The sequence below is a fragment of the Methanosarcina siciliae T4/M genome (assembly GCF_000970085.1).
GTDB lineage: Archaea > Halobacteriota > Methanosarcinia > Methanosarcinales > Methanosarcinaceae > Methanosarcina > Methanosarcina siciliae.
Genome location: NZ_CP009506.1, coordinates 979,250 through 1,209,935, shown reverse-complemented (window position 1 = coordinate 1,209,935; position 230,686 = coordinate 979,250). Strand labels below are relative to the sequence as shown.

Here is a 230,686-nt window from a genome sequence, read left to right as displayed (position 1 = left end):
GAACCTTCGGCAACACAAATCAATTTTTTTTCTCTTTAATTTTGTTCTCGCAAAAATTTAAGATGTTTTTATAATAAGTCGTTATGTTTTTATGTACACAACGATTCTTCTGTATTTTAATAATAGTATAAGAAGATTCCCGAACCTCTGCAAGTTCGAAGCGTGATTTTTGTTTGCGGAACATGAAAACGGTCCAATAATATCGATTTTTGGACTATAATTATTTTTAAAATTTGAAACTTTACAGAAACTTTAAAGAAAAACTGGTATATCATCAGATGCCGATTAAAGAAGCCAATTTATCCTTGGAACATTACGTTATGGAGTTAAGCATCCAGAATAATAGTGAAATAATTTGAGCCAATTACCAAAACTATGAGATAAGATATATCCACTTTCCGCAGATCCATTCCACTCCACATTGTCTGCCTCTTTTGAGGCAAGAGCTGATGATACCGGCAGCTTTTTGTGTATACCACGGAAAGTGGAAAAAGGGTTTTTACTATTTTATTCCCTATACAATGACAAAAGAAAGCAAAACTTTCAGTCTATGGCTATCATTACACTTGTGGCCTTGAATGCTGCGTATACTTCGCTTCCTTCTTTCAACTTCATATTTTCAGCCGAGGTCTTCGTAATGATGGAAGTGACTTCTGTTCCACTTGGCAATTCTACTACAATTTCCGCATTGACCATTCCGATGACGATACTTTTTACCTTCCCCTTAAAGACATTGCGTGCGCTCAATTTCATATTTTTCTCCTCCTTACAGGCAATTAATTATCCACCAATAGGTAATCAATTCCCCACTTTTACTGGTCTTGGATTATATTTGAACCTATCTAGAAATTCGATTTAAGCCCTTTCAAAAAACATTGTATCGAGCTAAGATTCTACATTCCGTAGCTGTACACAGGTATATAATTTATCCGTTTCTTTTTTAAGGTCCTGTTGATAATCAAGCAGGTTTTTAGGTGCTGCTCTGGAAAGCGGAATTAGTATCTCTGTTCCTCTCTCTTATTAATTGACAATAAGTCCAGATTTTAATCTGTGGCTATCATCACATTTGAGGCCTTGAGTGCTGCGCATACTTCGCTTCCGACTTTCAAATTCATACTCTCAGCTGATGTTTTTGTGATGATGGAAGTGATTTCCGTTCCCTCTGGCAATTCGATTACAAATTCAGTGTTAACCATTCCGGTGACAATGCTTTTAACCTTGCCTTTCAAAACGTTACGTGCACTCAGTTTCATTTTTTAATCCTCCATTCAATACGGAAGGCAACTTCCGCCGGCCTGTATATATAGTTACTTTTATATATAACTTGCTAACTTTAGCTTCGCTTCTCTTATCATGATTTATATCCGGGAATGGGATAGATTTTCTACTCAAATACGTTAAGAGTCGATATGTTTATATCTTATCGTAAATTTACTTTCGAATGTAAATTCTTTATGCTGTTTATATATAACTTGAGATAAAACAATTTACCGATGGCGAACCTGGATTTGGGAATCGTTAACTGGTAAATGACAGCAAAGAAACTTGAACACGGTTTTTTTCTATTGGGACCCGGAAAGTCCTGTGCTTTCCTTGATTCCCCCACCCGTCTTCCTGGCTGCAGGGAAAAGGCGTATTCCTAAACCTGTTGACATTGGAGTACTAGTTCATAAAAATGAAACAGTGCTATGCAATGCTGTGCTCTGCTCTTTCAGCATGAAAATGAACTGCTGTACAGCGCACGGAACAATGGTGAGAGGTACGCAAAATGCAAGATTATAAGCTATTATCCGATTTTTCTGGAACGAACTCTGATTCGACGGTTTTGGATGTTAATATCGGAGGGTGATGATTATGTTTTTCAAAAACATAATTTGTCCTGCCTGTGGGGCTGTCTGCGACGATATTCAGGTTAAATTCAGAAACGGAGCAATTGAAGCTAAAAATATATGTAAAGTTGGGAATGCCAGGTTCAAGGCGCTTGCCAGTTCCCGGAGACTCAAACAGCCCCTTATAAAGTTTGAAGGAAAATTAAAGCCTGTTCTCTGGGACGAAGCCCTCGAAAAAGCTGCTGATATCCTTGTTTCGGCAAAACGTCCTCTGCTTTTTATGGGCAGTGATATTTCCTGCGAAACGCATGAAATCGGACTTCGAATTGGAGAATATCTGGGTGCGGTTGTGGATTCCAATACTACTCTGGGGAACGGGCCTGCAGCTATGGGACTCCAGGAGTCAGGAAAAACAGGTGCAACGGAAGGACAGAAGAAGAATAGGGGAGACCTTGTGGTCTACTGGGGAACCAATCCTCTCGAATCTATGCCCCGGCAGATGTCCAGGTACGGAGTTTTCCCGAGAGGTTACTGGACCAGAAGAGGAATTTTTGACCGGACAGTTATAACGGTGGACCCGAGAAAAACTCTCACTTCCGAGGCTTCCGACCTGCACGTGCAGCTCAAACCTAACTCCGATTACGAACTGATAAGTGGCCTTTTGACCCTGCTCCACGGAAAAACCCCTCATCCCTCAATAGAAGAAGTCACGGGAATTCCCACCTTTTTGATGGAGCAGATGCTCTATATGATGAAAAACTGTAACTTCGGTTCAATCTCGGTAGGAGTTGGGCTTTCTTCTTCAATCGGGAAGCACAGAAACGTCGAAATTGCCATGAACCTCGTAAAGGAACTGAACAATTATACCAAGTTTACCCTTGGAGTTCTCCGCAGTCACTGCAATGTTGCAGGCTTTAACCAGGTCGCATCCGGCATGTACGGCTATCCTTTCGGACTTGACTTCATGAAGGGATATCCCCGTTACAACCCCGGGGAGTTCACCACAGTGGATTTGTTGCGGGAAAGGGATGTGGACGCTGTCTTTGTGATAGGCACCGATCTTTTAAACGAGGTCCCTGCGGATTGTGCAGCTTACCTTTCAGAAATTCCCCTGATCTGCCTGGACATTGCTCCGTGTCCTACCATAATTGCCTCGGATGTCGTGCTTCCGGCTGTTATTGATGCAATGGAATGCGATGGAACCTTCTACAGGCTCGATGACGTGGCTGTTCACTTCGAGCCCTTCATGGATTCTTCCTTTGAGTTCACAAAGAGTAATGAAGACACCTTAAAGCAGCTTTTTGTGAAGATCAAAGAAAAAATATGAAGTAGAAGTGCAGGCGAAAAGAGAAGTAGAGCAGATTTGCAGAAGATTCTGACTGGCCGAATCAACTTTTCTTTTTAAACCGGCTCTTTTTAACCTTTTTTTCCGAAAAAAGTGATTTCCGATTGATTTGTTTACTATCTCAGGATCTAGAAGATATCCTCTTAGTTTTTCTTTTCCTGCACACGTAATTCCTGTGGATAAAACAGTTTCTGGATAACAATGTCTGGATTGCAGTCATTTTGCTTTCCAGCACCTCACCAATCTCCCCGAAACATCCCTCAATTTTTGAGGTTCTTTGCACATGTCCGTTCTCTCCCGGCACAATCTGAAGTAGGGACAGCCCGAAAAACCAGCTGGCTGCGCTTCTCCTTCCTCGGGAAGCACAAGCTCAAGCGACACATACCGTACTGCATCCAGAAGGGCACGCGTATACGGGTGCAGAGGCTGATCAAAGACATCCTTTCCTTCCTCAACAATTTCACCTGCATACATCACCAGCCCCCGGTCCGAAACAGCCTTTGCCGTCTCCAGGTCGTGCGTGATAAACACCATTCCAAGCTCTCGTTTCTTCTGAATCTCTTTGAGCACCGCCACAATAAACGCCTGTACCGACACATCGAGCATTGAGGTCGCTTCATCGCAGACCAGCAGCTCGGGCTTCAGAGCAAGCGCCCTGGCAATTACCACCCTCTGCAGCTCTCCTCCTGACAGCTCATGCGGATATCGGGGCTTGTGCTCTGCAGAAAGCCCCACTTCCGCAAACAGGGCATCTACCTTTGCCGAAATATCCTCTCTGGAAAAAGCCCTGGAAATCACCAGCGGCTCGGCAACCGACCTTTCAACCGTCCATCTCGGATCAAGCACATCAGCCGGGTTCTGGGGGATTAACTGGATTTTTCCCATAAACTTCCGGAGCTTCTTCCAGCTCATCCCCGTCAGTTTCGTCTCGTCGAAAAACACTTCCCCTGAAGCCGGTGACAGTTGCTGGACAAGCAGCTTTGCAAGCGTTGATTTTCCGCACCCTGACTCTCCGACAATAGCTACCGTCTCGCCCGGAAGAATCTCAAGATCCACGCTGCAGACAGCTGTCTTTTTGGTGGTTTTAATCAGGCCGGAGGTGTAAACATAACGCAGATTCTCTGCCTTAAGCATACATCCAGCACCTCACACATCTTCCCCCCAATTCCACAACCGGCGGATCAGTCAGGCATCTGTCCGTTTTGTACGGGCATCGCGGATGAAACCTGCAGCCTTCCGGCACCGCAATCATTGAAGGGGACTGGCCCGGAATGGGGTGCATGCCGCGTTCCGGCACCGCATCCAGAAGCGCTTTTGAATATGGATGCAGAGGCTCTTTGAAAAACGGGTCCTTTCCTGCAATCTCTATTATCTGCCCGCAGTAGTTTACCGCGATTCGGTCCGACATCACCCGAGCAAAACCGACATCATGCGTAATTAAAAGAAACGCACAACCTTTCGAGACAACCTTCTTAAAAATTGCCGCAATATTGCGCTTTTTTAGCACATCAACACCTTTTGTTGGTTCATCAGCGATGATCAGCTCGGGATCTGCAGCCGTTCCCATTGCAACCATAGCCCGCTGCAGCATTCCGCCGCTGTACTGGAACGGGTATTCCCTTTCCCGCACCTCGGAAGGGATGATGTCAAAATACTTCAGAGCCCGGCAAGCCCTGGTCTTTGCGTCCTCTTTACTTATCCCGAGATGTGCCCGCATCGGCTCAGCAATCTGAGTGCCAACTCTTATCCCGGGATTCATCGCAAGATACGGGTTCTGGGCAATTGATGCAACCGTTTTGCCGCGGACTTTCTGCATCTCTTTTTCGGAAAGAGCGGATATCTCTGTACCGCCAAGTTCCACTTTCCCGGAAAACACTGCATTCGGGGGAAGCAGCCGCATTATTGCCTGGCCAAGTATCGATTTTCCGCTTCCTGACTCCCCTATCAGTGAAAACACCTCATGTCTATTAATAGAAAATACCGCATCATCAACTGCGTGAACTGATCCCTGTCCGGTTGGGATTGATACGGAAACCCCGGATACTTTCAGCAACACATCAGGCATATCAGAACCTCCCTTCAAGCTCAATATTTTTCATCTTCTGGTCAAGTGCATCCCGCAGTCCGTCGCCGAAGTAGTTGAACGCAAGCACGGTTATCATGATAAAAAGACCCGGGAAGAGCATCAGCCAGGGAGCGGTTGTGACATAGGTCCTGCCTGCATTCAGCATCGCACCCCACTCCGGTGTTGCGGGCTGCACCCCAAGCCCGAGGAAACTTAAACCGGCTGCTGCCAGAATCACGTTCCCAATTCCAAGCGTTGCCATTATCAAAACAGGTGAGATAATATTCGGAAGGATATGCTTTATCATCACATAACTGTTTGAAGCACCGACCCAGCGGGAGGCCCGGACATAGCCTTTTGTCTTGACGTCAAGGGTTGAACCGCGTGCAACTCTCGCAAACACCGTCCACTCGACAACAATTAAAGCAAGCATCATGTTTTCCATCCCCTGACCCAGAAATGCGGTAATTGCAAGGGCCAGAAACATCGACGGAAATGCAAGGAAACTATCCGTCAGCCGCATGATAATCTCATCCAGCCAGCCGCCGTAATACCCTGCCAGAACGCCAAGTACTACTCCTACCGCAAGCGAAACACTTACAACCGCAAACCCGACGAAAAGGGATGCCCTTGCACCGTACATCACCATTGTCAGAATATCGCGGCCAAGGTGGTCGGTCCCGAATATGTGGTCGGAAGAAGGAGGTTGCAGACGGTTCTGCAGGTCCTTTTCCGTGTAGTCATATGGGGCTAAAACCCCGGCAAACACGGCCATGATGATGAGCCCTCCGAGAATTATCAGGGAGATGGTAATCTGCCGGTTTTTAAGAATTTCTATCATAGCGTATCTCCGGGTTTGCCCAAACATAGAATAAGTCTACAAAGAAGTTGATCAAAAGAAAAATAACGGCAACAAAGAGCACCGTGCCCTGTACCATCATATAGTCATGGGAAAGAATTGAGTCCACCACAAGATTCCCAATACCCGCCCATCCGAAAATTGTCTCAACAACAACCGAGCCGTTTAAGAGAAAACCAATCGACAGCCCGACCACTGTGATAACCGGAACAAGCGCGTTTTTCAATGCATGCCTGAAGACAACGATTTGTTCAGAAAGCCCTTTTCCGCGTGCAGTCTGGATATATTCCTTTCCCATGACTTCCAGCATGCTTGAACGGATCATTCGCATCATCACCGCCGCCGATCCTGTCCCAAGAACAGTCGCTGGCAGGATCATGTAGCTGATGTCAGTCCCGTGACCGAATCCGGATGCCGGGAACCAGTGAATTATTACCGAGAAGAGAATTATCATCAGATAGGCCTGCCAGAAGTTTGGCATGGACACTCCGAGAAGAGCACCAAAGCGGCAGGCGTCATCAACAATGGTGTTATGTTTCAGAGCTGACACGACACCAAAGGGAATGGAGATAAAAAGAGCAATTGCAAGAGCAAGAACGGAAAGTGTCAGTGTATTTTTGAATGCATTCAGAACAGTTTCAAACACCGGCTGTTCGCTCATGTACGAGTAACCAAAGTCCCCTACAGCTGCGGCTTTGAGCCAGTTCAGATACTGGATGTAAAACGGCTGGTCAAGCCCGTGGGCTATACGGAACGCTTCAACAGCTGCTTCATCATACCCCCCCGAGGGACTGGTCATCATAATCTCTGCCGGGTCACCCGGAGCGATGTAGATGAGTGAGAAACTCATAAATGAGATAAATATGAGAACCGGAAAGAAATATAGAGCCCGACGGATGAAATACTCTTTTAGCATTACAGTGCCTCTTGAAAACTTCAGCTCTTCATCAATATTTTACTCCTGTGGCGAGGTATGGAACAGATAAATAGTCATGACCTTCCGGATCGCATCTTTTCATATACTCGGCATACTCGGGAAGAGCTTTCCAGGAGACATCCGAAAACCCGTTATTTTCCATGAGGCCTGCAATCATTTCAGGCGAGTTGCTTTTGTAAAGCGGAAGATACTCGATTAACTCCTCGTAAGTTCTTTCTTCAGGGTTATTATTTCCGTCTGAAACGTATTCTTGCTGGAACCATTGCCCGTCAATCGCAAGAATCCTGCCTCCGGGAACCAGGACTCTTTTGCATTCACTGAAGAATTTGTCGTGATCCGTGAGCGTCCAGAGAAGATGCATGTTTACAATAATATCAAACGTACAGGCTTCAAAAGGCAGGTTCTCTCCGTCCCCTTCAACAAACCTGATTAACAAATTACGGTTCCTTGCCCCTTCTTTTGCCCCTGCAAGCATCTCTTTTGAGATGTCGAGGGCCGTAACATTGTGTCCCAGCTCGGCGAAAACAAAGGCCTGGATTCCAGGTCCAGTTCCGATATCAAGGACACTGAGTTTTTTACCTGCAGGCAATTTCTCTGAAAAGAGGTTTTTCATAAGGAGAATCTCTTCATCAAGGTGGTCACGATACATTTTACGGTAACTTGGACTTCTTTTATTCCAGTGTGCTGTAATTTTGTCTTTCATTTTTTAATCCTTCAGGCAAGTTCCATTTCGTTTGTAAGGAACGTGTATTCGTTCGGATAAATTTCAAAACCTTTGAGGTCGGGCGAGCCCCCGTCAATTTCATTCTTGTATGCAATACAGACAAGTACCGCGTCATTCTGGACCTGTTCCTGAATCATGTCATAGAGTTCTGTACGTTTTTCTTTGTCTGTTTCGGCCCTTGCTTCAAGAATCCATTCGTCAACCTGGGGATTCGAATAACGGAGCCAGTTAGATGCGTAGGTACCGGTTGAAAGGAAGTGGCTGGACACGAAGTAGTCAGGATCTCCTACAGGTGCAACTCCCCAGGAATAGAGTGCAAGGTCATAGTTTCCGGCTACTGCATCGGCACTAATTGAGTTTGTTTCGGCAATTTTTATCGTAACGGGGATGCTTATTTTTTCAAACTGGGTGGCAATTACTTCTGCCATTGGCTGGTGTGCTGCCTGTTTTGTATAGGTCTGGATTTCAATTGTGAACGGCTCTCCGTTGTAATAGAGCCTCTCATCACTTCCCGGTTTGATTCCCGCTTCAGCAAGGAGTTCCAGAGCTTTTTCAGGGTTATATTCGTAAGCTTCAATCTTGTAATTCGCACTCCAGGGCATGATGTCCGGGAATATTCCGGTTGCCGGAGAGCCTGCAACGCCTTCGAGGGCTGTGTCAACGATTTCCTGGCGGTCAAGAGCATAATTAAGCGCCTGGCGAACTCTTACATCGTCGAATGGAGCTTTTCCTTCGTTAATATACATAAAGTAGGTTCGAAGCGTTTCTCTGGATAAGATCTCAATATCAGGATCATCTTCAAGGTTTTGGTATTCGCTTTGCAGGATATCTCTTGTAAGGTCAACATCGCCTGATTTGAGCAAAAGAGTTCGAGCTGCGGCGTCTTTACTGTACTGGATAATTATCCGGTCGATTTTTGGTTCCTCACCCCAGTAAGCAGGATTCTTTACCAGTTCTATACTGGAGCCAGGTTCGAATGATACAAACATGTACGGACCTGTTCCGACCGGCTCTTTGTCGAGGTCACTGGCGTTGGGACTTACAATTGACATGATAGTGTCCGTGAACATGAGAATCGTTGGCGCGTATGGTTCATTTGTTTCCAAAACGATTGTGTAGTCATCGGTTTTGTAGATGTTTTTGATAAAAGAGTATTCCGATGACCTGCTGTTCGAAGGAGCAAGAACCCTGTTGATGGAATATATCACGGTATCTGCGTCCATTACGGTCCCATCATGGAAGCTTACATTCCTGCGGAGCTGAATTCTCCATGCTGTCTCATTTAGCTGCTTATAGCCTGTTGCAAGTTCAGGCTGGAGCGTCATGTTTTCGTTGTAAGAAAAGAGTGTCTCATAGATTCCGGTTCTTCGCATGGGCCAGCCTTCCCATGAAATGGAAGGATCAAGGCTTCCTCCTGTATCAGGGCCGGTCGTGAGAGCTACGTGAAGAATTTTTTCTTCAGAACCCTCTGTCTGAACACAACCCGAACAGATGATTATTGCAACAAAAATAATTGCAGTACAGGCAAACGATAACTTCATCCTCAAAGCCATGTCAATACCTCTTACAGTCAAAAAATTACTATCCAACCTGGATGAAACAAGCTCAAAATCAACTTTTTACCTCACAGATTTTTTTCCATGAGATTGAGTTTCCGCAGATACCTGTTTCCGGAAATCTTCTCGTTATTTCGGAGCTTGTTCCGGGCATGTTTTTGAATTGGATAGGCCAGAACTTCACTGTGGAAGTCCCTGGCCTTCTCAAGAAATTTATGCAAATCCGATATCCTTGGTGATGATTGTGTACTCGTTTGGATACATTACAAAACCTTCAACATCCGATGACAGTGCATAGATTTCGTTGGCATAGAAGACGGGCAGTATTGCTGCATCTTCCTGAATCTGTATCTGGATTTCGTCGTATAGCTCCGCGCGTTTCTCTTCGTCCGTCTCTTTCCTTGCTTCAAGAATCAATTCATCGACCTGAGGGTTAGAATAGCGAAGCCAGTTGGCTGCGTAATTCCCGGTTGAGAGATAATGAAGCGAGAGGAAGTAATCAGGATCACCTGTCGGTGCCGTACTCCACGCAGCAAGTGAAAAGTCATACGTTCCTGCAACAGCGTTTGCTGTAAGGGCAGCACTATCCAGAATTGTCACGGTTGAGGTAATGCCTATATCTTCCAGCTGTGAGGCTAGGATTTCCGCACTCGGCTGAAGAGCTGCACGTTTTGTGTAGGTCTGGATTTCAATGGTGAACGGCTCCCCGTTGTAGTAGAGTTTGCCATCTGTGCCTTTCGTGATTCCCGCTTCTTCGAAGAGTTCCAGAGCTTTTTCCGGGTTATATTCATAGGCTTCGATCTGGTCGTTTGCGTTCCACGGCATGGTATTTGTGAATATACCGGTTGCCGGAAGGCCGGAAACCCCTTCAAGTGCCGTATCCACAATTTCCTGGCGGTTGATTGCGTAGGAGAGGGCCTGGCGGACTCTGACATCGTCAAATGGGGCTTTACCACCATTTACAAACAGGAAGTACGTCCGCAGGGTTTCTCTGGAAATGACGTTTATATCAGGATTGGCCTGAAGTGCCGAATACTCGCTCTGGAGAGGATCTCTGGCAATGTCAACATCTCCTGATTTTATCATCAGGGTTCTGGCAGTGCTGTCTTTGTTGTACTGAATAAGTATACGGTCAACTTTGACATCACCGTCCCAGTAATCAGGGTTCTTTTCTATTTCAAGGCTTGTACCCGGTTCAAAGGAAACAAACTTGAAGGGACCGGTCCCGATCGGCTCTTTGTCCGCGTCAACAATGCTGGGGCTAATGATCGACATTATCGGGTCTACAAGGGATGCTATCAATGGAGCATAAACATCATTAGTTTCGATGACAATGGTGTACTCGCCGGTTTTTCGTACCTCTTTGATGAAGGAGTACTCGGATGACCTGCTGTTTGTCGGGTCAAGTACTCTGTTCAGCGAAAAGAGAACTGCATCCGCATTCATCTTTGTTCCGTCGTGGAAGCTTACATCCTCACGGAGCTGGATTTCCCATTCCGTATCATTTAACTGTTTGTAGCCGGTTGCAAGTTTGGGCATGAGATTCATGTCCGCATCATAATAGAACAGTGTTTCATAGATGCCTGCCTGATGGACATACCACCCTGTCCAGCCGTTGGCAGGATCAAGACTGCCTCCGGTATCGGGGCCTTCGTTAAAAACTACGCGGAGAACTTTTTCTTCAGTCCCCCCAGTCTCGGTACATCCTGAACAGAGCAATGCCACAATCAAAATTACTGCAACTGCCGGGGAAGAGATTTTTGTTTTTTGTACGTTGAATTTCATCAATAGCACCAATGTGTATAAATATTTATGATATTATTAATACTATTTTTAACTAAGTTATATGGAATGTATATTTAAATCGTGTGATTTTATCCGATATTCATATGGCTGATGTAATGATATGTTTAGAATACTCCAGATTATATCCGTAAATTCATTGTGATATCTTCAATTATAAATATGAAATAAAATGCATAAATATTAATATCTTGTTAATTATGATGATATTCACAGAATATTTTTGTAAATAATAACACTACCTAATGTTATGGTTATACTGCACGGATGCAATTTTATGAGGAAAGATCTCATAATTACAAATTGTCATCCCGGCGCTCATAGCATTAACTGTTGTGCTCACGGTAATTTTACGTGTCTGTCGCATACAAAGGAAAGATTTGGATGAAAAGTTTCTCGGTATCGTCTCATATTCGGCCTGTATTTTTACTCCGGATAACAATGTAACTGGATCTGAGATGTATCTGTTTCCGGTAGAAACTTTTTTATGTCAATTTTTGAGGGACGGAAAATGAAAGATAAAATATTAGAATACTGGGACTTCAGAAGTTCTGATTATCACACAGAATATGCTCACTGTATGGATGAGGAAATGGATGTCTGGAAATCCGTTTTTTCAGAAATTCTGCTGACTGATAAAAAAGTCCGTGCAGTGGAAGTTGGAACAGGTCCCGGGATTCTTGCCATCTCCCTTGCTGCCATGGGACACGATGTAACAGGTGTTGATTTGTCCGAAAATATGCTTGAAAAAGCAGCTGCAAATGCCCGAGAAAAGGGAGTAAATGTTTTGTTAATGCGGGGAGATGCAGAAAAAATTCCTCTTAAAGACGGAGAGTATGATTTTGTTTTTAGCAAGTATCTTCTCTGGACTTTGCCTCAACCGGATAAGTTTCTGGGTGAGTGTTGCCGGCTTTTAAAAGACGGAGGCATTATGATGATAATTGATGGTTTGTGGTTCCATAATCCGGATGGAACAGAGAAAAAAAGTAGTCGTTACGAACGATTTGATGAGCTGTACGGTGATGTTAAACCTAATCTGCCCTTTGCGAAAGAAAATACTCCCGAGAGGATAGCTGACCTCGCAGAATCTCACGGATTTGAGGATTTAACATGGAGGTTTTTGGACGATTATGATGCGTTTTTGGAACGAAACGATCCTTCCGGTCATGCAGCTGCGTATATCAAGCCTCCGCATATGATTCTTGCAAAGAAAAAAGTTAGAAATAGCTGAATTAGATCTGGTTAAATCTTTTTTCTGGCCTTTGTAGTTTCGTGTGGGTAAGTTTTTAGCGTGCAGCAGTAGGCGCCTGCAACGGGCTTATTACTCCCTCTCTTTAATTCTGGAGATCTACTTATCTACATAATATCTCGAAGGCCTGAAGTAAATAAATAACACAGTGCTGTACTATTGCTATGCACTGTTCATTCAGCATGAAAATGAACTGTTGTGCAGCGCACAGAACACTGTTGAGAGGTCAGTAAAAATGAAAGATAATAACCTATTTTTTTCAATTCTGAAAAGAGCATCGAATATGTAATATTGAGTCTTTATGCAGAGGGCGGTGATCATGTTCTTCAAAAACATAATCTTCCTGCTTGTGGGGCTGCCTGCGACGATATTCAGGTTGAATTCAGGGACAGAGAAATTGAAGCTAAAAACATTTGTAAAATCGAAAATGACCTTTAGGTGATCAAAGTTCCCAGAGGCTTAGGCAGCCTCTTATAAAACTTGAAGGAAAATTAAAGCCTGTTGTGGCAGGAACAGGTCCGTATAGTGAATACTGTTGTACGGGCAGAAAAATATCTGTGATTTAGTTCTCTTACATATTATGGGTTATATTCCACCTTAAAGGGGGTTTTAAGCGATAATGGACAAAAATATGAAAAAATAATCTACTTGGTATGAGAATAATAATAGTTTAATCCGAGATTAGTTTTTAATTTTAGCTAATATTATTGTATCAGCCAGTTTGTATAAACATTGAAAAAAAAGGAAAGTAAGAGTACGTGAGGAAGAGATTCTCAAGTAATTTTTTGGTTCAATACGCATACTGCCATACTATTTGAATCTGAGGTAAGAGCATGATGGTTTTTTTTGACATAGACGGTACCCTATTGGATCATAAAAGTGCGGAATTTTCTGGAGTTGAATTATTTTACCAGAATTATCATAATTTTTTCGAAATAGATTTTAATGAATTTTATTCTATTTGGTGTGAATTAGCAGAAAAACACTTTAAAAGATATTTAGCCAAAAAATGTTCTTTTGAAGAACAGCGCATTGAACGAATTAAAGAACTTTATTTAATACGAAATATTAACCTATCAAATGAAGAGGCACTTAAAGTATTTGATTACTATTTATTCAATTATGAATCAAGCTGGAAACCTTATGATGATGTGATACCCTGCTTGAAAAAACTTTCAAATTTAAAAATGGGTGTTATAAGTAATGGTGATCCAGGGCAACAAAAGCTAAAGCTGAGTAAAATGGGAATTTCCCGTTACTTTGTTGATATCATAGTAGCAGGAGAATTTCATGTTGCAAAACCCTGTACGGAAATATTTGAAAGTGCATGTAAAAGGAATGGTGAAGAACCAGAAAAGTGCTTTTACGTTGGAGATGCTATTGAAACTGACATTATACCATGTGAGAAAATTGGAATGAAAGGCATATGGATTAACAGAGGCAATAAAACTTTCCCAAATAAGAACATTAAAAGTATCTTCTCATTAGAAGAACTTGTCAATGTATTGTACGAGGATATGCCGTAGCTATTGGACTATTGAGCTCTATTCAAAGGACAAATTCTGAAAATTCGATACATTCCAATGAATACAAATTAGTTAAGTTGGTCCTGTCAAATCTTCGGAGAATGAACATTTTTAAAGGTTTTAGCTAACTGGAGTAGTCCTTGAAAAGAAGGACAAAAGGGATCAAAAAACACACTGTTTTCAATTTAGTTTTTTATATCTCGCTGTTTTTTCTCTCCTGATGTTCTATTTTTTTCTTTTTGGGACTGGCCACTCTCCTACATCTAGCGGGATCAGATTGACCCGGTAAAACTAGTGTCATGCCAATATCCAAGATTGAACAATTCTTAAATGTTGTAACCGATTTTATACGAGATTTTATCATTGACGCGACACTAGTAACATTGAGTGGTTCAGCTATTTTGCATTTTCTATTAAACTATGTCTATCTAAATACGAGCTCCATTAATTACGCTACGGGAGGAAAGAAATACTTTTTAGGGATTATTTCAGTGTTTGTCGGGATTTTTTTCCTTTTTTCAGCTGATGTGCCTCCGAACCTATGTGCCTCCGAAACCTGAAGGCATTGCTCAGGCAAATGTATCCGGCATTGAAATGAATCAAACCGGATCAAACTCGGGAATTTCTGGTGAAAACTCAACCGCAAATCCTCTGGGAATTATGGCAGCTGGAGTCGTTGAAGCCTGAGGGGGGCTGGAACTTACCATTTATGAACAGGGGTTTGCCCTTGTAAATGAAAGACGAGAGGTCAAGCTTGAAAGCGGGACCATCTGGTGGAATATACGGCATTGTTTTCGGGATTATCCCTTCCTCGGTCCTGGTCGAAGCTTCAGAGGGCGGGAGGTGTGAAAGGGTAAGCTACAAGATCGAAATTAACAACAGCAAGTCCGAAGCTCAGGATCTGACTGTCGTGGAACATCTATACGGAGATTGGGAAATCCTGGAAAGTTCGGATAAGTACAGAAGATTGATGCTTTTACAATTGAATTCAGTGACAGTTCCTGCAAAAGGCACTATAACAATTACTGATACCGCAGAAAACAGGTTTTAATGGCAGTTAGTTTTAATGGCAGTCAGGTAGAAGATAATGAAATCTAAATGCTGGAGTAAATCTGAAATAAAGTTCGAATTGAAAACAAAGTAAAACCCTAAAGTAAGTAAAAATACAGTGAAAATACGAAGAGACATATTTGAAGAATCACAGAAAGAGAAAGTTGCAGAATATCCGGTGGCTGTAGAAGCCCTCAAAGGGGCAGCCGCCGGCAAAACTCTCTAAAGTGTTAAAGTAAATATTCAGAAATAAAGAAGTGAAAAGGAATTTGCAATACCGGGTACAGAGGTTTTCTGTAACCTGGCATTTTTTGCATTTATCCTTCGAGCACGATCTCGATGTTTATGTCTTTTGGGACCTGGATTCTCATGAGCTGGCGGAGCGCTCTTTCATCGGCTGCAATGTCGATTAGTCTCTTGTGTACGCGCATTTCCCAGTGGTCCCAGGTTGCAGTCCCATCTCCGCTGGGGCTCTTCCTTGTAGGAACGACCAGCTTCTTTGTGGGCAGCGGAACAGGTCCTGAAATGTTTACTCCTGTCCTTTCCGCAATTGATTTTACCTGGTTGCAGACTCCGTCCAGATCCTTGGGACTGATGCCTGACAATCTGATTCTAGCTTTTTGCATAACCTTTTTTCTCCTTAAAAAATGAAAAAAGGAGAGTGTTATTTCTGCTTAACACTCATGCACATGCCTGCGGCAATTGTCATACCCATATCACGGATAGCAAATCTGCCGAGCTGTGGAATTTCTTTTACGGGCTCGATAACCATCGGTTTTGTCGGTTTGATGGTTACAATTGCTGCATCTCCGGCCTTAATGAAGGTCGGGTTTTCTTCCTTAACCTGCCCGGTCTTCGGGTCCAGCTTCTTGTTAAGCTCGATCAGCTGGCATGCGATCTGGGAGGTGTGAGCGTGGAAGACAGGTGTGTACCCTGCAGTGATTGCGGAGGGGTGCTGGAGAACCACAATCTGCCCTACGAATTCGTCAGCAACCTTTGGCGGGTTGTCAGTATGGCCACAGACGTCACCTCTGCGGACGTCGTTCTTGCCGATACCGCGGACGTTCCACCCGATGTTGTCTCCGGGGTAGGCCTGTGGAATTTCTTCGTGGTGCATTTCAATGGACTTAACTTCACCGCCGGCTCCGCCGGGCATGAAGACTACTTTGTCACCCTTCTTCATTACACCGGTTTCAACTCTGCCTACAGGGACAGTTCCGATACCTGAGATGGTGTATGCGTCTTCGACAGGGATCCTGAGAGGGAGAGTGGATGGTTTTTCCGGTTCCTTGAGTTCATCGAGAGCCTGCATGATTACGGGACCCTTGTACCAGGGAGTCTTTTCACTGAGCTTGGTGATGTTGTCTCCCATAAATGCAGAGGTAGGAATAAAGGGGATATCGGCTGGCTTGAACCCGATCATCTTAAGGAGGCCGGATACCTGTTCTACAACTTCCTTGTACTTTGCTTCGCTGTAATCGACTGCGTCCATCTTGTTGATTGCGATGATCAGCTGGCTGATACCGAGGGTCCTTGAAAGGAAGATATGTTCCTTGGTCTGGGCCATGACACCGTCAGGGGCTGCAACGACGAGGATTGCTGCGTCTGCCTGTGAAGCACCTGTGATCATGTTCTTGACAAAGTCACGGTGGCCCGGACAGTCCACGACTGTAAAGTAATATTTGGGTGTGTCAAATCTCTTGTGAGCGATATCAATTGTGATACCTCTTTCACGCTCTTCCTTAAGGGAGTCCATAACCCATGCGAAAGCGAAGGATTCCTTACCCTTCTGCTTTGCTTCTTCCTTATACTTCTCGATAATGTGAGCCGGTACTGCTCCGGCTTCGTACATTAAGCGTCCTACAAGGGTTGACTTTCCGTGGTCAATGTGACCGATCACTGCTAAATTCATGTGCGGTTTGTCTGCTGCCATTTATAATTCTCCTTTATAAATTATGGATGAGTTTCAATGCTATATCAGATTATAGTATATTAATATTAGGGCAGATCTCATAATGGTCAGACCTTCTCCGGTCTTTGTTCAACCATTACTTACATACATTTCCCGTTTTGAACATTTATCGGGTCGACGTATTTTGAATTTCCAGAGGCCTGGACTGTTTTCCCCATTATAGGCATACCTTGTTTTAAATCTTTCCCATTGACTAAACTCTCAGAAGATTCCTAACTTTTCTCCTTCGAATTCAGGGGAGTTTTGCCTTGGGGTTTTGCTTTTAAGAGGGAAGAGAAGCGGAAAAATTCCGCTTACATTGAAAGGAAGTCAGAAACTTTTGGCAGGTCCTTCTTCAGGCCCTTCCTTTCCCTTATCTGGCCAACGATGTCGTTCAGGATGCTTGACGGCACAACGTCAAAGCCTCCGAACTCCGTGCTCCACATGGCACGGCCTTCGGTTGCGGACCTGATCTCTCCGGCAAATCCGAACATTTCAGCCACAGGTACTCTGGCCTCGATAATTGCCAGGTCTCCTTCCGTAGTCATGTTCAGGATAATTCCGCGGCGTCCCTGGAGTTCCTTTGTTGCACCGCCCATTAAAAGCTGAGGTACCTGGACAAAGACTTTCTGGTAAGGCTCAAGCAGGCTGTCTTCTGCCATAAGCATTCCTGCCTGGATTGCCTGTCTTGATGCAGGAATAATCTGAGCCGGACCTCTGTGAATTGCGTCTTCGTGGAGTTTTGCGTCTACAAGCACGCACTTTACGTTTGCTACAGGTTCTCTTGTAAGCGGACCTGCGCGCATGACCTCTTCAAACCCGTCGAGCACAAGTTCCATTGTCTCATTAAGGTACTGGATACCTTTGGTCATATCGATGAAGATATTGGAGTTGAAGATGCCGGCAATGCCTTTTGCCTCTTCTTTTTCCATGCCGAGGTCGATGAGCTTCTGCCTCCTCTCAAGTTCAGGCAGGTTCATGCTGATTTCCCCTTCCTTGATCGCACTGACAATCTCGGTGTCAAGAGGCTCAACATAGATATAGAATCTGTTGTGCCTGTTCGGAGACTTCCCTTCGACAGGTTCGGTGTTCTTCTTAATTGTTTCCCTGTATACGACAATAGGCTTGCTCGTGGCGATTTCCACATTCTTGTCCCTTTCGATCCTGTGAGCGATAACTTCAAGGTGCAGTTCTCCCATACCTGCCATCAGGTGTTCCCCGGTTTCCTCATCCAGGGTGATCTGGAGAGTCGGGTCTTCCTTTGCGACCTGTCTTAGAACCTCAATAAGTTTCGGAAGGTCTTTGGTGTGCTTTGCTTCCACAGCCACAGTCACTACAGGTTCGCTTACGTGCCTGATGCTTTCGAAAGGAGTCATGCCGTCAAGGGTGGTTACGGTGGACCCGACGATTGCTTCCTTTAAACCCGTAACTGCGGCAATATTTCCTGCAGGGATCTTGTCCACTTCAAGCCTTTCCGGACCCATGAAGATACCGACCTGCTGGACCCTGCTCTTCCTTGCGCTTCCCGAGGTGAAAACTTCCATACCGCGGGTAAGAGAGCCGCTGAACAACCTTCCTGTTGCAACTTCCCCTGCGTGGGGGTCAACGGAGATGTCAGTTACCATGAATGCAAGGTCGCCTTCTGCATCTGCCCCGGCCATGGACTTTCCGATTGCGGTGTTTTCATCGCCGTGCCAGATGGCCTTTACCCTGTCCTTCTGAGCTTCGATCGGGTTTGGCAGGAAGTGAATAACCATGTCAAGAACAGCTTCGTGCAGAGGACACTTTTCTGCCAGGGATTTCATGTCTCCGGCTTTACAGTAATCGTATACGTCATTAAAAGAAACCCCGGTCTTCTTCATCATAGGCACACTGATTGCCCAGTTGTAAAGAGCTGACCCGAATGCTACGGTTCCGGCTGCTGCATCGACTTTCCAGCCTGCTTTGAACTTCTCGGGGTTCATGTTTTTGATAAGCTTGTTCACGTGGTCAATGACCTTGCCGAGGCGGATCTGCATTTCCTGAGAATCGACCTGAAGCTCATTGATAAGCCTGTCTACCTTGTTTACGAAAAGTACGGGTCTGACATGTTCCCTGAGAGCCTGCCTCAGCACAGTCTCGGTCTGGGGCATTGTGCCTTCTACCGCGTCAACTACTACAACTGCACCGTCTACTGCTCTCATGGCACGGGTAACGTCTCCACCGAAGTCAACGTGTCCGGGGGTGTCGATAAGGTTGATCAGGTAGTCTTCATTATCAAATGTGTGGACCATGGAAACATTGGAGGAATCAATTGTAATACCTCTTGCCTGTTCCTCTTCATCGGAGTCCATGAAAAGCTGTCTTCCGGCAAGTTCCTTGGAAATCATGCCTGCGCCTGCTAACAGGTTATCCGATAATGTGGTCTTTCCGTGGTCAATGTGTGCAACGATTCCGATATTTCTGATCCTTTGAGGATCATTCATGAGCGTTGTCACACGCTCGACCATTTTCTTTCTTCGTCCCATGCTAATACCTTTTAAGCAAAATGTGAATGGTTATATGTTATTTTCAAAAGCGGACAGGTCCGCATAAATTATTAGCGTGCTGCCTTCGCAACTCTTTCCTTTGCATCCTTCCTATTGATGGCGAAGGATTTGGTATCGCGGTTTGCTGCACCTATAAGTTCGGTTGCCAGACATTCTGCAACAGAGCGCTTGGATTTGAAAGCTGCGGCGTTTGTTCCCATGCTGATGTAGCGCAGGGCAGTGTCAACGCGCCTCTGAGGTGCAGTGTCAACTGCTTTTGGTACGGAGATCCCACCGTACTTCAGCCTGACCACTTCTTCTCTGGGGCCTGCATTGGCAATGGCATCCACAAGAACCTGAACCGGGTTTTGTTTCGTCTTCTTATTCATAATGTCGAAAGCTTCTTCAACTGCGCGAAGAGTCACCTGCTTCTTTCCGGTGTTGGTTTCTGTCCTCATGAGGTTGTTTGCAAGGCGCTCTACAATCGAGATCTCGGATTTGTTGAACTGCTGCCTTGCATGTTTCCCGCTGCTGTGAGGAACAATTACAGGGGTAAGGCTGACATAGCGCTTAATTCCGAGGTCTCTGACCTCAACTTCCGAAAGGTCCCATTTCCCAAAAATCTTGTACAAAAAAATCATCTCCTGGGCTTTTCCAATCTGCCGATAACCAGCTGGTTCAGGGACACATTGTTTACGGCAATTACCTTGAAACGTACACCGGGAATATCACCCATAGCACCGCCCATGCGGCCTCCGATCCTTTCCACGGTAACTTCATCGTGTTCATCAATGAAGTTTACTGCACCGTCTCCGGGACAGAATGCGGTTACCTGACGCCCGTTTTTAATGAGCTGGATTCTTACGCATTTTCTGATTGCGGAGTTCGGCTGTTTGGCTTCGACTCCCACTTTCTCTAATACAATACCCCGACCCTGCGGTGCACCACCAAGAGGGTCGGCTTTCACGTTCAGACCAAGAACCCGCCTGCCGTAGTACGTATCTTTCCAGCGGGCATCTTTCCTGGTCTGTTTGAGAATATTAGCTGCATATTTTCCTTTAGCCATTGTAAATTTCTCCAGTTAAAATTGATCACAGTTTCCTATTGTGGCATTAAATGCCAGAATTGTCCTTCAACGCCGGATTAATGGATCAACATAAGTTAATGGGATATTACTGCAGGATCACATCTTCTATGGTATGGTGACGACGGGCAAGCATCTTCACTTTCTCTATATTCTTGCCATTGCGACCGATGGCAAGCCCCTTCTCTTTATTAGGTACCTCTACATAAGCCAATCGCTTGCCATTTTTGGTTGTGAAGTTTACTGAACTTACTGATACCGGTCCGAAGGCATTCTTTATAAAGGTAACAGGATCCTCTGAGTACTCCACAAGCTCGATGGGTTTGTCCAGGGCTTTTTTAACACGGTTTATGTTCTCCCCGTTTTTGCCTATTGCAAGCCCCATATCGCCCTGTTTTACAACATACACGAGCCTTTCTTCTTCCGGAATACAGTCAAGTATTTTGGCCCGGGTCATGTTTTCAAATAATGCGATGTACTGGATGCTTTCTGCAGTAAGTCTTATTTCACCCAAGACGTTGCAACTCCTTTTTATCAAGCTGTAGCTGCCAGGATATCCGATTCTCCTGCATCGAGGATTGCCATGGCTGCAATCGTGAAGGGCTTCCCGCATACGGGGCCGAGTTCTACACTTGTGCCTTCGTACTCCAGGACCGGAATGCTTGTTGCCTGAATTTTCTTTTTAATGTCTTCGGGGCAGTTTGATGCCAGGATCACCATTTTTGCAGAGCCGTTTGCTGCTGCATCTATGGTCCGGTTGGCTCCAACTATTACTTTTCCTGTTTTCACAGCCTTGATAAGAGATTTATCAACATTGATCTTCATTTTCATCAACTCTGTCTCAAATTAGCTAGTCTACTCTGTCTCTTTCTCAATAAAGATTCCAAGCTCGGTGAGTATATGGTACTCTAAATACCTGATGCCTTATATCAATTTTCTGGTTATGAGCCTCGCGGACTCAAGTTTCTGTAGCAGGATTCGATGAAATTCATAAAGGTAAGCATATCCTGATCCGAACTGCTGTTCTATCAGGGTATATACTTAAATAATTATAGGTTAAAATCCGGATTTTCCTTCGTTCCTTTATTCTTCTTCTGCTTCAAGCTCTTCAGCTTCAACTTTTTCAACTCTTCTGCTGACCAGGTGCACATCACCCGTACCCATGCGAATAGGCTGACCGACAATGATGTTTTCCGTAACACCCTGAAGCTGATCCACATCTCCGCGCATACCTGCGTCCAGGAGGTGGTTGACAGTAACTTCGAAAGCTGCACGGGCAAATACACTGGCCTTTTCACCTGAAATTCCATGCCTACCGATCTGCTTTACTTCTCCGTCACAGGTCATGAGGTCTGCCACAAGCATTATGTGCCTGATGTCCACAGTCAGACCCTGTTCACGCAGGGTATCCGTTGCTTCCTTGATAATGGCATTTCTTGCAGCTTCGATTCCAAGCACTTCGTAGATTTCATTGATGTTGTTTGTGCTGGTTCTGGTCTTGTCCACACCATTGAACTGCAAAACTTCCCGCAGAGCTGAGCCTTCCGTATAGAGGGTATACTCTTCACCCTCCTTCCTGACCACCACTCTCTTGATTCCTTCTATGCCCTTAAGGGTTACATTGTGGATGCTTTTTGCAAGCTGGAGCAGTTCTCTGTAAGAGGGCTCTCCGGGGGTGATGACGATCTGGTTATCAATATCCGGGGAAATGTTGACCAGTACGTTCAGCTCTTCGTTGAACTTCTCCTTCACCTGGTCTATAGTAATATTCCTGCCTTCCATTGCCTTTTCGTGCAGGTCTATTATAAGCTTCATCTGGGAGAGGTCAGTGGTCACGTCAGCGATGTGGTCGATCTTGGTTGCCTCAATCTCCCAGGCGAGAGCTCTTGTCTTCTCTCTGTCGTAAGCGTAATCTTCAGGATGCTCTTTGGAAAGGGCAATTGTCATCATAGGAGTGCTCGGGATTTTCCTCGCATCCACGATTTCGATAAGGCGGGGAAGACCGAGGGTAACGTTAATCTCGGCCACACCGGCGTAGTGGAAGGTACGCATCGTCATCTGGGTACCCGGTTCCCCTATGGATTGGGCTGCAACGACGCCCGCAGCGTCACAGGGCTCTATGCATGAAGCAGTATATTCTTCCATCATTTTTTCTATGATCTCTTCCATTTCCTTCTTGCTCACCCCGGCTTTGAGAACATCTTCCCTCAGGGTGTTCAATATGTTAAAAGGAAATGGCAGGTCCTTTATCATGCTGTCTATTGTAGCTTCACTGATACTCATCATGCCACCTCCCTGTTTGCCACGGAACGGACAATCCGGTGGATGGTTTCGGGCTTGCTGAAGTCACTCTTTGTCGGGTTGATCCCGTCTTCTCCGTACTTAAACTGGACAAGCACCCCTCGGGTGTCCCTGACAGTAAGGTCATACTGGACTTCAAGGTCCTGAAGGGCGTTGACAAGCCTTCTCTGCAGGTACCCTGACTGGGATGTCCTGACCGCAGTGTCCACAAGACCTTCTCGACCACCGATTGCATGGAAGAAATATTCTGTCGGGTTTAACCCGCTCTTGTAACTTGCCTTAACGAACCCGTGGGCGTCCGAGCCCAGGTCTCCTTCCTGGAAGTGTGGGAGAGTCCTGCCTGCGTATCCTCTGCGGATACGTTCACCACGCACTGCCTGTTGCCCTACGCAGGCTGCCATCTGGGTAAGGTTCAGGATGGAACCTCTGGCTCCTGAGCGGGCCATAATAACTGCTGAGTTTTCAAGTCCCATGTGGCTATCTGCAATTCCACCTGTCTCGTCTCTGGCTTTTCCGAGCTTCTGCATGATGCTCATCTCGATTGTTTCATCGAGGGTTCTACCCGGGAGAGGTTCGAGTTCTTTGTTCTGGTATGACTTGATAAGGTTTTGCACGGCGTCTTCAGCTTTACCGAGAACCTCATTAATCTGGATCCTGGCTTCTTTCGGAATGTCTTCGTCAGCTATTCCGAAGCTCAGGCCCGTACGCATGATTGACCTGATCGCAAGCTTTGTCATGTCGTCAACAAAACGAGCTCCTGCTTCGGGTCCGACCTCCTTGATAATGCGATCCTGGATCTTCCCTTTAAATGCCCCTATTGCAGCTTCGTCGATTGTGCCGAGAATCAGCTCTCCGTTGCGGATTACGACATAGGCGTCATTCGGGCATTCTTCTTTCTTGCAGGTATCACAGTGGGAGCAGACCTGGGCTGCGAACTCCATATTAAGGGTTTCAGGCAGAATCTGACTGAAAATCTGCTTTCCTGTCCAGAAAGGTTTCCCGTCTTCGTCGTAGCCTGCAGGTTCGGGCAGGTTGCGTGCGCGGCTCTTCCTCAAAATGTCATAGGCCTCGTAGCTGGTAATATGGTTTTCAAAACGGGTAAGCAGGAAAAGCCCTGAGATATGGTCGTGAATCCCTCCGATAATGGGACCTCCGAAACGCGGGGAGAGGATATTTTCCTGGACCTGCATGAGGATCTTTGCCTCGGCCCTTGACTCTTCGGTCTGGAGGGCATGCATGTTCATTTCGTCTCCGTCAAAGTCAGCGTTGTAAGGAGGACACACTGCAGGGTTCAGCCTGAAGGTTTTGTTAGGCAGAACTTTTACGGAGTGGGCCATGATACTCATCTTGTGCAGAGACGGCTGCCTGTTGAAAAGTACGGTGTCGCCGTCTTTTAACTGTCGTTCCACAGTCCAGCCGAACTCAAGTTTCTCGGCAAGGTCGTCCTTATTCATATTGGTGACCTTTATGCGCCTGCCGTCAGACCTGAACACATAGTTTGCTCCGGGGTGGATGTCTCCACCGTTCCTCACATAGACTTTGAGCTGTTCGATGTTTCTCGGGGTAACCACTGCAGGAATTGTAAGGGTTCTTGCAATGGGCATGGGGACTCCGACTTCATTAATGCTCAGGTTCGGGTCAGGGGAGATAACGGTACGGGCTGAGAAGTTTACACGTTTACCTGACAGGCTTCCTCTGAACCTTCCTTCTTTACCCTTCAAACGCTGGGAAAGGGTCTTGAGAGGTCTGCCTGACCTGTGTCTTGCAGGCGGAATTCCTGAAACCGAGTTGTCAAAGAATGTAGTTACGTGATATTGAAGAAGCTCCCAGAGGTCCTCAATAATGAGCTGTGGAGCTCCTGCTTCCCTGTTCTCCTGGAATCTCTGGTTGATCCTGATAATGTCTACCAGTTTATGGGTCAGGTCATCTTCACTGCGCTGCCCGGATTCAAGGGTGATTGAAGGGCGTACCGTAACAGGAGGTACCGGCAGGACGGTAAGGATCATCCATTCCGGCCTTGCGTTCTTCGGGTCCATCCCGATAACCCTGATGTCCTCGTCCGGGACGTTTTCAAAGCGATCCCTTATCTCGGTGGGGGTCAGCTTCTCACCGTTTTCCAGGTACTCGCTGGGTTTTTCGAATTTGATTTCGAGCTGTTCCTCGTTACAGTAAGGGCAGGTCTTTACCTTGCTGGCTTCTTTATATACCTCATTAATGAGGTCGTCAGGCATGTGACCGATTTCTTCTACCGCAAGGAGCTGGTCCAGATACTGCTGTTTCTGGGCTGGTTCCAGCAGGAGCTTGCTGCATTTTCTGCAGGTTGCCCTGAGAAGTTTTCGGATTACTTTGTTAAAACCTACGTGGACAACAGGGGCAACAAGTTCGATGTGCCCGAAGTGTCCGGGACACTCGCCTGCCCTGCCTGAACAGGTCTTGCAGCGAAGTCCGGGGTCGATTACCCCGAGTTTTGTGTCCATAAGCCCCATGTCAATTGGAAATCCGTCATCATCGTAAGTGTCAGCCGTGATAATGGGTGTTGCACTCATCTTACGGATTTCTTTCGGAGACATTAAGCCGAATTTGATAGAAGCAATTCTCTTTGGAATTGGGGGTACGTTTGCCATGTATCCACCTCACCTTATACCGCATCTTCAAGGTTAAGCCTTGGAGCAACTCCGAGGGACTTAATCTCGTCCAGTAACAGCTTGAACGCGTAGCTCATCTCAACGGGATAAATGTCCGTGTCTGCTCCGCAGGCTGAGCAGAAAGAGACGTTACGCTGTTTGTCGTACGTTGCAATCATTCCGCAGTGCGAGCAGACAAGTTCCACCACTTTGTCAGACTCGTCCAGCAACCTTTCTTTTAAGGACATTGCAGCTCCGTGCCCTACCAGAACGTCACGCTCCATTTCACCGAACCTGAGACCACCTTCCCTTGCTCGGCCTTCAGTCGGCTGGCGGGTGAGCACCTGTACGGGTCCGCGGGACCTTGCATGCATCTTGGAGGTGACCATATGGTGCAGTTTCTGGTAAAGGATCACACCAACGAAAACATCTGCAGGGATCATCCTGCCTGTTGCCCCGTCATAGAAAATCTCTTTTCCAGTGTGGGCAAAGCCGTGCTTTTTCAGGGCTTCTCTGAGATCGTCTTCGTTTTCTCCTGAGAAAGCTGTTGCGTTCACTCTTCTGCCTTCCATGGAGCCTACTTTTCCGCCGATCATTTCCAGGACGTGTCCCACAGTCATACGGGAAGGAATTGCGTGCGGGTTAATCATCAGGTCAGGAGTCAGGCCCGACTCCGTAAAAGGCATGTCTGCAATAGGGACTTTTAGGCCTATAACCCCTTTTTGCCCGTGCCTGGAAGCGAACTTGTCTCCTATGTCCGGGATCCTTTCATCCCTTACCTTTACTTTTGCAAGTCGGGTTCCGTTGATGGATTCCGTAAGAATTACGGTGTCCACAATCCCGGTTTCGTTGGAACGCATGGTAACGGAGCTTTCTCTCCTCTGTTCAACTGCAATCCCGAAGTCGGAAGGCTCTTCTAAGAATCTCGGAGGGCTGGTTTTTCCTATAAGCACATCATTGGGACCGACCGGGGTTTCAGGGTTTACAAGCCCGTCTACGTCGAGGTTTGCATATGCTTCAGCGCTGCGTGATCCACGGTACTCAGAGTCGGGAATCTCGAACTTATCTTCCTGCCCTCCTGGATACCTTCTTTCTTCTCCTTCAAAAGTCCTGAGAAAGTGGCTTCTCCCAAGCCCTCTCTCAATCGAACCCTTATTGAAAATCAGCGCGTCTTCAATGTTATACCCTTCATAAGACAAAATTGCAACCACGAAGTTCTGGCCTGCAGGTCTGTCATCAAAACCGATTGCTCCGGAAGTCCTTGTCCTTGTAAGTGCCCTCTGTGGGTAGTGCAGGACGTGGGCACGGGTATCCGGCCTTAATTTCTGGTTTGCTGTGGATACTCCGATGCACTGCTTGATCATGGCTGCACCCATAGTGTTACGCGGAGATGCATTGTGTTCCGGATAAGGAACCATGCCGGTACAGATGCCGAGCATAAGTTCTGGGTCTATCTCCATATGGGTGTGCCTGGTAGTTATATCCGACTCGTAGAGTGCAATGTACGCGTTTTCTTCCTCTTCTGCGTCCAGGTACTCCACACAGCCTTCTTTTACGAGGTCCTCATAGGTGATTTCTTTGTTCTTCAATTTCTGTATGTGCTCTTCAGTTACCTTGAGAGCGCCGTTTTCCACAACAACGAGAGGTCTTCTTGCCCTGCCCATATCGGAGTTTATAATTACTTCCCTGGTATTATCGTTAAGAGCTATGTTGACCTGTCTGGATATGAACCCCTGCCGCCTCATTTTTCGGAGCTCTTCTGCGAGTTCCGCAGGGTTGTCATGGGTCCCTACGAGCTCACCGTTTATGAATACTTTTGCTTTAGTCATCTAACATCAACCCTCAGTCCCCGAACGCTGATCCGGAGTCGTCCGCATCTGAATAATCGTAGAAGTCTTCCTCTTTGTACTTTGTTTCGATTTCCGGAGTTTCTTCAAACTCTTCAATAATCTCTTCCCCGAACTCGTCGAGCAGGATTTCCTTGATCTTTGCCGGTATTTCGGGTACCTTCACAACTACTTTTTCGACATTGAGGTCGTAGAGTATCTTTTTAATGCTCTCAGTTTCCTCTATTCCAGTGGAGAGCTCGACCATTTCGGCAAAGTTTTTTACGAGACCACAATTGGGTCCTTCAGGGGTCTCGGAAGGGCAGAGCCGCCCCCATTGAGTTGCGTGCAGGTCACGGGCTTCGAAGTGTGGCTGGGCCCTTGAAAGCGGGGAAATTACACGGCGCAGGTGGGAAAGGGTAGAAATATAATCGTTACGGTCAAGAAGCTGGGAAACACCCGTCCTTCCTCCTACCCAATTCCCTGTTGCCAGGGGATGCTGCAGGCGGTCGGTCAGGACGTCTGCCCTTACAATCGTAGCGACGTTAAGTTCCCTGTTCCTCATGTTTGCACGTTCGAGCTGGTACTTTATGTCCCTTGCAAGCCTGTTAAAGGATACCCTGAAAAGGTCTTCCATCAGGTCGCCTGCGAGTTTCAGCCTCTTGTTTGCGTAGTGGTCTTTGTCGTCTTCGGTACGCTTTCCAAGTGCGAGCTCGAAGCAGGACTCGGCCATTCTTGCCAGGAAATGAGCCTTTGGGACCCTGTCTCTCATATCGTTTCCGAGGTGTGGGAAAAGATACCTGTCAATAACGTAGTTTGCTCTCTTTATCTGGTATTCCTTGGCCTGTCCGGCAGCAACCCTCGCCCCGATCTTCTCAATGGCCTCTTCCTGGGTTTCGACTTCGGCTTCTTCAAGGTTTTCCAGCATGAATTTGATGATTTCGGGATCACTTGAAACTGCATTTACTATATCTTCGTCAGTTACTATCCCGAGAGCCCTCATGAGTGTAATAAAGTATACTCTGCCGGATATGGAAGGGAAAGATACTTCAAGCAGGGACTTTCTCCCTCTTTCCACAATTACGAGTGCTCTGTACCCTCTTTTCTGGGAAAAGACCTTTGCGACCTCTATGGAGTCACCGTAACGTTCTCCGTACTCAACAAGAATTTTGTTGGGGGCAAGGTCTTCCAGGGTCATAACTACCCTTTCAGTACCTCCGATAATGAAATATCCCCCCGGATCAAGGGGATCTTCCCCATAGCGAACTTTCTCTGGCTCGCTAAGGCCGAGAAGATTGCAGATCTTGGATTTGACCATGATGGGAAGCTGCCCGATCTTTGCTTCCATTACTTCGGATTCGATCCCTTCTTTTACGACACTCATCTCCAGGTAGAGGGGGCCTGAGTACGAAAGGTTTCTGAGCCTTGCTTCGTTGGGGTAAAGCTTTTCTATTGCCCCGTCCGCCTCCTTTACCACCGGATGTTCTACCCTGATCTTGCCGAGTTTGAGGTAGGTGTCTTCAATGTCGGTTTCTATAATCTTCTGTTCATCAATGATCTTTTGCAGCCCGTAATCTATAAACTTGTTAAATGAGTCTATATGGTGCTGCACTATCTTGTCCCGTGTAAAATAAGCCTGCGACAGTATACTGCTTTCTAACGCGATGATAGCACCCTCTTTGCTTTATTAAAATGAAAATTAATAAACGATGATCCCAAGATCTTTATGCAGTCGTTGAATCTTTCCGTACGGTGGTGCATGGGATTCAAAAAGACGTTCAGTGAAAAAAATTCGGTCATGCAAGCGGTTAAAACTCCCCCCCACTTACTCGATCACAAGTCTGTAATAATCTGCCTCCCCTGCAGTTTGACTCTTCCTTGTGATTTTCACAACATCTCCGACGACAGCTCCTATTTCTTTACTAGCAGGATCCTGCACTTTAATTTTCGGAAGCTGTTCTTTCTCAATTAAATATTTGCTTAAAACAGACTTTAATTCTCCCTCTGAAATAATTTCATGTTTAGGGACTGACTCATGGTCGAGCAGGCTGAATTTTGTCAAATCCTTTCCTCCAAAAATAAAGCATCATAAAAAGACTTTTAGACGTTTCCTGCGGATGGCCTCTCCGCCGGTCTTATTAAGAACATGGCGGGCCCGTAGGGATTTGAACCCTAGGCCGACTGGTTAAAAGCCAGTCGCTCTGCCTGACTGAGCTACGGGCCCAGTTTGTTTATCTCTCCACTTCTGCATTTTGCACCATGGAAGGCTAATTTCTTAGCATGCAACCCTGCTGCCCCGCTGCATCAGGGAGCACCTCTTACACCGGTGCAACCCTCTAATTATAACTATACTATTTATAGTTTATGCCATGTTTGCTTTTTTTCTTCAAATTTCTGTAAATTATAGCTAAATTTCTTTGGCATGTGTTGAATTTATACAAATATTTTTCCTCATTTCCCGGAAAGCTATATGTACGAGAATTTTCACTTTTTAAAAAGTAAAGTTCAATTCGATTTGTTTCTCCACATATTCGGGTCAAACGGTAATTTTTGCCCCGATTTTGAGCCACCCGCCGCTTTCCCGAAAGCATCCTCCAAAAAAGAAGTATCAATTAAAGGTTACTTAATATGTTGTTACTTAATATGTTACTTAATTAAAGGTTACTTAATATGGTTACTTAATATAGTACTCCAAACATCCAATACTCCAAATATCCGATACTCCAAATATCCGATACTCCAAATATCCGATACTCCAAATATCTCGAAATTAACCCTCAAATCAGAACCGAGTAATAAACGATTTCCCCCGAAACAGATTCTTACTGCTTTTGTTTTACTGCAATTTTTATGATGAATTCAGTTCCGGAATCTATTTTCAATTCAATTTTTCCATCTAACTGATCTACCAGAATGGTAACCAGCTGCAGCCCAAGAGTACAGGGGCTTTCTGTATTAACACTTTCAGGAATGCCCACCCCGTTATCCGAAATTGTCAGAATAAGATTGAGGTTCTCATTATCGTTTCTTGTATTATTCCTTTCGGGGTTTTCGACTCCGGTATCTACTCCGGTATCTACTCCGGTATTTTCTACGCTGTTACTCTTGCATTCCCGGTTTTCTTCTCTGCAAAGTCTTATTTTAACCATTCCTTTATCTCTCTCCGGGAATGCGTGTTTGAAGGAATTTGAAACGAGTTCGTTGACAATTATCCCTAACGGGACAGCCGTATCCATGTCAAGGAAAGTTTTTTCTTCTATTTCCAGATGCAAATGGGCTTTATGATCTCCAATGTTGTAACACTCGAAGATATTCTCTACCAGCTTTTGCAGGTATGCTGCAAAATTCAGAGTGCCAATTTCCCCGGACTCGTATAGTTCTTCATGGATTAAAGCCATGGAGATAACCCGATTCTGGCTTTCCCTGAAGGCCTGCCTGACAGTGGGGTCTTCAAACTTTTCAGCCTGGAGGTCGAGCAGAGAAGAAATTACCTGCAGATTATTCTTGATCCTGTGATGAATTTCTTTTATGCGGGATTCTTTCATCGCAACAAGGGCTTCTTCTGCCATTTTTCTCTCGGTTATGTCATAAACAAAGCCCTGATAAAGCTCTTTATTCTCTTCGGAAATATTCTGGACAATTTCATGTATCCAGCGAATTTCTCCGTCTTTTTTCCTGATCCTATACTCGTGCTTGACAACTGCGTTTGGAGTAACTTCCATTTTGTGTACTTTTTCCAGGAACCCTATGATGTCTTCAGGCTCCACAATTTCTCGCCAGTGCAGTTTTCCGGAAAGGAAATCTTCTTTCGCATATCCCGTGAGTTCTTCAACAGCTCCATGTAAAAAAATAGGAACAAAGTTTTCATCCAGCTGAGCGCCTATCCCCCTGAAGTTCTGCAGATATGACTGGACACGCTCCTCACTTTTTAAAAGTTCTTCTTCTGCTTTTTTTTTCTCGGTTATATCTCTGGAAATAATTGAGATAGCAGTCAGGTTTTCAGAGCCACCAAAAACCGGAGAAAGGGTTATTGAGACCTTTATCTCCATGCCGTCCTTTCTTAACATTGAAGTCTCATAATGATAGATTTTCTCTCCTTTTTTAATCCTCTCAACTAACTCTTTGGTCTCTCCGACCAGAAGGGGATGGGCCAGGATGGACATGTGCTTTCCGAGAATTTCTTCAGCCGAATAACCATAAATTTGCTCCGCACCTTTGTTCCAGCTGACAATAATACCATCAAGAGACTCGGTCACAATCCCATCATTTGACGACTCCACAATATTTGCTAAGCTTTGAGCCTTCTCTTCCGCCTTCTTGCGTTCAATGGAATAGCGGATAGAACGTACTAATAACCTGCCGTCTGCTTGCCCTTTGACTAAATAGTCCTGAGCACCTTTTTTTACAGCCTCGATTCCGGTTTTTTCATCATTCATGCCAGTTAATATGATTATAGGAGTTCGTGAATTTCTGCCATTAATCTCAAGAAAGGTGTCGATGCCGTCGCTATCTGGCAATCTCAGATCTGACAATATAACATCAAATGAATGCTCCTTGAGAAGATCCAAACCCTCATTAAGGGTTTCGGCGCTTTTCAGTTCAAATGGGAAGTTGGCGAAATCTTCGAGTAATTCTTCAATTAGATTCGCATCCCCTGGATTATCCTCAAAAAGCAATATTTGAACCTTTTTCTCCATGCTGAACAGTCCTATCCGGGTCACTCTGAGCTTATTTTGACGGCAGTTTCACAACTTCAAGCCAGAAATCTTCTATGGATTTAATTACCCTTATGAATTGATCAAAGTCGACAGGTTTAGTAACATATGCGTTGGCGTGAAGATTATAGGATTTGAGTATATCTTCTTCAGCTTTGGAAGTGGTTAGAACTACCACAGGTATATTCTTCAGGTCATCATCTTCCTTTATTTCTTCAAGGACCTCTCTTCCGTCCTTTTTCGGCAAATTCAGATCCAGAAGGATTATATCCGGGCGTGAAATGCCAGAAAACTGCTTTTTCCCGCGTAAAAAAAGTATTGCTTCTTCTCCGTCCTCTACAATGTGAAGATTGTTCCTGATTTTTGCTTCTTCGAAAACCTCTTCAATTAACCCGACATCTCCTTCACTATCCTCTACTAATAGAATTTCTATAGGTTTAGCAGCTACATTTGTTTTCATTTATATGGACCTTCTTAACTGGTTAGGCAAAATAGAAATTTTGAACATTATTATCTTTTTATGAAAGATTTACGACTTCAAGCCAGAAATTTTCTATGGATTTAATTACCTTTATGAATTGGTCAAAGTCAACAGGCTTGGGGACATATGCATTGGCATGAAGCTTATAAGATTCAAGTATGTCTTCTTCAGCTCTGGAAGTGGTTAAAACAACTACAGGTATTTTTTTAAGGTCTTTATTTTTTTTTATTTCTCCAAGCACTTCACGTCCGTCTTTTTTCGGTAAATTCAAATCGAGGAGAATTATTCCAGGGCGCGGGACATCTGAAAATTTTCCCTCTCTAAGTAAGAAATGTACCGCCTCTTCTCCGTCTTCTACAACATAAAGTTTATTCCGGACTTTTGAGCTTTCGAAGACTTCTTCAATTAACCCAACATCTCCTTTGTTATCTTCCACCAAAAGAATATCTACCGGTTTAAATGCCGTGCATGTTTCCATTTACAAACCCTTCTTAATTACAAGGTAAAATTTTAAATTTTTTTTATCTCGGACAAAAAGCTTATCGGGGTTTAGCCGGTCCCAAGAATCAAATTTTCACTCCTCAATTTTATTTAATGCAATTTTTCAAAGCTGGCCGATAAAGTGAAATAAAAAGTTGAACCTCTTCCCGGCTCAGACTCTACCCATATGTCTCCTCCATGCCTTTCTATTATTTTTTTACAAATTGAAAGCCCGATTCCCGTTCCCGGATAGTCTTCCCTTTTATGCAGCCTTTTAAATAATTCAAAGATCTTCTCCGCATATTTGGGATCAATTCCAATTCCATTGTCCTGCACCGAAAATCGCCACTTGTCACCTTCGTTCTCCGCGGAAACATGAATTTTTGGGGTTTCTTTACTGCGGAATTTTATTGCATTGCTGATCAGGTTCTGAAATACCTGAGTCAGCTGAGTGCCGTCTGCCATTATCTCAGGCAAAGAATCGTATGATACGGTAGCTTCATTTTCTTTTATGGAAAACTCCAGATCAGATAACACGTATTTCAAAATAGATTCGCAATCAGTAGGTTCTAATTCTCTTGCTTTGGTGGTTACTCGGGAAAATTCAAGGAGATCATTTATCAGGCTCTGCATACGAGAGGCTCCGTCCACGGCAAAATAGATGTATTTATCAGCCCTTTCGTCAAGTTCGCCCTGATATCTCCTTTGTAAAAGCTGCAAATAACTTGCTATCATCCTTAACGGTTCCTGTAAGTCGTGGGACGATACGTAAGCGAACTGCTCCAGGTCTGCGTTTGAGCGGGCAAGTTCTTCCAATTTCAGTTCTAATATTTCTTCTGCTTTCTTTAGTTCGGTAATATCCCTGGCGGCAGCAAAAACTCCAATAACCTTACCGGATTCATCCCTGTAAATAGAAGCATTATATAATACGGGAGTTACACTTCCATTCCTGTGCTGGATTTCAAGCGCATAATCCAGCACTGATCCTTTTCTGAATACTTGCTGATATCCTTCCTCGGCTTTTTCAGGCTCAGTGAAATAATTCGTAAAATCAGTACCTATAAGTTCGCTCCTTGAATAGCCCGTAATCTGTTCCGTGGCTTTATTTACATCTGTTATTTTTCCATCAGGACCTATAGTGACAAGAGGATCGAGACTGGCTTCGAGCAGGCTGCGGTTATAAATGTTTGATAACCTCAAAGCTTCTTCTGCTTTCTTACGTTCGGTAATATTTCTGGCAATAGCAGAGAGTGCCATAATCTTTCCAGAGTCATCAAAAACCGGAGAAAGAGCTACTGATATATCTACTAATGTACTGTCCTTCTTTAACCGTACAGTTTCGTAGTGGTTGATTCCTTCTCCCTGTTTAATCCTTTCAATTAACTGTTTTATTTCTCCTTCAAGATTAGCCGGTTCAAGCACTGACATTTTTTTTCCGAGGATTTCTTCAGCCGAGTAACCATAAACCTTTTCTGCCCCTATGTTCCAGCTGGTAATCATACCATCCAGAGACATAGTTATAACGGCGTCATCTGACGATTCCACAGCACTCACAAGTGTCTTAATTTTCTCTCCTGCTTTCTTAAGTTCAGTAATGTCTCTGGCTGCAGCAAAAACCCCGATAACTTCCCCGGTCTCACCCCGGTAAACTGAAGCGTTATACAGAACATGAGTTATATGCCCGTCTCTATGTAGAATCTCCAGCGGGTAGTCCCTTACCAGCCCTTCCTGAAACACATGCATGTAACTTTCTTTTGCTTTCTCAGGCTCGGTAAAGTAGTCTGAGAAGTCAGTGCCTATAAGTTCGTCCCGCGAATAGCCGGTAATCGTTTCCGTAGAGATGTTGACGTCGGTTATTTTTCCATCGGTCCCGATTGTAACGAGAGGGTCCAGGCTGGCCTCAATCAGGCTGCGGTTATATTTACTTGCAAGTTCCAATGCTTTTTCAGCTAGTTTACGCTCGGTAACATCCTGAACGGTCCCCTTCATCTGAACAGGAACATTTTCTCTGTCAAAAATAACTTCCCCCTGTTCGTGTACTATACGCTCCCTTCCATCAGCCCGGAAAATCCGATGATCGATGCTGTAAATTTTTCCGTTGAAAGCTTCTTTTACCGTCTCATCAACAAGAACCCTGTCTTCAGGGTGCACATAACTCAAAAACGAATCGTAAGTCGCACCGAATTCCTGAGGTCTGCAGCCGAAAATCCGATAAATTTCATCAGACCAGTATAATTCATTGCTTTCAATATTCCAGTTCCAGTTTCCGAGGTGAGACATTTTTTGAGCTTCGGCAAGCCCTTTTTCACTTTCTTCCAATAATTCGTAAGCTTTCCTGAGTTTAAGGGTTCTTTTTTCAACCAGCTTTTTCAGGTTGTCGCGTGCTTCTTTCAACCCTATTTCTGCTTTTTTTATGTCGGTGATATCACGGGAAATGGCGAGAACGGAAGTGATATCGTCATTAACAAACTCGGGTACTATTCGCGTACTGAAGTAGTATTCTTTTCCCGGAGGCGATATATAGTGAAAATCCATTTTTTCGGTTTTCCCCGAGGCAAAAACTGTTTGGTAGTGGCTTTCCCATAACTTCACCAGTTCAGGGTCCATTCCCAGTTCTCTATTAGTTTTCCCGATGATTTCTTCAGGAGACCTGCCATAAGGTTCCGCAGCTGCAGGGTTAACATACAGGTGACGGTTCAGTCTATCAAAACGGGCAACTATATCAGGAGAATTTTCTGCAAGTGTACGGAAACGTTCTTCACTCTTGCAAAGTAAACAATAGGCTTCATTGAGTTCCTCGGCCTGAGCCTGCAACTCCTCATTTTGCGTTTGGATCTCCTCGGTTTGAGCCTGCAACTCCTCATTTTGCATTTGGATTTCCTCGGCCTGAGCCTGCAATTCCTCCGATTTTACCCGGAGATTCTCATATGCTTCATACAATGCTTCTACAGCCTGCTTACTTTCCGTAATGTCCCGGGCAACATGTACACTCCCGATAAGGTTCTCTTTAGAATCATAAAGTGGTGAGACACTTACTAAGAAACAACCACCAAGACAATCTTCGCAAATCTCTGTTGTGTGTTCCATTCCGTCTTTAAGCAACTGTTTGTGAGGACAAAAAAAAGGGGGACTGTCTGTTCCATGTACCGCTTGATAGCAGGTTAGCCCAACACACTCTTCCGGTGTGACTCCCAATTTTGCAGCCATTGCCCTGTTTGCACGGACGACTCTGTATTCGGTGTCGATTATAGCTATCAGGTCCGGCACGGCATCAAAGGTATGTTTCCAATCTTTTGCGGCTTGAAGAGCTGTTTCTTCTGCCCTCTTGCGTTTGGAGCTTTCAATCTGCTCCCATTTTCCTTCCCTTTTAATCAGAGCAAACTGATGGTTGATTACAACGTCTACTATTTCAGTCGAATTACACTTCTCAAGGCAATAAGTACACAGGGCTATCATCTGATAATTGCCGATGATATTGTCTATCTCTTTCTCATACTGGACAAAATCGTTCCAATCTTTTTTTTCCAGCCAGAATGTGTTTCCGCTCAACCTCAAACCTTCATAGCCATTGGCCAGGGCTTTTTTGAGTTTTTCGATCCACCCGTTCAATACTTTTTCCGAATCGAAATAACCTTCCTGTACATACCAGTGAGTGTAGGGAATAATCTCTATTTGCCCTTTCTCGAGATAAACATCAAAATCGGGAACAGCTTTTCTAAGGGCTTCTTTTGCATCTTTTACATCCAGAGGTTGTGATGTAATCCACATGCAGAACTCATTGTTTTCCAGCCCCGTTTTAAAGTAAGGGACGAGTACATCCATCAAATCTTCTTTTGTCTGGTAAAACTGGCAGAAGTGCGTCCCCCAGGGGATATTCCCAATTATATCAATCCCGGACATTCTCATTTTTTCTTCCATTCATCACTTCTCCGTTCTTCAAAAACGATTTATGTTTGTATATAGGGAGGAATATAAATGCGGAAGTCACGAAAATACGGAAGGTTCTGGAATCTGCATATAATTCTGCATATTTGTATTATAGGTATAGTATGGTATGCGTATGGTATGCAGCGAGTTAGTTTTTAGAGTACATTGAGAAGACCGGTTCAATGTAGAGCCAAAAACCTGTTATTTTCAACCGGTTCTAAAAATAGGTCCTACAAAACAGGTTCTGCACTACGTTAAGGCAGGCTTTCAAAGGTATTCTATGTTTTTCTATAGTTCTTATTTACGTAAACTCCTTTTTATAAAATTGAGTCCTCAGTGTTTTCCAACGTCTCCTCAAAAATAAGTAAACATATTCGTTATTTAAACATTTTCAAATTATATCGTATAAAAGTCATGCTCTTTCTTATGAACGTCCAGCTTATATGTTGTCGCTGTCAACTGTTAGAGATATTTTCCATTCATCCAAAAACATTAAAAATGAGGCGAAACAAATACCATTATTCTCCTGAAAAACTGAAAGCTATTCCTTGTAGCATTTTTTTCATGTTTCAGGTGCCTGAAAACCTGAGAAGATTAAGTGAGTGGCACTCTCCCTGAAGAGGCTTCTTATTTTGTTCTTTATTGAGAACCTTATGATAAATTCAGTTTCATAACCTTTTTTGTTTCCTTCATTCAAAGTATCTGTCCCTCCATCTTCATAAAATTTTGTAATGTATCAATCGATATTGCTTGAGAATTTGTAATATTGTGTCAAAAATTCAAATTCGTTTGCAAATTACCTGTGAGGTAAATGTTTATTAAATTAGAATGGAAGAAATGATAATTATCAAATTAGGATGGAAGAAATGACGAGCTAATTTGGCACCTCCATAGGAACAATATTTCCGGTGTGCAAATATTTATATGTTTGTGTCCCAATTGGAATAACTGACGTCCCGCAAAACAGAACAAAAAATAAAGGCTGGTGTAAATGTTGAATTCATAAAATTTGATAGCGCAAGTTTTTTTTTGATGGAAATGCCATCATTAAAAATTTTAATTTGAACGTCATGAAGGGAGCTTAAATACCGACCAGAGGGATATAAGGCGGAATGATATGAAAGTAATTGATGAAACAATGAGTATATACCAGATCTTAAGTGAATATCCTTTTTTGCTTAAAATATTCGAACAGCATGGAATGGAGAAATTTGGAAACAGGGAAATTCTCGAAAAACTTGGCCCTTTACTAAAATTGAAAACAGCCCTATCAATGGTATCGGTGAATGAAAACTCCTTTATTGAGCTCCTGAACCAGGCTGTTTCGGACAGTGAAGCAAAGGGAGATTTTACCCTTGCAGATTCTCCTGAACGACAAAAAGAGCTGACTCTTCTTGCCCTTTTGCCCTGCGGCATGAAGATGCCCTTTTCCCGTGCGTTTGACGACTTTTCAGCTGAATACAGCAGACAAATGAATAATGTGCTCCATTCTCTTGTAGAAGGTAATGTCAACCATGAGCTTTCCTATTATGCCTATATCGATTCGGTTACATCGATTGACGAACTCCCGGATATAATTATCAGCTCTGACATTAACAGCTTCTACCACAAACCCTTCCAGGAGAATTTTCTTAATCAGGAATATTTTGTAAATCTTAATTCATCCCCAATGAACATTGATTTTGAATCCATCGGTTTTGCCGATCCCCGCCGCCAGTTTACCATGATCTCGGCAAACCTTCTTGTCCTGGTCACAATAGATGAACTCATGAAGGATAATAGCAAACCGGAATCCTGGGAAGATATCTTAAAAGCCGAGTACCGGAACAGGGTTGTTATGCGGGGACAGGATGGCTTTTTCTGTAATGGGGTACTGCTACCGTTCTACCGGCTGTACGGAATGGAGGGAATCAAAAAGCTTGCTTCGTCAGTATATACGGGACTTCATCCTTCCGAGATGGTCAAAATGATAGACAGCAAAAAAGATGATGTACCGCCCATGTATATCATGCCTTACTTCTTTGCTAAGAAAATTCAGGATAAATCCCGGATAACAATCAATATACCTTCGGAAGGAGCTATTGTAAGCCCTGTGCAGATGCTGGTTAAAAAAAGTGCAGCAGAGAGGGTTAAGGAGCTCACGGATTTCTTCTGTGGGAAAAAGTTTGCGGAAATCTCTACCAGAGCCTTTTTCCCGACAACAAATCCTGAAGTTAATAATAAGCTTGAAGGAATCAAACTCTACTGGCTGGGCTGGGACTTCCTGATAAATACCGACATCGGAAAACTTAAAGAAGAACTAGAAGAAGTTTTCAATAAAAGTTTCTATGAGACCGGAGGTGTTGTGTGAGGCTTGTTACGGTAGCAGGTCCTCCATCCTCGGGAAAAACCAGTATCGTTATCAAGACCGTCGAAGAGCTCAGACAGAAGGGTTTTGCAATCGGTGTGGTAAAATTTGACTGCCTCTCGGCTCAGGATGAGGAGCTCTATTCCGCTCACAATATTCCGATCAGGACCGGACTCTCCAGAGGGCTCTGTCCTGACCACTTTTTTGTAAGCAATATCGAAGAAGCCCTCAGGTGGGCCAAAGAATGGAAGTTCGATTTTCTGATTACCGAGAGTGCCGGGCTCTGTAACCGCTGTTCTCCCCATATCAAGGATGTCCTGGCAATTTGTGTTATTGATAACCTGAGCGGAGTCAACACGCCTAAAAAAATCGGCCCCATGTTAAAACTTGCGGACATCGTTGTTATTACTAAAGGAGATATTGTTTCCCAGGCAGAGCGTGAGGTCTTTGCATACAGGATCAGGCAGGTTAACCCCAGGGGAAAGATAGTTCAGATTAATGGGGTTACGGGTCAGGGTAGTTTCTATCTTGCAAAACTTGTGGAAAAAGCTTCTATAATTGAAACCCTTCAGGGAGCCACACTCCGATTTACCATGCCCGGAGCTCTATGTTCATACTGTCTCGGGGAGAGAAAAATCGGGGACGATAAGCAGATTGGTGTTTCAAAGCTTGTAAATTTCAGAGGAGAAGAATAGCTTGCGGACAGATTTGCTTCACATGAAGATAAATGAACTCAGGGAGATGATGCCCTGGATAGAGGATTACTTCTCGGCGTTTGCAATTGATCCTGTGCAGTTCGAAAACAGGAACCTGGAAGAACTGGGTTCGATACTCGGTGAAGATTATTTTGTTGAGATGGGAAGCAGCTCTCTCGCCTTTATTGAGGGTTTCTTTCTGTTTATCGAGCAGGCCCGGGCTTTTCAACAGGAAAGCGGATCCACGGTTGAATCCCTTACCGTGCTCCCCGGACGTAATAAAAATGGTGAAAAAGAGACCTTTTCGGTAGAGCTAAAAAAGGGTAAAGTGACAGCAATTGTCGGCCCTACAGGTTCAGGCAAGTCACGGCTTCTGGCTGATATCGAATCTCTGGCTCAGGAAGATACTCCCACCGGCCGCAAAATCATGGTTAATGGCCTAGCTCCGGGGGACGAGGAGCGTTTCTCAACCGAGGGACGTTTTATTGCGCAGCTTTCTCAGAACATGAACTTTGTTATGGACCTCAGTGTCGAGGAATTTCTGACCCTGCATGCCGAGAGCCGTATGGTCGATGAGGTCTCCCTTGTCGTTCAGAAAATCTATGATACTGCAAACATCCTGGCAGGAGAGCCTTTCAGCAGGAAAACTCCCGTAACAGAGCTCTCAGGGGGCCAATCCCGCGCCCTGATGATCGCAGATACCGCCCTTCTCAGTCCTGCATCCGTTGTCCTTATCGACGAGATTGAGAATGCAGGAGTCGACAAGGTCCGGTCTCTCGAGCTTCTGGTAAGTAATAATAAGATTGTTTTAATCAGTACTCATGATCCTCTTCTGGCCCTCTCGGCAGATCAGCGCCTGGTCATCCAAAATGGCGGGATCTCAAAACTTTTAAAAACCACAGAGGATGAGAAAAAGTACCTGGAGAGCCTCGAAAAAGTAGACCGCAAACTTACCCATCTTAGAAATCAGTTGAGAAGGGGGGAAGAAATCGACCTCAGTGAGTTTTTGGTGTAGCTTGATTTTGAAGGCAGTGTAGGATAAGTATGGTGTACACGAGAATATAATAATTGAGTTCATTTCTTGTTTTCTTTTTCAATATTTGAGCGTATCCTTTTGGCACGGTTACGTTTTGTTGTAGCTTCCCTATTCTTTCTCATTTTATCCAACATGAAAGCATAACTTTCTAAGAGGCTAGCAAGCTCAAGACTATTCTTTCCTTTGGTTTTTTCTACGACTTTTATTGCTTGCTCACAATAGGATCTGGCCTTAAGATATTTTCGTTGTTCGTAATAAAAAATTGCTAAGTTTTGAAGGCAAGTTCCTACATTTGGATGTTCCGGTCCCAGTGCTCTTTCTGCAATTTCCAGGGCACGGGTATACAGAGGTTCAGCTTCAGAATGTCTGCCTAAATTGCTATATAACAAAGCTAGATTATTAAGACGAGTGCCTACATCTGGATGATCAGGTCCCAGTGCTCTTTCTGTAATTTCCAAGGCACGGGTATACAGAGGTTCAGCTTCAGAATACCTACCTGAATTTCTATAAAGTTCCGCTAGATTATTAAGACAAGTTCCTACATCTGGATGTTCCGGTCCCAGCGTTCTTTCTGTAATTTCCAGGGCACGGGTATACAGAGGTTCTGCTTCTGAATATCTGCCTAAATTGCTATATAACAAAGCTAGATTATTAAGACGAATGCCTACATCTGGGTGTTCCGATCCCAGTGCTTTTTCTGTAATTTCTAAGGCACGGACATACAGAGGTTCAGCCTCAGAATATCTACCTGAATTTCTATAAAGTTCCGCTAGATTATTAAGACGAATGCTTACAGTTGGATGTTCCGATCCCAGTGCTCTTTCTGTGATCTCCGAAGCACGGACATACAGAGGTTCAGCTTCAGAATACATGCCTAAATAGCTATATAATAAAGCTAGATTATTGAGGCGAGTGCCTACATCTGGATGATCAGGTCCCAGTGCTCTTTCTGTAATTTCCAAGGCACGGGTATATAGAGGTTCAGCTTCAGAATACCTACCCGAATATCTATAAACTTCCCCTAAATTATTGAGACTCTTTGCTATAGCTGGATCATTTGAATTTAATGTATTTTCTTGAATCTCTAATGCACGCAAGAATAGCAGTTCTGCTTTGGAGTATCTGCCTATATCTATATATAGTTCCCCTAAATTATTGAGACTCTCTGATATGTCAAAATGTTCAGGTTTCAGAACCTTCTCTCTAATCTCCAATGAACTTTTAAAGAGTGATTCGCTATCCTTAAAACTAATCTCCACTGAACTTTTAAAGAGTGATTCACTCTCCTTAAAACGTGCCCTTTTATGCAGGTAAAGACCTGCCTTATTCAGTAATCTTGCAGATTCTTCTGTCTCAAGACCCCACAGCTTAATATATTCTGCACAAATCTGTGCATGTGGAAGAAGCTTATCACAAAGCTCCCAATTTATATACTCAACATCAGGAAATGTACGGTTTACAGCTTTAACAACACGTTCGGCCCAAAGTTTTTGTTCACTTTTTTCCATTCCATCTCTTATGACGGCTTGTACAAGGCGGTGAATATCATAAGTATGGCAGCCTATTTCACGATTGATTAAAGAGTACTGCCAGAGTGGTTTGAGAACCTCGTCATAAACAAGAGGGTCTGTATCGACTTCATTAAATATGGAAGAAATTAATGGTCCTAACTCATCTGAGCTTTTGTGATAAATTTCTGCAGGGATTCCATTGGGATTGAGAAAAGCACTTGCATATAATACATCTGCTGAGACTTCAGATTTTTTCTTCACTTCATCGAAGTTCATCAACCATGTAGTTGATATCGATTCTGGATATTTGCTTTTATCAATTGGAGACTTTTCCAATAACTTTAGGCCACGTATGTTATAGCTAGCCAGATAATCTTTAAAGCTGGAATTGTTTGCATGAATAAATGCTCCTGCTTGTTCTAAAGCCAATGGAAGATAACCAAGTTCATTTACAAGCTTGTCAAGAGCTTCGAGCTCGGATTGGTTTAGATTGGCACGCACCGTGCGTTTTAGAAGGAAACTTTTGGCTTCTTCAGGAGACATTGCCTCCATATCAACTGATTTTGTAATATCCAGTGCATCAAAAACTCTTAGTCTCGCGGTCAGGAGGATGTGCTCTTTGGGATCTGGGGGAAGATATCGCTTTACAAAAGAAATGTCGTCAGCATTATCAATTACGAGTAGCCAGTTCTCATGGGTTCTAAACCAGTTTAATACAGCTGAAACAATATTGTTCAGGTCTGAGTCGTTTTTAACCGGCAAGTTCAGTAATTTTGCAATGCCAACATAATCGGAGATGATTGAATCTTCAGAATCGGCTTTTACCCAGAATATAAATTCATATTCAGTACGATAACGATAAGTATATTCAACCGCAGTTTGTGTTTTCCCTATACCTCCAAGTCCGCATACTGCAACTGGTTGAGATACAGCAACTGTATTATCTGCAAGAAGAGCTTCACGGATTTGTTTTAACTTTTCTTCACGTCCTGTAAAACGAAGGTTCCTTGAGTAGGGAACGTTTGATATTGCGGCTTTTGGCTCTTGAACAGTCTGAGAATGCGAAAGTTGTACCGTCTTGGAGTCAGAGTCTTTAGTAGTAGCTGGAGTTTTAGAATCAGAAGATAAGTCATTTTCCTTAATCTTCTCATCTATAACGGCAGTCTTCTCAGGAGAAAAATGTTCAGGATATTCATGTTGTTCTGAATTGATCGGCACAATGTGTGATTTCGCTAAAATCTCAAAAGCGAAGGCGCTTGCATGATGTGAAGCTATTTTCTGAGAACCCGCCTTATCCGCTTTTTCCTTTTCATCGATTAAATCAGAAATGCCACGGATAACCAGTGCATCCACGTTTTGGTTAGCATAAGCAGCCTTGAGAAAACCGTAACCCTCCATCTCTACTGCCAGCGTGTCTTCATAATTGGATTTAATTAATTCATAAGCTGCAGATCGTGTGGAATTTAGCACTTTTCCGCCAGCAGCAATGGGCTTGACAAATATGTTAGGAGATGGATTCGGCATCAACTCACCAATACGTTGTAACCAGTCTCCCTTACGAGCCTCTGCTCTTGCTCGGTTAATCATTTTGTAATTTGGAGAACTAACCGCAGGTCTTGGTTTGAATGTGTCCCCCGCTTTTCCTGACTCATATCCATAAACTTTGCTTGCAACTACTACATCACCAATTTTTACGTCGTCTTTGACCCCGCCAGCCACTCCCACAAAAAGTATGATGCTCGGATTAAAATATTGTATTGCTCTCTCTACTTCCAAAGCTGCTTGTTCATTGCCTTCACCGATTTCTGCTATCCCAACTTCCCATGATTGATTGCTGGATGAGAAAATTCCTTGTTCATAGATAGTTCCTTGAGGATGCACATTTTCTTCAAGGCATTTCAAGTGTTCACGAACTGCATTATATTCGACAGGGAGAGCGGTGAATATAACTGCAACATGATTCTTTATTTCTGTGAATCCGGGCATACTGTTCCCATCTATAAATTGCTTTTAATTTAGAAGAGAGTGACTTTCTAATAAACTCATATCACAAAATTATTTAAATGTTGTTAATTTATTATTCATGGACAGAAAAATACGAAAAAGAAAACTGTTTTTTAGTGTAATTCCGCTGGAAAAAGAGCACTGTTCCCTTTGTCAAAATGATTTTAAAAGAATCTAAAATTTTCAAAAGAATGTGCAGTAAATTACTGTATCTTTCAAAGCTGGAGAGAGAAGATATTACTGCATTTTAGGGTAATTGAAAGGGTTTCTTATCTCTTCTCTGTTATTGCGAACCTTATGATAAATTCGGTTCCCGAACCGTTTTTCATTTCAAGAACACCGTCAAGCTGGTCTACAAGGGCGGTTACCAGCTGGATGCCAAGCGTATCGGAGTTTTCCAGGTTAAAACCTTCAGGTATGCCTGTCCCGTTGTCCGAAACCGTTAAAACAAAATTGGTATTCTCATTCTCCTCTTTATTGCTCCCTTCCCTATTGTTTATAATTTCCTTGCTTCCTTCCCTATTGTTTATAATTTCCTTGCTTCCTTCCCTATTGTTTATAATTGCCCTGTTTCCTTCCCTGCTCAGTTTAATTTGAATGACTCCTTTGTCTTTGCCCTGAAATGCGTACTTGAGGGAGTTTGAAACAAGTTCGTTCACAATTAATCCCAGTGGGACGGCAGTATCCATATCAAAGAAAACGTTTTCTTCCATGTCCATATTTAAACTGATGTCGACATTTCCAAGGGTGTAGGTCTGGAAAAGGTTTTCGACAAGCCTCTGAAGGTAAGGTGAAAAATTCAACGTATCGTTTCCCTTGCCTTCGTGCAGCTCTTCATGGATCAGGGCAATGGATATTACTCTATTCTGACTTTCCTTAAACGCGTTCAGGACTGCCGAATTCTCAACATGTTCTCTGCTTCCGAATTTTTCCGCCTGGAGGTCGAGCAGAGAAGAAATTACCTGCAGATTATTCTTGATCCTGTGATGAATCTCTTTTTTGCGGGCAGTTTCGATATTTGCGAGGGTCTTTTCTGCCTGCTTCCTTTCCGTGATATCTTTAATTACTCCAAGAATTCTGTTTGCACCGGATTTTTCATCTCTGAGGAATGTCCAGTTATCTTCAAGATATATATATTCTTCATTCTTTTTTCTAAAACGGTATTCTATTCTGTAAGCGCTTCTCTCAGATCCGAACTGTTTTTTATGATTTTCCAGGAACTTATTCAGATCTTCCGGATGAATACGGGAAATCCAGAAATTCAGATTAATGTTTTTCAATTCGTCGGGAGTAAAGCCTGTAAGTTCTTCAGTACTGCCTGCCAGCTCAACGGTATCTGTCTCTATATTATAATCGTATACAAGCTGCCCTGTCTGTTCCGTAACTATCCGGTACCTTTCTTCGGTTTTCTGAAGTTCTTCTTTTGCTTTTTTGCTTTCGGTGATATCCCTGGTAGTAATAGCTACCTGTCCATCGGAAAAAGGCAGCACGGTTGCACTTACATCCGTCCAGATAGTACTGCCATCTTCTTTAACGACCCCGATCTCGGAAATTTTAATTGACCCTGGATCTTCCACAGCCCTTACACTGGGGAACTCCTCAGCAGGCATCTCCGTACCGTTTGACCTGAGATACTTCCGGGATTCATACTTCTCTTTGAGCAGATCCGATCTTGATATGCCCAGGATTCTTTCAAGGGCAAGGTTTACATCGATGTTTTTTCCGTCTTTGTCAATGATTGAAACCCCAACGGGAAGCAATTCAAAGAGAGTTTTTAATTTGCTTTCACTCTCTTTTAGCATCTCTTCAGCCTTTTTCTGCTCAGTAATATCCTGAATTGTCCCTTTCATCCGAACGGGGATGTTTCTTTCATCTAAGATAACTTTCCCCTGTACATGAATTACGCTTTCTTCTCCGTCAGCCCGGAAAATCCTATAATCAATACTATATGGCTTTCCACCTAAAGCCTCTGTGATCGCATTATTCACATATTCCCGGTCGTCTGGATGTATGTAACTTATAAATGTATCATAAGTAGGGATAAATTCCTGAGGGCTGTGCCCGAAAATACGATATTTTTCATCGGACCAGTGCAGTTCGCCGCTTGCAATGTTCCATTCCCAGCTTCCGAGATGAGCCATTCTTTGAGCTTCAGCAAGTCCTCTTTCGCTTTCTTTGAGTAACTTATAAGCCTTTTCAAGCTCTGATGTACGTTTTTTCACCATATTTTCCAGGTTGTCGAGCGTGTCTTTCAATTTAGTTTCTGTTTTTTTCCGTTCGGTAATATCGGTAAGCATACTCATAGAGCCAGTAAACCTGCCGTCCTTATCAAAAAGGGCTTTAGAATTCACAAGAGCCCATAAAGGAGAGCCATCTATACGCAGCAGTCTGAATTCATGGCTTTCACTGATACCCTGCCGCCTTTTTTTCATCCTCATCTCGAAAATAGCTTTACCCTCTTCATCGGTAAAATCCCGTACAGATTTGCCAATAATCTCTTCCCGGCTGTATCCTAACATCTCTGCCATTTTCTTATTAACGTAAGTGGTTATTGCTTCCGAGTCATGTACCCATTCAAGTATCCATATACCTTCGTTCGCTGTCTCAATGAGATTGCGGTACTTTTTCTCGCTTTCACGCAGCGCCTCCTCTACCTTCTTGCGCTCAGTTATGTCAATAAATGCGCCGACGCTGCCGCGTACACGTCCGTCTGCATCGTGAAGTGGGCTGGCTGACCCTAGAAGTCCCCGCCATTCCCCACCGGGCAGCAGTACATCAATTTCCTCATTGCGCATATCAATGTCCATCAGGGCGGCCTGTTGCATGGGCAGTTCATCTGCGGTCAACTTGAAGCCTTTTCGGAAGAAGCACCGTGCAGGTGTAACGTTCGCAGAGACGTTTTCTCCGACATCGACCTCGTAGAGCTCGTTTGCCATCCGATTACCAGTGATATTGCGACTCAGCGGGTCGTGCCCGATCCAGATGGCAACAGGCACCGTATCCATTACTGTTGTTAGTTCTTCGGCTCGCTGGCGAGTCTGTTCTTCCAACTGCTTGCGCTCGGTGATGTCCTGGACGATGCCTGCCATCCGGCGCACGCTTCCGGTGGTATCCATCAGGTGCCGTCCGGCCGCCCAAATCCATCGAAGTTTCCCATCCACACGCCGGATGCGGCACTCAAAACTCCAGTCACTGAACGCAGTTGTGGCCTTGCGGAACTTTTCGTCCACCATCGCACGGTCTTCAGGCACTACGTGATCGAGGAACATTTCGTAGGTCCACTGCGGGAGAAGTTGTCCGTAGCCGAAGATGCGGTCGTGCTCAAGCGACCGATGGGCGGTATGATCTACAAGGTCGAGGTCCCACGCGCCGGTGTGGCTGGTTTCGAGCGCGAAGCGCAACCGTTCCTCACCCTCACGAACTGCCTCTTCTGCCCTCTTCCGTTCGGTGATATCGCGGGCAAAGTGGATGCACCCGGTAAGTTTTCCTTCCGAATCATGCAGTGGTGAGACACTCAGTATGAAATCTCCTCCAAGAGAATCTTCACGAACTTCTTCAGTGTGCTCAACCCCGTCCATAATTAACTGCCTGTAAGGGCAAAAAGAAGGAGGCTTGTCCATCCCATGGATTACACGGTAACAGATTAAACCTGCACACTCTTCCGGTGTTCTGCCCAGTCTTGCTGCCATTGCCCTGTTCGCACGAACAATCCGGTATTCAGTATCAAGTATGGCTATCAGGTCCGGCACGGCATCAAAGGTAAATTCCCAGTTCTTTGTGGCTTGAAGAGCTGTTTCTTCTGCTCTCTTGCGTTTGGGACTTTCTATCTGATCCCATTTTCCTTCTCTTTTAATCAGAGCAAATTGATGGTTGGCAACGACGTCGATTATTTCGCTTGCATTGCATCTATCGAGGGAGTAAGTACATAGGGAAAGTACCGGGCAGTTACTGACGACTCTATCTCCCTGTTCTTCATAGGCAACGAAATCGCTCCAGTCTTTTTTTTCCAGCCAGGAAACGTTAGTTGCCGTTCTCAAACCGTCATAGCTATTCTTCAGGGCCTGACCGATTTTTTCAGCCCATCTGTCCAATAAGTCCTCCTCATCGAAAATCCCATCTTTTAAACACCAGTGAGTGCAGGAAATAATTTCGATCTGCCCCTTCTCAAGGTAAACATCAATATCAGGAACAGCCTTTCTAAGGGCTTCTTTTGCCTCTTCCGTTTCCAGGGGTTCTGAGGTGATCCATACAGAATATTCGTTATTTTCCAGCCCTGCTCTGAAATAAGGGACAAGAATCTCTATCAAATCTTCTTTTGTCTGGTAAAACTGGCAGAAGTGAGTCCCCCACGGCACATCCCCAATAATATCGATACCGGACTTTCTCAGCTGCCCCTTCATTCCTACCCCTTCTGGCTTATTTCAATAGTGCCCCTGTTTATTGACTGCATTCTGCAATAATTTGTGTCTGGATTTGAAATGAATGTAAGGTTCTTCTGTTTATTGATTCACGTAAATTGTTTGATTTCACGTTAATTTTCTATTTAAATATTGAAATAATTAAATATGTTTCAGGAGGAATAATGATAACTCCATCTTCGATTTGGATAATTATTAAAAAAATAAGATTCCAGGTACTCTCTTAGTAGCTATTCCCTCAACAGGTATTGTGGTCTATAAAATGCAATTATAAGTATTAGTAATTAGTTATTTTTCTTATCTTACTTTATAATTCAAGTGCAGTAAATATTTTCTATTTCAATTTGTGGAAATGGCGTTATATTTACCGGATTAAAGACTTTAAAAAATTTAAAAAAGGGTAGAATTGTTCTCTGCTGCTTCTTTTCCGATTATGTGCCTTACTCCAGCCATTCATGCGGCATTCCTATCGGAAGCGAGTTCGTAAATTCTTATGCCCCAGGAATTCAAGTTTCAGCTTTGCCACATAGGCGTCAAGGCCCCTCGGACCATTGACCGGCTCAGTTCAAAAACTTATTCTCGGCAGTGTGGCGCACACAGAAGGCCTGAAAGATGATGAGGAATGAATTATCTAATATCCTCACTCCTTCTCTGTTGCTGAGAACCTTACAACAAATTCGGTTCCCGAGTCTCTTTTTAATTCAAGGGTGCCATCTAACTGGTCTGTTAGGATAGATATTAATTGCAGGCCCAGAGTATCGGAACTTTCTACACTAAAATTTTCGGGCAGTCCTATACCGTCATCTGAAACAGTTATTATAAAATTGGGGACCTCACTTTTACGATCTTCTTTTTTGTTCTCCGGTACTTTACGTGCAAATTCCCCATTTTCTTCCCTGCAGAGTTTTATCCGGATTATTCCTTTATTTCTACCTGTAAATGCATATTTGAGAGAGTTAGAAACAATTTCGTTGACGATTAACCCGAGAGGAACTGCAACATCAATATCAAAGAAAATATTCTCTTCAAGGTCCATATCCAAGCTGATATCTACTTCTCCAAGGCAATAAGTCTGGAAAAGGTTCTCAACAAGCTTCTTAAGATACGGAGAAAAGTTTAATTCATTGGACCCTTTGCATCCGTGCAGTTCTTCATGAATAAGGGAAATAGAAATGACTCTGTCCTGACTCTCCCTGAAAGCTTCTAAAACTTCTGGATTCTCAAAGTGTTCTCTATTTTTGAATTTTTCAACCTGAAGGCCAAGTAAAGACGAGATTACCTGAAGATTGTTTTTAATGCGATGATGTATTTCCTTTTTACGTACAGCCTCTATACTTGAAATGGTCTCTTCTGCCTTTTTTCTCTCAGTAATATCCTTAATTGTTCCAATAATTCTTTTTAACTTACCTTTATCGTCTTTCAGGCAGACTCCATTATCTTCAATATAAATATAGTCTGCATTTTTCTTTCTAAAACGGTATTCTGTTCTGTAAATGCCTCCGCAAGCCTGAATTTTTTCGTACTTTTCAAGGAATATTTTGAGATCTTCAGGATGAATACGAGCCCGCAAGAAATTTAGATCAAAATTTTTATATGCCTCAGGTCCGTCTCCGGTAATCTCTTTTACGTTGCCTGCCCAGTCAGCAGTACCTTTCTCAACATTATAGTCGTATATCAGCTGTCCTGTCTGTTCCGCTACTATACGATATCTTTCTTCACTTAACTCAAGCGACTTTTCTGTTCTTTTACGCTCAGTGATATCCTGAACTGTTCCTCTCATTCTAACGGGAATATTTTCCTCGCTAAAAATAACTTTACCCTGGACGTGGACTACGCGCTCTTCCCCATCAGTCCGGTAAATTCTATAATCATTACCGACAATTTTTGTTCCACTTAATATATCCTTATAGGCCATGTTTATACGGCCTCGATCGGCCGGATGCATGTACTTTAAAAATATATCATAAGTCATATAGAATTCCTGGGAGTTGAGTCCGAAAATCCGACACATTTCATCGGATGCGGAAAGTTCGTTAGTTACAAGGTCCCAATTCCAACTCCCAATATGAGCCATCTTCTGAGCTTCGGCAAGACTTTTTTCGCTTTCCTTTAAGGAATTATATGCCTTCTCAAGCTCTGCTGTGCGTTCTTTAACTTTTTCTTCTAAAGTCTCATTTGCTTTTTTAAGAGCTTCTTCCATCTGCTTGCGCGCGGTAATATCGCTAAAAATCGCTGCAAATTTCCCTCTCTCAGGGCTGAAAACACAAATATCGATATACTTGTTGGTTAAATGAGTAAAAAACTCAAAATGGGCCGGTTTGCCTGAGAGAGCGACTTCTAAGTACTTTTCAAGAACCATGGGATTTGCTTCATGGAACACTTCCAGATGCAACTTGCCCAGGACCTGTTCTTTTTTTATACCTGTATGGAGTTCAAAAGCAGGATTCAGATCAAGGAAACGATAGTCTTGGGGCTTCCCATTCCTGTCGCAGATGAGTTCTCCAAGAAAGAGAGCCTCACTCATGTTTGTAAAGAGCATGCGGTAATGTTCTTCACTCTTCCGAAGTGCTTCCTCAATCTGCTTACGTTCGGTAATGTCCCTGATGATCATCACTATTTTAACAAGACCGTTTTTATCTTTGAAGAACGCATTAGAGACCTCACCCGGGAAAATTGTACCATCTTTCCGTCTAAAATTGAGTTCTCTTCTAAACCTGCCTTTTCTGGCCCTTTCTTCTAATCCGGATCTGATTCTCGGGTCAGACACATCTAATACGCCATTTATTCCACCTTCGATAATTTCTTCCTCGGCCATCCCAAAGATCTTACAGGCGGCTGGATTGGCTGCATGAATAGTTCCGTCGGGTGATGTGAAAAGAACGGCGTCAATGCTGTTCTCGAAGAACGCTCTGTACTGCTCCTCTCTTTCTTGCAATGCCTCTTCTGTCCTCTTACACTCAGTAACATCCTGAACTATTCCTTCAACTCGAACAGGGACGTTTTTCTCATCAAAAATGATTTCTGCCTGTGTATGGACCGTGCGTACTTTTCCATCAGGCAGGATGATTCGATAATCTATATTCTGTAGTTTGTCATTGAAAACTTTCTTAATGGAATTAACCAGATATTCCCGGTCATCAGGGTGTACAGAACTTAACAGGGTATCATAAGTTGCTTTGAACTTTTTCGGATCACGTCCGAAAATACGATAAACTTCATCAGACCAGTATAACTCCCTGGTTACGATATTCCATTCCCATTTCCCAATATGAACCATTTTTTGGACTTGAGAAAGACATTTTTTACTTTTTTCCAATGATTTATAAGCCTTTTCAAGCTTTGCTGTCCTTTCCTCAAGTAATTTCACTAAATTCTCATTTTTTTCCTTTGATTTGGTTTTTACTTCTCTAAAAGCCCGGATAGCCCTTTTTTCTGCCCTTTTAATCCCGTAATTTTCAATCTTTTCCCATTTTCCTTCCCTTTTTACCAGAACAAATTGATGATTCCGAGCCGCATGTATGATTTCACCTGTATCAAACTTGCCTGAAGAATAAGTACACAGAGCTATTATGCGGCGGTTTTCAACGGCTTCATCCAGTTCTTCATCAGAATCAATGAAGTTCTCCAAATCGTTTTTCAGCCCGGATATATCCTGAACCAATCTCAAACCATCGTAGCCCTTCTGCAAAGCCCGATCACTTTTTTCAATCCAGCTTCTTACGGCTTTTTTTGGGTTAGACCTGTCTTCTTCTGCAGACCTGTATTTGTAAGAAATTAGTTCTAGTTGTCCTTTTTTTAGATAAATATCAAGTTCAGGAAAAGTTTTTTTAAGAAGTTCTGCTGCTTCTTTTTTTGTTTCAAAAACCTGTGGTAAAGCCCATATGCAAAGTTCGTTATTTTCCAGCCCGGCTTTCAAGTAAGGACAAAGTATATCCATTAACTCTTCCTGCGTCTGGTAAAACTGGCAGAAATGTGTACCCCAGGCTATATCCTCGATAACCCTTAAGCCAGATATTCTTGGATTTTTATCCATCCCATATCCCTTTCTACCGGGACTTCAAACTTGGTTTTTGTCTGATTTTCTACCAGACTTTCCGGTTTGCAGATACTTTCAACCAAATCAAAAAAATATTTTACAGAAATTGCATATAGTTTCAGGCTCTTTAAATCCTTGAGCTTTATACTTAGGTAATATGGGCTCTTATTAATAATTGATTTTTTCAGACACTAAAAAGTTAGATGGGACTATAATCGGACTTACTCAAAAAAAAAGCGAAAAATCTCATTAATTTTTATTTTAAAATTAGTAAATTCAAGTGCAATGGATATGCCGCATTTATAAAGATCGAGAAGCATTTACATCCATTGCCCAGTAAGTCAATAATTAAAAGTTGATAAAATAAGGATCTTCTGCGGCTTATTTTCAAATTATGTCCCGCACTCCCAGCCGGTCATATAACATTCCTGCTTGGAAGTAAGTTCGTCAATGCTTATGCCCATAGATTCAAGCTTCAGTTTTGCCACGTAGGTATCAATTCCTCTGGGGACCCCGTGTACTCCGTTCAGAAGCGTATTTTCGGCAATGTAGCGCACGCAAAGTGCCTGGTTTGCAAAACTCATGTCCATGACTTCGGCAGGGTGCCCGTCGCCTGCAGCCAGGTTTACGAGCCTGCCTTCGGCTATAACATTAATGCGCCTGTCGCCTATATCATACTCTTTGATATTGTGCCTGACAGTCCGGGCGGATTTTGCAAGGGACGCAAGGGCTTCCATATCGATTTCCACATTGAAATGGCCTGAGTTTGCAAGGACTGCCCCGTCCGGCATGACCTTGAAGTGTTCGGCAGTGAGAATATCACGATTTCCGGTGGTCGTTACAAAGATCTCTCCCAGCTTTGCAGCATCTGCCATTCTCATTACCCTGTACCCGTCCATCCTGGCTTCAAGGGCTCTTATCGGGTCTACTTCGGTGACGATCACATTTGCGCCCAGGCCCGCAGCCCGCATCGCAACCCCTCGCCCGCACCAGCCGTAGCCTCCAACAACAACGTTTTTGCCTGCCACAAGGAGATTTGTGGTCCGGTTAATCCCGTCCCAGGCTGACTGCCCGGTCCCGTAGCGGTTGTCAAAGAGGTATTTGGTCATGGCATCGTTTACCGCAATTACCGGCATCTTGAGGGCACCGTCCTTTTCCATGGCATGAAGCCTGTGGACTCCTGTGGTTGTTTCCTCGCAGCCTCCGAGGATCTTAGGGAGCAGCTCTGTTCTTTCCTTATGAAGTTTGAATATAAGGTCTGCCCCATCGTCTATTGTGATATCAGGTTCTATATCAAGGACCTTATCTATTGCTTCATAATACTCGCTGGTACAGCATCCGTATTTTGCAAAACAGTTTATATTGTTTCGGGTATCAAGAGCCCTTGCCACATCGTCCTGCGTACTCAGGGGGTTGCATCCCGAAATAGCTACCTGTGCGCCGCCTGCAGCCAGCGTTTCAACAAGGACTGCGGTCTTTGCTTCTACATGAAGGGCCATTCCGACTTTAAGTCCTTTCAGGGGTTTTTCTTTCTCGAACTTCTCCCTGATGATCGCAAGTACGGGCATGTGGTTTCTTGCCCATTCCATTTTCATGTTTCCGGATTCTATAAGTTCTTGTTCGGTCATGATAATCCCGTCAATCAGATAATGCTTGAATTAAAAGACTTGATACGTTTGAATTCTCAGATAAATGCTTAAATTAAACTATTAATACACTTAGTTCTCAGTAATCGCCTGAATAAAGTAACGAACAAAGCTGGTACTTTGATTTCTCAAACCCATCCAGTGAGTTTACTCAAATTGAAACTCTGCTCGCCGGCAGATTGAATCAAACCTGTGCTTATGTTTGGCTTTCAGGTATTTATTATTCCTGTATAACAATATCTTAATAACAATATCTTATGCGTTGTATGGCACGGATTTATGCTTTCAGGCATTTACCCTTGCTACGAGTTCTTCTGCCGCTGTCCTGGCTTCTTCTATGACTTTTTCCTCGTCCAGTGCAAGTACCCTGTAATTGTCCATAAGGACTTTTCCGTCCACGATTGTTGTCCTGACATCGCAGCCTTTTGCAGAATAGACCAGGTGGGAAGGGACATCGAAACAGGGAGTAAGATGCGGTTTTTTCATGTCCAGTATAATCACGTCCGCCTTCCTTCCCACCTTCAACATTCCGGTTTCCGTGCCGAGGGCTTTTGCCCCGTTAACGGTTGCCATCTCAAGGACCTGGCGGGCCGGAAGAGCGGTAGGGTTGCCTGTGCTTACCTTGTGCAGGAGGGCAGCGGTCTTCATTTCTTCAAACAGGTCAAGGTTATTGTTTGAGGCGCAGCCGTCAGTGCCAAGGGTAACGTTCACCCCCCTTTCCAGCATCTTATGCACGGGGGCAATTCCGGATGCCAGTTTCATATTACTTATGGGGTTGTGGGACACGTTTACCCCTCTCTGCCTTAAAATCTCTATATCCCCGTCCGAAAGCCATACACAGTGGGCGGCAAGCACATCAGGGCCGAAAAACCCTATGTCTTCAAGCAGGTGTACGGAACATTTCCCGTACCTTTCTTTCATCGCATTCAGCTCGGCTTCGGTCTCCAGAACGTGGATATGGAGGCCTGCTCCGTCCTTATGGGCTTCTTCTTTTACCTTTATAAGGAATTCCTCCGAGCAGGTATTAGGGGCGTGGGGGCCATACATGGTTTTTATCCTGCCGTCTGCAGCTCCCTGCCAGGCCCGGACAAAGCGTTTTCCTTCCTTAAGGTCAGTTTCTCCTTTTTCTTCGTTCCAGAGCTCAATTAAGCCGTGGGAAAGGGAAGCCCGAAGTCCCGATGCCTCTACAGCCTTTGCCGTTTCGTCCATATAGAAATACATGTCTGCAAAGGATGTTGTTCCGGATTTGATCATTTCCAGGCATGCGAGCAGGCTGCCCTTATATACATCTTCGGCCTTCAGCTGGGATTCGGCAGGCCAGATGTTTTTTTCAAGCCACTCCGCAAGCTGGAGGTCGTCAGCATAACCCCGGAACAGGGTCATTGCTGCATGTGTGTGTGTGTTTGCAAGCCCTGGCATCACTACCGAACCCTTTGCATCGATCACGGTGTCGGCACTTTCTTTTGTTTTCTCCCCGATCTCCGTGATCTTTCCGTCTTCGATAACAACGGTCCCGTTTTTAAGGTCTCCAGAATCAGGGTCCATCGTTAAAACGTAAGCATTTTTTATGATTATGTCAGCCATATGATCATATCCGTCAGGCAATGAACTGAAATTTGTTGGAAATAAACTGAAACATGTTAGAAATTGTTAGGATTAAACTGCAATAAGTACTTATCCTAAAAAAAGTTGTCCTGAGATCACACGAAACCCGGCGAAAGACAAAGTTGAGAAAAAACAAAACTAAAAAATTATATTATCTTCTTTTAGTCTCTTTATATGCCAGTAAGTAGTACTTTTGTCCAAGTTTAACTTTTCTGAGAGTTCCTTGTTTGTAATCTCAGAATTTTCCAGAATATTAAGAAGTATCTGTTTTCTTGTATTTGACCCCGAATTACGGGAACCAATTTAAATAAGGAAACAAAAGCGACAAGATATCCCGCTATGTAAGCAATCTTGAACGACAGGGGAAATTCCTCGAAGGTAAGAGTCCTATCCGCCCCACTCACGTCGATAGCATCATCCAGTTTTTCGAGCTCTTCCTGAGGTGGGCAGGAACCAACGATTATATCCTCCCGTATGGCAGATAGAAAAAGCAAAGTTGCCAGTATAGTCAAAAAATATCTTTCTAGACATTATTAACCCTCTTTTTAACACTTGTCAAGACAGTTTACTTAATTTTTATGGCCAAATCATCTAACTATCAATCTAATAGCCATACAAATCTTCAAAGAGCTCGGATTTATGTTTACCTATACTATCAGTTGGATGATTTGCCCACAAATTAATTATAAGAGTAAGTTCATGAAAAAAATGAACATTAAAAAGATGTTTAGTGGAGTTCAAATTTGCTCTGGAAAGTACATTTGAACTCCGCGTTGCCCGGAGGCATGATTAGTGTTAGCTTTGTGAATATTTAAAGCTTGCCTGATCCTGCCTCTTGGGTAAAAATCCACGAGGTAAAGGCATGAGAACAAGAAATGACTCAGGAATATGTATGCTAATTTTAGCCATACTGCTGGTTGGTATGGTGTTAGTACCAGTTAACGCACAGGAAGAAAACAATTATAGCATAACTGCAGAAGAAGCTTTTAAGCATGCAAATACGCGCATGATAAGGTTTATAGCAACCGACACACAAAAGTTCGGAAGCTGGGAAGGGGCATCTATTGATCCCAAACCACTGGAGCTTTACGATCCAAGTGGTAAAAAGTTGTACTATCAGTTTTCAGTATATGAAAATAATAAAACAATAGGTAAAATCGACGTTGGTGCCAATAAAACATTGGGGCAGCCAATCCAAGTCATCGAATTTAACCCGATACCGTTTAACATGATTGAAGTTATGGAAAAGTCAATAGAAACTGCCAAAAACAATTACCCAACTGGAGAAATCAAATCAACTAAGATGGTTGTATATAGCTATCCCAAAATAGGGGCAATGACCGTAGTAAAAGACAAGATTACAGGAGACGAATATAGGATATTTATAGATGCATATACTCTTGATGTGATACCAGATAAACCCATAGCTGAAACAAAACCTGGAGTTTGCTCAATCTATGAACAGATGTCTAAGAGTGAAATAGACGAGAATTTAATAAAGTGGCAAAAAAGTAATGAACTTACTAAATCTATAGAACAAGCAGCAACTAATAAGGGAGTTAATATTAATTTGCCAGTCACTGAAGAAGATATCAAAAAACTTAGTGACGATACAACAATAGTGGGAAGAAGTACAAGTTATTATCTCGATACTACTTTATATGGGCAAGAAAATGATCATTACTGTGCTCCAGCATGTGGCCAAATGATTGCTGAGTATTATAATGTATCTCATACCCAAGATTTCATATATCAAAAGATGGGTCCAGGTTATGAGATTGGCGGGGGTGTTTATAATAATAACCAGGTAAATTACTATCAACCATCCACGGGACTAAATAAACCTCATTCAACCTATGTTACAGTCTTTACGTTTGATCAAGCGATTTCTGAAATTAACAATAATAGACCTTATGTAAGTATAGCTTCGGACCATTCTCGAGTTTGTAGTGGATACTTATACGATTATCCGGATAGATATTTGGCAATCGACGATCCACTCCCTGAGGATTATGGTCATTCTTATATGGAAGCATTTGGTTCAGAAGATTACCGTGTATATGTGAGGAGTTAAAAACTCCTCACTTTTTAGAAGGTGGTAATTTGAGTAAAATCAGCAAAAAAATTGCTGTTTTTATTTTTTTTCTAGCTCTTGTAATACTCTTGGGATTGTTTGTAAACGCATCAGCTGATATGAAAATGCCGGTTGATATGAAAGCTTCAGTTGACACAAAGGTACCGGTTGATACGAAAACACCGTTCCAAGGAAAAAAAGTAGCTGGCTTTTTTATCGAATTTGAAGAGGGGACTACTGAACCTGAAGTTAAAGCCATTCTTGAAAACTACAACATGACTGTAAACACCATAGATTACAATTCTGATATTATGCCAAGTAGATACTACATGATATTAGATAGAGATAAAACAATAGATATAGAGGAATTGGTAGATGAGGAAAATTTGACTGGCCCTATAAAAAAAGGAAATAATTATATAATTACGGTAACTGAACAAGCTATTCAGGATAAAAATTTCCTCGCAATACTGGAAAAAAACAATCTTCCAGTGAAAAAATCCGTCTATTGTTATATTCGTTTAGAAGATGAATCTAAGAATGGTAGTATTCCGCAGAAAGATGCATACCAAATTGCAAATGAGCTTGAAAGGAATGAAAAGGTGCTGACCGCATCTCCAGATACGAGAGTAAATCATTTATTAATTGAATTTGAAGATGGAACTGCTGAACAGGAAGTTAAAGCTATTCTTGAAAAATACAATACGACTATGAACACCATAGAATATGATTCTGACCTTCAGCCAGAAAGGTACTACCTGGTGGTAGATGCGGATAAAAGAATGGATGTAAGAAATGAATTAAGAAAAGATGAGAATTGGACTGATCCTATATACCATGATATCAAAAAAGGAAATCATTATATAATTACGGTCACGGAACAAGCTGTTCAGGATAAAAATTTCCTTGCACTACTGGAAAAAAATAATCTTCAGGTGAAAAATTCCGTCTTGTGCTGTATTACTCTTGGAGATGGATCTAAGAATTGGATTTGGGAAAGCGATGAAAGAAGAATAGAAAACGAGCTTAAAATGAATGAGAAGGTATTGACTGTAATGCCTTCCGGTAGTACCGGTAGTACCTAATAAGAGTCTGTTTTATCCCTAAATTATTTCGCTTTTTTATTTTTTATTAGTGTGAGTCTCGGACACAGATGACCTATTATTTACTTCCACTTCAAATAAATTGTTTCGTTTTATACGGTCATTCTATAGCACTATAATGGAATTGCAATTTCCTCAAAATTAACCTTTTGAGCCACCCGACATTATATCATGTATCAACATTATATCATGTATCAAAATATTAAATGATTTTGAATCTGTAAAATTATTCAGGACATAACACTTTCTCCCACACAATATGAAAAGGATACCTTTTTAGAAACCCTTTTCACAGATTTCTGCTTCAATATTTAACGCCTCAAGGTAGAGGCGCATTATCTTCAGCCTTTCTTCTGCAATCCTCTTTGCAGTATCAGTATTCAACTTATCGAGGATCTTGAAGGGCTTGTAGTGCATGTATTCGTTAAAGCCTTCAACAGGGTCATTGATGTAGACAGTCTTTTTTGAACTTCCCTTATCCAGGCCTGTTGTGTGCTTCAGCATCCGGAGAGCCCCCATTGAAAGAATGGACCTGAAAATTCCGATTGCGCCCAGGGCATCGAGCCTGTCGGCGTCCTGAAGGATCCTGGCTTCTATTATTTCCGGGCTTTTCCCTCCGCTGAACCTGTGCGTCAGGATGCAGTATGCCACAGCTTCAACAGTCTTTTTTTCAACACCTGCCCTTCCCAGGAATTCGGTAGCTATCTCTGCACTGTAGACGGCATGGTCTCCTCCTTCTTCGTGTTCTTTGATAACCCCCACGTCATGCAGAAGAGCTGCGAGCCGGAGAATGAGAAGGTCTCCTCCTTCTTCTTTCTGGATCTCCCGGCAGAGGGTTTCCACACGGGTTATGTGGGACATATCGTGGGAACTAGGCTCCCCTTCGTGAAAAGTAGCTGCAAATTCCCTTGTTTTTTCTATAAGGTCCATGTAATTATCCTGCTTTCAGGTGAGTATCCGCTTTCGGTATTTTGTTTTCAGTATTCTATTTCGGCGGACAAAGTCTTGAGGTGTTCCTGAATTTCGGAAATCGCCCCGGAGAGGGCTTTTTTGTTCTCGTAAGTGGTTATCAGCTTCACAAGTTCTTCTTTCCTCTCCTTTTTCATTTCCCGCGCGAGTTCTGTCATGTTTTCAAGAGCTCTTGTAAGGTTGTCCACGATTGATATAGTGGCGGTTCTTGAGGTCCGCGAAAGAGGGTTCAGGTCAATTGTTATGACGGTCTTTCCCATTTCTACAAGTTTCTCACAGCGGTCTCCATCTTCCAGCGGGACAAGCACCACGTCTGCGGAATATATCCCCCGGCTTTCTACCAGCCGCCTGGCGTGAGAGAGTTCGAGGCTCGCATCCGGATTTTTCCCGAGCACCTCGGAAGCCCCATTGGCTTTGAGTTGTTCTATTATAAGGTGTACTCTTGTCTCGGTCCTGTGGAAAAGGTTTACTTCGATTTTGGCATCGGTAATGTCTGCCAGTGAAACAACTTTTTCGGGAGCCAGGGCTGCGACGTTCCCATTTACGGAAATAACCGGGTTTTTCGCCAGAAGCAGTGCGGCAGCTGCTGCCCTTTCCGCATTCAGGGCAGATTCCGTGCTGCGCTCGCCTATAAGGTAGTCAAAGCTCTCGCCTCTCCCCTGGGCAATAAGCCCCTGGATACTCGTAATTCCCATTTTAACCCCGGCTGCAACCTTTTCACGGGCCAGCAGGGATTCGTACCTCGGATGGTCTTGGGGTATATCGGTCATATCTGTCGCTTACCTTTTTTGGTCTGATAATGATTATCTGGTAATTGTTATCCGGTACTGTTATCTTATTTTTTTATCCGAACAGCTCAAAAAGCGTCAAGACATTAAGAGCTCGGCCTGAAGTTCAGTCATAAAGTAATTTCGGTACACAGGTGCTGATCCCGTATTCCAGGACCTGCCCGAATTCCTGAAGGGCTTCGAAGAGCGGGAATTCCTGGGCGTAGGGGGCGATTGCAAAAACCGTATCTCCAAGCATTGCCTGGGAAGCCATTCCTCCGCTTGCATGTGCAGCCTCAATAACATCCTTTGCCACACTGCTCAGAAGGCCCGTACTGCTGGCAAAAGTTTTTGCCTGATGCATGAAGTTTTCAAGAGTGGGTTTTTTAAGCAGTTCGGACATCGCAATTTTTCCTGCAGCGTTAATCTTTCCTGCCTTTACTTCGTCTGTCAGGACAGAGTCCGTAGAAATCTCTCCGAGCGCAATACCGAAAACTCTGGCTTCGGGAGCAGGAATCCTGTCTACTCTCCCGAATTCGGGGCCTCCGGGCTGCAGCCGGATTACCACTCCGCCATTGGACTGGGCAGCAATGTCCCCAAGCCCGCTGCGGTTAATAACTTCAGCCACATGGGCATATTCGGTCAGGCTTTTTACGGTCTGGTTTAAGGAAAGTACTCTGTTCAGGGCATAAGCCGCTCCGAGCGCTCCTGCTCCCGAGGCTCCGAACCCGCATCCGACAGGGATTTCCGCCCAGCTCTTTACTTTTACAGGAACATCGGTTAACATATCCATCACTGTGCGGGTGGTCTTGCCTTCAACCTTCTTGCCGTTGAGGAAGATCTCGGTCTTTTCCACGGATTTTCCAACCTTTACCTCGGTCGTAACTCCTCCATTCAGAACAATTCCACAGCCGGTAGATCCCTTGCGGTGAGGGTCTTTATGCTCATGAATCTGAAAAAACCCTGTGATATGTCCTGGAGCGTATGCTTTTGCTGAAAAGTCTGCCCCTTCACTTTCATATGTATACATATAAAACGCCTTTTTGTTGTTAAAGCTAATTTTCAAAGTTCATTTCTATTTTGTAGATATTGTGCAGGACACTTTGCAGGATCAGCCGGTATGGCAGATCAGGCACTATACAGTTCCTATTGGTTTTTTTCTTCCCGAATAATCAGGTGCTCAGGGCTCCTGTCGTGAGTTTAAAATTCCGGTAAGCTCCTCAAGGATACAGGCTGCAAGCTTGCGCTTGTTTCCGCTTATATGCCTGGGTTCGCCTTTTCCAAGCAGGTAAAGCTCATTTTCTTCCGTACCCATTCCACCTTTTCCTACATCATTTGCTGCAATCAGATCGAGTTTTGTTCCTTTTAGGGTTGCAGCTGCCCTTTTAAGGAGTTCGTCTCTCCCGACTCCTGTTTCGGCTTTAAAACCTATGATCACCAGGTCAGGGTGTTTTTCCCTGCACTCCTTTATCAGTTTTCGAGTGGGTTTCAGTTTAAGCACAAATTCTCCTCCCGATTTGATCTTCTCAGGAGAAGGTTCGGCCGTATAATCCGCAATTGCCGCAGAACTGATCAGGGCATCGTATCCTTTTTCCAGTTCCGAAAGCACGGCTTCGGTCATTTCCTCAGCGCTTTCGGCAAAGACCTCTTTAATCCCTGCAAGCCCGAGCCTGTCCCTGTGCACAAGGGTCACATCAGCTCCGCAGCGGTAAACTTCAAGGGCGAGTTCCCTGCCTGTCTTTCCGGAAGCCCGGTTGGTGAGGATACGGATGGGGTCAAGGCTTTCGGCAGTGGAGCCGCCCGTTATGAGCACCTTCCGGTTTTCCAGGCTCCGGTTTCCAAGAGCCCTTTCGACCTCAAGCACGATTTCTTCGTTTGAGGCAATTTTTGCAATGCCTTCTGCGAACTTCGGGCCCACCATGGAAACCCCCCAGCCTTTCAACTTTGCCACATTTTCAACCACGGCCGGGTGCCTGTACATGGATTCATGCATTGCGGGGACGACCATGAGAGGAACATCGGAACCAAGCGCTGTTGTTGCAAAAGAAGTAACCGTGGTATCATCTATTCCGTACGCTATTTTCCCGATGGTGTTCGCCGTTGCCGGGGCTATAAGGAGGAGGTCTGCCCTGCCCTTGAACCCGCAAAACTCCACGTGCTCCACCCTGCCTCCGAGTTCCGTAATCACCGGGTTTCCGGTAGCATAGTGCAGGGCGTCAGGGTGCAGGATATGCCGTGCAGCTTCGGTCATGACTGCATGGACTTCTGCCCCGTTCCTGATCAGTTCCCTTGCAAGTTCAACTACCCTGACCGCTCCTATACTCCCGGTAACACCCAGGGCAATCGTTTTTCCGGCAAGGGAAGAATTCTTCTGTCCCTGGATCCAGAGGGTAGGGTGAATTTTTTCAGCCTTTGTCCGGTCAGGATTTTGCCTGTCCGTCCAATCTCTCAACTTTGCTTCATCCGGCCCGTTTTGACCTGAATTCTCAGGTTCCGGTCCGGAAACGTTTGGATTTTTCCGGTCAGGCTTCATCCGATCCTCCTGCTTCTGAGACTCTTTCAATGGTTTTTTCATTCAGGCACCGAAATAATCGATAAGAATTATGTATGGAAATGAGCTCTCTTTTTTTAAAAAAATCCTGAAATCACAGTGACATTAAATACGATATTCTTAAAACTTTCGAAATATAAGGATCGATTGAATCCGCTAGAGGATCAATTTTGTTAGCAAGTTTCTCCGGAAATACGGTCCATACTCTCAGGAAGGTCCGGGAGTTTAATCCTCGTTTTACGTCATAAGTTTCGTATTAATCTCACAAGTTCCGTATTAAGCGTATGATGTTTTAGCTACTGTAATTCGCATACTTAATATGGTATTGCTAATATTATACCGTCAGTTGGTTCTGGGAATTTTTTGATTGTACGGTACATTATTGTTGCAACCAGTACGAGGATTAGGAAAGCATATGACTGATAAGAAAGCTGCAAAAAGAGAAGTTGCCGCAGATGGGAAAAAAGGTTTTGGCACCATTATAGGAAAAATCTCCGGAAAAGAGCGGCTGGAACTTGAGGTTGAAAGGCTTAACTCCAGAATAGCCGAACTCGAACATGCCCTCCAGGGTACTAAAAACCAGCTCGAAAAGAAAGAAGCCCTTGCAAGACAGGCAGTTGCGGACAGGCAGGAAGCCGAATCGCGCCTGAACCAGGAACTTGTCCGGATCCATACCCTTTCCCACGAACTTGAGACCCTGAGGGAGGAGTCCGGGGGTAAGCTGGAGTTCCGCGGAATTGAAACCCTGAGCTCTGCCGCAATCAAAGCTTATCTGTCAAAACTAAACTCTTTTCACTCCCCTGCAAATGACCTTTTAACCGTTTATCTGCCCTACGGAACTCGCCTTTCAGCCGTGCTTCCAGAAAAGACCCTCAGCTTCCTGGGAGAAGAAACCCGTTCCCTGCTTGACCGACTTGACCCTGAGACCGGCCTGGTCTTTTTCTACGACCTGCACCGCATGATTTCCGAAGCCATAGTCCCTCCGGTCCCTGTTTCCTTTCCGGCCTGGCACCTTAAGGGCAGTTTTGAAACCGTCCCCCTTGAAGAAATCCTTAACATCGATTTCCGCATGCTCGTCCTTGTCCTGCACGCAGGCGAATCCTTCATAGGCTTTGCCCCGGATGCCCGGGCTTTTGATAAGGAAGAGTTCATCAAAAGCAGCGTTAAAGAAAAGCACAGCAAAGGAGGCTTTTCCCAGCGCCGTTTCGAACGCCTAAGAGAAGAGGATATTGCCCACCATATGGACAAGTTCTTTGAAACCCTGGATAACATCCTTGAGGAAAACTCTCCTATCAACTGCGTTATTCTGAACGGGGATGCCCAGCTCATAAAGGAAGCTCAGAGGCGTTTGCCTCTCAACCTGGAAATCATCGAAAAGCCGGCTGATATTAAAGTTGAGAAAACGGGGGGAGAGGAGATACTGAGGACGGTTTTAAGCTCAAGACGGTATCTGCTTTGACATTATTATCAAGAATTTTGGGTAATTTACAAATGCGACCGCAGACTGTTTCCGATTGTCAATAGTTTGTTAATCTTTGATAAATTATCCAATCGGCCTTTATACCACAGTACCGGTATATTTATTCTTACGTTCGTCTATACTGAACAAAATTACGGATCCGATTAATATAATTACAGCCACCCATACTGCTTTAGTCCCAATAAGTGATGTTAATACCCCTCCCGAAATAGCTCCTGCTAAAAAGGCAGCGATGATTATAGAGTATCGGACTGCTCGCAGAGCTGATTTCCAGTCTCTTTTTGTAAAAGCAATATAAGCTTCCTGCGTTGCTGAGCGTAAATTCCCAGTGATCATTGTTGTGCTATATGGGGAACCTACCAATTTGCGAAATGAAGAGATTTGGACCGAAGAGACAAACGAAACTGCAACAGTTACAATAATATCCGGGCTTGTGTAGGGTATAAAGCCTATGACAAAAAGGACCGCAATTTCAAGGATTAAGACTGCCCTCTCGGCATCCGGAATGAACAGGCGTATTGAAGGTTTTTTTATCATCTCGGCGACTACTACTCCGACTATAAACGCCAAAATGGGGACTGCGTGAAACATTGCCTGTTCCCACTCTCCTGCTGCAGCCTCTATACCAACGAGGACAACATTCCCGGTCTGTGCATTGGCAAAAACACCGCCTCGCCCTATGAATGTATAAGTGTCCAGAAATCCTCCTACAATTGCAAGAAGTATGCCAAGTTTCACAGATTCGGAGGTAAGATTATATGAAATTGTTTCTCGTTCGTTTTTTGACAGTTGCATTTTCATCTTTCAGAATTCTAGAAGGCATATTTAATTGTAACGAGCCTGTCTCCATATAGTATAATAGTTATCTGTCTCCATACAACAGGGCAAAAATTGAAGATAAAGTGTTATGCAAAGTCTCGAGATTTGACATTGCCAGAATTGAAGAAATTACTGTCCTGTAAAAAAATACCAGTTACCCATTTCAGCCGGACAATCGTACGACGCCATATTTTGAACTTTCTTTTGAGGGGAAAAAAATGATCAGCTGCGCAAGTTCTAAATTTTTTTCATTCCAATAAACACCAGCTGCAACTATAATTCATATAAGTTTTCTGTCCGTGGTCTCTAACAACCGAAGCTAAGGGAATAATTGCGTACTTGAAACGAGTATAAAAATAGTCAGTTTGATGATCTGGCCAGAAAACTTATAAGAAGTCAATAAAAAGGAATATGTAATGTTCAAATGTGTTTGTGGATGATTATCTTGTTTGTTAATCAAAGAGAAGATTGAAATGAACAAAATGGTGAACAATTCAATTTTATGTTTAATTCTGTGTAGTACAGTCATTTATTCTGGTTGCGTATCAAATCAAACTGAAGGGAAAAGGGTCACTGAACTGACAGATATGGATCGACACATGATCTCAAAAGTTTCAGTCAGGAATGGACTAAATGGAGAACTGAGTACAACAGATGATGGAGTCAAAATAACAGGATTAATAAATCATCTTGATAGGTATTCATTGGAAAAAATGGATAATCAAGAGACTTTGGGTGGGTATCGTTATACAATAGATTTTTACAGCGGTTCCAATAAAATTTCGAGAATAATTATTGTAGACTCTAAAATTATGCGAGTTGATGAAGTTTACTATGATGTCATTGATTTTCCTATTGAGCTGGAAACAATTGACGAACATGTAGATTCACTGTGATAATTCAGTCTCTCATCAATTCAAATAAACCTGTAATTGTTGACACGGATAACCATCCAACATTTGATGAGCACTGGATAATAGCGCATGGATACTATGTACTCACAGTTCCATATGTTGATCCACAATATTATATTATAGTCAATAATGGATGGGGAGACAATAACGTCAATGTGCTTGTAGATAATTACATTGATGATATGGTGTATATTGAGTAATGAAAAGTCTTAGAGTATGCACCAAAACATCCTTTTTACTTTTTTTGTTTTTATTGACATTTAAGGATGAATGATTTGGCTAAACAGATAAAGACAATCGGGGATGCAAAATTTGGCTAAACAGACAAAGGCAGTCATGTTAATTTTGTGTTTTATTATAGCAGGTTTATTATTTTTCACGTCATTTTTTCCAGATTTACATGAAAAAAATACGGGTCACAAAATAACAAGTGTTAGCAATGAGAATATCACCAGAATATCTATCAAAAACGGGCTAACCGGAGACTCAATTGAAATAGAAAATAAAAATACGATAAACAACCTGATAAATTGTATTTCAGCTTATTCATTTACAGAAAAAGCCGAACAGGAAGATCTCAATGGATATCTGTACTTAATAGATTTTTTTGATGGAGATTCTCGGATAACAAGAACTACTATTGTAGACAATGAAACTGTTAACATTGATAGAGTATATTATAAATCCAATAACTCACAAATCGATAAATGTGTAAATAATTTTTTTTATGAGAATGCATCAACAAAGGACTAAAACCGTGTATCTGAGAATCTTCTCAGACTCTTTTTTAGAGGTAAATAAACATGAACCATATTATTATCACCTGCTTCAACTTTGTCCTCCTCACAAACCGTGCATGTAGTACCATCACAGTCAGCAACAACGGCGATAGGGACTCTTAATCTATACAGGAGATAATAAACAATGCCATAACAGGCGACACTATTCTGTTAAATAAGTTACGAATTTATCTCAAAAGGTAATTTTATGAAAATGAAAATCATTTTTATTACGTTGCTTCTTTTCTTTTCAATAACTCCGGTATCCGCGGAAGTGATCACGGTAGGAGTCAAAAATGCAGATTATACTTAGATTCGGGGTGCTATTGATAATGCAAATGATACGGATATCATTATTGTTTACAGTGGGGTTTATTCCGAAAACCTGCTTATCAACAAAACCTGGGTAGCGGTAAGAGATATTAATCTAACAAGCTAACAATTATTTTCTTACGCGTCTTATCAGATGTGCTTTAACCAGCATACTAGCATCAGTAGGAGATATTGGAATTGGTTCGTCTCTCGTCCATAGTTTATAGGGCATTCCTCCATGGCTTTTAATACCGCTAATTGAGATATACACCTCGTCACTGATCCATTTCCCAACTATCTCCTTTTTCTCGGGTCCTCCATACGACCTGATAACCTCTGAAGGTTCACCGGTTTCAAAATCAGCAGCCCTCATTCTCCATTCCGATTTTACACTTTTTCCGGGTTTTCTTGCATTGTATGTCATAATAACTTCATATAATCCAATGACTAAACTTGTTCATAAATTCTGTCGGTTGATTATATATAAGCAAGTTCTAATGTACACATTTTAAACTTGTATTGGAACTAGCATAGTAAGCATTTATATATACAGGTTGAAAATTTCCTCGAACATATGTGAAGATATCAGGGATCAAATCGATTCAGAAGCATTATCGTTTTGTCTATTAGCCAGTAGAAAAAACTGCAAAATTAAGTAGAATGCTTCTATCAGGTCATGGATTAAGTTTTAATTTTTTCAACAGATTCTCCGTTGTTTTTTAATAACATGGTGAGACTGTCCAGAAACTGATTAAACGTGAGAAATAAACTTCTTTTATTTTTAAATAACAACAATTATATATTTATTTAGCCAATTTATCTTACTTTTATTTAAAATTCATTCTTCCTTTGAGATCGGCAAATTTAAGATCAGGAAATAAGACTTCTGCGCAAGCTATATGAGCTTTCAGTGCGGGAAGGTAAGCAATGGCAAGAGATAGAAGAGATTATTATTATCATCAGGCAAAAGAGGAAGGATACCGGTCCAGGGCTTCCTTCAAGCTCAAGCAGATTAATGAGAAGCATAATGTTATCAAGCGGGGAGACTCGGTTGTTGATTTAGGTGCGGCTCCGGGGGGGTGGCTTCAGGTTGCAAAACAGCTTTCCGGAGGGAAGGTCCTGGGTGTGGACCTGCAGCGGATAGCTCCTATCGAAGGAGTCGAGACCATAATGGGTGACATAAACGCTGACTCGACTATCAAGAAGATAATCAGGGCTGTCGGGGAAAAAGGAGCGGATGTTGTGCTCTGTGATGCAGCCCCGAACCTTTCAGGAAACTGGTCTTACGACCATGCGCGGTCAATCGAACTTACTACCTCAGCCCTTGAGTGCGCAAAAAAGATCCTCAAGCCAAAAGGCAACTTTGTGGTCAAGGTCTTTCAGGGCGACATGTTCAACGATTACCTCAAAAAAGTCAGGGACAATTTTGTCCACGTCAAGGCTTATTCCCCTCAGGCTTCAAGGTCGCAGAGTGCGGAGATCTACATTATCGGAAAAAAGTTCCTCACGGCTCCTCTCAGGAGAGGCGACAAATTCGTTGTTGATATCGAAAAGCTCGGCTCAAGCGGAGACGGGGCTGTTCTCATTGAAGGGTTTGTTGTCTTCGTAAAGGAAGTTGAAGTCGGAGAAAAAGTCCGCATCAAAATAGCAGATGTCAAACCTAACTTTGCTTTTGCCGATGTCGAAGAAAGGCTTGAAAAGGCTGAGGCTCCTGAAAAAGCTGAGGCCTCTGAAAAGGCTGTAGCTCCTGAAAAGGCTGAGGCTCCTGGAAACTTCGGGAATTCCGAGAAAAACGAGTAAATCCCTGGAATTATGAAAATACTTAATAGGCCCTTATCGTGAGGATACTTAACAAGTCCTTAGCATGAGAATAGGAAAAAACCTTATCATTAGAATCTGAATAAGCCTTTAATAAATACCAGAACTATATCTTGCGAAGAAAGTATATATATTCAAGGTGAACTATATAATGATGAGAAAAACCTGAGTTTTTTCAAACACGGTGATCCAGTTGATTGATCTTCATACTCACACGATTTTCAGCGACGGGGAACTGCTCCCCAGTGAACTTGTCCGGCGGGCCGTTATTCACGGCTACGAGGCCATTGCAATTACCGACCACGCAGACTATACGAACCTCGAACAGCTTCTTGATGCTGCAAAGAAAGCAAAGTACCTGGAGGAAGAGTGGGATATCCGCGTCCTGACAGGAGTCGAGCTGACGCACGTCCCTCCGAGAAAGATTGCTCCCATGGCAAAGAAAGCAAAAGAGCTGGGCGCAGAAATCGTGGTCGTACACGGGGAAACAATCTACGAACCGGTTGCCCCCGGGACAAATGCAGCATCAGCTGCCTGTGAATATGTTGATATCCTTGCCCACCCGGGCCTTATCTCCGAAGAAGATGTCCGGACTGCGGCAGATAACAACGTTCTCCTTGAAATTACCACTAGAAACGGGCACAACAGGACTAATGGCCACGTTGCAAGGCTTGCCCTCGAATTCGGAGCAACGCTTGTGGTGAACACGGATACCCATGCCCCTGAGGACCTGATCACCGATGAGACCGCCCTTAAAATTGCAATGGGAGCCGGGCTTACCGAGTCCGGGGCAAAAGACGCGTTTGAAGCGTCTAAAAAGAAGGCAGCGGAGATAGTCTGAATTGTGAACGTTATATTCAAAATTTTTTATTTGTTCACATGAAAATGCGGTTGGATATTGGAAACGAAATTCCAGATAAATTGTGTCAATAAATCCAGTTCTCATGGCTGACCGGTAACTGATTCAATCTATCCCTGTAGAATTGCCATTTTGACATGAACCGGTCCATTAACGCAATGAAGCGAGAATTATGTGTCGGTTCCAGCAGATGTGTCATTTCGTGTATTATGATGTATTCGAGACATTCCGGCGGCTTCTTGGCAAGTTCGGTGTTGAGCCTGATGTTACGGGCTTTGTGATTACAGCTTCCCCATTTTGTTTTCATCCGTTGCACAAAGAACCGTTCCACCTTCACGTCCATAAGTGGTTCCCATTTGGCAATTAACGGGGGTATAGCTTTCTTGAGCTGCTCTCGATACCAGGCATCAACAACAGCCTGCTTCTTTTCATCGGCTGTTCCGGGACGCACCCGCAGGATCATCTTATTGTGTTTTAATTCGACCGACGGTGCTTCACAGACTTCGATCACCTTGAGCAAATAGCGCTTTCCCCACACGTAATGGCTTTCAAGGTCAAGGTACTCACGCGGAGTTTCACGTGCCTGTTCCCGGAACTTTTTCCGCTGCTGCTTGATCCAGCCCAGCCTGGAAATCGCAAAAACACGAATAGTATCCATATCCATTCTCAGGGGAGCAGATATTTTGACTCTGCCGTTGGGCGGATACACACTCAGGTGAATGTTTTTGATATCTTTGAGCACCACGTCTACAGTGATATCCCCGAGTTCTATCTGCGTGGTCATCAGTATTCCTTTTGTGCCTTGATAATGATGAAGATACGCTCTACCTCGGCGATGTCATGCAGGATGTCGTACAGGGCTTGCTTGATCGCCCGCTCGCGAGGCTCAACGCCGCGCCAGTCATCGGACCGCACTTCCTTTACCGTTTCGTCGATCTTCAGGGCCAGGTCAAGCACCTGATCTCCGGGGACTACGTATTCTCCGCTCTCTTTTGCCAGATCCTCGGAATATCTTCCGTCGCTTTGCAGGTTGTTGTAGAGCGCCCTCAGCGCGGGGCTTGTCTTAAGCACCTCAAGGATATCGTCTTCATGGCCTGCTTCCACCTGCTTTACCAGGTCAGCAATCCGTTTTAAATATTCTTCATACTCGATGGCTTTAGCCTTCCTGGCGGCTATAATCTCATCCAGCAGAGCAGACATTTTCTCATAGTAGGCCGGGTCGTTCAGGTGTTCTTTGATTATTTTGCTTCGGACGTTGTTCTCGATAATCTCTGCGACAGCGTGACTGTTTCCTTCCAATCCGCCGAGCTGGGTTACGATAGCTTTGTCAATGCCTGTTTTTACTATCATTTCGAGCAGAGGCATATCTTCAAAGGAGGAGACTTTTCTGGGCTCGGCTGCCTCTATGTAGGTGTCGATGAGATGGCGCATGTCCGCTTCGTAAGCTTTCAGGTCCAGGCTTTCCCCACTTGCCTTACGGATGATTTCGCGGATATTGAGGTAATGTTCCAGCAGCCGCTTTATGCGAGCGATGTCTGAACTGCCGTATCCTGCGGCTTCCAGTTCGTCGGCAATGTTGGCATAAGAGCGGACCAGCGAAGCAGTAGCCTTGTAGAGGGCAGCACGTTGTGTTTCGTGTTCCTGGAGGTCGGTTGGGATTTCAGTATTGCCGCAGAAGTAGTGGATGTACTCAAGTTCGCCTTTAGGCGGCTCGACAGATTCGCAGAGCAGGGCAAGAGCCTCCAGGGAATTCTCAAGGCGTTCCCTACCTTTTTTCAGGCGGTCATGCATCAAAACATCCGGATCGACACCGCCTGCGCTGCGGTCAAGTTCGGAAGAGTAGACCTGAAGTGCTCCGGTTCCTTTGTCATTGACCAGGTTTTTGAACAGGTCTTTGTAGTCTACAATATAACCGAAAAGTTTGTCCTCTCCGTCCAGCCGGTTAGTACGGCAGATAGCCTGGAACAGACCGTGATCCTTCATTGATTTGTCAATGTAGAGATAGGTACAGGGAGGGGCATCAAAACCGGTAAGTAGCTTGTCCACAACGATCAGTAGCTTCATGTTAGCCGGCTCTCTGGTGAAAAGGGTCTTTGCTTCCTCTTCGTAGGTCTCGGTCTTTGTCATTCCCGGATTGGTTTCGATATCTTTGAGCAACTCCGTGTAGGTGTTGTAGATGAACTCTTTTTCAGTTTCGGTATTTGCGCCAGTATCCTCTTTTGTCACGTCCTGAGCCTGCGGGTTGTAAGAGGTTACCACGGCACATTTGCCTTTGAAAGGTGTCTTCCGGAAGAGGGTGAAGTACTTGCAGGCTTCGTAGATGCTTGATGCTACAAGAATGGCATTCCCGCGTTCGCTGGACAGGCGGGGCTGTACGCCGAAGTCGTAGATGATATCGCTTACCACCCGGTCCATGCGAGAACGTGAACTGAGCAATTTCTGCATGGTGCCCCAGTGTTTCTTAAGTTCGTCCTTCTGCCAGTCGTTGAGCCCTCTGGTCTTTGCCTCAAACCAGGCATCGATTTTTTGCTCGGAACCAAGACGCTGGTCGATGTCCCGTGCTTCATAGACGAGGTCAAGGACAACTTTATCCTCCACCGCTTCGCTGAATTTGTAGGTGTGGATATATCCGCCAAAGACTTCCAGGCTGGTCTGTTTATCTTTCTTGAGCAGTGGCGTGCCGGTAAAACCGATAAAGACCGCATTCGGCATTATTGCCTTCATAGCCCGGTGTAATTTCCCGCTCTGGGTGCGGTGGCACTCATCCACGAAGGCAAAAACCTCGCTCACGGTTTTTCCGGGCTGGGATTCCAGATCCTTTATGAAAGCATCAAAATTGTCAACTCCCTTGCGCCCGAATTTATGGACAAGGGAACAAAGGAGGCGAGGGTTCGCCTGTCCGAGACAGCTCATCAGTTCTCTGCCGCTGGTGGTGCGTTTGATCTCCTCTCCCGCATCATTGAATATGCCTTTGATCTGTTTATCCAGCTCGTCGCGGTCGGTGACGATAACCACGCGGGCGTTGGGGTTGTTTTCCAGAATCCATTTGGCAAGCAGCACCATGACAATGCTTTTGCCACTCCCCTGGGTGTGCCAGATGATCCCTCCCCTGTGCTGCCGGACATATTCCTGTGCTGCTTTGATTGCGAAATACTGGTGAAAACGGGGGAGCTTTTTTATGCCGCCGTCAAAGAGCACGAAGTCGTGCATCAGCTCGATGAGCCGGTTTTTGTTGCACATCTTGAGCATGTATTTATCGAGCTTGAAGCGGCTGTCATCCTCTTCGTCTTCTTTCCACTTGAGGAAATACTTCTCCTGCGTGCCGATAGCGCCATACCTCAAGCCTTCGGAATCATTGCCTGCAAAAATGAACTGTACGGTGCTGAAGAACCATTCGTTAAACTCAGGCTGCTGGTTGGACAGGCTCTGGCGGATGCCGTCCTCTATGCTTACCCGGCTGTTTTTCAGTTCAAGCACGCCGATTGCGATACCGTTTACATAGAGCACGATGTCGGGACGGCGTTCTCTTTTTCCCCTGAGGGTAACTTCCTCGGCAATTGCAAAATAGTTTTTCTCCGGTTCCTGCCAGTTTATGAGCTGGACGCTATCCGTGACCTTGCCTGCCTCAGTTTTCACGGGGACACCGTAGCGCAGCAGGCTATAGACTGCCTGGTTGTTGCTGTAGAGGCTGCGGCTGTGGTTGTTTGCTTCGATGTCCAGCTTGTAGAGAGCAACGCCTATCTGGGTTGGGGTGTAGCCGCTTTTTGTCAGGTAGGCTTCGAGCAGTCCTTTTTCTATGTTGCTGTTTCCTTCACGGTCAATCCAGTTCCCGAGGTAGCGGTAGCCAAGCTCGTTATGAAAAAGAGAGATTATTCGGTCCTGGGTGGCACGTTCGGGTTTTCCAATGTTCATTCACTGAACCCCCCCGAAGTCGCGTATTCCTGCTCATCAATTTCATCGTTATGTCCATCCCAGTCAGTTAGGACCGCAAGCTGACCAGCTGTCAAAGCCTGAACCTTCAAAACCTTCCTCAATTCAAGTCTCAGTTTCTCTTTGCGTTGCTTAAAAAATACAATGAAGTTCTCGAAATCTAAATCGACATCATCGGGCAAATAGTTGTTTTTAGAAAATGCTGTCCGATCAGATTCATCCATTTGCATGAACCATTCTTTAAAAGGCGTTGCATTTTTAGTGCTGTTCTGCCGACCACTCATCAGTTGAAGATTAGGAACACAATCACGGAGGTCATACCAGTCCTGCCACTGATCCTGCGGGATTTTCATCTCCCGGTACTTCTCCTCATTGAAACCAGTTGCAGGATGAATATGATCCTGATGGAATATGACTTCGTTGTAGCGCAATTGTGGATAAAGCAGGGATAGTACTAAAAAAGCTCCAAGACCCTTTTTGTAATGTAAAAATCTCTCTATATCGTCCTCGGTCACTGCGAGAGATTTTTGTTGAGGCAGTTTTATCTCTAAAACATCTTCGAAGGAAAAGTCTCTATAGCGCCCACGATAAGCAATTCCATTTGTATCATTTTTAACTTCTTCGCGGAAAGCCTTGCGCAGTTCAGTGATCAATTGGTCCTGTTGACTGCCATAAATACCATTTAGCAGCGCATGAATCAGATATTTTTGTATTCCTTCCTTTGACTCTTTGTTGATGCTACCACCTTTATACAAGAAGTAAGCGATGATTATTGTCGCGTTTTGTGATGAGAGGACGCTGCCATTAAAACCGAATTCCGCGAGTAGATCCACAGTCTTTTCGATGGCTGCGGCAATCTGTGGCCATTCATTTCTAATCTTCTCTACATTTTCGGACTTGAACGAGTTGACTTTGTAAACCACTGGACCATCACTTAAAACCAGACAACAACGCATTAAATACTCATTCCCGAAGCTAAAACCGTCTCCCTTTTCGTTGATTTTCTTGAGCAGTTTCTCGATCTGCTCACGTCCATTATCCCATGTTGCTACAATGGTCGAGAAGAGTAGATCCGTCTTACTAAGTACTGTGCCTCCGCTGTTCACTCGGACAAATATTTTCAAAATATCTTCAAGGTCGTCTCTGGCTACCTCAAAATAGTTGATCAGTTCATCCCGATGCATTCGTCTATGTAGTGTATCCAGTGCTCGCTTGATGAAGCGCTTATTCTGCAAAATCGCTTCCTTTTGGGCTTCTGTCCGACATTGCTTTTGAAAATCATCAACAATCCTGTCAAACTCTGGTTCATTTCTCCATGAGAGGACCTTCCCTACTTTCATCCAGAACATGGGTATTTCTTCACTGAAAGTTCCATTTTCACCTGTAACTTTACGAGTTACACTGGATCTGGCTCCTTCCTCTGTTAAAAAGCGAAACTCAAAGTTCTGTTCTTCATTAATTTTTATATTGTCTTCTTCATCGATTTCATAGGGAAGAGAAAGCAAATTGAGATAGAGACACATCTTTTCATAAGCATTCGGATTCGAAACGCGTTTATATCGCGCTTTTTCGGCATGAGTCCCCATGAGTCCAATATACATGGAACTCAGGCGCTGCTGACCATCCAGAACACCGACAATTTCTTCGTGCAAGAATGCTCCGGTTTTACGGCGATTATAGGGATTTCTCTCATCATATTCTTTGAGGAATTCATAAAAGACATAGTTTTCTGCCTTTTTCCGATGTAATCGCCAGAATAGGAACGTTCCGAAAGGGTAGTTACGCATAAGGGAATCGAACAAAAGTTCGATTTGCCGCTTATTCCAGACGAATTTTCTTTGGAGAGCTGGCAGGTAAATTTTGTTTTGATCAATGTCTTCAATTACCTTTTTGATAGTAGTTTTCTGGTAACTCATACTAATCTAATCCTCCCTGTAAGCAGTTCCTGCATCATACCCTGCTTTATCTGGCGGGCTTTGGCAAGTTTTTCTTCCAGCACGGTGATTTCTGAATCCATATCGAAAAGGATGGTGGCGATATTCACTTGTTCTTCCATCGGTGGTAGTAGAACTGGGTAATTTCCCACGGCTGCTTGTGATAGTCCAAAAAAGGTAGTTCCTGACTTACTTTCCTCTACGAAGTTTTTGAATCGCTGAGAGCACAGCTGGTAATACAAGTACTTTGGATAGTAGCTCCATTTTATTGGGCGGAAGAGAAGCAAATGACTGTTAAGTGAAGCTTTTCCAGGGTAGGGAATTGTATCAATATAAAGAACTTTGCCAATTGTGCCATCTTTAGTCATCAGCACATCAGCAGGTCTTAATTGAATGTCACTTGCCATTTCATAGCGCTCTTCAGATATGTGATATACCTCGTTCCACCGAATAGCACCGTCTTTGAAATTCATACCTGTTATCAAGAAAGGTTCTTCTTCGTTGATGGTGAACTCTGTTTGTTTCAATCCCTGCCAACCAATTCTTCCCTTCAATGAAGATACTTCCTTTAAGAATCGTATTTTATCGCCTTGCTTCGGAGAGAGCAATTCCTGCATGGCGCCCTGTTTGATCTGGCGTTTCTTGGCTATAAGCTGCTCCAGGGATTCGATGAGGGCATCCGTATCGGAGAGCGCTTCGGCGATGGTTTTTTGTTCGGTGATAGTGGGCGGAAGCGGGATGAGCAGCGCTTTTACGTCTTTTCCATTGATTGCTGGGTAGTTGGAACCCGTAAGTAGAGACTCAATTTGTTTTGGAATTGTTGTAGCAAACAGGTGTGCAAAGATGTAGCTGGGCACTGCACTCGAATTCTTACATCGAACAACTGAAAAGCCTGTGGAGCAAATCCATTCTCCTTGACGTTGCTTAAACAAAAGATGAGATTTTAGGTTTGGACGGACAGTAGAAACCAAAACATCTCCATAACGCAATCTTCGACGGGCTCTTGATGGTGCAGAACCGAATATCTGACTCGAATAACTGCGTAACACTCCTTCATCAACATCTTCGAGTGAAATATAGTTGAACGCATAATCTACTGGTGTTCCTGCGCTCAGATTGTCTGCGTCAATATCTACTACTTCTTCCAGCTTTTTTACATCCCAATCCTCCGGTATCACCCCCACCTCGGTCTGTTTGTAGCCAGTTGGAATGTCACCGGCGCTGCACTCCGCCTTCATTTCTTTTCCTCCTTGCCTGTAGGAAGGCGGGCGGTTTCAAAACGGTTGGTAAGCGTCTGCATCTGGCGGATAGCTATCTTGTTGAGACGTTTGAGGCGTTCTCCCTGTTCCACTCCCATGTGGATAAACTCGGCATTCATGCTCTCGATGTTGGCAAGCACGAGCAGCTGCTCAACTGTGGCATGGTCGCGCATATTGCCTTCGAGTTTGGGGTTGGAATCGCGCCACTGCTTCGCGGTTTTACCGAAAAGGGCCACATTCAGCACATCAGCTTCATTAGCGCAGGTAATCCTGGCCTGGACGGGCGTGATTTCCGGAGGGATGAGGTGTTCCTTGATGGCGTCTGTATGAATATGGTAATTGAGTCTGGAGAGGGTGCGGTTGAGGTCCCATGCAAGCGATAGACGGCGGTTTTCGTCTTCTTTGAGGCGCTGGAACTCCTTGATGAGGTAGAGCTTGAACTCGACGGATACCCAGGAAGCAAACTCGAATGCAATGTCCTTGTGGGCGTAAGTGCCACCGCCGTAGCGTCCGGATTTTGAAATGATCCCGATCGCTCCTGTCTTTTCGGTCCACTGCTTGGGGGACAGGGTAAAGCTGTTCAAACCTGCCTGCATTCTAAACCCGTCGAATTCGACGGGTTTAAAATCCGGGTTATTGAGCTGTTCCCATATACCCAGAAATTCCACAGTGTTTCGGTTTCGGAGCCAGTTGCGGACGATGTCATCGGTATTTTCAGGGTTCCTGTACCTGGCAATGTCTGTCAGGCAAATGTAGTCCGCATCATCGTGGGAAATAACAGATATAGCAGTCCCCCGGACTTCAATGCTGTTAATTTTGGACTTTTTCATGACTGTTACCCTTCTTCTGGAGTCTCCTGTTCCTGCTCATAGTTTGATCCACATCCCAAATTCCGCAGACATTGTCTGCGAAATCTCCTGATGCGTCTGCGTGCAGAGATCGACAAGCTGTTGAAAACCGTAATTGTTCCCGGCGTTCATAATTTGAACCCCATCCTCTCCAGGTGCCGGTTCACTTTTGCTTCCAGCTCGGCCGTGCGGTCGGTCAGCTGTGGCATCGGGGTCTCGTAGCGCTCGGCAAGCTCTTTCACACGCTGGGTAAGAGACTGGCTGATCCGGTCCGTCTCGCCCCGGATGGCTGTATCAAGCGAAGAAAGCCATTTGTCTTCCACAACCAGCGTTTTGATATCATCTTCAGTGAGCTTGGGGTAGTGATAATATACTTTTGAATCAAGTAAAGCCTCTGCTTCCTTGATGCGTTTCTTGAGATTGGCTTCCTGATTGGCAAGTTTCAGCCAGTCGTTTAGGATGGAAGCTTCTTCCTTTGCTTCCATGTCCCCTCTTATATCCTTCAGGCGGGAGCTGACATTAGCTTTATTCACCTTCTCAAGTTCAGAAAAAGCGCCTTCTTCACCGCCCTGTTCCTCTTCAAGCTCGGTCATGCTTGCAGCGACGCTCTCCAGCTCAGCAGCAAGTTTATTCAGATCCTCCTGCTCTTTTGAGAAATAGTGGGCAACGATAAGCTGTTTTGGTACGAGGTCGCAGGTCCAGCCCTTATCTTTCTCCTTTCCCTTCTTGTCTTTCTCGATAATGCGGTAGGTCTCAGCCTTCCACCCTTCGTCAGAAACGAGGTAGCAGTCGTCCTGCATCGTTTCAGTCCAGTAGTCCATCAGGTGCTGATAAATATCGTACTGGTTGATGAGTGGCTTATCTGCATAATGGGCGAGCAGGTTTTCGGAAAGCCCGGCTATGATTTCCTTCGGGGGGCAGCCGGGTTCCAATTGCCGGAGCATAGCAGAAGTAGTCGCACGCCAGGCAGCGAAATGTGCATTCATGCCGGCGGTAAAAGCTGCAAACTCGGGGTGCTCGTAAATAGCGGATTTGATAGCGGCCTTGTCAACGGCAAGTTCCAGATAGCCGGGCCGAATCTCAGTGAACAGCGCCTTCCTGAGCTGAGGACAGACCTTCCAGTAACGTTCAAGAGCATCAATATCCGCACACGGGATTCCTCCATGCAGGTGTCCTTCGATGTCCTGAAGGTCTTCAGCCTGCTGGCTGTCGATGTAGCGTGGGAGGTTGAGGTTGAATTCGTTCTTCTCTATCTCCTCAAAACTGACCATCCGCGAGTACTTCTGGACCTCAGCCTGCTTTGTGAAAACGTCCACGATCTTGTGGATATCCTGAGCCCGGAGACGGTTCTTGGGGCCGTCTTTCATGAAACCCGCGCTGGCATCGATCATGAAAATGCCTTTGCGGTTTTGAGCTTCTTCCTTATCAATAACAATAATACATGCTGGGATACCGGTCCCATAGAAAAGGTTGGCTGGGAGACCGATGATTCCCTTAATGTAGCCTTTGCGTACGAGGGCACGGCGGATCTCGGCTTCGGAGTTCCCACGGAACAGCACACCGTGTGGCAGGATACAGGCCCCTTTGCCCGTGCTCTTCAGAGATCGAACAATATGCAGCAGATAAGCATAATCTCCCTGCTTGGCAGGTGGAACCCCAAAGGGCTTAAAGCGGTCGTAAGGATCGTGAAGCGGATCGAGACCGGTACTCCATCGCTTGTCACTGAAAGGAGGATTGGCAACGACGTAATCAAAAGTCTTGAGTGTTTCCCCTTCCTTGAACTTGGGGTCTGTAAGAGTATTCCCCTGCACGATAAGAGCTTCAGGGTTGTTGTGCAGGATCATGTTCATGCGGGCGAGACCGGATGTGGTCGCATCTTTTTCCTGGCCGTACAGGGTTATCTTGGTCCTTGCTTCTTCTGCAACCTTCAAAAGCAGAGAACCGGAGCCGCATGTAGGATCGTAGGCTGTTGTGGAACTTGTTGTGCTGGCATAACGAATTCCGAGTATCCGTGCTATAATCCGGCTGACTTCGGCAGGTGTATAGAACTGGCCTTTGCTTTTTCCACTCTCAGTTGCGAAGTGGCGCATCAGGTACTCGTAAGCATCGCCCAGGATGTCATCATCGTCGGCGCGGTTCTTTGAGAAATCAAGGGCAGGATTCTCGAAAATGGCAATGAGGTTGGTAAGCCTGTCCACCTGTTCTTTACCACTGCCGAGCTTGTTAGCGTCATTGAAGTCCGGCATATCGGACAGTTTGTTTGCATTCACCAGAGGAGCGATTATCTTCTTGTTGATCTGATCGCCAATATCCGGTTTGCCTTTGAGTGCAACCATATCCCTGAAGCTTGCACCCTGCGGGACGATAATAGGCGCAAAAGGAGAGTCAGCGTACTTGTCGCTGATATATTTGATAAACAATAAGGAGAGTACATAGTCCTTGTACTGGCTGGCATCCATTCCGCCGCGAAGTTCATCGCAGCTGGACCAGAGAGAAGAGTAAAGTTCGGATTTTTTAAGAGCCATTTCATACCACCAATGAATATTTGCTCAGGGACGATCGGCTGAACAGGAAATAGAACCTTTCCAGATTGAATATGTGTTCACGAATTTCAGGTAGTTCGGGACAACGCCGGTATTAAGTTTCCTGCCTTCGGAGTCCCTCTTGCGGGCTGAAATGTGTTTTCCGTTTTGGTTCATGCAGTTTCATCTTCTTATTATAGTAACTATTATAGTAACCATCCAACGATCACAGTCAAAAGTAATAAATTTGTTCCTTTATACCTATCAAAATTCGGAGCAACTCTTGTGGTGAACACGGACACCCCTGCTCCCAAGAACTTGATCAACGGCGAGAACGCCCTTTAAATTGCAATGGGGGTCGGGTTTACCGAATCAAGGGTGAAAGATGCGTTTGAAGCGTCTAAAAAGAAGGTAGCAGAGATTGTCTTAACTATAAACATCTTGAAAATAAAGTTTCCGGGCAGGAATCCGGGGGAGTCTAACCATTTTTTAATGTCCACTTTTGATGATTTTAATGTCCACTTTTGATGACTTCTATTTAAAACAGTTCTCAAAGGAAATGATCTTTTTTATAAAATCGTCTTGTATGTGTATAACTAGTCTCGATTTTATTTATAAATCTCCGGTTTGAATTTAAGTTCACAAGTAGCAAAAGTCAGAAAGAAATTTGCTTGTAGTTATATATTGGGGGTATAGTTTAGTTATTTATAAGATGTGTAATTAATGATAATATAATTCACATTTTAAGAAATGTACTATTATTAATTTTAAATTATCTAACTGAGTGGGTAAGTGAAACAGTAGTATAGGATATATTACTCTACCTTTGAGAAATAGAGTCTACGTGGGGGAAATAAAGTGAAGAGTAAAACTCTATTCATAGTTTTTACTTTGATATTCCTGATTGGAGTACCATCCACAGTATCGGCAAGAGATATTATAGTGGGCAACGGAAGTGGATCAAGTTCTACAATACAAGAAGCTTTAGATGATGCAGAAGCCGGAGATGTAATAATAATAAAACCTGGAACTTATGTTGAAAACATAAACGTTTCAAAAACAAGGTTAACAATTAAACCGGAAACAAATAACGTGTTTATTCAACCGGCAGACAGCACAAAGGCAACTATCATTCTAAGCAATGTCGGGATAACACTAACCGGCTTTGATATAGATGGTAGTGTTTACGTTAATAACGCAATGTTAGGTAATAGTGAGTATTATCTGAACAATATGAGTCAGATAACAAACAACGTTATTGAAAATGGTGGTATTGAAGTAGGATCTGAGAGTTCCGGTATTATTATATCCGGAAACAAAATCACCGGTGGTACCGGTATAGACGTGGCATGTTGTGGGGATTACAATGAAATAACAGATAATGATATTTCAAATTGTACTACAGGAATTTATGTTTATGATGAAAGATCTGTACCGCCTATTAGTAGTAACAAAATAAACAACTGTGATGTCGGAATACATGTTTCTGGCTTATCCTATGATCTCGAAAACAACGAAATCACAAACTGTGGTGTAGGAGTAGTAGCCGGAGAAACCGGTGGTGCAAGTTTAATTGGAAATAAAATAACGTACTGCTCAGACTGCGGGCTTAAAGTGCTTGGTTATTTAGAAGCTAAAGGGGCCTGTAATAATTATTTCAACAACACGGTGAATGTAAAGTTTGGAGACTATGAAGACGCATATACCTGGAACACCTCCCTCACTGAGGGTACAAACATCATTGGCGGATCATATCTTGGAGGTAATTATTGGGCAAAGCCGGATGGAACCGGGTTCTCTCAGACTGCTAATGATGCAAACGGAGATGGTATTGCAGATTCGGCTTATGCAATATCTGAAAAGAACTGTGACTATCTGCCACTCACAGCCAGGTATAATTCAGTATTACCTGCTCCCGACTTCACAGCCAACGTGACTTCCGGAACTGCTCCTCTGGTTGTGTTGTTTACTGATACCGGCAGTGGCGGAACTCCAACATCCTGGCTCTGGGACTTCGGGGACGGGATAACCTCAAAGCATGCCCAAACGGCTAAACACACATTTACGAATCCCGGAACTTACGACGTCAGTTTGACATTAACCAACGCTGCAGGCAGTAATACGGTGAATAAAGTAAATTATATTACTGTCACTTCTCGACAGGCCCCGGTAGCTGACTTCTTTTCTCCGGAAGTAAATGATCTCATTGATTTTGGAGAGTCGATCCCAATAAATAAAACCGTATCATTTACCGACAATAGCACAGGGTCACCCACCTCCTGGCTCTGGGATTTCGGGGACGGAGGCACTTCAACAGCCCAAAATCCGGAACATGTATACAGTGCCAGGGGCGGGTATACCGTCAACTTAACCGTAACTAATTCTACTGGAAGCAATACAACAAGCAAATACGGTTACGTACTCGTTGGGGTCATGGACGAACCTGTAATCCCTGCATATTTCTCGTCCGATGTAACATCCGGAAATGCCCCGTTAACGGTGACATTTGTCGACGACCTGGATGCCGAGTTACCGAATTATCCTATCTGGCGTGAATGGGATTTCGGCGATGGAGTCGTCCAAACTTATGTAGTGGATGACAACGAATCGGCAACACCCTATGCAACGCATGTCTACGAAAAACCCGGAAAGTACACCGTAACACTATACATGGATAACCGCGGCGGGAAGTCTATCATAACAAAATACAATTATATCACGGTCACAGACCCAAACGCGACGGTGGTGAATTTCTCTGCGAATGTAAGTTCCGGCCCGGCTCCTTTAGTTGTGTTATTTGCTGATGCCAGCACCGGTCCGACTCCCAGTTCCTGGCTCTGGAATTTTGGCGACGGTATCTATTCAAAACACGCCATGAACGCAACACATACTTTTACGGAATCAGGTAGTTACACGGTCAGTCTAACTGTGGAAAATTCCGAAGGTAACAATACGGTAACAAAGACGGATTATATAGTTGTCACAGAGCCGGTTGCTACCAGTTCCAGTGGAGGAAGCAGCCACAAGAGCAGCAGTGGCGGTGGAGGTGGCTCTCCCGAACCTGCGAAAAACGTTGAAGCAAAGGAACTTTCCCAGGTCTTCATCACAAACGGAAAAGAAGTAAAGTTTGATTTCAACGAGAATGCAACCTGTGTCGTGTATGTTGGCTTTGATGCAAAGAGGACTCTGGGTAAAACCACAACAATCGTTGAGCAGTTAAAAAACAGGTCTTCACTTGTCTCCGAACTGCCTGAAGGCGAAGCCTACAAGTTCTTTAATATCTGGGTCGGAAGCGGCGAAACCACAAGCTCAAAGAATATCGAAAACCCTGTCATAGGTTTCAAGGTTGAAAAGACCTGGATACAGGACGAGAGGATAGATCAGGCTTCTATCTCCCTGAACCGGTACAACGATAATGAATGGGAACAGCTTCCGGCCAGCTTGTCAGGGGAAGATGAGAAATTCGTGTACTTCACAGCCGAAACTCCGGGCTTCTCTTCATTTGCGATTACGGGGGAGAGTAAGAGTACTTTGGGAGTATCTGAAACGGGAGCAAACCTAGGATCTGAGACTAGAGCGGTTGATGAAACCAATGAGGGTAATAAAGGACCTGAAGCTGAACAGGAAGCTGACCCGAAAGAAAGTGCAAGTTTGCCGGGCTTTGAGATGATTTATGGGATCGTCGGCCTGTTTGCAGTTTTCCTGCATAGAAGGAAGTAAAAAAGGTGGAATACCTGATTTTATGTAAAAAACAGGAAGGGGAATTAATCCCCATATTCTTTTTCTTGTCTTTTCATCTGCTTCCTACTTATCATCCTTCTTTTTTAATTTCTACAAATTTCTTTCAGAAAAGCTGCATAGTTGTTGAGATTATTAGTGTGCTCTGGATCAATTTCCAGAGCCTTTTTGTAAAATTCTTCTGCTTGTTCATAATCTTTGCGAACATCCGCTAGGAAATTTGCATAATTCCCAAGGTTATTAGTGTGTTCTGGATCAACTTCCAGAGCCTTTCTGTAAAATTCTTCTGCTTTATTGAAATCTTTCTTAATTTCATAAAGGAATAGAGCATAGTTTCCAAGGTTACCAGCGTGATTTGGCTCAATCTCCAGAATTTTTTTGTAAAATTCTTCTGCTTTATCGTAGTCTTTACGAATGATTCTCAGAAAATTTGCGTAATCTCCAAGGTTATTAATGTTCTCGGGTTCAATTTCCAGAGCTTTTCTGTAAAATTCCTCTGCTTTGTTATAATCTTTAAGAACATCACGAAGAAAATTTGCGTAGTTTTCGAGGTTATTAACGTTTTCTGGATCAATTTCCAGAGCTTTAATGTAAAGCTCTCCTGCTCTGTTATAGTCTTTTCTAATATCTTTAATGAAAAGTGCATAGTTACCAAGGTAGATGGCATTCTCTGGCTCTATTTCTAGAGATTTTCTATAGAATTCTTCTGCTTTATTGTAGTCTTTAAGAATATAACAAAGGAAATTTGCATAGTTTCCAAGATTATGAGCGTTATCTGGTTCAATCTCAAGAGCTCTTCTATACAACTTTTCTGCTTTTTTATAATTTTTTCTAATATTTTTTAGGAAATTCGCATAATTGCCAAGATATGTAGCATCTTCAGGCTCAATTTCTAGGGCTTTTCTGTACATCTCTTCTGCTTTTTCATGTTTTTTGCGAATGTCAGTCAGGAAAATTGCATAGTTACAAATAAGTTCATGACTATCTGGAAATTGATTTATACCTTCTTGATAAATCTGTTCTGCTTTTTCTACATTTGTATTTTTGAATTTAGATGCTTCTAACTCCAATGCCCACCAAGATTTGAATTCTTTTGATGCTTTTTCAACAGCCATTTCGAGTACTTCTCTTTCTCCAGAATAAGATTTCGAATGAACTTTAAAGCTTAGTTTTTGGAAAGTTTCAAAATATGCTTTAAATAAATTTTCAAATCTCTCAGATGAGGGAGGTTTTAATTCGAATTCTTTTTTCAATTCTTCCTTTATGAGAAGCATTAATTCATCAAAATCTCTATGATTTACCCATATTGCATTCCTGTGCTTTAGGAATTCTGCCATCTCGTTACTTGGCATTTCCCGTCCCACCCAGTAAATACCCCATGGAAAAGAGCCTTCACCTTCAGGTACTTCTGCAAGGATATCAGTTATACTCTTATCATTGCCCCCGTATCCAATAAATATTAGACCAGCTTCAGAAAACAAATTTATAATTACTTTTTTAACGTTTTCATTTAACTCAGCTGTTTCCTTCCATGTATTACGAGGAGAAAGTCTTGAATCTCCATGTAACTTTACTACCAAAGGGCGTGTATCGCTAATTTTCAAAAAGCCAACTAGGGACTCGTGGGGTATGACAACAGGTTTTTTGTTTGTATAAAGGTAAATAGCATCTGCAACCATATCATCAAAATTAGTGGTGAGAACTATATTGCAGTGCTTTCCACACTTTTCTGTCAGTAGCTGAGCTAAAACCGCATATCCAAATCCAGGATCTTTATTTGTAACTAACCTTTCTATTTCCTGTTGTCTTTCTTTTGGAGTCAAGAAGAGTTTTTCTATTACATCTCCATAATATTGGGCTGCATTGTCTTTATTATATTCTGGGAATTTTTCTTTTAACCAACCACTAAAGTTTTCTTGATTCCCAGTTTGCATTTCTTTAAGTTTTGGAAGCCATACATTATCTACAAGTGTTCTTGCTGTTGGGATTCCTGAAGAAACAGAGCATCCTGCACCCAAAAAGAAGCAAAATTTAGCGTCGTTATGTTCTATTAACTGTTTCTTAAATCTACGAACAAATTCTTGGACTTCAATGGATTTTATTTCAGTGTCCATTTTTGGATCTCACCACACAAGCTGAATGTGTTTATACAGCTTCTGTTTAGATGAGGACTCATAAATACATTTTCAATTTTCATCATCGTTTTATAATAAGAGTAAGATGCCACGATATTTAATGAAACAATTTTTTAGTTTTAGAATTTATTTCAAAACAGCAGTTAATTTGTGAATATTAATCTAATCTCATACCTTCTCGCTGAAGATATCCTTGAAGAGCAGCTGAAACCGCAAAGATGATCCTATAATTGGGAGCGTATAGGCGAAGATCATACTTTAACTGTGCCCTATCTCCTCCGTATTCTATGGTTCCTGCAAAGCGGGTGAGGATTGCACTGATAATGACAACGTAAGCCCCTATCGCAAGCGAAAACTGGTCCGGAGGAATGGACTGCGAAAAACTTTCGGGACTGATTTCTACAGGCATTCCGGAAAGGTCTGCAGGGACCCTGCTTACCCTTTCTGCTACCTGGTTCAGGATTTTTGTAATAACTTCGGAAAGGGCAAGGGTAATTCCTGCAATGAGGGGGGCAAAGATTGCAGCAGTTGAACGCATTGTTGAAGTGACGTCATAGAGGGAACGCCTGATCCTCTCTTCTACGGCACTGAGTTCTTTTAAGTGATCGGCAAGCTTGATTATCGAAGCTCCTGCAGCTTCGTGGTTTTTATGGACACTTTCCGTAAAGAGGAGCATTGTGTTTCTTATCCTCTCGGAATATATGTGTCTGAAAGCTCCGAACTCTTCGTCAAAGATCGCATCCCTGAGATTTGTCCTCATGCTGAACAGGTTCATGGAAATCTCCTCAAAGGCTTCCCCGATTTTTGAGCCTTCCATGGTTCTGGAGGTATGGGCAAAGGCTTCTTCCGGGGCTTTTCCTTCCGAAATCCTTCTTCCTAGCACAAAGAGGGAATCTGTAAATTCCAGCTCCATCTGTTTTATTCGGTCTCTTATTTTCTTATATGGAATAGACGAGAAGTACAGGTAAATCGAGATTCCTGCGGCTCCTCCCACAACAAGAGGAAGAGTCGGGGGAAGATACCCTCCGAGGGGTTCGGTTGATATCATTTCTCCCGGGTTTCCTATCATCAGCAGGAGGTATCCTGAAGGGGCTATCAGCAAGAAAGCCAGGACTGAAAGGGTTATTGCAAATCGTTTTTTTTGCACGATGTCCGAAAGGTCAGGGTGAGAATCCGGGATCTGCCGTGGGATAAAGGCAACAGGCCTCTGCATCAGGATGTACTCCGAATATACTGCTGCAAGGACGGGAAATACAAAGTCGTAGAGGAGAACGAGGTCCGTAATCTCGGGTTTCATCCCCACAACCGTAACCGCTGGCAGGAGAGCGACAAGGGCAAGGGGGATCAGGATAAAAATCGAGTAGAGGATGTAACTCGGGGTCTTCAGCTTTTCGGCAAAAGCCTCCATCAGGCTTTCCGTTCCTTCAAGGCTGATGTCGAGGGCGCGGTTCAGGGTGATTATCCTCTGGGCTTCGTCGGGCTCGGCTGTAGAACTATATCAAAATCCAAAGGTTCGTAAAAACCATTTTTTTCTAAAACTTGTAAAGTAAATGCTTAAACCACTTTATGTTTAACATATTTCTCTCTAAAAAAGTGAAATTTTACCTATGAAAACTAATTTTTAAAACTTAATAGGAGCATGGTCACTATTTTGTTATATTTTAAGTTTTCTATTTTTAACAGTAGTTGAAAAAAATATATAAAAATAGAGCAAAAATATTTTTGAATTAGGTTTTTTTTCTGCCCAACTGCACATTCCAGACAAAGATCTTTTCACACATTGGAGTATTTGATACCTCCATCTGCTGTCATAATTTTCAAACTCGCAATAAATCGAGGACAGTTAGAAAAATCAGATCCCAGACAGTACTTAGTTCTATCTTCTTCAGTTGTCTCGTAAAAACCAGGGCCAGCCATGCACTTGTTGTATCGACGCCTACAGATAAAGCCCCAAGATAGTTACATTGGATATTTGTATCACCCAGAAATAATTATAATACGTAATTTTTAAGATAATTTTTACTTTCTGAGCAAGAATTACAATTCGATAAGTTAATATCATACCAAAAACCACTTTACTAAAAACCTATAGGTAGGAGTAAATACGTTGTATGTTGAACTTCTTTAATCATTAAATATGTGTAAAAATATTTAAATGTCCTTTAAATTCTTTGAGCCAACAATTATGAGTTAATATTTACCGAGAAAGCCATATACTTAATTTCTACACTTCATTTCCGCACAATAGCGCGGTCAACAGTAGCTTCTTATCACACCATTACGAAAGTAGGTTTACTGCACATTTTAGTGATTTAAGAACTGTCAGGGGGCTTTCCTTAATGGAAGAACTTGAAAAATCACTGAATTCGAAGCATAAAGCTAAACTTGAAACAATAAGGAGTCATTGCGAAGAACTATTTACAAAAGGGCTTCCTAATTTTAAGTACTATACTTTACATGATATTGGTCATTCTAATAGAATAATCTCTATAATTAATAATTTGGTTAAAGGAATCGACCCGAATCATCTAAAACTTAATAAACAAGAGATTTTTTGTTTATTAGCTTCTGCATATCTTCATGACGTTGGAATGCTAATAGAGAAGCCTGATGATCAAAATATTGTAAATATAAATATTAAAAATAATATGGAACCCATCACAAAAGAAGATTTGATACGAAAAAATCACCATCTGAGAAGTGGAGAGTATATATATGAAAAACACGCCGAGTTAGGTTTAAATCCTTCGGAGTTGATTTGTATTAAATTAATTTGTGAAGGGCATAGACTTATAGATCTCAATTCATATGAGGAAGAACATTTAATAGGTAACGACCCAATAAGAATCAGATTTTTGGCTGCGCTTTTCAGAATTTCAGATGAATTAGATATTTTTTCTGATAGAGCTCCATCTAAATTGAGGCATCTCCTCATTAATATGCCCCCATCGTCACAATTAGAGTGGATTAAACATCACTATACTACCGGTGTGAGAATTGAACCTCCATATGGTAAACCTTCAGGTAAAAAAACTATTATAAAAATACAAATGGAGTTTCCGAGTTTATGTAGTGAACAGGGATTAATTATTGGAGATCTATTAATTCTTAAGCCTATCACTGAAACACTTCGGTCTGTAGCAGTGATATTGCTTAGCATTGGAGGACTCAATATACAAATAGCTCCTCCAACCTACAGTACGAATAATTTAATGGACACGATGCCCCCAAAAGTTGTAGAACTGTTAGACAATAAATGGATGAAGGAAATTGAAATAAAAGATAAAATTGAGATCTCTTATGAAGGGTCAGTTTATGGACATCGTAGTACCCATTTTCGTTATGAAAAAGAAATACTTGCAAAGAAAGTTGTGGCAAATATAGGTGAACTTCTGTCAGATCACTCTTCTAACCTGAAATATTGTCTTCTTATCGATTCTGGAACAACGACTTATCATATATTTAGGCAGATTTGTAAAGAGATGACGAATCCAGACAAAAAAGAATTGTGGAAAAATCGAGTTCTTATTTTCACCAACAGTTTGCCTGGTATTCAGTATTTAATGGCGAATTGCAAAGAAAATTTTTCGAGTGAACGTTCCGAAATCTCACTAAGATGTTTCTTACTACCCGGAAAACCTTTACAACCTTATGGTGCTGTAGCTTGTGGTGAGACAATAAAATGGTTGGAAACTCTTGAGGATTATTTATCCAGGGAATGGAAACTAGAAAGGGATGATTATCAGATAATAAGTATCTTGTCAGCTAGTTATGTAGTTCGTCATAGGCAGAAAATAAACGAAACTGCCAACAACTATTATTGCATTGCAGCAAGAGAAAAAGGGCATGTTGACATAAAGACTGAATTCTTAAAGATGAGTGATAAAGTATATTTGGTGTCACCATTAACGAAATTCTCATTTGTTGATCTAGAAACTCTTAATGATATACTTGGATACAAATTAAGCATGGATGATTTTGCCAAAAGAGAAGATAATAATATTACAAATGGTCATTCAAAGATTAAATACGAAGAAATTCCCCTTGGTAAACATAAATGCGTATTCTTTACTACAAAAAGGGTAAGAGGGAATATATTTTTCAATTTTAGTGAAGCTTTGGAAAACGATTTAAGTGAAAATAAATACGATGTAAGTAATATACTGATGGAAGAATTTGATATAAGACGCTATATAGATAAATCTAGGTCAACTTTCTCAGAGATAGTTCTGGAGATACCTCATAAAAATTTGAGAAATCAATACTTAAATGGAGTTGATATTTGGGACCCTAAGTTGATTAAAGATTAATAAAGACACTAATTTTTTGAATCACAAGAAAAAACATACGATGAATCCTTGAATTACTAATCTATGCAACCAACTCCATTTTTCACCGCCGTACTTAAAGTAATCCATATTTTCTGCATACTTTTTTATTCGCGATAAGTTTATAAATGTAGAACTTAATTTAATTTCAAAACGCCAGTTAATACATATAACAATATAATAAAATCATCACTGATCAATACATTTATTTGTTCACAAGGTCACTCGTATACGATATTTTGAGTACAGATTTTTTTGTGACCTTACAAGATATATGTCTGATCATTTGTTAGTTCAGAACAAATAGAGGTATAGGTACGAAAAACTAGAATCTCTTAAAACTATGTTAAAGAAATACTTTTCATCTTAACAAAATCATTACCGGAAGGATTATTCTTTTCTCAGGCATACACAAACAAAGTCGCTAGATAACGTAAAACCACACATCTTTGAAAGGCAAGTATAAGGAACATATAGCTTTCGAGACTCCTGCAGATTCCACTGTCATTTGGAGGTATATTCTATTAGTCCTGGTATTTTCTATCCACCAGTTTCGGATCCGGGTAACTGTTCAAGCCGACCTGCATCTAACCCCGTCGAATTCGACAGGATTGATGTGGAACTAGGGCAATTGGTCAGTGGATTGTTGACTGGTCTCAGATGAGCTCTCTACTTCGCGGGAAAGACCGCCACTCTCCTGCGTCGAATGAGAATGTTTTGGTTCAGTGAATGGCGTTGCGCGGGTAAGAGAAATCTAATTATTCCTCTTGATCAAAGTTCCAGACTCTAAGCATCAAGTAATCCGCTTGAGCTCAGTCCACTTCTTAACCCATAAATAGTCTGCTTGAGCGAGCGACAGCGAGTGAAACGGACGGCGTACTGCAGAGCCGCAACTCTGCCGGGATAGATTTAAATTGAAAAAAACGAGATATATCAACATGCACACTGTGGAAGAAAGGGAAGATTTGTTTCGCAAAATTTCTTCCTTTCTGAAAAAATATGGGGCAACTAAAGTATCTGTTTTTGGATCTTACGTTAGGGGTGACGAAAAACCGGAAAGCGACATTGATGTCCTGGTTGAGTTTGCCGAAAGGAAAAGCCTGCTCACTCTGGTGAATATAGAACTGGAGCTTTCTGACTCCCTGGGCATAAAAGTCGACCTGCTTACTGAGAAGTCGATAAGTCCTTACCTGATTGATGGAATTAAAAAAGAAGCCAGAGTGATCTCTGAATGAAAAAGGACGACAGAGTATATCTCAGCCACATCCTCCAGTCAGTCTCCTTGATTGAAAAATATACAGAAGATCTTACCGAAGAAGAGTTCCTATCAAATAGCCTTTTTCAGGATGCGACTATCAGGCAAATCCAGATAATCGGCGAGGCTACTAAAAAATTATCAAAGTCTCTGAGAGATAAATATCCACAGGTCCACTGGAGAGGAATAGCAGGTATGAGAGATAAATTGATCCACGATTATTTCGGTGTGGACATCAATGCTGTCTGGGATACCATAAAGGAGGATGTTCCTGTTCTCAAAAAAATAGTCATGGAAATTATCCAGGATCTTAATGGAAACAATTAATCTTTTGCTCCCGAGGTCATTTGAATGCGGGAAAGATTTTTGTCTTGCAGGTAACGTTATCGCAGTCTCAGTCTGTAATTCCAATAATCATAATTCCGAGCCGGTAGAGGATATTTCCCGCTATGGCTGTGGTGTCGTCTCTCCTTTATTTTTTCAGCTCATATTCAACCTCACACCATCCCACTGAAAACAACCCTCGAAGCAGCAGCCGAGACCGCAAAGATAAGCACTGTAATCGGGAGCATGCAGGCGAGGTCGTATTTCAGCTGTGCCCTATCCCCTCCGTATTCTATAGCTCCTGCAAAGCGGGTAAGGATTGCACTGATTATGACAACGTAAGCCCCTATAGCAAGCATAAACTGGTCCGGAGGAATGGATTGGGAAAAACTTTCAGGATTGATTTCTACGGGCATTCCGGAAAGGTCTGCGGGTACCCTACTGACCCTTTCTGCCACCTGGTTCAGGATTTTTGTAATAACTTCGGAAAGGGCAAGGGTAATTCCGGCAATAAGGGGGGCAAAAATTGCAGCAGTCGAACGCATTGTCGAGGTGACGTCATAGAGGGAACGCCTGATCCGCTCTTCTACGGCACTGAGTTCTTTTAAGTGGTCGGCAAGCTTGATTATCGAAGCTCCTGCAGCTTCGTGGTTTTTATGGACACTTTCCGTAAAGAGGAGCATTGTGTTTCTTATCCTCTCGGAATATATGTGTCTGAAAGCTCCGAACTCTTCGTCAAAGATCGCATCCCTGAGATTTGTCCTCATGCTGAACAGGTTCATGGAAATTTCCTCAAAGGCTTCCCCGATTTTTGAGCCTTCCATGGTTCTGGAGGTGTGGGCAAAGGCTTCTTCCGGGGCTTTTCCTTCCGAAATCCTTCTTCCTAGCACAAAGAGGGAATCTGCAAATTCCAGCTCCATCTGTTTTATCCGGTCTCTTATTTTCTTATATGGAATAGACGAGAAGTACAGGTAAATCGAGATTCCGGCAGTTCCTCCCACAACTATAGGGAGGGTCGGGGGAAGATATCCTTCGAGGGGTTCGGTTGATACCATTTCTCCCGGGTTTCCGATCAGAAGCAGGAGGTATCCTGAAGAGGCTATCAACAAAAAGGCCAGGACTGAAAGCGTTATTGCAAACCGCTTTTTTTGTGCGATATCCGAAAGGTCAGGGTGGGAATCCGGAATCTGCCGTGGGATAAAGGCAACAGGCCTCTGCATCAGGATGTACTCCGAATATACCGCTGCAAGGACGGGAAATACAAGATCGTAGAGAAGGATGAGGTCCGTAATCTCGGGCTTCATCCCCACAACCGTAACCGCTGGCAGGAGAGCGACAAGGGCAAGGGGGATCAGGATAAAAATCGAGTAGAGGATGTAACTCGGGGTCTTCAGCTTTTCGGCAAAAGCCTCCATCAGGCTTTCCGTTCCTTCAAGGCTGATGTCGAGCGCGCGGTTCAGGGTGATGATCCTCTGGGCTTCATCCGGTTCAGCCGTGGAACTCTTGATCAGGTGGAGGGAGCGCTTGAAGTATTCACTGTTCCTACCCCACAGGTCGGCAAAAGAGAGGAGAGCATCGTCCATACTGCTGTAGAGCCTCAGGTTCAGGTCCCAGGTCAGTTTCTTTAGGTCCGTGGCAAGCGGCCTCTCCGAGTTCCGGGCTGCGAAGAATACGGCGTGTTCGAGATTGGGGACCAGCTTCATTGACATGATGATATAGCTCAGGATTTCAGGGATATCTCCGAGGGAGGAGATTTTCATAAAGCTGGCCTTTATCTTCACATACTCGCTCAGGTAGCAGAGAACTATCAGCGGGAGGATAAAGGTCAGGGTTCCCATTATGAAAAGAGTCCTGGGTTCGAAACTCCTGGAAAGAAGAAGGAAAAGGTCTAACCCGAGAAGTAAAATTAAGGTTACGAATGTCCCCACGTAAGAAAATAAAACCGTCTCGAAGGCTTCAAGGTCAAAACCCGTAAACCGGAGGGCGTCTCTGTACTCAGGGCTCACGCTTTTTTCGCATTTCCTGCTGAAGGCCTCAGGGTCCGGGACAGCCCATACCCACTGCTTCGCCGTGGTCTTACAGGCTCTGACGTACCAGCTGTTTACTTCCACACTCCTGCCCCCTCAGGAAGTTATTTTTATTTCTGGCAGCTGTTTTTCCTTTCCCAATAATTTTTCTTGTGCCAGTTGTTTCTCTGATCCTCTTTTTCCGTTTCCTTTTTTCTCTGCTCCGTCCCACACCCGGGAAAAGTTTTCAAACCATGTTTCCCACTGCCTGTAAAGCTCTTCAGATTCATCTCGCAAGGAAGCTCCAAGATCTGCTTCAAATCCTCCGTTACCTGCTTTTTTGGAATCCGAAAGCAGCCAGAACATATTGTTTGCCTCGCTTACGGCGTCGGCTTCAAGCAGGAACGGGCTGCGATCCCCTTCAGCTGCAATCCTTTCTTTTATCCTTGTCCTGAGTTCTATATTTTTCAGGGCACTGTCAATGGAAATACCCCATTTTAGGGCAATCTTCCCTATAAGTTCGGACTGCCCCTGTTCAAGCACCTCTCCTGCAAGCAGACAGTCCTGAGCAGCATCATAATACATGATATCCCTGAAGAGTTCCGAAGGTTCGGGGTCTTCTATCGACGTGCCGGCCACTTCCGAAATCCGACTCACCCGCTTCAACTTTTTCATACTACCCCCGGGCCTGATTCCCGAACAGATTATCACTGCATCGGTCGCTTTGAAAGAAGCCGGAGGGACGCCAAGGGTGTGCACGACTCTCTCGTATATGTTTTCAACGGATGAGCCGTGTATCGTTCCTATTACGGAATTCCCGGTATTTCCGACCTGCATGGCTTCGTAAAGCACTTTTACTTCGGGCCCCCGGACCTCCCCCAGCACCAGAGAAGAACTCCCAAGCCGCAGGGCGGCCCGAAGGGCGGTTTCGGGGCTCATTTCCGCTCCTGACTTCAGGACCGAAGAATGGGAACTCATACCCTGTACTTTCCAGCCCAGGGTTTGAAGCTGTTCTGTCGGGAGTTCGTGGGTGTCTTCGATTGTCAGAATCCTGTACTTCTGCGGGATTTCAAGAAGCATTGCCGTCATAAGAGATGTCTTTCCTGCTCCCACTTCCCCGGCTACAAGGACCGAAGCTTGCCCGTCCATAAGGAAACTCAAAAACCCTGCTGCAAAAGGAGAAATAGAGCCTGTATTGATCAGTTTCGGCAGGGTCCAGGGTGTAAGGGAGTGTTTACGGAAAGCGTAGGCAAGCCCGTTTGCACTTAGCGGGTCTCCTATTACGGATACCCTAACCCCGAAAGCTTCAAGGTTGAGTTCAAGTACCGGGACAGCTTCTCCAAATGGCCTGCCGCTAATTGTCCTGAACCTTGAGACCAGGGCGTCAAGGTCGTCCTGCGAAAGAAAGACGTTGCTCGTACATTCTTCCCCTTCCATCACAACGTGCACGGGGTTTGTATCCGCAGGGGCATTGATGTACACGTCCGTTATCCTCGCATCGGAAAGGAGGTCTTCTACGATCCCGAGCCCGTTCGTATACCTTGCAAGTAGGTCGGCATAGCTTTCAAGCTCATCCGGGCTGCAGGCTTTCCCGCTTTCGAGAAGTTCTTCCCCCAGCAAGTCTTTTGCTAGGCGTTTGAAGTACTCCCTGGCTCCGGTCGGGTCTGCAAAGGCGAGGTCCTTTGGTCTGTGCCGGATCATTTTTCTCCTTATTTTCTCAAGGAGCCTGAGTTCCTCCTGCCTGAGATTATACTCGGGAGGCCGGATCATGTAAAGTCTTTCAGGCCTGTCTGTGTAGCGGTAAATGGTGACCTCAAGGTTTCTTCCTTCTCTGCCGTTTATGTCATAACATTCGAGAAATTCGGTATTTTCAGGAGCTTCGGTGTAAATTCGCGAACTGGAAAAAGGCGGCCTGACATGAGATTTGATCCTGCTTTCGTAGGCGAAAAAATTATCATCTGGCTTTTTGTTCTCCTTTCTTTCGTTCTCTTGTCTCTGATTCTCTTTTCTTTCGTTCTCTTGTCTCTGATTCTCTTTTCTTTCGTTTTCCTGTCTATTGTTCTCCTGTTTTTTTCCAGCCCCGGAAAGTGAGAGCGAAACATTTCTGGATAAGGAAGCAGGAGTTATTTCTCCCGGAGTATTTTTTATAAGGGTCTCGATTTTCTTTCCTGATTTTCTGGTAATCTGGACTTCAGGAAAACAGGATATTTTTTCTTCAATTTCATTCAGGATGCTATAGAAACACTCCGAGCATTCAAGACAAATAGAAGTTGTTTCCGGAACTCTGCCAGCCTTTTTTTTGTGAATAAGCTCTCCTAGCTCCAGCCGGGCTTTTAAGGGATCGGTTCCCACGGTTTCGGAGAGAGAAGCAATTATCTCTTTTCGCTCAAGGCTGCACGCCTTTTTTTCGGGACAGGCACATGCTTCAGGCACAACTTCAATGCTCCTGTAAGCAGCAACGGTTCCTTTGAAACCTGCCAAATCATAAAGCAAGGAGAGGGATTTTCCTTCGTAGTCCCGTTCATAGAGCCTTGAGAGTACAAGACAATCGGCATGAACCTCCCTCCGGAGGATGCCGAAGATATTTTCCCTGCACTGCGGATCATTAAGGGAAGACCCGGCTTCGCATTCCCTGCAGTTGATTACAATTGTTTTCCGGTTTTTCGTCTGCTTTATCCTGTGCGGGCAGTTTTTTTCTTCCTCTTTATCTTTTACTTGAAGCAGGCACGGAATTAAACTCTTAACAGTATCCTGCAGGCTGCAGGCAGCGTCCTGAAGTTTTAGCATTATATTCAGAATAGAAACCCCCATTTCCCCGGATTACTTTGGAATTTAACTTCAAATGTAATAAGAGTTTCTATCGATCGGAGTACAGGACTATCAAAAATTAAATATGGTACTTAAGATTAATATGCACAAGTAAAATTATTTCGTTAATAAATAACCAATTTCTTAAACTGGTTTGTATGTAGAAACTAATATGTATTTATTATTTTAATTGAATAAATATCAGCAAAATTAATTAATTATATGTATTACAATTAAGCTATTATGAATAATGTTTAAAAGAAAGACTGGATTATGGAATAAAGACTCTTTATATTCGCTTGATGGTAAAAATTCCTACAGTTCTCCTGATTCTTTAAGTTCCTCAGATAGCCTGAACATACGTACAAAATTAGAGAAAGGTGCTGGTTCTGACCCCTGTGAAGATAAAACTTATAACTTTATTTATTTCAACTATCAGATAAAAATATTTGCAGGTTTGGGAATTTTGTTACTATCTTTATTTTTCTTTATGGGCACTGTTTTTTTATTGTTTACAAATTCCATTGGTTCCATTAATTCATTAATGTTAATTGCTTTTTTTTCATGGGCCTCGGTTATTTCTGTATACTACATACGTAAGCAGCAATGGATCTTCGCTAAAAAATTTTTAAAATAACTGAGTATAGATCTATATGAAAAAAGCAAATTTTTGTTCGGGATCTTGAACTTTTTAATTAATTTTTATTTTATCCGGTTTTGGGGGATTATCCCGTTAGTTCTTGTATTTTCGATCTACTGTTCGGGGACCCGGGTAAAACTGTTCATACCTGCCTGCACCTAACCCAACGAATTAGACAGGATTTATGCGGGACCAGGGCAATCGATCAGTATTGCTGACTGATCTCAAATGAGCCCTCTTTTTAGCGGGAAAGATCGCTCTCCTGCGTCGGGCGGGACAAGAATAGTTTGGTTCAGTGAATAACTTGCACGGGTAAGAGAAATCTAATTATTCCTCTTGATCAAAGTTCCAGACTCTAAGCATCAAGTAATCCGCTTGAGCAAAGCTCACTTCTCAACCCACAAATAGTCTGCTTGAGCAAAGCGAAACAGACAGCGCACTGCAGAGCCGCAACTCTGCCGAAACAGACAGCACACTGCAGAGCCGCAACTCTGTCGAAACAGACTGCAAGCTTCCGAATCGCAATTAGGATGCCGAAGCTTTTGAGTATCAATCAGTACCTTCCGAAAATGAAGTCTAAAGTGTGATAAGCAGTTTTAACCATAAGCAGTTTATCAACTTCATTATCGGATCTCTTTATCCTACACTATTCGTTGAATAATATATCGAGTATATATCGAGTATGGTTTGTTTATAGAAATCTGTTCTCAAGTCACGACAGGATATCGAGAAATTAATAAGTCCGAGATTACGTCATTATTGGAGTTATATTAATGTTGAACATTTTACTCCAATACTCATTTGCAAGACACCCTCCGGCACATATATCCGTATATGGGCAATCGCAAGCGGGCTTTTTCCGTAATGAAATCATCGTATCGCTATGCCATAGGTCCATGATTTTCATATCGCGGATATTACCGATTGTGTGGTCCAGGTTACCGCAAGCTCGCACGTCTCCATCTGCACTGATATACATCAGAGATCTTCCTGCTGGACAGCCGTATATTGCTGCGTTATTCCCTATTTTGTAGTAGGGAGGAAAACCCCCGCTTTCAACTTTTAAGTTATTTATATTTTTATCGCTTAAGGTTTTAAGATTATTTGCCATTTCCGTTTTTTCCTCTTTTTTCCATTGACTGAGTTGGGTACCCCTTCCTTTAGAGAATAAAACGAGAAAACGAATTGATTCTACCTGCAAATCTCTTGCAAGCTGGATCATTGACTCCATCTGGTGGGCATTTTCATTCATAACCGTACATGAAATGTTTAATGAAGAAACATTATGTTTCTTGAGCAATTCTATTGCTTTACATGCTTGGGAAAATGCTCCTGGCCGGCCAACAATAGCGTCATGGATTTCACTATCGGCTCCATGTATACTTACCTGCACCGAATCAAATAAAATCGCAATTTTTTTTGCCAATTCTTCATTTATTAGCCAACCATTCGTACTTGTGGACAGAGTACGAATTCCTGACATTCTTGCAATAGTAGCTAATTCAATAAACGATGGATTACAGGTTGGCTCTCCTCCCATGAATGAGAATTCAGGAATTCCTATTTTACCAGCCTGCTGGATGACATCAACATAATTCTGAAGAGACATTTCACCTTCAGTTGTTGTCGGAGAAGCTTCCCTTGAGCAGTGTTTACAATGAAAATTGCATTTTTTTGTTATGTCAAGTTCAATTTTTAACGGAATATGGCAAAACCATGTAGTCTGTGAACTCTCATAAAAATCAAAATATTTTTGACTTACTTCCGGGATCACTAATTTAGCAGTTGTGTTTTTTTCGTATCCTATTAAACCATAGCGATAATATTGTTCAATCTCTTCTAAATCTTTCTCATTATGGCAGAGATCATTCACACTTTTTCCACGAATTAGCTGTAGAAGACCAATAGAATCCGTCAGGAATTGACCATTATTATTCTCAACAATAAACCCTGCATTCATAGGATAAACGAATAAATCTTCTCTTAAATAGAGCGGAGCTTCTTTATCAGATATTACTTTTCTTTCATACGTGTATGAAATTTCAGGTATCGAACAGGGAAGATATTGTTCATTTTTGAATATAATCATGATTTATCCCACTTCGCATAGCTATGTTTTTATCGAAAAGAAAATTAACAAATCTGGCTCTTTGCTGTTTTGAGTGGGATGAAAATAATTCCCCGGTTGAAAAGTGACCATCCAGAATAGACAAACATCCGTCTTGGATGTCATTTTCCAAACAAATGCATTTAATAATTAAATGTACTCAAACATTCTAAGTATTGCACTCATATTTAGAAAATAATTATAATTTTAGAAAACGATTGCAATTACCCCACTTGGAGAGCCAAAAAGTTATATCGCGAACAACACAATTCACTGTTCTAAATTCACGCCTTTTTCTTTAAAGTATTTTACAACAGACTTTTTATTTTCTACTATATATTCTTTGATGAGTTCCTGATGATCTCTAATATTTATTGAGAAGCTATCACCAGCGCATCCCCATAATTCAGGCATTTCTAGTCCAGGCATTTCGGCCGGGCATTTTCCTTCTCTGCAACACCCTTTATCCTGGCAGCATCCCTGGTCCTTAACGCATCCGCAGTCATTGCCTGCCTCAATCAATATATCCAAAGCGTCGTCGATTTGTTTTCTGGCCTTTACTCTTGTAGACGATGATACGCCCTCAACAACTTTTCCAACAACTTTTCCCGGCATATATAAATATAGGTATTATTGATACTTAAAATTTTGTTTCATGTTCGTAAGTGATTGACATTTTATATGTCTGTGAATTCGGTTTAGGAAATTTCTGTATATGCTGTTGGCATGAAAATGATTATGAATCTGCAGCAATGTGGAAACTATATTCGGATCTTGAAAATGGAATTGCCATCCAATCAACTTTCAAGAATTTAAAAGAATGCTTTTTTGAAGATGAGCCTGATGTTGTGATCGGGAAGGTAGAGTATCTTAATTATAACGAGGATTCAATACCCTGGGGAAATAAATTATACATATACAAGCCTTTCATGTACAAAAGACGAAGTTTTGAATACGAAAATGAAATTTGGGCCATCGTTTTTGTTCGTAATGAAGAAAAACGAAATAACAAATGAAATTTACGTTCCGGTTTCTCTAGATATATTAATTGAAAAAATATTTGTTTCTCCTAAGGCACCTAAATGGTTTTTAGACTTGGTTAGATCAATCTTAATAAAATACGGACTGGATAAAAGAAGTAATTCAATCGGATCTATATAATGGACCATTATATTGATAATTTTTAATTCTGTATCTCTTTGATTTTTTCTTGGTTTAGGGATATTTGTTGTCAGACCCTCTCCTTCGTCGAGCGTGGCAAGAACGACATAAAACAGCGAATGACGTTTTATGGGTCAGAAATATCTAGAAAAAAACGAGATATATCAACATGCACACTGTAGAAAAAAGGGAAGATCTATTTCGCAAAATTTTGTCCTTTTTAAAACAATATGGGGCAAGTAAAGTATCTGTTTTTGGGTCTTACGTTAGGGGAGAAGAGAAACCAGAAAGCGACATCGACATCCTGGTCGAGTTTGCCGAACGGAAAAGCCTGCTCACTCTGGTGAATATAGAACTGGAGCTTTCTGACTATCTGGGTATAAAAGTCGACTTGCTTACTGAGAAATCGATGAGTCCTTACATGATTGATGAAATTAAAAAAGAAGCCAGAGTGATCTCTGAATGAACAAATACAAAGATTGCTCAAATGCTATGTATAATCAATAGCTTTTGAATAGCTTTTGAATAGCTTTTGAATAGCTTTTGAATAGCTTCTGAATGGTCCCCAATCAGAAATTGAGCACGTAAATTACCTGCTGACCGATTTTCCCATTTTGTTTCAGGAGTTTTTTGTCAAGCATATCCTGGATGTCACGATTTGCAGTGGACTGACTGACATCACATATTTCCTGATACTCATTGCTTGTGATCTTACCATTTTCTTTTAAATATTCAATCGCCTTTATCTGCCGACTGCTCAACCCTATCTGTCCGAATTTCTCTTTCATCGAACGGTCGCTGCTCAGCTTCAGAAACGTTTTTTCGACTTTTGAGATTTCCACGGCAATGCCGAAAAGGAAATATTCGAGCCATTCGGTCAAATCTCTGTCCCCGGCATCCACACTTGAAAGGGCGGAGTAATAAGAGGGCATGTCTTTGTTGTAGTGCTCCTCAAGAGCGAAAAAACGCTTGGTGTCAAAGCCTCTCTTTGTCAGGATCAGGGTGGCAAGAGCTCTCGCGGTTCTCCCGTTTCCGTCAACGAAGGGGTGTATTCTGGCAAGTTCCTGGTGAGCAACTCCTGCCTGCACGGCGGGCATGAGGTCAAGGGCATCTTCGCTGTTAAGCCACTCGACAAGGGCTTTTGCCAGGGCAGGGACTTCAGCAGGTCCCGGAGGGGTATGGTGACTTTCCCGGTTTTCGGGTCTCCGACAACGACCTGCACTTTCCGGTAGTTGCCGGCAGAATCATCAGGAAGGATATTTTTTGCCGTGAGCCTGTGGATTTCCAGGAGAAACTCTTCGGTTATGGGTCCGTTTTCAGGTAAGGAATCGATATATTTCAGTACATCCACATAATTCTGGACTTCCTTTTTGTCCTTTTCGTGGGCAAGGACCTCTTTTCCCTCTATAATAAGCTCAACTTCCTCAAGAGTCAGGGGGTTTCCCTCGATACTTGTCGTGTGGTGGGTCTGCTTCATAAGGGCTTCTCGCTGGAGCTGTTTTTCCCATGCCGGAATCAGAGGGCTGTATATGATGACTTCCCTGGCAGCCTGGATCCTTACAAGCAGGCGCACGATTTTGTTTGTGTACTTGAAATTTGGCTGAAACATCCGTTTATCCGCCTTTCCGTCCCTTATTAAAAGAGTTACTCCTTTTGTTATTAACTTAGCGGGAATTTGTTTCCGCACTCATTGCGGACATTTCCGTAAAATTGCTGCAGAAGACGAAACTGCATTCGGTACCCGGGAATCATAAGTTCCATTTCAAGGGAGTCTGCTATGCTAGTATTCAAAAACATCTTCTATCGACAGCTCTGCCAGTTTCAGCACATCTTCTTTAAAGGCGAAAAGGTTCTCAAAAACAGCTGAATTTTGACCTCTCAGGAGTTCCTGCTTTACTCTTTTGCCTACGATATCATCGCTCCCTCGTATCAGCCTGAGGACAACCGAGCCGGGAAAGATTTTTGACTCGCAGGTGACGTTATCGCAGTCCCCGTCAGTGATCCCAATGATCGGGATTCCGAGCCGGTAGAGGATATCGCCCGCTATGGCTGTGGTATCGTCTCCAACGGTGACTGCAAGTTCCGCTCCGGAGGCCAGTTCATAGGAATTTTCGGCGGCGTGGTCTATCAGCACGACTTTTCCTCTCCCGGGCCTGGAAAGATAAACTGATTTTCGTGGGCAGGTATTTTCTTTTCGGGCAGCCTGGAGGGAGGAACTGTTTCTCCGGATCTCCCCGCTTTTTACCCAGGCACCGGCAAGGTCAACAGGGTCCATTTTTTCGTAATTATGGAGTTTTTCGAGCCCGTGTTCCTTTATTTCTCCGCCTTCGATTGCGGTAATGAAGCCATTTTCAGCAACGATTCTGACCCCGGAAGAGAAGGCTTTTCCGATCACGATCCCGTTCACAAGGATGTTTTCGCCGGGAAATACTCCCGAGATTTCGCGGATAGTTCGGGTTTTGCCGGTTTGGGGGCAGGTTTCCAGGCAAACCGAATCTTGAAAGGGGAGAGGGGTTTCGGCAGGCAGCCCGAAGATTTCGGAGATTTTTTCCAGATGAGATACGGCTTTTTTATTGAGGGGGATCAATTTCCCGCCTGCACAGTCTGGGCTTTCGATCTGGATAAGGGATTTCTTTTCAGGCTCTTTGAGGTGCGAGGTGACCATTGCTCCGAACACTTTGCCCGTTTCGACTGTTTTTCCTCTGTTCAGGAGGCAGACAAGGTCTGAGTTTTCAAAAAAGGATTCGATACAGGCGCTCGGCTTCAGGTGCCGGCTTATGTCTATAACATGTTCAAGTCCTGCGTCAAGGACGGCTGTCTTTCCCATGGCTCCGCCAAGTTCTGCTTTTACTTCACCAAGGCAGGAAAGTTTTTGCAGGACTATTTCCGCTTCTTTCGAATCAATTACTTCGGGGCCGTGGATTACGAGGCCAATCTTCATTTTCATCCGGTTACATTCAAGCATTCTCACTTGATTACACTTAAGGGCACATATTAATGTTACCCTGTATTCATCTCCAGGTGTGCTTCTGATATCAGTCGGAACAGTGTGTTGTGTAATAATTATCCGTTTATTATAGAAAATTACATTACACATTGTTACGTTCTGACAAAAAGATAAGGACAAGAGGCAAAGAGATGGCTGACTTAAAAATAACCTGGCTTGGGCACGCTGCTTTTTTGCTCGAAGCCGAAAAAAAATTACTGATCGACCCGTTTATTTCCGAAAACCCGAAAGCTCCCTGCACTCCCGAAGAGCTGAATCCTGATATCATAGCCGTGACCCACGGACACCGCGACCACCTGGGAGATACCATCGAGATCGGAGCCCGGACAGGCTGCCGGATCATCTCGATCCATGAGGTTGCAAATTATATCAAATCAAAAGGAGTCTTTGCCGAGGGCATGAACAAAGGCGGGACCATTGACGTCGAAGATGTCACTTTGACAATGACTCAGGCCCTCCATTCTTCCTCAATTGACGCTTCCTGCTTCAGTTTCGACGGAGGCAGCCCGGCAGGGTTTGTGATAGGTATTGGCGGGCATTCCATTTATCATGCCGGTGATACGGGGATTTTCGGGGACATGCAGCTTATCGGGAACCTCTACGAACCCGAAATTGCTCTGTTGCCCATAGGAGACCGGTTTACTATGGGGGTAAAGGAAGCCGTAAAAGCCGTGGAGCTGATTGAGCCCCAGATTGTTGTGCCGATGCACTATAACACCTTTGATGTAATCAGGCAGGACCCTGAAGTTTTCAGAAAAGCTGTGGAAGCGAAAGTTGACACGAAAGTAATTATCCTGGAACCAGGAGAATCTATAGAGCTTTGATTTTTCAGGTTCCGGTTCACCTGGATTCAAAATAGAACGGAAGAGAGGCAAGTGAAAAGAGGCCGGATAAATCTTTATTTTTAAGACCTCTTTTTTCAGGCCTTCAATTCTTAAAATCCCGCTCTCAAACTGTTCTTAATTTCTTTCTCAAATCCTGCTTTCAAATCCCGAGTTTCTTTCTTTTTTCCATGATATGTTGCTCTATCCCGTCAGCTGCTTTTACAGCATCCTTTTCCACATTCAGGACTCCGCCCGTAACATCCCGGCAGTCTTCCGTAAGCAGTTTGACCAGGTCAGGGGCTCCGGTTACGGTCGGGACAGGGTTTACATAGGTGTAGAGCCCGAGGGCCAGGGAAAAGATGGCGTCGATCGTAGCTTTTTGTTCCATGTATTCGGGAGCTGCGGCAGCAACCGGGAGGTCAGGAACAGGGGCTCCTAGGACTGCGGAGATGGCTCCGAGAAGGTCGGCAAGCCTTCCGGTATCTGTACAGGTCCCGTAGCTGAGTACGGGAGGGACTCCAAGGGCTTCACAAACTGCCTTCAGGCTGTCGCCTGCAAACTCCCTGGCTTCGGGACTGCAAAGGCCTGCCACCTGCATAGCCCCGTTCCCGCAACCCATGGACAGGACAAGGATATTCCTTTTGATCAGTTCTTTTACCACGGCAACGCTGTGCACATCCTGCCCGTAGTCCCTTAATGTAGTGCAGGAGACCATCCCGACCACTCCCTTAATCGCACCGCTTTTTATAGCATCAAGGAGCGGGTCAAGGGTACCCCCCAGGGCATCAAGTATGCTCTCGGTTGAAAAACCGACGACCGCTTCTTTTACCGGAAGATTTGATACGGGCTCTCCCGGGCTTTTTCGGTTTTTGAAATTTTCGATTGCCATATTCAGGAGTTTTGCTGCCTGTCTTTCAGCCTCCACAGGGTTGTAGTTCAGGCGTTCGGTGATGCCTTCAAATGCTATGAGTTCGCTTACGGGCATGAGTTTGAACCCGTATTTTTCGGCATAGAGAGGGGCTACCGGAAGCGAGCAGTTCATGTCTGCGGCAAAAAGGTCCACACTCCCGCTTGCAAGCACCGCCTCCTGAGAAATCCAGTTACCGGTAAAACCGTAGAAGACATCGTCTTCTTCCCACCTCTGGATCATTTCCTGTCCGGTTTCTATGCTGGCAATGACCCTCAGGCCTTTTGCTCCGGATGTTTTTGCTTTTTCCTGCCATTCGGGCTTTCTTGCAAGCCGGACCATGGCAAAGCCCAGGAAAGGTTCGTGTCCATTCGGAAGTACGTTTACATACTCAGGGTCGAGCACCCCGAGATCAACCCTCATCGTATGAGGTTTTGGGATTCCGAAAAGGATATCCTGGCAGTATTCGTTTACAATCTGGCTCTGGTATGCCATTGCAATCCCAAGACGCATGGCTTTCAGGGCCAGGCTCATATAATACCCGTCAACGTTTGTCAGACAGGAGCTTGTTGAAAGCATCATCTCCCCGTAGATCCCGCCTGGAAATATGTCCAGCTCTTCCCACCTTTTCTTTCTTTCGGGAGGTGCAAGGATCTCAACAATCCTGCTTGGCTCGTATGCAGGCCTGTTAAATTCCTTTTCCACAAATTCGCACAGGTTAAGGGCAATTTCGGAATCGTTTCCGAGGGTTTCTATCCCGAGCCTGCCTGCAAATGTCCTCAGTTTCTCAGGTTCTCTGATGCTGTAAGGGGTTTTGCCCTTAGCGGTTTCTCTTAAAGTCCGGATGGTCTGGTCGGTATGGTAGTGATAGGTCGAAGCCCCCATCACGTTTCGGAGAAGCATCATCCGCATTGCCATCCCGTCGGCGGTGATTCCGCATACTCCTCTTTTATCCTTTGCAGCATCCGAACGGCAGGGGCCATTGGAACACAGATCGCAGCGGGCTCCTGCCATACAGAAAGTACATCTCCTGTCCGGAACCCCGCCTATTCCCTGAGCCTCATAACGGTCCCATACATTTGTCATATTATCTTTCTTTATCCGCTCATACATTTTTTGAACGGACTCGTGATAGGAAATCCTTTCTTTATCCATGATGATTACTCCCCGGTTAACTGCTGATCTTTTCTCCTTCTCATCTCCAGGTCAGGAGATCCTTCCAGGCTGTACCGTATGAATATTTTCCTGTGAAGCATATCTCCATCAGTATCTCCATCAGTAAGCCTGTTTGCAGTTATCAATAATATCAGCGCAGGAATTATTTACAATTAATTCAAGGCACAGTAACTGTCAGAGAACTTCACTGACTGTTGGAATATAGAGTGTGTTGACTCTATGCTGCTACTGCATTTGAGGAAAGGAAATAGTAAAAGACTAAACAAAAAGTAAAAGACTAAACAAAAAGGACACAATAATAACAGAAATACGTAGAAGATACGGTAATAATAGAGAAGTTAACTGGAAAGTATATTGATAGAGAAAATAACATGGAAGGCACAGACAGGTACAAAGAAGTTATACCTGCCTTCTTTTTTGTGCCTCTACGGTTAGACTTCTTGTTGGAATTTTATACTTCACTCAACTTTGTTTATTCAACTCCGTTTATATATACTTCATAATTATGGCCATCTTCAACCCAGAAATTAATTGACCTATCCTGTTCGGTTTCATAGTCAAGGTACTTTTCGAGTGTGATGTCATAGACCTGTGTGTCGTTTCCTGCAGGAATATTTATGTTTACAAGAGCCTTGAAACCATTTGTATGTGCGTCGAAAGAAAGCAGGTTCTCATCGTACTGCAGGTTTTCAAAGCTTGCATCGTATGTATTGCGGCTTATCTGGTTATATTCATAAAATGACACAATGGTCATGTTGTTTGCGTAGTAGTTATCCACCCATTCCCGGAACTTCGAGCGGCTTATTGAGTATTTTATTGCAGGTTCCACATCGAGCTGATGGGAGAACACCGGATATGACATGCCTGCTTTTGACGCTGCCTCCCACCATTCCCATGTGTCATCGTACAGGTTTCCTACTTCCTTTTCCGCGTGAATTGCTGCATCTCCGTTTCTCCAGGTCATTCCCATGTTTTCGTATGCATAGATTGCATGCGTAAAGTTATCCCGGTTTCTCAGGCAGCAGCAGCTTGTAGGTGGCTGGCCGATTTTATCATACACGTATGCGTATTCTTCATCCATAACTCTGTATGCTTCTTCAAGTGGAAGGCTGTTTAACTCCTTTGTATAGTGTATGCCAACTTCCCAGGAATCGTTAACAACCAGGTCGCGCAGGTAAGCAATGTATGTATCATTTGCCTTCTCACACATCCCCTTATCAAACCACATCGTACCTCTATATCCTTTACTGTTCAGGTATTCGATTCCTTCTCCTGTCGTGTTCAATGGCAAAGGTCCGTCAAGCCCGAACGGGATTAGCTTCTTGTCCCCGATTGCGGTTATAAGTTTTCTCTCTGCGGTCTGGTTTATGCTGTAAATGTCAACGTCAAAATAGGTTCCTTCTCCAAGGATAAATGAAGTGAACTTGATATACCCGTTTGAAAAATCGATATAGGGCAGCTGTTGCCGACCAAGGTTATAGAACGGGGTAACTATGAAACTGCCGTTCTGTGTGTAAATGGTGTTTGTTTTATTGATACCATCAAAGATAACTTTGAAATTTGTTTTTTCTGACGCATCACCAAGAATAATTTTTCGGTATTTAAGCTCTCCGGAAGAGCCTCTATAATAGCTTTTAAGTAAAGTCTGTCCCTCACTTTCCTGAATTAACAGTCTTGAACCCGGGCTATTCAGTTCAACAAAGCTCTGCGGGTCATCCGCATACACATCCAGCGAGATTTCATACGCACATTTTACCATTGGTGTGAGGTTGCATATGTACAGGGCTCCGGCCTGTCTCGGCTCCTCAAGATAGTGAATTATGGGGACAGAGGTACATTGACAAAAAGTAAAAATATCCAGATTACTTTTGAAATGTCCCAGGTATTCGTTGATTCCAAAACAGGAGATAATGTCCATATCTGGAAGCAAACTGCATGGAATTAGAGGCGAGTCTCTTATATTCGTATACTCCAGCCCTTTTGAAGTGTTATTTAAACACATTTCCGATTCCTGAGTTGCATATATTGTGGAGTATATTTTATCGTAAGGTTTTTCTTTCTGAACACATGCGATGAAAACATTAGCTGGAAAATTATGTGTTTCAGAGTAGTTCTGTGAAAATAGGATTATACTTCCCTGATTAATATTCTCAACCGTTTTTGAGTTCTCCGTAGCCGGGGTTGCGTATGCACCCCCTATCCACAGGTAACTTGATATAAGCAGTATGAATATAACCATTTTTAGACTACTTAAATTTTTCATTAAATCACCAAAATTAATTTATATTTACCCCTACACTCATCTGTAACTTTTATAGCTTTTGATTAACAGGCTTTCGAAATATCTTCTACAAGCTCTTTGCATGTCTTTTTTTAAAGAGGGGTTTTGGAATGTTCAGGTTCCAGATGTAAATATAATTCCTTTCATTATCCGAAAATTCCATTTTCCAGGAAAAATTCCAATATATCAACTACCACCTGTAAATTAATGTTTTGTTTTTATATTCTGGGAAAAATCCGGTTTTGTTGTTTAAATTTATAAAAATTATTCTTATATACACATTATTAAAAAAGTATTGGCTGATCCTGTTTGAACCTTTGGAATATTTCCCCCTTTATAGCTAACATTATTTTATTACCTGGGAGTATCCTTATAGTTACGGTATTCTATGGGTGAAGGAATTTTTGAGCAATAAACTGGCTGAAAATAATCTGGATTCTCTCAGTCTGTTTAAACATCAGGGTTATTGGAACAACCACTGAAAGCTTGGATTTTGAAACGCAGATTTAAAAGTACTTAAAGCATAGTTTTACTATTGTTTACCATACGGTTTTATATTATCAATGCGAACTCCCCGACATGAACATGACGACAAATATGAAAAAGATTCCACTTGCTTTCGGAAGTGGGGTTTTTGAGCTAAATATTCCGGAAAAAAATATTTCCGGCCTTATTTTGCCTTCGGAACCTGAAAAAAAGGAAGATGAGGCTTTTTTAATCCGTAAAGCTCTCGAAAATCCCATAAAAAGCAAGAGACTTTCCGAGATTATAAACCCTGAATCCAGGATTGCAATTATCGTAAGCGATGTTACGAGGCCCACCCCTACGGCAAAAATACTTCCTCCTCTCCTTGACGAGCTTTATCTGGGGGGAGCAAAAGATGAACACATCACGATTATCTTTGCGCTCGGGCTTCACCGCCGGCAGACTGAGGAGGAGTGCAGAAAGCTTCTGGGGGATGAAATCTCTAAAAGTATTCGTTTTGTCCAGCACGACAGGGAAAGATGCATGCATATAGGGGAAACAAGTTTTGAGACTCCGGTTGAAGTCTTTGAAGAGGTTTTGGACGCAGACCTGATTATCAGTACAGGAACTGTGGAATTTCATTATTATGCTGGATATGGTGGGGGAGGAAAGTCTATTCTTCCGGGAGTCAGTTCGGAAAAAGCCGTACTTTCATTTCACAGTCATTATAGTAAATTCTTCGAAGGTGATCCCCTTTCGGGCAGGATCGATAGCCCTGCAAGGAAGGATATCGAAGAAGCGGCAGGAATTGCAGGGCTTCAATTTATCCTGAACGTGGTAATCAACAGCAGGAAAGAAATCGTTGCTGCCGTTGCCGGAGATTTCATCCAGGCTCACAGGGAAGGGGCAAGATATGTGGATTCCATGTATAAAATAAATGTTGAGCCTGCAGATGCAGTAATCGTTTCCTGCGGTGGCTTTCCTAAAGATATCAACCTCTACCAGGCAACAAAAGCTCTGGAAAATGCCATCCCTGCTGTAAAAACGGGGGGTTCAATCATACTTGTGGCAGAATGTGCGGAGGGAATCGGAAACAAAGTTTATGAGTGCTGGAACAGGGAGTGCAGGAGCCCTGATGACGCTATAGAACGCTTCAAGCATTTCTTCGAGTTTGGAGGGCATAAGAGTGCAATAGTTGCAAAAGCTGCAAAACAGTTTAAACTCTATATTGTTTCAAAACTTTCCGAGGAGGAAAGCAGAAGAGCTTTTTTCATTCCTGCAAAAAACATACAGGAAGCTCTTGAAGCTACTCTTGATGAAAATCCCGATGCAAAAATTCATGTGATGCCTGAGGGAGGATGGACCCTGCCTGTCCGAAAATAAGTGATAAACTCAGTAAACCCGGTAACGAAAATGAAAATCGTAAAAGAGAATTTCGGACATCTATTTATCTATTGTTTACCTATACGATTTTATATTATCAATGAGAACTTCCCGGCATGAACATGACGACAAATATGAAAAAGATTCCACTTGCTTTCGGAAGTGGGGTTTTTGAGCTAAATATTCCGGAAAAAAATATTTCCGGCCTTATTTTGCCTTCGGAACCTGAAAAAAAGGAAGATGAGGCTTTTTTAATCCGTAAAGCTCTCGAAAACCCCATACAAAGCAAGAGACTTTCCGAGATTATAAACCCTGAATCCAGGATTGCAATTATCGTAAGCGATGTTACGAGGCCCACCCCTACGGCAAAAATACTTCCTCCTCTCCTTGACGAGCTTTATCTGGGGGGAGCAAAAGATGAACACATCACGATTATCTTTGCGCTCGGGCTTCACCGCCGGCAGACTGAAGAAGAGTCTAAAAAACTTGTTGGGGAGAATATCTACAAAAAAATCCGGTGCATCCAGCACGACACTTCCAGGTGCAGGCGGATAGGGGTAACCAGCAGGGGAACGCCTGTTGAAATCTTTGAAGAAGTGCTTGGTTCCGATTTTGTTATCGGGACAGGAGGAATCGAGTTCCATTACTATGCGGGGTACAGCGGGGGAGCAAAGTCTATCCTTCCCGGCGTAAGTTCCGAGGAATCTGTACTCACCAACCACAAAATGATGATAGAGGAAAACGCGGTTTCCGGAAGAGTTGACAGTCCTGTCAGACAGGATATGGAAGAAGCCGCAAAGATCTTTGGCCTTAAATTTATTCTTAATGTTGTGCTTGATAGCAAAAAAGGAATAGTTTCTGCCGTTGCCGGAGATTTTATCGAAGCCCACAGGAAAGGAATCGAAGTTGTGGACTCCATGTATAAAGTGCCTGTAGAGCCCGCAGATGCCGTGATCGTCTCTTGCGGGGGCTATCCCAAGGATATTAACCTTTACCAGGCGAACAAATCTCTGGACAACGCAACCCAGGCTGTAAAAGAAGGTGGCTCTATCATCCTTGTAGCCGAATGCGCTGAAGGAATCGGAAACCAGGTTTATGAGTGCTGGAACAGGGAATGTAAATCTCCGGACGATGCAATAGAACGCTTCAAAAACTGCTTTGAGTTCGGAGGACACAAGAGTGCAATTGTTGCAATAGCCGCAAAGAAGTTCAAACTCTACCTTGTCTCGAAGCTCCCGGGAGATAATGCCAGAACCGCCTTCTTCACTCCGATGGCAAGTGTAGAAGAAGCCCTGTCTGCAGTCCTTTCAGAAAACCCTGATGCAAGGGTCCACCTGATGCCTCACGGAGGACAGACCCTGCCTGTCAGGAAGGAAAATTAAAAACCTCCGTAAAACCTGTATCAAAAAGATTCCTCTAAACAAGGTCTTTTTCCTTTTATTCGTTTCATTTTTTTATTTCCATCATAAAGTTTAAAAAAGATATAGGAAGAAAGATATTTCATCTACTGGACAGAGCAACCTGGAATAAGTCGAAAAAAGCAAGAGGATTCTTTCAAAATAACAAATACTGGTTGCAAATATTACTGTTCCCTCCAGTTACTCCAGATAGGAACCCAACTGAATATTGTTGGAAAACGACAAGATAAGAGTTAACGTCAATAAAATTATTCAAGAATCTTAAAGTATTAAAAGAAGAACTCGATGAGTTTTGGGAGAAGCATGTATTCACGCACAAAATGTCGCATTATTTAAAGTGGTGACTATATTTGTAATCATTTAACTTAATAAATAGTTTCAAATGTTTGTAGTTTTGAAGACTGCCTTGAAAAAATTAGAAAGGTAAACCTGAAACCTCATTATTTATTGGCAGTTGAATAATTACCCAACAATTTTTCCTTTTCTACTTGTCACATAAACTTTTTTTCAGTCTGCAGTTGCTGCAAATGCCATATACGTCAAAATTCCATTCCCCAGCAGAAAAATCCGCTTTATTTGACATCCGGTCCACAATTTCAGAAATCATCGGGTCTGTGCAGTCACTGATGCTTTTGCACTGGAGGCAAACCAGATGGGCATGTGGCTCCATATTGGGATCAAATCTGGCCTGATCTTTCTCTAAATTCAGTTCCTGGATCAAACCAACATCTTTCAAGATTTGAATCGTTTTATAAACTGTTGCAAGACTGACTGTTGGATAGATTTTCTTGACTTCGTTATAAATTCTCTGAGCCGTTGGGTGGGCATGATTGTGGAGAACAAATCGACCGATCGCTATTCTCTGGGGCGTAGCCTTGTATCCTTTTCCGCGGAGAGCTTTGATTATGTATGAGTCTGAGTCCTGAAGGCTAGTCATAGTTCATTATTACGTAATAATCAATATTAAATAGATATCCATGGTTATAGAAGTTGATTATTAAACGGAATACAAGGATAGTAAACAATTAGTAATGGTTAAAAGGGGGATATAGGCAGAATCGGAGTAGAGATGCCTAAAGTGAACTTCCAGTATTGGAAAGGCAAAGTCGACAAGAGGATGAAGGTTTGGAAGAATATTGGATGGACTTTACATGAGCTGGATTATGATGATTTAATAAAAAAGCTTAGATCGTTCATACCTTAAAAGATTACAAATTGGACATCGCAAAACAGCATGTGAGAATTTCAAGCTCTCGTAACGCGGACCAAAATTAAGCTTTCTAGTAATCGGCACTCTCTTCTTCCAAGAAGAGACAAGATTGAAGAGATTGCTACTGGATATTTGGTCTTGAATTTTTAATCAATGGTGGGTAACGTTATGACTGACGACAGAAAGAATTCTGTAATGGACAGAACAAGCAAACTAGAAACCGGCAGAGGCACATCGAACCGCGATTGGTGGCCGAACCAGTTGAAGATCGAGATCCTGCACCAGCATTCCCCCAAGTCCAACCCGATGGGAGAGGGCTTCAACTACGCGAAAGAGTTCAAGAGCCTTGATCTAGCGGCTGTGAAAAAAGATCTTGCGGAGCTGATGACCGATTCGCAGGACTGGTGGCCGGCGGATTTTGGCCATTATGGCCCTTTACTCATTCGCATGGCGTGGCACAGCGCAGGCACTTATCGCGCCGGTGACGGCCGCGGCGGTGGCGGTAGAGGCCAGCAACGCTTCGCGCCGCTCAACAGTTGGCCGGACAACGTCAACCTGGACAAAGCGCGTCGCTTGCTCTGGCCGATCAAGCAGAAGTATGGCCGGAAAATTTCATGGGCCGACCTTATGATTCTTGCGGGCAACGTCGCCATGGAAACTATGGGATTCAAAACATTTGGTTTCGGAGGCGGTCGCGAGGACGTCTGGGAGCCGGATCAGGACGTCTATTGGGGCTCTGAGGACACGTGGTTGGGGGGTGATGAACGCTACACCGGCGACCGGGACCTCGAAAATCCACTCGCTGCCGTGCAGATGGGACTGATCTATGTCAATCCGGAAGGGCCGAACGGCAACCCGGATCCAATAGAGGCGGCCAAAGATATCCGTGAGGTTTTCGCTCGCATGGCCATGAACGACGAAGAGACCGTTGCGCTCATCGCTGGCGGCCACGCCTTCGGAAAAACCCACGGTGCCGGCCCTGCGTCCCATGTAGGACCTGAGCCAGAAGCGGCCGGTATCGAGGAGCAAGGCCTCGGTTGGAAGAGTAGCTTTGGCACCGGCAAAGGAGGGGACACAATCACCAGCGGGCTGGAGGTCACCTGGACCAACACGCCAACGAGATGGAGTAACAACTTCTTCAGGATCCTGTTCAGCTACGAATGGGAACTGACGAAGAGCCCGGCCGGTGCATATCAGTGGCAACCGAAGGATGGTGCAGGCACCGGCATGATTCCTGATGCCCATGACCCTTCCAAGCGTCATATGCCAACCATGCTGACCACTGATCTTTCCTTGAGATTCGACCCCGCCTACGAAAAGATTTCAAGGCACTTCTACGAGAACCCGGATCAATTAGCAGATGCATTCGCCCGCGCATGGTTTAAGCTAACGCACCGCGATATGGGTCCGCGCACCCGCTATCTTGGCCCGGAAGTTCCTGCCGAAGAGCTCATCTGGCAAGACCCTATCCCCGCAGTCAATCACAAGTTGATCGATGAGAAGGACATTTCCTCCCTCAAGGACAGGATCCTCGCCTCTGGGCTATCAATCTCGCAACTGGTTTCGACCGCCTGGGCGTCGGCGTCCACCTTCCGTGGCTCCGACAAGCGTGGCGGTGCGAATGGTGCACGAATTCGCCTCGCCCCACAGAAGGATTGGGAAGTAAACCAGCCAGCCGAACTGGCGAAAGTGCTGAACACTCTCGAAGGTATCCAGAGCGAGTTTAACAGCGCGGCCTCCGGCGGCAAGAAGGTCTCGCTTGCTGACCTGATAGTTCTGGCTGGTTGTGCAGGCGTCGAGCAGGCTGCGAAGAATGCCGGTCATGATGTGACTGTTCCCTTCTTGCCGGGGCGGATGGATGCCTCGCAGGAGCAGACTGATGTTGCCTCCTTCGCCTTGCTCGAACCGCTCGCGGATGGCTTCCGCAACTACCTCAAGGCCCAATACACCGTATCAGCTGAGGCGTTGCTGGTTGACAAGGCGCAATTGCTGACGTTGACCGCTCCCGAGATGACGGTGCTCGTTGGTGGTATGCGCGTGCTGAATACCAACTTCGGACAGACCCAGCATGGCGTTTTTACCCAGAAGCCGGAAGCTCTAACCAATGACTTCTTCGTGAACCTTCTCGACATAGAAACGGAGTGGAAGGCGGTATCGGACGCAAAGGACATGTTTGAAGGATGCGATCGCAAGACTGGCGAAGTCAAGTGGACCGGCTCGCGTGTTGATCTCATCTTCGGTTCTAACTCCCAGCTCCGGGCCCTAGCCGAGGTTTACGGAAGCGCAGACGCGCAGCAGAAGTTTGTCCAGGACTTCGTGGCGGCCTGGGCCAAGGTAATGAACCTTGATCGCTTCGACCTCGCCTGATCGTAGCATAAACGTCTTCAAGGACTTCTTACAGAGCAGAGAAAAAACGGCCAGCTAACAACCAATTTCAGCGGATGGCTTATCGCCGCCGCTGAACTGGGATGTTCAGATCTTGGCCTAGAGTTTTTAGGATGAGCCGATCCCAAAACCAACTTCATCCATCAATTCATATGAATTTTGTAGATGTTTTCCTGATCGGTAGGTCAATTGATAATTCTAAGTCCGAAACATAAAGACGTAATTTTTAGTTTTGGGATTAGTTCGATATCTAAAAGATACCGAAATAAGCCCACTCCCTTTTTCTGGTTGCGAGAACCTCACAACATGACTCATCTACCTATTCCTGTTCTGGAAGTGATCAAGTCTCTCAAATCAGTTTTAAGACCTGAAAGCGAAGTTTACTACGTCGCTGATAGTTCCTTTTACACAGACAACAAAATTAAGAATATGAGAAAGTCATTCCGGATCAGTCGTGTTCCTGCAACAATTACCGAGGCAAAGGAACTACTAACTGCAAATCTGAACCTGAAAACGCTAAAGAAGGACAAATGAAGTCAGAAATATTGAATATGGAGGAGATTCACTGGAAGATACTGGGTCTAATGGGAGAGAAATATGAAAATATCTATCTATAATTACGTTAACCTGCCGAATCTAGGACATATCCGCCTCTTCCCTCTAGCTCTTCTCCTCCAACTCATCCGAATCATCTCCTTCACCTCTACAGGTTAAGCCCTAACACCTCCGCCAGTATGATGAAACTTTGGCAGCATCTGTAGAGCCAAAAGGAGTTTGAAGATATATCGAAATAAAGAAGACTATCCTCAAATTCTCTATTTTTTATCACGGACGTTAACGATCCTATGAATCAACGAATTTACTCATTCCAGGCCCCATTTTTTCCTGAACTCGAGCTTCTGCTGGCTATTCATCCAGTGGCTGCCGTCACAATAGGGCTTGTTCTCTGACTTCCCACAGCGGCAGAGGGTTACTCTGTTCCGGGATTCGTACATGCTGCCATCTGCAGATTCGATGAGGACACCGCCTCGAACCCAGAGAGGGCCTTCACAACTTTTTTGTCTGTCGTGAACCAGTACAATAGATGGTTCAAATTTTTTTTCAAAGGGTTTGCCTGTTTTCTTGTCCCACAGGACCAGCCGTCCCGACGGGCAGATCATGGCTTCCTCTATGGCGGTTTGTTGGGCTTCCGGGTCGTCTGATTTTTGTATGAGATTCCTTATTCCGCCAGACCGCTGGCAGAAACGGGAATGATCGCAGAGCTCGGGGGCATCGGTGAGTTTTAGATCAGGACCTTCAAAAGTTTCCGCTTTCTCCAGGTAAGGCTTTCTACTGGCTGTTTCACTACCGTCAAAACCGATCTTGCGGTGGGTCCCATCACAGAAGGGCTTTTTTTCTGATGAGCCACAGCGGCACAAAATATAGGATTCCCGCCGGGGGTATTCCTTTATATCAATTAAATCTCTTGTGTGGCCGGCGTCATCGGTGACAATTACCTGTTCTAAAAACGGCACTTTACCTGTAACCCGATACGGTCCGTCTTTTATTATCTTAATCCTCATTTCTTTCTCATTGACTGCCATAATAATAATCCCCCATTACCTCTTATTATGCAGTACTTATTATGCAGTACTTGATGTTTAGTCTGACTATTCGCCTCTTTGATGATTTCTATGTTTTTCCGATTCGTACTGTTAAAGTAGCAGGGTATTTAGAGATACTTGCTGAGAGCGTGCACAAATCTCTGGTTAAGCACCGTTTTTCTGAGTTTATCGGAAATCAAAAAATAAAGCTTCGGGGGTTGGAGTTTCAAGACTCAGGGAAAGAGAAGCGAAGTAAATCCCGAGAACTGATTTTATGTGACTAATTAATTGTGGGATTCAAGCCAAAATCATTGATTTTATTGAGAATGTTTATTCTCATAACCTGGCTAAATTTAAAAGATTATATATAAATGGATTTTTTTGTAAGAATTTCTTTGAAGATGTATTTAAAACAATAAACGGCGATAAACTTCAACTCCAATTCTTGCTCCATGGCCCTGGTATATATTTTAAGAGATCAGGTTTCCCTTCCTCCCAAAAACTCGATAATTTTACGGAGACCGGAAATGGTAGGGAAGGTGTGCACTCCGTCTGGAGTGCATTATTAGCTGAAGAACCTGGTCTGAACCAGGATATCCAGAATGTAATATTATATCACTATAACCGATTATATCATTACAACCGATTATATCACTATAATAGTGACTCTTCGGAAGGGGAAAATACAAGAGCACTGAATCAAAAGCGAGGGGGATACCATTGACGAAAGTTGTAGAGATCTCTCCGACAACTAGACATGAAGGCCACTCCAAGCTCACCCTGAAGGTGAATGATCGGGGTATCGTCGAGCGAGGAGACTGGCTCTCCATCACCCCGGTAAGGGGTATTGAGAAGCTCGCTATAGGTAAGACGATGGAACAGGTTCCGAAGATTGCATCTCGGGTCTGTGGTATCTGTCCCATTCCCCACACCCTGGCAAGCATCGAGGCTATGGAGACCTCGATTGGCTGCGAAATCCCCACGGATGCAAAGCTCCTGCGGGTCATTCTCCATGCCGCGAACCGCCTCCACAGCCATGCCCTGCACAATATCCTGATCCTCCCGGACTTTTACCTACCCGGGAAGGAGACGAAGATCAACCCGTTTTCCAAGGAGCAGCCTTTCAGGAGCGTTGCGGAGAGGATTTTCCGCATCCGTGAGATTGCACAGACCATTATAGCCGTCGCAGGCGGCGAGGCGATCCACCCCTCCAATCCGAGGGTCGGCGGCATGTACCGCAACGTGAGCCCCCGGGCAAAGCAGAAGATGGCAGACCTGGCAAAGGAAGGCCTCGTCCTTGCCCACGAGCAGATGGAGTTCATGCTAGAGGTCATCAGGAACATGCAGAATAGGGGGTTCACCGATGTCGCGGGTAAGGAGATCCCGATTCCCAGGAATCTCGGGTACCACAACCAGGGGGTCATGGCCACAGCTCCTATGTACGGCTCATCCAGTCTGGACGAGAAGCCCATGTGGGACTTTGCCCGGTGGAAAGATACCCAACCATGGGATTGGTACATGGGTGAGGTTATCATCGATCTTGAGGATCCGAGCTACCCGATCGGCGGCACTACGAAGGTCGGCACTAAAGCCAATCCCCGGATGGAGGCCTGCAACACCGTTCCGACATACGACGGCCAGCCGGTTGAGGTCGGTCCGAGAGCAAGACTCGCTACTTTCAAGAACTTCACCGAGAAGGGCACCTTCGCCCAGCACATCGCCAGGCAGCTGGAGTACCCCAACTGCTTCTACACCATCCTCAAGTGCCTTGACAACCTGGATACTTCGGGCAAGGTCCTCGCCGACCACATCCCCCGGGGAGACGGGTCCATGGGCTGGGCTGCAAACGAGGCCCCACGCGGAACCGATGTCCACATCGCGCGGGTGAAGGGCGGGCAGGTTCTGTGGTATGAGATGCTTGTGCCCACAACCTGGAACCTCCCTACCTGTAGCCGCGCTCTGGCGGGAGCGCCCTGGCAGATCGCCGAGATGGTTGTCCGGGCCTATGACCCGTGCGTCGCGTGCGCAACCCACATGATCGTAACGGACGAGGAGAACAGGATAGTCGCCCGGAAGCTCATGCAGTGGTGAAGGAAAATGGCTTCGCTGTACTCTGAGATCGTGGTGGCAGGCTGCGGTAACCCTCTCTATGCGGATGATGGGTTCGGACCCGCAGTCGTGGAGAGTCTCAAGGGACTTGAGCTTCCCGAGAACGTCACGGTCGTTGACGCGGGGCTCGGGGGCCCCCATTTCATCTTTACTCTCCTCAATCCCGAGTCCACGAAGACTCTTATCATCGTGGACATCGCGGACTTCGGAGGGGAACCCGGCGAACTCAGGTGGCTCTTCGTGGACGAGCTCCCCGTCGGGAGCCACCGGGACGCCCACTCCTGGGATCTGACCGAGCCGCTCCAGTACATCAAGGATGATATCCGGGTCCGGGTCCTTGCATGCCAGAAGAAGTACGTTTCTGCCCCTGAGATGATCATCGGGATTACAGATGAGGTACAGAGAGCCATTCCGGACGCTGTATCCGAGATACTGAAGGAAATCGGGATGAATTATGTAATTGCTTAAAAAGTGGAAGCTACAAAGGAGGCGAAACAAGTGGCAAACAAGATCAAGCTCGGGCATGTGCACTTTAGCGGCTGTACCGGCTGCCTCGTGTCCGTGGCCGATATCTACCAGGGACTTCTCAAAATCCTGGACGACTACGCCGACCTCGTCTACGCCCTCACGCTCGTCGACGTCCGACATATCCCGGAGATGGACGTGGCGCTCGTCGAGGGATCGGTCTGCATCCAGGACCATGAATCGGTGGAGGATATCAAGGAGACGCGAAAGAAGTCCAGGATCGTGGTGGCCCTCGGCTCCTGCGCAACCTACGGGAACATCACACGGTTCTGCCGCGGAGGACAGCACAACCAGCCCCAGCATGAGTCCTTCCTCCCTATCGGGGATCTCATTGACGTGGATGTCTACATCCCCGGATGTCCCCCGAGCCCGGAGCTAATAAGGAACGTCACTGTCATGGCGTACCTGCTCCTGGGGGGAAATGAGGAACAGAAGGCCCTTGCGGGCAGGTACTTAAAGCCCCTCATGGCCCTTGCGAAGCGAGGCACAACCGGATGTTTCTGCGACCTGATGAACGACGTGATCAACCAGGGCCTCTGCATAGGCTGCGGCACCTGCGCTGCAGCCTGTCCCGTGCGGGCTATCACCCACGAGTTCGGGAAGCCGCAGGGTGACCTTAACCTCTGCGTCAAGTGCGGCTCCTGCTATGGCGCCTGCCCGAGGTCGTTCTTCAACTTCGACGTGATTCCTGAATTCGAGAGTATCAGCGAACTAATCGCAGACGTGCTTAAGTGAGGTGAGAAAGATGGTTTCGGATCCGTATCTCGGAAAATACACGACCTGCGTCTCGGCACGGAGCACGGACAGGGAGATCCTGAAGAAGGCACAGGACGGCGGCATCGCCACCACCATCATGGTCTATGCCCTTGAAGAAGGGATCATCGACGGGGCCATTGTGGCAGGTGAGGGCGACCTGCCCTGGAAGCCCGGGCCTTTCGTCGCGATGAGCCGCAAGGATATCCTCAAGGCACAGAGGGCTAAGTACAACATCAGCCCCCAGATTTCCTGGCTCAAGGAGGCGACCCGGGCCTTCGGTCTTGACAGTGTCGGGGTCACCGGCGTCTGCTGCCAGATACAGGCGGTCAGGAAGGCTCAGCTCTATCCCATCAATATGCGGGATGTCCCCGGCAAGATCTCCCTCGCAGTAGGGCTCTTCTGCATGGAGAACTTCCTATACGATTCCATACAGGCCATTGTCGAGGACCACACGAACCAGAGCCTCAGCTCCGTAAAGAAGATGAGGATCGGGAAGGGTAAGTTCCAGGTCTATACCGAGCGCGGGAACGTAGCCAGCACGCCGCTCAAACCGATCCATAAATACGGGCAGCCAGGTTGCTACGTCTGCCTCGATTATGTCTCCAACCTCGCTGACATCTCGACCGGCTCGGTCGGGAGCCCCGACGGCTGGTCCACGGTCTTCGTCCGCACCAGGGCGGGAAATGACATCTGGTCCAAAGCAGTCGAAACAGGCCTTTTCGAGACAAAGCCCATCGAGGAGGTCAAACCCGGCCTGGAGCTCGTCATGAAGCTTGCAAAGGTAAAGCTCGACGGGAACCGGAAGACCCTTGAGGAACGCAGGAATTTCGGAGTTAATAAGGCGTTAAGGGACCCTTACGCTTAGAATTTTCTTTTTATTGTCAAAATTATTCGCGTTATCTACGCTGGATACGGGGATAGGAGGGGGGGCATCCCCAGCTTATGATTTTATTTCTGTTATTTGCTCCTCACTATTGCAACTGAGGGTTTCAAGATAAGACTGAATATCAGTAGTTCGCTAAAATCTTTCCTCACTTTACTTTATCCCCTAATCTCAAACCCAACACTGTTGTCCTCACTCTTAACTTTTTTCATAACCATCCCTCCATTAGAAGTATAAATACTTCAAATATGAACCTATCTTCATCTATAATTTGAGGTCCTCTCTTAACAATAGTAAAATGTTTTTTCTGAAGGTATAGCCCTATATTCTTTCGAAGAAAAGATGTGAGTGCATAAAAGTACCATAAAAGTACCTGATACTGGCGTTTTTCGATGATGTCTTTGGTTTAACCAGATTCCTCATCCGGTATGAAGATTCAATAGCAAACCTTCTTCTGTAAACAGTACTGACCTTTCTTGGAGACCATTTGACCCCAAAAACTACAAAACCAAGATTTTCACGTCCCTTTTTTCCTCTTTTGCCTTTCAGATACTTGACGTCAATTACAATGTCCAGGAGAATCTTTTCATTCGATTTGATCAGTTCATCCATGTTTAGTTTATTAAGGCGGTATCGCAGGGATGTTTCACAAGCAATATCCTGATACTGTGTTGAGAACTGCTGCAGGCTAAAGCGATTACTTCTGCAGCATGTTTTTCAGTATATTTTATAAGTTGACCGGATATTGGTTTGTCAAAAAGAGCATTTGGAAGATCTTCCTCAAGGTATCTTTTCCTTATATTCAAAGCAGTATTTCTGGAAACGTCTGAGATTTCCACCATATCTGCAACTCCTTTTTGCTGGTTTGAGAGAAGGAGAATACGAGCTCTAGTTAGTTCTCTCGCACTTTTATGCCCATTTCTTACAAAGTTGTGGAGGAAATTTACCTCATAATCTTCAAGTTTAATTGTAGCATGAACATATAAAGGGAGTCAAAGCTTATAACGATGAGCAAAAATTAAATGGTTAAGACACTAGTTAGCCCGGATAAACATTTTAAGTTCAATAGCAGTTTAAGCTTAAGTTCGCTCTTCCACGACCCCGTCTTTTAACCTGATCACCCTATCAGCGTATGCAGCGTGCCATTCTTCATGCGTGACCATTACTATCGTCTGGTCTTTTTCCGTATTGAACTTCTTGAAAAGGTCGAGTACTTCTCTTGAGGTTTGAGAGTCCAGGTTCGCGCAGGGTTCGTCTGCGAACAGGACTCTTGGGGAATGGGCAAGGGCGCGGGCAATAGAGACTCGCTGCTGCTGGCCGCCGCTCATTTTTGAGGGAAGCTGGTGCAGGCGGTCGCCAAGGCCGACGGCTTTGAGGATTTCTGATGCTGCTGATTCGCATTCTTCTTTTGTTTTACCCTGCATCATAAGGGAAATATATACATTTTCGGAGGCATCAAGTTCCGGCAGGAGGGCATAGTCCTGAAAAACGTATCCCAGGTTATGGAGGCGGAATTTGCCTTTTTCTTTGTCAGACATGAGGGAGGTGTCTGTATTATCTATAACGACTTTCCCGGAGTTGGGGGTATCGAGAAGCCCCAGCTGGTTTAAGAGAGTGGTTTTTCCGGAACCGCTGGGACCCATGATTGCAACGAACTCTCCTCTCCTGATTTTTACATTTACTCCCCGGAGCGCCCTTACCTGTACGTCTCCCATTTTGAAGGTCCGGACTATTTCTATTCCTTCAATAATTATGTCGCCGTTCTTTTCGAGAGCTGTTTCCATTTCAAGTTCAGGCTTCCCTTCATTTTCCATTTTTTTCACCTCCTCTCACTTCCCCCAGATAAGTTCAAGAAGATCTTTCTGGGCCAGTTTATACGCCGGGATTACGGAGCCTATTACGGAAGCAAGGAAAAGCAGGACTGCCCTGTCTATAGCTTCGGCATCGTCAAGTTTCAGACTCATAGCACCCAGGGGGACCTGGAGAGGGTGAGAAACCGTGTAAGGAACAAGTCCGAAACGCATAAAAGCATAGCCGAGTATGATCCCTGTGCCGGCGTAGAGCATTGCCTGAAGCACGAAAGAAGCAACAATCACATTCTGTTCTATCCCTATTGCTTTCTGGACCCCGATCTGCCGTTTCTTATTCACTATATTAACATAAATTACCACGAAGATAATCACAAACGCTATCAAAAGGCCTATTGCGTTCATAATGTTCCTGACAAGGCCCAGGGTGTTTTCAATGAGGCGGAGGATGCCTGCAAACTCATGCCAGGTACGGATATTTTCCTTTATACCGAGGGACATCAGGGCCGTGCGGGTCTCATATTCATCCGTGCCCGGGGTGGTCTTGACAGCTATTTCCTGAGCATAATCCTTGTTTTCCACTCCCAGCATCTCTTCCATGTCAGCGCGGCTGATGTAGGCTCCGGAGTCGGCAAGGAAAAAAAGGGTAGTATAGATCCCTTTGACCCTGAATTCCCTGGTTTTTCCGCTTATGGTAAGTTCTATGGTGTCTCCAACCTCCACACCGCCAAGAGACCTTGATTCCATCAGGGCACCGTAACCTCCAGAAACCTCCCTGCCCAGAATAATCTCGCCTCTGTCGGGCCTGCTGAGAAACTCCCCGCTTATTACGGCCCCCTCAAGTCCGGTTACAAAGGATTCATCCGCAGGGTCAATCCCGTAAACCGTACCTCCGATCTCTTTTTCTTTGTAGCGGAAGGTTCCTGTGGTCTTCAGGCGGGCCGAAGTCCCTACCACCCGGGGGAGACTTTCGATCTTTTTCTGCAGGGCTGATGCATCCTCTATATAATGTTCCTCTTCTTTTGGCTCGATCACCACGTTCCCTGTCTGGTAGTCCACCATCAGCTCATTGAATTTGAGCGTAACTCCTGCCAAAATACTTGAGAAAAGCACAAGCTGAATAAATATCAGGGTCAGCACGAAGACCGTAAAGATTGTAATCCCTTTGTTGCCGCGAGTAATTGAACGGCTGGCAAGAAAAAAGGAGACTTTAGCCTTTTCAAGCATAATAGGGCATCCTTTATGGTTATTTGAAACGTTCCTCTTTTCGTTTCCCCAGCTTAGATTTTGCCTTTCTTTTTCAGGTAAAAGCCTGCGGCTGCAAGTACAATGACTGCTCCCAGGACAATCGGGACAATACTGGTTTTTGTTCTTATCACATTGAACTTCAGGTTTTCACTGAGCTGATGGGCCCCGAAATCGTCCTCGTACTCCACAAACAGGGTTACCTCCTGTTCTCCTGCCTTTTCAGGAATGAAGATAAAGACTGCAGGGGCATCATCGTCTTTTTTTAGTTTTCCAAGAAAAGCATATGTATTGCCGCCTCCATCAAGCCCTTCGAGCCTGGCTTTCACAAAACGGGCTTCTCCATCCCCCACATTTTCAAGCCTCAGGATCATGGAAGCCTGCTGGCCTTTTTCAGGTATCTCAGGGTCGAATTTAAGGCTTGCAATATTTATTTTCGCCCGGTTCAGTACATTCACTCCTATTTCCTGGGACTTGTCGATCTGAAGGGTTTCGGCTTCGTTTGAGGCGGTTATCCGGAGAGGAATCTTGTAAGGCTGCACGCCTGCATTGCTGCCTAAAAGGAGTTTGAAAGACAGGTTTTCGACACTTCCGGCACCCAGGTTTTCAAAGAAACGGACATTATCCTGCAGGGAAATTACCGGAGAAGAGCCGTTCAGGTCGAGGATAACACGGACGTTTTTCGCATCTCCGTTCCCTGCATTTTTGACTGTAGTCCTGAGGTAAAATTCCTCCCCCGGGACAAGGGCTCCGGAAGAGGAATTTTCCGCATTTACCGGAAAGATCCCGGTATCTGTGAGCACAAGATCAGGGTTTCCCTCCACTCGAATAGGAATCCTTTTTGAAAAGCTTGTTCCGCTGTCATCTTTGATAGTAAATTCAAGCTGGTAATCTCCAGATTTTGCTTCGGAGTTGACCCTGAAATGGAAGTCCACCTGGACCTTCGAACGCTGCCTTATCTGTTCGATTTGAAAAGTGCGTTCGGTATTGGTCCCGGAACCGTACACATCCGAGGTGCTGTACTTAAAGATAAAAGGGTCAAGTTCTTCAATCCCTATTATCACATTCTCTGCAGGCTCATCACCGGTATTTTCTATATTGACTGTTATAAGCAGGTCTTCTCCGGGCCTCGCAGGGTTAGGGGTTATTTCCGAGACTTCAACCTGAAGATGAGTATCTCCTGAAACGATAACTGCAGATGCAGGCGAAGTCAGAAGAGTGGCTGTTAGCAGTACCGCCGCTACAAAACTCAATCCTTTATTTCCATTTTTCATAGCCTCCGGGGCTTTTTCTGGAAAGGCAAACTTCATAGGTAACAATCCCTGTCTGGTTTGATGAAAACTTATGATTAACAATCTTTGAGCCTTGCTTATAACCGTTACACTTTGTTTGCAACCTGCATCAGGTTGTATTTTTCATGTTTTTCAAACTTCTTCCCTACAATTTTTCAGCTCTTCTTTTTCTTCAAAGCTTTTATTCCCTTAAAAATCCTTTTTTCCCTTAAAATACCGCCCGGTTTCGGATTCAACAACCTTTCTCAGCGCCAGGAGAGCTATCAGGTTCGGAATCGCCATAAGCCCGTTCACGATATCTGCCAGGACCCAGATGACATCAAGGGTCAGGAAGGCGCCTGAGGCAACGATGAGGATATATAGTACTTTATAGGGAAGGATTCCTTTAACCCCGAAGAGGAACTCCGTGCAGCGCTCCCCGTAATAGTTCCACCCAAGAATGGTTGTAAAGGCAAAGAATATGAGCCCGACCGTTACGATATAACTCCCGGCTTCTGCAAGTACGGTGGAAAAGGCATAGCTTGTCATGTAAGCCCCTGCAAGATCTCCGGTCCAGGAATCCGTCATGATGAGCACTGTTCCTGTCATCAGGCAGACAATAATGGTATCGAAAAAGGTCCCGGTCATGGAGATAAGTCCCTGCTTTGCCGGCTCCTTGACCCTTGCAGCTGCGGCTGCTATGGGGGAGCTTCCAAGCCCTGCTTCGTTTGAAAAAATTCCCCTGGCAATCCCCATCCGAATTGCAAGCATCACCCCGGCCCCAAAGAACCCTCCCTTTGCTGCTGTTTCGGAAAAGGCGGAACTGAGGATCAGAGCGAACGTTTCCGGGAGTTTTTCAAGGTTCAGCCCGATAATCACAAGGCAACCCAGCACATAAGCCACTGCCATAAAAGGCACCATGAACTGGGCAACAACCGCAATCCTCCTGATCCCTCCGAGCGTCACAAAAGCCACAAGCAGGCTCAGCACGGCTGCAGTCAGGACTTCGGGGACATCAAAAGCAATCCTTGCCGAGTCCACGATAGCGTTTACCTGGGGAAAGGTCCCTATCCCGAAAAGGGCCACATTCACCCCGAAAAGGGCAAAGAGCGGGGCAAGGATCTTGCTATACCTTTTGTGCCCCAGTCCGTTTTTTATGTAGTACATGGGCCCTCCGGACATCTGCCCGTTTGCATCAACTGTTCTGTATTTGACTGCCAGGAGGGCTTCGGAATACATGGTTGCCATCCCGAAAAAGGAGGCAAGGAGCATCCAGAAAAGAGCTCCGGGACCTCCGGTTTTGACTGCCGTTGCAACTCCTACAATGTTTCCGGTCCCGATTGTTGCGGAAAGTGCGGTACTGAGGGCAGCAAAACTTGAAACGTCGCCTAAGACTCCGTCTTCATATTTTCTAGAATTCAGAACGTATTTGAGTGCAAGGGGAAGCCTGAAAACCTGGATAAGCCCAAGGCGCAAAGTCAGGAAAATTCCTGTCCCCACAAGTAAAATCAAAAGGGGCGGCCCCCAGACAAACTGGTCTACTCCCGTCAAAACTTCTAGTATGTCCACACCCAGCAGTTCCATTCGAGCCAGCCCCGGAAGTGATACAGAATTAAAGGATAAGGAAAGGTCTGGACTAACTATTTGTTCAAGGTTGGTCTTAAACGTTGACTTCAAAGGCTTCCTTGATTGGAATATTATTCAGAACCAAAAAGCCCAAAGAGCCTAAAAGGCCCAAACAAGGTTACCTGAGTTCAAAAAAGGATTCTTCTTAATTAAAGATCCGGACCCGGAGGACCGGATCTTTTGTTTTCTCCAGAAACTCAATCTTTTAATCCGATCCTATATGATCCAGAATGATATGATTTTATCTGGTAAATCATTGCTCCATCTTCTGGATTTTCACTCTTCTTCGTCTGTCACGACTGGCCCCGCCTCTGCCCTCACTTCACGGTTTACGGGAGAATATGCATGTGTGCCTGTTTTTTCGGCTTCAAGGGTTTTGAGGTACTTCTCGGTTTCTTTTACCACCACTCCGCTTAAAGCAAGGAGGGCGATAAGGTTCGGAAAAGCCATTAGCCCGTTGAAGATATCGGCTATGATCCAGACGGCTTCGATTGAGAGGAACCCGCCTGCAGCTACCAGGAAAACGTAGACGGCTTTGTAGGGGCGGATTCCTTTTACGCCTGCCAGGTATTCCACGCAGCGTTCCCCGTAATAGTTCCAGCCCAGGATTGTTGTAAAGGCGAAGAAGATCAGACCTACGGTCACTATATAAGTGCCTGCGGTTGGGAGGAAGGCTGCAAAGGCGGTGTTGGTCATGTATGCGGCTTCGCTGGCTCCTGCTGTCCAGGACCCGCTAAGGATGAGAGCGAGCCCGGTCATGGTACAGATAATAATCGTATCAAAGAAAGTCCCGGTCATGGAGATCAGGCCCTGTTTTGCAGGTTCTCTGACCCGGGCTGCAACTGCTGCGATCGGGGCACTACCGAGCCCGGACTCGTTTGAGAAGATCCCCCTGGCAACTCCCATCTGGATGGTAAGCATTACGCCTGCACCGAGGAAACCCCCGCTTGCAGCAGTTGGGGTAAAAGCGCTCTTTACGACAAGGGCAATAGCCGAGGGCAGGTTTTCGAGGTTAAAATAAATTATGACAAGACAACCCAGTACGTAGGAAAGTGCCATGAAAGGCACCAAGAGCTGAGCTACGCGCGAAATACTCTTGATCCCTCCGATAGTTACCAGAGCTACCAGCAGGGCGATGATAATTGCCGTGTCGCTGCCCGGAATTCCGAAGGTGATTTCCACGGAGTTTACGATTGCGTTTATCTGGGTGAAGGTACCTACTCCAAAACAGGCAGCACAGATTCCAAAGAGGGCAAAGAGTTTGGCGAGAATCCCGCTGTAGCTTTTATGCCCGAGCCCGTTTTTGATGTAGTACATGGGCCCGCCGGACATCTGCCCGTTTTCGTCAACGGTTCTGTATTTGACTGCCAGGAGGGCTTCGGAGTACTTGGTTGCCATTCCGAAAAAGGCTGCAAGCCACATCCATAAAAGGGCTCCTGACCCCCCATTTGCAATGGCCGTTGCAACTCCGACTATGTTTCATGTTCCTATTGTTGCCGAAAGTGCCGTACAGAGTGCAGCAAAACTTGAGACATCTCCCTGCGCTTTCGTATCAATTTTCCGGGAACGGGCTACGTATATCAATGCCGTGGACAACCTGGACACCTGAATAAATTTCAGGCGCAATGTCAGGTAAGCTCCTGTGCCCACAAGCAGGAGCAGGAGAGGAGGACCCCAGACCAGGCTGTCGATACTGTTGAGGAGGGAGATTATTTCTGACGAATTTAATAATTCGAATATCGAACCTACTACCATTGGAATCAAACCTTAAAATAAACAGAATAGAGGGGTTTTGGAAAATTCAGCATTCGCAGGCGATCTTTTTCTTTCCCTGGTTTTAGTTGAAGTGACTCTTTTCCAAGTAGATCTACGTTCTTTCAAGTTCTTTCCAAAAACTTAAAGAAAATATCCTACCCTGCCATGCAGCGTCATTATATTTTTTGGTATTGGTAGTTAATTATAGTTATATATTATGAAAACCTATATTTCTGCATGAATTGCCCAAGATGCAAAAGTTCCAATCACACAAAAAACGGTATAGTTTGTGGACGTCAACGCTACAAATGCCACGATTGTGGGTATAACTATTCAGTCGAGCTAAAATCAACTGCTAGTTCTCCTTTAGTTAAGAGACAGGCTTTGCAACTTTATCTTGAGGGATTAGGATTTCGCTCAATAGGACGATTTTTAGGGGTAAGTCATGTTTCTGTCCAAAAATGGATAAAGAAATTTGGTCAGGAGATGGAGGAGCTAAAAAGCGAAAATGAGATATCTATTGTTGAACTGGATGAGATGCACACTTACATCGGTAACAAAAAAAATATTGCTGGATCTGGATTGCTGTTGATAGAGTTGGGAAAAAGTTCATCAACTGCTCTTTTGGTAGCAGGGGAACGAAAACTGGACAACTACTCTGGGAAAAATTAAAGAAGAAAGAGATTGGAGAAGTGATGACTGATCACTGGAGGGCATATGCAGAGTTTATTCCTGAAACTATTCATACTCAATCCAAAGCAGAAACGTATACAGTTGAAGGATATAACGGCATATTAAGGCACTTTCTGGCAAGGTTGAGACGAAAGACAAAGTGTTATACCAAGAGTATTGAAATGCTAAAGTACTCTGTTCTTCTATTGATGAAACACAGAAATAAAGAGTTATCTATACTTAATTAACAATACCTATTTTTTAACTAAAAATAGTCGGAAAAATTATTATATTTAAAAACATTGATTTTTTTTATTTATATATAAATAAATATATTTATTTATTGAATACAAAATTCGCATATGTTTACCCAAAAACATTATTTAGAGAGCTTTTTCTCTTACCTTTCTCATAACTTATAAGGTAAATTTGTTCTACCTTTATAGATAATATATAATGTAACCGTTAGGTATATATACCATGCTTGTGGCTTTTTTGCATCCAATGTACTTATTTTAGTCTCTATCATCAGAAACTGTTTTTTGATCAGGTTCTCTGCACCAACTACAATACGACTAATTTAACTTAATCCTGTATAACAGGCTTTTTTTACGAAAATTTTATAGTATTCCAGTGTAACATATATGTTATCAGTATATTGCTTAAGAATAACTTGTCCTATAACCCTTGGAAATGTCTGTTCATTTTGGGGAAAACGTAATGAGACAGCTGTATTATTTAGGATTGTTTAATCAAGGGTTGTTTGATTAAGGGCCGTTTGATTAAGGGTTGTTTGATTAAGGGTTGTTTGATTAAGGATTGTCTGCAACGAAGAGAAGATTTTTGCTTTGATTGACAGGGAATTTGGCTTGAGACTGATGAATGTTCCAAAGTTAAAGTTCCTCGGGTTTATTCTTCATGTTCCCATAAATTGTAGATTTATATAACCAGTTCAAACTTCAAAAAACAACCTGGGTTAATCTCAGAAATAATGAGCATCTCTCAAAAGCGGTGCAAATTTAACAGAAATAACAATTGTAATAAAGTAATAGGTGATAATATGACGGAGTATATGAATTCCAAGATAGGGGAAGCCGCAGGAGCGCTATATCACAGGCTGGAAGAAGGAGAATGCAGCCTGAACCAGATAAAGAATCATCTGAACTCAAACGGCTTTGACTCTCAGATGGCTCTGATGGCCGTTGGCTGGCTTGCCAGGGAAGACAAGATTGTCCTCAACAGGGGGTCTAACCGCTGGTCTGTCCGGTTGAATGAATAAGTCCGGGTAATGTTGAGTAAATAAGTTCAAGTAATTTCGAATGAAAGTATCAACCGGGAAATTTCTCCCAAAAGGATCTCATGTCATTGTAAGGCCCCTTTTCTTCAGAAAAACCGAATCTCAAGAAAGTTTCTGGCTGCTGGTTTGCCAGTTAACAGGAAGTGTTTTACGAATTTTGAAAAGTCACTGAAAGTCTTGAATAAAAGAATTTTAAGTCTGAATAGCTCCCGATAAGTACCGGGCCTTGAGGGATAGAAGAGATGCGTATCTTTTCCTTTCCAGTCTTTATTTTTTTGTTTCTCAGTGCTTTAAGGGTTTCCGGGTTTTTATATAAATTGATTTCATAGGTTCCCCTGGGAAGTATCTGTCACTTTGAAAATAACATTCAGCGACTGGTTGTGTGCGTCTTCAAAAGAAACTTCCTGAAAATATCTGTTACTCGCAAAAACTTCTAACGAAACAAATAAAAAACAAGAAGGAAAATGGAAGTCGATGTCGGGCATGAAGCAGAATAAGCTTACTTTGAGTGTCCTGAAAAGCATATTCGGGATTTGTAAACTGGATTCAGGGTCTGAAATCCCCTCATGGGTTTATGAGGGCAGTTTCTTTTCGATTACGAAAACCTCTAAAGAACTTTCTTTAGTCTGCCCGGAAAGCAGTATTCCTATAAATATCCCGGAAAAAGTTCGGGTTGAGAGAGGCTGGAGTTGCCTGAAGGTTGAAGGCCCCCTGGATTTCGGGCTCACCGGAATTCTTGCAGGAATCAGCAGGATCCTTACTGATAATGATATCAGCATATTTGCTGTCTCTACGTATGATACAGATTACATCCTTATCAGGGAAAAATGTCTAAAACTTGCAGTAAGAGCCCTTGAAGAGGCAGGTTACGAGGTTCGAAACAAGAATTACTAAACGGTTGATGTTTTACCTGAATATCGGATGGAATTAATCAGTTTTGGCATGCCATGCTTCAAAAAAACAGTATCTTACCCCCTATTCAAAAGAATATGAAAATAACTTGATGCTGCTGCTATTCGAAGAAACCAAATGCCATAGGAGTATCCCCGGATAAGAAATACCCCATTGACTCTGAAAATCTTTTTTCAATTCATAATTTTATTCCACAATTTTTGTCCACCTTCGGTTGCTCTTACTTTCGTCTTTCTTCTCCCTCTTCTTTTTTCTTCTTGTTTGTGGGAAGACCGTTCTCCTTCGTCGAGCGGGAAAAGAACGACCCTATATGGCTAATAAGGTTTTAAGGCTCGGATAGATCCATATTATTTAGTCTGCTTGAGCGTAGCTCATTTCTCCCGCAAATAGTCTGCTTGAGCGAGCGATAGCGAGTGAAACAGACAGCGTACTGCAGAGCCGCAACTCTGCTGCCGCAACTCTGCTGCTGCAATTCAAGTGGGCTGGAAATCAGGGTAGTTTCTTATCCGATGCGGAAGATGGAAAACATGAATCCGCAGTAAAGAAGGAGAAGGATAACTCCTTCAGTCCTTTTTATCCTCCAGCCCGTGCGGATAAAGAGCAGGAGCAGGAGACTGATAAACAGCATGAAGGGAGTTATATAATATATACTGATTTTGGTTACGGTGAGGGGGTTGACAAGCCCCGAAAAGCCCAGAATCAAAAGCGTATTCGTAATATTTGAACCTATAACGTTTCCAAGAGCTATGCTTGCATAACCGCTGCGGGCTGCAGAAATCGTTACCATAAGCTCGGGAAGGGAAGTCCCGATTGCAACAAGGCTTATACCAATAAGGGTTTCCGGGATCTCCAGCAGCAGGGCAAAAAATATTGACTGCTCTATGAAGTACTTTGCTCCAACAATTATAGCAATTCCGCTTACAATCAGCTTGATAAGTTCTATTAAAAGGCTACTTTCAGAAAGATTTTTTATTTCACTTTTACTTTCTTTCTCGATCTCAATCTCAGTTCCATTTTCGCTTCTAATATCAGTTTCTGTTTTGATTCCAATTCCATTTTTTACTTCAATTCGCCCTCGAATTCCTGTTTCAATTCTCGCTTTTAAATCGAAGATGTACTCAAACTTGAAAAAATAGTTCATAAAGTCCTTGAAGTATATGTCTTCTTCGTGTTTTTTCACCTTATCAAGCAGGAACAGGAGATAGACAAAGTAGAACAAAAGAAAAATTAAGGCTTCAAGCCTTGAAATTCTAAAGTCCAGAATAAACAGTAAAAAAAGAAAGAGGGAAAAGAACATTATGTAACCGTCTCTTCGAAGCATCAGCTCTTCAGTTCTCACGTTGGACAGAAGGGCAGCAGTACTAACGATCAGTCCTATATTTGCAATGTTTGATCCGAGTACATTGCCTATGACTATACCATTTGCGTGTTCGAAGGATGCCGTAAGGGAGGAGGCAAGCTCAGGTACGGATGTCCCGATTGATACAAGGGTTAATCCGATTATAAACTCCGAGACCCCAAATCTCTCCGCAATCAAGGACGAAGACATTACAAAAAGGTCTGCTCCTTTTACCAGCAGCAGCAGTCCACCTACAAAAATAAGGACGTCAACCAGATACACATTGAACTGTGAACTCGAGTTTTATTTAAGCATATCCTTTTACCTTCCTGACCTGGTAAAAGGATGATAAGTGATAAACTGTAAAAAAAGGAGAAAATTCTCCTCAGTTAACGATTTCCTGAAATTGTGGATTCCTGCAGGAAAATAACAAATGTAAAAACAATTAAGGAATTATTCAGGCAAGCTTTAACTCCATTAAATAGCATTTCTCTTGCTTACCACATACTTCTTCGATTTCTTTGATTATTTGAAAATTCATTTTCTCATATAGTTTTATAGCAGGAGTATTGATAACATTTACATACAGGAGAACTGAAGTTATTCTGTTCAATTTCATCTCCTTTATGCTTTCTTCCAGCAGCTTTCTTCCATGGCCCATCCCCCGGAAGTTGTTGTCAATTGCAAATGACTGTATCACAGATTTCTTTTTCAGCCCTTTGAAAGAGAGTTCTGGTTTCAGGTAGTATGTGCAGTAACCTGCAATTTTGTCCCGGCTTTTTATTACGTAAAAGATTTTTCTTAGTTTCTTTGAGGATTTTTGAAGTTTGTTCTGGGTTTCCCTATCAAAGTTCTCGGCATGAATTCTAAAAATCTCAGGGAGCATAGTTTCATCTACAAGTACAATATTTTCCTTCTCAGTACTTTTCCATTCCTTTAAGAGGTAGGCTCCTAAAGTATCCTGCAGCAGTTTCTTAAAACTCATAAGGTATGCAACTAATCTTTTATAAATTCGTGTAGGATTTATAGAACCACCTTTAAGCTGAAAGCCACTGTTATAATTCTCCGTGGGTTTTTTCGTTGCTGCTATCAAAAGAAACTCTTTCCTTTGCTGCAGATCTAAAGTCATGGTTTGCAGGCATACGGGGTTGTATATTTTTATTGGCATGAAAGCACTTTGGCATGAAAGCACTTTCAATTACTTTCATTATTTGTGCTTGTTATTCGAAGAATTTTCGGTATGTCTTTTATGTACTCTTGGATTAATGTACTCCCGGAGTCCTTAATTACCGGAAAAAGGTGTAGAGAGTACACCTTATAATAGTCTGGAAGTACGGGGATTTCAATAAAACCTAATATTGACCACTTGCCTATATAACTTGCCTTCGGCAGGTCTCTTCAATTATAGATGGATTTCTTCATATTTCTCCTCCATAAGACTTAAAATCTTACAATGTATCTCTTCCATATTCAAAATTTCAGACTCAATTCTCTCTTTTTTTCGGTAATAAGCTCTATGATTCCCTGAAATATAAAAAATATCCATCTCATCGCGGGAGTTTTTGCAGACTTCTTTATCTGGTATGGAACAGTTCCATTCTCTTCTTTCAATCTTGTCCTCAACTTCCATTCTGCAATTGAATAAATCAGGAGATAGAGAACCATTATCATTACAAGTGCTTCTGTTCTTGTTTTCTTTTTTAGGAAAACTTTCGATATGCTGAAGGTGTCACTTTTCAAGAATCCGAACCCTTTTTCAACCTTATCTTGCCTATGATAGTGATTTTGTCTGGAGCGTTTCCCGAATGAGTACTCATGAAAAGGGTATACCTTGCTGATTTACAATTAAACTCAATACTAATTGCTTAAGGTCCCATCTTCCGTTTTTAAGCAGTCCAAAATTGATGTCTCCTATTGCGCATTGATTCAGGTATTCCTTGGTTACGTCTTCTCCAAAGAGCCATCCTGTTGAAATATTTTTAAAAAAATTAGGAAATAAGTACAAACGTTGCCCCAAGAAACCAAGACCATTGATTACCATGGCAGGAATACGGATCGAATGGGATATTTTATGATCTCTTTTCTTAGGGAGCTTCTCATCAATAAGTTTGTCAACTTCAAGTTCCTGGAAAACTCCAGCTATGAGACCAAGGTGACTTAAAAAGCTTGCCCGTTTCAAAGCTACATCAACGTTTCTAATGCTGTTTCTTTCTGCCATGGGAAGACCAGGGAAAATATACACATTCATATAAAATTATTAATATTAATCTATATGTTTACCTGCCGAATCTAGGATATAATGAACATAAAAATAATTTTATTGAAGATCAAAATGTCTACCGAAATTCTCACTCTTATATAATTAAGCTTTTGTATAAAACATTTTCACTAAAAACAACTTCATTAAGTATTGGTGTAAGAAGAATTATTTCGGTCGAATACCTCGCTAGTTTGCTGCGGGGATAGAAAACTTCCCCGGTAACCGTTAACGATAACATGATTTATCAATTCCATTTTTTGGTTGTAAACTTCCGTTCAAATTATATTGTTCAGGTTATTGTCTCCTTTAATGTAATTTGGATCCGTGGCGCGAACAGACCCCATTGCTTGTAGCGGGGTACACCAGCGCAACGTTGATTGTAAAAAACTCACTTTCCGCAGTAAAATTTCATACATTCATAGTTTTTAATGCTATCGATTTTCACGTAGTGGGGGTGAATCATTGATCAAATTTGAAAAAACGAGTACACACTCCATGTTCGATTGAACGTAAATTTCTTGGATTTCTACGGATAAGTTACAAATAATCCGGTGGCATACTTGGTGACCAAGAAAAGTAGCATTCAATTTACAATAATTTCCATTCGGTTCTCTATGATTTTATATGTTTTGAATACGATATCAGAAGAAATTTTGATGTTATTAAAAATACCGAGTAATGTGGGGGGGAAAAAATTTCCAGGGAGAGATTCATAAAAATTTGATCAAAAAAGTTTCAGTTCCATTTTGTAACATCTCTCATTTTCTCCACATATATTTTCTACTTCTTTGACTATAAAGAAACCTGTTTTCCTGTACAAATTAATGGCATGAGTATTATTTACATTCACATATAGGAAAACGGACAACACCCCATTAAGCTTCATTTCCTTGATGCTTTCTTCCAGAAGCTTCTTGCCGAATCCCTTATTTCTAAATTTAGTGTCAACTGCTATCGAATAAACCACCGATTTTTTCTCAAATCCTCTGGATGAAAAAGCCGGTTTCAGGTGATACATACAGTAACCTATTACCTGGTCCTGACTCTTAATAACATAAAAGACATTTCTAAATTTCTTTGAGCATTTGATAATATCTCCATGTTTTTCATTTTTAAACCCTTCTGCCTGAATTTTAAAGATCTCCGGAAGCATTGTATCGTCAACGGTCTCAATATTTTCATTCTCTAACTGTTCCCATCCTTTTAAGAGAAAAAATCCTACCGTATCCCGTAAGGTTTTTTTGAGCTCTCTTAAATAGATGTCTGGTTTTGCGTGGATTTTTCCAAGATACATATATATCCCTTAGGTGTTGGAACTGAAAGAAATAGAGTAACTATTTTTTTCTAAATTCCAGGAGGTTGGATCGCAATAATTTGTTTTTCTGTTTAGGGTTTACGTATAATTTCAAAAAATCTCTCACAGAAGCGGTCAATAGACAAATTTTAGGTCATCTGCGAAATAAGATAGATTTTTTCAGTCCCCTTTGTTTATTTTGTCTTCACTTCAGGCACGGTTGTCAATCGGGAGTGCTTAACTCCTTTTAGGCTGAGGATTTTTTCAGCCAGTTCTACTATTTTTTCCCCTTCTCCTTCGAGGATTATAGCTTCAAAGCAGAAATCTTCTTCCATATGGAAATGAACCGAAGATGTTATCAGGGATATATATTCATGCTGAATTTTTGCCAGGGAACTTGTTATGCCTTTTTTTGAACAGTCATATACCAGAGAGATGGTTGCAGCTCTTGTGCCTTTTATCTGCTGCATCCACTCATAGTGCTGGTTATATGTTCTTATGGAATCCCTTATACCTTCAGAACGCGAGGAATATCCTCTCTTCATAAGGGTTTCATCAAATCTATCCAGAAGTTCCCCCGGAAGGGAAACCCCTATTCTCTTGAGGTTTTTTTCCATACATATCTCCTGAAAGCGGAGTCCTTTTTATCGGGCCTTTCCTGCTAAAACCGTTTGAATGAAAAATCAAGCAGTTTGCCAAACAGATAAAAACCACTATATCTCCTTATCCCCATCAAATATTATATCCAAGGTTGTATTTAATATTTTATCGTATTCAGGGCTATTAACAGTAGTACAGAGTAAAAATGACTAATAACTGGAGAATTTTGATTCAAAGAAGGTTTCTGGCTGGAGTAATCAAAATCATTCCGGGGATTTATCTTATAAATATAGCATGACTGGATCTTTCCGGACGGGCATCTCTATGCCGAAACATCCCTTCGAAAGCTGAGATAAAGGTTATTTTTACCTCGGGGACAGTTCACAAGCCGAAAGTGAAAGGAATTCTTCTCTCTTTATACAGGTTGAACTTTTTCCATCAAGTCATCTAAATGGCAGCCGGTGCTGTTTCATGAGGGATTCCACTCAATTTCAAATTTATACAATGACCGTCGAGCTTTTAGGCAACCAAGCTGATTCCCAAAAAGCTTATTAAAGCCAGAGTTCTATAGCGTGGAACGCGTTTACTTTGAAAGATCAGGAATTTAACTGATAGAGGATAATTTCCTTGCTTATCAAGTTTAATTAATTTAATAAAAGAGTTGATAATTATGGCAATTCAAAAAGGCGATTTCATAAAGTTAAACTACACAGGTAGATTTGAGGACGGCAGGATTTTCGATACAACAGACGAAGAGCTTGCAAAAAAGGAAGAGATCTTTAACCCCCGCGGCCTTTACGGCGGAGACGTTGTTATTGTCGGGGCAGGGCACACCATTGAGGGCCTTGATGAGGATCTTGAAGGAAAAGAAGCCGGATACTCCAGCACAATTACCATCCCTCCGGAGAAAGCATTCGGTCCGAGCGACTCCAAGCTCATTGAAACCGTTTCCATAACCAAATTTCAGGACAGAAATGTCCACCCTGGCCTGCCTGTTGAACTGGACGGCAGAAGAGGAGTTGTCAGCAGGGTTATCGGTCGCAGGGTCACTGTAGACTTTAACAGCCCGCTTGCAGGCAAAACCGTCAGCTACGAGTACACCATTGAAAAACTCCTTGAGGACAATGTTGAAAAGATCCAGGGCCTTCTTGCCCTCTACACCGGCATGCGCGACATGGAGGTCGAGATCGTTGACGGTGTTGCAAAGATCAACGTACCCACAGGCCTGACCTTCAACCAGCGCTGGCTCATGGCAAAGAACAGGGTCGCATCCGAACTCTTCAAGTACGCCGGGTTCAAAGAAATACAGATCATCGAGAAACTTACAGCTGAAGCTGAAGTCCTTGTCCCTGCAGAACCTGAGGCTGAGGCGGGAGCTGAAGCAGAAGCCGAAACTGAAGCAGAAGCTGAAGCAGAAGTTAAAGAAGAGACTTCAGAGTCCCAGGAATAATTTTACTGAATTTACAGAAAAGCGAGGAGATCTTTCTCTTCGCAAATTTTATATATAATAATCAGGTTGTCTGTATACGCTTCCCGGCATATAAGGGCGATTTGCCAGACTTGGTCCGGAAAGCTAGAAAAAAACATTGAATGTATTTTTCAACATGCTGAGGTAGCCAAGCGGACCACGGCGCCGGTCTTGAAAACCGGTAGCGCCACGCGCTACGGGAGTTCGAATCTCCCCCTCAGCGTCTAATTTATTCGGCTTTTCTTATAAAAGTAATTTTGTTTCTATTTTACGAAACGGTTTATCGGAGTAGTTGCGGCCTTTTCTTAATACTATAACTCAACATCAAATTTCATTGCTTATGGCTAACTGATTTAAACCCCAAATATTAACATTAATAGTTTCGCCCCAATAGCCAACCCAGCTAATGTTACTATTAACATAGCTGCTGAAATAAACAAGCCGACAATTACTACCCCAAATACAGCCACTTGGGCTTTAGCAAATGCATCGAAGAGATCACAACACTCAAATCATCTATTGAATAAAAAATAGAGAATTTCTACATATCCAGAGGAAAATTAATGAATTTGAAAATTCAACGTACTTGTTTAAATATCGATTGGCATCAGGTTTCAAAAATATTAAGAGAAGTTAATATGGCATCTTTTGAGGAAAATGTGCATAAAACAGCCTTTGAAAATAGCCACACTGTTATATTTGTTTATGATGATGAAAAGCTAATTGGCTTTGGGCGTGCAATTTCAGATGGAGTATATCAAGCTGCAATTTATGACGTAGCGGTATTGCCTGAATATCAGGGCAATAAGATAGGAAAGAAAATTGTTGAACACATTTTAAATTCACTTCCTCAATGCAATTTTATACTGTATGCCTCTCCTGGCAAAGAGCCTTTTTATGAAAAATTAAATTTCAGAAAGATGAAAACAGGAATGGCTTTATTTCGCTACCCAGAAATAATGCAGAAGAAAGGTTTTACTGAATAAACAATGTTCTTTGAAGCAGTTATTGAATATTCATCAGAATCTGGACATGATAATGATTCGTTGTTTTAGAAGATTTCTACAGAGCCAAATCAATACAAAAAGTAAGATCACATTTTAATTCCAAGCTGTGGAACATACTTCATATAAGCCTCTCTAAGCTCATCATGTGTAATGTGATGATAAATATCAATTGCTTCTTTTCTGGAATCTCCCCGGAGCTCCTGAACATATTCTCGGGGACATCCAGAACGCCTTAACCAGGTAGTAAAAAAGTGGGCATTGGTAGTTAATTATAGTTGTATATTATGAAAACCTATATTTCTGCATGAACTGCCCAAGATGCAAAAATTCCAATCACACAAAAAACGGTATAGTTTGTGGACGTCAACGCTACAAATGCCACGATTGTGGATATAACTATTCAGTCGAGCTAAAATCAACTGCTAGTTCTCCTTTAGTTAAGATACAGGCTTTGCAACTTTATCTTGAGGGATTAGGATTTCGCTCAATAGGACGATTTTTAGGGGTAAGTCATGTTTCTGTCCAAAAATGGATAAAGAAATTTGGTCAGGAGATAGAGGAGTTAAAAAGCGAAAATGAGATATCTATTGTTGAACTGGATGACATGCACACTTACATCGGTAACAAAAAAAATATTGCTGGATCTGGATTGCTGTTGATAGAGTTGGGAAAAAGTTCATCAACTGCTCTTTTGGTAGCAGAGGAACGAAAACTGGACAACTACTCTGGGAAAAATTAAAGAAGAAAGAGATTGGAGAAGTGATGACTAATCACTGGAGGGCATATGCAGAGTTTATTCCTGAAACTATTCATACTCAATCCAAAGCAGAAACGTATACAGTTGAAGGATATAACGGCATATTAAGGCACTTTCTGGCAAGGTTGAGACGAAAGACAAAGTGTTATACGAAGAGTCTTGAAATGCTAAAGTACTCTGTTCTTCTACTGATGAAACACAGAAATAAAGAGTTACCTCTATTTAATTAACAATACCGTTTTTTATAAATGAGTCTATCCAAAACCAATTTCTTTCCTAATTAAATAAGAGTTTTCAACCTATTTTCTTAATCATTAGACCAATTATTAATTCAATACTTGAAATAAAGAGAAACAGTTTTGAGTTTTGGGGCCAGCTCCCTGTATATTGTCATAAAGTCTAATATACAAGTGAACATAAAAAATAGAAGGAAAAAGAAGAAAGGGAGATCAATAAAGGAGATTGTGATGATTTTAATAAGAAAAGCATAGTAGAAAGGTTTTTTTAGCAGGATAGAGTCATGCAAAAAAGTCTTACCAAAGTATGAAATCAAAGATATATCATACCTTGGCGTTGTAATCTTAGCAGCAATAATCAAGTCAAATCAAGTTGTTTGGAATTAAATCTTTAAAAATCTATATATAATTCACCTGAGTTACTAGCTACATATTTGTATGGGTTTCCTGAAATAAAAGTTATATAATGTGATCCTACTGTACAGTAGTAACCAGTATCTTCTACGATTGCACTATCTTCTGCCTCTACTGAATAGCACCATGTATCTTCATCAATGGCCGCATCTATATATTCATCTCCTGCTGGATAATATAGATAAGAAAGTACCTTCATATAGGGCACTGTTGTGAGTGGAGTTGGATAAAACATAAATGTTGTAGAGGAAAATTCAGCCTCAGGTGCTGAGTTTGCATAAAGGCTTGATTGAGCAAATGCTATATGAGAAGGTATTTCAATTTTAACTTTTGGGAATAACTTAGCTGCAGGTAATGTTGGGGTAGGCCATACCATTTTAGTTTTATAATCTAATTCTACTATATCTTTTGGTGTCTTTGCTTGCACATCAGGGAAAACTTCTTCCATGAATTCTCCAACTGACATATCTTGTCCAGAAATTTCATTGAGTTTTTTGAGCTGACTTTCATTAGCAGTAGCTGATATGTGTCCACTTTTTTCTTTAAGTGGGACAATTCTTACCGACATGGTTGCTGGAAGAACCTTATTTTCAGATACTATTGTTACATTTGAAGTTTGTATAGATTCGACATCCATACCAAGATTATTCAATTCATCAATAATTTGATAAAGCTGATCTGTACATATTAGGACATCTTCATATGATGAGTTATTATCTGTAACTATCATATTATAATTTTCAACATTTTTTTGTAGACGAAAATCCAATTCTTTTATTTTTTCGGTGTCATTTCCATTTGCTGATGCAACTGGAGCTAGTAGGATTGCTATTGTTAGAATTGATGTAAACAGCATTTTATTATTTCTTTTCACGAAATCCCTCAATATGGTAAAAATATATAGGGCATTATCTTTTTTTTCAATTTAATAAATTATGTAAGACCTGAAAGAACACTGTTCCCAAATCTAGTGATTTTTAATTTTATATCATCTCTTGATTCGGGTACAGAGTCATAAAAAGCTGTTTTTAATTGAAATTATTGTACAACGGGGTTCTATAGAAAAAAATCCAATCTCCATTGATGAAATAAGCTGAAAAGAAACCAATATATCTAGATTAGAATTTTCAGTTCAACTTTATGAAGATTCATTCTTTCTAAGAATTTCTACGCGCTCTAGAACAGCATATATTATCTACTTCCGTGTATATATGTGTTTAGGAATATTATATATTTAGAAAGTAGTCTATTTATAATAATATTTGCTTTATAAATATGGAACTTGCCTTTATTTATATAAAATTTTCTATAAATTTAGTTTTTTATATCATATGGCTGTAAAGTTTAGTTAATATGCAGAAACTTTTTGCTCTCAAGTAGAATAACCCCCTATCAAAACAGACTTATATATATTTATTAAATAGAATTCTTTAATATAGTCTTTGATTTGCAGAAGAAGAAAAGAAGGCTTATTTTCATTCTCTTCCTTTCAGTATTTCAGCATTTATTAAAAAATCCTATAATCTCACCCTTTGTTTAAATTCCTGGCTTCTTTCGTTGAAATTCCTAATAAATTTCAGTTTGAGATTCAGAGAAGCAATTTTTAGTTTTAGGACCAACTCAACCAATGTTTCAAATTCTCTTCTTTGTGATTCACTTATCCAATAATTATGCACATCTTTTTCCGTTGCTGAGTCTAATGAGATCATATTTGGAGTGTTTTCCATTTTCCTGTTGAAATATTTTTCATTTTTTGATTTCTCTATCTAAACAGTCTTTGCGTCACAAAAATAGGCGAAATGTATTGCCTGGATAATACTTAATAAAAAAACTAAATATTCCTACAATCACAGATTTCCATTCTGATTCAAGATATACTTTGGATATTCTATACCACATGTAAGCTATCAATGCATAACCGACAAAAAGAATAATCCAAAATAAGAATCAGCAAACACTCATACCAGCAATGTCAAAAAGTAAGCATGCTCTAACTAATTGACGGTATTGGTATCCGTGCATAATACCCTTTACCACTTCAGGTATCACTAGACATTTTACTATAAACTTTGGCCGGAATAATTTAACATATCTAAAAACAATTGACCAAATTGTTGAATTCCCCATAAACAAAACTCAAATTTACTGAGTAACAACACATAATCCTATGGTTTAGTTTTTCCTCATTTTAAAATTTGCCACAAGGAAATATGTGTCTCGGCTCTTCACTATTTCATGTGGGTAACTCAAATTTAAGTTCTCCTAATTTTAGATAGATCATATTAATAAAATATTGTATGCTTTTAAATCCTCTTGCATTTCTGTTTTGCAACTGTACAATACTGTTAATTCCTTCGAGGATTCCATTCGTTATCTTTGAGTCGAAATAATTCAATATCCCATCCCAATGTTTTTTGACCGTATTTGCTGCTTCAGTTATTGGAGTTAACCTGCTATGAGTTGCCCAGAAATACCATTTTTTGAGATATTGTGTAGCTTCTTTCCTATTTTTAGAATCCCAAAACTCTTGAAGACTTAACTTTACATTATATGCTCTTACTGTTTTCAGTTTTTGATTCTTAAGAGCTAGTACCTTGACAGCTTAGTTGTGAGTCACTTATATACTTTGAGTTATTTTTATATCATATGTTAAATATTAATCTTAACAATAATGAAGTGAAATTCCTTACAAACTTTATAAAAAAAGGACTGAAAAGTGCAAGATCAATTACCAGAGCACGTATTCTACTACTGGCAAATCAGGGAAAAGGAGACACCGAGATTGCAAAAACGTTAGGTGTTGGTAGGAGCACCGCTTTAAGGATAAGGAAAAGATATCTTGAAGAAGGTCTACAAAGTGCTTTGGTAGATAAGCCAAGATCAGGTCAACCTAAAAAATATAATGAAAGGCATACTGCAGAAATAGTAGCTTTAACATGCACCAAACCTCCTGAAGGAAGAAAGAGATGGTCGCTTGCACTGCTCTGTGAGGAATTGAGAAAAAAAGAAGGCTTTGAAACGATAAACAAAGAAACTATCAGACTTATTTTGAAAAAGAATAAAATTAAACCCTGACTGAAAAAAATGTGGTGCATTGAAACGATTAATTCTGAATACAGAAAGAGAATGTACGACGTTCTTGACCTATACGAAGAAGATTACGACCCGAAAAGACCTATTATCTGTCTCGATGAGAAACCCAAACAACTTATCGAAGATAAGCGAAAGCCCATTCCAATGAAGCCTGGAAGTCCAGAGAAGTATGATTATGAGTACACCAGGAATGGAGTGGCAAACATATTCATAGCTGTAGAATTCAAAGCAGGAAAAAGGGTCACTCAAGTTACTCAAAGAAGAACAATGACAGATTTTGCACGATTCATGAAACTTCTTGTCATCGATGAATATTCAGAAACTGAAGTAGTCCGGGTAGTTACAGATAATCTCAATATCCACAAAGAGAAATCATTCTATGAAACATTCAGCGAAGATGAAGCTGAAAAGATTCTGGAAAAGATAGAATTTCATTACACGCCAAAACATGCAAGTTGGCTCAATGCAGCCGAAATAGAGATTAGTGTGATGGATGAAGAATGTACTGATAGGCGAATAGGTGACATTGGAATGCTTACGAATGAAGTGGATGCTTGGACCAAGAGAAAAAATGAAAATAAAAAGAAAATAAACTGGAAGTTCACAAAGAAAATTGCTAATGAGAAGATGTCCAAATATTATGTTTCATAATTAAATTGTCAAGGTACTAGAAACCTTTCTTTTTGCTTTTCACTCAAATTCCCTTCATTTTTGAGCCATAGGTACTTACTATTCTTCAATTTTTTATCGTTGATTGTTCCTGTTTTCTAACTTCATCAACTGCTTCATTCATCATTTTCATTACATGGAACTTATCAAATGTAATTTTTACATCTGGAAATTCACTTGAAATTCCATTAATGAAGGCTGATGACATATCACAGCTAATGGAGCGAATCATGGACTGAACAGTTTTCACCGCTACATTTAGGGCAAGGAAATTTAGATCCTTTTTAAAATCGATCCAAATATCAAGTTGCTTTAATTCGGATTAAAATCAATATCCTAATGTACCAAGGATCTTCGATATTCAAAACTTTCTGAAAAAGTTCGTTGTAAATGATCGATCAAACTCCTGCAATTATATGAATTAAAGTGCCATGAATCAAAGTGTCCGATATAGTTTAAGCGGGCTCCGGCTCGAGTTCAACCGATGAGAATAGCTGTCTCTTTTCCCTTCATTTTTTTGAACAAATTTTCAGGCAAGCTGCAAAAAAGCCGACTACATGGTTAAGGCATTGTCTTGGATCCCCAAGAAAGTTGTACTTCAAAACCTGAACAGCTGCACATAAAAACAGTATCATTAACAGTTATATTCTTTAACCATAGGAAAGCCTTGAAGATCCAGATTAACCAGGTCTGCTGTAGAAAGAGAATGCTACACAGCTATAAATAAAGTCATTGAGATATATCTAATAAAAGAGTTAAAAACCAAAAGGGGCAAAACCTAATGAAAGAGTTTACCGTCTTAATCGAACAGGACGAAAATGGAATTTACGTGGCTTCAGTTCCAGAACTTCCAGGATGCCATACACAAGCTGAAACGCTTGACGAATTAAACAGAAGAATAAAAGAGGCAATAGAACTTTACCTTGAAGTTGAAGCCGAGGAAGAGGAAGAAAATCATCTTGATTTCATCGGAATACAGAAAGTTAAAGTTGAGGTTTAAATGAGTAAAATATTACCTCTTCCTGCAAAAAAAGTTGTAAAAGCACTTGAAAATATAGGTTTCGAGCAGATAAGGCAGAAGGGTAGTCACTTATTTTTACGGCATCCAGATGGAAGGACCACTATAGTCCCAATGCACCCGACAGAAAAAATCGGAAGCGGAATGATCAATAAAATAATAAAAGATGCAAAAATTACACGGAATGAATGGATTGAATTGGTAAATAGACTTATTCTTTTCTAAAAAATAACAGGATTGACAATATAAAGACCTCTCTGCTGAACACCGTCAGAATCAACTAGTTTAATTAAAATTCCTTTCCTGGTAAGCCTTTACCGCACCTATCTATTAGCTTCACAGGCCTCAAAGATATCAAGATCTTTAAGCTGGTAAATCAAATCCTCAGGTTCCTTAAGAGCTTTAGAAAGGAACTGTACAACATCATCTAATGACCTGTCATAACGATCTACATTAATGTCATATAACCCAGGGAGAAAATGAATAAAATTTATTAAATCGCTGGCTATTGACTCATTATTCCGGGAAAAATCAAAAAGCTGTTTAGCATCTTTCGAATAGATGGTAAATTCAATCCGGCATAACCCGAAAGTTTTTTGATATATTTTAATCTGAAGCTTTCGCCCTGCTTTGCCAGAGTAAACCTTATTCAGAAAAGTTATATCAGGCCTTAAATCTGCATCATCTATTGAATCCTCTTTGTCATATTTGCGATCAGGGACAGAAATTCTATTGTCAGCCTTCGAATCATCAAGATAGATAGTTCCTGACTGAGTGTTGAATTTCTTGAAACTTACTCATTTTGCGTACAATTTCCGGGAGATGTCATCAACAGAAGCCGGGTAAACCTCGAAAGGCAATTCGATCTGAGAGAACTTTACCCGGACTGCCTGCAGTTCAACGCCCCATTGCTTCAGAACAATTTCCTTATAGATTTCCTTAGCCTGGTCTACAAGATCCCTGAAAGCCCGGACAAAATCAAGGACCGTAAGCTTACAGTCAACAGGCAGAAAGTTATCATCATAAATGACGTTGCAAGGCCTGATATCATGGAGTTCCTGAAGGTAATGAATTACATTTACATGGAAACGCATTGCTCGACCCCCACGTAATTGTAAATCCCAGGATGAGTATTTTGACTCTTTCCGGAGGACCTGCTCAAACTGGCCTTTTTTAATCCTTGATTGTTTTATGTGCTGGATAAACTGATCTCTAAGCTCTTTATCAAAAGAATGATCTTTTGTAACGTATTCCTCATCATAAACGAGGAAAAAGACCTTATCTATACATATACGCTCCAGGTCAAATGTTTCAAAATAGGTTTCATCGAACTTTTTTCCTTTTTCAGCCTGGTAAAAATTAGATTGCAGGAAATCCTGCAACCCGGCCTTACAATGCTTTTCGCGTTCTTTATTTGAATACATTGTAAGGCCTCACTTAAACACGCCCCCGGCCATATCCTTTAACGACCTGGTAATAAAATAAATCAGGCCTTGTATATGTTTTCTGAAGGTCAGGACACTTATAAAGGTCTGATTTGTTCCATCTTTCCATAACCTGCTTAACCTGGTCCTGCTCTGTTGGGGTGAGCTCTGCAAAACGGTACTCTACTTTATATGAGGCCCCCCTTAGCCTCCGAATCCGCCAGTGCCTGAATAAAGCATTGCAAGTTACAACCACCAAACCACCCTCATAAGTCAGAATCTCGTCTTTATGAAATTGCAGCAATAAAAAATGCTGCAACTACTTATATACGAGCGAAACAGACAGCGCACTGCAGAGCCGCAACTCTGCTGGCGCAACTCTGACATAGGAATCTCGCCGTACCCGGCTACCTAACAGAAATTACTTCAGTAGTTCAAAGCCTCATGCAGTCAATGAGCCTTGTGATGCTGGTTTTTCAGTTAAACTGCGCAAGCCCTGTGTCTTGAACAATCATATAGCCTTTTTATGCCTGTACCCGGGAATCTACGAATAACCGGTTATATTGATTTGTCTCTGAATATGAGATTTTTAATGAGCCTTTTAGATATTTAGTACTTTATTTTCATTTATAATGAGAAGAAAAAGTTTAAAAATAGTTATTTTCTGATATAAATTCTCTTAAGCTCTTTTTACCTGGAAACAAAAATATGTCTCAGGGGTGAAAATTCCGTCACTAATGGTCAAATAAGAATACCTGAAAGAATCGATGGCGAGGACGAATTATTAGATCTGATCTGAAAAAACAAACACTATCTCTATGTTCTATAAAATATGAAAAAATTTGTCTATGTCTGAGATATCCAATAATTCACTCTCAAAATTAAAATATTAAGGGATCTTGAGGGCATTAAATAGCATATTTAAGGATATAAATCGATTTAAAAACTTGAAAACTTTTATTTTATTAATTAAATCATTTAAAACTCTTATTTTATTAATTAAACCTTTTTAGGCTGGAATTTATTATAAGTATATTTATATTTAATCTGCTCTATTTTAGAATTGTCAAGCCGCAGACAGACGGTAAGACAAAAAGTTAGTTTCAAACCGGCAGTAGCCGGAAAACAATTTGATACACAGATACACAAAACCGAAGAACAATTTGATACACAGATACACAAAACCGAAGAACAATTTGATACACAGATACACAAAACCGATGGTTTCAGAAAGTCTGGAAGTTTCAGAAAGCCTGGAGGAATTATCGGTATTTAGGTGTATATCGGTATTTAGGTGTAGGAATATATTGATTAAATAAATTCTGGGAGTGGGTAAAGTCTTGAAAATGAAGAAGATAATTGGTATTTTTTTAGTGGTTTGTTTTGTACTGTCAGTAACTGCTGCAGCCGCAAGCGCGGGATATGATAACAGAGGACATTATAACAAGAAAGGGGATAATTACAAGAAATATGATTTTAAAGACGGAAAGAAGCATAAAGATTATAAGAAAAGCTGGGTGAAAGGTCACTCTGAGAAGAGAAAAGTAGGGTACTACCAGAAAAAGTGGACTGGATATAGATACATACAAGTTATATACTACAAGATAATCATGGTGTGGATACCTGGCTTCTGGTCCTGGTGCTGGTATTAACTACAACAGTTAGCTAACTAAAATGCCGAACCACAAGCTTGAGTACAATCCATTACGGTAACACTTGATGAGATAGGAATTTACCAGTTAAGGTTTACCAGTTAAACTACTGAGTAAGTCCTAACTCATCCTGCCTTTTTCTAAAGTTCTGCCTTTTTCTAAAGATAACTTTTACAATCGTTTTGGGAATAGTTTTGGGAGTGGATTAAAGCTTGAAAATGAAAAAGATAATTGGTGTATTTCTGGCAGTTTGCTTTGTACTATCAGTAACTGCTGCAGCAGTAAGCGCGGGGGGAGCTGATCAAAATAAGTACAGGGATAAGAAAATCATCAACGATGGTAACACTAAATCTATGAAAAATGATAAAGGTAAGAACATACACAGCTGGAAACAGAAATTCTGGATATGGGTATGGGTACCAGGTCACTATGAGTTTAAAGTAATAAAGATGGATAGTTACGACAAGCATCACCACATAACAGTGATCAAAAAAGTAATCAGGATATGGATTCCCGGTCAATGGGAATTGAAACTCTTAAAATTCAACCATGGAATCTTTAGCTAACCGGGGAATCTTCAACGGAAGATAGCGACACAAACCCGTACACAAAATTATTTACGTGACGAGTAACAACTGTTCACAAAATGTATAACTCAATGGGATAAGAATTACACATATAAGGTTCAAACTGAGGCACTAGCAGGTCTGTAATAGTGATTGTGATTTAAATATTTCTTTTAAAGCCTCCTGCTGCTTGTTTCCTCGCGAAGCCACTGTGTAAGTCCTAACTCATTCTGCCTTTTTCTCTAACCAATGCCGCCTTATTTCTCCAGATGATTCCTGCCTTTTCAGGTCAAGAGTTTTTAATAAAAACTTCAGAATTCTTCTCTCATATTATTTATGGTAATGTCGTCTGGTAATGTCGCCTAGTACCTTGCCAATTTAATTATGAAACATAATATTTTGACATCTTCTCATCAGCAATTTTCTTTGTGAATTTCCAGTTTATTTTCTTTTTATTTTCATTTCTTCTCTTGGTCCAAGCAGCCACTTCATTATTAAGCATTCCAATGTCACCTATTCGCCTATCAGTACATTCTTCATCCATCACACTAATCTCTATTTCTGCAGCGTTTAGCCAACTTGCATGCTTTGGTGTGTAATGGAACTCTATCTTTTTCAGTATCTTTTTTGCTTCATCCTCGCTGAATGTCTCATAGAATGCTTTCTCTTTGTGGATATTGAGATTATCTGCAATTACCCTTATTACTTTAGCTTCTGAATATTTTTCGATGACAAAACGTTTCATGAATTGCGCAAAATCTACCATTGTTCTTCTTTGAGTAACTTGAGTTGTCCTTTTCCCTGCTTTGAATTCTACAGCCACAAATATGTTTGCTGTTCCATTCCTGATATACTCATAATCATACTTCTCTGGACTTCCAGGTTTCATTGGAATGGGCTTTCGCTTATCTTCGAGAAGTTGTTTCGGTTTCTCATCGAGACAGATAATAGGTCTTTTCGGGTCGTAATCTTCTTCGTACAGGTCAAGAACATCGTACATTCTCTTTCTGTATTCAGAATCAACCGTCTCAATGCACCACATTTTTTTCAGTCAGGGTTTAATTTTGTTCTTTTTCAAAATAAGTCTGATAGTTTCTTTGTTTATCGTTTCAAATCCTTCTCTTTTTCTCAATTCTTCACAAAGGAGTGAAAGCGACCATCTTTTTCTTCCTTCAGGAGGCTTGGTGCATGCGAGAGCTATTATTTCTGCAGCATGTCTTTCATTATATTTTTTAGGTTGACCTGATCTTGGCTTATCTACCAAAGCACTTTGTAAACCTTCCTCATGATATCTTTTCCTTATCCTTAAAGCAGTGCTCCTCCCAACACCCAATGTTTTTGCGATATCAGTATCCCTTTTTCCCTGATTTGCCAGTAGTAGAATACGTGCTCTGGTAAGTGATCTTGCACTTTTAAGTCCTTTTTTTATAAAGTTTATAAGGAATTTCACTTCACTATCTTTAAGATTAATATTTAACACAAGATATAATAAGGACTCAAAGTATATAAGTGGCTCACAACTAAGTTGTTATGGTACTAGTAATGTCGTTCCAGCATCGATGCAATTACTGAATTCATGCCTTTGAAATAGACTGAACCATAAATTTCAGTCCAAATGACGTCCTGTATTCAGGTATCTTCGACAGAGCACGAGCATAGGGTGAAATGCCCGGGACCTTGCCAGGTTCCTGTAAACGCCTTTTGCAATTCAGGAATCTCCCGGTTACAGGTTTTAACGAGATAAACAAAGAAGCACCTGATTATAAGAAAAAACGTTTCATTTCAGTCGAATACTTCAGTTTACAGCGGGATGCACCAGCCAACTTTAAATGACACAACTTAGAAGCACATTTAAAATAGCATAACCTAAATTTAGAGATGTTAAGAATAGGTGAAAAGGTCAAAGATAAGTGAAAATGTTAAGTCGCTGGACTTTCAGTGATCTTCATCTATTAAAACCAGAATATTCTCACGCCCGTTCCTGAGCTTCCGAATCAGGCCCCTTTTTTCCAGTTCAGAGAGCATGAGACTGACCTTTACTTCGGAATAATTCAGCCTGCTGCGCAGGTCTTTCTGAGTAATCCTGCACTTATGGCCTCGAATTATGTCCAGGACTTCACATAGCTCTGGAGAGAGGGGAATTCTGTTTAGAGCAGCAGTTTCAATATCTGGATTACCTGCAGGTTCTATTATTGGCTCTGTTACGGAGACTGCCCCTCCGGGGTTTTCGGATCTTACGCCCAAACCGGTGCTTCTACCGGGGACTTTTACCAGAATCCCGGGAATATCGAACTTTCCTTCCTGGAATTTATTTTTATTCACGTTTTTGTGTTTGCTGGAAAATTTATAGCCTCCACCGAGCAGCAAAAGAAGCACAAAAACTATTGACAGGTAACTTATTGGCAGGTAACCTGTAGTTGAAGGGCCAATCCCGATATTTTCGGGAGGTTCTATGCTATAGGAGTCCTGAATTGGTTCTGTTACCGGATATTCGGAGACAGGATAAAGCAAGAGATCAAACACGTAATTTCCTTCCCCTTCAATCTTGAAAGTGGATTCTTTCGAATAAATGAGGGTATTATTCCGGTAATACCTGGCTGTAATAGCATAGTCTCCGGGGACCAGTTCAAAGGAATAAATGCCGTCTTTTGCTACCATGGATTGAGGAGGAGTCGAATTTATACTAATCACTGTATCGTTCAGGAGCTCAAGAGTGTCCTGGGCATAGGTTGCCCCATGGACTGTTGCAGTGACATTTTTGTCTTCTAAGAAAGGTACCCCTAAAGCTAGCGAGGCTGATGCCAGTAAAGTGAGTAAAGCAGCAACGCAAATAATGTAGAACCTCAAATTCATTTCTACCAACAAATCCATTATTGAAAGTCGAGTAGAGATCGCTACTAATATTGTGAGCAAAAATTTCTCCAGATTTTTCGAAACATGAGATCTTTTTCTTGAATAAAGGAGATATGTTCGGTTTTCCAGATTAGATCAATAACTCACCCCCTTTCCAATCCGGACTATATTACCCCACAATCCAACCGGACTATATCACCCCACAATCCAACCGGACTATATTACCCCACAATCCAACCGGACTATATTACCCCACAATCCAACCGGACTATATTACCCCACAATCCAACCGGACTATATTACCCCACAATCCAACCGGACTATATTACCCCACAATCCAACCGGACTATATCACCCCACAATCCAACCGGACTATATTACCCCACAATCCAACCGGACTATATCACCCCACAATCCAACTGGACTATATTATCCCCTATAATCCAATTTGGGTTTTATTATTTACGAGCAGGTTTCAAAATTGATTCTGATAAATACGACTAATATAAAATTTTGAAGCCGGCTCATTGCGATTTTTTTTGATGTCTATCGATTATTTATTTTTACATTATAGCTGTCCCTAATCTCCACTCGAAATGTAGATTTATTATTGAATCTATCAAAATCCATTCCTGAATTGAACATTAATTATTTTATTATCTCAATAAGAATGACAATCAAGATCGACGATTCAAACTATACGATACAACTAATTCGGTATTAATCCAGAAGTTGACACTACGAGTTGACTTCATTAATCTGTACAACAATTTACATTTTTACTTTACGAAATAAAATGTAATTGATCAGGGCAACTGATCATAATTAAGTAAGGATATATGGTAGATAAATATTTCATTTATTATTAATTACGATTTAAATAAGTAGATGATACAAAATAGAAATATATATACCCGATAAGTAATAAAAAATATAAATTACTAATATATACATTCATAAAAAAACTCTGAAACATTGGTTATGAAATAGTAGGAAATAAGAAATTTGATGCGGTGAAGAGAGATACAATCCGCATGTTGAGGCCACTTGAATTTCATCCGTAGATAATTCGGCTTCAAAATGCAGGGGTGTATCGGCATCCGATTCATGAACTCCATGAAATATTTCTTCTCGAAAAATGAGTTCATAAGTTCCGAATCTTCATAAATCATATTCGTGTATAACTACTTCGTTTATTTTTGAAGGAAAGCAAAAGCTACTAAAAAGGATTCAAAAGCCGAGAACCATACCCATCATAAGACCCATACCCATCATAAGACCCGGGAAAGGATTCTCAAACAGGAGTTCTAAAATATAAATTTTTGCAGAAAAACCCCTGTATCGGGCATCGTCTCAGGAATTGAAATCTTTTAATTTTAAATTTCAAGGGGTTTATTCCTTATTTTAAGCATTCGTATCTACTTTTACTGTAACTATCTAAATATCCGTCTTTATAGCCTTTGTTGTAGCTTTCTATATAATCTTTGGTCCAGCTGAGTTGATTGACAGGAGTGGGTATTTTATTAAGAACTTCTGTGCCGCCATATTGCTCGCAGTCGTTCTGACCCTGTATTTTACCGTCTTCGTAGCCTTTGCTGTGGCCATCTTCGTAGCCATCTTTACTCTTGCCATAATTAATATTGTCATCTGCGCTCCCCAACGCAGCTGTCACTGACAATACAAAAGAAAGTAACAGCAAAATAGCAAGAGTCTTTTTTGATCTGTCAAATCTTTTAGTTTTCATAAATTATACTCCCAATCGTGTTCAGTTGCATGAAAATAATTTATGCACTTATGAACATACTCTGTTCTGAAATCCGGTGATTTCCACAATCCGGTGATTGGATTTACAGGCAAGAGTTTGACCCTTGGAACTCACTCTCCAAGGTGTCTCTCCTGATCCTTTCATGTTCATCAGGGATTAAATCCGTAAATTGTTGACTCTATAACTCAGTGCTCCAACAATATTGACTGAAACGAAGCTCGAACACATTGATGTTTTCTATGCGGATCCGTTTACATCCGCCCTTTCGGCCATGGTAACCTATACGGATCCGTTTTTACACTCGCCCCTTGGCCCTGGTAAAATTCATTCCAATTGTCTTGCCGACTGTATATCGGCTGTTAGTGTTAATATTAACCGGTTTAAATATAAACATACTTACTGAGGAGAAGCGAATAAAATTTGATAGAAGAAATAAGCATTTCTAAACTTTTAATTTAAAATAAAGCCAGAAATATTGGATTTAATATTTATCAAACCCCTTAAAAACCGTATTCCCTCTAATTGTCCCCAGAAATAGCTTTTTGCAGTTTGGAATTTTGGTTCAATCAACGATTCATACATGTTCCATATATGAGTATAGGGTTCCCGGAAGAAAATCAGCAGGACTTGAAGTTACTGAGAAGTGGATAACATTAGACTTTTAACCGTAAAAAACCCGAAGCCAAAATGTAACGTCTGATGAACTTATTTTTGTACTTTCAATGCATAAGTCCTTATCAACTTATTATTGAGTACATCAACAAATTCAATTGAGAATATTATCAAATCTTCAGGCTGTTTACACATATGTATTTTCACGATTAAGTGGCCGAGAATAGATTAAACTAAAAATGTTAAATTGAGATGTAAATATTTAAAAAATATCCCTTCTGGTGGAAAACTTCCCGGATTTGATTTGTAAAGTTCAGATTTATTCGGGTTTATGTATATCTGAATGTAACTTCCATTATAGAATACCGATAAAGTCATTCCAAAGATTCAGGTTCAGGGACGAAAGGATGCGACAATATGGGTACAGGCGAAACCAAGAGCAAAGAGAAAACGCAGGCATCAAAAGAAGAACAGATGCCTGAAAAGGAAAAGATGCCAGAAGAGAAAAAAACGCCGGAAGAAAAGAAGATAGAAAAAGAAACCTCTACCAGTGAACCTCCTGTTTCAAATAAGGATTCTGAGAAATTCACAAAAGGGGACTTTCCTGTCGTGGGGATTGGCGCATCGGCTGGTGGGCTGGCTGCTTTCGAAGCTTTTTTTACATCCATGCCTGACAGCCCAGGACCGGGCATGGCCTTTGTCCTGGTACAGCACCTTGACCCGAAACATAAAAGCATCCTCACTACCCTGATAGGGCGCTACACAAACATGTCTGTTTACGAGGTTGAGGACGGAATGGACGTCAGACCTAACTGCGTCTATGTCATCCCACCTAACAGAGACATGGTTTATCGTGAGAGTGAACTGCACCTGCTGGAACCGGTCGAGCCGCACGGTCATCGTACGCCAATTGATTTCTTCTTCCGCTCCCTGGCCGAGGAAAAGAAAGAGCAGGCCATAGGAATTGTGCTTTCAGGCACAGGCAGTGACGGCACACTGGGAGCACGGGCAATCAAGGCTGAAGCCGGTATGGTAATGGCGCAAGCTCCGGAATCCAGCGAGTACGATAGCATGCCGCGTAGCGTCATCGACCCCAGTCTGGCAGACTATATCCTGCCGCCGGAAGAAATGCCTGCCCAGCTCATTGCCTATGTTACTCAAGCCTTCGGGAAAATAACCCAACCGGTCTCCAGAGCCGAAGACGCGATGAAAAAAATATTCAACATGGTGTTCACCCATACAGGTCACGACTTTTCCCATTACAAGAAGGGGACCGTCGTCCGACGCATCGAACGTCGCATGGCAGTCCATAATATCAAGAATATAAATGAGTATGTGAGTTATTTAGAGCAAAAACCTTCCGAGGTGGAATCGCTCTTCCGCGACTTTCTAATCAGTGTCACCAGTTTTTTCCGTAATCCTAGGGCTTTCGAAGTGTTTAGGGAGAAAATCGTCCCCAGTCTCTTTGTCGGCAAGTACGCAGGCGAATCGATACGGGCCTGGGTGCCTGGCTGTTCCACAGGCGAGGAAGCTTATTCCATCGGCATCCTGCTCCAGGAACATATGGAGGAATTGAAGCAAACTTTCAATATACAAATTTTTGCAACAGATATCGACAGCCAGGCCATCGAACAGGCTCGCATTGGCAGCTATCCTCCCAGTATCTCGGTCGATGTTTCAGAGGAAAGGCTGGAGCGCTTTTTTATCCAGGGCCCGGACGGAAACTACCGCATTCGGAAAATTATCCGTGATATGGTAATCTTCTCCGAGCATGACCTTGTCAAAGACCCACCATTCTCCAAACTCGACCTACTCAGCTGTCGCAACTTGCTGATTTATATGGACGGGGAACTGCAAAAGAGGCTCATTCCCCTCTTCTACTATGCATTGAACCCCGGCAAATTTCTCTTCCTTGGTTCCTCCGAGACCGTGAACGGGTTTACGAATCTTTTTGACATTCTTGACCGCAAATCGAAGCTCTACCTGAGTAAACAGAACGTTGGCAGTGAACAACTCCATTCCATAGTTACATTAATCCCACCAAGGCTGGGACCCAGAATGACTCAAAGAACATTTGAAGAAGTTCCCTTCGGAGGCAAACTTAATTTGCGCGAGCTGACCGAAAAGATTCTGCTTCAACACTACGCCCCTGTAGGGGTGCTCGTAAACGAAAAAGGCGATATTCTATATATACACGGTCGTACAGGCATGTACCTGGAACCTGCTCAGGGCGAAGCTGGCATGAACATCCTGAAGATGGCACGCGAGGGCTTGGCCAACAGGCTGGCTACGGCCCTGCACAGAGCAACAATCGATAAAAGATCATTATTTTACTCCGGGCTGAGGGTCAAAACCAACGGCGACTTCACTACCGTTAATCTTGCGTTGCTACCTGTGGTTACAGGTCCTGATTCAGAAAGGCCGGACCTGTTCCTGATCACTTTTGAAGAACCTCCGAAGGCTGAACAGAGAATAATAGGGAAGGCAGTTTCCGAGGATTTAATGAAAGGAATTCCCGAGAGCAAAGGGGAAGTTGATGAGCGCGTTTCGGCGCTGATGAAGGAACTGCAGACCAAGGAAGAAGACCTCAAGGCTGCCAATGAAGAGCTGGAGACCTCCAATGAAGAACTCAAATCCTCAAATGAAGAAATGCAGTCAGTAAATGAGGAACTACAATCCGCCAATGAGGAGCTGGAGAGCTCAAAGGAGGAACTGCAGTCGGTAAACGAGGAACTGGCCACTGTCAATGCCGAACTGCAGAATAGGGTTGCTGACCTGTCTCAGGCCAATAACGATATGAACAACCTGCTTGCAGGCACTGACATAGGCACCATTTTCGTCGACTATCATGTGCGTATTATGCGCTTTACCCCTGCTGTCACACGGGTGATCAAACTGATCCCGACCGATGTGGGAAGGCCTGTAGGGGACATTGTCTCAAACATGCTGGGATATGACCGCCTGACAGAGGACGTAGATGAGGTGCTAGAAAAACTGACGCCCAGGGAAATTGAAGTCCAGACCCGGGACGGCACGTGGTATCTGATGCGCATCCGGCCTTACCGCACTCTTGAAAACGTCATTAAAGGAGCGGTGATAACCTTCATTGAGATTACCGAATTGAAGCAGACGAGGGAGCTGCTAAAGGAATCCAAGGCTGCGATTCACCGCCTGTCCGCAGTTGTCGTGCACGACTCGAATGATGCTATAACGTTACAGGACCTGGAGGGTCACATCATGGCCTGGAACCCAAAGGCTGAGGAGATGTACGGCTGGAGTGAAGCCGAGGCCCTTACAATGAATATTAGCAGCCTGATTCCGCAGAAACAGAAAGGAGAAGAGCTGGATAGTCTGAAGAAGCTCAGTCGGGATGAAGTCCTGGAACCTTACCGCACCCAGCGGCTCAGTAAGGACGGCAGGGTAGTGGACATATGGCTGACTGCTTCTCCACTGGTGAACGAAACCGGTGAGGTGTATGCCATTTCAACTACAGAGCGGAAGATAAAATCAGGAAGCAGACAGCAGGAAGACAATAAATAAAAAAGGATATGCTCAGATAGCTGACTGACTTTCGCAAAAAGATTAAGGCAATAGACGGATAAAAAACCGCTAAGTGCCGGGAAAACCGGAATCGCCTTCGTGTTGAAGACAACGTGCGTTTACTCCACAGGCTGGGCGCATCGGAGAGGGCTGGAGATGCAAAAGCTATGCTTGCGAGATACAGGCATGAGAAAAATTCCCAAAATCTCCACCTGATTACATGGTTAAGGGTCTGTGGAAATCCTCTAAATAAGGAATCACAATTAATTTTAGCTGAATGGCCTGATGTTTTTTTACTGATTTATTTTCGGCTTCTTGAAGCTGATTTTGATAAATTTGTACGAAGCCAAAATATAAACACTTTCAATTTTATATAGAGTGTCTATAAGAATTATTCTCGAACCCTTAAAGCCAGGATTTTGAATAAAATTATCTTGCATTGCCCTTCAAGAAAAAACTCAGCGCTGAATTTTCTGAATGCCCCCAGGAACTATAAAAAACATAATTAATATTAAATTGTTGTTTGGCTTTAAAACATTTTATGCGGGACTAACTTATGTTAAGGAACAATTTTTCTGATAATTAATTTAAAATAAAAACGAGACGTTGTATATTATATAACGGGGAAGATAGGTCGAAAAGAGTGAGGAATAACCGGTAAGGTATGTCGAAAAGAATTGCCTGGAAGACATTTGTCCTGCTCCGAATAAATATTTTGGGGAAAATATCTTCGGAGCTATATATCGGGGTCTACAGTAAAAAGAACATAAATCTTCCGGGCTTTCTTCCGATTTTTACATGATGTTTTTTTTCAAGGGTCGTTGATTATGTTTTTTCTCATTTAAACCGCAAAAATACCTTCTATTTGATTATTGGGATTTATGCTTCTTCCACTACCTCGAAAGTAATTCTGAATTCTGTCCCGCGATCTCGATTAAGCTTGATTTCTCCATCCAGCTGATCAACAAGGATGTTTACTAACTGCAGTCCGAGTGACTCGACACTTTCCAATTCCATGTTTTCAGGCATTCCTTTTCCATTATCCGAAATTACAAGGCTGAAAAGGGACCTGCGCACTTCATCATTCTTTTCTTCCCTGCAAAGGCAAATTCGAATTTCTCCTTCCTGCTGATCAGGAAATGCATATTTGAGGGAATTGGAAACGAGTTCATTAACAATTATTCCTAGCGGGACGGCTGTATCCATATTAAATAAGGCGTTTTCTTCCAAATCCATAAGCAGGCAGATATTTTTACTTTTAAGGCTGTAGGTCAGGAAAAGGTTTTCAGTTAACTTTTTAATATATTCGGAGAAATTCAGTGTATCGGTTCCTCCCCCTTTATAGAGTTCTTCGTGTATCAGGGACATTGAGATTATCCGGTCCTGACTTTCCCTGAAAGCTTCGAGTACCTCTTTATCCCGGAACTTTTCTGCCTGGAGGTCAAGCAGGGATGAGATTACCTGCAGATTATTCTTAATTCTGTGGTGGATTTCCTTTTTGCGGGCAGTTTCGATACTCGCAACGAAATTTTCAGCCTCTTTTCTTTCGGTCACATCATAAATCGTACTCTGATAGAATCCCGGATTTTCATCATTTCCCGAAATTTTCTGATAGATCTCATTAACCCATCTGATCCTTCCATCCCTGTGCTTTATACGATATTCGAGTTCCCCATAATCGGCAGACTGAGAACTTTTAATCTTTCTTCCTTCATTGAGAACGAGAGGCAGATCATCCGGATAAATTAAGTCTTCCCATTTAATCCGGGACTTAAACTCCTCTGCTTTATATCCTGTGATCTCTTTAACAGCCCCGTGCAGAAATACGGGAACAAAGTTTTCATCCGCCTGGTAAATAATGCCGTGGAAATTCTGTATGAAAGAGCGGTATTTCTTCTCACTATCTTCAACTTTTTTTATTGAAAGTATCCGGTCCGTAATATCTTTAATTACCCCGATGGCTCTATGTATCTCCCCGCTGCCATCTGTCAGCCAGATGCCGCGACTTTCGGCATAAATGTAGTTCTCGTCTCTTTTTTTTAACCTGAATTCTACCTGGAATTTATTTTCTACCTGAAATTTTTTCTTTTCCTCAAAAGACTTTCTGAGCGTATCAAGCAGTTCGGTTCTGTCTTCAGGGTGCACATATTCTATCAGGACCGATTTATCCGGATTTCCCAGCTCTTCCGGATTATACCCTGTTACTTCCCGGACGGCCCCCGCCAATCTCAGTTCAAATGTTTTGAGATTAAAATCGAATACAACCTGCCCTGTCCTTTCAGTTGCTATACGATATCTTTTTTCACTTTCCTGAAGCTGAGTTTTTGCAAGCCTAGCACCTGTAATGTCTTTCAGTACTCCGATAGCCCCGTAAAGATGACCTTCAGAATTTGTAAGGCAGACCCCTCTGTTTTCTATGTAAATGCGGTTTCCGTCTTTTCTTCTAAACGTTAATTCTTCTTTAAACCTGTTCTCTTCCCTTCTAACATCCCAAGACTTTTCTTCCGCAGAGTTTGTATTTAGGGGCTTGATATTCTTAATCCAGACATCCTTGCCAAGTTTCTGAAATTCTTCAGAACTATATCCCGTAACTTCTTCTATGGCACCTGCCCAGCTGCATTTATCTGATCTTATATCGTAGTCATATATCACCTGCCCTGTTTGCTCTGTAACAATCCTGTATCTTTCCTCGCTTTTCTTGAGTTTTTCATCTGCTCTTTTACGTCCGGTTATATCCCTGGCGATGACCAGGATTGCGATCAGATCTTCGGAGGCATCAAAAATTGGAGAAACAGTAAGTGAGACATTTATGATCTTACCGTCCTTTCTTGAACGTAAAGTCTCATAATGGTGAATTTTATCATCCTGTTTAATCAGTTCATTCAATTCTTTTGTTTCTTCGACCAGCATGGGAGGCTCAAGAATGGAGATAGGCTTTCCCAGAATTTCTTTAGCCGAATAGCCATAAATCTGTTCTGCACCTTTATTCCAGCTAATAATAACGCCATCAAGAGACTCGGTTACAATGGCATCGTCTGACGTTTCCACAATATTAGCAAGGGTCTGAATTTTATCTTCGGTCTTCACACGCCTGGAATTTTCTATATGTTCCCATTTTCCGTTCCTTTTGATCAAAGCGAACTGGTGCTTACTGATCACATCAATGATCTCGGTTGCGTTGCACCTGTCAAGGGAATAGGTGCAGATAGCTATCAGCCGGTAGTTACCGATAATCCGATCCAGTTCTTTCTCATAATCATCAAAACTGCTCCAATCCTTTTTTTCGAGCCAGAAAGTATCCCCACTCAACCTCAAACCATCATAACCATTGGTAAGGGCCTTATTAAGTTTCTCAATCCAGCAGTTCAATACCTTCTCCGAATCGAAAATACCCTCTCTTACAAACCAGTGAGTGGAAGGAACAACTTCGATTTGCCCTTTTTCCAGATAAACATCAAAATCAGGAAGATCTTTTCTCAGGATTTCTTTTACTTCTTTCACTTCCGAAGGTTGAGATACTATCCAGATGCAAAATTCGTTATTTTCCAGTCCAGCCTTGAAATAAGGGACCTGCACATCCATCAAATCTTTTTTTGTCTGGTAGAACTGGCAGAAGTGTGTTCCCCAGGGCACATTTCCAATAATATCAATACCAGAACTTCGCAGTTCTTTTTTCATCCCGTTTCTCCCCAGTATAAAAAAATGAAAAAGTACATGTTTAAAGCATGCATTTCTTCTTGAGCAATATTCTTATTATACAGGAACCTTCTGAAATCATTTTCGCATTGATGCTATTTTTGCATTGATGATATATTCCCATAATTTAATTTTCAGAAAAACAGAGGATCATTTGCCTGACAATTTTTCAACATCATTATTTAAGAGGATATATATTTTTTATGCGATTTTTTATTTTAAAACCAGGCACCAAACTTTCCGTTTTCTCCGGTATTTTCATTTTTTCCAGCATTTCCAGAATTTTCAGCCATTCTTCAGACTTTACAGTGTATCAGCTTTCCTTTGAAGCTTACCGCTTACGTTTGACTTTCATACATTTTTGAATGCTCCACATACTCTATTACCGACCCGTCAGGATGTTTTACTGTCATGTTCCTGTCGGTAGGAACCTTATCGGTCCCCGGATGATTTTTGCTCCATTTTCTTCCAGATGAGCCCTGAACTCATCGGGGGAATCAACAAGAAATGTAGCCTGAGTGCTCCGGAATGGCTTCAAAGTTTCATCCGAGCCGGCTATGAGTAAAATGTCTCCTATCTGTGCCAGTTCCAGGCTGATTTGCGGAATATCAAAACGCATGGATGCTGACGTGCCGAAGAGTTTTTCGTAAAATTCGAGGTTAGGAGTCAAGATAGGAAATGTACAGGCGGAAGAGGGCTTGAGGTCTTTAAATTTCGTTTTTACCCGGAACTATACGGACAAAAGTATTTTTTAACTTACAGAAAACAGGGACTTCAATCTGCTAATTACCAGATTCCTGTACTCGACCAACCTGTAAGTCCAGTAATATTCCCGGATTTCCCTGTCTTTTATTCTTTCTTCACATTTAATAAAAGGCCTTATGTATCCCAGTAAGAAAGCTATTCCGGTATAATGCGGCTTCTTCATGGTATAGTTAAGCACATTTAGTAATATCAGGATTGGATTTTTATTTAAATAGTAAGCCATGTATCCGTTGTATTTGTACCCCTTCCAAAGACCTTCTGCACTGCCTGTTAATCTTTTTTCTATCATTCGGATTTCGTTAAACCTGTAAATCTGCCAGCCCCTCATTATGGCTTTTATATTTGAGATCGAATCAGCGGAGGGTTCCAGTAAAAAACCCCCGGTATCAAAAAAGCATTCTTTTGACCAGACCCGGCCCGTGCCTGAGGGGAAATTTTCAGCCTGGCCGGAGAGCTTCAACTTCCCGTCAATTTCATGGTACAGGCCCCCACTTGCAATGCCCAGATTATTGTTGAGTTCAAATTTACTCAATATCTTTTCAAAATACTCTGTTTCCAGTACAGTGTCCGCGTCCATTGAAGCAATAAAACTATAAGATATTTTATTTCTGTCACAATATTTTAAAATGGAATCAAACCCTGATTTATAAACATAGGATACGTGAAAAATTATGTCCCTTGGCTGAGGAGGAAAACGAATGGTTTCGATCCAGGGATATCTGGACACATAACGGTGTATTATATTTGGAGAATTATCAGTACTGCCGTCATCAATAATCAACCAGAGCACAGGTTTTACAGTCTGAGAAATTAAGGACTCGATGACCTCAGGAAGGTTCTTTTCCTCATCTTTAACAGGCGTGATCAAAACATACAAAAATGATTCACTCTCCCCCAATATGTAAAGAAATTTTAGAGGATATATAGTTACCGAATTAAGCAGTTTCAGGACAATTTGAACAATAAAGTTATATTCTTTTGCCGCATTGTCCGAATGGATATTTTTATGCAGACAATTAAATACCTTGCAAGAAATAGCGGGTTTTTATTTCTTAACGGCATAACAACGAATATCCTCAGTTTATTTGCAATGTTATACATTGCCCGGTATCTGGGCCCCGGAGACTACGGAATATATTCTTTTGCTTTTGCTTTTATCTATTTTTTCAGTTTCATCCCTGATATGGGAGTCCATCAAATACTTGTAAGGGAGGCTGCAAAAGACCCCGAAAAAGCCGGGAAACTGATCGGCAACGGGACAATAATGAAATTCTTCCTCGCGTTCGTTGCCCTGCTCCTGGCTTTTATTCTGATAAATGTCATAGATTTCCCTTCTTCCACAAAAAATGCCCTATATATAGCCTCTCTCGGGCTGCTTATAAGCGGCACCGGAGCCTACGGGATTATATACGAAGCAAAATTGAGAATGGAATACTCCCTGTTCTTTAACCTGCTCAGCAGGATCTGTCTCCTTACATTTATTTTTCTGGCCGCTGCAAACCACTCGGGACTCAATGTCTTTGTGCTTGCCTCGGTTTCAGCCACCCTTGTACACAACTTGTTGATGGTCTTATTTTCAAAAAAATTAGTAAAAGTATCCTTCGAGATTGATATCTCTTTGATAAAGCAGCTATTAAAAGAAGCAATCCCGATTGCAGTTGCCTCGATTTTTACGGTTGTATATTTCAAGATTGATGTCCTTATGCTCTCCTTTTTGCGGGGAGATGTCGAAGTCGGGTTTTATTCCGCTGCCTACCGCCTCACGGATGCGCTTGTCTTCCTCCCGGCAGCGTTTACAACCTCCACTTTTCCTTTAATGTCAAAATATTTTAAGGATTCTTTTGATTCGTTCAGTTTTGCATATGCCAGGACTTTCAAGTACCTCTTTGCAGGAGGGCTCCTGATTGCAGTCATTGTAACATTTGCCTCGGAAAAAATTATCCTGACCTTTTACGGCCCCGAATATCAGGAATCAGTAGTTGCACTGCAAATCCTTATCTGGGCAACAGCCATAACGTTCATAAGCGTTCTTATAAGTTCCACATGCGTTTCGAGCGGGAACCAGCAGATAATCTCAAAAACATCCATCTTAGCCGCTTTCCTGAACGTAGTTCTGAACCTGATCCTGATCCCTTCAAATGGCTATGTGGGAGCTGCTATCGCTACCGTACTTTCAGTCTCAGGATCCATGATTTTCGGGCTGTTCTGGATCCATAAATACCTTTTACACGAAAACCCGCTCAAAGGGGCCATATCTCCCCTTATAGGCACGGGTGTGGTATCCCTGCTCATTGTCCTTTTCAGACCATATACGGATATCCTTGTCCTCAGTGCTGCCTCAGTTCCGATTTTCGCTGCAGTCCTTTACATCACCGGCTGGATAGATTCCGATGACAAAAATCTTCTTTTAAAACTTATTTCCCGCAACACATCCTGATACAAATAATGCCAAAATAAATATTACTAACCTCTCTTATTATCTGGGTTCAGGTTCCGATCCGAATTCAGGTTCCGATCCGAATTCAGGTTCCGATCCGAATTCAGGTTCCGATCCGAATTCAGATATCTATCAGGCTTAAGGTTCTTAACCGGATTCGGGTTTTCAGGTTCAACGATCATAAGAAAGGTTAGAAAAATGTTAATCCTCGACCACCCCTACGTCTCTGAATATTTGAAAGATACTGCTGCAGAAATGCAGATCCCTGTTTTAAAGAATGAAATGGCAGCCGAAATAAGTGCGGAAAATGGAATGAGGCTTCTTGAGGAAGCCGAGTTTATCGAATTAATGAAAGAAAAAGGTGAATATTCCCTTTATTCCAATTCCGAAAACTCTCTTGGTTGGATTTCGGAAAATTTGGGCTTTACAGGACTGCCTGAGAAAATAGAGCTTTTTAAGAACAAAATCAAATTCAGAAAACTGCTGGAGAGAATATACCCTGACTTCCATTTCCAGGGCATTGAGTTTGAAAAGCTGGACGAAATCCGGGTTGAGGAAATAAAAAAACCCTTCATTATAAAGCCTGCAGTAGGCTTTTTCAGCCTTGGAGTGTACAAGGTTTCAACCGATGAGGATTGGGCATCGGTCCTCAGGCGTATAAAAGCCGAAGTCGAGGAAATAAAGGGACGCTATCCGGTTCAGGTGCTTGATGTGGGGAACTTCATCATCGAAGAAAATATCGAAGGCGAAGAATTTGCAGTTGATGCTTACTTCAACAGTGACGGAAAGCCTGTGGTCCTTGATATCCTGAAGCATATCTTTTCTTCGGAAAACGATGTTAGTGACAGGGTATATTTTACTTCGAAAGCCGTTATGGAAACTTACAGGGAAACTGTAGAAGACCTTTTGAAAGAGATAGGAAAACTTGCCGGGCTTAAGAATTTTCCCCTCCATATCGAGTTTCGAATAGGGGAAGACAGGAAAATCCAGCCAATAGAGCTGAACCCGATGCGTTTTGCTGGCTGGTGCACAACGGATATCGCACATTACGCCTACGGGATTAACACTTTCAGGTATTTTCAGGAACAGCGTGAACCGGAATGGGATAAGATCCTTGCAGACAGGGAAGGAAAAAACTTCTGCCTTGTGGTATTGAACAAGCCTGCAGAAATAGATCCAAAAGCGGTACAAAATTTTGATTACGAAAAACTGATTTCAGACTTTGAAAAGCCCCTGGAACTCAGAAAATCCGACCCTGAGAAATACGGGTTCTTCGGTTACATATTTACGGAAACCAGAGACAACAACTGGGAAGAAATTGAAAGGATTCTGAAATCGGATTTGAAGGAGTACATCACTTTCAGATAATTTTTCCTTCAGGTGATATTTCCCTTATGTGACTTCTTCCTCCACTTATAGCCCTGGAATTCCGATCCAGGCACTTATAAAGGCCTGTGATAAAGCCCTGTGCTCGGATATCTGAGCCACAAACAGTAACAAAAGATATCAAGCAAGAGAATTGATACAAAATATTGTTTTAATGTACGCTAAACCGTGGAATATTCATTTTATAGTATGAAACAATTTTTTAATACCGTTTTGAATAGGAGTAGCGTTACATCAATGACAAATTATATAACGATGTGTATGTATTATTCATGGGGGATATTTTTCCACTGCATTTTTTATGAATAAAAGAGGAGATGAAATCATCAGGAAAATAAAACTTTTTGGTACTGTATTTATTACAGTGACGCTTATCGCACTAATGTTATTCACGTCAGGATGTTCTCAGCAAAGTGTCGAAAATGAGACCGGAGATATAGAAAATGAATCCGGAATTGTAGAAAATGAAACCAGAGTAGTAGAAAATGAAACAGGATATATAGAAAATGAAACAGGATACGTAAAAAATGAAACTGAAAGTTTATTGAATGAAACTGAGAATCAAACAAATAGATCTGAACATAGGGAAACTGAAAGCGAGAATTTAGAAGAGGAAGTTGAAGGTGTACCTCAAGAAGTATTAAATGTTGTTGAGAAAAGCGATAGAAATGTCATGCAAACGTTAGCTGACAGAAACTTCACAACTTTTGTTGAACTTCTCAATGTTGCAGGACTGGAGCCGCTTCTTGCCGAGGAGGGAATTTATACTGTTTTTGCTCCAACTAACGAAGCCTTCGACGAACTTCCTGAAAACGCAGTCCCTGCGCTTGAGAACAATACCGGGGAGCTGGAAAAAATCTTAACCTACCATATTGTTGATGGCAAAATATTGATGGAAAATGATCTTGAAAACATGACAAGTGTCAAGACACTTGAAGGAGAAGAACTCCCCATCACTGTGACAGAAAACGGTGTTCAGGTTGGCGGTGCAAACATAACAGAAGCGGACATCATGGCCAGCAATGGGGTAATTCATCAGATAGATAAGGTGTTAACCCCTCCGCCGCAGTGAAGTGTAAATTACAAGCTTCTTCATGAAACTGACTGCAAACAGAGAGACTCTGAAGTCATGAGAGAAGCTTTCATATTCCTTTTCATTGCTTTATTTTTCTTATTTTTCTTATTTTGCTTCTTCTTTCCCGCTCCTTCTTTCCTGCTTCCCATAAATCTGGTCGTCCACAATAATAACGGAGTGACACCGTTATTGATGCTCTGGAACAATAGCAACTAAATAAGTCTTCGAGAACTGGAAAAAAAATTAAATCTATGAAGGAAATAATTATATAAACGCATATATATGATTCATAGGGGAACAGATTTTTCTATTTATGTTTTAGACTGAGGGGAACAGATTTTTCTATTTATGTTTTAGACTGAAAGGGGGGAGAGATTATTAGTAAAATAAGACTTTTTGGTACTGTGCTTATTACAGCAATGCTTGTCTCACTAATGCTTTTCGCTTCCGGTTGTTCTCAAAATACATCGGAAGACGAAAATAGAGTGGAAAATTTAAGTGAAAATCTATCAGAGAAAAGAGAAAACTTATCAAATTTAAGTGAGAATATAACTGAAAAAAGAGAAAATTTATCAAATTTAAGTGAGAATATAACTGAAAAAAGAGAGAATTTATCAAATTTAAGTGAAAATCTATCAGAGAAAAGAGAAAACTTATCAGATGTGAGGGAGAACCTGACTGATAGAATTTGATGAATGCAAAAGAGTTTAAAAAAAATAACAAATAAAAGAGAAAAAATCATAATATAAATTTAAACAGTTGGGTTATTCATCAAATTGATAATATGTGATCCTACCTCATAAAGAAAAAATAAAGAGAACGACTCAAGCGTCACAAAAGAATTTTCAATGCTTTTTAATCTTTCTTCAATGCTTTTTAATCTTTCAATTTTTAGAACTTGTTTGTATTTTCAATCCCAGGCACAGAGCTCAATAGTGCATGGTTAGGCTACTAAAACCACGAGCAAAAGAAGACATGCAATTAGCTGGGAAAAGCGGCTTTTCATATCATGTATTTTCATTCAATGATCCAGGCCTTTGCTTCAGCAAACTCTTTGTTCCGGAAGGTTTTTACCGGGCAGGGAATGGCAAACTTAAATACTTTAACTGCGTCAATTATCCAGTCCGCGTCCGAGACAACAGCGATCTTTTCAAATGCAGTGAGGTGCCATATTCCAACTTTTGCGTCATCCCACATGGCATCATAGGTAAAACCCGTGAAATTCGGACCCAATTGATAGAGCATACGAATCTTTCCTTGCGTCCGTATTTTATCCTCAATGGCTGGAATCAACACCTTTTCATAGTCATCTCCCGTTACCTGTCCATTTGCAATAGCGGCAACAACGTTTTCCGGCAAATCAGGCATAATTTCTATCATTTTATTCCCCCTTTTCGATTCTGTTTCACTTGATAACGTTACAAAACCAATTTAATTTATTGTTCCTATGAATATAAATTTTAGCTCCAAACAGTGTAGTTCATGACGTGATCAAAAAATATATCCCGGACAAATAATATTAAAATTTCTTCCGTAAAATACCCAGAAGTTTATTGGGAATTGACCCAGAAATATGGCCTGTAAGATATGATCAGATGCTCATAGCCGAAAGTTGAAAATTAGATCGGTTCAGCCGGTTCCTTGTTTGTGAATTTAAATCCGGAATTATTTTTAATGGGGAGATTAAAGCAAATATGATACCTGAAAAAAATCCTAAAAGATTCCTTCACTTCCCCTTCTTCCAGGGGGCATTCCCCTCCAGCCCTAAACAAATACCTCTGGAAATCACTGCCGGAATCGCATTCGCAGCGTTTGCAATTCCCGAAGTTATGGGGTACACAAAGATTGCAGGTATGCCCTTGGTTACCGGGATCTACACAATCCTGCTTCCAATGCTGGCCTTTGCCATTTTCGGTTCATCCCGCCATCTTGTAGTTGGAGCCGATTCTGCGACAGCGGCGATTATAGCGAGCGGATTGATAACAATGGCAGTGCCGGAATCTCCTCAATACGTTGCACATGCCGGGATGATCGCTCTACTCGCAGCAATCTTCCTTCTTCTTGCAGGCCTGCTGCAGCTCGGTTTTCTGGCAGATTTCCTCTCTCACACAGTCCTGATAGGATTTCTTACCGGTGTAGGTATCCGTATCTTGATCTCACAGCTTGCGGGATGTTCGGCATTTCCGGAGGGTCGTACGGAACATTTATGCAGCTTACATCTTTAGTGAGAGACCTGAATCTTACAAATGTTCCCACACTCATAGTCTCATTATCTGTAATCGGGATTATTGTTCTTAGCGAAAGGATCGGAAGCAAAGTCCCGGGTGCACTAATAGCGATCATCGGGGCAATTGCTGCAAGCTGGATGTTCGATCTTTCTTCCTACGGGATTATTATCCTCGATGCGGTACCCGGAGGTTTACCCAATATCTCTTTTCCTCAAGTACAACTTTCTGATATCCCCAAGCTCCTTAACATCTCAGTAGCCTGTTTTATTATCATCCTCGCCCAGAGTGCTGCAACGTCCCGGGCTTATTCTATGAAGTTTTCCGACACTTTCAATGAGAATTCGGATCTCATCGGATTGAGCCTTGCTAATGCAGCAGCAGGGATGTCAGGCACTTTCGTAGTCAACGGCAGCCCGACCAAAACCGAAATGGTCAGAAGTGCCGGAGGGCGTACCCAGCTTACCCAGCTCACAACGGTCTTCATCGTCCTGATAGTCCTGATGTTCTTCACCTGGCCATTCGCTTATTTGCCCACGGCCGTACTTTCATCGGTGGTATTCCTCATCGGACTGCGACTTATCGATACCGAAGGGATGAACGCTCTTCACAGACAGCGCCCTGTAGAATTCAACGTCGCCCTGATAACAGCTATGACGGTCGTAGTTATAGGCGTCGAGCAGGGAATTGGGATAGCTATCGTACTCTCGGTCATTGCTCACCTGCGCCACAGTTATCGACCGCTTAACCTGCTACTTGTTCCAAAACCCGGAGGAGCCATGCGGACAGTTCCACTTGAAAAAGGCCAGCAAGCTGTCGAAGGCCTGCTGATCTACCGTTTTGGCTCAAACCTCTACTTTGCTAATGAAAACCGCTTCATGAAAGAAATAATTGCACTTGCCAAGAAAAATGGCTCACTTAAATGGTTTTGCATTTCCGCAACGAACATAGGAGATATCGACTTCACTGCTGTAGAGACACTCAAAAATGTATACAACCAGTTGCAACAAATGAATATCACTCTCATATTAAGTGACGTAGTGCAGCCTGTTATGAATGAACTTGATAGAGATGGTATAAGCACAATGATTGGCAGGGACCATATCTTCGAGTCGGTTCAGGATGTTATCGAGGCGTATAAAAGAACAGCAGATTAAGAGAACAAATGGTGAACCTGCTTTTTCAGATGGTCACTTTGAAATCAGCACGACTATGCTTCTTCCCTGAACAGGGTAGCTGTTTCCATTTACCTGGACTTCTTCTCCTGCTCCGGCAATATCCTGAGGAGAAGGCAGGAAAGTGTCAACTGTCCGGTACCAGTTTCTCTCTCTGAGTCCTGGGATCTCAAATTCTAAAGGTTCCCAGTACATGTTCATCATAACATGGATGTCTTCTTCGTCACCGGGTTCTCCCATGGTAAAGGAAAGGGCTCGGGCATAAGGGTCGTCCCAGCCCGGACTGTTGAGCTTGCAGCCGTGCCAGGAAATATCTTTTAGCCCCCGTTCGTTTTCCTTACCCGTAAAGTAACGTGGGCGAAGAATAGTAGTATGGCGTTTCCGAAAATCGATCATCATTTTCCAGAAACGGAACATATCACGATTTATTTCTACGAAGTCCCAGTCAAACCAGCCGGTCTCATTGTCCTGGCAGTACGCATTGTTATTGCCCTTCTGGGTCCGCCTGACTTCATCCCCCATGGAAATCATCGGAACCCCTACGGAAAGCAGCAGGATAGAGGTGAAATTTTTGATCTGCCGTTCCCGCAGGGCTTCGATCTCCGGGTCTTCGGTCTCTCCTTCAACCCCGCAGTTCCAGCTCAGGTTATTGTCAGTCCCATCCCTGTTATTTTCCCCGTTGGCTTCGTTGTGTTTGTAGTTGTAAGAAACAAGGTCGTTAAGTGTAAACCCATCATGGCAGGTCACAAAATTAACGCTATTAATCGGAAGCCTTGATTCGGACTGGTAGAGATCGGGGCTTCCGGCAATCCGACTTGCAACCCTCCCTACAAGCCCTGGATCTCCCCGGACAAAGCGGCGGATCTCGTCCCGATAATAACCGTTCCACTCTGCCCACCTGGGGCCCGGGAAGTATCCGACCTGGTTGAGTGCAGCCGCGTCCCAGGCTTCTGCAATCACCTTTATGTATCCGAGGGAATCGTCCAGTTCAATCTGCCATATCACGGGGGGATACTTCATAACCTTCCCGTCAGTATCCAGTGAAAGGATAGAGCCCTGGTCAAAACGAAAACCATCAACGTGCATTTCTTCCGTCCAGTATTTCAGGCTGTCTACTATCAGCTTCTGAGGAATCGGATGGTTGCAGTTTACGGTATTTCCGCACCCCGAATAATTGCTGTAGTACTGCCTGTCAGGCTCCAGATGATAGTAAATGCTGTTGTCTATACCTTTGAAAGAAAAGAACGGACCCAGGTGGTCCCCTTCAGCGGTATGGTTGAAGACCACATCAAGGATTACCTCTATTTCGGCTTTGTGCAGGGCTTTGACCATATCCCGGAATTCCTTCGTATGGTCTCCACGTTCAGGGTTTTTGCAATAGCCGCTGTGAGGAGCAAAAAAACATATGGGATCATATCCCCAGTAGTGCCTTTTACCCTCCGGGCTTATAGTATCATCAAAATCAAAGACAGGCATCAGTTCTACCGCAGTGATGCCAAGCTCCTTGAGATATGGAATTTTTTCTATAATCCCTGAAAATGTACCGGGAGCCTTAACTCCTGAGCTTGGAGACCTCGTGAATCCGCCTACATGCAGCTCATAGATGATGGTTTCGTTCAGTTTTTGCAGCCTGTTTTTGCCAAAGAGTTTCTCCCCGATTCCGGGCATCTCATATACTTTTTCTGCCGTGATGTGACTGTTATTTCCCCATCCGTACCCGGATGGATCTATCACCACACTACGCATGGATGTAGAAAGGTTGTCTCCTGGCACGCAGGCTTTTTCTCTGTTCCAGAGTGTTTTGTTATTTCCCCGCGAGTAAGGATCGATCAGGACTTTCCCCCCATCAAAACGGTACCCTCCTGATGGATCAAAAGGCCCGCCGATCCTGTAGGCATAGTGGACTCCGGGCTTAAGGCCGCGTATATATACATGCCAGAAGTGAAAAGTTTTGTTAAGGGCAATACCTGGAGCCTCAGCGGTTTCGATTTCCTGCGAAGTTTCAATTCCCTTTGAAGTTTCAATTCCCTTTGAAGTTTCCACTGTACTCTCAACTTTTCCGGGCCGGGTAAGTTCTTCGACTCTATTTGTGGAAAGGACAAGTACAGGTTCCAGATCATCATGTTTATCGAAAAGCAGGAGCTCAACATAATCGGCATGTTCAGAATAAATTGAAAAATTAACTCCCTCTTCGTCACACGTCGCCCCAGGAGGGTGAGGGTATCCTTTTTCAATTTTGTAACTACGCGTCTTCAAAATCTGTTCGTAATCCGTATTATAGTTCTCCCGAGATTATTTTTTGGTTATTGACAATCTGCCTGTAGTTCTGAAAATTGAAGCTCGGATAACCGGACTCATCAGTTATGTACAGTTTATCCTGCTGATCTGTTAAATTTATTTTTGCCCTCAGCAAATAATTTTGCGGCTTTCATCCAGCCAGGCTCATGAAAAGAACTATTTGCCAAATGGAAAGGAGATTAGACAGCAACTTTGCCTGTTTGACCTGTTTGAGAAGACCGCTTTCCTGCGTCTTTTTATTTTACTATTGTTTTTAAGTTAGTCATCTTGAACGCAACTCCCGACTCTACTATAAAGTAGTCTGCTTGAGCGGAGACATGTTATATAAGGTTTCAGTTTGAGAAAACTACTCTTCAATTCTTTTTCACATTCATTTTTTGAAAAGCCGCGCTATGCGCGTAAAAATTCCCGTGAATACAGCTAATACTGTTTCTTTGTTCAACTAATTCTTCGTTTTTCTATTCCCCTCAATTACCCCAACTCTATGTCCTTAGCAACTCTTTTTTAATCTACTATTCATTCATCTTTGAATTGCCTTATTCCGGGATCTGAAACGGTCTTTTATTCTTCTCCACCGACCATATTATCCTTATAAGCTTTTTAGCTGCTGCACATCTTGCAGTATTGTAATGTTTTCCTTCACTGATTTTTTTATCAAAATACTCTCCAATTACAGGATTTACTCTCCTTGAATCCACCACAGCTCTGCCTATCAGGCACCTCAGCACTCTTGATCCCCTTTTATTCGGTCCTGAGATGACCTCCTTCTGTCCTGATTTCTTAACTTTAGGATCAAAGCCTGAAAAAGCTGCTAATTGATCTGGATGCTTAAAATTCTCAACCTCCCCTATTTCTCCCCAGATCATAGCTGCCTTTAATTCGGTAATTCCTGGAATTGTTTGAAGATAATGTTTGTCCTTTACTCTTCCCCAAATCTCCATAATCCTATTTTCTGTTTCCTTGATCTGTTAAATCACATGCACATTTCGTAAAAAGCGTCTCTTCAGATTGATTAGCTCTGACTTTAATTTGAAGTGGAACCTGCTATATTCTTTGATTTCCATTCTGTTTTTATCTTCAAAACTGGTCTTTGGTGCCTCTCCAAATCTCATCATGTTTGCTATTGTTTTAGCGTCTATTTTATCTGTTTTTGTTCCCCTTATGTTGACCTGGGCAAACCCTCGTATCTGCGAAGGGTTGTAAAGGTTCATTTCATACCAATCAGATAATGCATTGTATATCGGATACCAGTAAATCCCGGTCGCTTCCATCCCTATCCTGGGAATTGCATTCATTTTTATTGCTATGGCTTCGACAATTTCCCTGAAACTCTCAATACTGGATCTTGAATTTTCAAGCCGAATATATTTTCCAATTTGCTTTCCATGCTCATCTACGAGACAAGCCTGATGTGAATTCTTGGCCACATCTATGCCAATGTTTAGATACGTCATCCCCAATCCCCAATATATTTTATAGGCCGGGAACCAAATATTCCTCTGCTCTCAACGGTCAGTAAGCTCGTAAAAATCGCCAGAATCTGTCCTTTCTGAACAGATCTGTAACATGTTAAATTGCCAGAGAGCCGTAGGAGCGAGGGTGGCAGTCTCATCAAGCCGGACAGTGCCGTAAGCGAAGCAAACTACCCTCCCAGCCTACGTATCGTTTTTATGAAATTGCAGCAATAAAAAATGCTGCAACTACCTTATATACGAGCGAAACAGACTGTGCACTGCAGAGCTGCAACTCTACCGAAACAGACTGCGCACTGCAGAGCCGCAACTCTGCTGGCGCAAAATACATATTTATCATTAAAGGTTCAATCCTTTTAAAGTAAAGGGGAAGCGGGGTACCTGTTCTGGAAAACAATATTATAGAGGTAAATGACCTTGAGTATTTTTTCGGTGAGGTAAAGGCAGTCGATAAGATCAGTTTTACGGTCAAAGAAGGAGAGATCTTCTCATTTCTCGGACCAAACGGGGCGGGAAAAAGTACCGTAATCAATGTCCTTACCACTCTCCTGCCTGTTCAGAAAGGAAGAGCAATGGTTGCAGGCTTTGATTTGAAAACAGAGCCTGAAAAGGTTAGGGAATCCATAGGAATTGTTTTTCAGGAACTTACCCTTGACCGGGATATGACTGTGAGGGAGATTCTGGAGTATCACGGAAGACTCTATTCCATGCCGAAAGCTGCAAGGCAGGAAAGGATTGAGGAATTGATCAAACTGGTCGAGCTCGAAGGGAAGCGGGACACTCTCACAAGACACCTCAGCGGGGGAATGAAACGCAGGCTTGAGATTGCTAGAGGGCTCATGACCCGTCCGAAAGTGCTTTTCATGGACGAGCCAACCATCGGACTTGACCCTCAGACGAGGATAAGGATCTGGGAATATGTGAAGGATATAAACCGAGAGGGCACAACCATTTTCCTGACAACCCATTATATGGACGAAGCCGACCAGCTCAGCGACAGGATAAGCATCATAGACCACGGGAAAATTATCGTCACAGGCAAATCCTGGGAATTAAAAAATGCGCTTGGAGAGGACTTAATTTATCTGGAAACCAGTGACAATATGGGAGCTACAGTGTCTCTCAGGCAGCTCGACAGTGTGAGAGGGATAAGGGAAAAAGCAAAAGGGATAGTTCTCATGGTCAATACGGACGGGACATACCTGCTGCCCGAGATCATGGACAGGCTTCGAAGCGGGGGGATCAGGATCAGGGCAGTAAACCTTAAAAAGCCTTCAATGGACGATGTTTTTGTCCACTATACAGGAAGGGAATTAAGGGACAGCGGAGCAGGAAAGGGGTCGGTGGTAAGCCTTAGGGTTAGGGCAGGGGGGCGTTAAAAGATGAATACCGGGTTTCTTACCATCTACTGGCGGGACATGCTGAGGTTTGTCCGGTTCAGGACCCTCCTCTTTGCCTCTCTTGTCCAGCCCGCTCTCTGGCTTGCCTTTTTCGGGATTGCAATGTCAAACAACTTTGAAAGGTTGACCTCGACACTGCCTGTAGACCCCAGTGTCAGGACTGTTGGCTACCTGACCTTCATAGGAGCAGGTGTTATTGCAATGACCACACTTTTTACGAGCCTGTTCGGAGGAACCGTGTTGCTTTTCGACAAGAACTGGGGGCTCATGCGCGAAACGCTTTCAAGTCCGATTCCGAGAATCCATGTGATCATAGGGATAGGGCTTTCAGGCATGACAAAATCTTTTATCCAGGCAGCTGTGATCATGGGGTTCGGGCTTTTGCTCGGAGTCCGGTTTTTTGAAGGATATACCCCGATACAGATCGTTTACTCCCTTATCGGGATAATGGTTTTTGTGGGCACGTTTTCTCTCGGGTTTCTTTTCCTTTCGGCTGCAATCGCAATAACCATGGAGAGCCCCGAAGGGATGCAGGCAGTAATAACCCTGCTCACCATGCCTTTCTTTTTCACAAGCAATGCCCTTTATCCAGTAAACTCTTTTCCGCCCGTGCTTCGCGTCCTGTCCATAATCAACCCGCTCACGCATCTTGTCAGCGGGATCAGGTATTTTGCAATAGGGAGCGACTTTTCTGCAATAGGAATCCGTTATACTTACACGCCTGAAGAGGTCTTTATTTCCTATCTTGCCCTGCTTGCTTTTGCAGGAATAATGTTTTTGATTGCAAGGTGGAGGTTTAGCAAAGTCACTGTTACATAACTACTATATGATCCGCGTATCAAAACAGAAAATTCGGAAATGAGAAAGTATTCAGAACAAAGGAAATGTTCAATTTCGTGCCTCAGAACTCATAGGGCTCATCATGGAATCAGCCAGATTTTTCATCACAGGCACGTAATTGAGATTAGGAGCGTATTTTAAAAAAGCTGCCCTTTCAGAGAAAAATATTCGTCAGTATTCTCCACGGATCTCATCCTGAATTTCCTCGGCAATCTGCCTGGCAGCTTCTTTTGGGAATTTTGCCTTATAGATGCTCCTGCCTACGATCACCCAGTCTGCGCCGGCAGCGATCACGTCCGAGGCTCTTCCGCCCTGGGCACCTACGCCGGGGGAGATGATGGTAAGTTTATCCCCGATGATCTTCCTGATTTTCTTCACCCTTTCGGGACGGGTAGCGGGGGCGACAAGTCCGAAGGCTCCGGCTTCAAGCGCCATCTTTGCAATTGCTTCTGCCACCGGCTGCATAAAATCGGCGCCGCCAGGATGGCTCATTTCGCTTACAACGAAGACGTCCTTTCTGTATTCGGAAGCAATTTCAACGCAGGCATCAAGACTGTCCCTGCCTGTAAAACCCTGTGCGATTACCGCATCGGCGCCGGCTTCAAAGACCTGGTCGCAGATAAGGCGGTTGGTGTTGGGAATATCAGCAACCTTGAAATCGGCTATAACCGGGGTGAACTCGGCAAGTTCCCTGATGATCCCGAGCCCTGTGGCAAGTATGAGAGGATAGCCTACCTTTATTGCGTCCACGAATTCCCAGACATCTTCTGCAATCTTCAGCGCTTCTTCCCTGTCAGTTATGTCCAGGGCAAGGATCATATGGGTATTCTTTTCCATCAAATCATCTCTTTGAAAGGCGCGTCCGCACAGCGGAAACGATAAGCGGGAGAGTGATTGTTGCATCTGCGTACACGGTTACTGATTTTGCATCTTCCCCGACCTTTCCCCAGGACTGGGCTTCGTCAAGAGTTGCCCCGCTAAGCCCACCGGTTTCCGGACGATCCATTGTCAGCTGGATCGCATAATCAAAGGACTTGGGAGTAACAAGCATGGACTGCAGGATGTAATTCTTCGGAACCCCGCCGCCAAGCAGCATAGCGCCCGCACTTTCAGCTTCGTAACACATTTCCATGAACTCGTGCATGTCTGCAAAAGCATCCACATGCAGAGGGTTTCCTTCCTTATAGAGCCAGGCCTGAAGCCCTATAACCGAGTCCTGAAGCGCAGGGCAGTAAACCGGCACCCCCATTTCGGCTGCGGTTTTGAGGATGGAAGAGTCATCGTCCAGATTCTTCCCGATCTCGGTAAGGACATGCCTGATAGAGAGTTTTTCCTGCGGAAGCCCTGCATAGACGCTCTGTAAAAACTCTTCAAGGTCTGTAAAGTGCTGGTCAGGGAGGTAAACATCATAGATCCTGTCGATACATTCATGCCTGAGCTGGATATCGTTTGCACAGTCCGACCCTTTATAGTGGTGAAGGCCGAGAGCCTCGACTGTGTCATGCACCATATTGGCGCCGGTTGTGACAAGCACATCGATATGCCCGTCGCGAATCAGGTCTGCAATAATATTCCTCATGCCTGCAGGTGTCATCGCCCCTGCAAGCCCGAAAAACTTCGTAGTTTTTTCTGAAGCCAGCATCTCATAATAGATGTCTACGGCTTCGGCCAGCCTGCCTGCTCCAAAAGCACAACCGGCATACTCTCTTACAAGCTCATCCACAGTCATATTCGGAACTATCTTTGCCCCTTTGACCGGAGTTGTAAGGTCTTTAGCAGAAGCTTCAAAGTCCATTTTTTTTCCTCATAGATTACAAGATTATAAACTTTAACTTATTAAAAACATAAATATATTGAAGAGAAATTATGTTAAAACGCAAATATATTAAAATGTAATTATGTTAATGTGTAAATGTCCTGAAATAAGTATTCAGGCATGAGAAGGTCTGTAAACTTAGACGCTTATAATTGATGCCTGCAACTGGCACCTGCAATAGACCGGTATGCAACATTATGGTCAGCACGCCATGCGTAGCATTTTATTAAGCTTATCCGTGCTACAGGAATTATATGGAACTGCTGGTATGAATTGATTTATGAGAACACCTCTGTATAGATAAACTTTCTCTTATTGGGGCTGCAGGAAAGAAAACTCTTCTACAAAAAGGGAAGAAAAAAGCAAAAACCTGCAAGGGATGTTAGAAATAAATAAGAGGGATGTAAGAAATATATTAAGAAAGTATGGACATCAGGGGCAAAAATGCAGGATGAAATAATAGTACGAAAATATCGCTATACATTTCGGAAGCAAAAAAGTGCTTTCTAATTTTTCTCTCTGTATTCCGAAAGGAAAAAATCCTGTTGAAAGGGCAATCAGGAACCGGTAAATCAACCCTGTTCAAAACACTCCTGGGGTTTGAAAAGCTTTCAGAAGGCTTGGTCTATTACATGGGAAAGACTCTGAATCCTCAGGTAGTCTGGCAGGTCCGAAAAGAGGCAGCTTATGTTTCCCAGGATACGGACCTGCTTGAGGAGATTCGTTCTTACAGGCCTAACAGAGAAAAAATATCCCCTGAAAAAATACAGGGAAAAAGTGAGAGAAAAAAGAGAATAGGAAACCTTTAAAGGAGCACAGGAAACCTTCGACCTGACCAAGATTATGAGTATCCTGTGATGTCCTGTCCTACTGGAGTAGTTTTCCTTATGCACTCCTCCCCATGCTGGACCATATCCCTGACCGCATTCTTCAGGATGGAAGGATAGATCTGGCCGACCTGTTCCCACACAGACTTTCCATGGCAGAAAAACTTGAATGTGGGCGTGCCCTGGACCCCATATCTTTCGGCAGTCCAGGGATTTGTTACCACGTTTAGTCTGACAAAAATGGCCGAACCCCTGTATTCCCTTGCATACTCCGCAAAATATGGTTCCATAGCTTTACAATACGGGCAGGTAGGGCTGTAAAACATTACAATAACAGGCTTCTCAGAATCTTCTACCTGCTGTCCCCAGGACGCATCTTCAATTTCAAGCACATAATTCTCATCCAATCAATTACCCCCTGAAATAATGAATTAATGAATTAAATTCAGGAATGAAATCCGTTTTCTGGTTTTGAAGGGATATGTGGCTTTTTGATAACAATACTTTATGCTATTATTAAAGCAATATTTATGCTTCATGGAATTAAAATTCATTCATCTGCAGAAAGAGTCAGAAAAACAAGAGAAATAGTAGCAGATTAAAAAAATGAAAAAATAAAGAGAAGCTTAAAAAAAGCTGGGGAACAGAACTGGAAGATCAGTTCTGTCTTTTTTCGGATACAGTGATTAATAGGGTAGTCGAGCCCGGCTCTTTACCCCTCGTTATTTGTCCATTATTAAAAATCCTGGACGGGGAGAGAACAGAATTCTACCTGCCAGGCTTTCTGTTCAGACTTCCTTTTTTTCGTAATCAGGGTTCATAATCTCTTCGAAACATGTGCTGCAGACGTATTTGTCATCGAGGCACGTTTCTTTGAAATTTACTTTGGGGCCACCCGGCTTTGTGGTTGCTTCCTTAAATACATAGAACTTTTCATTAAACTCTATTGGCTGTCCGCACCTGGTACATACGAAGGGCGGGTTTTCAACCGAATCAATTGCACATTCAATGCATATCAGATCGGACTTATCCCCGTGAACGTCCTTAAATGGGATTGGTTTCATGTCAAGACTGGTGTCCACAACCAGCACGTCTTCCATCAATTCCCGACCACAGATATTGCAATACTCTTTCATTGTGTTGCCTCCCTTCCTAAGAGGATTCCTGACAAAACCCTGTGTTGAGCCTACAAAAGGTTTTAAACTCTCCATGTTTGCACTCATTAAATTCCCCATTTTTAGCCTGTTTTATCCATATTATACCAAACCGGACGATTTTCCAGAAATTTCACTCAGGCTCGGTATCTTTCACACCTTCAATCTGAATTTTCACCCTGCCGGATAAAATAAGCTGCCGGCATATCAGCCTGAGAAATCCAGCCCGAACGGAGATAAAAGCGATAAGAAGAAAACATATTCCATTTTTTTAGCATGTGTTCTCAGAAATACTTTACGCCCAAAGCAGAACAATCCGAGAAAACAATATACAAAAATATTTCAAACCGCTTTTCAGCTCTGGCTTAAACTTCCCTATGTAAATATAGGGTTTTAAAAGTATATACAGTTATTCATTTTGATCAAAATCCGGTGAATAATAACATAAATAATAGTTATGGATAAGGGAACGATTTATAAGCATCGTAGTTACGGAGAAATAAGCAGGTTACAAGCACCATAGTTACGGATAACAGATAAAAAGGCAATACGCAAGTAGCAGGAAGAGGAAATAAAACAAAGAATTTTATTGCTCCTGCATCAATACATAAGAAGGGTAAAGAAGACATAAAAGGACTCAAAAAAATGCTCAAGCAGAGATTCGTGCTGGATACCACAGCACTAACGGACCTACAGACACGAGAGGTTATGGGTTATACATCCCTTTGCGAGGGGATGAAAGCGATACTTGACCTTATAGCCGACGCTCGCCTGCAGTTCGGGATCAGTTGTTATGTTCCCTATCCATCGGTATATAAGGAGATGTACGAATTTGCAAGCCGTAACGGCTGTGACAGAGAGGTTACGGCAAAGATTGATACCTGGCTTGTGAAAAAAGCTCCTGACCGTTATAGAGTTGATGTAACCTCACAGATCTTCCACGAATATGTCTCCTACATGAGGGAAAGAATTAACCGGGGGATGGGGGTTGCAGAAGATGCAATATGGGAGGCAGCAACAGAATGCCTTTTCATGGAAAATCCTCAAAACAAGAAAAAGGAATACAGGGAAAAGGTAGAAAGGGAAGTTATCGGCGGGATAATAGGCAAATTCAGGAATAAGTACAGGGCAGCTCTCAGGTATGGAATCCTTGACAGCGCTCCTGATATTGATGTCCTGATCCTTGCCAAAGAACTTGATGCAGCTGTCGTTGCAAGCGACTACGGAATCGAAAAATGGGCAGAGCAGCTTGGGGTTCGTTTCGTGCCTGCAAACACCTTTCCAATGATGATTAAAGAGTACCTGAAGCATACTCCGGAAGGGGAAAAGGAAAAGGGGGACGGAGATAAAAAGAAAAAAAGCCATTCAGAGGAAGCAGAATTTATCTAACAGGCCTGAAGGACTCCGTAACAGGCGCATCGGACTTAACACAGACAGATTCAGGTCCGAACCGCTCTGCGTTTTTAGTTTTATTCAAGGAGCTTTCTTAACCGGCCTGCCTTTTAACTGACCTGGCTTTTAAACTGACCTGCCTTTATTGTCTGTGTTCGCCAACGTCTTCACCGAATATCCCATATTTACTGAAGACCTTATCTTCACTGAAGAAACATCCAGTCTCTCTGAAAATCCAAACTTCACTGAGAAAAATTTTTGACAACATAAGCTGTCTTCATTGACAACATAAGCTGTCTTCAAATACATAAATAAGATCAATACAGTATCTGTCACGCCCTGAAGGGCGATCCGGGGGAAAGAGTTTGAGAAATATTGTTATAGAAGAGTTGAAAGCTTCGGAAGTATACCGCCAGAAGGTAGAGGTTGTTGAAAGAAAAGGGCTCGGGCATCCGGACTATATCTGTGATGCAATAATGGAACAGATTTCCGTAAATCTCAGCCAGAAATACCTTGAGACCTTCGGAACCATCCTCCACCACAACATAGACAAGGGCATGCTTGTTGCAGGCCAGGTAAGAGGAAAATTCAGAGGGGGAAAGGTAGTAAGCCCCATGAGACTGATCATAGGGGACAGGGCGACCTTCGAATACGAAGGAGTTGAGCTCGATGTTCCGGGGCTTGCAGTCGAGACTGCAAAAGACTGGCTTTCAGAAAACCTCCGTTTTGTGGAACCTGAAAGCGTCATCTACCAGGTAGAACTCAAAAGGGGTTCTGCAGAACTTACGGATATTTTCAGCAGGGGAGGAAAGGTTCTAGGGGCAAACGATACGTCCGCAGCAGTAGGATATGCACCTCTGAGCCCTACCGAAAGGTTGGTACTCGAAACCGAACGCTACCTTAACTCAAAGAAGTTCAAGAAAGAATTTCCGGAGTCAGGGGAAGACATAAAGGTCATGGGGCTCAGGCACAAAGAGGACGTTCACCTTACAGTTGCTGCCCCTCTTGTGGATAGGTTTGTCGAATCCGAAGAAGACTACTTCAAGAGGAAAATAGAACTGCATGACCGGATAGAAGAGTTTGCTGCCGGATTTGCAGAAAAGGAAAGAGTCGAATTTGAAGCCTGTATGTGTGTAAAACCGACGGCTTCCCTTAACACCCTGGACATTCCCGGCAGGGGAATGGAAGGAATTTATACAACGGTCACCGGAACATCCGCAGAAGATGCAGACTGTGGAGAGGTAGGGCGCGGAAACCGCGTAAACGGGATAATCCCTTTAAACCGCCCGGTCAGCAGTGAAGCTGCAGCAGGAAAAAACCCCGTAAGCCATATCGGAAAGATCTACAACATCCTTTCCCACAGGATCGCAGCCGAGATTTACAACCAGGTCCCCGATGTATCCGAAGTATATGTCTGGCTCCTGAGTGAAATCGGAACCCCAATCGACCAGCCCCAGATTGCAACTGCCCAGCTGGTTATGAAAAAAGGCGCCGCAGGCGATGTAGAGAAAGAAGCTGCAGAAGTTATAGAAAAAGAACTTGAAAATATCCATTCCTTCTCCATGGAACTTGTGGCAGGAAAGAGACCTATCTGCTAACCTATCGCCAAACATATCGGCAAACATATCGCGAACCTATCAGTTAACCGGTTTCAGAAACTGATTCGTAACATGATCCTGCCCTTAACCTATTTATCGAATCCGCAGGCTCTGCTAAAAAAGGAGAAGAGAGTAAGAGCAGGGTCTGGGAATTTATGTAGTTCATACCCCGGCAATGAAAGCGATAAGCGCAAAAAACATGGCTATTTTGAACATCTTGGAGGACTTTGTCGGGTTATTATTCACAAGAAGCTGGACAATGGCTGCAAGAAAGCCCAGGTCTGCCAGCAAGACCAGGTAAAGATAGCGCAGGCCAAGGATGGACATAAAGTACGGGAGAGGACTTAGAAGTACTGAGAGGAACCCTATAAACACTGCAAGATAGCCTGCTTTTTTTGCCCCGGTCCTGAGAGGGAGGGTATCTGCACCTTCCAGCCTGTCCCCTTCCATGTCCTCGATATCCTTAACGATTTCCCGAGCTGTAATGGCAAGAGCTGCAAGCAGGAAAAGTACGGAAAGAGCCTTAAGCCCTTCAAATCCGAAAACCGAAGCTCCGAAGAGAAAAACAGAACCGGTAAGATAACCTATGCTCAGGTTTCCCAGAAGGGGCGTACCTTTAAGGGTTTTTGCATACAGGATCAGGAGCAGGGAATTAAAAAGAGCTATTACCCCGCAGATCGAATTTATTGAGAAAGCCAGCAAAGTTCCAAGGGTAAACAGAAGGTAAGAAAAGTAAAGGGCTTCTTTTGCCTGCACCCTTCCGGAGGGAATGGGTCTTTCCGGACGGTTGATAGAATCTATCTTTATGTCAAAATAGTCATTGATAGCATTTCCTGCACCTGAAACCAGGAATACTACCAGAAACACAAAACCTGAATCAAGAAAAGGAAAAGGTCCCGCAAAATTTGAACTTAAAGGCCCGGTCAGGATATTAAAGGCTATCAAAGTTCCTATTACAGCTGCAAAACCTGCCATCAGGCAGTTTCCGTACCTCATAAGTTCCAGGTATGTGCGTATTCCGGCAGACATTAGAAGAAAGCAGCATTATAAAGTATTAAAAGTATCGGATCTGCGGAACTGAATCTGGAGAATTGACTCTAAAGAATTGGATCAAAATGTTACCAATCAAAATAAGATTTGAATGTTTAAACGAAAAAACTCCTCCTGTACAGTGAAACCTAAGCTTTGAACCCTTTATCAGCCTATTATGTCGTAGAAGTGTATAATTCCACTACCGGATTAAAACAATTTAAAGCTGAGAAAAAAATCCACCAGGCTTATTAAGGAGAAAGTGATTCCAGCCCCCGGAGGAGGACTATAGTATAAAAAGACCTCTGTAGTTAATTCTCCAAAATTTAATGACTCTTGCCTGGATATATGAATAACCAGATGAATAGTCAACTTTTGTTACTAAGCATCGTCTAGAGCCATATTAATTAGGCAGAGATCTTGTTTATGACATTGGGATATTGGGAAATCCGCTCGAAACAAGACTCTAAATTTTGTTTATATGAATAATATAATAAATTGTCAATGACTTACTGGGTACTAGAGACCTTTTGACTTACTGGGTACCAGAGACCTTTGTTTACGTCTGTGTAGCCGGAGGCCTAAAAAAAATGAAAACTGGTTTTTTTGCTTCTTTAATTTATGTACTATTAGTAATGCTAATAATTCCAGGAATGGCTCCCGGAATGGCATCTGCTGTAGAAGAAATAGCTGGAGACAGTGGAAGTTCGGATACAGGAGACCCCGGTACTGGAGATTCAGGTGCTGGAGTCGATGATTCAGGAACAACTGATGATTCAACAGATGATTCAGGAACAACTGATGATTCAACAGATGATTCAGGAACAACTGATGATTCAACTGACGATTCAACAGATGATTCAACAGATGATTCAACTGACGATTCAGGAACAACTGATGATTCAACAGATGATTCAACTGATGATTCAGGAACAACTGATGATTCAACAGATGATTCAACTGATGATTCAGGAACAACTGATGATTCAACAGATGATTCAACTGACGATTCAGGAACAACTGATGATTCAACAGATGATTCAACAGATGATTCAGGAACAACTGATGATTCAACAGATGATTCAACTGATGATTCAGGAACAACTGATGATTCAACAGATGATTCAACTGACGATTCAGGAACAACTGATGATTCAACAGATGATTCAACAGATGATTCAGGAACAACTGATGATTCAACAGATGATTCAACTGATGATTCAGGAACAACTGATGATTCAACTGACGATTCAACTGATGATTCAACTGACGATTCAACTGATGATTCAACTGACGATTCAACTGATGATTCAACTGATGATTCAACTGACGATTCAACAGACAATTCAACAGACGATTCAACAGACAATTCAACAGACGATTCAACAGACGATTCAACAGATGATTCAACTGACGATTCAACAGACAATTCAACAGACGATTCAACAGATGATTCAACTGACGATTCAACAGACAATTCAACAGACGATTCAACTGATGGGACAACAACCGAAAACACAACTTCTGAAGAATCGAGCACTGAAGACGACGATGATAGCGGAAGTTCCAGTTCCGGTTCCAGTTCAAGTTCGAGTTCCAGCAACATCGGAAGTGGTGTTTCGGCAGAACCGGCAAAAAATATCGAAATCAAGGAACTTACTACCAGAAACGTGATAAGTGGTTATCATATTAAGTATGAGTTCCCGGAAAACGTTACATGCATAACGTATATCGAATATGACGCAAAAAAGACTTTCAGAAGGACAACTACCATTGTAGAAGTACTTAAAAGCAAATCTACACTTGTTCCAAAACTTCCTTCAGGTAAAATCTATAAACATGTGAATATCTGGGTAGGAAATAGTGGAGAAGGACTTTCTACTTCTCTTGAAAATGGATCAGTAGGCTTCAAAGTCGAAAAAGAATGGATTAAAGATAATAACGTCAATGAATCCCTAATAACCCTGCAGTGGTATAACAAAAGCTGGAAACCTCTATCTACGGAAAAAGTCGGTGAAGACAAGAATTATACCTACTTTAAAGCAAAAACATCCGGTTATTCCTCTTTTGCAATAACGGAATATCAGGAAGGAAAAATACAGAAAACTTTGAAAACCCTGGAAAGTGAGTACCTTCTTAACGGAAGCACAGGCAAAAGCGGCGTAGTCAAAGCTCCGATGGAAGTGGCCAAGATACTCATAGTAATTGCCCTGCCCCTGTTTGCATTTATTGTGGGATACGCCGTTTTGAAGAAAAAGATCTAAGGTTTTCTGGCATGAAAGGGGGTGAGAGTTTGTTCCTCACCTGCTTTTCATATTTTCCCCATAATTCTGAAAAATTGATTGCCCCTTATTAACTGGTCGGTCTATTCCGGTACCGGGAGATGAAAACTTTCAGGCCTTATTTTACTTTTACCGCAAGCATCCTGTCAAGGGCCTCTTTTGCCCTTACTCTCACGTCTTCGGGAACGGTCACTACATGCTGCATTTTTTCAAGGGAATCTAGGAGTTTTTCAAGATTGACCATTTTCATGCTGGGGCAACAGGCAAATTCAGAGATACAGTAATAGGTTTTTTCCGGGGCTGCCTTATGGAGCCCGTGAATGAGTCCGCACTCGGTGCCTATGATGAACTCCCGGACGGGAGAGTTTTTCGCGTACATGATCATCCCTCGCGTACTTGCCACGCAGTCTGCAAGTTCAAGGACATCAGGGCGGCACTCGGGGTGAGCAATGAATTTGGCAAGGGGATGCTTTTCCTTCATTTTCAGGACGTCGTCTCTTAGGATCTGGTGGTGAGTGGGGCAGTGCCCTTCCCAGGGAATGATTTTTTTATCTGTCCGGGATGCAACGTAGGCCGCCAGATTCTTGTCAGGCACAAAGATAACCTCATCGGCATCAAGGGAGTTTACCACTTCCACGGCATTGGCAGAGGTACAGCATATATAGGACTCAGCCTTGATTGCAGCCGAACTGTTCACATAGGAGACTACCGGAGCGTCAGGGTGCTTTTCTTTCAGTCTTTTAAGCCCTTCCACATCCACCATATCTGCCATAGGGCATGTGGCATCGATTTCCGGCAACAGGACCGTTTTTTTTGGTGAGAGAATTGCAGCGCTTTCTCCCATAAAATGGACGCCGCAAAACACGATAACATCCGCGTCCTGGCGGACAGCTTCCTGGCTCAGGGCAAGGGAATCCCCTACGAAGTCCGCAACGTCCTGGACTTCGGGGCGGGAGTAATAGTGAGAAAGAATGACTGCGTTTCGTTTTACCTTCAATTCCTGGATCCTTTTTATAAGGTATGATTGCTGCATTGGACCACCATAATATTTGAGAGGAAAATATGAATCTGAAATTATAAAGGCATGTCAGACGTAAAGAGGGTGCAATAAGGAAAATGCTCTCCACAAGCACTTTTTCGCGCACATGCCACCTTCTCCGAAGGGTTTACGTGCTTAACTCCCCCGGACTATATAATGCTTGTGAACTGACGTTTTTGAACCCCGCCTGTTTTCAATCCTAAAAACGAAATTAAGATACCGAATTCCTCCAATCAACTTAGAGTCAGACCTCAAGGGTCAAGCTTCAAGAGCTAAGACTCAAGAGCTAAGACTCAAGGGAGCTAAAGGAATTCAGGTCCCTATCTGTACAGGGCTCAGGATCTTTTTAAGGGTAGAAACTGCAGAAAGGGCTGCAAGATAGCTTGTTTTAGGATTTTCCGGGGAAGGGAGGTTTTCCACTCTTGTACTGAATTTTCCGAATTCTCCTTCCACGGTGATTTCATGCACATTTCTGGAAAGAGAAGGGTCAGCTATAACTTTTACCCGTGTCCGTCGAAAACCTATACCTGCAAGGCTGATCGTAGCTGCCACGTTAACGTTTGCAGGGAAAGCTTTTACAGCTTCCGAGGCAGGCCCTTCAAAAAGTACGGTTTCTTTTTCGAGTTTTTCAAGTTCTATGCCGTGTTCCTCAACATAAGGAGCTCCCATAAGCCCTGAAGGAGGTTTCCTGGTGCTCAGGGTGACCGAGGAAATTCCAGCCGCAGATGCCGAATTTAATCCGTCGATCCCGACAACTGCTCCCGAGGGGAAATAAAGCTTGCAGTTATTCTCCTTTGCAATCCCGAAAAGAGTTTCCCGCAGTTCTTCATCGGCGAGGGCACCCACGCTCAGGATCATTACGTCACAGCCGGCCTTGAGGGCTTGAGGTACGATGAACCTGACGGCGTTCTGGGAGGCGCTTTCTACGACAAGGTCCACGCTGCGTATGAGTTCTTCGATCTTCATATAAGAAGGCCTGCAGGTCTTAAGGGAAGCTGAAAGTTCAAAGACCTTGCTCTCCGAAGAGTCGCAGAGTGCGTGCAGCTCTGCACTAACTTCCCCTCTATCAATTGCCCTGCAAATCTGTCCTCCAATGAATCCGCAACCAACAATTCCTATTTTCAGTATTCCAGGCTCCTGAGAATAATCAATAAATTCAACTTAATTATCCGTTTTAGCTGATATTTTCAATCAACTATAATCGCTTATATTATAATTTTTTATATACCCGTCACAGAGAGTTCCGGGAATTGGAGTACTGTACTCTTTTCTCTCTCTTTAAACCTTCTGTTGCCCGACTTTTATTGTTTTCTTAAAATCCTTTAGCTTTCTGACTTTTTTCTTTGCCTGTTCCCGGAACCTTTCTTTGAGCCCATCCCAAAACCTGACTTAACTTTGTGTTTCTCATGACATCACAACTTCAAAGTATGACTCGTCTAGCATACTGCTAATTTCAACTTTCATTTTTTATGTTACCTGCAAAAGATATCCGGAGAAATATTTTGAATTTTGAGATCAGCTTATGAAAACAAGTTTCAGTACTCGATTTTAGACATTAGAACTACATCCAAAGTTATAAGAAACTGTATTAAGTATTACATATAAGGACTATTGATGTTTTTTCGGTGAATATTGAGAATACTTCGCTCTCATGAAAAGCGATCTTTTTCTGTCAACTGTCCACAAAATCAATACCGGATTTGAAAAACCTGACATATGCTAAAAATGTCAGAATAAAGAAAGATGAAGGAGTAGGTGTATGATAACTAACAAAAAGCTGAATTCTCTATCTTTAACATCAGCAGCTCTGATTTTATTTTTAATTCTTTTTTCATATACGGCATCAGCAGCTACAACAACTTGCAATGTTAAAGGCACCAATTATCAATACTGGTCTGGTGAACAATATCCTTCAATCGAGTTATTTGGGGAAGAGTATGTTCCTTTGCTTGAAGAAGACGACCAGATCTGGGAAGCTCATGTTGACAAGCTCACCAGGGTCGTTATTGATAATGAGAGCAGTTATAATCTTACGGGTGGTGAAAGCCTTGACATTGGTCAGGGATACAGTCTCCAGGTAAAGCAGGTAGATGTAGACGGTGAGAAGGTCTGGCTAGAATTCTACAAAGGTGGACAATATGTAGATGACCAGATCCTCTCAACTGATTCCGGTGACAATACATGGAATTGTACACTTGATATACAGGGGATAAATAATGTTACTGTTTTGAAAGTCCACGTTAACCGGATTACCCAGGGTACAACCGATAGTGTTGTCCAGATTGATGGGATCTGGCTCATTGACTACGAAAACACTACGACCCTCCAAATTGGGGACCAATTCGGAAATTGTACACTTTCCGAAATTGTAAACGGGACAAATGAGTCTAATCTGGGAAGTCTTGTTTTCGAGTATGTGATAACAATAACAGACCTTGGGACACTCGGAGGGAATTACAGTAACGCAGAAGGAATCAATAACAAGGGGCAGGTAGTAGGTACTAGCCAGACAGATACTGGTGTAGAACACGCTTTCCTGTGGCAAAATGGCACAATGACTGATATTGAAACAAGCGGGTGCGATGGCTATCCCAGGGGGATCAATGACAATGAGCAAATAGTGGGCTTCACATTCATAGAGGATGATAATGCTGTTCACGCTTGCCTGTGGGAAAATGGTGTAGTAACCTATCTTGGAGTACTACCCGGAGGAACCGAGAGCTGGCCCGAAGGGATCAATAACAAGGGGCAGGTAATAGGCTACAGCGAGGGAATTGGTTTTGAAGTTCACGCCTTCCTGTGGCAAAATGGCACGATGACTGATATTGGACCGTCAGATGTAGAATATAGCGATGCAAGAGGAATAAATGAAAATGGGCAGGTAGTAGGCACCAGTCAAGACCGTTATGATCCCTCACGTGCCTTCCTATGGCAAAATGGTGTGATGACAGATCTCGGAACACTAGGAGGATCTTACAGTAGTGCCCGTGGAATCAATGATAAAGGGCAGGTAGTAGGTGTCAGCCAGACGGATACTGGTGAAACACATGCTTTCCTGTGGCAAAATAGTGTGATGACAGATCTTGGAACACTACCTGGGAAATCCAGCAGTATTGCCTATGGAATCAATAATAAGGGACAAGTAGTAGGTACCAGCCAGACAGATACTGGTGAAACTGACGCTTTCCTGTGGCAAAATGGTGTGATGACAGATCTTGGAGCACTATCTGGGATATCTGGCAGCGGTGCCTATGAAATCAATGAAAATGGGCAGATATTGGGATCCAATGGTACTGCAGTTCTATGGACAATAACTGCACCAACCAGTCCAGTTGCCAATTTTTCTACATCTCCTGCTTCAGGATATGCACCTCTGACAGTAAAATTTACTGATCAGAGTACAGGATCCCCCACTTCCTGGAACTGGGATTTTGGAGATGGAACGAACGCAACAGATCAAAACCCAACTCATACCTATTCAACAGCAGGAAACTATACGGTGACGTTTACTGCAAGCAATGCGGCAGGCAACAGTACCGTGACAGGGATTGTTAGTGTAACACCTCCCGAAGATTCTGAGGAGATAGTTTCCGAAATCGAAGTATCTGATAACCGTTTGCGTGAAGCGTCTCCTGACACCGTCTACAAGAGTTCATCCTTTGTTGACGTAGGCAGCATCGATGTCGTTGGCAGGTACAGAGATGTAATACAGTTCGATCTGAGCGAATACAACAGTGACTCCCAAATTACTAATGCTGTCCTTTCTCTCTACTGGTATTATCCAGAAGGAAAAACAAGACCTGAAGATACTGTAATTGAGATTTACAGGCCGGCTTCTGCCTGGAACTCGGACTATGTAAGCTGGAATAAAAGGGACAAAAATGTTGCATGGACTAATGCAGGTGGGGACTGGTACGATAAAAATGGTGTTTTGCAGGGCAGCGCCCCATATGCTACAATAACTATCAAAGGCAGCAGCCTTCCTGACAACAGGTACTACGAGCTGGACGTAACCGATCTCGTAAAAGAGTATGTCAGCGGAAAATATGAAAACACGGGATTACTGATAAAAGCACGCACAGAAAGTAACAACTATATAGCTTTCTACAGCAGTGACTGGACAGATGAAAACCAGAAACCTAAGATTACTGTGACTGAAAAGGAAATATCCATGGTGACCATTACTGGTGCAACAGATAATCGTTTGCGTGAAGCGTCTCCTGAGAATGTATATTCCGACACTTCATTTATTGACGTCGGCAGCATCAGTGGAGTTGGCAGGTACAGAGATGTAATGCAGTTCGATCTGAGCGAATACAACAGTGACTCACAGGTCGGCAATGCTGTCCTTTCTCTCTACTGGTATTATCCCTCGGGAACTACAAGACCTGAAGATACTGTAATTGAGATTTACAGGCCGGCTTCTGCCTGGAACTCAAGTTATGTAAGCTGGAATAAAAAGGACAAAAATATTGCATGGACTAATGCAGGTGGGGACTGGTACGATAAAAACGGTGTTTTGCAGGGAAGCACACCGTATGCTACAATAACAATCAAAGACAGCAGCCTTCCTGACAACAGATACTACGAGCTGGACGTAACCGATCTCGTAAAAGAGTATGTCAGCGGAAAATATGAAAACACGGGATTACTGATAAAAGCACGCACAGAAAGTAACAACTATATAGCTTTCTACAGCAGTGACTGCGGAAACGAAAGTCAGGTGCCAAAGCTTAGCATAACAAAGAAAACACCCGTAGTGACCATAAATGCAACTGTTACCGATGCAACGGATAACCGTCTGCGTGAAGCTTCTTCTTCCACAGTCTATCAGAGTTCATCCTTTATTGATGTTGGTAGCATCAACGGGGTTGGTAGGTATAGAGACGTAATAAGGTTTGACCTGAGCGAATACACCGGTTCTGTCGAAGTTAATAATGCGGTTCTTTCTCTCTACTGGTATTATCCCTCGGGAACTACAAGACCTGAAGATACTGTAATTGAGATTTACAGGCCGGCTTCTGCCTGGAACTCAAGTTATGTAAGCTGGAATAAAAGGGACAAAAATGTTGCATGGACTAATGCAGGTGGGGACTGGTACGATAAAAACGGTGTTTTGCAGGGAAGCACGCCGTATGCTACAATAACGATCAAAGGCAACAGCCTTCCTGACAACAGATACTACGAGCTGGACGTAACCGAGCTGGTAAAAGAGTATATCAACGGCAAATATGAAAACACTGGATTACTGATAAAAGCCCGTACAGAGAGCAATAACTATATCGCATTTTATAGCAGTGACTGCGGAAACGAAAGTCAGGTGCCAAAACTTCAACTGGTATACAGCTAAAGAGTTAAATGTCTTTTAGAAGGTAATCCGAAACTCAAGCTACAGGAAATATAAATTTTTTAATGCTTGCTTTTCGGAAAACACTTTTAATTTTTTATGAAACCAGGGTTACCAGTGTCACATCCTGGGAGTTGGAAAATGCCTGTGCAACATATTTACCGTAATCCATTTTCCACTTTGTAAAAGGCGGGACATCATTTCTTATTTGAACCAGCAACATCATTAAAGCACGGTTTAAGTCCTCTTATTTCCATGATGCAGATGTATGTTATTTTAGAAAAATAATACCTTCTGGAAAGAGATATAAAACCCAAAATACCCGTACCTCTTATAAATCCGGAAGACATAAAATAACAGGGTAAAAATCATGCTTATCAGAGAAGTCGAAAGCTTCATAGAAGAAGACCTGGGGTATGATGATGTTTCATGCACTATTGTTGCGGACAGACCTGCAGAAGCCATCATTTTCGCAAAAGAAGACTGTACAGTTGCCGGAATAAGCGAAGCTGCATCAATATTTATTTATTTTGGAATTCAGGCAGAAACCGATTTTAAAGATGGAGACCGCCTCAGCAAAGGAGATACAATTTTCAGGCTTAGGGGAGGAGCCGTATCCATTCTCAGGGCAGAACGCCTTAGCCTGAACTTCCTCGGGCACCTCAGCGGGATTGCAACCCTGACCAGGAGCTGCGTGGATGTCGTAAGGAAGCACTCGGAAAGCACAAGGGTAGCATGTACGAGGAAGACCACCCCCGGAATAAGGAAATTCGAAAAGCTGGCTGTTGCTGCAGGGGGAGGAGACACTCACAGGTTTAACCTTTCGGATGCGGTTATGATTAAAGATAACCACATCAAACTCATGGGAATAGAAGCCGCAATCAACAAAGCCCGAAAAAGCAGCTTTACACGGAAAATTGAGGTTGAGGTTGAATCTGCAGAAGATGCGGTTTTTGCTGCAAACCTGGGAGCAGACATTGTAATGCTTGATAATATGAAGCCTGAGTCAATCAAAGAGGCTCTCGCCTTACTTGAAGAAAAAGGACTGAGAAAATCGGTCCTTGTGGAAGCCTCCGGTGGGATTTCCCCTGCAAACCTTGAAGGTTATGCAAAAACAGGCGTGGATGTAATATCAATGGGTTCCCTTATCCATAAATCAAGGTGGATAGACATTAGCCTGGAAATAGTCAACTCCGAAAACTGAAACCAAAACTGAAATTGTATTTATTCCACGGAATCTTCATTTTCCGTGGGTAAATCTTTCCTTTTGGCCCAAATCTTTTTCCTGATCCACATCTTTTCCTGATCCACATCTTTTCCTGATCCACATCTTTTCCTGATCCACATCTTTTCCTGATCCACATCTTTTCCTGATCCACATCTTTTTCCCAACCCACCAAAACCGCAATCCAGAATTTCTTTTCTACGTCAGTCCTTTCTTTTGATTTTTTCTCTCCTTCTTTTGATTTTTTCTCGTATTCTTCCAACCTATTTCATCATGGATTTTTTACGTTAGTCAAATATCCCTCTAGATTGCTACGGGAATGGAAAAGATTTCCAGGAAAACATTAATGATAATATGATTTATCAAATATGTTTTTGGTTGGCAAATTCTGCTTAAACAAAGTATAATTTGCCAACCAAACAAACAAAGTCGTTTGGAATCATTGTCTCGTTTAACGGAATTTGGAGCGGGAACGCGAACATACCCCGCTGCTTGCAGTGGAATGCACCAGCAAAACTTTGATTTTATCATCTAAAGAATAAAAAGAAAGGATCACAAACTATATATCCGGCTTTGTAGAAGATATTTGGGGGCAAGGGAATAAGGGCACTGTTAAGACGACTTATCTAAGAGTGTGTCTTAGAATTAAATTTGGTTATATAATTGGGGCCGGACTTACGCGTTTGAACTGAAAAACGGTAGAATTAAACCGTTAAATGTCCAGGGTGTACATATACTATGATGTCTTACTATGATGTCTTATGTATTTGGTTTGATACCTCGCGCGAGTAATTTCGATGTAATTAATTTACGGCCTGAATTTTAATCCAACAATGCCTATTATCCAAATGTGGAAGTGATTTGAATTTTAAGAAAGTGATTTGAATTTTAAGACAGCCTCTAAGATATTCAGGCAATAATTGGGAGTAGACAAGCTTATTATCGGGTCTTTGGGGTAGCAAAAGTGAAACTAAAAGGGATTTACATAACTGTTTTGTTTGCTTTTCTTGTCCTGCTGATATTTAGCAGTACAACTTCGGCAAAAACCGAAGTATATGAGGGGGATATTGAGGAAGGACAGGCATATCAGCTTAACAATTACATAATCGAAATCACTGATATCTTTCCTGAAGCCAATACAGCCTCATATTATGTGTATGAAAAAGATAAAGAAGTAGCCAGTGGCCTGCTGGATGTAAACGAGAGTGTTGAGTTCGATTTTGAAGAGGAGGGTAAAATCCAGATGCGCCTGAAGTCCGTGCATGCTGGAGGGGTATTGCCCAGAGCCACGATTGAGATCTTAATGTCAAACTATAATGCAGGAGACCTCTACGTGAGTGAAGTTGTTGAAAACGGACGTTCTGAAGCAACTTTTGCAGGAGAACCGGAGGTTGTAATAACAAAGTCTATAGATAAATCAAAAATCGAACTCGGAGAAGACGTAACCATTACGGTAAAGGCAAAGAATACCGGAAACGATACTGCAAATAACGTCTTGTTTACAGACCCGAAACAAGAACACTTTGTCCTTGAAGAGACCACCTATGAAGTTTCAGGTGCAATTCCTAAAATCGATTATGGAGAACCGGTTTCTGAGACTCTTGTGTACATATATAAATTAAAGGCAACCGAAGCGGGAACCTTCAACCTCAAAGCCGTTAACGCTACTTATACTAATAGCGCAGGCCAGACCTACCAGTCCTCTTCTAACACTCCTTCCATAAACGTAAGTGAAGGAAACAAGCAAAGTGCAAATGTCGAAACCGCAATGAATGTGGATGCCTTATCCATAGAGAGAAATGGAGAGATAACCTCTACGGTCGTCCTGAGAAACACAGGCAATGCTCCTGCGCGGGCTGTCCGCCTTGATATTCTTGTTCCGGAAGGCCTTGAGTATGTGGAAGGCGAAGATGGAATTGAGACCGTCGGCGGAACTCCAAGAATATATATCGAGACACTGGAGCCCAATAACGACAAAGAGTTCACATATACCTTAAAAGCAAAAGAAATTGGTACTTATAATGTAAGTTCTGAAATTTATTATGAATACAACAACGGCATAGACGCCGGGAACCTGAAAGGGAGCAATAAGTCAACAACATCGAGTATCAATGTAAAAGAAGGGAAGTTCGATTTTCTCATTAAAAATCCTCTGTATATCATAATTTTTATAATTATCCTTGCAGCCGCTGGGGTCCATATATATAGAAGACACAGGCAATACCGATATTAATAGGATAACTCCAGACAGGAAAAAGTGGAAATATTCTTGAAATGGAGGAGTTTTTTGCTCAATATACTGGTAATAGGAAACGGGCAATGCGGGAACAGGATTCTTGATTCCATTAACCGGCATGCACTGGGAAGGGGGAAAAGCTGCGGCAAACTTGCCAGGTTTTATTCCACGCAGAGATTTAAAAGCCATGTCGAAACTCTTGCACTGAACACTGCAATTAATGACCTGAAAGAGATGAAATTTACAAAAGCGAAGGACAGAATCCATATTGAACACCTGCACGGGGTTGGTGCGAACCGGAATATCGGAAAGCAGGTTTTTGAAGAGAAAAAAGAGATAATAATGCGGCAGATTGAGGAGAGGGGCAATTTTGATATGGCATTTGTGTTAACCTCAGCTTCCGGGGGGACCGGTTCTTCATTTACCCCTCTTCTCGTAAAAGAGATGAAAAAACGATATAATTATCCTGTTTATTGTCTCGTTGTCCTCCCTTTCAGGGAAGAGGGAACGCTTTATCTGCAAAATACTGCCTTTTCGATCCAGGAAATCCGCCAGAGCGGAGCTGATGGAATAATCCTTGCGGATAACCAGTACCTGAAAAACATCGGGGGAAGCATTCAGGAAGCCTATGATGGCATTAACGACATGATTGCCGAACGTATCCTCTTCCTGCTTGATGCCCTTGACAGTGAGATGATGATGGTAACAGACCTGGGGGATTTTCAGACTGTCATGAGCGGAGGCGCAGGACTTGCAACGATGGGCTTTTTCAGGGCTGATAAGGAAATACCGATCAAAACAGCAATCCAGAATTCACTTTCCCCTTCAAGCCTTCTGTTTTCAACCGATGTTTACGAAGAAGCAAGCAGGGCAATGATTGTAATCAAAGGCGACCGCAAATACCTGAGCATAGATGATATCTCTACTGAAATCGAAAAGCTATCGGGAGCCGTAGGGCATGTATTTAAGGGAATAATCGTGCGCAGTAGCGAGTATCCTCAGGTCCTATCTGTACTCACCCTGGAGTCAGCCCGTGAAATGGAAAATCTCTACAGCGTAGCTGTCCAGGCGATTAATCAGGAGAAAACAAAAAAACAGCGTGTGGAAGAAGGATCTAAAATGGAAAAAGCCTTTTCGAAAATTGAAGGGATGGAGCCCGAATATTGAAACCCGGGTCCTTCTCCTTCTGACCTATTTTTTTCGGTTTGTTTCAGGTTTTTTCAGACTTTTCTATTGAACCTTTTTTGAGCTTGAGTTTTCTATTCCGCTTTTTCTATTGTGACCTTCATTGAGCCTGAATTATTTATTCCGAGATTTCTATTGCAACTTCCTTTAATCCAGGGTTTTCCGTTCTGAACCTATCAAGAAAGTTAATGGTCACAATACATCACAGTGTCAGGAATGAAAATAACTGGTCCATAATAACGGGGCCATGAAACACTATTTCCACAAGCATGAATACCATCAACCAAAATTAAAATCGTAATAAATCACACCAATTATAATAAATAATTGACTTTGTAAGAATTATTTGGAAAAATTAGTTAACTTTATGTAATACACATTCTCTAGTAAAATAGAGGAAAGTAACATGAAAATCTCCCCCCATATTAAATTAGAGAAACTTATTTTCATCGGAGTGCTTATCGTTGCCCTGATCGCAAGTTCAGGATGCACGGACAACACCACATCGTCCGAAGATGCAAATAGCACGGTTCAGGCTGATTCTGAAGGAATCACAACAGGTGCCGATGAATCAGTAGAGTCTACAGAAATCACAATTACGGACGGGTTCGGCAGGGAAGTCACTATACCCTCAAATGTCGAAAGTGTTGTCTGTTCAGGAGCAGGGTGCCTGCGCTACCTTGTGTACCTTCAGGCCCAGGATCTCATAGTCGGAGTTGACAGCCTGGAGACAAAGGAGTCAGAGATCGAAGGTCGTCCCTATACCCTCGCAAATCCCCAACTAAAGGACTATCCACTGATAGGCGAATTCAGAGGCAATGATGACCCTGAAAAGATCATCGCAATCGGCCCGCAGATAATCCTTAAAACGGACTCGAACGACCCTGCAACTGCTGCCGCAACTGCCGACGAGCTTCAGGAAAAAACGGGCATTCCTGTAATCGCATTCCCATACGGGTCTACAAGAAGCGAGGAAGATAAAGCTGATATGTACAGTTCTATCCGGTTAATGGGAGAAGTTGTCGGAAAGGAAGAAAGGGCAGAAGAAGTGATTTCTTACTTTGAAGCAATAATGGAAGACCTTGATAACAGGACGGCAGACATTTCCGAGTCCGAACAAAAGACAGTTTATGTAGGTGGAGTGAGCAGTGCGGGAGCTCACGGGATAATTTCCACAGAGCCTGCTTACGCCCCATTCCTCTGGGTACATGCAAACAATGTTGCCTCCGGAATCGGTGTGGACCATGCCGACGTCTCCAAAGAAAAACTCGTAGAGTGGGACCCTGAATATATCTTTGTTGACGTAGGGACAATTCAGCTAGGAGACGGCGGAGCCATCAACGAGCTAAAGACAGATCCCTCACTCGCAGGGCTTTCAGCTGTGGAGAACGGAAATGTTTACGGTGTAGTGCCTTATAATTACTACACTACAAACCACGAGTCAGTACTTTCAAACGCCTACTTTGTTGGAAAAGTTCTCTACCCTGACCAGTTTGAAGATATTGATCCGGAGACAAAAGCCGAGGAGATATTCACCTTCTTTGTGGGAAAGCCCGTATTTTCAGATCTGAATGCGCAATACGATGACCTTGGCTTCACACAGCTTTCTCTGTAAAACGGAGGGTATAAAGAAGTGCACCTTTACGATGGAGAGGTTCCGGCTGACTACCTCGGATATGTACGACACAAATCTATCTATATCCTGGGGGGAGTCATCCTCCTCTTCCTTATGTTTATATATTCTATCTCTGTTGGGGCCGTATCCATCCCCCCTTATGAGGTATTAAAAACACTGATGGGACAAAATGTCTCAACCAAGTGGGATGCTATTATCTGGAACATCCGCCTCCCACAGGCGCTTGCGGCAATTGTTGCGGGAGTTGGGCTTTCCATAACGGGAGTGGTGATGCAGTCGATACTGCGCAATCCCCTCGGTTCCCCGTTTACCCTGGGAATCTCGAATGCAGGCGCTTTCGGAGCTGCCGTCTCTGTGATCATCCTCGGGACAGGTAAAATGCAGTCAACTGTTGCAAATGCAGTTACAATCAACAACCCTTACCTGACAACTATGACTGCATTCTTCTTTTGTCTCCTCGCAACAGGAATAATCCTCATCATCTCCCGGATACGGGGATCTTCTCCTGAAGTAATGGTGCTTGCCGGAGTTGCACTCTCTTCTCTCTTCACAGCAGGAACAATGTTTTTGCAGTATTTTGCTGATGACACCCAGCTTGCTGCTGTTGTTTTCTGGACATTTGGAGACGTTGGGAGAGCAAACTGGAATGAACTGGCGATTATGACAGGAATTGTCCTGCTTGCGATCTTATTTTTCACCATCAACCGCTGGAACTATAACGCTATCGATGCAGGAGACGAGACCGCAAAGGGACTTGGAGTTGATGTGGAAAAAATAAGGCTTATCGGCATGGTTGTGGCGGCGCTGGTATCGGCGGTAATTGTAGCCTTTCTCGGAGTCATCGGCTTTGTTGGATTAATTTGCCCACATATGGTCAGGCGACTCATAGGGGACGACCAGAGATACCTGATCCCTGGCTCTGCTGTTATGGGAGGACTCCTCCTTCTTATTTCGGATACAACCGCGAGGCTTATAATAGCACCATACGTGCTTCCGGTTTCCGTGCTCACCGCCTTCATGGGAGCACCTACGTTTATTTATCTGCTTATTAGGGGGTATCAACGATAATCCTTTCTGTAGAAGAACTTCGGTTTTTATATCATAATCGCGAGGTCCTTAATGAAATTGCCTTTTCGATCGATGAAGGTGAAGTTGTCGCTATCCTGGGGCCCAACGGCGTTGGCAAGACTACCCTGTTAAAATGCCTGAACAGGATTCTCCACCCGAAAGGTGGAGCAGTGCATATTGACGGAGAAAACCTTTTCGACCTCGGGACAATGGAAATTGCCCGGCGTATCGGATATGTCCCGCAGCGTGTGGAAACAGGAAGACTGACGGCTTTTGATGCGGTCCTGCTGGGCAGGCGTCCCCATATAAAATGGAACATTACGGAAAAAGACCTCAAGATCGTTGATTCGGTCTTCAGGTTGCTCTCGATGGAGAAACTGCGCCTGTCCTATATCGATGAGATGAGCGGGGGAGAACTCCAGAAGGTAGCAGTAGCCCGTTCCCTTGTTCAGGAGCCAAAAGTCCTGCTCCTTGACGAGCCGACAAGCAGCCTTGACCTGAAGAACCAGGTGGAAATCCTTGCAATTATCCGGAATATAGTCCTTGAACACAGGATCGCGGCTGTTATGACGATGCACGACCTTAACCAGGCCCTCAGATACGCAGATCGGTTTATCCTCCTGAAGGGCGGAAAAATTCACGCCCACGGAGGAGTGGAGGTAATTACCCCCCAGGTAATCGAAGAGGTATACGGCCTGCCAGTCGTGATCGGAGAGATTTCGGGTATTCGATGTGTAGTCCCGGGGAGTCCGGCATGGGACTGCAGCACAGGCTATGTTGCAAGTAGAATAACGACGAAATGATTAAAGAAAGAAGGATTTAACTTCTCAAGGGAGCATAACATATTAAAAAAGTATAAAAAGGTTTGCCTTCTGGCAAACCCGATTAATTAAATCGAGAATTCCAGGATTACCTGGTAATCATCATTTCTGCGGTTTCAGGCTTGTAGAACCAGTCTCTCGGAAGTACCTTTTCCTGTTTGTAGTATTTAACAAGCCTTCTGATTTTGGATTCTGTAAGGTTAAGGGAACGCTTGTTGTGGACGTCTTTTTTGTTAACGGAAAGGTGCTTCCTCAGTCCCAGAGCCTTTATGATAAGATTGGTAAGGTCTTCGGGAAGGTTAGGAGCAACGTTGTTTTCCTTGAGGATTGTTGTGATTTTTTTGCCTGTAATGAGTTTGGCGTCAGGAACCCCGTAGCGGTCTCTTAAAACCATTCCGATTTCGGCGGTGGAAACACCCTGTTTCCAGAGGTCCAGTACAATTGTAGTAACTTCATCTGCTCCAATCTTGCACCACTCAGGTGGCTCGGTTCTGATAGGCCTGGTGGAGGAAGATTTGCCTTTTCTTTTTGTGTGCATTTTTGCCATGTATGATTCTCCTGATATCAATTGATCGATACCCGAAAAAGTGCTCTTCGGGTTGAAGTTATATCTTTACCGATTATAACGGACCAACACATCGATCGGGAGATTTTAATCCGCCACAGCAAACTGCTGCGTGGCTTTTTTCAGGAACTCCTGCAAAAGCGTAAAGTTTTCGGTAAAAACATCACTAGAGAACGCAGCATAGGATATATACTTTGTGTCGGAATTCCGGATTTCAGGTTATTAAAACGGCCTCCATAGATAAAGGACTATCCTTGCCCCCCCGGGATTTATCTGGCTGTAAATTGCCTCTATCCGGGCATCCCTCAGAGCCTGAGCCTCAGAGAGATCTTCGGTTTCGATTATGGAATAAACAGTCTCATTAATCTCACCCGAAAATTCAGATTCAAGTTCTGCCCTTATCTCTGTCCGGATGTGGTCCTCCAGCATGTCTTCAAGTAAAGATAGCTCCGTAGCAGGTACATTTTCGGAATAGTTTTCGGGATAGGACTCTGAATCAAGAGCAAAACCGGATTCTAGAAGATTTGAAAGATAGGCATTAAATTCATCTTCCGTTGAGGAGGAATTGGCCTCACCCGCATTTTCAGAAACCCCGTAAAGCAGGGTATCAAAAGACTCATCTGCTTCCTCTCCGAAAACCGACCCCGAATAGTCTGACGGGAAAATCAGTCCAACAACCGTTTCCGCCCCTTCAAGTGCTGCAGCGTCAAGAGAAGCATTAAAAGCCCGGAAAAGTTCTCTTGAAGCTTCTTCATTCGAAGCGTTAAGAGAGGCTTCAAGCACGGAATCATTTACACAGGAAAGAAGGGAATCCCTGGAAGGTACACTGACATAAAGGGGCATGGAAAGCCTGGTACTCTGCCGAATAGCATCTGCAGGGGGCCTGTCTCCAACTATAAGCTTACTACCTAGAGGAAAAACCTCCACAGGGTACCAATAAGCTTCAAACCGATAAGAAAACCTTCCTGCAATTTTCCTGTCCAGATAAACTGCAATAGTTTCGGAAGCCCGAGCCGAATAGTCCCCAGCAAGGGGATTGAGAGATACGGCTGGACCGTTTTCTGACAGGGAAAGGGAAATGGCAAGGTAGTCGGCTGTCAGGTCAGCAAAAGTCCTGTGTTTCTGTTCCTTTCCGAAAAGAGTATGAACAGGACTTTCCACAACTGAATTTTCGGGGACTGAAACGTTAAGCACCGGGAGAAGAGAGATTTCGTACTCAAAGTCCTCAAGTTTACAGGAAAGAAGGGACTCGAGCAGATAAGTGTCCATTTCTGAAGAAGTCACATATCCGGCTGCAACATACTGCTCATCAGCCTGCAGTGAAGGCATAAGAAGGACCCCGGAAAGTGAGATCAATACAAGCAAAAGCAGGGCATCAAAAACTGTAGAATAAGCCGAAGATTCCTTAACAGCTCCCCCCATTAATATTTCATTATTTACATTGCTTGGCACCCCGGAATTTTGAGAAGCTTTCAAAGACTTCAGAGATTTCACCCCCCGAATCAGAGACCCTGTCCAGAACCCTGTCATTTTCTGTATTCAATACTCCTCCAGCCTGATCTATTTTTACACCCAGGGAGTTTTATACAGCACCACAGTAAGGGTTCCGGGAACTGATTCCGCAGGGCTTAACTCGATTACAACCGGCACCGAAGCCGCAACTTTTTCCTGTTTCCCCATGAGGAAACCGGGTTCCACCAGATCAGGTTCGAGTAACCACTGCCAGCGCCCGTCTTCGGTCCGAACTTCAACCAGAAAAGGATAGTTTCCGGAAAAAGCTGCAAAAAATTTCATTCTCTCATCATGCCCGTCAGCCCCTGAAAACTTGTCAAGGGCTGATGCCGAAAGTGTACCTGGGTTTTCAGCTTGGAGGTCAGGTGCTTCTGCCACATATTCTGCAAGAAGAGACGCACTTTCGTAGTTTTCAAGAGCAAAAGAACTGTCTTCGTATCCCATATATGTCCTTGACAGGAGAACTGTAAGGACCACTAACCCTATAACGGCAAGAGCAGTGGCTACAAGATCGGAATGGGGTTCAAGGACTCCCCTTTCATCCCTGAGAATCGAAATACCGGATGAAGTGAAGGATGAAGCGCTGGATTTTTTTCCTGATTTTGGCCCGGCTGCGAATATTCTCCCAGATGCCTGTAGATAACCGGTAAGCTGGGACACAACCTCACTGATAAACAAGGACACAACCAAAAGCAGAGACCCCCTCACTGTCCTTCAAATAAATAAGTTCTTTTTTCATGGAAATATTTTCACCTGCGTTCAAAATCACTTCTCTAGCCCCCGAAACCTGAAGGAAAGCCTTAACTTCCTGAAGCTCAGCTTTAAGGGGTGAGTCTTCACACCCCTCCGCTCCGAACTCTGTATGCAGCTTTTCCCGGAGTACTGACTCGTTGAAAGGCAGAACCCCGAAAGCAAAGGGCTTTACAGCACTGAAACTTTTTTCATCACATTTCGCCTTCAAATGAACATACTCTCCTGAAACCAAAACCTCTATATTTTCCCCAAAAGGAGAACCCCGAAAGATTTCATTCTCATCAAAACGATAGGAAAACTCCTCCGAAACCTCCCCCTGAAAACTCCCTGCTCCAGCCTCGTCGACCACTACTTTGAAATCCCTGGCAAGGAAGTCAAGCTGTTCCTGGGCCTCAAGATCTTTAAACCCTGCAGCCAGTTGAAAAAAGGCTGCAAAGAAGATTACACTGGCAAGGATAAGGGCTCCCTTTGAGATTAAAAAGTCGGCCCATGCAGAATCATCCTTTAAAATGTCCTTTTCCATGCGGATATCTCCTGGCCTCATGTTTTTCCATCAACCCCCGTTTCAGAGATCAGGACGAAAAGCCTGCCAGATTCGGGTTCGAGCTTTGTTGAAAGGACTACCATATGCCTGCCCGGACCAAGTGAAAAAGGTCCATCAAACTCCGGATTCGAAAAGGAAGCAGCTGCAGGATAGAAGGTTGACTTTCCTCCTATAGTTATACAGTAATTATCCGCATCCTCGGGCCAGTTTTCCTCCAGATCAGGCAGAGCTCCAAAGTCCACAGACACTCCCTGAGGTATCCTTAACTCAAAGGCAATTTCACTCCCTCCTCCACGCATGGAGATCTGCTCGGCAACATCTATTAGTTTTGAAACTTCATCCAGGGCTTCCTGTTCCTTTGCCTGTTCCAGAAAACCAGAAACATGGACTGCAGAGAGGAGCAGAAGTACGGCAAAGACAATTCCCGTAACTGTAAGCCTGAACGGAAGTCCACATACAGCAGCCTCATTAATTACAATTTGACAGGCTGAACCATGCACCTTGCCTTCCATATATTACCCCCTCCGCATCCAGATTCCGGAAAACTTTGGAAACTCGGTGCAATAAACTTTAAGCAGTAGGACTATAAAAAGATTGCCTTTTGTCTTAATGAAGGTATAAGACAATAAATACACATATTAGAGTTCATTTCACTTAAACTGACTAATATATAGCCATTATTAAGGCCCATACAACGCCATTAACTTCATTATGTTGTTATTTTCCAGTTCGACCAGGAGAGCGAAAAACGTGCTAAAAAATAGGTATTCATTTCTTTTTTAACGAGCAGATAAACAAGCTGGTGGAAGCAATTATATTTTTGGGAATTGAAAAATGGATTTAGGGTTAAGAAAAGTGTCATCTGGCTGACAAAAGGAAAAACTAAAGAAAAAAACAAATAGGATAAAAGGAAAACTTTCAATCCTGTTGCCCTGTAATTTTTTCAATAATCTCTTCCAGCGTTAGGAGTTCCTGTTCCCCGGATACCATATCCCTGAGAGTCAGCTTGCCTGCCTCGAGTTCTTTTTCTCCGACTATGATCACGTAATCGGCGTTGATGGTGTTTGCATAGGAAAGCTGAGCTTTAAAGTTGCGCTCCATCAGGTCTATCTGGACAGGCAAGTAATTTCTTAATTCGCTTGCAACCTTTACGGCTTCGATGTGGGTTCCTGGCTTTGAGACCAGTACAAGGTTTTTGGACGCCGGCGGTACGAGCGGGCATATCTCCATAATCCTGTCAAAACCTATCCCGAAGCCCGTGGAAGGAACGTCTCCACCTCCGAAAAGCTTTATAAGCTGGTAAGAGCCCCCCCCGCAGACCTGCTTCTGAGCCCCCAGGCCTTCGGCATAAACCTCAAATACCATACCCGTGTAGTAGTCAAGTCCGCGGGCAATCCCGAAATCAAGTGAATAATCAACTCCGTACGCATCAAGAAGTTTAAGGGTCTTTTCAAAGCTTGCAAGCTCAGGGATATTCCCGACTATTTCTTTTACCTTAGGGAGAATGTACTTTCCTTCAAGGTGTATCAGGCGAAAGAGGTCGGACTTCAACTGTTCTTCTGCCCCGATTTCCTCAAGCAGAGCTTCAAGGCCTGCATACTCTTTCTTATCCACAAGCCTCATGACCTTGCTTACAACCTCGGGTTCAAGCCCTTTTAAGAGCGTACGGATCACTGCAAGGTTTCCAAGCTTCATGTCGCCCTGAATACCCACAGCTTTTAACATGGCACCGGCAAGGGCAATAACCTCGGCGTCCGAGTCGGATTTTCCACTTCCGATGAGTTCGACTCCGAATTGCCAGAATTCTCTGAAACGGCCTTTCTGGGGGCGTTCGTAGCGGAAACAGTTTTCAAAGTAGAATAACTTCAGCGGTTTGGGGAAAGGCTGAAGTTCGTTTACATACAACCGCATGACAGGAGCCGTAAGTTCCGGCCTGAGGGTCATATCCCTACCCCCCTTGTCCGTAAAATTGTAGAGTTCCCCTATTATGCCTTCCCCGGACTTAAGGGTAAAAAGGTCCAGATGTTCAAACGTGGGCGTAATGATCTCACTATAGCCCCAGTTGCGGGCAACATTTCGCATAACACTTTCCACGTACCTTCTCCGGGCAGAATCTGTGGGTAAAAAGTCCCGGGTCCCTCTTGGCCTGTTAACTGTCATTTTTTAATGCACCTGATATATCGAATTTAGAGAAATATTGAAATAACGGAATATACTGAAGACATGATCTGCTGAATACCCAGCCATCTTTTGGGAAAAATCATTATATGCATTCCACAAACATGATATAAATTCTCGTAAATAGCCCGTATTCCTATAATTGTAAGGGATTTATATACTTCTCTTCAGCCATCTGGATGGATTAGTCAAAAACAAGCTATTTTACTTTTTCGTTATTTACCTTTCACAAATAGAAAATATAAACACATATAGAAAATATAAACACATTTTGGCAGATAAAAAACTGAATTCTGCAAAGGACAAAGAACATAAGAAATATATTTTTTATTTAAAATAAAGTATAATGGATTCCAGATAGCAGAGATTTCGCAATCAAATAACAACAAAGCAAATAAAGGCAAGTTTAAACCGGCTAATATAATAAACAACTTAATATACAGGATTCGCGCTAAATATTTGCGATCAACGTGTCAGAGCAAAGAAGTGTACCTTTAAGGGAGCATCTGTTAGCCCTGAGGCCCTGTTTACATGGAGGGCTAATCCAGGCAACTTCGGAGATGTACGGGATCCCCGAAAACGAAATCCTCGACTTCAGTGCAAACTTTAACCCTCTCGGAAGTCCTTTTGACTCTCCGGAAAGCGGGATAAACTTTGACAAAATAATTAGTGAGATTCGTACGAAACTCCTGGAATACCCGGACAACAGGTATCTGGAGTTCAGGGAAGCTGCAGCCAGATTTGTAGGTCTGGGAGTAAAACCGCAAAATATTATTCCCGGCAACGGTTCAACGGAAATAGTCAGGCTTGTAGTCGAATCTGTGGTCGAAAAAGGAGACAAGGTCCTTTTACCCTGGCCTACTTTCGGAGAATATGAAATGCAGTGCCGGGTCGTGGGGGCAGAACCGGTATGCCCTTCACAGGAAGATGTAAATACCCTCTCTGATGAGCTTCTGGAAGAAGCAAAAATCCTTTTTATCTGTAACCCGAACAACCCCACAGGAAAGCTCCGCAGCAGAGAAGAGCTTAAATCCCTTGCAGAACGCTGCAGGGAACATAAAATCCTTCTTTATGTTGACGAAGCCTTTATTGAGCTTTCCGACCCATCGCAGAGCGTTGCAGACCTTCCTGCAGACAACGACTACGTTTTTGTCATGCGCTCCCTTACTAAGGATTTTGCAATCCCCGGGATCAGGATGGGCTTTGGGATAGCTTCTCCGGGTATGGCTGATATACTGAACACGGCAAGGCTGTCCTGGAACCTCGGAGCTATTGCAAACGCTACCGGAGTCGAATTTCTGAATATCGAAGGCGGGATTGATAGCCCATACCTGAAAAATGCCAGAGAGATGATCCTGAAAGAAGGGGAAACGCTCAAAGCCAAAATTGACAGGATAAGGGGCTTTGAAGCCGGGGAAGTGAATGTTAACTTCATCTTTGTCGATATAAGCAAATTCATGCTTAACTCAAGTGAATTGACTGCGCGCCTTGCAGCCCGCGGAGTCCTCGTCCGGGACTGCGCCTCTTTCCACGGCATCGGAAAAGATCACATAAGGGTTGCGGTCAGGACCGAAAAAGAAAACGACAGGCTCATTGCTGCAATCGGGGAAATCATCACCGAATGGGGGCGGGAACAGGCAAAGAACGAACTGAAACACGTGATCGAAAAAGCCAGTGAAGAAGGTATAGGAGGCAGAAAGACCTGCGAATATTACCCCTGCCACTTTGAAGGCCAGAACTGCACCTTCTGCTTCTGCCCGTTTTATCCCTGTGAAAACGAGAAAACCGGGGGAAAATGGATCAAGAGCTCAAGAGGCGGCAAGGTTTGGAGCTGTGTTGACTGTCACCTTGTCCATAAAAAGGAAATTGCCCAGAAAATCCTTGACTGCCTTATGCAGGAAGGAGATACGGACGAACTTGTAAAAGTAGCCTGGAAAAAAGTGATGGAGCCTATCTTATGATCATCCCGGACAGCGGGCACCTTGCGCTGGTACTCCTGCTTGCCGCATGCATAGATGTCGTCTTCGGGGAACCTCCCGCTGCTGTTCATCCCGTTGTCTGGATTGGAAAATTAATCAACTTTTTGAAAAATGCAGCCCCGAAAACCCACAGGAAACTTTACGGAACTGCAATGGCTCTTTGCTGCGTTTTTTTTGCTTCTTTGCTAGGCTATTCCGTCCTCTATATTACAGCCCTTCCGGGGATTCCTGGTTTTTTAGCTCTCCTTATAGAAGCCTACTTCCTGAAAGCCACCTTTGCAATCAACTGTCTGCTGAGCCCTGCCAGGCAGATATATAAACATCTTGAAGAGAACCAGCTGGAGAAAGTCAGGGAACTCCTTCCGATCTATGTAAGCCGGAACACCTCCAAACTGACAAAAAACCAGATGTCTTCGGCAGTTGTGGAGTCGGTATCAGAGAACTATGTGGACGGCATACTGAGCCCTATTTTCTATTACGCCCTTTTCGGAGAACTCGGGCTTGTGGCTGCCTACGCCTTTAAAGCCATAAGCACCCTTGACTCAATGGTAGGGTATAAAACCAAACCTTACAGGGAACTCGGATATTTCTCTGCAAAGTCCGATGACGTATTGAACTGGATACCGGCACGGATTTCAGTAATCTTTATCCTTGTTGCAGCCGTTACAGTATCCTTATTCTCCGGAAAAGGAAGAAAAATCAATCCATTCGACAGCGTAAAAACCGCTCTCGAAGACGGGATGAAGACTCCGTCCCCCAATTCAGGCTATCCGATGGCTGCTACTGCCGGAGCTCTTGGAATCAAACTTGAAAAACCTGATACTTATGTGCTGGGAGCCTCTTACCCTCAAACCGAAGTAAAAGATATAAAACGGGTATCCCAATTAATAGCAATTGCTTCAGGGTTTTCACTTGTTGCTTTTGTGGCAGTGATCCAGATAACGGGAATTCACCTTTATCTTTGATCCTACATACCTTTGTGATCTGATTTACCCTCATAATGGGAGACTAACTTACAGGATTCCGACCAACCCGGATATGTGAAAGTCCGGGAAACGACCGGATATGTCCGACAAGTGATGCCGGAAGCAGTAAAACCCATTGGGTTAACCGGCATAAAAGCTTAAAACCTGTTTGTCATTTAGTCGTAATCATTTCAAGATGACCCATCAAAATAATTTAACAAAGCCAAACATAAACGTTTTAACAACCCCGGAGTGATCAGTATGAAGTTATCCGATATTGAGGAAAGGGACCTGAAAAAAGGACAGCCTGAGAAAATAGAGGAAAAAGCTATCATCGATATCCTTGATGTCCTGGCTGAAGAAGGCATCAGTGTCCAGGACCTTGCGGACACTGCTCTCGAAATGTACGTCCCTCACCCGGGACTTGAGACCAGGGAAAAAGCCGAAGCCCTGTTTAAAAGAGAACTCAAATTCGCTCTTTCGGACCCGAACCTCTGCCTCCTGATTTATTCCGGAATCCTGCTGGAGAGAGAAGGCAGAGCCGGAAGCCTTCCGAACCTCAGCAAAAGTTCCTATGAAAAAGACCTGAGTTTCATAATTGCAGACGAAGTGCTTGGCAACAGCATCGCAAACTATATCAGCGGCTCTAAAGGGACATTCGAGTTTGTCAGGTATGACAAAATAAAACCCGGAATCCTTGCAAACCTTGGGCCTTTCATGGACGACGTGATAGGCGGCCTTATCGGAGGGGTCTCCTCCAATATGTATTCAAGAGGGATGGCAGAGTTAGAGAGGAAAGACTGAAAAACAGGCGGTAAATAATGAATTCATACTTACTTGCGCTCAAGTCGGGTTTTGGTTTCCTTACCACGATCCCTGTTGGAATCAGCATGGAAGGGATCGACGAACTCATGAAAAAAATCTACTTTTACCCTGTCGTGGGAGCCGTACTCGGGCTCCTCATTGGGGCAATTGCATACATAGGACAATTGATTATCCCGGGTCCCGTCCTGGCAGCTCTTATCATGGGGTCTGTATATTACTTTACAGGGTTTAACCATCTTGACGGGGTCACTGACATGGGAGACGGCTTTATGGCCCACGGGTCCCTTGAGAAAAAAATCAAGGCTTTAAAAGACACAACCCTCGGAACAGGAGGAGTTGCTTTCGGCATGCTTGTACTTCTCGCCCTTTACGGATCCATAAGATCGGTTCAGGACGAAGGCATTACCGCCTTTGGTTCCAACCTTCCGCTTCTTATGTTCGCATCCATGTTTATAGCGGAAGTCAGCGCCAAACAGTCCATGCTAACAATTGCAGCTTTTGGAAAACCACTCCCACGACCGGAAAATCAGGCATATCCCGGCCTCGGGGAAATGACAATAAACGGAGCAACCCGAAAAAACTTCCTGATAGGATTTATTTTCGGAGCGTTTGTATGCTTCCTACCCTTCGGACTGATAGGGCTGATTCCCTACCTGGCAGCATGCATCTCGGCTCTCGTACTCCTTAACAGGAGCTATGCCCACTTTGGAGGCCTGAACGGCGACGGAATCGGAACGGCTAACGAGATTGGAAGGATAACTGCCCTGATAATTATTGCAGTTATCCTCAAACTTTCATTAAATACTGGAGGTCTGGAATGGACGCTATTGTAATGGCCGGAGGGTTCGGACAGAGGCTTGGAATGGGGGAAAAGCCCTGTGTTGAACTGCTCGGAAAGCCACTTATTTCCTATGTGATTGATACCCTCAGATCAACAAAAAGTATAGACAATGTTTTCGTAGCGGTCTCCCCCGTTACCCCGAAGACCGAAATAATGATCCAGGAACGCTATAAAGGTGAGGTCCAGGTAATAAGGACCTTTGGCGGGAACTATGTGGGAGACATGATCCATGCAGTGGAGACTTCAGCGACGACGGGCCCCGTTATGATTATCATGTCCGACCTACCCCTGATCGACTCCGAACTTATTGAATCGGTAATCAAGAAATACAGGGAAGAAGGAAAGCCGGCACTTTCCGTTTATGTCCCGCTCAATGTCTGTAAGGGAGCAGGGACCAGGCCGGACACCGTATTCAACAAGGATGGAAAACTTATCGTGCCTGCGGGAATAAATATCCTTGACAGTTCTCAAATCCGAAACGAACAGGAAGACTTTAATCTGATACTTGATAATCCCAGACTAGCAATAAACATAAATACCGTTAAAGACCTGCAACGCTGCAAAGACTTGCTGCAGTGCTCAAACTAAAATTTGCTAGAGGTGTCATAGATTCTATCCTTAAAAAACCTGATATTGAGCCGTGATGGAAAAAAAATTCTGCGTGGAGTAAACCTCGAAGTAGGAGACCGTGAGATCCACAGCATCATCGGCGCAAATGGCGCGGGGAAAAGTACACTTGCCTATACCCTGATGGGGCTCCAGGGCTATGAGCATGAGGAAGGCGATATCTTTTTTGACGGCGAAGATGTTGCCGTACTTTCGATAACCGAACGCGCAAGAAAAGGCATAACCCTTGCCTGGCAGGAACCCGCCCGCTTTGAAGGGCTGAAAGTCAGGGATTACCTTGCAATAGGGGCAAGAGGCAATGGCGGCATTACGGAAGAGGAGATAAAAGAAGCCCTCTGGAAAGTTGATCTGAAACCTGAAAAATACATTGACAGAGAAGTAGGCGAGGCGCTGAGCGGGGGCGAAAGGAAGCGAATAGAGCTTGCCTCCATCATCACCATGAGGCCGAAACTTGCAATCCTTGACGAGCCGGACTCCGGAATTGACGTGGTCTCCTTAAAAGAAATTGTCTCCCTGATCCGGGCGCTCAAAGAAAACGGCTCTTCAGTACTCGTAATTACACACAGGGAAGAAATTGCTGCCGCCTCGGATAAAGCATCCCTGATGTGCGAAGGGGTAATCCTCAGGAGCGGGGACCCCATAGAGATAAGCGAATTTTTCAAAAACAGATGCATACCCTGTGACAGCCGGGTATCACCACCGAAGGTGGTCTGAAAAATGACTCAGGTTACATTGAATACGCTTTCCAGAGAAGCAGAAGACATAACCTCGGCCTACACAGCAGCAGGAGGGGACGCTTCAGTCCTGCATAACCACGGGCTTTCAAGTCTTGTGATAAGCGGGAACAAAGTGCTCAGTGCAAATGCGACCGAAGGTGTAGTGCTTGAGAAGAAAGAAACCGAACACGGTGTGGACATAAAACTAACCATCAAAAAAGGATATAAAATCCCCCTGCCTGTCCACCTCTGCTTCGGACTGGTCCCTAAAGACGGAGTGCAGGAAATCAATATGGACTTCGTAGCCGAAGAAGACTCGGCTGTGGAACTTATCGCCCACTGCACCTTCCCGAACGCTGAAAAGGTTATCCATAAAATGGATGCTGAGATGCTTATCGGAAAGAACGCATCCCTGAAATACACCGAGACCCATTTCCACGGCCCTCACGGCGGAATTCAGGTACTCCCGAAAGCCCACATAAAAATAGAAGAAGGGGGCAGCTATTACACGAACTTTTCCCTTATCTCCGGAAGGGTAGGGTACCTGGAATTCGATTACGACGTGGACGCCGAAAAAGACTCGATCTGCGAGATGGTCACCAAGGTCTACGGAAAAGCGGACGACAAAATAAAAGTCCTTGAAAAGATCGCTCTTAATGGAGAAAACGCACGCAGCGTCATAAAAAGCCGGATTGCCATAACCGACAATGCAGAGTCCGTATTCAGGGGAATAACCGAAGGACATGCCCCCAGAGCTCGCGGACACGTTGACTGTATGGAGGTCATCCAGGGCAATGCAAAAGCTGAAGCTGTACCGATCGTCAGGGTGGACAATCCTCTTGCCAAGGTCACGCATGAAGCTGCTATCGGCTGTGTGGACAAAAAGGAAGTCGAAACCCTTATGGCCCGCGGACTTGAAGAGGACGATGCAATAGATATCATAGTAAAGGGAATGCTGGCTTAAAAACTGCATTCTATCCATTTTTATTCAAATCAAACGTTTTGTAATGGATTTTCAGCCAATCAAACAATTTATCAGGAAGATTTAGAGATCTCAACAATGGATGGAGGTGGAAAGTGTGGGTGGTGAAATAATCATCTCTGAGAAAAGGTATTCGGAAAGAAACCTGCAGCTTATTACCGGAAAAAAGGATATAAGTTTACATACGATGGATATTCCAGAAGAAATGTTGCTTTTAAGTGAAGCCATCGAAGACCCGAAAAAACTTCCTTACCTGCTGGAAACCTTTCATACTGCGCAGATAAAGAACGAAAAAGCTTTTCATTTTGCCCTGCTCAGGGTCCAGGTCGATTCGGATATAAGGATGCATGAAGACATCCAGAAATACCAGCAAAGAAAATACGTTGCCGAAACTCTTGAGAAACTGCTCTACGGAGAACTTATGCTCTCAGTTGGGGAGAACTCGGGACTTGAAGACGACTGAACTGGCTGCAGACAAAACTCACCTATTTGTACCGAAATTTTTGCAGGTTTCTTGCCGGCACGTAGTCAATATTAAGCAGTCTGGTCCTCTTTCAGAAACTTATTCTATCCGGAACCTTACAGGCGTATATTTTATTCCCCGACTCTATTTAAATTTCCGACTTTGTTTAAACCCCGGCTTTTCTTTCCTGTATATTTTTCTTTCCTGCATATGCCACTATTTTCCAAAAAGATAGAAGATATAGAAATAATTTTTAAAATGAAATTAATATATTCATAGGAAATATATTAAAATTGAAAAATAAATCAGGAAAAATAAGATATTTCACGGGATTCCAGGGGAGATGCGGTGTCTCTGGTTGTAACCGCGGCCCTGATTACCCCATATAATGCACTTACAGTTATGCTGGCTCTCATGCTCTGGAATGGAGTGCTTGGAAAATTCGGAGAACTGGGCCGGACACTTAAGGAATTTCATCCCTGTTCCAAGTGGTTCTTCCTGGCCTCGATCTTCGGAGGAACCATAGCAATTCTCGGCTCATTTATGGCCATGGACTTTATTGGCGGAGCGTTCGCAGCCGTTTCGGGCCTTCTCTACCCGGTGATCGGACGCCTGCATAAGGTACGTATAAGGAGGGAAAGAGGAAAAAATATGGTACAAACGGCAGCCGCTATGGAAGCTTACAATGCATACCGGGCTAATTCCTTTATCCCGGCAGCGGAAATAATGTGGATGGTTCTCATCCTGATCCTTGCAGTTATTGCCCTCTGGCAGGCAAGAACCTTTGTCTCTCGGTTCTGAAGAGATCAGAAGAATTTGAAAACGGCGAAATTTGAAATAAGAAGAATCGAAACTGATGAAATTCGAAACCGGATTACAGGACATACCAGTCAGTGTCGTCCACGGAAATGTCTTCCTTTAAGCCGACTTCCCGCCTGGGAAGCCCGAAAGCATCAGTGATTGCATCGGAGAAGTCCTGCAGGTACTCTTTAGAGGAGAGACTGTTATAAATGAAGGGTTTGTTGGGCTGGATCATCCTCTGAATGGTTGATTCCCTCGGGACAATATCCACTTTAATGTCCACCATCTCCAGGGCTTTTTCCATTGCAGTCCGAAAATCCCCGATACAATAGGCTATCCTATGCCTGTAGTTTGCCCTTGTCTTTTCAAGATAGGCAGCAATCCTTTCACTTTCTATTTTTATGAAATCTCTCTTGATTTTCGTTACATTACATTTTCCCATCATGAAAGTGTAGTTCATGAAAGGGTACTCGGTATCAAGTTCCCGGGGGGCGATCCCGCAGGTCCCGAAGGTCACTATATGTACGCCCTCTGGATTTACGAGCCCGAAAATTATCCGGTCAAATTTTTTATGAGAAGGGCTTTCATGGTAAGGCTTTCTCTTGGCGCAGGGAACGAAAATACATAGCTCCCTTAAAGGAGCTTCATACTCATTGATAACCCAGTCATTGGCTCTTACCATATCAGGATGGTAAATTATTCTCTCGGTATCGAGAGGCTCTTTGGAACGTTCCTCTTCGGGGATAATGGGCTTCATAAGACCTCAGAGCCTATTGAGTCGGGAAATTATATATAAAATTAACTAAGCAGCTTTCCCTTATAGTTGTTATTTTTTTGAAAACAGCCAGAAAGGATATAATGGAATACTTAGCAGATATACTGAACAGATATTAACGGACAAAAAAAATTGAGTTTAAGAGAAATAAATAAGTTTATAAATATATTCACCAATATTGGTAGTATAATAACACATAATTATACTTAACACAATTGGGAAATATGCTTTTAAAAAGCAGTTCGGAAACCGGTAAAGGGTTTTCTTTTTTATGAGCATCCTTAATCCGCCTTAGATAATTTCCTAACGTGCCGGCCGGTATCCTCAAAGCTCAAAAGAAATTTTAAAAAATAGGGTGAACCGTCACCAAATAGTGGTTTTATGGCGAATTCTATTCACGAGATGATCAGAGCAAGCTTCAGATGCGAAGACATGGTAAAATGTGTACTCGGGCTGAAGTCCCTTGACATCGATGCATACAAAGCTCTACTCATGCATGGTCCCCTGACCGCAGAAAAATTGGGAGAGATACTCAACAGGGAAAGAAGCACCGCATACCGTTCCCTGCAGAACCTTATAGCCTGTGGAATAGTTTACAGGGAAACACGATCCATTAACAGTGGGGGTTACTACTACGAATATGTAGCTATCGAACCCCAGGAAATGAAACAGATGGTAAAGAAAAACGTTGACGAATGGTACAGCCAGATGAACGAGCTGATCGAAAAAATGGATGACAAAGTAAGCGCTCTCGTCATGCGTATGGACGATGAGGAAAACTGAAGATAGAAATTTAAAGTAAAAGTCAGACCGAATAAGGTTCGGCCAGATTCACTGTTTTAACTCTTCTACAAAATCTCCCATTCTCTCGATTGCTTTTTTTATGTCATCAAGAGACGCCGCATAAGCGCACCGCAGGAAACCTTCACCTGCTTCTCCAAAAACATCTCCGGGAATTGTAACAACCTTCTTTTCCTGCAGGAGACGTTCCGCAAAGTCAGAAGAGGATAGGCCCGTATCCCCCACATAAGGGAAAGCATAAAAAGCGCCTCTGGGGTTGCAGCATTCAAGCCCTATGCTGTTAAACCCTTTTACGATGAAACGCCTGCGCCGGTCATATTCCCGGATCATCCGCTCCATTTCTTCATTACCATTGCGCAGGGCTTCAATTGCGCCTACCTGAGCAGTAATGGGCGCACAGAGCATGGAGTACTGGTGGATCATCATCATAGAATGGATAATATCCTGAGCTCCCATTGCAAAGCCCAGTCTAAGCCCTGTCATTGCATAAGCTTTGGAAAAGCCGTTCAGCATGACAGTCCTTTCCTTCATACCTTCAAGCGATGAGAAAGGAACATGGTTGCCTCCATAAGTCAGGCATTCGTAAACCTCGTCTGAGATAACAAATAAATCGTTCTCAACAACAAGGTCAGCGATATCCTCCATTCCCTCCTGTTCCATGATTGCGCCAGTTGGGTTGTTTGGGAAATTAAGGACGATTGCCTTCGTTTTGCTGGAAATTGCAGGTTTCAGAGCTTCTGCAGTAAGGCTGAAATCGTCGTCCCTGTGAGTAGAAACAATAACAGGCTTCCCTCCTGCCAGAATCACAGAAGGGATGTATGCCACGTATGAGGGCTGAACCACAATTACCTCTTCGCCGGGATTGATCACGGCCCTGATTGCTATGTCAAGCGCTTCGCTTACTCCCGTGGTGACAAGGATTTCGGATCCCGGGTTGTAGTCCAGACCGTAGCGTTTGTAATAGGTTCTTGCAAGTTCGTCTCTGAGTTCCGGAAGTCCGTAGTTTGAGGTATATGAAGTCTGCCCTTTTTCGAGCGAGTGGATACACATCTCACGGATATGCCAGGGAGTAATGAAATCGGGTTCTCCTACACCCAGGGAGATAATATCCTCAAGTTCGGAAACCAGATCGAAAAAACGACGTATTCCTGACGGAGGGATACTCTTTACAGCTTCCGCAACGAATTTTGAAGGATCGCATGGAGGTCTCAAGCAAACACCTCTGTAAAAAATTATGTGAATTAGATAGATGTAAAACGGGATAAGGTGGATCGGACCTTAAACGGTTTCACATTAAAACGAGACCGGTAACCTCTTAATAGACTCCGGTTCGTGAAGGATTACTCCGTCTTCTTTATAGGTCTTCAGCACGAAATGTGTGGCCGTACTCTGAACCTGGTCAAGGGTAGCGATTTTTTCTGCCACAAAAAAAGCCACATCCTTCATTGACTTCCCCCTGACGGTAAGGGAGATATCGTAGTCCCCGGACAGAAGCCTGACAGACCTGACTTCCGGGAACTTATAGATCCTTTCTGCAATTGCCTGGTAGCCCTGATTACGCTCGAGAGTGACCTTCAACTCAATTACGGCGTAAACATAGTTTTCCCCGATCAGGTCCCAATCAACTATAGTCTTGTAGTGCCGGATAACCCCTGTTTCTTCAAGCTTTGCAATCGTCTGGGAAACTTCATGTGCAGACATTCCTGTAAGGGCTGCAATTTCTTCCGGACTTGCTCGGGCATCATTCTCAAGAACTTCCAGTATATGTCGAATCATTTCGTCCATGCTGATCACCGGCACAAAGTTTAGGGAAAATGGGCACAGAACCCCTGATATGGGGTCAAGGCTCTCTTCAATTACTCAATTAATATAGCGTTTACAACTCCGTCCTGTCCGGGTCTGCTTGTAACTCTGGCAGTGCCCATGGGAGTCCTTATAACGGAACCTTTTGTCAGAATATTACGCCTGACATAGTGCTTGTTTGCAGTGTTGTCAATTACGGTCTCAATGGGTGCGGTAACTGTCTTTCCGTCCTTAGGATTGGTCACGTTTGCAACATTGGACTGGAGAAGCCTTACTTTCCTGTTGCCGCCCATAGTAGGAACGTTCTTTCTTTTTATTTCGCTGATACGGGTTTCCGCAGATTCGCGACCCATTTCAAACTTGCGCTTTCCGCGGGCAGCAATAACTTTCCCGCCGGTAGCTTTTCTTCTTGAGCTGCCTTGCCATCTCATTATTAAAACCTCATTATTTTATTGAAATTTAATCAGATTTAACTAAATTTAATCAAGTTAATGTTAATTTCAATGCTACATAAGCTGATTTTGACGGAACCTTAAATGATCCAGATAGTAAATATCCCGTAATCCTGATCTTGGTGATCCTTTTCAGGGCATAAGCATACCTGTCAGTAGCTTAATTGCTCTGCTAATATATTAATGTATTAACAGGAGTACCCTAACTAGCATATTTGCTATGGACTTAGCAATACGAATAGAGATGTATAAGAACTTTGCGATCATGCCGCAGGAAAAGCCTTTTACTTCAAGATAAAACCTGCTAAAGGAGGCCGAAGCTGAAAAAGAAGCATATGAAGAAAATAAAGCCCCTGCAAAAAAGAGATTCAATACGCAGGATACAGAAAAATATATATGTAGAATTTAATAAAAATAAAAGACGAGAACAGGTTAAGGTACAGACAAAATGAGAATCTCATCTCCAACAATACATTGAAAGTCCTTCAGCTTCCGGACGAGCATACAGATTACAGGAGATATAAACAATGGTTACTGAACTTTCACTCAATACCATATGTGGACACACAACAAAAATTATTGCCACGAAAGAAGGCAAAAACACGCACGTGCATATAAAAACAACCTGCGAAAAACTCAGGAAATGGGGCACACATTTCGATATGGGCATGAAGGACCTTATGGGCGGCCCTGAAACCCTGCTTGCCCAGAAAATGGCTGAAGCACCTCTCACTCCCACCTGCCTCGTGCCGGCTGCAATAATGAATGCCTGCTGGCTCGAAAACGGCATGATTTCTAAAAACCTTGCCAGGGAAATGGGAAAAATGGAGATCATTTTTGACAAACTTGAGTGAACATTTTTTAATTTTCCCAATTTACTCTTTTTTCTGATAAAGTTAGGAAGTTAAAAATAGAAACTTGATAAAAAATAAAGAGTACTGCCAAAAACCTCCATTAAGGATCAGAACTCGTGAATATTTATATCAAATAGGGTTGTGTATAATTTAGTCAAAACTCAACAAACATACATATACGATAAGTAAGTAATATATGTCTATTTCTTACAGGATTCCTTTCAAAAAATACACTAGGAGTTATGAAAATGGATTTAAAAGAGATCAACAATATCGGACTGGAAATGGTCGAATGCCTTAAACTCGATACCTCCCCGGTTGCAGTAAAACTGGTTCCAAAGGGAGAAGAAATTCCCGAAGGGATTAAGAAAGCAGATGCGACCATGAGACACTGCCAGTTCGTAGATCGCGTGAGAAAAAGCGGAGAGGAATTATACACTCTAGGAGAGGACCAGATGTGCAAAGGCGGAGCAGCTGTCATGGGCCTCGGAACTATGCCCCCTAAAGTCGCAAGTGGAGAATTTTATTACAAAGGTCTAAAGCAGTTCAGCACCCAGGAAGCTGCAAAGCTCACAATTGATATGGTCCCGACCCTGGCTCCTGACACTACAGAGGCTATCCTGTATTCGCCCCTTGAGAAGACCACATTCATGCCGGATGTCGTACTTGTCATCTGCAACCCGAAGCAAGTAATGCTGCTCACCCAGGCTTATATGTACAAAACCGGAGGCAGGCTTGACGTCAGTTTCGTAGGCAAACAGAGCCTCTGTTCCGACGGTGTGGTGCAGGCTAAACAGGGTGAAATAGGAGTTACAGTAGGCTGCAGTGGCAGCAGGCTATACACCGAGATTTCAGATGATGAAATGACAATGGGTATCCCAATCGGATTCCTCCCTGACCTCGCGGCCGGACTCCGGGAAATCTGCCCCAATTAAAGCAAAATCCTCAGCTTAAATTAAGACATAAATTCCTCCATGCCCCAAGCCCCTAATTATAGAGCAAGCCTTTATGGGGCGAGTCCTGATCAGATATGACATAACAGATACAATTGTTTGCCGTGTCATATTTGAGAACTATTTTTTTCTTCCGCTTTCCTCAATAACCACCCTTACAACCGATTTTTCTGCAGATCCAACCAGCCTGTTTTAGTTCCGAAAATAATGCTCACACCTGACCACTCAAGCCTCTGTCACCATAAAAAGCCATGCACAAATTAAAAGAAAACGTTCGCGCTGGACTGTAAAATAGATTGAATAAATCATCTCAGGCCTTCTTGAGTAGAATTAAGTGCCCATATGATAGTAGACATGTTATAAATGATTTTTTACATTCCATTTTTTAATCAAGATAACTCCATTATGAAAAAGCCGCGCTGTAAGCGCGGTAAATTTCCGTGAAGACGTCTAATAAGGTTGTTTTGTTTCCTCTAAACCTACAAATCGTTCTTCCTTTTTTACATCTATCAACAAAAATCTATAGCCACCACTACCGTTATTCAATCCTTTTCCTCATCTCTCCTCTCCTACCAGGTTACTTTATGTCGGGACTTGGAAAGGTTTTTTATTCTTTTCTACCGACCAAATAATCCTTATCATCTTTTTAGCTGCCGCACAAAGTGCAGTATTGTAGTGTTTCCCCTCACTTATTTTCTTCATGAAATACTGCTTTATCACCGGATTATGCATCTTTGCTTGCACAACAGCTCTCCCCAAAACCCATCTTAACAATCTTGATCCTCTTTTGTTAGGTCCTGAAATAACTTCCTTGTTCCCAGACTTTTTTACTTTTGGATCATATCCTGCAAAAGCGACTATCTGGTCTGGATGTTGAAAGTTCTCCACGTCTCCAAGTTCCGCCCAGATCATAGCCGCCATTAAATCACTAATTCCAGGAATTGTCTGAAGGTAATGCTTATCCTTCAACGTTTCCCAAGCAGCCAAAATCCTGGTTTCCACTTCTTTTATCTGGCTTTCCATGTATTCAATCACGTTAAGCAAGGACTTGACCTCAAATAATAAAGCCTCCTCAATAAAGTCAGGAGAAATTGAATCTTTCGCCATTTCTAAGAGTTTTCTTGTTTTCTCAGGACTGTAATGATTTCTGCTCGTTTTTTTCATAAAACTCATAGAGCTTTTCCTCTCCCATTCCAAGCATATCTGAGGGTCTTTGTACTTCATTTAGAATGGCTATAGATGTTTTAGTGAATATGCTGGAAAACATCTGGTCATATCGGGGAAAGATAAGATGTACGTTACGTATTAACCGCTTCTTTAGATTAGCCACATTTGATTTCAACTTGAAATGGAATCCACAGTATTCTTTCAATTCCATTCTTTTTTTATCGCCATAACAGGTTTTTGGCGCCTCCCCAAATGGAAGTATCGCAGCAATTGTTTTTGCATCGATTTTATCGGTTTTTGATCCCCTAATGTTGACCGCTGCAAACCCCTTTACCTGAGAAGGATTGTAGGCATGAATTTCATAGTGTTTTGAAAGTTCCGAATATATGGCATACCAGTATATTCCCGTAGCTTCCATTCCAATCCGAGGAATTGAATTTAATCTATTAGATACTGATTCCACACGTTCTATGAATTTCTCGATACTGCTTTTTAAATTCTTGATTTGGATATACCTTCCAATCTGTTTACCCTCATCGTCCAAAATACAGGCTTCATGAGCATCCTTAGCGATATCAATACCGATGTTCAAATACATTTTTTGATCCCCCACAATACGATTTTATAGGCTGGAGACCAAATATGGGTCTGCTCTCTACAGATCGTAAGCTCGTGGAAAATCGCCAGACTCTGTGAGCACAGAGCTGTAACATGTTAAATTGCCGGAGAGCCGTAGGAGTGAGGGTGGTAGTCTAAGATAGCCGGACAATGCCGTAAGTCCTAATAACTACCCTCCCAGCCTACGTTTGTTTTTATGAAAATGCAGCAATAAAAGTATGCTGCAATTATCATTTATACGAGTCCTCTTGAACAAAAACGGGCATGAAATCCTTCGAATTACAGGCACAAAGAAATGAAAGTAATTAAAACACTTTCATGCCAAATCACTTAAAAATCCATAAATTAGTCTGAATTAGTCTGCTTGAGCGAGCGAAGCGAGTGAAACAGACCTCGTGCTCCCGAAGCGAAACTCGGGAAGCGAAACTCGGGCAACAATGGATTATTATACCAAAAGAGAGAAGAGAAGAAAAATGACCTCTTACATAGCAGACTCGGCAGTCTTTATAATGGGAAACTGCAACGTGGACAATTCGTTGCTTATTACCGTCCCTTCGGTTGTGGACGAGTTGAAAAGCAAGGATTCCGTGCTCCGTTTTGACCTTGCAAAAGAGGAAGGGCTGAGGGTGGAATGGCCAGAACCGGAAATGGAAAAAGAGGTTCGGGAAAAAGCTGAACAGACCCGGGACTCAGAAGAGCTTTCAAAAACAGATCTGGAAATTCTTGCAAAAGCACTTGAGCACAGGGAGAAGGCTGTACTGCTCACGGATGATTATGCAGTCCAGAATGTTGCCGTACAGTTGGGGATTCAGGTCAAACCGGTTGCCCAGAAAAAGATAAAGGATGTACTTATCTGGCAAAAGCAGTGTATTGGTTGTAAAAAAACCTTTGAAAAAGGGGAAGAATGCCCGATTTGCGGTTCACCTCTGAAAAAAAAGAGAAAAAAAAGACTTAAAAGCAAGAGTCATAAGGAAAGCTGAAGAAAAAGATATAACGCTTGATAGTGTAATAATGTCTTTAACTGAGAAAAGATAACCTTGAATTAAAATTTTTCAGGCAGTAATTCCAGGCAGTATTCGTAAGAAGAACTGCAGAAATCGGCCGGAAATACCGCCAGACAAAAAAATTTCAGGTGGGAATGGAGGCATGAAGAATATAGAAGATCTGATTCAGAAAGCTGTGGAACTGCAGAACAACGGACTTGTCACCGGCCAGATTGCCGATGAGCTTAATGTCTCAAGAGAAACGGTTACATGGCTTTTAACCCGCTCAAAAAAAGAAGTAGCAGTCCCAGCTCCGAAAGACATTTCCGTAAACTGGAGCAGCATAGGGAAAAGCGCTACAAGGCTCCACTATATCTCACTTGCACTCTGCGACATGGTGCTTGAAACCCTCGAAAAGACAAACGCAGAGGTAGATGTGGTAGTAGGCGTTGCCGCAAGTGGAATCCCCCTGGCAAGCATGATGGCAAACGAACTGGGAGCAGACTTTGCCCTCTATCATTCCCGGAAAGGACAGGATGTTGTCCAGCCAGGCCAGAAAGGGACCATCAGCAGAAACTTCGGAAGCGTTGCGGGTAAGAACTGTGTAATCGTGGACGACGTTATTACAACCGGTTCCACCACTATGGAAGTAATTGAGCAGCTGCGAGAAATGGGCGCAAAACCCAGAGTTGTAGCTGTTCTCGTGGACAAAAAAGGCGCAGATACGATTGCCAATGTCCCTATCCAGTCCCTTGTAAGAATCGTGCGCGTGGACTGACAGATAAAACAAGGACCGAAAGTAGAAACAATTTACTTACAAGGAAAGCCTTTCCAGAAGAAAGCTTTCCCAAAATTTACCTATTTTTAAAGAGATCCAGAATGAATTAGCCACGGGCATCAAAAATATACGGGACAAAACAGTGTTCGGAATGATTAGGGGGTAATGGATGAAAGACAAGGTTCCTTTAGAAACAGTATACAAAGAAAGTCCTCCCACCTGGCAGGAGTATTCCCGATTATTCTCAAGTACAGGCTGGACGCAAATCCTGGAAATTTCCGAAGATGACCTGAAGAAGGTCTTTGAGAACACCTGGTACTGGACAACCGCATATCAGGACGGAAACATTGCCGGTGTCGGGCGCTTGCTTTCGGACGGTGCCCTTTACGCGTTGATCTGTGACATAATAGTGATGCCAGACCACCAGAATAGGGGAATCGGAACTGAGATATTAACCCGGCTAGTTAAAAAGTGCCAGAAATCAAATATCAGGAGAGTCTGGTTATTTGCGGCTCCCGAAAAAGCCCGGTTCTACGAAAAACATGGCTTTTTTATCCGTCCGAATGAGGCTCCGGGAATGCAACTGGGGGAATTCGAACTTACTTAAAAAGGATTCAGGAGTAGAGAAGGAAGAGAGGATGAAAAAAGGCCTATTAAAGCCTATTTAATGCTCAACTTCCGTAGATGCTATCTTTTCGGCAAGCTTTGACAATACCTCGGTTCTCATCCCTTCTACAAACTTAATGCTGCCCACAACAAGGTGTCCACCACCGCTGACTCCGGCTCCTTTCATTTCCTCATGGAGCTCTCTGACAATACGAGGGATGTTCATCAGTACACCTTTTGAGCGGATGACTGCAAAGTCCGGACCGTATCCAATTGTAACCACGGGCTTGTCCGGGTTTCTCTTGCAGAGCACGTCGTGCACTTCTCCGGAGGTTTTGCCTGGTGGAGGAAAGGTAAACTTCTGGGCATAGTTTTCGACATCGATCACATTCATGATGGCGCCGTTTGCCAGTTTATGGGACTTGACATTAAAGAGGCAGGTCTCAAGCTGCTCCTTTATCATGGTGTTTGCCTGTTCGCAAAGCAGGGAGACCAGATTTTTATGGACTTTATGGTCTCCCAGATCCAGTATATCGTCAATAATCCCCTTTCCACTGCTGAATTTAAGCCAGAACTGCTCATAATCAAGAGCAAGGGCCATATTTTTCAATTCCTCAAGGGTATAACGATCCGAGACAAGCGAGATATACCTTTCGGCCTCAGGAGCCTCAGAACGGTCTCCTACTGCCGAAACCGCCGGAAGGTGCTTTATGGTATCGCTGATACCGGGATTAATCATCCGGGCGACTTCCGCGCAGAGCATGCCTGCAGTAACCCCGAAGTCGCCTCCCACATGAGCAGGGTTTGCGTGCCCTATAAGGTACTGGTCAACAATGTCGTCCGGGTGGTGATGGTCAACGACAAGCATATCTATGCCGTAGACCCTGGCCTGCCGCATTGAGGGTACGTCTTCTTCGGTTGAGCCGTTGTCCACCAGGATCACGAGAGGCATCTTCTGCCCGTGCCTGGCATAATCCTCAAGTGCAAAGGAAATATCCCTTGTAACATCCGCTAGCTCATAAAAAGGAGCTTTGGAAGGAGCCCGTTTGTAGAAATAGTATTCCGCATCTGCCCCACCTATTTCCGTAATCAAGGGAAGGATTGCTCTTTCAATGGCAATTGCTGAAGTGATCCCGTCAGCATCGGCATGGTGCCTGAGGATAATGGGTGTTGAATGGAATATTGCTTTTTTGATTTCCTTGGCGACATGGAGCATCCTGGGTTTGAGTCTCTCCATAACGGCACTTTCGACAAGGAAAGGAATATCAGCAGGCGCTGCTTTTTCCTCAATCACCTTCTCGACCCTGAACTTGACAGCAGCTTCCTTTTCACCGGTCAGCAGTTTCATGCTCATGACTTCAATCTGGACCTGCTCGTCCCTCGGAGTCACCTCTCCGGTAATCGATACGATCATCCCTACATCGATGTGGGGATAGGACCGTTTCCCGGCACTCTCGAAAGCCGCGCAGGGAATAAAGCCTCCTTCATCGCTGATGGTGAAGATGGTAGGCCCGCTTGTCTGCTTAACCTGGATTACCTCTCCTTCGATCCGGATGAGCCTGCCCTTCATGCTGGTATCTATTTCGGAGGAATTCTTAAGTGGGAGCTCTTTTTCAAGCTCGATAGTCTCGTACTTTGTTAGCGTCTTCGGGATTAGGTCCAGTTTTCCTCCGGCTTTGATACTTTTCACCAGGACGATTACAGCCTCCCCGACTTCTGGAGGGACCCCAACGTTACTGGAATGCATAAGCCCTCTCACGTGAGGGTTCAGGTCCACAAAGACCCCGAAAGAAGCGATGCTGCTCACTATGCCGTGGTAAAGTTTTCCTGCTTCCACATCTTTAAGGTCGCAGGATTCATCCAGAGCGTAAACGTGCTGGGAACGTGCACAGGAACTGCAGATCTCGTTCTCTGCCTCCTGCGGATCATGAATTCTTACCCCACAAACTTTGCAGGTATAAATCTTTCCAAGCCCTTCGCAGGCTTCACAGGGTCTGGTAACTTCAATACTTCCCTTACCTTTGCATTTCTCGCATACTGCACCATTTTTCAAGAAACTGTCAATATCTTTTTCTGAAATTTTCATGAAATCAACTGACTTTGACTTGCCTTTTCCCTTACACAAAGGGCAGACTTCAGTTGAAATAACCTCATAGCCACGTCCGTGGCAGTCTGGACATTCCTTACTCATTAATATCAACACCAGTGGTCCTTCCGAACCTGCGTTTTCTTACTCTCACGATTTTATGGAGTAAAAAAGTTCACTTTAAACTCACAGAATATTATGCTTTAGACTGTATTATGCCTGTGACTAACATTTCAGTCTACTGGCAACGGTATAACCTTTATCGGCCCGGTAATCAGCGCCTATCTAACTCGGTATCCGCCTGCAAAGTTCCTGTATTTCAGTCCAATATCTTCTGTATGCCAGATATAAGTATTTGTCAGCAGGTAATTTTGCACAGCGTTTGAAGAGGTCAAACTTCGGATTTTTGAGGCGCTATCCATCACTTTCATACTATTAAGAGATTCAAAGGCAGGGACTGCAGCCCATGAAAAATCAGAATAGAGACCTATAGTAAGAACTTATATAGATCCACAGATATTTCAAATAGATGACAGAATATAAAAATTAACTTATGACTGTTTACTTTATTTACTTTGCAGAAGTTTTTTAGTAAAAGTTCTCAATAAAGAACAATTAATTAATATTAAACCAGGTTTAAAAATTAATGGATAGGAGGGCATAAAATTATGGTTGGTATTGAATTATTGCTTCCTGTATTAATAATTGTGATATTAATATTTTCACAGTCCATAAAAATGGTGAATGAGTATGAAAGAGTTGTAATTTTCAGGTTGGGTCGCCTCAGTGGCGTAAAGGGACCAGGACTGTTCCTAATTATTCCTTTCGTTGATAGAGCCCTGAAAATAGACCTGAGAGTTGTTGCAATCGATGTCCCCAAACAGGCCGTTATCACGCGGGACAACGTCACGGTCGAAGTGGACGCCGTTGTTTACTACAAGGTAGTAGAGCCGGGGGCTGCAATTACACAGGTCGAAAACTATATGTTTGCAACTTCAACCCTCTCCCAGACCACACTTAGAGACGTGCTGGGCCAGATGGAGCTGGACGAACTGCTTTCGGAAAGAGAGAACATCAATAAGCAGATTCAGGAGCTACTGGACACTTATACCGATCCTTGGGGGATCAAGGTTACCGGTGTGACTATCCGGGATGTGGCTCTACCTGAAACTATGAAGAGAGCAATTGCAAAACAGGCTGAGGCCGAAAGAGAAAAACGTGCCAGGATCATCCTTGCCGAAGGAGAATATCAGGCTGCTGAAAAGATGAAAGATGCTGCAATTCTTTACCAGGGGGTTCCGACTGCCATCAAGCTAAGAGAGTTGCAGACCCTTGCCGAGATTTCCAGGGAGAAAAACCTGATCGTGGTTACACAACAATCTCAGACCCTTGAAACCGGAAACATAGCCGCTCTTTCTAAGGCTGTGTCCGGAAATTCGCAGTTTATGCCCGGAAAGAAAGAACAATAAGTCCGAAAAGAACATTAAAAGGAAATAAAAACCCGAAAAGAATGTAAAGGCAAGAAAGGATCATTAATTATGCAAATGAAATGGGTTTCCTGCTCTCTCTTTATTTTTTGTCTCTGCATGACCTTCACGGTTTTTCTTGCACCTCCGGCAGGGGCAGCAGCCGAAGATAGAGTGCTTGTGCTTGAAATAAACGGAGCTATTACCCCGGCTTCCGATAATTTGATAGATGATGCAATACAAGACGCTGAGAGCGGGAACTATGAAGCTCTCGTAATTACTCTGGACACCCCAGGAGGAGGGCTGGAAGAGACTCAAATAATCATAAAGGCAATAGAGAACACGACCGTGCCTGTTATTGGGTACGTTCCTGAAAGCGGAAAAGCCTGGTCTGCAGGAACACTCATCCTTATGGGAACCGATATTGCCGCAATGGCTCCCTTTACAGTGATAGGATCGGCCCAGCCGGTGAAGGTGTCCGCGGAAGGGACAGTACCTGTAGAGGATGAAAAAACAATAAATGCTCT

General features: G+C 43.2%; 181 protein-coding genes, 2 tRNA genes and 13 pseudogenes (1 of these 196 only partly in view). 85 read left to right on the top strand and 111 right to left on the bottom strand.

Annotated elements, in window-relative coordinates; genetic code table 11:
* Positions 1-543: 543 nt before the first annotated feature.
* Positions 544-753, bottom strand: coding sequence for a TOBE domain-containing protein (locus MSSIT_RS05255; protein ID WP_048170611.1), 210 nt, complete (start codon positions 751-753; stop codon positions 544-546).
* A 290-nt stretch (positions 754-1,043) separates the two neighbouring features.
* The gene (locus tag MSSIT_RS05250) at positions 1,044-1,253 is read right to left on the bottom strand and encodes a TOBE domain-containing protein (RefSeq protein ID WP_048170607.1); all 210 of its coding nucleotides are present in this window, start codon (positions 1,251-1,253) and stop codon (positions 1,044-1,046) included.
* 601 nt (positions 1,254-1,854) lie between these two features.
* Between MSSIT_RS05250 and MSSIT_RS05245 the strand changes: the two genes are divergently transcribed.
* Positions 1,855-3,156 carry a formylmethanofuran dehydrogenase subunit B gene (locus tag MSSIT_RS05245; protein ID WP_048170605.1) on the top strand — a complete coding sequence of 434 codons (1,302 nt, stop codon included), beginning with the start codon at positions 1,855-1,857 and terminating at the stop codon, positions 3,154-3,156.
* Between the two features lie 234 nt (positions 3,157-3,390).
* On the opposite strand, the gene MSSIT_RS05240 is transcribed toward MSSIT_RS05245, so the two are convergent.
* The 7 genes from MSSIT_RS05240 to MSSIT_RS05210 all read right to left on the bottom strand — a co-directional run bounded on the left by MSSIT_RS05240 (position 3,391) and on the right by MSSIT_RS05210 (position 11,100).
* Complete coding sequence (locus MSSIT_RS05240; RefSeq protein ID WP_048170603.1) at positions 3,391-4,308, bottom strand: ABC transporter ATP-binding protein; 918 nt, start codon at positions 4,306-4,308, stop codon at positions 3,391-3,393.
* The gene (locus tag MSSIT_RS05235; protein ID WP_082088890.1) at positions 4,301-5,239 is read right to left on the bottom strand and encodes an ABC transporter ATP-binding protein; all 939 of its coding nucleotides are present in this window, start codon (positions 5,237-5,239) and stop codon (positions 4,301-4,303) included. The genes MSSIT_RS05240 and MSSIT_RS05235 overlap by 8 nt, the downstream gene beginning before the upstream one ends.
* Position 5,240: 1 nt before the next feature.
* Positions 5,241-6,080: a nickel transporter permease gene (nikC, locus tag MSSIT_RS05230; RefSeq protein WP_048170602.1), complete on the bottom strand. Its 840-nt coding sequence runs from the start codon at positions 6,078-6,080 to the stop codon at positions 5,241-5,243.
* Complete coding sequence (locus MSSIT_RS05225; RefSeq protein ID WP_048170599.1) at positions 6,064-7,014, bottom strand: ABC transporter permease; 951 nt, start codon at positions 7,012-7,014, stop codon at positions 6,064-6,066. Before MSSIT_RS05225 ends, nikC begins: the two co-directional genes overlap by 17 nt.
* 31 nt (positions 7,015-7,045) lie before the next feature.
* On the bottom strand, positions 7,046-7,738 hold the full coding sequence (locus tag MSSIT_RS05220; RefSeq protein WP_048170597.1) for a class I SAM-dependent methyltransferase: 693 nt from the start codon (positions 7,736-7,738) through the stop codon (positions 7,046-7,048).
* Between the two features lie 11 nt (positions 7,739-7,749).
* Positions 7,750-9,312: an ABC transporter substrate-binding protein gene (locus MSSIT_RS05215; protein WP_048170594.1), complete on the bottom strand. Its 1,563-nt coding sequence runs from the start codon at positions 9,310-9,312 to the stop codon at positions 7,750-7,752.
* 216 nt (positions 9,313-9,528) lie between these two features.
* Positions 9,529-11,100, bottom strand: a complete 1,572-nt coding sequence (locus MSSIT_RS05210; protein ID WP_048170592.1) for an ABC transporter substrate-binding protein — start codon at positions 11,098-11,100, stop codon at positions 9,529-9,531.
* 529 nt (positions 11,101-11,629) lie between these two features.
* On the opposite strand from MSSIT_RS05210, the gene MSSIT_RS05205 reads away from it, so the two are divergent.
* From MSSIT_RS05205 to MSSIT_RS05190, 5 genes are all read left to right on the top strand, one after another.
* Positions 11,630-12,349 (top strand): class I SAM-dependent methyltransferase, encoded by a 720-nt coding sequence (locus MSSIT_RS05205; protein WP_231590429.1) that lies wholly within the window; start codon positions 11,630-11,632, stop codon positions 12,347-12,349.
* Positions 12,350-12,686: 337 nt separating this feature from the next.
* A complete protein-coding gene (locus MSSIT_RS25205; RefSeq protein ID WP_269430807.1) occupies positions 12,687-12,809 on the top strand; it encodes a hypothetical protein in 123 nt (40 codons plus the stop codon).
* 391 nt (positions 12,810-13,200) lie between these two features.
* Positions 13,201-13,893 carry an HAD family hydrolase gene (locus tag MSSIT_RS05200; protein ID WP_052721529.1) on the top strand — a complete coding sequence of 231 codons (693 nt, stop codon included), beginning with the start codon at positions 13,201-13,203 and terminating at the stop codon, positions 13,891-13,893.
* Positions 13,894-14,418: 525 nt separating this feature from the next.
* Complete coding sequence (locus MSSIT_RS05195; RefSeq protein ID WP_156158793.1) at positions 14,419-14,580, top strand: hypothetical protein; 162 nt, start codon at positions 14,419-14,421, stop codon at positions 14,578-14,580.
* A gap of 46 nt (positions 14,581-14,626) precedes the next feature.
* Positions 14,627-14,944, top strand: coding sequence for a hypothetical protein (locus MSSIT_RS05190; RefSeq protein ID WP_048170587.1), 318 nt, complete (start codon positions 14,627-14,629; stop codon positions 14,942-14,944).
* A 316-nt stretch (positions 14,945-15,260) separates the two neighbouring features.
* Here the strand turns inward: MSSIT_RS05190 and rpsJ are convergent, their stop codons facing one another.
* From rpsJ to MSSIT_RS25200, 18 genes are all read right to left on the bottom strand, one after another.
* A complete protein-coding gene (rpsJ, locus tag MSSIT_RS05185; protein WP_011021276.1) occupies positions 15,261-15,569 on the bottom strand; it encodes a 30S ribosomal protein S10 in 309 nt (102 codons plus the stop codon).
* 38 nt (positions 15,570-15,607) lie between these two features.
* Positions 15,608-16,876, bottom strand: coding sequence for a translation elongation factor EF-1 subunit alpha (gene tuf / locus MSSIT_RS05180; RefSeq protein ID WP_048170585.1), 1,269 nt, complete (start codon positions 16,874-16,876; stop codon positions 15,608-15,610).
* Between the two features lie 332 nt (positions 16,877-17,208).
* Positions 17,209-19,401, bottom strand: a complete 2,193-nt coding sequence (locus MSSIT_RS05175) for an elongation factor EF-2 (RefSeq protein ID WP_048170583.1) — start codon at positions 19,399-19,401, stop codon at positions 17,209-17,211.
* Positions 19,402-19,472: 71 nt separating this feature from the next.
* On the bottom strand, positions 19,473-20,042 hold the full coding sequence (locus MSSIT_RS05170) for a 30S ribosomal protein S7 (protein WP_048170581.1): 570 nt from the start codon (positions 20,040-20,042) through the stop codon (positions 19,473-19,475).
* Positions 20,039-20,467: a 30S ribosomal protein S12 gene (locus tag MSSIT_RS05165; protein WP_011034194.1), complete on the bottom strand. Its 429-nt coding sequence runs from the start codon at positions 20,465-20,467 to the stop codon at positions 20,039-20,041. The genes MSSIT_RS05170 and MSSIT_RS05165 overlap by 4 nt, the downstream gene beginning before the upstream one ends.
* Before the next feature lie 106 nt (positions 20,468-20,573).
* Positions 20,574-20,999 (bottom strand): NusA-like transcription termination signal-binding factor, encoded by a 426-nt coding sequence (locus MSSIT_RS05160; protein WP_048170579.1) that lies wholly within the window; start codon positions 20,997-20,999, stop codon positions 20,574-20,576.
* A 20-nt stretch (positions 21,000-21,019) separates the two neighbouring features.
* Positions 21,020-21,316 carry a 50S ribosomal protein L30e gene (locus MSSIT_RS05155; protein ID WP_082088889.1) on the bottom strand — a complete coding sequence of 99 codons (297 nt, stop codon included), beginning with the start codon at positions 21,314-21,316 and terminating at the stop codon, positions 21,020-21,022.
* 252 nt (positions 21,317-21,568) lie between these two features.
* A complete protein-coding gene (gene rpoA2 / locus MSSIT_RS05150) occupies positions 21,569-22,738 on the bottom strand; it encodes a DNA-directed RNA polymerase subunit A'' (RefSeq protein ID WP_390175975.1) in 1,170 nt (389 codons plus the stop codon).
* Between the two features lie 29 nt (positions 22,739-22,767).
* Positions 22,768-25,410, bottom strand: a complete 2,643-nt coding sequence (locus MSSIT_RS05145; RefSeq protein ID WP_048170576.1) for a DNA-directed RNA polymerase subunit A' — start codon at positions 25,408-25,410, stop codon at positions 22,768-22,770.
* Between the two features lie 14 nt (positions 25,411-25,424).
* Positions 25,425-27,239 carry a DNA-directed RNA polymerase subunit B gene (gene rpoB, locus MSSIT_RS05140; RefSeq protein ID WP_048170574.1) on the bottom strand — a complete coding sequence of 605 codons (1,815 nt, stop codon included), beginning with the start codon at positions 27,237-27,239 and terminating at the stop codon, positions 25,425-25,427.
* Between the two features lie 13 nt (positions 27,240-27,252).
* Complete coding sequence (locus MSSIT_RS05135) at positions 27,253-28,848, bottom strand: DNA-directed RNA polymerase subunit B'' (RefSeq protein ID WP_048170572.1); 1,596 nt, start codon at positions 28,846-28,848, stop codon at positions 27,253-27,255.
* A 213-nt stretch (positions 28,849-29,061) separates the two neighbouring features.
* Positions 29,062-29,298, bottom strand: a complete 237-nt coding sequence (locus tag MSSIT_RS05130) for a DNA-directed RNA polymerase subunit H (protein ID WP_048170570.1) — start codon at positions 29,296-29,298, stop codon at positions 29,062-29,064.
* 85 nt (positions 29,299-29,383) lie between these two features.
* A tRNA-Lys gene (locus MSSIT_RS05125) sits at positions 29,384-29,460 on the bottom strand.
* 598 nt (positions 29,461-30,058) lie between these two features.
* A complete protein-coding gene (locus MSSIT_RS05115) occupies positions 30,059-31,912 on the bottom strand; it encodes a PAS domain S-box protein (RefSeq protein ID WP_052727198.1) in 1,854 nt (617 codons plus the stop codon).
* A 52-nt stretch (positions 31,913-31,964) separates the two neighbouring features.
* Positions 31,965-32,411: a response regulator gene (locus tag MSSIT_RS05110; RefSeq protein WP_048170565.1), complete on the bottom strand. Its 447-nt coding sequence runs from the start codon at positions 32,409-32,411 to the stop codon at positions 31,965-31,967.
* Positions 32,412-32,469: 58 nt separating this feature from the next.
* The gene (locus tag MSSIT_RS05105) at positions 32,470-32,910 is read right to left on the bottom strand and encodes a response regulator (RefSeq protein ID WP_048170564.1); all 441 of its coding nucleotides are present in this window, start codon (positions 32,908-32,910) and stop codon (positions 32,470-32,472) included.
* 113 nt (positions 32,911-33,023) lie between these two features.
* Positions 33,024-36,830, bottom strand: coding sequence for a PAS domain S-box protein (locus MSSIT_RS05100; protein ID WP_048170562.1), 3,807 nt, complete (start codon positions 36,828-36,830; stop codon positions 33,024-33,026).
* Between the two features lie 571 nt (positions 36,831-37,401).
* A complete protein-coding gene (locus MSSIT_RS25200) occupies positions 37,402-37,536 on the bottom strand; it encodes a hypothetical protein (RefSeq protein ID WP_261789039.1) in 135 nt (44 codons plus the stop codon).
* Positions 37,537-37,956: 420 nt separating this feature from the next.
* On the opposite strand from MSSIT_RS25200, the gene MSSIT_RS05095 reads away from it, so the two are divergent.
* The 3 genes from MSSIT_RS05095 to MSSIT_RS05085 are packed head-to-tail and all read left to right on the top strand — an operon-like array spanning position 37,957 to position 40,896.
* Complete coding sequence (locus tag MSSIT_RS05095; RefSeq protein ID WP_048170560.1) at positions 37,957-39,189, top strand: ABC transporter substrate-binding protein; 1,233 nt, start codon at positions 37,957-37,959, stop codon at positions 39,187-39,189.
* Complete coding sequence (locus MSSIT_RS05090) at positions 39,186-39,881, top strand: GTP-binding protein (RefSeq protein WP_048170557.1); 696 nt, start codon at positions 39,186-39,188, stop codon at positions 39,879-39,881. The genes MSSIT_RS05095 and MSSIT_RS05090 overlap by 4 nt, the downstream gene beginning before the upstream one ends.
* A 1-nt stretch (position 39,882) precedes the next feature.
* Entirely contained in the window at positions 39,883-40,896 is a 1,014-nt protein-coding gene (locus MSSIT_RS05085) for an ATP-binding cassette domain-containing protein (RefSeq protein ID WP_082088887.1), read from the top strand.
* 59 nt (positions 40,897-40,955) lie between these two features.
* Here MSSIT_RS05085 and fxsT read toward each other — a convergent pair whose 3' ends face one another.
* The 6 genes from fxsT to MSSIT_RS24565 all read right to left on the bottom strand — a co-directional run bounded on the left by fxsT (position 40,956) and on the right by MSSIT_RS24565 (position 56,371).
* Complete coding sequence (fxsT, locus tag MSSIT_RS05080; protein ID WP_052721521.1) at positions 40,956-44,414, bottom strand: FxSxx-COOH system tetratricopeptide repeat protein; 3,459 nt, start codon at positions 44,412-44,414, stop codon at positions 40,956-40,958.
* Between the two features lie 287 nt (positions 44,415-44,701).
* Positions 44,702-48,832: a PAS domain S-box protein gene (locus tag MSSIT_RS05075; RefSeq protein WP_048170554.1), complete on the bottom strand. Its 4,131-nt coding sequence runs from the start codon at positions 48,830-48,832 to the stop codon at positions 44,702-44,704.
* A 658-nt stretch (positions 48,833-49,490) separates the two neighbouring features.
* Entirely contained in the window at positions 49,491-52,883 is a 3,393-nt protein-coding gene (locus MSSIT_RS21100; RefSeq protein ID WP_052721520.1) for a PAS domain-containing protein, read from the bottom strand.
* Between the two features lie 395 nt (positions 52,884-53,278).
* Positions 53,279-54,514: an adenosylhomocysteinase gene (locus tag MSSIT_RS05065; RefSeq protein ID WP_048170551.1), complete on the bottom strand. Its 1,236-nt coding sequence runs from the start codon at positions 54,512-54,514 to the stop codon at positions 53,279-53,281.
* Positions 54,515-54,817: 303 nt separating this feature from the next.
* Positions 54,818-56,116 carry an amidohydrolase family protein gene (locus tag MSSIT_RS05060; RefSeq protein ID WP_048170550.1) on the bottom strand — a complete coding sequence of 433 codons (1,299 nt, stop codon included), beginning with the start codon at positions 56,114-56,116 and terminating at the stop codon, positions 54,818-54,820.
* 159 nt (positions 56,117-56,275) lie between these two features.
* The gene (locus tag MSSIT_RS24565; RefSeq protein WP_231590529.1) at positions 56,276-56,371 is read right to left on the bottom strand and encodes a winged helix-turn-helix transcriptional regulator; all 96 of its coding nucleotides are present in this window, start codon (positions 56,369-56,371) and stop codon (positions 56,276-56,278) included.
* A gap of 628 nt (positions 56,372-56,999) precedes the next feature.
* Between MSSIT_RS24565 and MSSIT_RS05050 the strand changes: the two genes are divergently transcribed.
* The 3 genes and pseudogenes from MSSIT_RS05050 to MSSIT_RS25630 all read left to right on the top strand — a co-directional run bounded on the left by MSSIT_RS05050 (position 57,000) and on the right by MSSIT_RS25630 (position 59,296).
* Positions 57,000-58,211, top strand: a complete 1,212-nt coding sequence (locus MSSIT_RS05050; protein ID WP_082088886.1) for a C39 family peptidase — start codon at positions 57,000-57,002, stop codon at positions 58,209-58,211.
* 29 nt (positions 58,212-58,240) lie between these two features.
* A pseudogene (locus MSSIT_RS25635) lies at positions 58,241-58,834 on the top strand (UPF0228 family protein); the annotation flags it as partial.
* 87 nt (positions 58,835-58,921) lie between these two features.
* Complete coding sequence (locus MSSIT_RS25630; protein WP_148706186.1) at positions 58,922-59,296, top strand: UPF0228 family protein; 375 nt, start codon at positions 58,922-58,924, stop codon at positions 59,294-59,296.
* A 294-nt stretch (positions 59,297-59,590) separates the two neighbouring features.
* On the opposite strand, the gene MSSIT_RS05035 is transcribed toward MSSIT_RS25630, so the two are convergent.
* The 4 genes from MSSIT_RS05035 to coaBC form a co-directional block, all read right to left on the bottom strand.
* On the bottom strand, positions 59,591-60,244 hold the full coding sequence (locus tag MSSIT_RS05035; protein WP_048170546.1) for an HD domain-containing protein: 654 nt from the start codon (positions 60,242-60,244) through the stop codon (positions 59,591-59,593).
* A 47-nt stretch (positions 60,245-60,291) separates the two neighbouring features.
* Positions 60,292-61,053, bottom strand: a complete 762-nt coding sequence (locus MSSIT_RS05030; RefSeq protein ID WP_048170544.1) for a 4-phosphopantoate--beta-alanine ligase — start codon at positions 61,051-61,053, stop codon at positions 60,292-60,294.
* Between the two features lie 124 nt (positions 61,054-61,177).
* The gene (locus MSSIT_RS05025; protein ID WP_048170542.1) at positions 61,178-62,080 is read right to left on the bottom strand and encodes a pantoate kinase; all 903 of its coding nucleotides are present in this window, start codon (positions 62,078-62,080) and stop codon (positions 61,178-61,180) included.
* Positions 62,081-62,230: 150 nt separating this feature from the next.
* Positions 62,231-63,613, bottom strand: a complete 1,383-nt coding sequence (coaBC, locus tag MSSIT_RS05020; protein WP_394296912.1) for a bifunctional phosphopantothenoylcysteine decarboxylase/phosphopantothenate--cysteine ligase CoaBC — start codon at positions 63,611-63,613, stop codon at positions 62,231-62,233.
* Between the two features lie 403 nt (positions 63,614-64,016).
* On the opposite strand from coaBC, the gene MSSIT_RS05015 reads away from it, so the two are divergent.
* Entirely contained in the window at positions 64,017-65,060 is a 1,044-nt protein-coding gene (locus MSSIT_RS05015) for a Vms1/Ankzf1 family peptidyl-tRNA hydrolase (RefSeq protein WP_048170540.1), read from the top strand.
* A 99-nt stretch (positions 65,061-65,159) separates the two neighbouring features.
* Here the strand turns inward: MSSIT_RS05015 and MSSIT_RS05010 are convergent, their stop codons facing one another.
* Positions 65,160-65,882 (bottom strand): YoaK family protein, encoded by a 723-nt coding sequence (locus tag MSSIT_RS05010; RefSeq protein ID WP_048170538.1) that lies wholly within the window; start codon positions 65,880-65,882, stop codon positions 65,160-65,162.
* A gap of 491 nt (positions 65,883-66,373) precedes the next feature.
* Here MSSIT_RS05010 and MSSIT_RS05005 point away from each other — a divergent pair, with 491 nt between their 5' ends.
* The 3 genes from MSSIT_RS05005 (at position 66,374) to MSSIT_RS04995 (ending at position 67,567) form a co-directional block, all read left to right on the top strand.
* Positions 66,374-66,796: a hypothetical protein gene (locus tag MSSIT_RS05005; RefSeq protein ID WP_048170536.1), complete on the top strand. Its 423-nt coding sequence runs from the start codon at positions 66,374-66,376 to the stop codon at positions 66,794-66,796.
* A complete protein-coding gene (locus MSSIT_RS05000) occupies positions 66,793-67,014 on the top strand; it encodes a hypothetical protein (RefSeq protein WP_048170535.1) in 222 nt (73 codons plus the stop codon). The genes MSSIT_RS05005 and MSSIT_RS05000 overlap by 4 nt, the downstream gene beginning before the upstream one ends.
* 112 nt (positions 67,015-67,126) lie before the next feature.
* Positions 67,127-67,567, top strand: a complete 441-nt coding sequence (locus tag MSSIT_RS04995; protein WP_156158792.1) for a hypothetical protein — start codon at positions 67,127-67,129, stop codon at positions 67,565-67,567.
* A gap of 468 nt (positions 67,568-68,035) precedes the next feature.
* Here the strand turns inward: MSSIT_RS04995 and MSSIT_RS04990 are convergent, their stop codons facing one another.
* Positions 68,036-68,329, bottom strand: a complete 294-nt coding sequence (locus tag MSSIT_RS04990) for a hypothetical protein (protein ID WP_048170531.1) — start codon at positions 68,327-68,329, stop codon at positions 68,036-68,038.
* Between the two features lie 503 nt (positions 68,330-68,832).
* Here MSSIT_RS04990 and MSSIT_RS04985 point away from each other — a divergent pair.
* Both MSSIT_RS04985 and MSSIT_RS04980 read left to right on the top strand, forming a co-directional pair.
* Positions 68,833-69,705 (top strand): 23S rRNA (uridine(2552)-2'-O)-methyltransferase, encoded by an 873-nt coding sequence (locus MSSIT_RS04985; protein ID WP_048170528.1) that lies wholly within the window; start codon positions 68,833-68,835, stop codon positions 69,703-69,705.
* Positions 69,706-69,916: 211 nt separating this feature from the next.
* The gene (locus MSSIT_RS04980) at positions 69,917-70,564 is read left to right on the top strand and encodes a histidinol phosphate phosphatase domain-containing protein (RefSeq protein WP_048170526.1); all 648 of its coding nucleotides are present in this window, start codon (positions 69,917-69,919) and stop codon (positions 70,562-70,564) included.
* A gap of 85 nt (positions 70,565-70,649) precedes the next feature.
* Here the strand turns inward: MSSIT_RS04980 and MSSIT_RS04975 are convergent, their stop codons facing one another.
* The 7 genes from MSSIT_RS04975 to MSSIT_RS22890 form a co-directional block, all read right to left on the bottom strand.
* A complete protein-coding gene (locus MSSIT_RS04975; protein ID WP_048170523.1) occupies positions 70,650-71,366 on the bottom strand; it encodes a M48 family metallopeptidase in 717 nt (238 codons plus the stop codon).
* Complete coding sequence (locus MSSIT_RS04970) at positions 71,366-74,494, bottom strand: type I restriction endonuclease subunit R (protein WP_048170522.1); 3,129 nt, start codon at positions 74,492-74,494, stop codon at positions 71,366-71,368. The genes MSSIT_RS04975 and MSSIT_RS04970 overlap by 1 nt, the downstream gene beginning before the upstream one ends.
* Entirely contained in the window at positions 74,491-76,428 is a 1,938-nt protein-coding gene (locus tag MSSIT_RS04965; protein WP_052721519.1) for a DUF262 domain-containing protein, read from the bottom strand. Before MSSIT_RS04965 ends, MSSIT_RS04970 begins: the two co-directional genes overlap by 4 nt.
* Entirely contained in the window at positions 76,425-77,684 is a 1,260-nt protein-coding gene (locus MSSIT_RS21095) for a restriction endonuclease subunit S (protein WP_052721518.1), read from the bottom strand. The genes MSSIT_RS04965 and MSSIT_RS21095 overlap by 4 nt, the downstream gene beginning before the upstream one ends.
* On the bottom strand, positions 77,681-78,535 hold the full coding sequence (locus MSSIT_RS04950) for a KilA-N domain-containing protein (protein ID WP_048170521.1): 855 nt from the start codon (positions 78,533-78,535) through the stop codon (positions 77,681-77,683). Before MSSIT_RS04950 ends, MSSIT_RS21095 begins: the two co-directional genes overlap by 4 nt.
* A gap of 146 nt (positions 78,536-78,681) precedes the next feature.
* On the bottom strand, positions 78,682-81,078 hold the full coding sequence (locus MSSIT_RS04945) for a type I restriction-modification system subunit M (protein ID WP_048170519.1): 2,397 nt from the start codon (positions 81,076-81,078) through the stop codon (positions 78,682-78,684).
* 24 nt (positions 81,079-81,102) lie between these two features.
* Positions 81,103-81,252 (bottom strand): hypothetical protein, encoded by a 150-nt coding sequence (locus MSSIT_RS22890; RefSeq protein WP_156157301.1) that lies wholly within the window; start codon positions 81,250-81,252, stop codon positions 81,103-81,105.
* A 681-nt stretch (positions 81,253-81,933) separates the two neighbouring features.
* Here MSSIT_RS22890 and MSSIT_RS25195 point away from each other — a divergent pair.
* Positions 81,934-84,795, top strand: coding sequence for a PGF-pre-PGF domain-containing protein (locus MSSIT_RS25195; protein ID WP_048170517.1), 2,862 nt, complete (start codon positions 81,934-81,936; stop codon positions 84,793-84,795).
* A 104-nt stretch (positions 84,796-84,899) separates the two neighbouring features.
* Here MSSIT_RS25195 and MSSIT_RS04935 read toward each other — a convergent pair whose 3' ends face one another.
* Together MSSIT_RS04935 and MSSIT_RS04930 are read right to left on the bottom strand one after the other, a co-directional pair.
* Positions 84,900-86,927 (bottom strand): tetratricopeptide repeat protein, encoded by a 2,028-nt coding sequence (locus MSSIT_RS04935; RefSeq protein ID WP_048170516.1) that lies wholly within the window; start codon positions 86,925-86,927, stop codon positions 84,900-84,902.
* Between the two features lie 178 nt (positions 86,928-87,105).
* The gene (locus MSSIT_RS04930; RefSeq protein WP_231590427.1) at positions 87,106-88,356 is read right to left on the bottom strand and encodes a hypothetical protein; all 1,251 of its coding nucleotides are present in this window, start codon (positions 88,354-88,356) and stop codon (positions 87,106-87,108) included.
* Between the two features lie 931 nt (positions 88,357-89,287).
* Between MSSIT_RS04930 and MSSIT_RS04925 the strand changes: the two genes are divergently transcribed.
* The 4 genes from MSSIT_RS04925 to MSSIT_RS25825 all read left to right on the top strand — a co-directional run bounded on the left by MSSIT_RS04925 (position 89,288) and on the right by MSSIT_RS25825 (position 93,045).
* Positions 89,288-91,258, top strand: a complete 1,971-nt coding sequence (locus tag MSSIT_RS04925) for an HD domain-containing protein (RefSeq protein ID WP_048170514.1) — start codon at positions 89,288-89,290, stop codon at positions 91,256-91,258.
* Positions 91,259-92,214: 956 nt separating this feature from the next.
* Positions 92,215-92,511 carry a nucleotidyltransferase family protein gene (locus MSSIT_RS04920; RefSeq protein ID WP_048174515.1) on the top strand — a complete coding sequence of 99 codons (297 nt, stop codon included), beginning with the start codon at positions 92,215-92,217 and terminating at the stop codon, positions 92,509-92,511.
* Entirely contained in the window at positions 92,508-92,858 is a 351-nt protein-coding gene (locus MSSIT_RS04915) for a HepT-like ribonuclease domain-containing protein (protein WP_048170512.1), read from the top strand. The genes MSSIT_RS04920 and MSSIT_RS04915 overlap by 4 nt, the downstream gene beginning before the upstream one ends.
* Positions 92,845-93,045 carry a hypothetical protein gene (locus MSSIT_RS25825; RefSeq protein WP_156158791.1) on the top strand — a complete coding sequence of 67 codons (201 nt, stop codon included), beginning with the start codon at positions 92,845-92,847 and terminating at the stop codon, positions 93,043-93,045. Before MSSIT_RS04915 ends, MSSIT_RS25825 begins: the two co-directional genes overlap by 14 nt.
* Here the strand turns inward: MSSIT_RS25825 and MSSIT_RS04910 are convergent.
* Both MSSIT_RS04910 and MSSIT_RS04905 read right to left on the bottom strand, forming a co-directional pair.
* Positions 93,029-94,966, bottom strand: a complete 1,938-nt coding sequence (locus MSSIT_RS04910; RefSeq protein ID WP_048170510.1) for a hypothetical protein — start codon at positions 94,964-94,966, stop codon at positions 93,029-93,031. The genes MSSIT_RS25825 and MSSIT_RS04910 overlap by 17 nt on opposite strands.
* A 12-nt stretch (positions 94,967-94,978) precedes the next feature.
* Positions 94,979-97,672, bottom strand: a complete 2,694-nt coding sequence (locus MSSIT_RS04905) for a type II/IV secretion system ATPase subunit (RefSeq protein WP_231590426.1) — start codon at positions 97,670-97,672, stop codon at positions 94,979-94,981.
* A 247-nt stretch (positions 97,673-97,919) separates the two neighbouring features.
* Between MSSIT_RS04905 and MSSIT_RS23945 the strand changes: the two genes are divergently transcribed.
* Positions 97,920-98,306 (top strand): hypothetical protein, encoded by a 387-nt coding sequence (locus MSSIT_RS23945; protein ID WP_048170509.1) that lies wholly within the window; start codon positions 97,920-97,922, stop codon positions 98,304-98,306.
* Positions 98,307-98,664: 358 nt separating this feature from the next.
* Here MSSIT_RS23945 and MSSIT_RS22880 read toward each other — a convergent pair whose 3' ends face one another.
* The 3 genes from MSSIT_RS22880 to MSSIT_RS22875 all read right to left on the bottom strand — a co-directional run bounded on the left by MSSIT_RS22880 (position 98,665) and on the right by MSSIT_RS22875 (position 101,031).
* Positions 98,665-98,862, bottom strand: coding sequence for a hypothetical protein (locus tag MSSIT_RS22880; protein ID WP_148704954.1), 198 nt, complete (start codon positions 98,860-98,862; stop codon positions 98,665-98,667).
* A 195-nt stretch (positions 98,863-99,057) separates the two neighbouring features.
* Positions 99,058-100,398: a radical SAM/SPASM domain-containing protein gene (locus MSSIT_RS04895; protein WP_048170508.1), complete on the bottom strand. Its 1,341-nt coding sequence runs from the start codon at positions 100,396-100,398 to the stop codon at positions 99,058-99,060.
* Between the two features lie 288 nt (positions 100,399-100,686).
* Entirely contained in the window at positions 100,687-101,031 is a 345-nt protein-coding gene (locus MSSIT_RS22875; RefSeq protein ID WP_148704952.1) for a hypothetical protein, read from the bottom strand.
* Between the two features lie 50 nt (positions 101,032-101,081).
* On the opposite strand from MSSIT_RS22875, the gene MSSIT_RS04890 reads away from it, so the two are divergent.
* Positions 101,082-101,432, top strand: a complete 351-nt coding sequence (locus MSSIT_RS04890) for a DUF2971 domain-containing protein (RefSeq protein ID WP_156158790.1) — start codon at positions 101,082-101,084, stop codon at positions 101,430-101,432.
* Between the two features lie 314 nt (positions 101,433-101,746).
* Positions 101,747-102,043 carry a nucleotidyltransferase family protein gene (locus tag MSSIT_RS04885; RefSeq protein ID WP_048170504.1) on the top strand — a complete coding sequence of 99 codons (297 nt, stop codon included), beginning with the start codon at positions 101,747-101,749 and terminating at the stop codon, positions 102,041-102,043.
* A gap of 103 nt (positions 102,044-102,146) precedes the next feature.
* Here the strand turns inward: MSSIT_RS04885 and MSSIT_RS25620 are convergent, their stop codons facing one another.
* From MSSIT_RS25620 to MSSIT_RS04870, 3 genes and pseudogenes are all read right to left on the bottom strand, one after another.
* Entirely contained in the window at positions 102,147-102,572 is a 426-nt protein-coding gene (locus MSSIT_RS25620) for a Fic family protein (protein ID WP_394296909.1), read from the bottom strand.
* A 57-nt stretch (positions 102,573-102,629) separates the two neighbouring features.
* A pseudogene (locus MSSIT_RS24540) lies at positions 102,630-102,734 on the bottom strand (hypothetical protein); the annotation flags it as partial.
* Between the two features lie 623 nt (positions 102,735-103,357).
* Positions 103,358-104,542 (bottom strand): DUF2117 family protein, encoded by a 1,185-nt coding sequence (locus MSSIT_RS04870; RefSeq protein WP_231590425.1) that lies wholly within the window; start codon positions 104,540-104,542, stop codon positions 103,358-103,360.
* Between the two features lie 173 nt (positions 104,543-104,715).
* Here MSSIT_RS04870 and MSSIT_RS04865 point away from each other — a divergent pair, with 173 nt between their 5' ends.
* On the top strand, positions 104,716-105,408 hold the full coding sequence (locus MSSIT_RS04865; RefSeq protein WP_048170493.1) for a metal-dependent hydrolase: 693 nt from the start codon (positions 104,716-104,718) through the stop codon (positions 105,406-105,408).
* Between the two features lie 160 nt (positions 105,409-105,568).
* Here MSSIT_RS04865 and cooS read toward each other — a convergent pair whose 3' ends face one another.
* The 3 genes from cooS to MSSIT_RS04855 form a co-directional block, all read right to left on the bottom strand.
* Entirely contained in the window at positions 105,569-107,470 is a 1,902-nt protein-coding gene (gene cooS / locus MSSIT_RS04860; protein WP_048170491.1) for an anaerobic carbon-monoxide dehydrogenase catalytic subunit, read from the bottom strand.
* 5 nt (positions 107,471-107,475) lie between these two features.
* Entirely contained in the window at positions 107,476-107,616 is a 141-nt protein-coding gene (locus tag MSSIT_RS22865) for a hypothetical protein (RefSeq protein WP_156158788.1), read from the bottom strand.
* 347 nt (positions 107,617-107,963) lie between these two features.
* Positions 107,964-109,730 carry a hypothetical protein gene (locus MSSIT_RS04855; RefSeq protein ID WP_231590424.1) on the bottom strand — a complete coding sequence of 589 codons (1,767 nt, stop codon included), beginning with the start codon at positions 109,728-109,730 and terminating at the stop codon, positions 107,964-107,966.
* Between the two features lie 627 nt (positions 109,731-110,357).
* Here MSSIT_RS04855 and larA (MSSIT_RS04850) point away from each other — a divergent pair.
* From larA (MSSIT_RS04850) to MSSIT_RS21695, 3 genes and pseudogenes are all read left to right on the top strand, one after another.
* Positions 110,358-111,620, top strand: coding sequence for a nickel-dependent lactate racemase (gene larA / locus MSSIT_RS04850; protein WP_048174512.1), 1,263 nt, complete (start codon positions 110,358-110,360; stop codon positions 111,618-111,620).
* A 122-nt stretch (positions 111,621-111,742) separates the two neighbouring features.
* Complete coding sequence (gene larA, locus MSSIT_RS04845; RefSeq protein WP_082089113.1) at positions 111,743-113,002, top strand: nickel-dependent lactate racemase; 1,260 nt, start codon at positions 111,743-111,745, stop codon at positions 113,000-113,002.
* Positions 113,003-113,070: 68 nt separating this feature from the next.
* Positions 113,071-113,382, top strand: a pseudogene (locus MSSIT_RS21695) (transposase); the annotation flags it as partial.
* A 140-nt stretch (positions 113,383-113,522) separates the two neighbouring features.
* On the opposite strand, the gene MSSIT_RS04840 reads toward MSSIT_RS21695, so the two are convergent.
* Positions 113,523-113,975, bottom strand: a complete 453-nt coding sequence (locus MSSIT_RS04840) for a Fur family transcriptional regulator (protein WP_048170486.1) — start codon at positions 113,973-113,975, stop codon at positions 113,523-113,525.
* 441 nt (positions 113,976-114,416) lie between these two features.
* Here MSSIT_RS04840 and katG point away from each other — a divergent pair, with 441 nt between their 5' ends.
* Positions 114,417-116,615, top strand: a complete 2,199-nt coding sequence (gene katG / locus MSSIT_RS04835; RefSeq protein WP_048170484.1) for a catalase/peroxidase HPI — start codon at positions 114,417-114,419, stop codon at positions 116,613-116,615.
* 345 nt (positions 116,616-116,960) lie between these two features.
* A pseudogene (locus MSSIT_RS04830) lies at positions 116,961-117,164 on the top strand (IS1634 family transposase); the annotation flags it as partial.
* A gap of 332 nt (positions 117,165-117,496) precedes the next feature.
* Here the strand turns inward: MSSIT_RS04830 and MSSIT_RS04825 are convergent.
* Positions 117,497-118,216, bottom strand: a complete 720-nt coding sequence (locus MSSIT_RS04825) for a CDGSH iron-sulfur domain-containing protein (RefSeq protein ID WP_231590423.1) — start codon at positions 118,214-118,216, stop codon at positions 117,497-117,499.
* Between the two features lie 720 nt (positions 118,217-118,936).
* Here MSSIT_RS04825 and frhA point away from each other — a divergent pair.
* Genes frhA through frhB form a run of 4 tightly spaced genes read left to right on the top strand, consistent with a single transcriptional unit; the run spans position 118,937 to position 122,471 of the window.
* Complete coding sequence (gene frhA / locus MSSIT_RS04815; RefSeq protein ID WP_048170477.1) at positions 118,937-120,307, top strand: coenzyme F420 hydrogenase subunit alpha; 1,371 nt, start codon at positions 118,937-118,939, stop codon at positions 120,305-120,307.
* 6 nt (positions 120,308-120,313) lie between these two features.
* A complete protein-coding gene (gene frhD, locus MSSIT_RS04810) occupies positions 120,314-120,793 on the top strand; it encodes a coenzyme F420-reducing hydrogenase, FrhD protein (RefSeq protein ID WP_048170475.1) in 480 nt (159 codons plus the stop codon).
* Between the two features lie 30 nt (positions 120,794-120,823).
* The gene (frhG, locus tag MSSIT_RS04805) at positions 120,824-121,585 is read left to right on the top strand and encodes a coenzyme F420 hydrogenase subunit gamma (protein WP_048170474.1); all 762 of its coding nucleotides are present in this window, start codon (positions 120,824-120,826) and stop codon (positions 121,583-121,585) included.
* 10 nt (positions 121,586-121,595) lie between these two features.
* On the top strand, positions 121,596-122,471 hold the full coding sequence (gene frhB, locus MSSIT_RS04800) for a coenzyme F420 hydrogenase subunit beta (RefSeq protein WP_048170472.1): 876 nt from the start codon (positions 121,596-121,598) through the stop codon (positions 122,469-122,471).
* 226 nt (positions 122,472-122,697) lie between these two features.
* On the opposite strand, the pseudogene MSSIT_RS04795 reads toward frhB, so the two are convergent.
* The 8 genes and pseudogenes from MSSIT_RS04795 to MSSIT_RS24530 all read right to left on the bottom strand — a co-directional run.
* Positions 122,698-123,083 (bottom strand): annotated as a pseudogene (locus MSSIT_RS04795) (ISH3 family transposase); the annotation flags it as partial.
* 86 nt (positions 123,084-123,169) lie between these two features.
* Positions 123,170-123,457, bottom strand: a pseudogene (locus MSSIT_RS24535) (helix-turn-helix domain-containing protein); the annotation flags it as partial.
* A gap of 111 nt (positions 123,458-123,568) precedes the next feature.
* Positions 123,569-124,303, bottom strand: a complete 735-nt coding sequence (locus MSSIT_RS04785; protein WP_156157282.1) for an ABC transporter ATP-binding protein — start codon at positions 124,301-124,303, stop codon at positions 123,569-123,571.
* A 15-nt stretch (positions 124,304-124,318) separates the two neighbouring features.
* Positions 124,319-125,524, bottom strand: coding sequence for an ABC transporter permease (locus MSSIT_RS04780; protein ID WP_048170467.1), 1,206 nt, complete (start codon positions 125,522-125,524; stop codon positions 124,319-124,321).
* A 53-nt stretch (positions 125,525-125,577) separates the two neighbouring features.
* Positions 125,578-126,852: a COG1361 S-layer family protein gene (locus MSSIT_RS04775; protein WP_048170465.1), complete on the bottom strand. Its 1,275-nt coding sequence runs from the start codon at positions 126,850-126,852 to the stop codon at positions 125,578-125,580.
* A 171-nt stretch (positions 126,853-127,023) separates the two neighbouring features.
* On the bottom strand, positions 127,024-128,397 hold the full coding sequence (locus MSSIT_RS04770) for an alanine/glycine:cation symporter family protein (RefSeq protein ID WP_048170463.1): 1,374 nt from the start codon (positions 128,395-128,397) through the stop codon (positions 127,024-127,026).
* A gap of 318 nt (positions 128,398-128,715) precedes the next feature.
* Positions 128,716-129,915, bottom strand: a complete 1,200-nt coding sequence (locus MSSIT_RS04765; RefSeq protein ID WP_269430826.1) for an alanine/glycine:cation symporter family protein — start codon at positions 129,913-129,915, stop codon at positions 128,716-128,718.
* Between the two features lie 3 nt (positions 129,916-129,918).
* Positions 129,919-130,194, bottom strand: coding sequence for a hypothetical protein (locus MSSIT_RS24530; RefSeq protein ID WP_231590421.1), 276 nt, complete (start codon positions 130,192-130,194; stop codon positions 129,919-129,921).
* Positions 130,195-130,431: 237 nt separating this feature from the next.
* Here MSSIT_RS24530 and MSSIT_RS21685 point away from each other — a divergent pair.
* The 3 genes from MSSIT_RS21685 to MSSIT_RS04745 all read left to right on the top strand — a co-directional run bounded on the left by MSSIT_RS21685 (position 130,432) and on the right by MSSIT_RS04745 (position 133,057).
* Positions 130,432-131,114, top strand: a protein-coding gene (locus MSSIT_RS21685; RefSeq protein WP_148704729.1) for an IS1 family transposase whose coding sequence is annotated in 2 segments (ribosomal slippage) — positions 130,432-130,752 and positions 130,755-131,114 — 681 coding nt in all. Because the reading frame shifts where the segments join, the coding sequence is not laid out codon by codon here.
* Between the two features lie 812 nt (positions 131,115-131,926).
* A complete protein-coding gene (locus MSSIT_RS04750; RefSeq protein WP_052721515.1) occupies positions 131,927-132,145 on the top strand; it encodes a winged helix-turn-helix domain-containing protein in 219 nt (72 codons plus the stop codon).
* A 501-nt stretch (positions 132,146-132,646) separates the two neighbouring features.
* Complete coding sequence (locus MSSIT_RS04745) at positions 132,647-133,057, top strand: ACT domain-containing protein (protein ID WP_048174508.1); 411 nt, start codon at positions 132,647-132,649, stop codon at positions 133,055-133,057.
* A gap of 520 nt (positions 133,058-133,577) precedes the next feature.
* On the opposite strand, the gene MSSIT_RS04740 is transcribed toward MSSIT_RS04745, so the two are convergent.
* The 6 genes and pseudogenes from MSSIT_RS04740 to nikR all read right to left on the bottom strand — a co-directional run bounded on the left by MSSIT_RS04740 (position 133,578) and on the right by nikR (position 138,585).
* Entirely contained in the window at positions 133,578-134,696 is a 1,119-nt protein-coding gene (locus MSSIT_RS04740; protein WP_048170457.1) for a calcium/sodium antiporter, read from the bottom strand.
* A gap of 175 nt (positions 134,697-134,871) precedes the next feature.
* The gene (locus MSSIT_RS04735; RefSeq protein ID WP_231590420.1) at positions 134,872-135,399 is read right to left on the bottom strand and encodes a GNAT family N-acetyltransferase; all 528 of its coding nucleotides are present in this window, start codon (positions 135,397-135,399) and stop codon (positions 134,872-134,874) included.
* Positions 135,400-135,469: 70 nt separating this feature from the next.
* Positions 135,470-135,622, bottom strand: a complete 153-nt coding sequence (locus tag MSSIT_RS22860) for a hypothetical protein (RefSeq protein WP_156158787.1) — start codon at positions 135,620-135,622, stop codon at positions 135,470-135,472.
* 194 nt (positions 135,623-135,816) lie between these two features.
* Positions 135,817-136,632, bottom strand: a pseudogene (locus tag MSSIT_RS21680) (DUF4277 domain-containing protein).
* A 766-nt stretch (positions 136,633-137,398) separates the two neighbouring features.
* Positions 137,399-137,968 (bottom strand): GNAT family N-acetyltransferase, encoded by a 570-nt coding sequence (locus MSSIT_RS04720; protein WP_048170452.1) that lies wholly within the window; start codon positions 137,966-137,968, stop codon positions 137,399-137,401.
* 194 nt (positions 137,969-138,162) lie between these two features.
* Positions 138,163-138,585 carry a nickel-responsive transcriptional regulator NikR gene (nikR, locus tag MSSIT_RS04715; RefSeq protein ID WP_048170450.1) on the bottom strand — a complete coding sequence of 141 codons (423 nt, stop codon included), beginning with the start codon at positions 138,583-138,585 and terminating at the stop codon, positions 138,163-138,165.
* A gap of 653 nt (positions 138,586-139,238) precedes the next feature.
* Here nikR and MSSIT_RS04710 point away from each other — a divergent pair.
* The 4 genes from MSSIT_RS04710 to MSSIT_RS21670 all read left to right on the top strand — a co-directional run bounded on the left by MSSIT_RS04710 (position 139,239) and on the right by MSSIT_RS21670 (position 142,030).
* Positions 139,239-140,018 (top strand): peptidylprolyl isomerase, encoded by a 780-nt coding sequence (locus tag MSSIT_RS04710; RefSeq protein ID WP_048170448.1) that lies wholly within the window; start codon positions 139,239-139,241, stop codon positions 140,016-140,018.
* 156 nt (positions 140,019-140,174) lie between these two features.
* Positions 140,175-140,259, top strand: a tRNA-Ser gene (locus MSSIT_RS04705).
* 340 nt (positions 140,260-140,599) lie between these two features.
* Positions 140,600-141,022, top strand: a complete 423-nt coding sequence (locus tag MSSIT_RS04700) for a GNAT family N-acetyltransferase (RefSeq protein WP_048170447.1) — start codon at positions 140,600-140,602, stop codon at positions 141,020-141,022.
* A gap of 325 nt (positions 141,023-141,347) precedes the next feature.
* Positions 141,348-142,030, top strand: a protein-coding gene (locus tag MSSIT_RS21670) for an IS1 family transposase (protein ID WP_156158786.1) whose coding sequence is annotated in 2 segments (ribosomal slippage) — positions 141,348-141,668 and positions 141,671-142,030 — 681 coding nt in all. Because the reading frame shifts where the segments join, the coding sequence is not laid out codon by codon here.
* Between the two features lie 397 nt (positions 142,031-142,427).
* On the opposite strand, the gene MSSIT_RS04685 is transcribed toward MSSIT_RS21670, so the two are convergent.
* Together MSSIT_RS04685 and MSSIT_RS21665 are read right to left on the bottom strand one after the other, a co-directional pair.
* Positions 142,428-143,324, bottom strand: a complete 897-nt coding sequence (locus MSSIT_RS04685; RefSeq protein ID WP_148704938.1) for a hypothetical protein — start codon at positions 143,322-143,324, stop codon at positions 142,428-142,430.
* A gap of 1,359 nt (positions 143,325-144,683) precedes the next feature.
* Positions 144,684-145,046, bottom strand: a pseudogene (locus tag MSSIT_RS21665) (transposase); the annotation flags it as partial.
* A 50-nt stretch (positions 145,047-145,096) separates the two neighbouring features.
* Between MSSIT_RS21665 and MSSIT_RS21660 the strand changes: the two are divergent.
* Positions 145,097-146,194 (top strand): annotated as a pseudogene (locus MSSIT_RS21660) (IS630-like element ISMac17 family transposase).
* A gap of 17 nt (positions 146,195-146,211) precedes the next feature.
* On the opposite strand, the pseudogene MSSIT_RS21655 reads toward MSSIT_RS21660, so the two are convergent.
* Positions 146,212-146,604: pseudogene (locus tag MSSIT_RS21655) on the bottom strand (ISL3 family transposase); the annotation flags it as partial.
* A gap of 389 nt (positions 146,605-146,993) precedes the next feature.
* Between MSSIT_RS21655 and MSSIT_RS04665 the strand changes: the two are divergent.
* On the top strand, positions 146,994-147,212 hold the full coding sequence (locus MSSIT_RS04665; protein WP_048170435.1) for a type II toxin-antitoxin system HicB family antitoxin: 219 nt from the start codon (positions 146,994-146,996) through the stop codon (positions 147,210-147,212).
* Positions 147,213-147,455 carry a type II toxin-antitoxin system HicA family toxin gene (locus tag MSSIT_RS04660; RefSeq protein WP_048170433.1) on the top strand — a complete coding sequence of 81 codons (243 nt, stop codon included), beginning with the start codon at positions 147,213-147,215 and terminating at the stop codon, positions 147,453-147,455.
* Between the two features lie 572 nt (positions 147,456-148,027).
* On the opposite strand, the gene MSSIT_RS04655 is transcribed toward MSSIT_RS04660, so the two are convergent.
* Together MSSIT_RS04655 and MSSIT_RS04650 are read right to left on the bottom strand one after the other, a co-directional pair.
* The gene (locus tag MSSIT_RS04655) at positions 148,028-148,654 is read right to left on the bottom strand and encodes a hypothetical protein (RefSeq protein WP_048170430.1); all 627 of its coding nucleotides are present in this window, start codon (positions 148,652-148,654) and stop codon (positions 148,028-148,030) included.
* Positions 148,655-148,667: 13 nt separating this feature from the next.
* Positions 148,668-148,910: a hypothetical protein gene (locus tag MSSIT_RS04650; protein WP_048170428.1), complete on the bottom strand. Its 243-nt coding sequence runs from the start codon at positions 148,908-148,910 to the stop codon at positions 148,668-148,670.
* Positions 148,911-149,994: 1,084 nt separating this feature from the next.
* On the opposite strand from MSSIT_RS04650, the gene MSSIT_RS04645 reads away from it, so the two are divergent.
* Positions 149,995-150,306, top strand: coding sequence for a hypothetical protein (locus MSSIT_RS04645; protein WP_148704936.1), 312 nt, complete (start codon positions 149,995-149,997; stop codon positions 150,304-150,306).
* 218 nt (positions 150,307-150,524) lie between these two features.
* Entirely contained in the window at positions 150,525-150,872 is a 348-nt protein-coding gene (locus MSSIT_RS04640; RefSeq protein ID WP_048170424.1) for a hypothetical protein, read from the top strand.
* 382 nt (positions 150,873-151,254) lie between these two features.
* On the opposite strand, the pseudogene MSSIT_RS21650 reads toward MSSIT_RS04640, so the two are convergent.
* From MSSIT_RS21650 to MSSIT_RS04620, 3 genes and pseudogenes are all read right to left on the bottom strand, one after another.
* Positions 151,255-152,352, bottom strand: a pseudogene (locus MSSIT_RS21650) (IS630 family transposase).
* Positions 152,353-152,807: 455 nt separating this feature from the next.
* Entirely contained in the window at positions 152,808-153,743 is a 936-nt protein-coding gene (locus tag MSSIT_RS04625) for a helix-turn-helix transcriptional regulator (protein WP_082088881.1), read from the bottom strand.
* Between the two features lie 1,381 nt (positions 153,744-155,124).
* Positions 155,125-155,469: a hypothetical protein gene (locus MSSIT_RS04620; RefSeq protein ID WP_048170416.1), complete on the bottom strand. Its 345-nt coding sequence runs from the start codon at positions 155,467-155,469 to the stop codon at positions 155,125-155,127.
* A gap of 1,050 nt (positions 155,470-156,519) precedes the next feature.
* On the opposite strand from MSSIT_RS04620, the gene MSSIT_RS04615 reads away from it, so the two are divergent.
* Positions 156,520-159,642, top strand: coding sequence for a chemotaxis protein CheB (locus tag MSSIT_RS04615; RefSeq protein WP_048170414.1), 3,123 nt, complete (start codon positions 156,520-156,522; stop codon positions 159,640-159,642).
* A gap of 879 nt (positions 159,643-160,521) precedes the next feature.
* Here MSSIT_RS04615 and MSSIT_RS21090 read toward each other — a convergent pair.
* The 3 genes from MSSIT_RS21090 to MSSIT_RS04595 form a co-directional block, all read right to left on the bottom strand.
* A complete protein-coding gene (locus tag MSSIT_RS21090) occupies positions 160,522-163,320 on the bottom strand; it encodes a PAS domain S-box protein (protein ID WP_052721513.1) in 2,799 nt (932 codons plus the stop codon).
* Positions 163,321-163,747: 427 nt separating this feature from the next.
* Positions 163,748-164,008, bottom strand: a complete 261-nt coding sequence (locus tag MSSIT_RS04600) for a VOC family protein (protein ID WP_231590419.1) — start codon at positions 164,006-164,008, stop codon at positions 163,748-163,750.
* Positions 164,009-164,089: 81 nt separating this feature from the next.
* Positions 164,090-164,980, bottom strand: coding sequence for a glycosyltransferase family 2 protein (locus MSSIT_RS04595; RefSeq protein WP_052721512.1), 891 nt, complete (start codon positions 164,978-164,980; stop codon positions 164,090-164,092).
* A 117-nt stretch (positions 164,981-165,097) separates the two neighbouring features.
* Here MSSIT_RS04595 and MSSIT_RS04590 point away from each other — a divergent pair, with 117 nt between their 5' ends.
* From MSSIT_RS04590 to MSSIT_RS22855, 4 genes are all read left to right on the top strand, one after another.
* A complete protein-coding gene (locus tag MSSIT_RS04590; protein ID WP_231590418.1) occupies positions 165,098-166,540 on the top strand; it encodes a flippase in 1,443 nt (480 codons plus the stop codon).
* A 198-nt stretch (positions 166,541-166,738) separates the two neighbouring features.
* Complete coding sequence (locus tag MSSIT_RS04585) at positions 166,739-167,908, top strand: ATP-grasp domain-containing protein (protein WP_048170405.1); 1,170 nt, start codon at positions 166,739-166,741, stop codon at positions 167,906-167,908.
* Between the two features lie 319 nt (positions 167,909-168,227).
* The gene (locus tag MSSIT_RS23940) at positions 168,228-168,998 is read left to right on the top strand and encodes a fasciclin domain-containing protein (RefSeq protein WP_197080335.1); all 771 of its coding nucleotides are present in this window, start codon (positions 168,228-168,230) and stop codon (positions 168,996-168,998) included.
* A gap of 407 nt (positions 168,999-169,405) precedes the next feature.
* Positions 169,406-169,693, top strand: a complete 288-nt coding sequence (locus MSSIT_RS22855; RefSeq protein WP_148704930.1) for a hypothetical protein — start codon at positions 169,406-169,408, stop codon at positions 169,691-169,693.
* A gap of 325 nt (positions 169,694-170,018) precedes the next feature.
* On the opposite strand, the gene MSSIT_RS04575 is transcribed toward MSSIT_RS22855, so the two are convergent.
* Positions 170,019-170,381: a SpoIIAA family protein gene (locus MSSIT_RS04575; RefSeq protein WP_048170404.1), complete on the bottom strand. Its 363-nt coding sequence runs from the start codon at positions 170,379-170,381 to the stop codon at positions 170,019-170,021.
* A gap of 314 nt (positions 170,382-170,695) precedes the next feature.
* Between MSSIT_RS04575 and MSSIT_RS25615 the strand changes: the two are divergent.
* Positions 170,696-171,816: pseudogene (locus tag MSSIT_RS25615) on the top strand (SulP family inorganic anion transporter); the annotation flags it as partial.
* Positions 171,817-171,822: 6 nt separating this feature from the next.
* Positions 171,823-172,383: an STAS domain-containing protein gene (locus MSSIT_RS25610; protein ID WP_394296908.1), complete on the top strand. Its 561-nt coding sequence runs from the start codon at positions 171,823-171,825 to the stop codon at positions 172,381-172,383.
* Positions 172,384-172,416: 33 nt separating this feature from the next.
* Here the strand turns inward: MSSIT_RS25610 and glgX are convergent, their stop codons facing one another.
* The 3 genes from glgX to MSSIT_RS04555 form a co-directional block, all read right to left on the bottom strand.
* Positions 172,417-174,657 carry a glycogen debranching protein GlgX gene (gene glgX, locus MSSIT_RS04565; protein ID WP_048170401.1) on the bottom strand — a complete coding sequence of 747 codons (2,241 nt, stop codon included), beginning with the start codon at positions 174,655-174,657 and terminating at the stop codon, positions 172,417-172,419.
* A gap of 578 nt (positions 174,658-175,235) precedes the next feature.
* The gene (locus MSSIT_RS04560) at positions 175,236-175,640 is read right to left on the bottom strand and encodes an IS110 family transposase (protein ID WP_048170399.1); all 405 of its coding nucleotides are present in this window, start codon (positions 175,638-175,640) and stop codon (positions 175,236-175,238) included.
* A gap of 27 nt (positions 175,641-175,667) precedes the next feature.
* Positions 175,668-176,153, bottom strand: coding sequence for an IS110 family transposase (locus tag MSSIT_RS04555; RefSeq protein WP_048170398.1), 486 nt, complete (start codon positions 176,151-176,153; stop codon positions 175,668-175,670).
* A 404-nt stretch (positions 176,154-176,557) separates the two neighbouring features.
* Here MSSIT_RS04555 and MSSIT_RS04545 point away from each other — a divergent pair, with 404 nt between their 5' ends.
* Both MSSIT_RS04545 and MSSIT_RS04540 read left to right on the top strand, forming a co-directional pair.
* Positions 176,558-177,550 (top strand): ATP-binding cassette domain-containing protein, encoded by a 993-nt coding sequence (locus tag MSSIT_RS04545; RefSeq protein ID WP_148704927.1) that lies wholly within the window; start codon positions 176,558-176,560, stop codon positions 177,548-177,550.
* A 3-nt stretch (positions 177,551-177,553) separates the two neighbouring features.
* Positions 177,554-178,390, top strand: a complete 837-nt coding sequence (locus MSSIT_RS04540) for an ABC transporter permease (protein ID WP_048170393.1) — start codon at positions 177,554-177,556, stop codon at positions 178,388-178,390.
* A gap of 192 nt (positions 178,391-178,582) precedes the next feature.
* Here the strand turns inward: MSSIT_RS04540 and pyrF are convergent, their stop codons facing one another.
* Both pyrF and MSSIT_RS04530 read right to left on the bottom strand, forming a co-directional pair.
* On the bottom strand, positions 178,583-179,248 hold the full coding sequence (gene pyrF, locus MSSIT_RS04535; protein WP_048170390.1) for an orotidine-5'-phosphate decarboxylase: 666 nt from the start codon (positions 179,246-179,248) through the stop codon (positions 178,583-178,585).
* Positions 179,249-179,252: 4 nt separating this feature from the next.
* On the bottom strand, positions 179,253-180,206 hold the full coding sequence (locus MSSIT_RS04530) for a deoxyhypusine synthase (protein ID WP_048170388.1): 954 nt from the start codon (positions 180,204-180,206) through the stop codon (positions 179,253-179,255).
* 566 nt (positions 180,207-180,772) lie between these two features.
* On the opposite strand from MSSIT_RS04530, the gene MSSIT_RS04525 reads away from it, so the two are divergent.
* The gene (locus MSSIT_RS04525) at positions 180,773-181,036 is read left to right on the top strand and encodes an ATP-binding cassette domain-containing protein (RefSeq protein WP_052721511.1); all 264 of its coding nucleotides are present in this window, start codon (positions 180,773-180,775) and stop codon (positions 181,034-181,036) included.
* A gap of 32 nt (positions 181,037-181,068) precedes the next feature.
* Here the strand turns inward: MSSIT_RS04525 and MSSIT_RS04520 are convergent, their stop codons facing one another.
* Positions 181,069-181,461: a thioredoxin family protein gene (locus tag MSSIT_RS04520; protein WP_048170386.1), complete on the bottom strand. Its 393-nt coding sequence runs from the start codon at positions 181,459-181,461 to the stop codon at positions 181,069-181,071.
* A gap of 381 nt (positions 181,462-181,842) precedes the next feature.
* The gene (locus tag MSSIT_RS04515) at positions 181,843-182,277 is read right to left on the bottom strand and encodes a hypothetical protein (protein ID WP_231590415.1); all 435 of its coding nucleotides are present in this window, start codon (positions 182,275-182,277) and stop codon (positions 181,843-181,845) included.
* A gap of 576 nt (positions 182,278-182,853) precedes the next feature.
* Between MSSIT_RS04515 and MSSIT_RS04510 the strand changes: the two genes are divergently transcribed.
* Both MSSIT_RS04510 and MSSIT_RS04505 read left to right on the top strand, forming a co-directional pair.
* The gene (locus MSSIT_RS04510) at positions 182,854-183,597 is read left to right on the top strand and encodes an RNA ligase partner protein (protein WP_048170384.1); all 744 of its coding nucleotides are present in this window, start codon (positions 182,854-182,856) and stop codon (positions 183,595-183,597) included.
* A gap of 368 nt (positions 183,598-183,965) precedes the next feature.
* Complete coding sequence (locus MSSIT_RS04505) at positions 183,966-185,198, top strand: methionine adenosyltransferase (RefSeq protein WP_048170382.1); 1,233 nt, start codon at positions 183,966-183,968, stop codon at positions 185,196-185,198.
* Between the two features lie 162 nt (positions 185,199-185,360).
* Here MSSIT_RS04505 and MSSIT_RS04500 read toward each other — a convergent pair whose 3' ends face one another.
* On the bottom strand, positions 185,361-186,227 hold the full coding sequence (locus MSSIT_RS04500) for a geranylgeranylglycerol-phosphate geranylgeranyltransferase (RefSeq protein WP_048170381.1): 867 nt from the start codon (positions 186,225-186,227) through the stop codon (positions 185,361-185,363).
* A 653-nt stretch (positions 186,228-186,880) separates the two neighbouring features.
* Here MSSIT_RS04500 and MSSIT_RS21085 point away from each other — a divergent pair.
* Positions 186,881-188,491 carry a PGF-pre-PGF domain-containing protein gene (locus tag MSSIT_RS21085; RefSeq protein ID WP_231590414.1) on the top strand — a complete coding sequence of 537 codons (1,611 nt, stop codon included), beginning with the start codon at positions 186,881-186,883 and terminating at the stop codon, positions 188,489-188,491.
* Between the two features lie 136 nt (positions 188,492-188,627).
* On the opposite strand, the gene nadA is transcribed toward MSSIT_RS21085, so the two are convergent.
* Positions 188,628-189,542: a quinolinate synthase NadA gene (gene nadA / locus MSSIT_RS04485; protein WP_048170378.1), complete on the bottom strand. Its 915-nt coding sequence runs from the start codon at positions 189,540-189,542 to the stop codon at positions 188,628-188,630.
* Positions 189,543-189,860: 318 nt separating this feature from the next.
* On the bottom strand, positions 189,861-190,676 hold the full coding sequence (locus tag MSSIT_RS04480) for an aspartate dehydrogenase (RefSeq protein ID WP_082088878.1): 816 nt from the start codon (positions 190,674-190,676) through the stop codon (positions 189,861-189,863).
* A gap of 631 nt (positions 190,677-191,307) precedes the next feature.
* Between MSSIT_RS04480 and MSSIT_RS21080 the strand changes: the two genes are divergently transcribed.
* The gene (locus tag MSSIT_RS21080) at positions 191,308-194,898 is read left to right on the top strand and encodes a disaggregatase related repeat-containing protein (RefSeq protein ID WP_052721509.1); all 3,591 of its coding nucleotides are present in this window, start codon (positions 191,308-191,310) and stop codon (positions 194,896-194,898) included.
* A 367-nt stretch (positions 194,899-195,265) separates the two neighbouring features.
* A complete protein-coding gene (gene nadC, locus MSSIT_RS04470) occupies positions 195,266-196,099 on the top strand; it encodes a carboxylating nicotinate-nucleotide diphosphorylase (RefSeq protein ID WP_048170374.1) in 834 nt (277 codons plus the stop codon).
* Here the strand turns inward: nadC and MSSIT_RS04465 are convergent.
* Positions 196,083-196,382: a hypothetical protein gene (locus MSSIT_RS04465; RefSeq protein ID WP_048170372.1), complete on the bottom strand. Its 300-nt coding sequence runs from the start codon at positions 196,380-196,382 to the stop codon at positions 196,083-196,085. The genes nadC and MSSIT_RS04465 overlap by 17 nt on opposite strands.
* 702 nt (positions 196,383-197,084) lie before the next feature.
* On the opposite strand from MSSIT_RS04465, the gene MSSIT_RS04460 reads away from it, so the two are divergent.
* The 5 genes from MSSIT_RS04460 to MSSIT_RS04440 all read left to right on the top strand — a co-directional run bounded on the left by MSSIT_RS04460 (position 197,085) and on the right by MSSIT_RS04440 (position 203,048).
* Positions 197,085-198,353 carry a BatD family protein gene (locus MSSIT_RS04460; protein ID WP_052721508.1) on the top strand — a complete coding sequence of 423 codons (1,269 nt, stop codon included), beginning with the start codon at positions 197,085-197,087 and terminating at the stop codon, positions 198,351-198,353.
* A 54-nt stretch (positions 198,354-198,407) separates the two neighbouring features.
* Positions 198,408-199,523 (top strand): tubulin/FtsZ family protein, encoded by a 1,116-nt coding sequence (locus tag MSSIT_RS04455; RefSeq protein WP_048170371.1) that lies wholly within the window; start codon positions 198,408-198,410, stop codon positions 199,521-199,523.
* Positions 199,524-199,947: 424 nt separating this feature from the next.
* Complete coding sequence (locus MSSIT_RS04450) at positions 199,948-201,156, top strand: iron ABC transporter substrate-binding protein (RefSeq protein WP_048170369.1); 1,209 nt, start codon at positions 199,948-199,950, stop codon at positions 201,154-201,156.
* 18 nt (positions 201,157-201,174) lie between these two features.
* The gene (locus tag MSSIT_RS04445; RefSeq protein WP_048170366.1) at positions 201,175-202,245 is read left to right on the top strand and encodes a FecCD family ABC transporter permease; all 1,071 of its coding nucleotides are present in this window, start codon (positions 201,175-201,177) and stop codon (positions 202,243-202,245) included.
* Positions 202,242-203,048: an ABC transporter ATP-binding protein gene (locus tag MSSIT_RS04440; RefSeq protein WP_048170364.1), complete on the top strand. Its 807-nt coding sequence runs from the start codon at positions 202,242-202,244 to the stop codon at positions 203,046-203,048. The genes MSSIT_RS04445 and MSSIT_RS04440 overlap by 4 nt, the downstream gene beginning before the upstream one ends.
* A gap of 106 nt (positions 203,049-203,154) precedes the next feature.
* On the opposite strand, the gene MSSIT_RS04435 is transcribed toward MSSIT_RS04440, so the two are convergent.
* The 6 genes from MSSIT_RS04435 to hisS all read right to left on the bottom strand — a co-directional run bounded on the left by MSSIT_RS04435 (position 203,155) and on the right by hisS (position 208,600).
* On the bottom strand, positions 203,155-203,613 hold the full coding sequence (locus MSSIT_RS04435) for a 30S ribosomal protein S15 (RefSeq protein WP_048170362.1): 459 nt from the start codon (positions 203,611-203,613) through the stop codon (positions 203,155-203,157).
* Between the two features lie 240 nt (positions 203,614-203,853).
* Complete coding sequence (locus tag MSSIT_RS04430; RefSeq protein ID WP_231590413.1) at positions 203,854-205,083, bottom strand: DUF7284 family protein; 1,230 nt, start codon at positions 205,081-205,083, stop codon at positions 203,854-203,856.
* A 114-nt stretch (positions 205,084-205,197) separates the two neighbouring features.
* A complete protein-coding gene (locus tag MSSIT_RS04425; RefSeq protein ID WP_231590526.1) occupies positions 205,198-205,827 on the bottom strand; it encodes a hypothetical protein in 630 nt (209 codons plus the stop codon).
* Positions 205,808-206,419, bottom strand: coding sequence for a hypothetical protein (locus MSSIT_RS04420; RefSeq protein ID WP_231590412.1), 612 nt, complete (start codon positions 206,417-206,419; stop codon positions 205,808-205,810). The genes MSSIT_RS04425 and MSSIT_RS04420 overlap by 20 nt, the downstream gene beginning before the upstream one ends.
* A gap of 17 nt (positions 206,420-206,436) precedes the next feature.
* Positions 206,437-206,952: a hypothetical protein gene (locus MSSIT_RS04415; RefSeq protein WP_231590411.1), complete on the bottom strand. Its 516-nt coding sequence runs from the start codon at positions 206,950-206,952 to the stop codon at positions 206,437-206,439.
* A 406-nt stretch (positions 206,953-207,358) separates the two neighbouring features.
* A complete protein-coding gene (hisS, locus tag MSSIT_RS04410) occupies positions 207,359-208,600 on the bottom strand; it encodes a histidine--tRNA ligase (protein ID WP_048170354.1) in 1,242 nt (413 codons plus the stop codon).
* A 488-nt stretch (positions 208,601-209,088) separates the two neighbouring features.
* Here hisS and cobD point away from each other — a divergent pair, with 488 nt between their 5' ends.
* The 9 genes and pseudogenes from cobD to MSSIT_RS22850 form a co-directional block, all read left to right on the top strand.
* On the top strand, positions 209,089-210,579 hold the full coding sequence (gene cobD, locus MSSIT_RS04405) for a threonine-phosphate decarboxylase CobD (protein ID WP_048170352.1): 1,491 nt from the start codon (positions 209,089-209,091) through the stop codon (positions 210,577-210,579).
* Positions 210,576-211,562: a cobalamin biosynthesis protein gene (locus MSSIT_RS04400; RefSeq protein ID WP_048170350.1), complete on the top strand. Its 987-nt coding sequence runs from the start codon at positions 210,576-210,578 to the stop codon at positions 211,560-211,562. Before cobD ends, MSSIT_RS04400 begins: the two co-directional genes overlap by 4 nt.
* Positions 211,563-211,823: 261 nt before the next feature.
* Entirely contained in the window at positions 211,824-212,366 is a 543-nt protein-coding gene (cobZ, locus tag MSSIT_RS04395) for an alpha-ribazole phosphatase CobZ (RefSeq protein WP_048170348.1), read from the top strand.
* Positions 212,367-212,383: 17 nt separating this feature from the next.
* The gene (cobS, locus tag MSSIT_RS04390; RefSeq protein ID WP_048170346.1) at positions 212,384-213,220 is read left to right on the top strand and encodes an adenosylcobinamide-GDP ribazoletransferase; all 837 of its coding nucleotides are present in this window, start codon (positions 212,384-212,386) and stop codon (positions 213,218-213,220) included.
* Positions 213,205-213,816, top strand: coding sequence for an NTP transferase domain-containing protein (locus tag MSSIT_RS04385; protein WP_048170343.1), 612 nt, complete (start codon positions 213,205-213,207; stop codon positions 213,814-213,816). The genes cobS and MSSIT_RS04385 overlap by 16 nt, the downstream gene beginning before the upstream one ends.
* A gap of 45 nt (positions 213,817-213,861) precedes the next feature.
* Positions 213,862-214,569 (top strand): ATP-binding cassette domain-containing protein, encoded by a 708-nt coding sequence (locus MSSIT_RS04380; RefSeq protein ID WP_048170341.1) that lies wholly within the window; start codon positions 213,862-213,864, stop codon positions 214,567-214,569.
* A 3-nt stretch (positions 214,570-214,572) separates the two neighbouring features.
* Positions 214,573-215,535 (top strand): SufB/SufD family protein, encoded by a 963-nt coding sequence (locus MSSIT_RS04375; protein ID WP_048170339.1) that lies wholly within the window; start codon positions 214,573-214,575, stop codon positions 215,533-215,535.
* Between the two features lie 115 nt (positions 215,536-215,650).
* Positions 215,651-216,016 carry a hypothetical protein gene (locus MSSIT_RS04370; RefSeq protein WP_315968696.1) on the top strand — a complete coding sequence of 122 codons (366 nt, stop codon included), beginning with the start codon at positions 215,651-215,653 and terminating at the stop codon, positions 216,014-216,016.
* Between the two features lie 333 nt (positions 216,017-216,349).
* Positions 216,350-216,631, top strand: a pseudogene (locus tag MSSIT_RS22850) (hypothetical protein); the annotation flags it as partial.
* Between the two features lie 259 nt (positions 216,632-216,890).
* Here MSSIT_RS22850 and MSSIT_RS04360 read toward each other — a convergent pair.
* Positions 216,891-217,574 (bottom strand): DUF5591 domain-containing protein, encoded by a 684-nt coding sequence (locus MSSIT_RS04360; protein WP_048170334.1) that lies wholly within the window; start codon positions 217,572-217,574, stop codon positions 216,891-216,893.
* A 399-nt stretch (positions 217,575-217,973) separates the two neighbouring features.
* Here MSSIT_RS04360 and MSSIT_RS04355 point away from each other — a divergent pair, with 399 nt between their 5' ends.
* The gene (locus MSSIT_RS04355) at positions 217,974-218,375 is read left to right on the top strand and encodes a helix-turn-helix domain-containing protein (RefSeq protein ID WP_048170331.1); all 402 of its coding nucleotides are present in this window, start codon (positions 217,974-217,976) and stop codon (positions 218,373-218,375) included.
* A gap of 48 nt (positions 218,376-218,423) precedes the next feature.
* Here the strand turns inward: MSSIT_RS04355 and MSSIT_RS04350 are convergent, their stop codons facing one another.
* The 3 genes from MSSIT_RS04350 to MSSIT_RS04340 form a co-directional block, all read right to left on the bottom strand.
* A complete protein-coding gene (locus MSSIT_RS04350; RefSeq protein ID WP_048170329.1) occupies positions 218,424-219,605 on the bottom strand; it encodes an aminotransferase class I/II-fold pyridoxal phosphate-dependent enzyme in 1,182 nt (393 codons plus the stop codon).
* Positions 219,606-219,686: 81 nt separating this feature from the next.
* Positions 219,687-220,178, bottom strand: a complete 492-nt coding sequence (locus MSSIT_RS04345) for an Lrp/AsnC family transcriptional regulator (RefSeq protein ID WP_048174498.1) — start codon at positions 220,176-220,178, stop codon at positions 219,687-219,689.
* A 71-nt stretch (positions 220,179-220,249) separates the two neighbouring features.
* Positions 220,250-220,627 carry a 30S ribosomal protein S8e gene (locus MSSIT_RS04340; RefSeq protein WP_048170327.1) on the bottom strand — a complete coding sequence of 126 codons (378 nt, stop codon included), beginning with the start codon at positions 220,625-220,627 and terminating at the stop codon, positions 220,250-220,252.
* Between the two features lie 548 nt (positions 220,628-221,175).
* Between MSSIT_RS04340 and MSSIT_RS04335 the strand changes: the two genes are divergently transcribed.
* Entirely contained in the window at positions 221,176-221,502 is a 327-nt protein-coding gene (locus tag MSSIT_RS04335) for a DUF6951 family protein (RefSeq protein ID WP_048170325.1), read from the top strand.
* Positions 221,503-221,750: 248 nt separating this feature from the next.
* Positions 221,751-222,437 (top strand): DUF169 domain-containing protein, encoded by a 687-nt coding sequence (locus MSSIT_RS04330; RefSeq protein WP_048170323.1) that lies wholly within the window; start codon positions 221,751-221,753, stop codon positions 222,435-222,437.
* Between the two features lie 600 nt (positions 222,438-223,037).
* On the opposite strand, the gene MSSIT_RS04325 is transcribed toward MSSIT_RS04330, so the two are convergent.
* Both MSSIT_RS04325 and MSSIT_RS04320 read right to left on the bottom strand, forming a co-directional pair.
* A complete protein-coding gene (locus tag MSSIT_RS04325; protein ID WP_048170321.1) occupies positions 223,038-223,628 on the bottom strand; it encodes an IS110 family transposase in 591 nt (196 codons plus the stop codon).
* Positions 223,585-224,220, bottom strand: coding sequence for an IS110 family transposase (locus MSSIT_RS04320; protein WP_048170319.1), 636 nt, complete (start codon positions 224,218-224,220; stop codon positions 223,585-223,587). The genes MSSIT_RS04325 and MSSIT_RS04320 overlap by 44 nt, the downstream gene beginning before the upstream one ends.
* A gap of 493 nt (positions 224,221-224,713) precedes the next feature.
* Here MSSIT_RS04320 and MSSIT_RS04315 point away from each other — a divergent pair, with 493 nt between their 5' ends.
* From MSSIT_RS04315 to MSSIT_RS04305, 3 genes are all read left to right on the top strand, one after another.
* Positions 224,714-225,220: an NOB1 family endonuclease gene (locus tag MSSIT_RS04315; RefSeq protein WP_048174497.1), complete on the top strand. Its 507-nt coding sequence runs from the start codon at positions 224,714-224,716 to the stop codon at positions 225,218-225,220.
* 166 nt (positions 225,221-225,386) lie between these two features.
* Positions 225,387-226,001, top strand: coding sequence for an orotate phosphoribosyltransferase-like protein (locus tag MSSIT_RS04310; protein WP_048170317.1), 615 nt, complete (start codon positions 225,387-225,389; stop codon positions 225,999-226,001).
* Between the two features lie 169 nt (positions 226,002-226,170).
* Positions 226,171-226,608 (top strand): GNAT family N-acetyltransferase, encoded by a 438-nt coding sequence (locus MSSIT_RS04305; protein ID WP_048170316.1) that lies wholly within the window; start codon positions 226,171-226,173, stop codon positions 226,606-226,608.
* 57 nt (positions 226,609-226,665) lie between these two features.
* On the opposite strand, the gene MSSIT_RS04300 is transcribed toward MSSIT_RS04305, so the two are convergent.
* Positions 226,666-228,798 (bottom strand): DHH family phosphoesterase, encoded by a 2,133-nt coding sequence (locus tag MSSIT_RS04300; protein ID WP_048170314.1) that lies wholly within the window; start codon positions 228,796-228,798, stop codon positions 226,666-226,668.
* Between the two features lie 563 nt (positions 228,799-229,361).
* On the opposite strand from MSSIT_RS04300, the gene MSSIT_RS04295 reads away from it, so the two are divergent.
* Both MSSIT_RS04295 and MSSIT_RS04290 read left to right on the top strand, forming a co-directional pair.
* The gene (locus MSSIT_RS04295) at positions 229,362-230,162 is read left to right on the top strand and encodes a slipin family protein (protein ID WP_048170312.1); all 801 of its coding nucleotides are present in this window, start codon (positions 229,362-229,364) and stop codon (positions 230,160-230,162) included.
* Between the two features lie 69 nt (positions 230,163-230,231).
* A protein-coding gene (locus MSSIT_RS04290) for an NfeD family protein (protein ID WP_048170310.1) crosses the window boundary here: on the top strand, positions 230,232-230,686 show its 5' portion. It continues 850 nt past the right edge of the window; the window shows 455 of its 1,305 coding nt (coding positions 1-455); its start codon is at positions 230,232-230,234; its stop codon lies off the right edge, out of view.

Coding starts and splice junctions, on each gene's coding strand:
- MSSIT_RS05255 (WP_048170611.1), bottom strand. CDS start 753: ATGAAATTGAGCGCACGCAATGTCTTTAAGGGGAAGGTAAAAAGTATC.
- MSSIT_RS05250 (WP_048170607.1), bottom strand. CDS start 1,253: ATGAAACTGAGTGCACGTAACGTTTTGAAAGGCAAGGTTAAAAGCATT.
- MSSIT_RS05245 (WP_048170605.1), top strand. CDS start 1,855: ATGTTTTTCAAAAACATAATTTGTCCTGCCTGTGGGGCTGTCTGCGAC.
- MSSIT_RS05240 (WP_048170603.1), bottom strand. CDS start 4,308: ATGCTTAAGGCAGAGAATCTGCGTTATGTTTACACCTCCGGCCTGATT.
- MSSIT_RS05235 (WP_082088890.1), bottom strand. CDS start 5,239: ATGCCTGATGTGTTGCTGAAAGTATCCGGGGTTTCCGTATCAATCCCA.
- nikC (WP_048170602.1), bottom strand. CDS start 6,080: ATGATAGAAATTCTTAAAAACCGGCAGATTACCATCTCCCTGATAATT.
- MSSIT_RS05225 (WP_048170599.1), bottom strand. CDS start 7,014: ATGCTAAAAGAGTATTTCATCCGTCGGGCTCTATATTTCTTTCCGGTT.
- MSSIT_RS05220 (WP_048170597.1), bottom strand. CDS start 7,738: ATGAAAGACAAAATTACAGCACACTGGAATAAAAGAAGTCCAAGTTAC.
- MSSIT_RS05215 (WP_048170594.1), bottom strand. CDS start 9,312: ATGGCTTTGAGGATGAAGTTATCGTTTGCCTGTACTGCAATTATTTTT.
- MSSIT_RS05210 (WP_048170592.1), bottom strand. CDS start 11,100: ATGAAATTCAACGTACAAAAAACAAAAATCTCTTCCCCGGCAGTTGCA.
- MSSIT_RS05205 (WP_231590429.1), top strand. CDS start 11,630: ATGAAAGATAAAATATTAGAATACTGGGACTTCAGAAGTTCTGATTAT.
- MSSIT_RS25205 (WP_269430807.1), top strand. CDS start 12,687: ATGTTCTTCAAAAACATAATCTTCCTGCTTGTGGGGCTGCCTGCGACG.
- MSSIT_RS05200 (WP_052721529.1), top strand. CDS start 13,201: ATGATGGTTTTTTTTGACATAGACGGTACCCTATTGGATCATAAAAGT.
- MSSIT_RS05195 (WP_156158793.1), top strand. CDS start 14,419: ATGTGCCTCCGAACCTATGTGCCTCCGAAACCTGAAGGCATTGCTCAG.
- MSSIT_RS05190 (WP_048170587.1), top strand. CDS start 14,627: ATGAAAGACGAGAGGTCAAGCTTGAAAGCGGGACCATCTGGTGGAATA.
- rpsJ (WP_011021276.1), bottom strand. CDS start 15,569: ATGCAAAAAGCTAGAATCAGATTGTCAGGCATCAGTCCCAAGGATCTG.
- tuf (WP_048170585.1), bottom strand. CDS start 16,876: ATGGCAGCAGACAAACCGCACATGAATTTAGCAGTGATCGGTCACATT.
- MSSIT_RS05175 (WP_048170583.1), bottom strand. CDS start 19,401: ATGGGACGAAGAAAGAAAATGGTCGAGCGTGTGACAACGCTCATGAAT.
- MSSIT_RS05170 (WP_048170581.1), bottom strand. CDS start 20,042: ATGATTTTTTTGTACAAGATTTTTGGGAAATGGGACCTTTCGGAAGTT.
- MSSIT_RS05165 (WP_011034194.1), bottom strand. CDS start 20,467: ATGGCTAAAGGAAAATATGCAGCTAATATTCTCAAACAGACCAGGAAA.
- MSSIT_RS05155 (WP_082088889.1), bottom strand. CDS start 21,316: ATGAAAATGAAGATCAATGTTGATAAATCTCTTATCAAGGCTGTGAAA.
- rpoA2 (WP_390175975.1), bottom strand. CDS start 22,738: ATGATAAAGGACCTGCCATTTCCTTTTAACATATTGAACACCCTGAGG.
- MSSIT_RS05145 (WP_048170576.1), bottom strand. CDS start 25,410: ATGGCAAACGTACCCCCAATTCCAAAGAGAATTGCTTCTATCAAATTC.
- rpoB (WP_048170574.1), bottom strand. CDS start 27,239: ATGACTAAAGCAAAAGTATTCATAAACGGTGAGCTCGTAGGGACCCAT.
- MSSIT_RS05110 (WP_048170565.1), bottom strand. CDS start 32,411: ATGAAAACAAATGTAGCTGCTAAACCTATAGAAATTCTATTAGTAGAG.
- MSSIT_RS05105 (WP_048170564.1), bottom strand. CDS start 32,910: ATGGAAACATGCACGGCATTTAAACCGGTAGATATTCTTTTGGTGGAA.
- MSSIT_RS05100 (WP_048170562.1), bottom strand. CDS start 36,830: ATGGAAGAAAAAATGAGAATGTCCGGGATTGATATAATTGGGAATATC.
- MSSIT_RS05095 (WP_048170560.1), top strand. CDS start 37,957: ATGAAAGTAATTGATGAAACAATGAGTATATACCAGATCTTAAGTGAA.
- fxsT (WP_052721521.1), bottom strand. CDS start 44,414: ATGCCCGGATTCACAGAAATAAAGAATCATGTTGCAGTTATATTCACC.
- MSSIT_RS05075 (WP_048170554.1), bottom strand. CDS start 48,832: ATGAAGGGGCAGCTGAGAAAGTCCGGTATCGATATTATTGGGGATGTG.
- MSSIT_RS21100 (WP_052721520.1), bottom strand. CDS start 52,883: ATGGATAAAAATCCAAGAATATCTGGCTTAAGGGTTATCGAGGATATA.
- MSSIT_RS05065 (WP_048170551.1), bottom strand. CDS start 54,514: ATGACCGAACAAGAACTTATAGAATCCGGAAACATGAAAATGGAATGG.
- MSSIT_RS05060 (WP_048170550.1), bottom strand. CDS start 56,116: ATGGCTGACATAATCATAAAAAATGCTTACGTTTTAACGATGGACCCT.
- MSSIT_RS05050 (WP_082088886.1), top strand. CDS start 57,000: ATGAGAACAAGAAATGACTCAGGAATATGTATGCTAATTTTAGCCATA.
- MSSIT_RS25630 (WP_148706186.1), top strand. CDS start 58,922: ATGAACACCATAGAATATGATTCTGACCTTCAGCCAGAAAGGTACTAC.
- MSSIT_RS05035 (WP_048170546.1), bottom strand. CDS start 60,244: ATGGACCTTATAGAAAAAACAAGGGAATTTGCAGCTACTTTTCACGAA.
- MSSIT_RS05030 (WP_048170544.1), bottom strand. CDS start 61,053: ATGACCGATATACCCCAAGACCATCCGAGGTACGAATCCCTGCTGGCC.
- MSSIT_RS05025 (WP_048170542.1), bottom strand. CDS start 62,080: ATGTATACATATGAAAGTGAAGGGGCAGACTTTTCAGCAAAAGCATAC.
- MSSIT_RS05015 (WP_048170540.1), top strand. CDS start 64,017: ATGACTGATAAGAAAGCTGCAAAAAGAGAAGTTGCCGCAGATGGGAAA.
- MSSIT_RS05010 (WP_048170538.1), bottom strand. CDS start 65,882: ATGAAAATGCAACTGTCAAAAAACGAACGAGAAACAATTTCATATAAT.
- MSSIT_RS05005 (WP_048170536.1), top strand. CDS start 66,374: ATGAACAAAATGGTGAACAATTCAATTTTATGTTTAATTCTGTGTAGT.
- MSSIT_RS04990 (WP_048170531.1), bottom strand. CDS start 68,329: ATGACATACAATGCAAGAAAACCCGGAAAAAGTGTAAAATCGGAATGG.
- MSSIT_RS04985 (WP_048170528.1), top strand. CDS start 68,833: ATGGCAAGAGATAGAAGAGATTATTATTATCATCAGGCAAAAGAGGAA.
- MSSIT_RS04975 (WP_048170523.1), bottom strand. CDS start 71,366: ATGACCACGCAGATAGAACTCGGGGATATCACTGTAGACGTGGTGCTC.
- MSSIT_RS04970 (WP_048170522.1), bottom strand. CDS start 74,494: ATGAACATTGGAAAACCCGAACGTGCCACCCAGGACCGAATAATCTCT.
- MSSIT_RS04965 (WP_052721519.1), bottom strand. CDS start 76,428: ATGAGTTACCAGAAAACTACTATCAAAAAGGTAATTGAAGACATTGAT.
- MSSIT_RS21095 (WP_052721518.1), bottom strand. CDS start 77,684: ATGAAGGCGGAGTGCAGCGCCGGTGACATTCCAACTGGCTACAAACAG.
- MSSIT_RS04950 (WP_048170521.1), bottom strand. CDS start 78,535: ATGAAAAAGTCCAAAATTAACAGCATTGAAGTCCGGGGGACTGCTATA.
- MSSIT_RS04945 (WP_048170519.1), bottom strand. CDS start 81,078: ATGGCTCTTAAAAAATCCGAACTTTACTCTTCTCTCTGGTCCAGCTGC.
- MSSIT_RS22890 (WP_156157301.1), bottom strand. CDS start 81,252: ATGAACCAAAACGGAAAACACATTTCAGCCCGCAAGAGGGACTCCGAA.
- MSSIT_RS04935 (WP_048170516.1), bottom strand. CDS start 86,927: ATGGACACTGAAATAAAATCCATTGAAGTCCAAGAATTTGTTCGTAGA.
- MSSIT_RS04930 (WP_231590427.1), bottom strand. CDS start 88,356: ATGGAGGCTTTTGCCGAAAAGCTGAAGACCCCGAGTTACATCCTCTAC.
- MSSIT_RS04925 (WP_048170514.1), top strand. CDS start 89,288: ATGGAAGAACTTGAAAAATCACTGAATTCGAAGCATAAAGCTAAACTT.
- MSSIT_RS04920 (WP_048174515.1), top strand. CDS start 92,215: ATGCACACTGTGGAAGAAAGGGAAGATTTGTTTCGCAAAATTTCTTCC.
- MSSIT_RS04915 (WP_048170512.1), top strand. CDS start 92,508: ATGAAAAAGGACGACAGAGTATATCTCAGCCACATCCTCCAGTCAGTC.
- MSSIT_RS25825 (WP_156158791.1), top strand. CDS start 92,845: ATGGAAACAATTAATCTTTTGCTCCCGAGGTCATTTGAATGCGGGAAA.
- MSSIT_RS04905 (WP_231590426.1), bottom strand. CDS start 97,672: ATGGGGGTTTCTATTCTGAATATAATGCTAAAACTTCAGGACGCTGCC.
- MSSIT_RS23945 (WP_048170509.1), top strand. CDS start 97,920: ATGTTTAAAAGAAAGACTGGATTATGGAATAAAGACTCTTTATATTCG.
- MSSIT_RS04895 (WP_048170508.1), bottom strand. CDS start 100,398: ATGATTATATTCAAAAATGAACAATATCTTCCCTGTTCGATACCTGAA.
- MSSIT_RS22875 (WP_148704952.1), bottom strand. CDS start 101,031: ATGCCGGGAAAAGTTGTTGGAAAAGTTGTTGAGGGCGTATCATCGTCT.
- MSSIT_RS04885 (WP_048170504.1), top strand. CDS start 101,747: ATGCACACTGTAGAAAAAAGGGAAGATCTATTTCGCAAAATTTTGTCC.
- MSSIT_RS04870 (WP_231590425.1), bottom strand. CDS start 104,542: ATGCTTGAATGTAACCGGATGAAAATGAAGATTGGCCTCGTAATCCAC.
- MSSIT_RS04865 (WP_048170493.1), top strand. CDS start 104,716: ATGGCTGACTTAAAAATAACCTGGCTTGGGCACGCTGCTTTTTTGCTC.
- cooS (WP_048170491.1), bottom strand. CDS start 107,470: ATGGATAAAGAAAGGATTTCCTATCACGAGTCCGTTCAAAAAATGTAT.
- MSSIT_RS04855 (WP_231590424.1), bottom strand. CDS start 109,730: ATGGTTATATTCATACTGCTTATATCAAGTTACCTGTGGATAGGGGGT.
- larA (WP_048174512.1), top strand. CDS start 110,358: ATGACGACAAATATGAAAAAGATTCCACTTGCTTTCGGAAGTGGGGTT.
- larA (WP_082089113.1), top strand. CDS start 111,743: ATGACGACAAATATGAAAAAGATTCCACTTGCTTTCGGAAGTGGGGTT.
- MSSIT_RS04840 (WP_048170486.1), bottom strand. CDS start 113,975: ATGACTAGCCTTCAGGACTCAGACTCATACATAATCAAAGCTCTCCGC.
- katG (WP_048170484.1), top strand. CDS start 114,417: ATGACTGACGACAGAAAGAATTCTGTAATGGACAGAACAAGCAAACTA.
- MSSIT_RS04825 (WP_231590423.1), bottom strand. CDS start 118,216: ATGGCAGTCAATGAGAAAGAAATGAGGATTAAGATAATAAAAGACGGA.
- frhD (WP_048170475.1), top strand. CDS start 120,314: ATGGCTTCGCTGTACTCTGAGATCGTGGTGGCAGGCTGCGGTAACCCT.
- frhB (WP_048170472.1), top strand. CDS start 121,596: ATGGTTTCGGATCCGTATCTCGGAAAATACACGACCTGCGTCTCGGCA.
- MSSIT_RS04785 (WP_156157282.1), bottom strand. CDS start 124,303: ATGGAAAATGAAGGGAAGCCTGAACTTGAAATGGAAACAGCTCTCGAA.
- MSSIT_RS04780 (WP_048170467.1), bottom strand. CDS start 125,524: ATGCTTGAAAAGGCTAAAGTCTCCTTTTTTCTTGCCAGCCGTTCAATT.
- MSSIT_RS04775 (WP_048170465.1), bottom strand. CDS start 126,852: ATGAAGTTTGCCTTTCCAGAAAAAGCCCCGGAGGCTATGAAAAATGGA.
- MSSIT_RS04770 (WP_048170463.1), bottom strand. CDS start 128,397: ATGGAACTGCTGGGTGTGGACATACTAGAAGTTTTGACGGGAGTAGAC.
- MSSIT_RS24530 (WP_231590421.1), bottom strand. CDS start 130,194: ATGGTAGTAGGTTCGATATTCGAATTATTAAATTCGTCAGAAATAATC.
- MSSIT_RS04750 (WP_052721515.1), top strand. CDS start 131,927: ATGACGGAGTATATGAATTCCAAGATAGGGGAAGCCGCAGGAGCGCTA.
- MSSIT_RS04745 (WP_048174508.1), top strand. CDS start 132,647: ATGAAGCAGAATAAGCTTACTTTGAGTGTCCTGAAAAGCATATTCGGG.
- MSSIT_RS04735 (WP_231590420.1), bottom strand. CDS start 135,399: ATGAGTTTTAAGAAACTGCTGCAGGATACTTTAGGAGCCTACCTCTTA.
- MSSIT_RS22860 (WP_156158787.1), bottom strand. CDS start 135,622: ATGAAAGTAATTGAAAGTGCTTTCATGCCAAAGTGCTTTCATGCCAAT.
- MSSIT_RS04720 (WP_048170452.1), bottom strand. CDS start 137,968: ATGTATCTTGGAAAAATCCACGCAAAACCAGACATCTATTTAAGAGAG.
- nikR (WP_048170450.1), bottom strand. CDS start 138,585: ATGGAAAAAAACCTCAAGAGAATAGGGGTTTCCCTTCCGGGGGAACTT.
- MSSIT_RS04710 (WP_048170448.1), top strand. CDS start 139,239: ATGGCAATTCAAAAAGGCGATTTCATAAAGTTAAACTACACAGGTAGA.
- MSSIT_RS04700 (WP_048170447.1), top strand. CDS start 140,600: ATGAATTTGAAAATTCAACGTACTTGTTTAAATATCGATTGGCATCAG.
- MSSIT_RS04665 (WP_048170435.1), top strand. CDS start 146,994: ATGAAAGAGTTTACCGTCTTAATCGAACAGGACGAAAATGGAATTTAC.
- MSSIT_RS04660 (WP_048170433.1), top strand. CDS start 147,213: ATGAGTAAAATATTACCTCTTCCTGCAAAAAAAGTTGTAAAAGCACTT.
- MSSIT_RS04655 (WP_048170430.1), bottom strand. CDS start 148,654: ATGTATTCAAATAAAGAACGCGAAAAGCATTGTAAGGCCGGGTTGCAG.
- MSSIT_RS04640 (WP_048170424.1), top strand. CDS start 150,525: ATGAAAAAGATAATTGGTGTATTTCTGGCAGTTTGCTTTGTACTATCA.
- MSSIT_RS04625 (WP_082088881.1), bottom strand. CDS start 153,743: ATGGATTTGTTGGTAGAAATGAATTTGAGGTTCTACATTATTTGCGTT.
- MSSIT_RS04620 (WP_048170416.1), bottom strand. CDS start 155,469: ATGAAAACTAAAAGATTTGACAGATCAAAAAAGACTCTTGCTATTTTG.
- MSSIT_RS04615 (WP_048170414.1), top strand. CDS start 156,520: ATGGGTACAGGCGAAACCAAGAGCAAAGAGAAAACGCAGGCATCAAAA.
- MSSIT_RS21090 (WP_052721513.1), bottom strand. CDS start 163,320: ATGAAAAAAGAACTGCGAAGTTCTGGTATTGATATTATTGGAAATGTG.
- MSSIT_RS04590 (WP_231590418.1), top strand. CDS start 165,098: ATGGATATTTTTATGCAGACAATTAAATACCTTGCAAGAAATAGCGGG.
- MSSIT_RS04585 (WP_048170405.1), top strand. CDS start 166,739: ATGTTAATCCTCGACCACCCCTACGTCTCTGAATATTTGAAAGATACT.
- MSSIT_RS23940 (WP_197080335.1), top strand. CDS start 168,228: ATGAATAAAAGAGGAGATGAAATCATCAGGAAAATAAAACTTTTTGGT.
- MSSIT_RS04575 (WP_048170404.1), bottom strand. CDS start 170,381: ATGATAGAAATTATGCCTGATTTGCCGGAAAACGTTGTTGCCGCTATT.
- MSSIT_RS25610 (WP_394296908.1), top strand. CDS start 171,823: ATGAACGCTCTTCACAGACAGCGCCCTGTAGAATTCAACGTCGCCCTG.
- MSSIT_RS04560 (WP_048170399.1), bottom strand. CDS start 175,640: ATGGAGATTTGGGGAAGAGTAAAGGACAAACATTATCTTCAAACAATT.
- MSSIT_RS04555 (WP_048170398.1), bottom strand. CDS start 176,153: ATGACGTATCTAAACATTGGCATAGATGTGGCCAAGAATTCACATCAG.
- MSSIT_RS04540 (WP_048170393.1), top strand. CDS start 177,554: ATGAATACCGGGTTTCTTACCATCTACTGGCGGGACATGCTGAGGTTT.
- pyrF (WP_048170390.1), bottom strand. CDS start 179,248: ATGGAAAAGAATACCCATATGATCCTTGCCCTGGACATAACTGACAGG.
- MSSIT_RS04530 (WP_048170388.1), bottom strand. CDS start 180,206: ATGGACTTTGAAGCTTCTGCTAAAGACCTTACAACTCCGGTCAAAGGG.
- MSSIT_RS04515 (WP_231590415.1), bottom strand. CDS start 182,277: ATGAGTGCAAACATGGAGAGTTTAAAACCTTTTGTAGGCTCAACACAG.
- MSSIT_RS04510 (WP_048170384.1), top strand. CDS start 182,854: ATGCTCAAGCAGAGATTCGTGCTGGATACCACAGCACTAACGGACCTA.
- MSSIT_RS04500 (WP_048170381.1), bottom strand. CDS start 186,227: ATGTCTGCCGGAATACGCACATACCTGGAACTTATGAGGTACGGAAAC.
- MSSIT_RS21085 (WP_231590414.1), top strand. CDS start 186,881: ATGGCTCCCGGAATGGCATCTGCTGTAGAAGAAATAGCTGGAGACAGT.
- nadA (WP_048170378.1), bottom strand. CDS start 189,542: ATGCAGCAATCATACCTTATAAAAAGGATCCAGGAATTGAAGGTAAAA.
- MSSIT_RS21080 (WP_052721509.1), top strand. CDS start 191,308: ATGATAACTAACAAAAAGCTGAATTCTCTATCTTTAACATCAGCAGCT.
- nadC (WP_048170374.1), top strand. CDS start 195,266: ATGCTTATCAGAGAAGTCGAAAGCTTCATAGAAGAAGACCTGGGGTAT.
- MSSIT_RS04450 (WP_048170369.1), top strand. CDS start 199,948: ATGAAAATCTCCCCCCATATTAAATTAGAGAAACTTATTTTCATCGGA.
- MSSIT_RS04435 (WP_048170362.1), bottom strand. CDS start 203,613: ATGGCAAAAATGCACACAAAAAGAAAAGGCAAATCTTCCTCCACCAGG.
- MSSIT_RS04420 (WP_231590412.1), bottom strand. CDS start 206,419: ATGGAAAAGGACATTTTAAAGGATGATTCTGCATGGGCCGACTTTTTA.
- MSSIT_RS04415 (WP_231590411.1), bottom strand. CDS start 206,952: ATGGAAGGCAAGGTGCATGGTTCAGCCTGTCAAATTGTAATTAATGAG.
- hisS (WP_048170354.1), bottom strand. CDS start 208,600: ATGACAGTTAACAGGCCAAGAGGGACCCGGGACTTTTTACCCACAGAT.
- MSSIT_RS04400 (WP_048170350.1), top strand. CDS start 210,576: ATGATCATCCCGGACAGCGGGCACCTTGCGCTGGTACTCCTGCTTGCC.
- cobZ (WP_048170348.1), top strand. CDS start 211,824: ATGAAGTTATCCGATATTGAGGAAAGGGACCTGAAAAAAGGACAGCCT.
- cobS (WP_048170346.1), top strand. CDS start 212,384: ATGAATTCATACTTACTTGCGCTCAAGTCGGGTTTTGGTTTCCTTACC.
- MSSIT_RS04385 (WP_048170343.1), top strand. CDS start 213,205: ATGGACGCTATTGTAATGGCCGGAGGGTTCGGACAGAGGCTTGGAATG.
- MSSIT_RS04375 (WP_048170339.1), top strand. CDS start 214,573: ATGACTCAGGTTACATTGAATACGCTTTCCAGAGAAGCAGAAGACATA.
- MSSIT_RS04360 (WP_048170334.1), bottom strand. CDS start 217,574: ATGAAGCCCATTATCCCCGAAGAGGAACGTTCCAAAGAGCCTCTCGAT.
- MSSIT_RS04355 (WP_048170331.1), top strand. CDS start 217,974: ATGGCGAATTCTATTCACGAGATGATCAGAGCAAGCTTCAGATGCGAA.
- MSSIT_RS04345 (WP_048174498.1), bottom strand. CDS start 220,178: ATGGACGAAATGATTCGACATATACTGGAAGTTCTTGAGAATGATGCC.
- MSSIT_RS04340 (WP_048170327.1), bottom strand. CDS start 220,627: ATGAGATGGCAAGGCAGCTCAAGAAGAAAAGCTACCGGCGGGAAAGTT.
- MSSIT_RS04335 (WP_048170325.1), top strand. CDS start 221,176: ATGGTTACTGAACTTTCACTCAATACCATATGTGGACACACAACAAAA.
- MSSIT_RS04330 (WP_048170323.1), top strand. CDS start 221,751: ATGGATTTAAAAGAGATCAACAATATCGGACTGGAAATGGTCGAATGC.
- MSSIT_RS04325 (WP_048170321.1), bottom strand. CDS start 223,628: ATGAGTTTTATGAAAAAAACGAGCAGAAATCATTACAGTCCTGAGAAA.
- MSSIT_RS04320 (WP_048170319.1), bottom strand. CDS start 224,220: ATGTATTTGAACATCGGTATTGATATCGCTAAGGATGCTCATGAAGCC.
- MSSIT_RS04315 (WP_048174497.1), top strand. CDS start 224,714: ATGACCTCTTACATAGCAGACTCGGCAGTCTTTATAATGGGAAACTGC.
- MSSIT_RS04310 (WP_048170317.1), top strand. CDS start 225,387: ATGAAGAATATAGAAGATCTGATTCAGAAAGCTGTGGAACTGCAGAAC.
- MSSIT_RS04305 (WP_048170316.1), top strand. CDS start 226,171: ATGAAAGACAAGGTTCCTTTAGAAACAGTATACAAAGAAAGTCCTCCC.
- MSSIT_RS04300 (WP_048170314.1), bottom strand. CDS start 228,798: ATGAGTAAGGAATGTCCAGACTGCCACGGACGTGGCTATGAGGTTATT.
- MSSIT_RS04295 (WP_048170312.1), top strand. CDS start 229,362: ATGGTTGGTATTGAATTATTGCTTCCTGTATTAATAATTGTGATATTA.